The 230686-nt window shown below is 58.4% G+C and carries 231 protein-coding genes and 3 pseudogenes (2 of these 234 cut by a window edge); 142 read left to right on the top strand and 92 right to left on the bottom strand.

All coding sequences use genetic code 11. The annotated features are described in order from the left end of the window. The 51 genes and pseudogenes from Q8N00_04220 to Q8N00_04470 form a co-directional block, all read left to right on the top strand. Positions 1-5752 carry the 3' portion of a glucoamylase family protein gene (locus Q8N00_04220; GenBank protein ID MDP2381988.1) on the top strand. It extends 2984 nt beyond the left edge of the window, so 5752 of the gene's 8736 nt are visible here — the last part of the coding sequence; the start codon falls outside the window, past its left edge; the stop codon is at positions 5750-5752. Between the two features lie 312 nt (positions 5753-6064). After that, complete coding sequence (locus Q8N00_04225) at positions 6065-6316, top strand: CsbD family protein (protein ID MDP2381989.1); 252 nt, start codon at positions 6065-6067, stop codon at positions 6314-6316. 390 nt (positions 6317-6706) lie between these two features. Next, positions 6707-7273 (top strand): ferritin-like domain-containing protein, encoded by a 567-nt coding sequence (locus tag Q8N00_04230; GenBank protein MDP2381990.1) that lies wholly within the window; start codon positions 6707-6709, stop codon positions 7271-7273. A 162-nt stretch (positions 7274-7435) separates the two neighbouring features. Continuing rightward, positions 7436-7843 carry a DUF948 domain-containing protein gene (locus Q8N00_04235; protein ID MDP2381991.1) on the top strand — a complete coding sequence of 136 codons (408 nt, stop codon included), beginning with the start codon at positions 7436-7438 and terminating at the stop codon, positions 7841-7843. After that, positions 7830-8150, top strand: coding sequence for a YtxH domain-containing protein (locus tag Q8N00_04240; protein MDP2381992.1), 321 nt, complete (start codon positions 7830-7832; stop codon positions 8148-8150). Before Q8N00_04235 ends, Q8N00_04240 begins: the two co-directional genes overlap by 14 nt. A 64-nt stretch (positions 8151-8214) precedes the next feature. Beyond that, positions 8215-8382 carry a DUF3309 domain-containing protein gene (locus Q8N00_04245; protein MDP2381993.1) on the top strand — a complete coding sequence of 56 codons (168 nt, stop codon included), beginning with the start codon at positions 8215-8217 and terminating at the stop codon, positions 8380-8382. A gap of 103 nt (positions 8383-8485) precedes the next feature. Beyond that, a complete protein-coding gene (locus tag Q8N00_04250; GenBank protein MDP2381994.1) occupies positions 8486-8710 on the top strand; it encodes a DUF3185 domain-containing protein in 225 nt (74 codons plus the stop codon). Positions 8711-8784: 74 nt separating this feature from the next. Beyond that, on the top strand, positions 8785-9318 hold the full coding sequence (locus Q8N00_04255) for an OmpA family protein (GenBank protein ID MDP2381995.1): 534 nt from the start codon (positions 8785-8787) through the stop codon (positions 9316-9318). Positions 9319-9361: 43 nt separating this feature from the next. Then, a complete protein-coding gene (locus Q8N00_04260) occupies positions 9362-9871 on the top strand; it encodes a hypothetical protein (GenBank protein MDP2381996.1) in 510 nt (169 codons plus the stop codon). 47 nt (positions 9872-9918) lie between these two features. Next, positions 9919-10182, top strand: a complete 264-nt coding sequence (locus Q8N00_04265; protein ID MDP2381997.1) for a hypothetical protein — start codon at positions 9919-9921, stop codon at positions 10180-10182. A 201-nt stretch (positions 10183-10383) separates the two neighbouring features. Next, positions 10384-10968, top strand: coding sequence for a Crp/Fnr family transcriptional regulator (locus tag Q8N00_04270; protein ID MDP2381998.1), 585 nt, complete (start codon positions 10384-10386; stop codon positions 10966-10968). A 706-nt stretch (positions 10969-11674) separates the two neighbouring features. Beyond that, positions 11675-12418 (top strand): annotated as a pseudogene (locus tag Q8N00_04275) (cache domain-containing protein). 189 nt (positions 12419-12607) lie between these two features. Then, positions 12608-13312, top strand: a pseudogene (locus Q8N00_04280) (ATP-binding protein). A 64-nt stretch (positions 13313-13376) separates the two neighbouring features. Beyond that, complete coding sequence (locus Q8N00_04285) at positions 13377-13841, top strand: response regulator (GenBank protein ID MDP2381999.1); 465 nt, start codon at positions 13377-13379, stop codon at positions 13839-13841. 9 nt (positions 13842-13850) lie between these two features. Beyond that, positions 13851-14900, top strand: coding sequence for a response regulator (locus tag Q8N00_04290; protein ID MDP2382000.1), 1050 nt, complete (start codon positions 13851-13853; stop codon positions 14898-14900). A gap of 27 nt (positions 14901-14927) precedes the next feature. Next, positions 14928-15560, top strand: coding sequence for a response regulator transcription factor (locus Q8N00_04295; GenBank protein ID MDP2382001.1), 633 nt, complete (start codon positions 14928-14930; stop codon positions 15558-15560). 178 nt (positions 15561-15738) lie between these two features. Continuing rightward, the gene (locus Q8N00_04300) at positions 15739-16089 is read left to right on the top strand and encodes a hypothetical protein (protein ID MDP2382002.1); all 351 of its coding nucleotides are present in this window, start codon (positions 15739-15741) and stop codon (positions 16087-16089) included. 386 nt (positions 16090-16475) lie between these two features. Continuing rightward, a complete protein-coding gene (locus Q8N00_04305) occupies positions 16476-16814 on the top strand; it encodes a hypothetical protein (protein MDP2382003.1) in 339 nt (112 codons plus the stop codon). Between the two features lie 106 nt (positions 16815-16920). Next, entirely contained in the window at positions 16921-17643 is a 723-nt protein-coding gene (locus Q8N00_04310) for a Crp/Fnr family transcriptional regulator (GenBank protein ID MDP2382004.1), read from the top strand. A 618-nt stretch (positions 17644-18261) separates the two neighbouring features. Then, a complete protein-coding gene (locus tag Q8N00_04315; GenBank protein MDP2382005.1) occupies positions 18262-18408 on the top strand; it encodes a lmo0937 family membrane protein in 147 nt (48 codons plus the stop codon). A 21-nt stretch (positions 18409-18429) separates the two neighbouring features. Then, positions 18430-19479, top strand: a complete 1050-nt coding sequence (locus Q8N00_04320) for a DUF1207 domain-containing protein (protein MDP2382006.1) — start codon at positions 18430-18432, stop codon at positions 19477-19479. A gap of 467 nt (positions 19480-19946) precedes the next feature. Continuing rightward, positions 19947-21752, top strand: coding sequence for an ATP-dependent zinc metalloprotease FtsH (gene ftsH / locus Q8N00_04325; protein MDP2382007.1), 1806 nt, complete (start codon positions 19947-19949; stop codon positions 21750-21752). A gap of 13 nt (positions 21753-21765) precedes the next feature. Beyond that, positions 21766-22893, top strand: coding sequence for an MlaE family lipid ABC transporter permease subunit (locus tag Q8N00_04330; GenBank protein ID MDP2382008.1), 1128 nt, complete (start codon positions 21766-21768; stop codon positions 22891-22893). Between the two features lie 44 nt (positions 22894-22937). Beyond that, positions 22938-23726, top strand: coding sequence for an ATP-binding cassette domain-containing protein (locus Q8N00_04335; protein MDP2382009.1), 789 nt, complete (start codon positions 22938-22940; stop codon positions 23724-23726). A 5-nt stretch (positions 23727-23731) separates the two neighbouring features. Continuing rightward, positions 23732-24694: an MlaD family protein gene (locus tag Q8N00_04340; protein ID MDP2382010.1), complete on the top strand. Its 963-nt coding sequence runs from the start codon at positions 23732-23734 to the stop codon at positions 24692-24694. 3 nt (positions 24695-24697) lie between these two features. Beyond that, positions 24698-25354 (top strand): ABC-type transport auxiliary lipoprotein family protein, encoded by a 657-nt coding sequence (locus Q8N00_04345; protein ID MDP2382011.1) that lies wholly within the window; start codon positions 24698-24700, stop codon positions 25352-25354. Then, complete coding sequence (locus Q8N00_04350) at positions 25351-25827, top strand: hypothetical protein (protein MDP2382012.1); 477 nt, start codon at positions 25351-25353, stop codon at positions 25825-25827. Before Q8N00_04345 ends, Q8N00_04350 begins: the two co-directional genes overlap by 4 nt. Positions 25828-25959: 132 nt before the next feature. Further along, positions 25960-27180 carry an acetate/propionate family kinase gene (locus Q8N00_04355; protein MDP2382013.1) on the top strand — a complete coding sequence of 407 codons (1221 nt, stop codon included), beginning with the start codon at positions 25960-25962 and terminating at the stop codon, positions 27178-27180. A 7-nt stretch (positions 27181-27187) separates the two neighbouring features. Continuing rightward, entirely contained in the window at positions 27188-29563 is a 2376-nt protein-coding gene (locus Q8N00_04360) for a phosphoketolase family protein (protein ID MDP2382014.1), read from the top strand. Next, positions 29564-29968, top strand: a complete 405-nt coding sequence (locus Q8N00_04365) for a hypothetical protein (protein MDP2382015.1) — start codon at positions 29564-29566, stop codon at positions 29966-29968. It abuts the gene before it with no gap. 35 nt (positions 29969-30003) lie between these two features. Beyond that, on the top strand, positions 30004-30183 hold the full coding sequence (locus Q8N00_04370) for a hypothetical protein (protein ID MDP2382016.1): 180 nt from the start codon (positions 30004-30006) through the stop codon (positions 30181-30183). A 32-nt stretch (positions 30184-30215) separates the two neighbouring features. Further along, positions 30216-32735 (top strand): magnesium-translocating P-type ATPase, encoded by a 2520-nt coding sequence (gene mgtA / locus Q8N00_04375; GenBank protein ID MDP2382017.1) that lies wholly within the window; start codon positions 30216-30218, stop codon positions 32733-32735. A gap of 214 nt (positions 32736-32949) precedes the next feature. Continuing rightward, positions 32950-33384, top strand: a complete 435-nt coding sequence (locus Q8N00_04380) for an OsmC family protein (protein MDP2382018.1) — start codon at positions 32950-32952, stop codon at positions 33382-33384. A gap of 263 nt (positions 33385-33647) precedes the next feature. After that, positions 33648-34382, top strand: coding sequence for a DUF433 domain-containing protein (locus tag Q8N00_04385; protein ID MDP2382019.1), 735 nt, complete (start codon positions 33648-33650; stop codon positions 34380-34382). After that, positions 34333-34764, top strand: a complete 432-nt coding sequence (locus Q8N00_04390) for a hypothetical protein (GenBank protein MDP2382020.1) — start codon at positions 34333-34335, stop codon at positions 34762-34764. Before Q8N00_04385 ends, Q8N00_04390 begins: the two co-directional genes overlap by 50 nt. A gap of 509 nt (positions 34765-35273) precedes the next feature. After that, entirely contained in the window at positions 35274-35654 is a 381-nt protein-coding gene (locus tag Q8N00_04395; GenBank protein ID MDP2382021.1) for a cytochrome c, read from the top strand. After that, a complete protein-coding gene (locus Q8N00_04400) occupies positions 35651-36124 on the top strand; it encodes a hypothetical protein (protein MDP2382022.1) in 474 nt (157 codons plus the stop codon). Before Q8N00_04395 ends, Q8N00_04400 begins: the two co-directional genes overlap by 4 nt. A gap of 183 nt (positions 36125-36307) precedes the next feature. Then, entirely contained in the window at positions 36308-36517 is a 210-nt protein-coding gene (locus tag Q8N00_04405) for a DUF2892 domain-containing protein (GenBank protein ID MDP2382023.1), read from the top strand. Positions 36518-36829: 312 nt separating this feature from the next. Then, a complete protein-coding gene (locus tag Q8N00_04410; protein ID MDP2382024.1) occupies positions 36830-37414 on the top strand; it encodes a superoxide dismutase family protein in 585 nt (194 codons plus the stop codon). 13 nt (positions 37415-37427) lie between these two features. After that, positions 37428-38231, top strand: coding sequence for a sulfite exporter TauE/SafE family protein (locus Q8N00_04415; GenBank protein ID MDP2382025.1), 804 nt, complete (start codon positions 37428-37430; stop codon positions 38229-38231). Continuing rightward, a complete protein-coding gene (locus Q8N00_04420) occupies positions 38228-38773 on the top strand; it encodes a ubiquinol-cytochrome c reductase iron-sulfur subunit (protein MDP2382026.1) in 546 nt (181 codons plus the stop codon). Before Q8N00_04415 ends, Q8N00_04420 begins: the two co-directional genes overlap by 4 nt. Before the next feature lie 81 nt (positions 38774-38854). Then, positions 38855-40177 (top strand): cytochrome b N-terminal domain-containing protein, encoded by a 1323-nt coding sequence (locus Q8N00_04425; protein ID MDP2382027.1) that lies wholly within the window; start codon positions 38855-38857, stop codon positions 40175-40177. A gap of 268 nt (positions 40178-40445) precedes the next feature. Next, a complete protein-coding gene (locus Q8N00_04430; GenBank protein MDP2382028.1) occupies positions 40446-41285 on the top strand; it encodes a c-type cytochrome in 840 nt (279 codons plus the stop codon). Between the two features lie 225 nt (positions 41286-41510). Then, the gene (locus Q8N00_04435; protein ID MDP2382029.1) at positions 41511-41948 is read left to right on the top strand and encodes an OsmC family protein; all 438 of its coding nucleotides are present in this window, start codon (positions 41511-41513) and stop codon (positions 41946-41948) included. Beyond that, complete coding sequence (locus Q8N00_04440; protein ID MDP2382030.1) at positions 41945-43126, top strand: sulfite oxidase; 1182 nt, start codon at positions 41945-41947, stop codon at positions 43124-43126. Before Q8N00_04435 ends, Q8N00_04440 begins: the two co-directional genes overlap by 4 nt. Positions 43127-43281: 155 nt before the next feature. Next, positions 43282-43854 carry a c-type cytochrome gene (locus Q8N00_04445; protein MDP2382031.1) on the top strand — a complete coding sequence of 191 codons (573 nt, stop codon included), beginning with the start codon at positions 43282-43284 and terminating at the stop codon, positions 43852-43854. 36 nt (positions 43855-43890) lie between these two features. Further along, on the top strand, positions 43891-45297 hold the full coding sequence (locus Q8N00_04450; protein ID MDP2382032.1) for a c-type cytochrome: 1407 nt from the start codon (positions 43891-43893) through the stop codon (positions 45295-45297). A 68-nt stretch (positions 45298-45365) separates the two neighbouring features. Beyond that, positions 45366-45725, top strand: coding sequence for a DsrE family protein (locus Q8N00_04455; protein ID MDP2382033.1), 360 nt, complete (start codon positions 45366-45368; stop codon positions 45723-45725). Positions 45726-45881: 156 nt separating this feature from the next. Further along, a complete protein-coding gene (gene ppk2, locus Q8N00_04460; GenBank protein ID MDP2382034.1) occupies positions 45882-46814 on the top strand; it encodes a polyphosphate kinase 2 in 933 nt (310 codons plus the stop codon). A gap of 19 nt (positions 46815-46833) precedes the next feature. After that, positions 46834-47277 (top strand): DUF2231 domain-containing protein, encoded by a 444-nt coding sequence (locus Q8N00_04465; protein MDP2382035.1) that lies wholly within the window; start codon positions 46834-46836, stop codon positions 47275-47277. Positions 47278-47343: 66 nt separating this feature from the next. Next, entirely contained in the window at positions 47344-47907 is a 564-nt protein-coding gene (locus Q8N00_04470) for a c-type cytochrome (GenBank protein ID MDP2382036.1), read from the top strand. 441 nt (positions 47908-48348) lie between these two features. On the opposite strand, the gene Q8N00_04475 is transcribed toward Q8N00_04470, so the two are convergent. Together Q8N00_04475 and Q8N00_04480 are read right to left on the bottom strand one after the other, a co-directional pair. After that, the gene (locus tag Q8N00_04475) at positions 48349-49497 is read right to left on the bottom strand and encodes a response regulator (GenBank protein ID MDP2382037.1); all 1149 of its coding nucleotides are present in this window, start codon (positions 49495-49497) and stop codon (positions 48349-48351) included. Positions 49498-49510: 13 nt separating this feature from the next. After that, positions 49511-51961: a PAS domain S-box protein gene (locus tag Q8N00_04480; GenBank protein ID MDP2382038.1), complete on the bottom strand. Its 2451-nt coding sequence runs from the start codon at positions 51959-51961 to the stop codon at positions 49511-49513. Positions 51962-52295: 334 nt separating this feature from the next. Between Q8N00_04480 and Q8N00_04485 the strand changes: the two genes are divergently transcribed. From Q8N00_04485 to glgP, 6 genes are all read left to right on the top strand, one after another. Next, positions 52296-52607 carry a YtxH domain-containing protein gene (locus Q8N00_04485; GenBank protein MDP2382039.1) on the top strand — a complete coding sequence of 104 codons (312 nt, stop codon included), beginning with the start codon at positions 52296-52298 and terminating at the stop codon, positions 52605-52607. Between the two features lie 28 nt (positions 52608-52635). Beyond that, positions 52636-52992 (top strand): TraR/DksA C4-type zinc finger protein, encoded by a 357-nt coding sequence (locus Q8N00_04490; protein ID MDP2382040.1) that lies wholly within the window; start codon positions 52636-52638, stop codon positions 52990-52992. A gap of 199 nt (positions 52993-53191) precedes the next feature. Further along, on the top strand, positions 53192-53668 hold the full coding sequence (locus Q8N00_04495; protein MDP2382041.1) for a hemerythrin domain-containing protein: 477 nt from the start codon (positions 53192-53194) through the stop codon (positions 53666-53668). 26 nt (positions 53669-53694) lie between these two features. Next, complete coding sequence (locus Q8N00_04500) at positions 53695-54177, top strand: c-type cytochrome (GenBank protein ID MDP2382042.1); 483 nt, start codon at positions 53695-53697, stop codon at positions 54175-54177. A 77-nt stretch (positions 54178-54254) separates the two neighbouring features. Further along, positions 54255-54557 carry a hypothetical protein gene (locus tag Q8N00_04505; GenBank protein ID MDP2382043.1) on the top strand — a complete coding sequence of 101 codons (303 nt, stop codon included), beginning with the start codon at positions 54255-54257 and terminating at the stop codon, positions 54555-54557. 117 nt (positions 54558-54674) lie between these two features. After that, positions 54675-57194 carry an alpha-glucan family phosphorylase gene (glgP, locus tag Q8N00_04510; protein ID MDP2382044.1) on the top strand — a complete coding sequence of 840 codons (2520 nt, stop codon included), beginning with the start codon at positions 54675-54677 and terminating at the stop codon, positions 57192-57194. 220 nt (positions 57195-57414) lie between these two features. Here glgP and Q8N00_04515 read toward each other — a convergent pair whose 3' ends face one another. From Q8N00_04515 to Q8N00_04575, 13 genes are all read right to left on the bottom strand, one after another. Further along, complete coding sequence (locus Q8N00_04515; protein MDP2382045.1) at positions 57415-57777, bottom strand: cytochrome c; 363 nt, start codon at positions 57775-57777, stop codon at positions 57415-57417. Positions 57778-57825: 48 nt separating this feature from the next. Next, entirely contained in the window at positions 57826-58686 is an 861-nt protein-coding gene (locus Q8N00_04520; GenBank protein ID MDP2382046.1) for a universal stress protein, read from the bottom strand. 26 nt (positions 58687-58712) lie between these two features. After that, complete coding sequence (locus Q8N00_04525) at positions 58713-59384, bottom strand: phosphoribosyltransferase family protein (GenBank protein ID MDP2382047.1); 672 nt, start codon at positions 59382-59384, stop codon at positions 58713-58715. After that, positions 59381-59602 (bottom strand): hypothetical protein, encoded by a 222-nt coding sequence (locus tag Q8N00_04530; protein ID MDP2382048.1) that lies wholly within the window; start codon positions 59600-59602, stop codon positions 59381-59383. Before Q8N00_04530 ends, Q8N00_04525 begins: the two co-directional genes overlap by 4 nt. A 422-nt stretch (positions 59603-60024) precedes the next feature. Further along, positions 60025-60882, bottom strand: a complete 858-nt coding sequence (locus tag Q8N00_04535; protein MDP2382049.1) for a universal stress protein — start codon at positions 60880-60882, stop codon at positions 60025-60027. 227 nt (positions 60883-61109) lie between these two features. Further along, on the bottom strand, positions 61110-61676 hold the full coding sequence (locus tag Q8N00_04540) for a hypothetical protein (protein MDP2382050.1): 567 nt from the start codon (positions 61674-61676) through the stop codon (positions 61110-61112). Between the two features lie 23 nt (positions 61677-61699). Next, entirely contained in the window at positions 61700-62200 is a 501-nt protein-coding gene (locus Q8N00_04545) for a BCAM0308 family protein (protein MDP2382051.1), read from the bottom strand. A 34-nt stretch (positions 62201-62234) separates the two neighbouring features. Then, entirely contained in the window at positions 62235-62909 is a 675-nt protein-coding gene (locus tag Q8N00_04550) for a phosphoribosyltransferase (protein ID MDP2382052.1), read from the bottom strand. 705 nt (positions 62910-63614) lie between these two features. After that, positions 63615-63869, bottom strand: coding sequence for a DUF2934 domain-containing protein (locus Q8N00_04555; protein ID MDP2382053.1), 255 nt, complete (start codon positions 63867-63869; stop codon positions 63615-63617). A 17-nt stretch (positions 63870-63886) separates the two neighbouring features. Beyond that, entirely contained in the window at positions 63887-64891 is a 1005-nt protein-coding gene (locus Q8N00_04560) for a sugar phosphate nucleotidyltransferase (GenBank protein ID MDP2382054.1), read from the bottom strand. 110 nt (positions 64892-65001) lie between these two features. Then, positions 65002-65331 carry a hypothetical protein gene (locus Q8N00_04565; GenBank protein ID MDP2382055.1) on the bottom strand — a complete coding sequence of 110 codons (330 nt, stop codon included), beginning with the start codon at positions 65329-65331 and terminating at the stop codon, positions 65002-65004. Next, positions 65328-65621, bottom strand: coding sequence for a hypothetical protein (locus Q8N00_04570; protein MDP2382056.1), 294 nt, complete (start codon positions 65619-65621; stop codon positions 65328-65330). The genes Q8N00_04565 and Q8N00_04570 overlap by 4 nt, the downstream gene beginning before the upstream one ends. A gap of 204 nt (positions 65622-65825) precedes the next feature. Next, complete coding sequence (locus Q8N00_04575; GenBank protein MDP2382057.1) at positions 65826-66059, bottom strand: hypothetical protein; 234 nt, start codon at positions 66057-66059, stop codon at positions 65826-65828. Between the two features lie 246 nt (positions 66060-66305). Here Q8N00_04575 and Q8N00_04580 point away from each other — a divergent pair, with 246 nt between their 5' ends. The 5 genes from Q8N00_04580 to Q8N00_04600 all read left to right on the top strand — a co-directional run bounded on the left by Q8N00_04580 (position 66306) and on the right by Q8N00_04600 (position 74640). Continuing rightward, complete coding sequence (locus tag Q8N00_04580; GenBank protein MDP2382058.1) at positions 66306-69338, top strand: CheR family methyltransferase; 3033 nt, start codon at positions 66306-66308, stop codon at positions 69336-69338. 49 nt (positions 69339-69387) lie between these two features. After that, entirely contained in the window at positions 69388-70614 is a 1227-nt protein-coding gene (locus Q8N00_04585; protein MDP2382059.1) for a PAS domain S-box protein, read from the top strand. 40 nt (positions 70615-70654) lie between these two features. After that, positions 70655-73105, top strand: a complete 2451-nt coding sequence (locus Q8N00_04590) for a PAS domain S-box protein (protein MDP2382060.1) — start codon at positions 70655-70657, stop codon at positions 73103-73105. Continuing rightward, positions 73102-73749, top strand: a complete 648-nt coding sequence (locus Q8N00_04595) for a response regulator transcription factor (GenBank protein ID MDP2382061.1) — start codon at positions 73102-73104, stop codon at positions 73747-73749. Before Q8N00_04590 ends, Q8N00_04595 begins: the two co-directional genes overlap by 4 nt. 438 nt (positions 73750-74187) lie before the next feature. Then, positions 74188-74640, top strand: coding sequence for a response regulator transcription factor (locus Q8N00_04600; GenBank protein MDP2382062.1), 453 nt, complete (start codon positions 74188-74190; stop codon positions 74638-74640). Between the two features lie 169 nt (positions 74641-74809). On the opposite strand, the gene Q8N00_04605 is transcribed toward Q8N00_04600, so the two are convergent. Beyond that, positions 74810-75655 carry a CBS domain-containing protein gene (locus tag Q8N00_04605; protein MDP2382063.1) on the bottom strand — a complete coding sequence of 282 codons (846 nt, stop codon included), beginning with the start codon at positions 75653-75655 and terminating at the stop codon, positions 74810-74812. A gap of 458 nt (positions 75656-76113) precedes the next feature. On the opposite strand from Q8N00_04605, the gene Q8N00_04610 reads away from it, so the two are divergent. Further along, complete coding sequence (locus Q8N00_04610) at positions 76114-76356, top strand: hypothetical protein (protein ID MDP2382064.1); 243 nt, start codon at positions 76114-76116, stop codon at positions 76354-76356. A 289-nt stretch (positions 76357-76645) separates the two neighbouring features. Here the strand turns inward: Q8N00_04610 and Q8N00_04615 are convergent, their stop codons facing one another. Together Q8N00_04615 and Q8N00_04620 are read right to left on the bottom strand one after the other, a co-directional pair. Further along, the gene (locus tag Q8N00_04615; GenBank protein ID MDP2382065.1) at positions 76646-77398 is read right to left on the bottom strand and encodes an ABC transporter substrate-binding protein; all 753 of its coding nucleotides are present in this window, start codon (positions 77396-77398) and stop codon (positions 76646-76648) included. Between the two features lie 26 nt (positions 77399-77424). Then, positions 77425-77625: a dodecin family protein gene (locus Q8N00_04620; GenBank protein ID MDP2382066.1), complete on the bottom strand. Its 201-nt coding sequence runs from the start codon at positions 77623-77625 to the stop codon at positions 77425-77427. Positions 77626-78177: 552 nt separating this feature from the next. On the opposite strand from Q8N00_04620, the gene Q8N00_04625 reads away from it, so the two are divergent. After that, positions 78178-78765, top strand: coding sequence for an NAD(P)H-dependent oxidoreductase (locus Q8N00_04625; GenBank protein ID MDP2382067.1), 588 nt, complete (start codon positions 78178-78180; stop codon positions 78763-78765). Between the two features lie 411 nt (positions 78766-79176). Here Q8N00_04625 and Q8N00_04630 read toward each other — a convergent pair whose 3' ends face one another. The 3 genes from Q8N00_04630 to Q8N00_04640 all read right to left on the bottom strand — a co-directional run bounded on the left by Q8N00_04630 (position 79177) and on the right by Q8N00_04640 (position 80967). After that, positions 79177-79422 carry a hypothetical protein gene (locus tag Q8N00_04630; protein ID MDP2382068.1) on the bottom strand — a complete coding sequence of 82 codons (246 nt, stop codon included), beginning with the start codon at positions 79420-79422 and terminating at the stop codon, positions 79177-79179. A gap of 55 nt (positions 79423-79477) precedes the next feature. Continuing rightward, on the bottom strand, positions 79478-79792 hold the full coding sequence (locus tag Q8N00_04635) for a hypothetical protein (GenBank protein ID MDP2382069.1): 315 nt from the start codon (positions 79790-79792) through the stop codon (positions 79478-79480). A gap of 218 nt (positions 79793-80010) precedes the next feature. Next, entirely contained in the window at positions 80011-80967 is a 957-nt protein-coding gene (locus Q8N00_04640) for a tetratricopeptide repeat protein (protein ID MDP2382070.1), read from the bottom strand. A gap of 440 nt (positions 80968-81407) precedes the next feature. Between Q8N00_04640 and Q8N00_04645 the strand changes: the two genes are divergently transcribed. Then, positions 81408-85565 carry an AsmA-like C-terminal region-containing protein gene (locus Q8N00_04645; GenBank protein MDP2382071.1) on the top strand — a complete coding sequence of 1386 codons (4158 nt, stop codon included), beginning with the start codon at positions 81408-81410 and terminating at the stop codon, positions 85563-85565. Positions 85566-85615: 50 nt separating this feature from the next. Here the strand turns inward: Q8N00_04645 and Q8N00_04650 are convergent, their stop codons facing one another. Further along, on the bottom strand, positions 85616-85765 hold the full coding sequence (locus tag Q8N00_04650) for a hypothetical protein (GenBank protein MDP2382072.1): 150 nt from the start codon (positions 85763-85765) through the stop codon (positions 85616-85618). A gap of 70 nt (positions 85766-85835) precedes the next feature. Continuing rightward, complete coding sequence (locus tag Q8N00_04655) at positions 85836-86954, bottom strand: HEAT repeat domain-containing protein (protein MDP2382073.1); 1119 nt, start codon at positions 86952-86954, stop codon at positions 85836-85838. Between the two features lie 1016 nt (positions 86955-87970). On the opposite strand from Q8N00_04655, the gene Q8N00_04660 reads away from it, so the two are divergent. Beyond that, complete coding sequence (locus Q8N00_04660) at positions 87971-89515, top strand: vanadium-dependent haloperoxidase (GenBank protein MDP2382074.1); 1545 nt, start codon at positions 87971-87973, stop codon at positions 89513-89515. Positions 89516-90102: 587 nt separating this feature from the next. Continuing rightward, entirely contained in the window at positions 90103-90588 is a 486-nt protein-coding gene (locus Q8N00_04665; protein ID MDP2382075.1) for a macro domain-containing protein, read from the top strand. Positions 90589-90928: 340 nt separating this feature from the next. Here the strand turns inward: Q8N00_04665 and Q8N00_04670 are convergent, their stop codons facing one another. Beyond that, a complete protein-coding gene (locus tag Q8N00_04670) occupies positions 90929-91834 on the bottom strand; it encodes a universal stress protein (GenBank protein MDP2382076.1) in 906 nt (301 codons plus the stop codon). Between the two features lie 485 nt (positions 91835-92319). On the opposite strand from Q8N00_04670, the gene Q8N00_04675 reads away from it, so the two are divergent. Next, the gene (locus tag Q8N00_04675; GenBank protein MDP2382077.1) at positions 92320-93144 is read left to right on the top strand and encodes a L,D-transpeptidase; all 825 of its coding nucleotides are present in this window, start codon (positions 92320-92322) and stop codon (positions 93142-93144) included. A 410-nt stretch (positions 93145-93554) separates the two neighbouring features. Here the strand turns inward: Q8N00_04675 and Q8N00_04680 are convergent, their stop codons facing one another. From Q8N00_04680 to Q8N00_04700, 5 genes are read right to left on the bottom strand one after another with little or no spacing between them, the layout of a single operon-like run. After that, positions 93555-95183, bottom strand: coding sequence for a hypothetical protein (locus Q8N00_04680; protein MDP2382078.1), 1629 nt, complete (start codon positions 95181-95183; stop codon positions 93555-93557). Beyond that, positions 95180-96478 (bottom strand): hypothetical protein, encoded by a 1299-nt coding sequence (locus tag Q8N00_04685; GenBank protein MDP2382079.1) that lies wholly within the window; start codon positions 96476-96478, stop codon positions 95180-95182. The genes Q8N00_04680 and Q8N00_04685 overlap by 4 nt, the downstream gene beginning before the upstream one ends. A 7-nt stretch (positions 96479-96485) precedes the next feature. Next, positions 96486-97883: an ATP-binding protein gene (locus tag Q8N00_04690; GenBank protein MDP2382080.1), complete on the bottom strand. Its 1398-nt coding sequence runs from the start codon at positions 97881-97883 to the stop codon at positions 96486-96488. A gap of 3 nt (positions 97884-97886) precedes the next feature. Further along, positions 97887-100376 (bottom strand): Hsp70 family protein, encoded by a 2490-nt coding sequence (locus Q8N00_04695; GenBank protein ID MDP2382081.1) that lies wholly within the window; start codon positions 100374-100376, stop codon positions 97887-97889. Continuing rightward, positions 100373-100744, bottom strand: coding sequence for a hypothetical protein (locus Q8N00_04700; protein ID MDP2382082.1), 372 nt, complete (start codon positions 100742-100744; stop codon positions 100373-100375). Before Q8N00_04700 ends, Q8N00_04695 begins: the two co-directional genes overlap by 4 nt. Before the next feature lie 812 nt (positions 100745-101556). Between Q8N00_04700 and Q8N00_04705 the strand changes: the two genes are divergently transcribed. Then, a complete protein-coding gene (locus tag Q8N00_04705; protein ID MDP2382083.1) occupies positions 101557-102777 on the top strand; it encodes an XRE family transcriptional regulator in 1221 nt (406 codons plus the stop codon). Continuing rightward, entirely contained in the window at positions 102774-103250 is a 477-nt protein-coding gene (locus tag Q8N00_04710) for a DUF4411 family protein (protein MDP2382084.1), read from the top strand. The genes Q8N00_04705 and Q8N00_04710 overlap by 4 nt, the downstream gene beginning before the upstream one ends. A gap of 796 nt (positions 103251-104046) precedes the next feature. On the opposite strand, the gene Q8N00_04715 is transcribed toward Q8N00_04710, so the two are convergent. The 3 genes from Q8N00_04715 to Q8N00_04725 are packed head-to-tail and all read right to left on the bottom strand — an operon-like array spanning position 104047 to position 106465. Further along, a complete protein-coding gene (locus Q8N00_04715; protein MDP2382085.1) occupies positions 104047-105456 on the bottom strand; it encodes a pentapeptide repeat-containing protein in 1410 nt (469 codons plus the stop codon). A gap of 48 nt (positions 105457-105504) precedes the next feature. Further along, entirely contained in the window at positions 105505-105891 is a 387-nt protein-coding gene (locus Q8N00_04720; protein ID MDP2382086.1) for a cytochrome c, read from the bottom strand. Positions 105892-105922: 31 nt separating this feature from the next. Then, entirely contained in the window at positions 105923-106465 is a 543-nt protein-coding gene (locus tag Q8N00_04725; protein MDP2382087.1) for an HPF/RaiA family ribosome-associated protein, read from the bottom strand. Between the two features lie 426 nt (positions 106466-106891). On the opposite strand from Q8N00_04725, the gene Q8N00_04730 reads away from it, so the two are divergent. Next, on the top strand, positions 106892-107980 hold the full coding sequence (locus tag Q8N00_04730) for a phosphotransferase (GenBank protein MDP2382088.1): 1089 nt from the start codon (positions 106892-106894) through the stop codon (positions 107978-107980). Between the two features lie 92 nt (positions 107981-108072). Next, positions 108073-108600, top strand: a complete 528-nt coding sequence (locus Q8N00_04735; GenBank protein MDP2382089.1) for an adenylyl-sulfate kinase — start codon at positions 108073-108075, stop codon at positions 108598-108600. 340 nt (positions 108601-108940) lie between these two features. Here Q8N00_04735 and Q8N00_04740 read toward each other — a convergent pair whose 3' ends face one another. Continuing rightward, positions 108941-109804: a universal stress protein gene (locus Q8N00_04740; protein MDP2382090.1), complete on the bottom strand. Its 864-nt coding sequence runs from the start codon at positions 109802-109804 to the stop codon at positions 108941-108943. Further along, on the bottom strand, positions 109801-110481 hold the full coding sequence (locus Q8N00_04745; GenBank protein MDP2382091.1) for an alpha/beta hydrolase: 681 nt from the start codon (positions 110479-110481) through the stop codon (positions 109801-109803). Before Q8N00_04745 ends, Q8N00_04740 begins: the two co-directional genes overlap by 4 nt. Positions 110482-111021: 540 nt before the next feature. Here Q8N00_04745 and Q8N00_04750 point away from each other — a divergent pair. The 11 genes and pseudogenes from Q8N00_04750 to Q8N00_04800 all read left to right on the top strand — a co-directional run bounded on the left by Q8N00_04750 (position 111022) and on the right by Q8N00_04800 (position 120134). After that, entirely contained in the window at positions 111022-111507 is a 486-nt protein-coding gene (locus Q8N00_04750) for a universal stress protein (protein MDP2382092.1), read from the top strand. Positions 111508-111625: 118 nt separating this feature from the next. After that, positions 111626-112051: a cupredoxin domain-containing protein gene (locus Q8N00_04755; GenBank protein ID MDP2382093.1), complete on the top strand. Its 426-nt coding sequence runs from the start codon at positions 111626-111628 to the stop codon at positions 112049-112051. Positions 112052-112221: 170 nt separating this feature from the next. Next, positions 112222-113181 (top strand): universal stress protein, encoded by a 960-nt coding sequence (locus Q8N00_04760; protein MDP2382094.1) that lies wholly within the window; start codon positions 112222-112224, stop codon positions 113179-113181. A 14-nt stretch (positions 113182-113195) separates the two neighbouring features. Next, positions 113196-113420 (top strand): DUF2934 domain-containing protein, encoded by a 225-nt coding sequence (locus tag Q8N00_04765; GenBank protein MDP2382095.1) that lies wholly within the window; start codon positions 113196-113198, stop codon positions 113418-113420. Next, positions 113404-114777 (top strand): hypothetical protein, encoded by a 1374-nt coding sequence (locus tag Q8N00_04770; GenBank protein ID MDP2382096.1) that lies wholly within the window; start codon positions 113404-113406, stop codon positions 114775-114777. Before Q8N00_04765 ends, Q8N00_04770 begins: the two co-directional genes overlap by 17 nt. A 106-nt stretch (positions 114778-114883) precedes the next feature. Next, a pseudogene (locus tag Q8N00_04775) lies at positions 114884-114979 on the top strand (fructose 1,6-bisphosphatase). Between the two features lie 253 nt (positions 114980-115232). Continuing rightward, positions 115233-116480: a diphosphate--fructose-6-phosphate 1-phosphotransferase gene (gene pfp / locus Q8N00_04780; protein ID MDP2382097.1), complete on the top strand. Its 1248-nt coding sequence runs from the start codon at positions 115233-115235 to the stop codon at positions 116478-116480. Positions 116481-116515: 35 nt separating this feature from the next. After that, positions 116516-117379, top strand: a complete 864-nt coding sequence (locus tag Q8N00_04785; GenBank protein ID MDP2382098.1) for a universal stress protein — start codon at positions 116516-116518, stop codon at positions 117377-117379. Positions 117380-117602: 223 nt separating this feature from the next. Then, positions 117603-118817: a sensor histidine kinase gene (locus tag Q8N00_04790; protein ID MDP2382099.1), complete on the top strand. Its 1215-nt coding sequence runs from the start codon at positions 117603-117605 to the stop codon at positions 118815-118817. 8 nt (positions 118818-118825) lie between these two features. Further along, a complete protein-coding gene (locus tag Q8N00_04795; GenBank protein MDP2382100.1) occupies positions 118826-119476 on the top strand; it encodes a response regulator transcription factor in 651 nt (216 codons plus the stop codon). A gap of 286 nt (positions 119477-119762) precedes the next feature. Then, positions 119763-120134, top strand: a complete 372-nt coding sequence (locus tag Q8N00_04800) for a hypothetical protein (GenBank protein MDP2382101.1) — start codon at positions 119763-119765, stop codon at positions 120132-120134. A 108-nt stretch (positions 120135-120242) separates the two neighbouring features. Here Q8N00_04800 and Q8N00_04805 read toward each other — a convergent pair whose 3' ends face one another. Both Q8N00_04805 and Q8N00_04810 read right to left on the bottom strand, forming a co-directional pair. Next, positions 120243-120638, bottom strand: coding sequence for a hypothetical protein (locus Q8N00_04805; protein ID MDP2382102.1), 396 nt, complete (start codon positions 120636-120638; stop codon positions 120243-120245). An 84-nt stretch (positions 120639-120722) separates the two neighbouring features. Further along, on the bottom strand, positions 120723-121619 hold the full coding sequence (locus tag Q8N00_04810; protein ID MDP2382103.1) for a hypothetical protein: 897 nt from the start codon (positions 121617-121619) through the stop codon (positions 120723-120725). 362 nt (positions 121620-121981) lie between these two features. On the opposite strand from Q8N00_04810, the gene Q8N00_04815 reads away from it, so the two are divergent. Together Q8N00_04815 and zwf are read left to right on the top strand one after the other, a co-directional pair. Beyond that, positions 121982-124678, top strand: coding sequence for a calcium-translocating P-type ATPase, PMCA-type (locus Q8N00_04815; protein MDP2382104.1), 2697 nt, complete (start codon positions 121982-121984; stop codon positions 124676-124678). A gap of 120 nt (positions 124679-124798) precedes the next feature. After that, positions 124799-126262 carry a glucose-6-phosphate dehydrogenase gene (zwf, locus tag Q8N00_04820; GenBank protein MDP2382105.1) on the top strand — a complete coding sequence of 488 codons (1464 nt, stop codon included), beginning with the start codon at positions 124799-124801 and terminating at the stop codon, positions 126260-126262. A 303-nt stretch (positions 126263-126565) separates the two neighbouring features. On the opposite strand, the gene Q8N00_04825 is transcribed toward zwf, so the two are convergent. Next, positions 126566-126916, bottom strand: a complete 351-nt coding sequence (locus tag Q8N00_04825; protein ID MDP2382106.1) for a hypothetical protein — start codon at positions 126914-126916, stop codon at positions 126566-126568. Positions 126917-127127: 211 nt separating this feature from the next. Between Q8N00_04825 and Q8N00_04830 the strand changes: the two genes are divergently transcribed. Together Q8N00_04830 and Q8N00_04835 are read left to right on the top strand one after the other, a co-directional pair. Beyond that, positions 127128-127661, top strand: coding sequence for an ATP-binding protein (locus Q8N00_04830; GenBank protein ID MDP2382107.1), 534 nt, complete (start codon positions 127128-127130; stop codon positions 127659-127661). Positions 127662-127950: 289 nt separating this feature from the next. Next, entirely contained in the window at positions 127951-129408 is a 1458-nt protein-coding gene (locus tag Q8N00_04835; GenBank protein ID MDP2382108.1) for an RNB domain-containing ribonuclease, read from the top strand. 113 nt (positions 129409-129521) lie between these two features. Here Q8N00_04835 and Q8N00_04840 read toward each other — a convergent pair whose 3' ends face one another. The 4 genes from Q8N00_04840 to ylqF all read right to left on the bottom strand — a co-directional run bounded on the left by Q8N00_04840 (position 129522) and on the right by ylqF (position 134092). After that, positions 129522-130871: an FAD-binding oxidoreductase gene (locus Q8N00_04840; protein ID MDP2382109.1), complete on the bottom strand. Its 1350-nt coding sequence runs from the start codon at positions 130869-130871 to the stop codon at positions 129522-129524. Further along, the gene (cfa, locus tag Q8N00_04845) at positions 130871-131980 is read right to left on the bottom strand and encodes a cyclopropane fatty acyl phospholipid synthase (protein MDP2382110.1); all 1110 of its coding nucleotides are present in this window, start codon (positions 131978-131980) and stop codon (positions 130871-130873) included. Before cfa ends, Q8N00_04840 begins: the two co-directional genes overlap by 1 nt. A 120-nt stretch (positions 131981-132100) precedes the next feature. Then, positions 132101-132982, bottom strand: a complete 882-nt coding sequence (locus tag Q8N00_04850) for an acyl-CoA desaturase (protein ID MDP2382111.1) — start codon at positions 132980-132982, stop codon at positions 132101-132103. A gap of 246 nt (positions 132983-133228) precedes the next feature. Then, on the bottom strand, positions 133229-134092 hold the full coding sequence (gene ylqF / locus Q8N00_04855; GenBank protein ID MDP2382112.1) for a ribosome biogenesis GTPase YlqF: 864 nt from the start codon (positions 134090-134092) through the stop codon (positions 133229-133231). 370 nt (positions 134093-134462) lie between these two features. Between ylqF and Q8N00_04860 the strand changes: the two genes are divergently transcribed. Together Q8N00_04860 and Q8N00_04865 are read left to right on the top strand one after the other, a co-directional pair. Continuing rightward, positions 134463-135641 (top strand): calcium:proton antiporter, encoded by a 1179-nt coding sequence (locus Q8N00_04860; GenBank protein ID MDP2382113.1) that lies wholly within the window; start codon positions 134463-134465, stop codon positions 135639-135641. 59 nt (positions 135642-135700) lie between these two features. After that, positions 135701-136279, top strand: coding sequence for a hypothetical protein (locus tag Q8N00_04865; protein ID MDP2382114.1), 579 nt, complete (start codon positions 135701-135703; stop codon positions 136277-136279). Between the two features lie 83 nt (positions 136280-136362). Here Q8N00_04865 and Q8N00_04870 read toward each other — a convergent pair whose 3' ends face one another. The 3 genes from Q8N00_04870 to Q8N00_04880 form a co-directional block, all read right to left on the bottom strand. Further along, the gene (locus Q8N00_04870) at positions 136363-137376 is read right to left on the bottom strand and encodes a hypothetical protein (GenBank protein ID MDP2382115.1); all 1014 of its coding nucleotides are present in this window, start codon (positions 137374-137376) and stop codon (positions 136363-136365) included. Positions 137377-137770: 394 nt separating this feature from the next. Beyond that, a complete protein-coding gene (locus tag Q8N00_04875) occupies positions 137771-138256 on the bottom strand; it encodes a YbaK/EbsC family protein (protein ID MDP2382116.1) in 486 nt (161 codons plus the stop codon). 427 nt (positions 138257-138683) lie between these two features. Further along, the gene (locus Q8N00_04880) at positions 138684-139628 is read right to left on the bottom strand and encodes a glutathione S-transferase family protein (protein MDP2382117.1); all 945 of its coding nucleotides are present in this window, start codon (positions 139626-139628) and stop codon (positions 138684-138686) included. Between the two features lie 248 nt (positions 139629-139876). Here Q8N00_04880 and Q8N00_04885 point away from each other — a divergent pair, with 248 nt between their 5' ends. Continuing rightward, the gene (locus Q8N00_04885; GenBank protein MDP2382118.1) at positions 139877-140374 is read left to right on the top strand and encodes a hypothetical protein; all 498 of its coding nucleotides are present in this window, start codon (positions 139877-139879) and stop codon (positions 140372-140374) included. Positions 140375-140520: 146 nt separating this feature from the next. Then, positions 140521-141069 (top strand): hypothetical protein, encoded by a 549-nt coding sequence (locus Q8N00_04890; protein MDP2382119.1) that lies wholly within the window; start codon positions 140521-140523, stop codon positions 141067-141069. Between the two features lie 718 nt (positions 141070-141787). Here Q8N00_04890 and Q8N00_04895 read toward each other — a convergent pair. Further along, on the bottom strand, positions 141788-142549 hold the full coding sequence (locus Q8N00_04895) for a DUF3365 domain-containing protein (protein MDP2382120.1): 762 nt from the start codon (positions 142547-142549) through the stop codon (positions 141788-141790). Between the two features lie 324 nt (positions 142550-142873). On the opposite strand from Q8N00_04895, the gene Q8N00_04900 reads away from it, so the two are divergent. Continuing rightward, complete coding sequence (locus Q8N00_04900) at positions 142874-143932, top strand: DMT family transporter (GenBank protein ID MDP2382121.1); 1059 nt, start codon at positions 142874-142876, stop codon at positions 143930-143932. Between the two features lie 108 nt (positions 143933-144040). On the opposite strand, the gene Q8N00_04905 is transcribed toward Q8N00_04900, so the two are convergent. Further along, positions 144041-144532 carry a hypothetical protein gene (locus tag Q8N00_04905; protein MDP2382122.1) on the bottom strand — a complete coding sequence of 164 codons (492 nt, stop codon included), beginning with the start codon at positions 144530-144532 and terminating at the stop codon, positions 144041-144043. 270 nt (positions 144533-144802) lie between these two features. On the opposite strand from Q8N00_04905, the gene Q8N00_04910 reads away from it, so the two are divergent. From Q8N00_04910 to Q8N00_04935, 6 genes are all read left to right on the top strand, one after another. Continuing rightward, a complete protein-coding gene (locus tag Q8N00_04910; protein MDP2382123.1) occupies positions 144803-145471 on the top strand; it encodes a hypothetical protein in 669 nt (222 codons plus the stop codon). Between the two features lie 127 nt (positions 145472-145598). Continuing rightward, positions 145599-146348, top strand: a complete 750-nt coding sequence (locus Q8N00_04915) for a hypothetical protein (GenBank protein ID MDP2382124.1) — start codon at positions 145599-145601, stop codon at positions 146346-146348. Positions 146349-146362: 14 nt separating this feature from the next. Then, positions 146363-147340 (top strand): hypothetical protein, encoded by a 978-nt coding sequence (locus tag Q8N00_04920; protein MDP2382125.1) that lies wholly within the window; start codon positions 146363-146365, stop codon positions 147338-147340. 296 nt (positions 147341-147636) lie between these two features. After that, positions 147637-148020 carry a hypothetical protein gene (locus Q8N00_04925; protein MDP2382126.1) on the top strand — a complete coding sequence of 128 codons (384 nt, stop codon included), beginning with the start codon at positions 147637-147639 and terminating at the stop codon, positions 148018-148020. A 251-nt stretch (positions 148021-148271) separates the two neighbouring features. After that, the gene (locus Q8N00_04930) at positions 148272-148874 is read left to right on the top strand and encodes a lipocalin family protein (protein ID MDP2382127.1); all 603 of its coding nucleotides are present in this window, start codon (positions 148272-148274) and stop codon (positions 148872-148874) included. A 58-nt stretch (positions 148875-148932) separates the two neighbouring features. Beyond that, positions 148933-149772, top strand: coding sequence for an aldo/keto reductase (locus Q8N00_04935; GenBank protein ID MDP2382128.1), 840 nt, complete (start codon positions 148933-148935; stop codon positions 149770-149772). Positions 149773-149930: 158 nt separating this feature from the next. On the opposite strand, the gene Q8N00_04940 is transcribed toward Q8N00_04935, so the two are convergent. From Q8N00_04940 to Q8N00_04950, 3 genes are all read right to left on the bottom strand, one after another. Then, complete coding sequence (locus Q8N00_04940; GenBank protein ID MDP2382129.1) at positions 149931-151661, bottom strand: ABC transporter ATP-binding protein; 1731 nt, start codon at positions 151659-151661, stop codon at positions 149931-149933. Positions 151662-151750: 89 nt separating this feature from the next. After that, complete coding sequence (locus tag Q8N00_04945; GenBank protein ID MDP2382130.1) at positions 151751-151969, bottom strand: hypothetical protein; 219 nt, start codon at positions 151967-151969, stop codon at positions 151751-151753. Between the two features lie 29 nt (positions 151970-151998). Further along, complete coding sequence (locus Q8N00_04950; protein MDP2382131.1) at positions 151999-152094, bottom strand: AURKAIP1/COX24 domain-containing protein; 96 nt, start codon at positions 152092-152094, stop codon at positions 151999-152001. Positions 152095-152236: 142 nt separating this feature from the next. Between Q8N00_04950 and Q8N00_04955 the strand changes: the two genes are divergently transcribed. Both Q8N00_04955 and nadB read left to right on the top strand, forming a co-directional pair. Next, on the top strand, positions 152237-152746 hold the full coding sequence (locus Q8N00_04955; protein ID MDP2382132.1) for a hypothetical protein: 510 nt from the start codon (positions 152237-152239) through the stop codon (positions 152744-152746). A 3-nt stretch (positions 152747-152749) separates the two neighbouring features. Beyond that, positions 152750-154396 carry an L-aspartate oxidase gene (gene nadB, locus Q8N00_04960; GenBank protein MDP2382133.1) on the top strand — a complete coding sequence of 549 codons (1647 nt, stop codon included), beginning with the start codon at positions 152750-152752 and terminating at the stop codon, positions 154394-154396. Here the strand turns inward: nadB and Q8N00_04965 are convergent. From Q8N00_04965 to Q8N00_04975, 3 genes are all read right to left on the bottom strand, one after another. Beyond that, positions 154329-155033 (bottom strand): lytic transglycosylase domain-containing protein, encoded by a 705-nt coding sequence (locus Q8N00_04965; protein MDP2382134.1) that lies wholly within the window; start codon positions 155031-155033, stop codon positions 154329-154331. The two genes, nadB and Q8N00_04965, sit on opposite strands and share 68 nt — an antisense overlap. Positions 155034-155161: 128 nt before the next feature. Next, positions 155162-156037, bottom strand: a complete 876-nt coding sequence (locus Q8N00_04970; GenBank protein MDP2382135.1) for an aminotransferase class IV — start codon at positions 156035-156037, stop codon at positions 155162-155164. A 2-nt stretch (positions 156038-156039) separates the two neighbouring features. Further along, positions 156040-157524 (bottom strand): anthranilate synthase component I family protein, encoded by a 1485-nt coding sequence (locus tag Q8N00_04975; protein MDP2382136.1) that lies wholly within the window; start codon positions 157522-157524, stop codon positions 156040-156042. A gap of 180 nt (positions 157525-157704) precedes the next feature. Between Q8N00_04975 and Q8N00_04980 the strand changes: the two genes are divergently transcribed. From Q8N00_04980 to atpF, 4 genes are all read left to right on the top strand, one after another. Continuing rightward, on the top strand, positions 157705-157926 hold the full coding sequence (locus tag Q8N00_04980) for an AtpZ/AtpI family protein (GenBank protein ID MDP2382137.1): 222 nt from the start codon (positions 157705-157707) through the stop codon (positions 157924-157926). Between the two features lie 31 nt (positions 157927-157957). Then, positions 157958-158707, top strand: a complete 750-nt coding sequence (locus Q8N00_04985; GenBank protein ID MDP2382138.1) for a F0F1 ATP synthase subunit A — start codon at positions 157958-157960, stop codon at positions 158705-158707. A gap of 36 nt (positions 158708-158743) precedes the next feature. Beyond that, entirely contained in the window at positions 158744-158974 is a 231-nt protein-coding gene (atpE, locus tag Q8N00_04990; protein ID MDP2382139.1) for an ATP synthase F0 subunit C, read from the top strand. An 89-nt stretch (positions 158975-159063) separates the two neighbouring features. Beyond that, positions 159064-159570 (top strand): F0F1 ATP synthase subunit B, encoded by a 507-nt coding sequence (gene atpF, locus Q8N00_04995; protein MDP2382140.1) that lies wholly within the window; start codon positions 159064-159066, stop codon positions 159568-159570. An 18-nt stretch (positions 159571-159588) separates the two neighbouring features. Here the strand turns inward: atpF and larE are convergent, their stop codons facing one another. Genes larE through rlmN form a run of 4 tightly spaced genes read right to left on the bottom strand, consistent with a single transcriptional unit; the run spans position 159589 to position 164321 of the window. Beyond that, on the bottom strand, positions 159589-160398 hold the full coding sequence (gene larE, locus Q8N00_05000) for an ATP-dependent sacrificial sulfur transferase LarE (protein MDP2382141.1): 810 nt from the start codon (positions 160396-160398) through the stop codon (positions 159589-159591). 34 nt (positions 160399-160432) lie between these two features. Then, positions 160433-161794, bottom strand: coding sequence for a pitrilysin family protein (locus tag Q8N00_05005; GenBank protein MDP2382142.1), 1362 nt, complete (start codon positions 161792-161794; stop codon positions 160433-160435). Positions 161795-161803: 9 nt separating this feature from the next. Continuing rightward, the gene (locus Q8N00_05010) at positions 161804-163165 is read right to left on the bottom strand and encodes a pitrilysin family protein (protein MDP2382143.1); all 1362 of its coding nucleotides are present in this window, start codon (positions 163163-163165) and stop codon (positions 161804-161806) included. Positions 163166-163214: 49 nt separating this feature from the next. Continuing rightward, positions 163215-164321, bottom strand: a complete 1107-nt coding sequence (rlmN, locus tag Q8N00_05015; protein MDP2382144.1) for a 23S rRNA (adenine(2503)-C(2))-methyltransferase RlmN — start codon at positions 164319-164321, stop codon at positions 163215-163217. A 116-nt stretch (positions 164322-164437) separates the two neighbouring features. On the opposite strand from rlmN, the gene Q8N00_05020 reads away from it, so the two are divergent. The 9 genes from Q8N00_05020 to Q8N00_05060 all read left to right on the top strand — a co-directional run bounded on the left by Q8N00_05020 (position 164438) and on the right by Q8N00_05060 (position 173775). After that, positions 164438-166711 (top strand): transglycosylase SLT domain-containing protein, encoded by a 2274-nt coding sequence (locus tag Q8N00_05020; GenBank protein ID MDP2382145.1) that lies wholly within the window; start codon positions 164438-164440, stop codon positions 166709-166711. An 84-nt stretch (positions 166712-166795) separates the two neighbouring features. After that, the gene (zapB, locus tag Q8N00_05025) at positions 166796-167059 is read left to right on the top strand and encodes a cell division protein ZapB (protein ID MDP2382146.1); all 264 of its coding nucleotides are present in this window, start codon (positions 166796-166798) and stop codon (positions 167057-167059) included. After that, positions 167043-167339 (top strand): cell division protein ZapA, encoded by a 297-nt coding sequence (locus Q8N00_05030; protein MDP2382147.1) that lies wholly within the window; start codon positions 167043-167045, stop codon positions 167337-167339. Before zapB ends, Q8N00_05030 begins: the two co-directional genes overlap by 17 nt. A 579-nt stretch (positions 167340-167918) precedes the next feature. Then, positions 167919-169496 carry a ribonuclease Y gene (gene rny / locus Q8N00_05035; protein MDP2382148.1) on the top strand — a complete coding sequence of 526 codons (1578 nt, stop codon included), beginning with the start codon at positions 167919-167921 and terminating at the stop codon, positions 169494-169496. Next, complete coding sequence (locus Q8N00_05040; protein ID MDP2382149.1) at positions 169493-170272, top strand: TIGR00282 family metallophosphoesterase; 780 nt, start codon at positions 169493-169495, stop codon at positions 170270-170272. The genes rny and Q8N00_05040 overlap by 4 nt, the downstream gene beginning before the upstream one ends. A 66-nt stretch (positions 170273-170338) precedes the next feature. Next, positions 170339-171667, top strand: a complete 1329-nt coding sequence (gene xseA, locus Q8N00_05045) for an exodeoxyribonuclease VII large subunit (protein ID MDP2382150.1) — start codon at positions 170339-170341, stop codon at positions 171665-171667. Positions 171668-171728: 61 nt separating this feature from the next. Next, entirely contained in the window at positions 171729-171977 is a 249-nt protein-coding gene (gene xseB / locus Q8N00_05050; GenBank protein MDP2382151.1) for an exodeoxyribonuclease VII small subunit, read from the top strand. A 60-nt stretch (positions 171978-172037) separates the two neighbouring features. Beyond that, positions 172038-172814, top strand: a complete 777-nt coding sequence (locus Q8N00_05055; GenBank protein ID MDP2382152.1) for a TlyA family RNA methyltransferase — start codon at positions 172038-172040, stop codon at positions 172812-172814. 37 nt (positions 172815-172851) lie between these two features. Continuing rightward, entirely contained in the window at positions 172852-173775 is a 924-nt protein-coding gene (locus Q8N00_05060) for an NAD-dependent epimerase/dehydratase family protein (protein ID MDP2382153.1), read from the top strand. A gap of 52 nt (positions 173776-173827) precedes the next feature. On the opposite strand, the gene Q8N00_05065 is transcribed toward Q8N00_05060, so the two are convergent. Continuing rightward, entirely contained in the window at positions 173828-174148 is a 321-nt protein-coding gene (locus Q8N00_05065; protein MDP2382154.1) for a rhodanese-like domain-containing protein, read from the bottom strand. 367 nt (positions 174149-174515) lie between these two features. Here Q8N00_05065 and cutA point away from each other — a divergent pair, with 367 nt between their 5' ends. From cutA to Q8N00_05080, 3 genes are all read left to right on the top strand, one after another. Next, the gene (gene cutA, locus Q8N00_05070) at positions 174516-174848 is read left to right on the top strand and encodes a divalent-cation tolerance protein CutA (protein ID MDP2382155.1); all 333 of its coding nucleotides are present in this window, start codon (positions 174516-174518) and stop codon (positions 174846-174848) included. Between the two features lie 40 nt (positions 174849-174888). After that, positions 174889-176010, top strand: coding sequence for a M23 family metallopeptidase (locus Q8N00_05075; GenBank protein ID MDP2382156.1), 1122 nt, complete (start codon positions 174889-174891; stop codon positions 176008-176010). Between the two features lie 167 nt (positions 176011-176177). Continuing rightward, positions 176178-177860: a formate--tetrahydrofolate ligase gene (locus Q8N00_05080; GenBank protein MDP2382157.1), complete on the top strand. Its 1683-nt coding sequence runs from the start codon at positions 176178-176180 to the stop codon at positions 177858-177860. A 3-nt stretch (positions 177861-177863) separates the two neighbouring features. On the opposite strand, the gene hflC is transcribed toward Q8N00_05080, so the two are convergent. Beyond that, positions 177864-178724, bottom strand: coding sequence for a protease modulator HflC (hflC, locus tag Q8N00_05085; protein MDP2382158.1), 861 nt, complete (start codon positions 178722-178724; stop codon positions 177864-177866). Further along, positions 178721-179755, bottom strand: a complete 1035-nt coding sequence (gene hflK / locus Q8N00_05090) for an FtsH protease activity modulator HflK (GenBank protein MDP2382159.1) — start codon at positions 179753-179755, stop codon at positions 178721-178723. The genes hflC and hflK overlap by 4 nt, the downstream gene beginning before the upstream one ends. A 128-nt stretch (positions 179756-179883) precedes the next feature. On the opposite strand from hflK, the gene Q8N00_05095 reads away from it, so the two are divergent. From Q8N00_05095 to Q8N00_05105, 3 genes are all read left to right on the top strand, one after another. After that, the gene (locus tag Q8N00_05095) at positions 179884-180204 is read left to right on the top strand and encodes a metalloregulator ArsR/SmtB family transcription factor (protein MDP2382160.1); all 321 of its coding nucleotides are present in this window, start codon (positions 179884-179886) and stop codon (positions 180202-180204) included. Positions 180205-180265: 61 nt separating this feature from the next. Further along, positions 180266-181348, top strand: coding sequence for an ACR3 family arsenite efflux transporter (gene arsB, locus Q8N00_05100; GenBank protein ID MDP2382161.1), 1083 nt, complete (start codon positions 180266-180268; stop codon positions 181346-181348). Next, positions 181345-181761, top strand: a complete 417-nt coding sequence (locus Q8N00_05105; GenBank protein ID MDP2382162.1) for an arsenate reductase ArsC — start codon at positions 181345-181347, stop codon at positions 181759-181761. Before arsB ends, Q8N00_05105 begins: the two co-directional genes overlap by 4 nt. Positions 181762-181816: 55 nt before the next feature. On the opposite strand, the gene Q8N00_05110 is transcribed toward Q8N00_05105, so the two are convergent. From Q8N00_05110 to Q8N00_05215, 22 genes are all read right to left on the bottom strand, one after another. Further along, on the bottom strand, positions 181817-182950 hold the full coding sequence (locus tag Q8N00_05110; protein MDP2382163.1) for an inorganic phosphate transporter: 1134 nt from the start codon (positions 182948-182950) through the stop codon (positions 181817-181819). Positions 182951-182958: 8 nt separating this feature from the next. Continuing rightward, on the bottom strand, positions 182959-183999 hold the full coding sequence (gene arsS, locus Q8N00_05115; protein ID MDP2382164.1) for an arsenosugar biosynthesis radical SAM protein ArsS: 1041 nt from the start codon (positions 183997-183999) through the stop codon (positions 182959-182961). A gap of 80 nt (positions 184000-184079) precedes the next feature. Next, positions 184080-185267: a methyltransferase domain-containing protein gene (locus Q8N00_05120; protein MDP2382165.1), complete on the bottom strand. Its 1188-nt coding sequence runs from the start codon at positions 185265-185267 to the stop codon at positions 184080-184082. A 205-nt stretch (positions 185268-185472) separates the two neighbouring features. Beyond that, complete coding sequence (locus tag Q8N00_05125) at positions 185473-186072, bottom strand: cytochrome P460 family protein (GenBank protein ID MDP2382166.1); 600 nt, start codon at positions 186070-186072, stop codon at positions 185473-185475. A 306-nt stretch (positions 186073-186378) separates the two neighbouring features. Then, positions 186379-186750, bottom strand: coding sequence for a DUF2784 domain-containing protein (locus Q8N00_05130; GenBank protein ID MDP2382167.1), 372 nt, complete (start codon positions 186748-186750; stop codon positions 186379-186381). A 4-nt stretch (positions 186751-186754) separates the two neighbouring features. Then, positions 186755-187312 (bottom strand): DUF488 domain-containing protein, encoded by a 558-nt coding sequence (locus tag Q8N00_05135; protein MDP2382168.1) that lies wholly within the window; start codon positions 187310-187312, stop codon positions 186755-186757. Between the two features lie 54 nt (positions 187313-187366). Next, positions 187367-187825: a hypothetical protein gene (locus Q8N00_05140; protein MDP2382169.1), complete on the bottom strand. Its 459-nt coding sequence runs from the start codon at positions 187823-187825 to the stop codon at positions 187367-187369. Between the two features lie 144 nt (positions 187826-187969). Then, positions 187970-188281, bottom strand: a complete 312-nt coding sequence (locus Q8N00_05145; GenBank protein ID MDP2382170.1) for a TfoX/Sxy family protein — start codon at positions 188279-188281, stop codon at positions 187970-187972. A gap of 8 nt (positions 188282-188289) precedes the next feature. Further along, complete coding sequence (locus Q8N00_05150) at positions 188290-189150, bottom strand: methyltransferase domain-containing protein (GenBank protein MDP2382171.1); 861 nt, start codon at positions 189148-189150, stop codon at positions 188290-188292. A 37-nt stretch (positions 189151-189187) separates the two neighbouring features. After that, a complete protein-coding gene (locus Q8N00_05155) occupies positions 189188-189448 on the bottom strand; it encodes a MoaD/ThiS family protein (GenBank protein MDP2382172.1) in 261 nt (86 codons plus the stop codon). Further along, positions 189445-190599, bottom strand: a complete 1155-nt coding sequence (locus Q8N00_05160; GenBank protein MDP2382173.1) for a glycosyl hydrolase — start codon at positions 190597-190599, stop codon at positions 189445-189447. The genes Q8N00_05155 and Q8N00_05160 overlap by 4 nt, the downstream gene beginning before the upstream one ends. 20 nt (positions 190600-190619) lie before the next feature. Beyond that, the gene (locus Q8N00_05165) at positions 190620-191054 is read right to left on the bottom strand and encodes a hypothetical protein (GenBank protein ID MDP2382174.1); all 435 of its coding nucleotides are present in this window, start codon (positions 191052-191054) and stop codon (positions 190620-190622) included. Positions 191055-191127: 73 nt separating this feature from the next. Further along, on the bottom strand, positions 191128-191730 hold the full coding sequence (locus Q8N00_05170) for a DUF1579 domain-containing protein (GenBank protein MDP2382175.1): 603 nt from the start codon (positions 191728-191730) through the stop codon (positions 191128-191130). A gap of 71 nt (positions 191731-191801) precedes the next feature. Next, positions 191802-192161, bottom strand: coding sequence for a DUF1428 domain-containing protein (locus Q8N00_05175; GenBank protein MDP2382176.1), 360 nt, complete (start codon positions 192159-192161; stop codon positions 191802-191804). A 90-nt stretch (positions 192162-192251) separates the two neighbouring features. Beyond that, a complete protein-coding gene (locus tag Q8N00_05180) occupies positions 192252-192680 on the bottom strand; it encodes a YciI family protein (GenBank protein MDP2382177.1) in 429 nt (142 codons plus the stop codon). A gap of 149 nt (positions 192681-192829) precedes the next feature. Beyond that, the gene (locus Q8N00_05185; protein MDP2382178.1) at positions 192830-194260 is read right to left on the bottom strand and encodes an efflux transporter outer membrane subunit; all 1431 of its coding nucleotides are present in this window, start codon (positions 194258-194260) and stop codon (positions 192830-192832) included. 150 nt (positions 194261-194410) lie between these two features. Beyond that, positions 194411-194722, bottom strand: a complete 312-nt coding sequence (locus tag Q8N00_05190) for a hypothetical protein (protein MDP2382179.1) — start codon at positions 194720-194722, stop codon at positions 194411-194413. A 158-nt stretch (positions 194723-194880) separates the two neighbouring features. Continuing rightward, positions 194881-195630 carry an MBL fold metallo-hydrolase gene (locus Q8N00_05195; GenBank protein MDP2382180.1) on the bottom strand — a complete coding sequence of 250 codons (750 nt, stop codon included), beginning with the start codon at positions 195628-195630 and terminating at the stop codon, positions 194881-194883. Positions 195631-195711: 81 nt separating this feature from the next. Continuing rightward, complete coding sequence (locus Q8N00_05200; protein MDP2382181.1) at positions 195712-198840, bottom strand: efflux RND transporter permease subunit; 3129 nt, start codon at positions 198838-198840, stop codon at positions 195712-195714. 32 nt (positions 198841-198872) lie between these two features. Then, entirely contained in the window at positions 198873-200000 is a 1128-nt protein-coding gene (locus Q8N00_05205; GenBank protein ID MDP2382182.1) for an efflux RND transporter periplasmic adaptor subunit, read from the bottom strand. Between the two features lie 279 nt (positions 200001-200279). Further along, on the bottom strand, positions 200280-202820 hold the full coding sequence (locus Q8N00_05210; protein ID MDP2382183.1) for a sigma 54-interacting transcriptional regulator: 2541 nt from the start codon (positions 202818-202820) through the stop codon (positions 200280-200282). A gap of 118 nt (positions 202821-202938) precedes the next feature. Beyond that, the gene (locus Q8N00_05215) at positions 202939-203448 is read right to left on the bottom strand and encodes a VOC family protein (GenBank protein ID MDP2382184.1); all 510 of its coding nucleotides are present in this window, start codon (positions 203446-203448) and stop codon (positions 202939-202941) included. Between the two features lie 177 nt (positions 203449-203625). On the opposite strand from Q8N00_05215, the gene Q8N00_05220 reads away from it, so the two are divergent. Further along, complete coding sequence (locus Q8N00_05220) at positions 203626-203790, top strand: hypothetical protein (GenBank protein MDP2382185.1); 165 nt, start codon at positions 203626-203628, stop codon at positions 203788-203790. Between the two features lie 80 nt (positions 203791-203870). Here Q8N00_05220 and Q8N00_05225 read toward each other — a convergent pair whose 3' ends face one another. The 7 genes from Q8N00_05225 to Q8N00_05255 all read right to left on the bottom strand — a co-directional run bounded on the left by Q8N00_05225 (position 203871) and on the right by Q8N00_05255 (position 208335). Continuing rightward, a complete protein-coding gene (locus Q8N00_05225; protein MDP2382186.1) occupies positions 203871-204167 on the bottom strand; it encodes a MoaD/ThiS family protein in 297 nt (98 codons plus the stop codon). After that, positions 204164-205348 (bottom strand): exo-alpha-sialidase, encoded by a 1185-nt coding sequence (locus Q8N00_05230; GenBank protein ID MDP2382187.1) that lies wholly within the window; start codon positions 205346-205348, stop codon positions 204164-204166. Before Q8N00_05230 ends, Q8N00_05225 begins: the two co-directional genes overlap by 4 nt. Before the next feature lie 62 nt (positions 205349-205410). Continuing rightward, on the bottom strand, positions 205411-205785 hold the full coding sequence (locus Q8N00_05235) for a YciI family protein (protein MDP2382188.1): 375 nt from the start codon (positions 205783-205785) through the stop codon (positions 205411-205413). Positions 205786-205821: 36 nt separating this feature from the next. Continuing rightward, positions 205822-206178: a YciI family protein gene (locus Q8N00_05240; GenBank protein ID MDP2382189.1), complete on the bottom strand. Its 357-nt coding sequence runs from the start codon at positions 206176-206178 to the stop codon at positions 205822-205824. A gap of 44 nt (positions 206179-206222) precedes the next feature. Beyond that, positions 206223-206636: a VOC family protein gene (locus tag Q8N00_05245; protein MDP2382190.1), complete on the bottom strand. Its 414-nt coding sequence runs from the start codon at positions 206634-206636 to the stop codon at positions 206223-206225. Positions 206637-206773: 137 nt separating this feature from the next. Then, positions 206774-208042: an RNA polymerase sigma factor gene (locus Q8N00_05250; protein MDP2382191.1), complete on the bottom strand. Its 1269-nt coding sequence runs from the start codon at positions 208040-208042 to the stop codon at positions 206774-206776. Between the two features lie 26 nt (positions 208043-208068). Continuing rightward, positions 208069-208335, bottom strand: coding sequence for a hypothetical protein (locus tag Q8N00_05255; protein MDP2382192.1), 267 nt, complete (start codon positions 208333-208335; stop codon positions 208069-208071). 415 nt (positions 208336-208750) lie between these two features. Between Q8N00_05255 and Q8N00_05260 the strand changes: the two genes are divergently transcribed. Then, positions 208751-209188 carry a hypothetical protein gene (locus Q8N00_05260; GenBank protein MDP2382193.1) on the top strand — a complete coding sequence of 146 codons (438 nt, stop codon included), beginning with the start codon at positions 208751-208753 and terminating at the stop codon, positions 209186-209188. 58 nt (positions 209189-209246) lie between these two features. On the opposite strand, the gene Q8N00_05265 is transcribed toward Q8N00_05260, so the two are convergent. From Q8N00_05265 to Q8N00_05275, 3 genes are all read right to left on the bottom strand, one after another. Continuing rightward, on the bottom strand, positions 209247-209999 hold the full coding sequence (locus Q8N00_05265) for a hypothetical protein (protein ID MDP2382194.1): 753 nt from the start codon (positions 209997-209999) through the stop codon (positions 209247-209249). 206 nt (positions 210000-210205) lie between these two features. Then, complete coding sequence (locus Q8N00_05270) at positions 210206-211711, bottom strand: FAD-binding oxidoreductase (protein MDP2382195.1); 1506 nt, start codon at positions 211709-211711, stop codon at positions 210206-210208. Between the two features lies 1 nt (position 211712). Then, on the bottom strand, positions 211713-212765 hold the full coding sequence (locus Q8N00_05275; GenBank protein ID MDP2382196.1) for a class I SAM-dependent methyltransferase: 1053 nt from the start codon (positions 212763-212765) through the stop codon (positions 211713-211715). Positions 212766-213073: 308 nt separating this feature from the next. Here Q8N00_05275 and Q8N00_05280 point away from each other — a divergent pair, with 308 nt between their 5' ends. The 9 genes from Q8N00_05280 to Q8N00_05320 all read left to right on the top strand — a co-directional run bounded on the left by Q8N00_05280 (position 213074) and on the right by Q8N00_05320 (position 220382). Continuing rightward, complete coding sequence (locus Q8N00_05280; protein MDP2382197.1) at positions 213074-214087, top strand: methyltransferase; 1014 nt, start codon at positions 213074-213076, stop codon at positions 214085-214087. Between the two features lie 65 nt (positions 214088-214152). Beyond that, the gene (locus tag Q8N00_05285) at positions 214153-214743 is read left to right on the top strand and encodes a sigma-70 family RNA polymerase sigma factor (protein ID MDP2382198.1); all 591 of its coding nucleotides are present in this window, start codon (positions 214153-214155) and stop codon (positions 214741-214743) included. A gap of 139 nt (positions 214744-214882) precedes the next feature. Then, entirely contained in the window at positions 214883-215461 is a 579-nt protein-coding gene (locus Q8N00_05290; GenBank protein ID MDP2382199.1) for a DUF4396 domain-containing protein, read from the top strand. After that, positions 215442-216410, top strand: a complete 969-nt coding sequence (locus Q8N00_05295; GenBank protein MDP2382200.1) for a hypothetical protein — start codon at positions 215442-215444, stop codon at positions 216408-216410. Before Q8N00_05290 ends, Q8N00_05295 begins: the two co-directional genes overlap by 20 nt. Continuing rightward, complete coding sequence (locus Q8N00_05300) at positions 216407-217192, top strand: transporter (GenBank protein ID MDP2382201.1); 786 nt, start codon at positions 216407-216409, stop codon at positions 217190-217192. Before Q8N00_05295 ends, Q8N00_05300 begins: the two co-directional genes overlap by 4 nt. A gap of 57 nt (positions 217193-217249) precedes the next feature. Further along, positions 217250-217981, top strand: coding sequence for an FAD-binding oxidoreductase (locus Q8N00_05305; protein MDP2382202.1), 732 nt, complete (start codon positions 217250-217252; stop codon positions 217979-217981). Positions 217982-218056: 75 nt separating this feature from the next. Continuing rightward, positions 218057-218776, top strand: a complete 720-nt coding sequence (locus tag Q8N00_05310; GenBank protein ID MDP2382203.1) for an SDR family oxidoreductase — start codon at positions 218057-218059, stop codon at positions 218774-218776. Further along, positions 218773-220020: a TCR/Tet family MFS transporter gene (locus tag Q8N00_05315; protein MDP2382204.1), complete on the top strand. Its 1248-nt coding sequence runs from the start codon at positions 218773-218775 to the stop codon at positions 220018-220020. The genes Q8N00_05310 and Q8N00_05315 overlap by 4 nt, the downstream gene beginning before the upstream one ends. Positions 220021-220067: 47 nt before the next feature. Next, positions 220068-220382 (top strand): hypothetical protein, encoded by a 315-nt coding sequence (locus tag Q8N00_05320; GenBank protein ID MDP2382205.1) that lies wholly within the window; start codon positions 220068-220070, stop codon positions 220380-220382. A gap of 37 nt (positions 220383-220419) precedes the next feature. On the opposite strand, the gene Q8N00_05325 is transcribed toward Q8N00_05320, so the two are convergent. Continuing rightward, entirely contained in the window at positions 220420-220713 is a 294-nt protein-coding gene (locus Q8N00_05325) for a GIY-YIG nuclease family protein (GenBank protein ID MDP2382206.1), read from the bottom strand. Between the two features lie 243 nt (positions 220714-220956). Here Q8N00_05325 and Q8N00_05330 point away from each other — a divergent pair, with 243 nt between their 5' ends. From Q8N00_05330 to Q8N00_05385, 12 genes are all read left to right on the top strand, one after another. Next, on the top strand, positions 220957-221511 hold the full coding sequence (locus Q8N00_05330; protein ID MDP2382207.1) for a Slp family lipoprotein: 555 nt from the start codon (positions 220957-220959) through the stop codon (positions 221509-221511). A 474-nt stretch (positions 221512-221985) separates the two neighbouring features. Next, a complete protein-coding gene (locus tag Q8N00_05335) occupies positions 221986-222210 on the top strand; it encodes a DUF2892 domain-containing protein (GenBank protein ID MDP2382208.1) in 225 nt (74 codons plus the stop codon). 119 nt (positions 222211-222329) lie between these two features. Continuing rightward, positions 222330-223976 carry a SulP family inorganic anion transporter gene (locus tag Q8N00_05340; GenBank protein ID MDP2382209.1) on the top strand — a complete coding sequence of 549 codons (1647 nt, stop codon included), beginning with the start codon at positions 222330-222332 and terminating at the stop codon, positions 223974-223976. Between the two features lie 114 nt (positions 223977-224090). Next, positions 224091-225431 carry an ArsB/NhaD family transporter gene (locus Q8N00_05345; protein ID MDP2382210.1) on the top strand — a complete coding sequence of 447 codons (1341 nt, stop codon included), beginning with the start codon at positions 224091-224093 and terminating at the stop codon, positions 225429-225431. Positions 225432-225785: 354 nt separating this feature from the next. After that, a complete protein-coding gene (locus tag Q8N00_05350; GenBank protein MDP2382211.1) occupies positions 225786-226166 on the top strand; it encodes a PilZ domain-containing protein in 381 nt (126 codons plus the stop codon). Positions 226167-226493: 327 nt separating this feature from the next. Further along, a complete protein-coding gene (locus Q8N00_05355; protein ID MDP2382212.1) occupies positions 226494-226943 on the top strand; it encodes a hypothetical protein in 450 nt (149 codons plus the stop codon). A 132-nt stretch (positions 226944-227075) separates the two neighbouring features. After that, positions 227076-227849 carry a CBS domain-containing protein gene (locus Q8N00_05360; GenBank protein ID MDP2382213.1) on the top strand — a complete coding sequence of 258 codons (774 nt, stop codon included), beginning with the start codon at positions 227076-227078 and terminating at the stop codon, positions 227847-227849. Positions 227850-227957: 108 nt separating this feature from the next. Beyond that, on the top strand, positions 227958-228317 hold the full coding sequence (locus Q8N00_05365; protein ID MDP2382214.1) for a hypothetical protein: 360 nt from the start codon (positions 227958-227960) through the stop codon (positions 228315-228317). A 540-nt stretch (positions 228318-228857) separates the two neighbouring features. Further along, on the top strand, positions 228858-229433 hold the full coding sequence (locus Q8N00_05370; protein ID MDP2382215.1) for a Spy/CpxP family protein refolding chaperone: 576 nt from the start codon (positions 228858-228860) through the stop codon (positions 229431-229433). 157 nt (positions 229434-229590) lie between these two features. Further along, entirely contained in the window at positions 229591-230196 is a 606-nt protein-coding gene (locus Q8N00_05375) for an RNA polymerase sigma factor (GenBank protein MDP2382216.1), read from the top strand. Then, on the top strand, positions 230180-230512 hold the full coding sequence (locus Q8N00_05380) for a hypothetical protein (GenBank protein MDP2382217.1): 333 nt from the start codon (positions 230180-230182) through the stop codon (positions 230510-230512). Before Q8N00_05375 ends, Q8N00_05380 begins: the two co-directional genes overlap by 17 nt. 26 nt (positions 230513-230538) lie before the next feature. Then, on the top strand, positions 230539-230686 hold the start of the coding sequence (locus Q8N00_05385) for a hypothetical protein (GenBank protein MDP2382218.1). It continues 266 nt past the right edge of the window; only the first 148 of its 414 coding nucleotides appear in the window; it begins with the start codon at positions 230539-230541; the stop codon falls past the right edge of the window.

Genomic DNA, 230686 nt, shown 5'->3' on the forward strand with positions numbered 1-230686 from the left:
TGCGATCGCGTGGTTCATCAGCCAACCGATCGTTCGGCGCGATGCAAATCTGACGGCCGACCAGACGATCTTTCTCCGGACGCTCTCCCGTAAGACCTGGGCCTTCTTCGAGAAGTTCGTCGGAGCAGGCGATCATTGGCTGCCGCCTGACAATTTTCAAGAACATCCCGTGGCCGTCGTCGCGCATCGCACGTCGCCGACCAACATGGGTCTCGCGCTGCTCGCGAATTTGTCCGCATACGACTTCGGCTACCTGTCGGGCGGACAACTCATCGAACGCACATCGAATGCGCTCCACACGATGAAAGCGTTGGAGCGGCATCGGGGACACTTTTACAACTGGTACGACACGCAATCGCTGAAACCGTTGCTGCCGACCTATGTGTCGACGGTGGACAGCGGAAACCTTGCAGGCCATCTGCTGACACTTCGGCCGGGTCTGCTCGCACTCCCCGATCAGAAAATTCTAGGGTCGCGATTCTTTGACGGGCTCACCGACACATTCAGGATTCTCGAGGATGCTGTAGGGGAAGCCTCGTCCGGTCCACTTGCTCAATTCCAGCAGCAGCTGGCGGTTGCCTCCGAGTCCAGGCCAACCACGCTTACGGCGGCACGGTTCTGCCTCGACCGGCTGGCGACGACCGCCGAGGAGATACGCTCGAACGTGAAGGCGACCCCCGAGAGTCAGGTGGCCTGGTGGGCGCACGCACTCGCTCGGCAATGCCAAGCCGCTCTCGCGGATCTCACGTTCCTCGCTCCATGGGCCTTGCTGCCGGCCTCACCGAACAGGATCAGCGAATATGGCGACCTCGACGAAATCCCCACATTGCGAGAATTGGCACGCCTTGACGAGGACTGTCTACCGGCCATCGAACAGCGGATGGGCCTGGAGCCGACGCCTGAGGGGAATGCATGGGTCGAGCGGCTGCAGGCGTTCATGGCGAAGGCGAGCCAGCGCGCGCGAGAACGAATCGCGGCGATCGAATCCCTGGCACGGCAAGCCGGTCTCTTCGCGAATGTGGAGTACGATTTCCTGTTCGACGAGGGTTGTCAGTTGCTCGCGATCGGCTACAACGTCGGCGAGCGCAGGCGGGATTCGAGTTATTACGATCTGCTGGCGTCGGAAGCGAGACTGTGCTGTTTCGTGGCGATTGCACAGGGACAACTGCCGCAAGAAAGCTGGTTTGCGCTCGGGCGTCTCCTCACGACCACCGGCGGAGGGCCGGTATTGATCTCGTGGAGCGGGTCGATGTTCGAGTACCTCATGCCGCTGTTGGTGATGCCGACCTACGAGAACACCCTGCTCGACCAGACCTGCAAGGCGGCGGTGGAGAGACAGATCGAGTATGGCAAGCAGCGCAACGTCCCCTGGGGCATTTCGGAATCCGGTTACAACATGACCGATGTGCATCTCAACTACCAATACCGCGCGTTCGGCGTGCCCGGGCTGGGACTCAAACGTGGGTTGGCCGACGATGTCGTGATTGCACCCTATGCCTCGGCGCTTGCGCTGATGGTGGCGCCCGAAGAGGCCTGCCTGAATTTGCAGCGGCTCGCGATGGAAGGCGTTGAAGGACCATTCGGGATGTATGAAGCGATCGACTATACGCCATCCCGGCTCCCGCGCGGGCAAGCGAGTGCCCTGGTTCGATCGTACATGGCCCATCACGAAGGCATGAGCTTGTTATCCTTGGCCTACCTGCTCCTGGACCGTCCGATGCAGAAGCGATTCGAGTCGGATCCGTTGTTCCAGGCGACCACGCTGTTGCTGCACGAGCGGATCCCAAAGGTCACGGCCTGGTATGCGCCGACGGTCGAGCTGTCCGACGTCCAGACGGCGGCCAGTGGATGGGAGACGCCGGTGCGCCGATTCAGCAGTCCACATACGCCGATTCCGGAAGTCCACTTATTGTCGAATGGTCGTTATCACGTGATGATCACGAATGCGGGTGGCGGCTATAGCCGTTGGAGGGACCTCGCCGTGACACGCTGGCGAGAAGATAGTACCTGCGACAACTGGGGGACGTTCTGTTACATCCGCGACGTGACGAGCGGGGAGTTCTGGTCCACGGCCTATCAGCCGACATTGACGCCACCGAAGTCCTACGAAGTCATCTTTTCCGAGGGACGGGCTGAGTTTCGCCGGCGTGACCACGATGTCGAGACGTATACCGAAATCGTGGTGTCTCCGGAAGACGACATCGAATTACGTCGCACCCGCATCACCAACGGCTCAAGGGTCCGCCGGACGATTGAGATTACGAGTTACGCAGAAGTCGTGCTCGCCTCACCTGCGGCAGACGCCCTGCATCCGGCGTTCAGCAATCTCTTTGTGCAGACCGAGATCGTTCGCGAACAGCAAGCGATTCTCTGTACGCGCAGGCCCCGCTCCGTCGACGAACATTCGCCATGGATGTGTCACCTTATGGCCGTGCATGGCGCAGACGTCGGCACGATGTCCTACGAGACGGACCGCCTCCAGTTCATCGGCCGCGGCCACACCACCGCCGATCCACAAGCCCTGGGCGGACTCGGCGCGCGAGCAGAGGCGGCGGCGCTCTCCGGCAGCGAGGGCTCCGTGCTCGATCCGATTGTCGCCATCCGGTGCCGGGTGACGCTCGATCCTGAAGAGTCGGCCACGATCGATCTCGTGACCGGCATCGGCGACACCCGCGACATCTGTCTGGGCTTGGCCGAGAAATACCACGATCGGCGGCTGGCCGACCGTGTTTTCGATCTGGCCTGGACCCATAATCAGGTGGTCATGCGGCAGCTGAATGCCACCGAGGCCGATGCGCAACTCTATGGTTGCCTGGCCAACTCGATCCTCTACGCCAATTCCTCTCTGCGGGCCGACTCGAATGATCTGATTAAAAACCGCCGCGGGCAATCCGGGCTCTGGGGCTACGCGATTTCAGGCGATTTGCCGATCGTGCTGTTGCAGATCGGCAATCCGACAAATATCGATCTGGTGCGACAGCTTGTACAGGCCCATGCCTATTGGCGCTCGAAGGGGGTAGCCGTGGACCTGGTGATCTGGAATGAAGACCGCACTGGGTACCGGCAAGTCTTGCATGAACAGATTCTTGGGCTGATCGCCTCGGGTCTCGAAGCACAGGTGATGGATCGACCCGGCGGCATCTTCGTCCGTCCGATCGACCAGATCTCGAACGAGGACCGCATTCTGCTGCAATCGGTCGCCCGCGTCATTCTCACCGACAATCGGGGATCGCTCGCGGACCAGATCGCCCGTCGCGTCCATCCGGACGTCACGGTGCCGCGCCTGATACCAACCAGAACCCGCCGAACCGAGCCCGTGCCATCCGCTGCGCTGCCACGCCACGATCTCTTGTTCTTCAACGGGCTGGGAGGGTTCACGCCCGATGGCCGCGAGTATGTCGTCACGACCGCGCACGGACATGTGACCCCGGCGCCATGGGTGAACGTGCTGGCGAATCCGCATTTCGGCACCGTCATCTCGGAAAGCGGCCAGGCCTATACGTGGTATGAGAACGCCCACGAATTCCGCCTCACTCCCTGGCACAACGACCCGGTGAGCGATGCGAGCGGAGAAGCGTTCTACCTCCGTGACGAAGAGCGGGGTCACTTCTGGTCCCCCACGCCGCTGCCCAGCCGCGGGGCGACCCCGTACGTCAGCCGGCATGGTTTCGGGTATAGCGTCTTCGAGCATACGGAGCGCGGAATCCGTTCGGAGTTATGGGTATACGTGGCCCTGGATGCACCGATCAAGTTCACGGTCTTAAAAGTAAGGAACGAGTCAGGCCGGGCGCGCAAACTCTCCGCGACGGGTTATATGGAATGGGTGCTGGGAGATTTGCGGCCAAAATCGGCGATGCACGTCGTGACTGAGTTGGACGCGAAGAGCGGCGCGATCTTCGCGAGGAATCCCTATCACCCTGAGTTCGGCGGGAAGATGGCGTTCTTTGACGTGCAGGAGACGGCTCGAACCATCAGTGGAGACCGGACTGAGTTTATCGGGCGCAACGGTTCGCTGCGCAATCCGGCGGCGATGGCGTCGTCCGGGCTCTCGGGCAACGTGGGGGCCGGCCTCGATCCCTGCGCCGCGATCCACGTTCCCTTCGAACTGGCCGACGGACAAGAGCGTGAGATCATCTTTATGTGTGGCGTCGGGCAAGACGCGGAGGACGCAGGAAATCTGATCCATCGCTTCCGGGGATCTGCGGCTGCGCGGGGCGCCCTCGAAGCGGTGTGGCAATATTGGACGCACGCGCTCGGTGCTGTGCAGGTGGAGACCCCAGACCAATCACTGAACGTGCTGACCAACGGCTGGCTGATGTACCAAACGCTCGCCTGCCGTCTATGGGCACGGAGCGGATACTATCAATCGGGGGGCGCCTTCGGGTTCCGCGATCAATTGCAAGATTCCATGGCGCTCATCCACACCGAGCCGCATCTTGTGCGCGAGCATCTTCTGCTGTGCGCCGCCAGGCAATTTCAGGAAGGCGATGTCCAGCATTGGTGGCATCCCCCTACTGGCCGAGGCGTGCGTACACGCTGTTCGGACGATTACCTCTGGCTACCGCTGGCAGCATGCCGATACGTGCTGAGCACAGGGGATAGCGGGGTCTTGGATGAGCCCATCCACTTCGTCGAAGGCCGTCCGGTCAATCAGGAGGAGGATTCGTATTACGATCTGCCTGGCCGATCTGAACAGACGGCCAGTTTGTACGAGCATTGCGTGCGAGCCATTCTCAACGGCCTCACACGGGGGGCGCATGGCCTCCCGCTCATCGGATCCGGTGACTGGAACGACGGCATGGACATGGTCGGCAAACAGGGCAAAGGCGAGAGTATTTGGTTGGGATTCTTCCTGTACGACGTGCTCATGCAGTTCACCAAGGTGGCACGTCTGCGTGGCGACCTCTCCTTTGCGCAACGTTGCCAGGAGGAGGCGCATGACCTGCGCCAGCATCTCGAACAGCATGGCTGGGACGGAGCATGGTATCGCCGTGCCTACTTTGACGATGGCTCGCCTCTCGGGTCGGCGAGCAACCCTGAATGCCAGATCGATTCGATTGCGCAAAGCTGGTCGGTTCTCTCCGGGGCGGGGGATGCGACGCGCTCGCACATGGCGATGGAGTCGATGGATCGGCGCCTCGTTCGCCGTGACTCTGCGCTGATCCAACTGTTGGATCCGCCGTTCGACAAGTCGACGTTGAATCCCGGCTACATCAAAGGGTACGTCCCGGGGGTGAGAGAAAATGGCGGGCAATATACCCATGCGGCGATCTGGGCGGCGATGGCGTTCGCCGCGCTGGGAGACGGACGACGCGCGTGGGAACTGTTGTCCATGATCAACCCGATCAACCATGCGAGATCTTCGGAGGAGACCGCGATCTACAAAGTCGAGCCCTACGTGGTCGCCGCCGACGTCTATGCGGTCTCGCCACATACCGGCCGCGGAGGATGGACCTGGTACACGGGTTCGGCCGGCTGGATGTACCGGCTCATCGTCGAATCACTTCTCGGGGTGAGGCTGGACGTAGACAAGTTATACGTGACTCCCTGTCTCTCTTCGGGTTGGAAGGAGTTCAGGTTGCACTACCGATACCGGGACACGCATTACCATATCACCGTCTCGCACGTCATAGCCGAGACCGGTATGACGAGCGTGACGGTCGATGGCGTCAAGCAATTCGATCGGGCGATTCTTCTTGTGGACGACCGGCAGGACCATTCGGTTGAGGTCACAATCCAGGCCGCGCAGTGAACGGAGAAGGATAGGCCGCAGTTCATGACAGGCTTCCTCGCCGTCACTCTCAGCGAGAAGGAGGCGGCGCCATGCCGACTTGCGGAAGCGCCCCCATGCCTCATATGCCAACATCGCTGAAAGAATGACGTCTCCAATCCCATTCGAGTCGCACAATCGATCTGCGCGCCACGCTGCCATCGGATTTATGCACCTGATCTGAGCAGTATTGACCAGACCGCTGCCGGTCTTCTCGCCATACTCATTTTGCATGGAGAAGATCATGAAAGGCGGGACCAGATTAAGAGAACCGCTCAAGGGGAGGGAGACCGTATGAACGCGGAGCAACTCAAAGAGAAATGGATGCAGTTCAAAGGCGAACTGACACAGCAGTATGGCAAGTTTGCCGATGACAACGTGGACCAGATCGAAGGCAATGTCGACACGCTCATCGGTACAGTTCAGGAGCGGTGTGGCGAGAACAATGATGCGTTCATAAAAGGGGCGGACCGATGGCAACAACAGCCTGGGCCACAACGCTGGGGGAGCAGCCCCACTGAATGGATGCGATTCACGAGAGATTAACGAACGACCTCACGATGAAAGAGAGGGGCTGAACGATGGGAAGCAATACAGTGATGCCACTGAACCAACCCGCCACCTCATGGCGTCCGGCTGCTCCAGCGCTGTGCCTGGCTCTCGTCCAGGCAGGCCGTCGAAAAAACATTGACCAGCCGCTGCCCGGATCACCGGGCATGCCGGCGAACGGAACAGGGCGGCCACGTTGATGTGGCGGCTATCGCATTGTGAGCCGCCGTGAAAACCACCCGAGCATGACGCGACTACCGCGGCGACGGGTGATCGACACAATAGAAATGGGGCATTCCCCGAAAGGAGAGCATCGTGAAAACTACCACCTCGACAGCAGTACAACCTGACAATGCCGCGACGCGTGCGTCCCGAAAGGAAGAAATCGTGAAAGAAGCCATCGGTCTGACCGATGTGAAGACGCTTCGGGCTCGGGCACGGCAGGGGATCGAGGACGGGGCCATGACCGCGGGCTACAAGGCCAAAGCGGAGACCGTGATCAAGTTGCTGAACGAAGCTCTCGCCACGGAAATTGTCTGCGTCCTTCGCTACAAGCGTCATTATTTCATGGCCAGCGGGATCAATTCTCTCAGCGTGAAGGCCGAGTTTCTCCAGCATGTTATTGAGGAACAGGCCCATGCCGATCTATTGGCCGAACGCATCGTGCAACTCGGGGGTGAGCCGGACTTATCTCCTGAACGGCTGCTGAGCCGGAGCCACTCGGAATATGTCGAAGGGGACTCCTTGATAGAGATGATCACGGAAGACCTGATTGCCGAACGGATTGCGATCGACAGCTATCGGGAATTGGTTACCTATGTCGGCACGGATGATCCCACGACCCGTAAGGTGTTGGAGCAGATCCTCGCTCAAGAAGAAGAACATGCCGAGGACCTGTCCAGTCTCTTGAAGGACCTCGGTTCTGAAGCTCAACCTCATCGCCCGGGTCGCTAATCGGGCGGGAAAGAAGGTGCACCATGGGAAAGGCATTTATTCTCTGGCTGTTGGGAGTGCCGTTCACCTTGCTCGTCGTCCTCTGGGTATTCGGTGTCCTTCGATGATCTGGCATGTGAAGGGTTTCCCTCTCGCAGCGCCGCAGAGCGGAGGAGGCGCGCGATGATTGTCGAGATCGCCGTATGTGTGGGGACGGGGGCGTTCGTCGTGCTGGTCTACGCGCTGGTCCCGCTCTTGAGACAGCTCCGGAGGCCGATGGCGGAATCAGAGCATCTGCTGGTCCATATGAACGCCGAGCTGCCATTGTTGCTCAGGGAGATGCGGGCGACGACAGAGCATCTGAACGCGCTCATCGCGCAGGCGCAGGGAGGGGTCGAGCATGCGGCGGGCTTGCTGCATGCGGTTGGTGCGTTGGGCGATACCGTGCAGCGGGTTCATGCGATGGCGGGGGGTACGAGCCGGGCACTTCTCGTCAACCTGGCCAGCATGGTGGCCGGGTTGAAGGCGACGGCAGGGGCCGTCACGTCACACATTCACGGAGAAGGAGGGACGTACAATGGCACACGATAGAGGCTGCTCATTGGGATTCGTGGGGTTGGCATTTGTGGGCGGAGGGTTGCTGGGCGCTGCGATGGCGCTGTTGCTGGCGCCGCAGTCCGGTCGTGAGTCACGGGATCAGTTGCGAGGCTATGCGCGGCGAGCGGAAGAGAACCTCCATGAGTTTGCCGATACCGCCACCCAGGTTGTGGCGCAGGCGGTGGACAGAGGACGCGAGTTCGTTCAGGAGAACAAGTCGGTCCTGACCGAGGCGGTGGCAGTCGGGCGTGCGGCGATGTCACGGGAGCGTGAGCGGCTGTCTGGCGAAAAGAACGCGTGACGGCAGAATGTCGAGACGCAGCTGCGAGCCGATGGGTTGAACGCAGAGAAAAAGGAGATGCACGATGAATATGATACTGACCGTCCTCTTGATTCTGTTGCTCGTTGGCGCATTGCCCACCTGGCCGCATAGCGCCGGGTGGGGCTATTACCCGAGTGGCGGGGTGGGCATAATTTTGCTGGTCCTGCTCATCGTGGTCCTGACCAGTCGGCGTGGCCGGACGGTGCGCTGAGAGATCTGTAGCAATTGCGCGCACGGCGCCCTGTCTCATGTACGGGGGCTGGCCTCGCAGGGAAGAAGCCGCCCGTCATGTTCGCAGGCGAAAGGATAGGACTATGAAAACAACAACGATTCTCGGCATCGCGCTCATTATGCTCGGCATCGTCGCGTTCACCTACCAAGGCATTACCTACACCACCCGTGAAAAAGTGATTGACCTCGGCCCACTCCAAGCCACGGTCGACAAGAACGAAACCATTCCGCTGACGCCTCTCGTCGGGGGGCTGGCGCTCGTCGGCGGGATCATCTTGCTCATCGGTGGAGCCAAGAGAGGCTCATGACGTGACGACAGGTCTCGCGATGCAGCGCAACGAGGTGTGCCGGTGACAGGCGGAAGCCGCGGGAGCGAGAAACCGTGAAGACCGGGACCGTCCTCGCACATGTGCTGATGAGTCTGGTGCTGGCGGCCGGATGCGCAGACCCGACTGAGCAGCGGCTCAGGCAGGTGCAGCAGGAGTTGGCGCAGGTGCTGCGAACAGCCTTGCGCGAGGGTGACGTCAGGATCCAACGGACCGGCGATCATCTCACCATCGTAATTGCCGAACGGCTGCTCTTCGATGCCGGGAGTCCGGTGATCACGCCGAGCGGCATCGACGTGCTGGCCCGTATGGGAATAGTTTTCAACGCGGCATCGCTCAAAGAAATCCGAGTGGCCGGGCATGCCGACCAGGCTCCGATCTCCGATCCGTCCACCCGGTATTTCGAGAAGTTGGCCTTGTCCAAAGCTCGTGCGACGCACACGGTCCGTGCGATGAAGGCCTCCGGGACGAATTCACAGAGTGTCATCGTCGAATGGTTCGGGGACATCCGGCCGATCGCCAGTAATGAGACTGAAGAAGGGCGGCAAATGAATCGCCGCGTCGAAATTCTGCTGTACGCAGGAATGTGACCGGACATGTTCATGCGCGAGCCGTAAAGGTCACGGACACACTATGATGGAGAATCTGGATGCCATGCCCTTGTCCTTCATGCTGCTGGGCATGTTTGCCGGTGTTGCCGCGATCTATTATACATTCGGGATCGCTCGTGAATGGCTGCGGCGATGGGGCGGCGCCACCACCGGCACGATCCGCAGGGCGGTCGTGCCCGATGTCTCTCTCGATGGGCACATCGCGACCCAATGGACTGAAGGCCGGGTACGGTTGGATTTTCTTCTGGCCATGCTGAAGAAGCTGGGACGCTCGTTGGAGCAGGAGGTGGAGACCCTGAAGGGGCTCGATCATGCCGACCCCCTGTATGAGCGCGAAGCCCGTAAGATGGTCGAACCCAACCTGCGGCGCTTCACCTTCGATCGACATCTGCGGGATGAGTGCCGCGCGCTGATCCCCTTCCTCCGGTTCTGCGCCCATGATCTGGCGGAATCTCAGGGCCTCGACATGACACAGAAATTGAGCGTCCTCGACGAGATCCAAGCGGCCTTCGAGTTGGTTGATCGCGGCTGACTGCACGTGCGCTCAATCGGTTATCCCCTTTGCTCACAGGAGGTCCCGTGATGAACGTCCTACGCGCATGTGTCGTCGTGTTACTGCTGTTGCTCGGCGCTCCAGCGCAGGCACAACCTCTCTGCGAAGACTGTCTCAAGGCCTCGCAAGACCAGCTGACGCAATGCCTCGAGAGTGCGATTAGCGCAGAGGATAAGAAGTCCTGCCTGGAGAGACAGGAAGCCAAAGCGAAGACCTGCGAAACCGGTACATGCAAGATGGAACGGGACAGGAGTACCAAGAAAGAGGCCCCCCTCCCTCAGAAGAAGTAGCGGCTGTACGAGAGAAAACAGCCATCTGGCCTCCCCGATTGACAACAATACGCCATGTTTTATAATAGCCACCCGTAGCAGGCACCGGCATGCTGTCGATGCCCTCCCTTCACGTGAATGGAGTCCTCCTGATGGCCCGGAAGCAACCTCCGCCGTTTTCCCCCAAAGACCTTTCTCGCAAAAATCGGCCCAGGCACAAGCTTGCTCCAATCCGCCAAGCGTCAACTGATCTTTTCGCAAGGGGATGCCGCAGATGCCGTGTTCTATGTTCAGACCGGCCAGATCAAGCTCACCGTGGTCTCGCAGCAGGGCAAAGAAGCCATCATCGCATTGCTGGAGCCGGGCAGTTTTTTCGGGGAAGGCTGTCTCGCCGGGCAGTTGGTCTGTATGGCCACGGCGACTGCCGCGGCACAGTCCACGCTCGTCCGCATTGACAAACAAGCCATGATTCGTGTGCTCCACGAGGACCCCGGCTTCTCCGAGCTGTTCCTTGCCTATCTCCTGACACGCAACATCCGCATCCAAGAAGACTTGGTGGATCAACTCTTTCACACGAGCGAGAAGCGGCTGGCGCGAGTGCTGCTGCTCATGGCCCACTTTGGGAAAGAAGGCAAGTCGGAGGCGATCATTCCCAAGATCAGTCAGGAGGTGCTGGCCGAAATGGTCGGCACCACGAGGTCACGGGTGAGTTTCTTCATGAATAAGTTCCGGAAGCTGGGCTTCTTGAAGTACAACGGTGGCGTCCACGTGCATAGCTCCCTCCTCAGTATCGTGCTCCACGACTAGCAGGCCTTGCTGAACAGCCTGCGGCTACGTTTGACGGTGTCCCCTTCTGTTGCTGCGTTGCCCCATCATTGTTCAAACCTGAGCAATTCTGAACAGCTGCCTCGTCATCGACAGGCGTAGTCTTTGGGATAGCCCCTCACGGGTCATCCGGGCCGGACCGTTGTATCGGAGTCGAGGGAGTCGCAACCTGCTCAGTACAATTCTGATGGTTCTCTTGGCGCTGTTTCTCTTCGGTGCGTGGCCGACCTGGTCACAGCTACCTCGGGAGCATCGGGTTCGGCGCGGTCGAATGGCGCTAGGGTCGCCGGCGGCGGCTGAATCGACACCAGGACGTGCGGCTGACATGGATGAGCCTGTCATAGGGGTGAGGAACAGACGATGCGTCACCTGTCATTGTAACTGGCAAGTGAAATGAACCAGGCGGCGCTTGCCGTAAAGCTGAATCGTTCAGCCTCGACCGCTCCCGCCGCGGCACATCCTTGCAGCGGCAGGTTATTGGGGTGTATCCATAGATCGGTCCCGATGGGGCAATCATGGGAAGCAGAGTTGGATTGCTGAGAGCAAGAGGGGGCGAGCGTTGACGCTTCAGGCACGGTTGGACCTCGACAAACCCTGGTGGTCGGGAATCTTATTGCCCCTGTCGTTCCTCCTATCGTTTGCCGTCGCCGTCGGAGTGGTCTTTTATACGACGGCGTCGTTGAGAGCCGTGCTGGTCGAAGAACGGGGCGCAGACCTCGCTCGAACGGCCGCCAGGGTCGCGGATAGGCTTGATCGTGTCTTGTTCGATCGGTTCGGCGATATCCAGGTGTTTGCGAATGACCGAGTGCTCTTAGAAAGCAATCAGGCTGCGAAGAGACAGCGGTTACTGCAATACAAACAAATGTACTGGCAGTATTCCTGGATTGGGGTGACCGATGAGACTGGTCGGGTGGTCGCGGCGACCGACGGGGAGGTCAGGCCAAAGATAAGCGGGCCGGCAAAGGGCTCGGGAGAGGGTGGAACTCGGCCAGAATGGTTTCAACGGGTGAGACAGACGGGGCAGGTACATCTGGACTCGGCTCGGCCTTCACCAGAGTCAGAGGGGATCATGGTGGTGGGGTTCTCGGCTCCGATCTCCGGGCCACAGGGAGAGTTTCGCGGAGTGGTGACGAGCCAGGTCCCGCTGGAAAGTCTTCGAACCATTCTTGCGCAGGAAGCGAAGCTCCAACATGGAGAAGAAGCCCACGACTGGTTGGTGCTGAACCGTCAAGGAGCGATCATCCTCGAGAAGGGCCAACCGACGGGTATGGACAGTAACCTGTCGATGATGGACCTGCTTTCCGTCAGACGGGCAGCCGGGACGCGTGGCGAGTCCGGCTTTGTGGAGGAACTGCACCAGCGCCGGCAGATTCCTGTGGTGACCGGCTACGCGACTGCAGCAAACTATAGTAAATTTCCCGGATTCGACTGGACCGTGTTAGTTCGGTTGGATCGTGACCGTGCCTATGCTCCGATCAACCAGCGCGTCTGGGCCATCGTCTCCGTCGGGCTCCTGCTTGTCGTGCCGCTGGCCGGCTTCGGCCTCTGGGCGTCCTGGAGGCTGATTCGCGAGCAGCGCATTCTTGTGGTGTCGCAGCAGGCGCTGAAGGATAGCGTCGCCGAACTCAGCCGCTCCAACTCCGATCTGCAACAGTTTGCCTATGTCGCCTCCCATGACTTGCAGGAGCCGCTGCGGATGGTGGCCAGTTACGTGCAGCTCTTGGCGAGGCGCTACAGGGGCAAGCTGGATGCCGATGCCGACGAGTTCATCGCCTATGCCGTGGACGGGGCCAAGCGCATGCAACATTTGATCAATGACCTGTTGGCCTACTCACGTGTAACCTCGCAGGGCCACGTCTTTGAACCGGTGGACTGTAACGGGGTTCTGGCGGAGGTGCTGACCAATGTGCGGGCCGCGGTCGAGGAGAGCCGGGCGGTCGTGACCCATGATCCTCTCCCCACGGTGATGGCCGACGAGAGACAGCTGTGGCAGCTTTTTCAGAACCTGATTGCCAATGCCATCAAGTTCCATGGCGCGGAGCCTCCGAACGTTCACCTGTCGGCTGAGCAGCGGTCCAGCGAGTGGCTCTTCTCGGTTCGTGACCATGGCATCGGGATGGACCCCCAGTATGCCGAGCGGATTTTTGTCATTTTTCAACGCCTGCACGACAGAGAACAATATCCCGGCACCGGCATCGGCCTGGCTATCTGCAAGAAGATTGTGGAACGCCATGGCGGAAAAATCTGGGTGGTATCGCAGACAGGGCAGGGGGCGACCTTTCATTTCACCCTGCCGATAATCGGCCAGAGCCACCAGGGCTCGTGAGGCGTGACATGAGCCGGAGGGCCCCTCGGTCACCTATGACGTTGAGCGAAGGAGATACGACCGCATGAACAGCTATACGAATGTCAGGCCCGTGCAGATTCTTTTAGTGGAAGACAATTCCGGTGATGTCCGTCTCACGATTGAGGCCCTCAAAGAGGCCAAGATCCTCAACAGGCTCATGGTCGTCAAGGATGGCGTCGAAGCCTTGTTGTTCCTGCGTCAGCAAGGGCCGTACGCAGACGTGACGATTCCGGATCTCATCCTGCTCGATCTCAACCTTCCCAAGAAAGACGGGCGGGAGGTCCTGGCGGAGATCAAGGATGACGACAGGCTGAAACATATTCCCGTGGTCATCCTCACGACCTCTCGGGACGAAGAAGACGTGTTGAAGAGCTACAACCTCCATGCCAATTGCTACATCAGCAAGCCGGTGGAGTTGGACCAGTTCATCAGGGTGGTGAAATCGATCGAAGACTTCTGGCTCGGGATCGTGGTGCTGCCGAAGAATGACAACAACAAGGGCATGTGAGTCATCCCGATGGATATTCTCCTGATTGAAGACAACCCTGGCGATATCCGGCTGCTGCAGGAATATCTGAAAGAGGGCGGCACCTGCCGGTTTCAGATCACGCAGGTGGACCGGCTATCGGTCGGGCTTGCGCGCCTGGCGGAAGCCTGTTTTGATGTGGTGCTGCTGGATCTCACGCTTCCCGACAGTCAAGGGATCGACACGCTGCACCGATTGCATGAGGCCGCGAAGGGCGTGCCGATCGTTGTCCTGACCGGCACCGAGGATGACGTGCTGGGGGTCCAGCTCATCCAGGCCGGCGCCCAAGATTATTTGATCAAGGGACAGGTGACCGGCTCGCTGGTCATGCGTTCCATCCGTTACGCTGTTGAACGCAAGCGGGCAAAGGACGCGCTGCAACGCGCATTGGGCGACCTGCGTGCCCTCACGCGGAAGTTGGAGGCGGTGCGGGAAGACGAGCGGACCAGGATCGCTCGGGAATTACACGATGAATTGGGGATGCGCATGACCTGTCTGAAAATGGACCTTGCGCGGTTACGGGTTCTCATGAACAGCGCGTCTCGTTCCGCAGTGGAGGAGAAGTTGCAGTCGATGACCGAGGTCGTGGACACCACCATCGTCGCCGTGCAGGCACTGGTTTCAGAACTGAGGCCCGGGGTGCTGGATGATCTCGGATTGGTGGCAGCCGTCGAATGGCAGTGCCGGGATGTAGAACGGCGGAGCGGCATCCGATGTTTCGTGGACTCCGAGGAAGGGGATATCCCGCTGGCATCTGCCAAGGCCACAGCCGCCTTTCGTATCTGTCAAGAGGCGCTCATCAACGTGGTGCGGCATGCCGGGGCGAAGGAGGTACGCGTGCGCCTGGAGACCCTCGAGGGATTCCTGCGCCTGGAGATTCACGATGATGGACAGGGGATCCTGCCGGCGAGAATCACCGAGGCGACGTCGTTGGGTCTGTTGGGGATGCGCGAGCGGGCAGAGGCAGTCGGGGGGACGTTCCGGATTGTCGGCCTGCCGGGACAGGGGACGACCGTGACGGTGCGGGTGCCTTGCGGGTAAGTCGCAGGGCAGAGGTAGGAGGAGCCGGTGCTGAAAATTTTGATTGCCGAGGACTTCCCGCTGTATCGGCGGGGGGTGAAGGAATTGCTGGCCGACGGCCTCGGGGAGGTCACGGTTGGCGAATGTGGCAACGCCTACGATCTGCTGGAGCTGGTCCGGCTGAAGAAATGGGATCTGGTGATCCTGGATATCACCATGCCGGGAACCACCGGGACGGAGGCGCTGACGCAGCTGAAAGCCAAATACCCGAAGCTGCCGGTCCTGATGCTCAGCATGCATCCGGAGGATCAGTACGCCGTCCGTATGTTCAAGGCCGGTGCGGATGGATATCTGGCCAAGGCGAGCGCACCGGAAGAACTCGTGAAAGCCATCAAGAAAATACTTGGAGGAGGGAAGTATGTCAGCCCCGAGCTGGCAGAAACGTTGGCGATGACGCTCAAGGCGAATGCCGGCGACGACCCTCATGCGCAACTGTCGGACCGTGAATATGAGGTGATGTGCCTCATTGCATCAGGCAAGACGGTCTCTGAAATCGCCGAGACGTTGCATCTCGGCGTGACGACCATCAGCACCTATCGGGCGCGCATCCTGGAGAAGATGAATCTCAAGAACAACGCGGAGCTCACTCGCTACGCGCTTCAACGCGGACTGGTCAGCTGACCGGTCCGGTTTCCCTCTCGTGTCCGTAGACCCCCCCGAACATGCCTCCATTCTGCTGTCGTTCAAACCACGACAGAAAAATCGAACTGCCGCCGATGGTGCCCTCCGCGTGACGACAGTATAAGTAATGTACGAAAGATTCAGGCGCTCTACGCAATGCCGTGCAGAGGAGGGACCCATGAAATACGAATCCACCCAGATCATGTCACGCATTGAATGGTGCCGGCTCCAGCAACAACTCCACTCGGTCACGAAGGATGAACGCGCCGGGTGGCGAGCCGAGGAAGCGGGCCTCGCGGATGCCTTGGACGGGAGAGATCGGATCGCGTTCATGCGAGGGGAACACCAATCCCAGTTCTCTCGCTATCGACGCGGTCTCCTGGATGGGCAAACGCTCCTCAGTCTTGGCACGTTAACTCCCTGTGGGATGACAGGTATGGAGGGATGGAGCCCGCTTTTGGCCCCAGCCTTGGTGAACAGCAGGCCCTCACAGGTTCCTCCGTCAGCGCGCATGGAGTCCGTCCGATGATCTGTCCATAGGATGATGGGCCCTTGCGGCCCATGCGTACCGGCTCGATCCTCCGGAAGGGCTTGTTGGCCTGGTGTATGAAAGAGGTGGTGTATGTCCAGTCACATGTCGGTTGCTCGAACGACTCCTTCCGCGCCGAAGAGTGCAACCCTTCGTGCAGCAAAAATGCTTCCTATCTGTTGTGTGTGTGGACGCATTCGAGACGAGACCAAATCAACCCTTCGCCGCGAGCGCTGGGTATCGCCCAGAACCTATCGACAGACCCATGGCGTGGACTCAACCAAGCTCGCACTTACGCATACCTATTGCCTGAAATGTTTCGCGAAGGTCCAGGAAGAAGTGCGGCAGCTCTTACGGACTATCGGCACGCCATCATGAACCGGCGCATGGGCGGTGCCCCCATCAATTCCGTTCCGTTCACCCTGTCCGATGTGTCTCGCCGGACAACGGCCAGGGCCGCACAGCCGCGCAAGCAGGCGTCGGCTCCGTCCGACACCTCCTGTCTGCGTTGTGGGGGGTTATGCGTTCCCAGTTATACGGTATCCCTGGAAGGGGGCTATATCGGCGCACCGGAGACCCTGTGGCGTTGCGTGAACTGTGGCGATTATGTGGATCCCGAGATCCTGGCCCACCGGGGGGCGCAGGTCCTGCCCGCGCGCCAGCGCGCGAGACCACGAACGCCTGTGCCGATACCGTTGTGCCGCAGCCTGCGACAGGCGTTGTGAGGGGCACAGGCCGCTGACCGATGAAACCCTGACGTAGGCCAGTACCGGCACGATCGATCCTGTTACGCAGATCACGAGTGTATTCGACCCAAAAGGAGTTCCCGTCATGACTACCACTTCTTCGCTTTCCGCAAGACCCCGTCCCGCAACCGTGAGACGTCTTCGAACGGTGCCCCTCCGAAGCGCCATTGCGGCGCCATTCAATCCCCGGACCTTTCTGGCACAGGCCGGCGACAGCCGCACGACGCTGCAATGCCAGGATCACCAGCGGCTCTTTGCGCAAGGGGAGATGGCCACCGCCGTGTTCTACGTCCAGACGGGCCAGGTCAAACTCTCGGTCGTATCTCGGGAAGGGAAAGAGGCCGTAGTCGCGATCCTGGAACCGGGTAACTTTTTCGGGGAGGGGTGTCTCGCGGGGCAACTCCTGTACATGGCCACGGCGACGGCCATGGGCCATTCCCGTATCGTGCGGATCGACAAACAGGCGATGGTCGACGTGCTCCACAACGAGCCGGCGTTCTCCGAACTGTTCATGGCCCATCTCTTGACGCGCAGCCTTCGCATTCAAGAGGACTTGCTCGATCAACTCTTTAATTCTGCCGAAAAGCGGCTGGCGCGGACGCTGCTGCTCCTGGCTGCGTTCGAGAAAGCCGATGAATTGGTATCGGTCATTCCCAAAATCAGTCAGGAAACGTTGGCCGAAATGGTCGGGACCACGCGGTCGCGGGTGAGTTTCTTTATGAATCGGTTCAAGAAGCTCGGCTTCATTGAGTACACCGACGGCTTGCGTGTGCACAAGGCCCGCCTCAATGCCGTCTTGCTCAATTAGCAGGCTGTTGATACAGGCCTCCAGCATCGTTCTCGCCTCTCCGCTTGCTGGACGGCCTTTCTGAACAGCCTGCAACGAATTCTGACCCCATCGGCAACTGTTCTAGCATGGCATTCCCGCAATGGCCTGGCAATGTATCAACAACCTGTTAGCAGGAAGCCGATCCCTCTATACGTCGATCGACAGTGCCGCTTACGGACTCTGCAGAATTCCCTTTTCAAAATCGTCCTCCGCCACGCTGTTCATCATCAGCGTCAGCTGGTTCGCCAGGAACCTGCCTGACGTTGCTCCCGAAGTACCATTATTATTCAGATATGAGCTGTTTTGAGCAGTTCCTCATCGGCCGATGGGGCATATTGCGGCATCCTGGTCGCCCGAGTGGGACATCAGCGAGCGCTGGCAGCAGGACAATCGTGCGATGAGAGGTATCGGGGTCCTGCCCCAGAAGGCTGTGCGCGGGGAGCGCCCCCTATCGAAAGGTTCGGTGTTCACTGGTCGATGCCCAAGCCCCGGAGGTGACGGTTTAAAAAGTCGTCTCAATGAATGGCGCGGCTCTTGCCTGGTTGGGCTGGACTGCAGATTTTCGGATGGCTCATGTGAGGTAAAAGGAGACAGAACATGCTCGAGACTATTGCGGTTATTTTGGTTGTCCTCTGGATTTTGGGCCTTGTCAGCTCGTACACCATGGGCGGATTCATTCATGCCCTCTTGGTGATTGCGATCGTGGTGATTCTGGTTCGTGTCATTCAGGGTCGACGTGTATAGGGCCTCGTAAGGGATAAAATAGTGCCAACAACTGTCGCGGGGTATGCGCAAGCTGCTCGAATGAAGGGGGAGATCACGGTGGGGACTGTGTATACGTTTCGAGCCATCCAGGTGAAGGTCTGTTGGATGCTGATGATGGGAACTGTGCTGTGGGTGACCGGAGGGGCGGTGGCCCTGGCGGGTGAGGCCGGTGGCGAGAAGGTGACTCCTCCTGTCGATTGTCGTTATGAGACTGCTACTCAGGCTTCAGCGGCAGAAGGATCTGGTTCGACGGCGAGTATCCCGTTCCCCGATGGCGATGTGTTCCGTCCGCTCTTTGCGGACCCGAAGCAGCCGCAGACGTTCGCGAGCTTACAGGCCGCGAGGAACCGAGTCTCAAAGACCTCGACCACGGTGGGCTCGGTCGGGTTCGGAGAGAACTTCGGATTCTATTCGAGCCGGGACGGCTGTAACGGGTGGCAGGTGGGGATTTTGGCCGGTGTCTTCTCGCAATTCGATATGAATGCGCCGTCCACAGACCTCATCAATGCCGATTACGTGGTCGGTATTCCCCTATCCTGGCGGAGCGGCCTCTTCTCGACGCGTGTGCGCCTCTCTCATCAGAGCACGCACTTGGGCGATGAGTTTGTGCTGAATAATCCCGGAGTCGGCCGGGTGAATTTCAGTTATGAAGAAGCGGAAGCGATTCTGTCCATGGATGCTCCTGGCGGCTGGGGGCGCCTCTATGCCGGTGGCGGATACTTAGTGCATCGTGAGCCGGCCACCCTGGACCGGTTGAAAGCGCAGGCCGGGGTCGAACTGCGAGGGCCGACGTGGAGCAGCGGTCCGATTGAACGATTCGTGAGTGGGCCGCTCGTCATGACTCCGGTCCTCGGGGCGGATTTCAAATCGTTCGAACAATTGAATTGGACCCTCAACGTGAATGTCGTGGGCGGGCTGGAATTTGCGCGGGCTGGAGCGCTTCGCCGGTTCCGGATCCTCGTCAACTACTATCACGGCAATAATCCCTATGGACAGTTTTATGGGCAGAAGGTTGAGAGCGTGGGGCTCGGTGTGTATCTGGCCTTCTAGGCCAGGCGGAAATCTGAGGCGCTGGTCATTCGGAGCAAGACGGGTGATCGTGAGCCAGTGACTCACAACCTATCCAGTTCGATCTGATGCGCTATTTTTCTCAAGGCGCAGAGCTTGATGTGTTCTGGTGTCGATCGCGCAGAGACAGTGTTCGCCACGGTGTACGGCGGGCGGGTATGTTGCTTCCTACCGTTGCTGTTGCCTGAATGCCAATGAGACCGACTGTAGCCTTCCGCTACAGCGCGAGTTTTTTGTGCTGTCGCAAGACTCCCCACATGGCGGATGATCTCCTCGCTTGAATGGTTCAACTGCTGAATAACTCAGTGAAAATATGTGCGATGTTTTGAGCGGCAAACGGCCTTTGGTTTGCAAAGATCTGCTTGCGACGCGGTCGCCTAGCCTTGTGTTGCGAGGGTGGCACTATGCGGGCGTCTCTACCCTCTGCTCTCTCAGGATAGGTGCTGGCTATGCCCGTGAATAAAAAAATCTCCTTTTCGATCTGGTATGTCTTTCTTGCCATTTGGGCGGTCATCCTCGTGCACGATTTTATTCAGGCGATGCAGAAGATTGAAGAGCTTCCCTATAGCGAGTTCAGGACCCTCGTGGCCGACGGGAAAGTGGCCGAAGTGACGGTCTCGCCTCAGACCTTGACCGGGAAACTGAAATCGGAAGTAGGAGCCAAGGACGGGAAGTTGTTCACGACGATCCGCGTGGAGGATCCGGATCTTGTCAAGGCGCTGAATGAGCATCAGGTGAAGTTCGCCGGCGTGATTCAGAGTACGTTTGTGAAGGACCTCATGTCGTGGCTGCTGCCGACAGTCGTCTTCGTCGGCATCTGGTTTTTCATTTTTCGTCGCTTAGGGCAGGGGCAGGGCGGGTTCATGACGGTGGGGCGGTCGAAGGCGAAGATCTATGCGGAGAAAGACACGAAGGTCACGTTTGCGGATGTGGCCGGCGTGGACGAGGCGAAGGACGAACTGCTCGAGGTGATCGAATTTCTCAAGACGCCTGAAAAGTTCACACGAATCGGAGGAAAGATTCCGAAAGGCATCCTCCTCGTCGGCCCGCCGGGAACCGGCAAGACGCTCCTGGCCCGCGCCGTGGCCGGAGAGGCCGGCGTGACCTTTTTCAGCATCAGCGGGTCCGAGTTCGTGGAAATGTTTGTGGGGGTGGGTGCGGCCCGCGTGCGGGACCTGTTCGAGCAGGCGAAGGTCAAAGCGCCCTGCATCATCTTCATCGATGAACTGGATGCGATCGGAAAAGCGCGCGGGATGGGACCGATGGCGCATGAGGAGCGCGAACAGACCTTGAACCAGCTGCTCGTTGAAATGGACGGGTTCGATCCCCGCATCGGCGTCATTCTGATGGCGGCGACCAACAGGCCGGAGATTCTGGATCCCGCGTTGTTGCGGGCCGGTCGCTTCGACAGACAAGTCTTGGTCGATCGTGCGGACAAGATCGGCCGTCTGGCCATCTTGCGTATCCATGCGAAGCAGGTGGTCATGAGCCCCGATGCGGACCTTGAGGTGATCGCCGCGATGACCCCCGGTTTCTCGGGCGCCGATCTCGCCAATATCATCAACGAGGCGACGTTGTTGACCGTTCGCCATGGCAAGGAACAGGTGGGCTTCACGGAATTACAAGAAGCGGTCGAGCGGGTCGTGGCCGGGCTGGAGAAGCGAAACCGGGTGCTCAACAAGATGGAGAAGGAACGGGTTGCCTACCATGAAGTGGGCCATGCGTTGGTGGCCCTGTCGTTCCCGGGGGCAGACCCGATTCAGAAAATCTCGATCATTCCTCGCGGGATTGCCGCGTTGGGCTACACCCTTCAGCTCCCGACCGAGGATCGTTTTCTCATGACGAAGACGGAGCTGGAGAACAAGGTCGCCGTGTTACTCGGAGGGCGGATTGCGGAAGAGTTGATGTTTGGCGAGGCCTCCACGGGAGCGCAGAACGACCTGGTCAAGGCCACGGACATTGCCAAGAGTATGGTCAAGTCCTACGGGATGAGCGACAAGCTGGGGACGGTCACGCTCGATCGTGAGCGCCAGCCGTTTTTGATGCAGATCCAGGCGCCTCAGGACAAAGGCGACTACTCGGAAGAGACCGCCCGTGAGATCGACTGCGAAGTCCGCCGGATCATCGACGAGCAGTACGAGTCGGTGAAGCGGCTGTTGGCGGAGCAGAAGGCCTCGCTCCTCGAAGGCGCGAAGCAGTTGCTCGAGCGCGAGGTGATCACCGGGGCGGAACTCAAAGCGATTATGGACACATAGGAGTGTGACGGCTATGTCGGCGGCCGCTCGATTGGAACAAGCGGGCATCACGATCGGTCACGACCAGATCGTGCATTGTGTCGGCCCCTGGACACTCGACTACCTACTGGATCTTGAACGAGAGCTGGAGAGCCTGTCGTGGCCACGGTCGAGAGAGCTGGTGTGCGAAGCGGGGCATGTCACAGCGATGGATACGGGCGGAGCCGTGCTGTTGTACCGAACGGTGGCGCATCTCCGCCGCCAAGGGCGGCAGGTGTCGGTCCAGGGGTTGCGTGCTGAGTTCGCCGAGCTGCTTCAACTGGTGTCGGCCAATTGGGATCGCATCGATGCGGCTCCGTCGCCAACAGCTGGCTGGCTGGAGCGGCTGAGTCGATTCATCGAGGATCGCGTCCGGCACGTGGTGACGGCGCTTGGGTTTATCGGTGAGAGCACGGTCGCGGTGTGGCGGGCGCTCAAGAATCCGTCGCTCATTCGTTGGCGGGCGCTGTTCAGAAGTCTCGAACTGGACGGATTCAATGCGCTGCCCATCACGGGCCTTCTCGCCTTCCTGATCGGAGTGGTGATCTCCTATCAGGGGGCGGAGCAGTTACGGAAGTTCGGCACCAATATTTTCGTGGTGGATCTGGTCGGGATTTCGTTGCTGCGCGAGATCTCTCCGTTGATCGTTGCCATTTTGATCGCCGGCCGCTCCGGTTCGGCCTATGCCGCGCAGATCGGCACGATGAAGGTGACTGAGGAACTGGACGCGGTCCAAACGTTAGGCCTCTCGCCGATGCAGTTGCTGGTCCTGCCAAGGGTCTTCGCGCTGATGATCGCGCTGCCGTTACTGACGGTCTACGCGGACGGGTTGGGCGTATTCGGTGGCATGTTGATCGCGTCGAATTTGCTCAATGTCAGTTTCACCGAGTTTGTCTCACGCTTTGAAGAGGCCGTGGCGGTACGTCATTTTCTCATCGGAATCGTGAAGGCGCCTGTCTTCGCGATGATCATTGCATTGGTGGGTTGTTATCAGGGGTTTCAGATCAGGGGGGGCGTGGATGATGTGGGGCGGTACACGACCACCAGCGTGGTGCAGAGTATCTTCCTGGTCATCGTGTTCGATGCCATGTGCAGCATTGTGCTCAACTGGTGGGATTTGTAAGGGATGTTGAACATCCCTTGGAGCAGGCAGAGGAACTGCAGGTAATGGCTATCGTGGCGAACGAGAAGACTGTGCCGGTCATTGAGGTCAGCCATGTCGCCACCAGGTTTGGACAGGCCGTCGTGCACAAGGATGTGAGTTTGACGATTTATCGGGGCGAGATCTTTGCCATCGCCGGAGGGAACGGGTGCGGCAAGTCCACACTCATGCGGGAGATCGTCGGATTGCATGCGCCCTCTTCAGGCTCGACCAGCCTGTTTGGGATCGACAGCCGGTTGTTGGGGGACGGGCATCCGCAAAACGTCTATCGCCGGTTCGGTGTGATGTTTCAGCAGGGCGCCTTGTTCAGTTCTCTGACGCTGGAGGAGAATGTCGCAGCGCCACTCAAGGAGCACACGAAGCTGAAACCTGAACTCATTCAGGACATCGTCGCATTGAAAATTGCCTCGGTGGGATTGCCTGCGGACAGCGTTGCGAAATTTCCGAACGAACTCAGTGGCGGCATGAGGCGGCGCGCGGCCCTGGCACGGGCCATCGTGATGGACCCGGAGGTGTTGTTTCTCGATGAGCCGACTGCCGGCTTGGATCCGATCATCGCGGCCGGGTTCGATGAACTGGTGCTGCAACTCAAAGCCTTACTAGGGCTCACAGTGGTGATGGTGACCCACGATCTCGATTCGCTCTGGCGGATTTCAGACCGTGTCGCGTTGCTGGGCAATGGCGTAGTCCTGGGGGTCGGGAGTATGCAGGAATTGTCGGGCTCGGCCGACCCGATGGTTCGCGAATATTTCCATGGCCCGCGCGGACGCGCGGCGGAAGCGCAACATGGGTAGCGAGTATGGACAATAAGGTCAATTACGTCGTCGTCGGAGCCTTTGTCGCGGTCTTAGGGGCGGCGATTCTGCTGGTCGTCCTCTGGTTGGGGAAGTCCGATTACCGTGGGGTCTATGACCGGTACTACAGCTACATGCAGGAATCTGTGGCCGGGCTGAGCGTCAATTCCACGGTGAAATATCGGGGAGTCGAGGTCGGGCGTGTGAAGAACATCCAGTTGAATCCGGAGAATCCTGAAGAGGTTCGGCTGACCCTCGACATTCTCCGTGCTACACCGATCAAAACGGATACGGTGGCCGTGCTCGAAACGCAAGGGCTGACCGGACTCGCCACCATCAATTTGACGGGGGGGAGTCGAGAGTCTCCGGCGTTGGAGGCGGAACAGGGACAGGACTATCCGGTCATCAAGACCGGACCTTCGCTGTTCTTCCGCCTCGACATGGCGCTCTCGCGCCTGCTCGCCGATCAGGGGCTGACGAAGCTGCTCGCCAATGTGAATGTGCTCAGTCAGAACGCGACGGCGGTGGTAGATGAAGAAAATCGCGCCACCATCAAGCAGATTCTCAAAGACCTGTCGGATATTACGCGCACCGTCGCAGATCAGAGTGAGCGAGTGGGCAGCGGCCTGGTCAGCGCCTCGAACGCAGCGGAGCACGTCGCACAGATGACCGAGACCATGAACAAACAGGTACCGGCGTTGTTGGAGCGGGTCAACAAGAGTGCGGCGGCGCTTCAAACCATGACCGAAGAATTGGCTCATACGGGACGATCTGTGCGGTCGGCCGTGCAAGAGAGCCGCCCCGATATAGCGCAGTTCACCCGACAGACATTGAGTGAGACCGGTGCGCTGGTGACAGAGCTGCGCCAGCTCACGGGAACGTTGCAACGAGTGGCACGGCAACTTGAACAGGAGCCGAATTCGCTCGTCCTTGGGAAGAAGCCTCTTCAGCGGGGGCCGGGAGAGTAGCCGATGAGGACGATACAGGGACAGCTCTTGACATGGATGGGAATCGGGTTCGCCGCGCTGGCGCTGACCGGCTGTCTGTCTCTCTCGCATGATGCGCAACCGATCCATACGTTCATCCTGGGCTCGGACCGTTCGGCAGAGGTGGCCGCTGCCCCGGTAAGGAAACCAGGAACCGGGACTCTCGTCGTCAATGTGCCGGTGGCGCAGCCGGGGTTTGAGACGCCGCGGATGGCCTATACACAACGGCCCTATGAAGTGCGCTATTACGCGACCCATCAATGGGCGGACTCCCCGGCCAGGATGTTGACTCCTCTCCTGATTCAGGCGTTGGAACAGACGGGTTATTGGCGAGCCGTTGTCTCAGTGCCGACATCCGTGCGCGGAGACCATCGTGTGGAGATCGATCAGTTGGAACTCGTACAGACCTTTCTGCAGACACCGAGTCAGGTGCGCCTTGTGTTGCGCGTACAAGTGATCAAGCTGCCGGAATATCTGGTGCTCGGCACCCGCCTGTTCGATGCGGTTGAAGGGACGTCAACCGACGATGCGTACGGTGGGGCGGTCGCCGCAAACCGGGCAGCCGATCTGCTGCTGAGGAAGGTGGCCGGTTGGCTCAGCGGTTGTGTGGCGGGCAGCCAGGAAAGCGGCTGCTCACGATGAAGCAATCGCTCAAGACCGGTTTCAGCTTTGGGTTGACCTCGGGGGTGATCACGACGCTCGGTCTCATGGTCGGGCTGCATGCCGGGACCCATTCGCGGCTCGCGGTCATCGGCGGAATTGTGACGATCGCGGTGGCCGATGCCCTGTCCGATGCGCTGGGTATCCATATTGCCGAGGAATCGAAGAATCACGGGAACGTGGCGGAGATCTGGGAATCGACGATCGCCGCGTTTGTGGCCAAGTTTCTGATCGCGCTGACCTTTGTCGTGCCGGTGCTCCTGTTGCCCTTAGAAGAGGCCATGCTGGTGAGCGTGGGATGGGGCCTCATGTTGCTCGCGTCGCTGAGCTATTTCCTGGCGCGGGCGCAACAGATTCCGGCCTGGACAGTCATCGCGGAGCATGTCGTCATTGGGGTCAGCGTGATTGCGATTACACATTACGTGGGTGTCTGGGTTCATTCGACCTGGAGTTAAGAACATGTTCAGGAAATCTGCAGGCAGTCTACCGGCACGAAGGGCAAGCCCTGCACCTCTGTCCCAGACGTGCAGACTCTCGACGCGCGGCTATGCCGAAACAGTTTCTTCGCCGTTTCTTCGAGGAGTCCTGTGAGCCTGCGCGACTCCCGACGGCAGGCTCATGGATATATCCTGACGATCAATGGCGGATCCTCGAGCCTCAAGTGTTCGCTCTTCCAGGTGGGTCCTCCCCTCACTCGTGTCTTGTCCTGCACGGTCGATCGAATCGGGTTCCCGGAGGGCACGCTGACCCTCACGAACGTGGCCGACGGAACCAGCGAGCGTAAGACGATCCGGGCCGCGCATCACAAGGACTCTATCGATCCTCTCATCGCCTGGCTGGAACAACAAGTAAGGATCGCAGGCCTCGTGGCCATCGGGCATCGCGTGGTGCATGGAGGTCATCGGTATCGCGAGCCGCAGGTGATTACATCTGAAGTCCTGGGCGAGTTGCGCCGGCTCAGTCCCTATGATCCGGAACATCTGCCGGCGGAGATCGAACTGATCGAGACGTTCGGCAGGCGGTATCCAACGCTCCCGCAAGTCGCCTGCTTCGACACGGCTTTTCACCGCGACATGCCGCGCGTCGCACGCCTCTTGCCGATCCCCAGACGGTACGAGGCGGCCGGCGTGCAGCGCTACGGGTTTCACGGACTTTCCTATGCCTACCTGATGGAGGAACTCAGGCGGCTTGCGCCTCATGAGGCGCAGGGCCGGATCATTCTGGCCCATCTGGGAAATGGAGCGAGCATGGCGGCGGTGCGCGGGGGCAGGAGCATCGATACCAGCATGGGGTTCACGCCCACGGCAGGATTGCCGATGAGCACCCGTTCAGGCGATCTCGACCCAGGCTTGGTGGCCTATTTGTCGAGAACGGAAGGCATGACGGTGGAGCAATTTCATACGATGGTCAATCAGCAATCAGGCCTGCTCGGGCTGTCGGAGACAAGTTCCGATATTCGCGACCTTCTTGCCTGTGAGGACAGTGATATACGAGCGGCTGAAGCCGTGGCGTGCTTCTGCTACCAGGCCAAGAAGTGGATCGGTTCATTTGCCGCAGCGTTGGGCGGGTTGGAAATGCTTGTCTTCAGCGGCGGTATCGGGGAGAACTCGGCGATCATCCGGTCGCGGATCTGTGAGGGTTTAGAATTCCTCGGCATGACCATTGACGATACTCGGAACGGGGCCGGTGAAGCCGTCATTTCCACAGAAGGCAGCCGAGTGACTGTTCGCGTCATCCACACAGACGAGGAGCGTGAGATTGCGCAATCCGTCGTTCATATGATCACAGCGGATACTCGGGAGGGGTAAGGAAACTATGCTGAAAATACAAACGCGGTTGAAACCGGACCTGCTTAGGACAATGGATGCCTATTGGCGCGCAGCCAATTACCTGTCCGTCGGACAAATTTACCTCTACGACAATCCATTACTGAAGAAGCCGCTGACCCGCGCGCATATCAAGCCGCGTCTGCTCGGCCATTGGGGGACGACGCCGGGGCTGAACTTCATCTATGTCCATTTGAACCGTGTCATCAAGGAGCAGGATCTCAACATGATCTATATCGCCGGGCCCGGCCATGGCGGGCCCGGGATCGTGGCGAACACCTATCTCGAAGGCACCTACAGCGAGGTCTATCCCAACGTCTCCCAGGATGAACGGGGCATGAAGCGGCTGTTCAAACAGTTTTCCTTCCCGGGCGGCATTCCCAGCCACGTGGCTCCCGAGACCCCCGGCTCGATCCACGAAGGCGGCGAGTTGGGGTATTCCCTCTCGCATGCGTACGGGGCCGTATTCGACAATCCGGATCTGATTGCTGCCTGCGTCGTCGGTGATGGGGAAGCCGAAACCGGCCCGCTGGCGACAAGCTGGCATTCCAATAAATTTCTCAATCCCCTCACGGACGGTGTGGTTCTGCCCATTCTCCATTTGAACGGCTACAAGATCGCGAATCCCACGGTCCTGGCCCGTATCAGTCATGACGAGCTGGATCACCTCTTCCGCGGCTACGGCTATATCCCGTATTTCGTTGAAGGCCATGATCCCCGGAAAATGCATCAACTCATGGCCTCGACGCTCGATGCCGTTGTACTGGACATCCAGCGTATCAAAGCTGTCGCGCGACGGGACGGGGTCAAGAAGCGTCCGCTCTGGCCCATGATTGTGCTCCGGACGCCCAAGGGCTGGACCGGTCCGAAGGAGGTCGATGGTAAGCGGACCGAAGACTACTGGCGTTCACATCAAGTGCCGATGGGCGACATGGATAAACCGGCGCACATCAAGATCCTCGAACAATGGATGAAAAGCTACAAGCCTGAAGAGCTGTTTACGAAGACAGGAGCATTCAAACCTGCATTGGCCGAACTGGCGCCCAAGGGCGCCCGTCGCATGAGTGCGAATACTCATGCCAACGGCGGCCTGTTGCTCAGGGATCTACGTCTGCCGGATTTCCGCGACTATGCCGTCAAGGTCAGGAAGCCGGGCGCCCTTGAAGTCGAATCGACTCGCGTGATGGGGAAGTTTCTGCGGGACACGATGCAGTTGAATATGGAGAGCCGGAACTTCCGCCTCTTCAGTCCTGACGAGAACAACTCAAACCGCTGGCAGGATGCATTGGAGGTGACCAACCGCACATGGATGGCGGATCGTTATCCCTACGACGACCACCTCGCCCCGGACGGCCGGGTCATGGAGATGCTCAGCGAGCACCAGTGCCAGGGCTGGCTGGAAGGGTATCTCTTGACCGGCCGGCACGGATTCTTCTCCTGCTACGAGGCGTTCATTCACATCATCGATTCCATGTTCAACCAGCATGCCAAGTGGCTGAAGGTCTGCGGCCACATCCCGTGGCGGAGACCGATCGCCTCGTTGAATTATCTCCTGTCCTCCCACGTCTGGCGGCAGGATCACAACGGGTTCAGCCACCAGGACCCGGGGTTCATCGACCATGTGGTGAATAAGAAGGCCGAAGTGATCCGGGTCTATCTTCCGCCCGACGCCAATACGCTCTTGTCCGTCACCGACCATTGTCTGCGCAGCCGTAACAAGGTGAACGTCATTGTTGCAGGCAAACAACCGGCGCCTCAGTGGCTCAATATGGAGGAGGCGATTAAACATTGCGCGGCCGGCATCGGCATCTGGGAATGGGCAAGCAACGATAGAAACAGCGAGCCGGATGTCGTGATGGCCTGCTGCGGCGACGTGCCCACGCTGGAAACGCTGGCGGCCGTGTCGTTGCTGCAGGCCTATCTGCCAGACGTCAAGGTGCGTGTGGTCAACATTGTCGATCTCATGAAGCTGCAACCGCCCCGTGAGCATCCGAACGGATTGTCCGACAAGGACTTCGATGCCCTATTCACGACAGACAAGCCGATCATCTTCGCTTTCCACGGCTATCCCTGGTTGATCCACCGGCTGACCTACCGGCGGACCAACCACAAGAATCTGCACGTGCGCGGGTACAAGGAGGAAGGGACGACCTCGACTCCGTTCGATATGGTGGTGATGAACGACCTCGATCGGTTTCACCTGGTCGCTGACGTCATTGATCGGATACCGCTGCACGGCTCCCGTGCGGACTATGCCAAACAGGCGCTCCGGGACAAACGCTTCGAACACAAACAATACATCGCGAAATATGGTGAAGACATGCCGGAGATTCGGAATTGGAAGTGGCAGGGGCGACGGAGATGAGTGCTCATTCACGGAAAGAAAGGAGAAGCCTATGAAAGCCGGGACAGGGACATTCATCGGCATGCTAGTAGGTCTGTGCCTGGTGGTGGACCCTCGCATACGGTAGCCGCGGTGGAGGATCTGGCGATCACCGTGGTCATGTTGACGAATCCGGTGGCGGCGGGGGAACAGGGAGCCTTGGCCATCAAGACGGAGGTCGGAGCCATGTGCCTCGGCAACAGGCACAGTGAGTCGAATTCGAACGATCGCGGGAAGCTGGCCCTCAAGAATATGGACCGTGAAGGGAAGACCAGCTGGTCCTGGCCTGTCGATCCCAAAAGCACCAAAGGCCCGTGGGCACTTTCTCTGCAATGTTCGACGGGGAAGAAGAAGGGGAGACTGCACCAGACATTCGAGGTTCGTTAAGAGACTGGACATACGGGGTGCGGGACTATCACGCGATGCGCTCTGACTACCTCACGGCCAATTTCATTTGTGTCGCGGTTATCGGGCTCATTCTGTCGCGAGAATCCCTGGCCCTGTCCTTTGCGGTGTTGATACAGCACCGCCAATGGTGGGCTCAGCGCGCCATCAGGTTCCCCTTATTTTTCGGGAGCGTATACACGGTGCTGAATGCCTGAGCCATCACTTGCCCGAGAGGAATTCCCTAACGATGTCTCAGCCCTTTACCTTTTGGAATCGTTCACCGGCCGAGGTGCTCCAGCAGCTAGAAACGGTTCCCCAGGGACTATCAGGCGATGAGGCGAGACGGCGTCATCTGCGCGATGCCCATCTGCTCTTGAAGCCGAAGAGTCGGTTGTCCACCTGCGAGCTGCTGTTCCGGCAGTTCACCAGCCCGATCATCCTCATCCTCCTGGTGGCCGCGGGGCTGGCCTTCTTTTTGGCGGACCAGAGCGACACGGCGATCATTCTCATGATCGTGCTTGTCAGCGGGCTGCTCGGATTTTGGCAGGAACGGAGCGCGAATCAAGCGGTGACCAGCCTGCTCGCGATCGTACAGGTCAAAGCGGACGTGTTGCGTGATGGGAAACCGATGGCGGTGCCGGTCGACGAAGTCGTGCCGGGGGATGTCGTCCTGCTCAGAGCGGGCGACACGGTTCCAGGCGATTGTCTGCTGCTTGAATCGAAGGATCTGTTCGTAGACGAGGCGACGCTCACGGGCGAGACCTATCCGGTCGAGAAAATCTGCGGGGTCCTGGCGGACGACCTCCCCCTGGCCCAACGGACGAACAGCCTCTTTCTCGGGACCCACGTCGTCAGCGGAAACAGCACGGCGGTCGTGGTGCACATCGGGTTGGACACGGTATTCGGAAAGGTCTCGGGCCGGTTGCAACTCAGGCCTCCGGAGACGGAGTTCGAGCGAGGCATCAGGCAGTTCGGCTATCTGCTCCTGGAAGTGACCGTCGTGTTGGTCGTCGCCATCTTTGCGGTCAACGTCTACCTGGCCAGGCCCGTGCTCGAAGCCTTTCTCTTCTCCCTGGCCCTTGCGGTGGGCCTTACCCCGCAGCTGTTGCCGGCCATCATCAGCATCAATTTGGCCCATGGAGCCAAGCGTATGGCGCAGAAGAAAGTGATCGTCAAGCGATTGGCCTCGATCGAAAACTTCGGCAGCATGACCGTCTTCTGTTCGGACAAGACCGGCACCCTGACCGAAGGGCTCGTCCGGATGAAGGCCGCCTGCGATATCGCAGGCCATCCGAGCGAACGGGTGTTCTTGCATGGCGCGCTGAATGCGAGTTTCGAAACCGGATTTCATAACCCGATCGACGAAGCCATTCGCACCGCTCGACCGTTTGACCTCTCCCCCTATCGGAAATTGGATGAAGAGCCCTACGACTTCGTCCGCAAACGGTTGTCTGTGTTGGTTGCGACGCCGACCGCGCATCTCATGGTGACCAAGGGGGCGCTAGCGAATGTGCTGGCGGTCTGTTCGACCGCCGAGGCTGCGGACGGCAGCTTGGTCGAGTTGGCTGCCGTGCAGGAAATCATTCAATCGCAGATGGCGCAGTGGGCCGGCCAGGGCTGGCGGGTGCTCGGGCTTGCGTCCCGCGAGGTCGGTGCACGAGAGGGTATCACCAAGGACGATGAGGGGGACATGACGTTCATGGGATTCTTGGTGTTCGAAGATCCCATCAAAGCGGAGGTGGTGGAGACAGTCGGTCGTCTGAGGGGCCTGGGCGTCACCTTGAAGATCGTGACCGGCGACAATCGCCTCGTGGCGGCTCATGTCGGGCAGGCGATCGGCTTGTCGAATGGACAAATCTTAACCGGCGAGGATGTGCGGCAGATGAGCGACGAAGCGTTGGTGTCGCGCGTGAATGACGTCCATGTGTTTGCCGAGGTCGAGCCGAATCAAAAAGAACGGATCATCCTGGCCTTGAAGAAGGCAGGTCACGTCGTCGGTTATGGTGGCGATGGGATCAACGATGCGTCGGCATTACATGCGGCGGACGTCGGCGTATCCGTCGAGAGTGCGGTGGATGTGGCGAAAGAGGCGGCGGATATTGTGTTGCTGGAAAAAGATCTGAGCATCCTCGTTGAGGGGGTACAGGAAGGGCGGAAGACCTTCGCCAATACGTTGAAGTACGTCTTTATGGCGACCAGCGCAAATTTCGGCAACATGTTCAGCATGGCGGGGGCCTCGCTCTTTCTGTCCTTTCTGCCCCTGCTGCCCAAGCAAATATTGTTGACCAATCTCCTGACCGACATTCCGGAAATGACCATCGCCGGTGATCGCGTGGATGAGGAGTTGATCGATCGGCCCAGGCGATGGAATATCGCGTTCATCAGAAAATTCATGCTCACGTTCGGGTTGGTGAGTTCCATCTTCGACTATCTGACGTTCGGAGTGCTGCTCTGGTTCCTCCATGCCGGCGTCGAGGAATTCAGAACCGGGTGGTTTATGGAGTCGGTGATTTCCGCTTCGGTCATCGTGCTAGTCGTGCGGAGCCGTCGGCCCTTTATGCGCAGCATGCCGAGTCGGGGCTTGTTGGCCGCAACGCTCGCGGTGGTGGGACTGACGCTGCTGTTGCCCTATACGCCGCTACGCGGGCCGCTGGGGTTCGTGCCGTTACCGGCATCGTTCCTGGCCGCCTTGCTCTGCATCGTGATCGCCTATGTGGGAGCGGCCGAGTTCGCCAAGAAGATCTTTTACCGGCATGTCCTTTATTGACGAGGGCCTGCGCTGCTATTGCCCTTCGATGGTGCGTACGGCTGAGACAAGCCACGTCTGTCTGGTTCATCTGGTTGATTTGGTTTATCTGGTTAGTTTAGTACAACCAAAAAACCAGATGAACCAGATAGACTGGCGGATGTTTTCAGCATCCTGCTAGTGAGGGATATGCGGTGAAGGGTTATAGGATGAATTGGAGAGGGAGAACGCAATCATGGAGACAAGACCGAAGTCGTATACCTATCACACCGCGGTGAAATGGACAGAGCAGCGGAAGGGAATCATCTCCTGTTCCGGCAAGCTTGATATTCAAGTTGCGACGCCGCCGGAGTTCAAGGGACACGAGGGCATCTGGTCGCCGGAGGATCTCTTCGTCGCGTCTGCCAATATCTGTCTGATGACGACGTTCCTATCGGTGGCGGAGCGGGCAGGTCTGGTCTTTACCTCCTACGAGAGCCAGGCTGAAGGAAAGTTGGAATTGGTCGAGGGGAAGTTTCAATTCACGACCATCACGTTAAAGCCAACCATCATGCTCCCAGCCAACGGCGATGCGACTAAAGCGAAGGAGCTGATCGAGAAAGCCGAGGCGAACTGTCTGATTTCCAATTCGATGAAGGCCAAAGTCAGCTTGGAGCCGACCATCCGATAACAGGGAAGGGAGGGATGGCCCGGTGAGTCCCCTGTGCTCGCGCAACGCGCGGTCGCGGGCTCCCCTCGTTGGACGCGCGCAGTGGGGGACTCATCCGGGCCATCCTAGAGCAACGTACACGAGCGAGCTTGGAGGGAGCATTATAAAGTGTGGTCGCTCGATGCGCGCGGTGAAGGATAACTTGGGCACTCCGGCGAGAAAGGGCTCCCGATTCGTTGCATTCAGCTTCTCGCTACTTGACCGGTCATGAAGAGAGCGATACAGTGCCTACCAATCGTATGAAACAGAAGGCTACAGCGTTCGACAAACATTTTGATGCGCGAGAAGTGGCGTCCTATGGCGTCATGGAAGCCGCACATTATCTGCGCATTCCACGCACGACCATCCGGGACTGGGTTTCAGGCCGGCATTACCACAGCACTACCGGCATGCGCTTCTCCAGGCCGATCATCCAGGTGCCCGATCCAGCCATGAAGTTGCTCTCCTTCATGAACCTCGTGGAGATCCATGTTCTGGATGCCATTCGCCGCCAGCATGACATCCCATTAGAAAAAGTCAGAACTGCGATGAACTACCTCTCGAAGCAATTTCCGTCGAGGCATCCCTTGGCCGATCAGGAATTCGTCACCGATGGATTGAACCTCTTCATCAAGAAATTCAGTCAATTGATCAATATCTCTCAAGAAGGACAATTGGCCATCCAGGAAGTCCTCCAGGCGCACCTCCATCGAATCGAACGAGATCTCAAGGGCATCCCGGTCAGACTGTATCCGTTCACGCGGAAACGCGACCTCCAAGAAGAGCCTAGGGCCGTCGTGATTGATCCACAAGTATCCTTTGGCCGGCCTGTGCTGGCAGGCACCGGCATTCCAACGGCCGTGATTGCCGAGCGCTATAAGGCCGGTGAATCTGTGGACGACTTGGCAGACGATTATGGACGGCGGCGGCTTGAAATCGAAGAAGCCATCAGATGCGAACTCTCCGTCGAAGCGGCCTGAACCCGTCTTCTTCCTCGACCGTTCTCTGGGGAAGAACCGCGTGGCTACAGCGCTCCGCCAGGCTGGCGCCACGCTCCACATCCACGACGATCACTTTCCCCCCGATGCCAAGGATGAAGACTGGCTTGCCGAGGCCGGACAGCGTGGCTGGATTGTCCTGACCAAAGACCATCGCATCCGGTATCGACATGTTGAACGGCTGGCGCTCATGAAGGCAGGCGTAGCGGCATTCATCCTCACATCAGGCGATCTGCAAGGCGAAGAAATGGCTCAGATCTTCGTCAAGGCACTTCCCCGCATCACCAGGTTTTTGAAGAACCACACAAAACCGTTCATCGCCAAGGTCGCAAAGGACGGCTCCGTCTCGCTGCTCTTTCAATGAGTCAGATCGTTCATCTGGTCTTTCAGGTTCATCTGGTTGAATTTCCAGTCCGGCCAACCAGACAAACCAGATAGGCCAGCTTTCGTTGGACGCGCGCAGTGGAAGATCAATCAGCCCCCATCCCTGAGAGGTGACGAGCGAGCTTGGAGGGGGCATGGACTGCTCGAAAGTGGAGCCAGTCCCAGCCCACGATTGTCGAAGGATGAGCCGATTGACGAATCGGTAAGTACCGCGGTGTTCAGACTGAAGACTAAAAGCCTTCAGCCTATCTACCTGAGTCGTTACGACGAATGACGTGTGACGGTTCCCTGGCTGTAGCATCTTGCGACAGTGCTCAGATTTCCAACGGGGTCTTTCTCGACACTTGCGGCGCTCAGCCCTCGCCATCTTTCGTTCTCCTCTCTTAACTCATTGTTTGTTTGCATGTTTACCCAGCACACTTGGCCGTGCTTGCCTGGCATCTCACTCGCAATGCTATTCAACGGATAGGAAGGCAGGGAGGCAACGAAATGAAAGCTGTACTGATCGGAGCCGTGGTCTTGGCTTTTGCCGGGGGCGCAAGCCTGAAAGACTTGAACCAGTCTCAGCCGGAGCGGGATGTGCTCAGCGGCAGAGTGATTTTTTCGACGATTTGTCTCCGTTGTCATGGAATCGATGGAAAGGGAGAGGGCCAGATGAAGTTTACGCCTCCGGTCGCCGACCTCACATCCCCGGCCATTCAAGGGAAGCTGGATGCGAGGTTATTTAAGAGCGTGCATGACGGCAAGAAAAATACAGCAATGGGGGCCTGGAGAGAAGCACTCACGGACGATGAAATTTGGGACGTGCTTGCCTATGTCAGGACGCTCGCTCCTGACGCAGCCGGCGGCATGGGAAGCGGGCTCCGATGAGATCGATATTCTGCCGAATCATGTTGGGTCTGTGGGTCGTGACGATCGTGGCTGGTGGATGGTTCTTTGTGCGGGGATGGACGGTGCCTGGCACGGATGGGCGAACGCAAATCGTCTTAGCACCGGTAGAGCGTGACTTGATCCTGGGCGAGATGCGAATGCTCCTGAAGGCGGTCCATGGTGTGATCACAGGTTTGGCCGGACAGGATCAGGCGGTGGATCGGACGCAGATGGAACAGGCGGCACGTTCGGCGGGAATGGGCATGGCGGCGGATGTGAATCCGGCCCTCATGGAGAAGCTGCCGCTTCCCTTCAAGCAAATGGGCATGTCGATCCATAGAGATATGGATGCCCTCGCGGATGCGGTCGTCCAGAAAGAGTCCCCGCAACAGATTCTCCAGCGCCTCTCCAGCATGACGGCCCGCTGCACGACGTGCCATGACATGTATCGATTCGGAGTGGATAAGTAGCAGGTATCGGTCAGCATTCAGCTGTCAGCATGAGAGTTCATCCGGGGAAATGATAGAGAGCAAATCTGAATAAGGCCGAATCCATTTCCCAGGCGATGCCTCAAACCCATCAAGATAACGATTAGCCGATGGTTTCTGAATCCGTACGCTGACGGCTGATAGCTCAAAGAAGGAGGTGCAGTTATGGCATGCAATGTAGGTGGAGTTGAACGACCGATCCGGATCGTCGTGGGGATTGCGTTGCTCGGGATCGGAGCCTTTGCCGGATTGCCCCCGGTAGGAACCGGAATCGCGTTGCTGTTCGGGACGATCATGTTGGTCACGGGCGCGATCAGTTTCTGCCCGGTCTGGACCCTGCTGGGAATCAATACCTGTCCCACGAAAAAGGGATAAGGACACCTGTCAGCAAGCCGTACGGCGAGAATGTGAGGCTGAAAGTGCTGGGAGTACTGATACTGGCGGGACTGCAGTTCACTGCCTGTGCCGGTATGCCGCAAAGCGAGCGCACGTCCAGGGGCTGACAACGATGCTGTACCAGGAGGAGAAGCCGAGCTTGTCGAACTCTCGGTCCCTGGCGCGAAGTCGAGAGGTCCACGAGATGTGCCGCATGGTTGGGGGCCAAGAACCATTGCAAGGATATCTTCACGCGCTGCGTTCAATAAGGGTGTCGTTAGGTTCAAGGATCGGATCACGAAGGAGGAAACGATGAATCGTATATATATGGGAACTGCTCTCGTGCTGTCAGCGTTTATGCCACTAGTCGGCTGCTCGTCTTACCACACGGGGAAGCTGGACACGAAGCTGCATGCAAGGGCGCTCATCTCGGGTCCCGGTATTACGGGAGAGGCGTATCTCTACGAGGAGTATGAAGGGCGCGTCAGGATCAAGCTGAAGCTCGAGGGCACGCCGGACAGCAAGCTGAAGCCGGGACGTCATGCGATACATATTCACGAGACCGGCAATTGCGAGCCTTTTTCGGCGGCCAAGGGGCACTATGATGGAAATGTCGATCCGGCAATCAATCCGGAGGCGAACGTCACGCCCGGCTTAGGAAACCATCCCTACCATCTTGGCGACCTCCAGAGCCTTTCCGTGAACGATGACCGGAAAGGGTCGCTCTATACGATCACGAGCCGGGTGACCCTGTCTGAGGGGCTCAACAGCTTGTTCGATAAGGACGGGAGCGCCTTCATCATCCATGAGTTAGACGACAAGTATCTGCCGGACCCGCCGACAAAAGATGCGCCGGGCGGACCCCGCATCGCCTGCGGCGTGATTGTGAAAGAGTGAAAGATCGTGCGGCATGACAGGCGGCGAACTGCCGATCCTCGCCGTTGCGGCGGGAGGGCTGGTCGGTTTTTCGCTGGGCACAACCGGAAGCGGGGGGTCGCTGATGGCGATTCCACTTCTGGTCTATGTCCTGGGGACGACAGCGCAGGAAGCCGCGAGTCTCTCGCTCGCGCTTGTCGCCGCTGCAGCTTGCATCGGCGCTATCGAATCTTTTCAGTCGGGCCTCGTCAAGATGAAGGCGGCGCTACTACTGAGCGGCACCGGTATGATCGGCGGGTGGGTGGGAGTCGCAGGGCACAGGTTTGTCCGGGAGGAAATCACGCTCCTGCTCTTCGGCCTGCTGATGATTGTGGCCGCCGGACAGATGTGGTGGCGCACGACCTTGCGGGAGGATCCTCAGGAGCGTAGCATCTGCGCGGATCTGTTTCCGCGAGCCTGCTGGGTGAAAGTGAGCGGGATTGGACTGGTGGTCGGCCTGTTGACCGGATTCTTCGGGGTTGGAGGAGGGTTTGTGATTGTGCCAGCCCTGACGCTGTGGCTCGGATTTCCGATGCGAGTGGCGGTGGGGACTTCCCTGCTGATCGTCACGCTCATTGCGTTGGCGGGAGTCGCTGCGCATGTCCGTCTCGCTCCGCTGGATCTGCGCCTCCTCTCGTTCTTGATCGCCGGTGCCGTCATCGGCATGTTGGCCGGGAGGCAGGTGAGTCGCACCCTCTCCCCCACGCGCTTAACCAGAGCCTTCGCCGTCGTCGCATGGGCGGTCGCGGTGATCCTCATCGGTCACAATCTCTGGAAGATCAACGGGGGCATGTCGTGAGTGAGCAATCGGGGTTTCTTGAAAAAGGGGGGGACCATACGCCTGTCGGTTCGAGGCGGAGGTTTTTTGCCTGGGTGACGAGGGTTGCGGCAGGCCTCATCGGGCTCGGGCTCGCGATCCCCTTGGCAGGCTATGTGATTTCTCCCGCGCTGAAGCGCAGGGCCCAATCGTGGGTTGAGGTTGGCCGTCTCGATACCTTGCCGGAAGGCGAACCCACTCAGCTAGAGTATGTGACGATCGCCAGAGACGGGTACATGGAGGCCAAGACCCAGAAGGCCGTCTGGGCGGTGAAGCAGCCGGACGGAGCCGTCACCATATTCGCGCCTCTGTGCACGCATTTGGGGTGCGGCTACCATTGGGATACGACGGACCGGCAGTTCAAATGCCCCTGTCATGGCAGCGTCTACGATGTGACGGGAGAAGTGTTAGCCGGTCCGGCACCCCGTGCCTTGGACCGCTTGCCGGTACAAATTGAAGAAGGACGGGTGCTCGTCATGTACAAAGAGTTCAAGGCGGGTCTATCGAAGACGGTGGAACTATAGGAGAGGGTCGAGGCGGTAGGCGATGAGAAATGCTCGGCCTCGCGATCTCCCCCCTTTCCTTGACTCTAGTTTGGAGCATTGATGCCACTGTATGCATGGCTTGACCGCCGCTTAAATCTTAAGTCGGTCGAACGGACTCTGCTCGATGAGCCGATTCCCGGTGGCGCGAGCTGGATCTATGTGTTCGGCTCGGCCACGCTCTTTCTCTTCCTGCTCCAAGCCGTCACCGGCATGTTTCTCGCCATCTATTATGCGCCGACGCCGGATCACGCCTACGACAGTATTCAGTTTATAGAAGAACAGGTCACATTCGGCGCATTCGTGCGCGGGCTGCACCATTGGGGCGCCTCGGGGATGGTGGTCGCGATCGGACTGCATATGCTCCAGACCTTTTTGTATGGGGCCTACAAGTCGCCTCGCGAAGTGATGTGGATGGTCGGCGTGATGCTCTTTCTCATCGTGATGGCGTTTGCCTTCACCGGGTATCTGCTGCCGTGGGATCAGACGGCCTATTGGGCGACCCAGATCGGGCTCAATATGGTGGGGACGGTGCCGCTGGTCGGAGAGTTCTTGATGAAGGTCATGCGGGGCGGGGAGGTCTTGGGGGCTCTTACGCTGTCCCGGTTCTTTGCCGCCCATGTGTTGTTCCTGCCGGCGATCGTGGTCGCCATGATCGCCGCGCATCTCTTCATTTTACGCCGCGTGGGCCCAGCCGGGCCCTGGACCGATGAGCGAGCGGCGCTCGGCCGCGAGACGTTTTATCCGCGGCAGGTCTATATGGACGCCGTCGTCATGCTGATCGTATTTGTCGTGCTTGCTGGTCTCTCGCTGCTGCTGCCCTTTCCTCTGACCGACAAGGCGAACCCCCCCGACACCAGTTTCGTGCCGGTGCCGGAATGGTATTTCCTCTTCTATTACGAATTACTGAAATACGTGCATGGGCCGCTGGAGCCGCTGGCGACCTGGGTGCTGCCGATGGTTGTGATCCTTGGCCTCTTCTTCTGGCCCTTCATCGACAGGAATCCGGTGCGCAATCCGGTTAAGCGTCCCGCGGCGCTGGTCTCCGGGCTGCTGTTTCTTCTCGTGGTCTTTTCACTGTTGGGCATCTCGCTCAAGAATTTGTATGCCGTGCCGCGGGTGGATCCGGCTGTCGCGCGCGGGCACGCGCTCTATGCCCAGTTCGGCTGCGTCGGCTGTCATCTCATTCATGGTGAAGGTGGCGCTGTGGGGCCTGACCTGTCCTACGTCGGCGACAAGAGGCCTGAACGAGCATGGCATCTCAAGCATTTCCGGGATCCTCAATCGGTATCGCCCGGGTCGTTCATGCCGAAATTTCCGCTGGATGAGAAGCAACTCGAGGATCTGACGAGTTATATGCTGAGCCTCAAGCTGACCCCGTCCTAACCTGTGCTAGTCACGAGCGCTCCTGCCGCCACCGCCAATGCGTGGGTGTGAGGCCAGAGGTTGGGGTCCAGAAGAAATGTTGGTCTCTTACTTTCGTTTCCCTTGCCACTTGTGTAGCCCTGTGGCATCCGGCAGCAAGTCGGGAGTCGGCCCTGTGGCTTTTCGCTCCAGTAGAAATGGGAGCTGAAGTCGAATCGATGGATTTAATGGTCAAAGCAGCAGCCATGTTGTCGGCGATCATGGCATGGTCTTGGCACAGGAGAGAGACATGATGTGGCTGTTGTCGATGGTTTTCGGGATGACCATGCTCGTGAGCTGTGCCGGCGAGACGGCTCGGGTGAAGACCGAGGAGTTTCAGGGGACAGATCGAACCGACAGTGCCGCGATCGAGTTCGCTCCGCCTTCCCCCGAAACCATTCCAGGCAGTCGGCTCGGCGAACAGATCCGGTTGGGCTATGAGATTGTCGTCAATACTCAGGAATATGGCCGGCCCTATGTCGGCAATCGGCTGAACTGCACGAACTGTCACCTTGACGGCGGCCTCAATCCGAACGCGGCCTCATTCGTCGGTCTTGCGTCAGTCTATCCCCTGTACCGCTCCCGCAACGCGAAGGTGAATACGCTCGCCGATCGCGTCAACGAATGTTTTGAACGGAGCCTCAACGGGCGAGCCCTTCCACCGGACAGTTCCAAGATGCAGGCTATCGTGGCCTATATCACCTGGCTTTCTGAGGGCGTCCCGCAAGGCGCGACCATTCCCTGGAGGGGTCTCGAGCACATTGCCTCACGGAGGCCACTCGATCCGGCCAACGGGAAAAAGATATTTACGAACAAATGCGCCTACTGTCACGGCTCCGACGGTTTGGGAACGATGGCCGCGCCGCCGGTCTGGGGACCGCAGTCCTATAGCATTGCCGCAGGGATGGCGCGGGTGAGCGTGGCCGCAGCCTTCATCAAATCGAACATGCCGCGCATGCAGGGGTGGACCCTGTCGGACGACGATGCGTACGACGTTGCCGCATTTATCAATGCCCAGCCGCGACCGGATTTTCCCGGCAAAACGAATGACTGGCCGAAAGGCGGCAAGCCGAAAGATTCACCATACTAAGCGCAGGATTGAAACGGAACGCGGGCATCGTGACGCGAATCTTTTCCGAGCGCGCTGGCTCTAACCGTACAGGGAAGGCGGCTGATCCATGACGAATGACACCACCTATGCGGATCCAGTGATTCCCTGGCGGGCAGGCGGGGCAAGAATCTTCGCGCTTGGCCTTCCGGTGGGCTCGTTCTGCCTGTGGCTGACAGCGAAACTTCCTGCAAGAGGGGGTGCGTGATGAAACTGACCGTGGCATACCATGGTGGGATGCGTTACGACATCACGAGCGGCGGACATCGTATCGTCACAGATCAACCGGTAGACGACGGCGGGCAGGATGCCGGGATGGGTCCCGTCGAGCTGTTTGTCGGATCGGTGGCCAGTTGCGTCGGGTATTTTGTCGGACAGTTCTGCGCGCGCCACGATATTCCTCGGGACGGACTGAGAGTCGATGCCGAGTGGACGATGGCCGAGGGCCCGCATCGTGTCGGCGCGATTGCTCTGGCGATCCATCTTCCTCATCGCCTGACGCCGGATCTCAAAGAACGTCTTTTGAAAGTTGCGCATGCCTGCACCGTCCATCAGTCGCTGGCAGGTGCGCCGAACGTAGCGATTACGCTGAATCCTCATAGCCATGCTGGGAGTCAGCCATCGGGAGGCACAAATACTCTATGACTATCTCGCGGCGTTCATTGCTCGGACGGCTGCTTCAAGGGCTTGGTGCCGCCGTCATCGTCAGTCGTCATGTTCCTGTTGTCCTGGCAGCCAGGGAAGAGTTGGCCCGGAACGAATCGGGACCGTTGACGGTCCATGTGACCAGGCCCTTCGATGCCGAAACGCCGGTGCGCGAATTCAGACCGTTCCTGACACCCAACCATCGCTTCTTTGTGCGGAGTCACTTCGGCCCGCCGCCGCCTGACGCCATCACCGAGGCCAATTGGACACTTCGCATCGGCGGCCTGGTTGAACGGTCACAGAGTTTCACGCTGAAGGACCTGCGTCAGCTGGACGCTGTGACCATCACCGCCGTGGTGCAATGCAGCGGCAACGGTCGGGCATTTCACCGACCCAAGGTCCCCGGCGTGCAATGGGAGCGTGGTGCCGTCGGGAATGCCGAATGGACCGGGGTGCGGCTGCGGGATCTCTTGGCGAAGGCCGGGGTTCAAGCCTGCGCGCATCACGTGCAGTTCCAGGGAGCGGATCGGCCTGTCGTAGCCGCTGTGCCGCTCTTTACCAGAAGTATTCCTCTGGAGAAAGCGATTCATCCTGATACGATTCTCGCCTATGAAATGAACGGGCGTCCCTTGCCGCTGTTACATGGCGCGCCATTGCGAGTGATTACGCCTGGCTGGATGGCCGACTCCTGCATCAAGTGGCTGACGGAGATCACGGTGCGCCAAGATGAAGCCCAGGGGTACTACATGCAAACGGCCTATCGCTATCCAACGAGACCGGTTGTTCCTGGCGAGGCCATCGCCGCAAGCGATCTCAAGCCGGTGGAGGAGATGGTTGTGAAGTCGCTCATTGCCGCGCCACAAGAAGGTGAGTCGGTGAAGTCCGGTCCCGTCACTATTCAAGGCATGGCCTGGAGTGGTGAGGCGAAGGTCGTGAAGGTCGACCTGTCGTTTGACGAGGGGAAGACGTGGGAGTCGGCGAGGCTGGTAGGCGAAGATCGCCCCTACGCATGGAGACAATGGCAGTTGGTCTGGAAGGCGAAGACGGCAGGCACATTCACGATTCTCTGTCGTGCGACGGATGCCCATGGCGAGCAGCAGCCGGCAACCACTCCCTGGAGTCCCAGCGGGTTTTTGTGGAATGGGTGGGATCGCGTGACCGTGACGGTGTCGGCGTGAGCATGCTGCAAAAGGCTTCCAGCTTCGTTCTCGCTTTGCTCACGCCTTCAACGTACATGAAACGTCCACCTGGGTCTATCGCTCGCTGCGGCCTTGCCGGAAGACCTTTTTCCGCATGCTCTCTCTCCGTTGCCACGCTGTCGGTGGTCATCATCATGGCGGGTCTGGCCGTTGTGACGGCGGCGCAGGAGGACGATTTGGCCACGGTGAGTGTTGCATTGGCACCCCGCGCAGAGGGATTGATCATCGCACGCTGTTCCGTCTGCCACAGTCCTGATCTCATTACCCAGCAGCGATTGCCAAGAGAGCGATGGGAAGCCACGGTCGAGAAAATGAAACATTGGGGTGCGGAGATCTCCAAGGACGAGGCTGATCTGCTCGTGCGGTTTCTCTCAGCGCGGTATCATCCCGGCGCACCGGATCACCTCCCGCCGCTTGAAAGTGAAATGAGGAAGGCGGAGCCGTTCACGCAGGACCCGGCAGCTGAAGGTCCGGTCACAGGAGTCGCGGCCCGGGGCGCCGGTCTCTTCGAACATAATTGCCAGGCCTGTCATGGGGCTGGAGCCACGGGCGGGATGGGGCCGAAGCTGGCGAAGAATCAAATTTTGAAACATGAGGACTTGTTCTGGGACACGGTCCTGCATGGACGAGGGCCGATGCCGGCCTGGGGCTCGGTGCTGAGCCATCAAGAGATTGCGGATATTCATGCCTGGTTATCGACCAAGTAGCGGACAGCGGAATTCATCATAGCGGAAGGAGTGGTCATGAACGTAAGAAAAGGTGTGATGGTCGGAGGGGCGCTGCTCACGCTGGTGGGGCTGATGTCTGCCCCGCGGATGCTGTTCGGAAGCGATCAGGTCCGGGCGAAGGAACTGGTGCAGAACACCTGCGCTGGATGCCATCGGGTAGAAGGGGCTCCTTTGTCCCGCCTGGAGAAGAAAGCACCGGATCTGATTGGAGTCGGCAGCAAGTTCAAACACGAATGGCTGGTCAGCTGGCTGGCGGGCAAAGAGCCTCCTCTATACGCGAAGAGTTATCGTTGGGATCAGTCACAGACTCCTCAACCCCATATGGCCATTTCCCAGACGGATGCGGAAGAGGTGGCCAAGCTTCTTGAAACCGAATTTCTGGATCCCAAAGTGACGGCAGGTGCGATCGACATGGCTACGTTCAGCAAACAGGAAGCCGCGTTCGGTGAAAAAATCTTCAGGGAACATGCCTGTATCGGCTGTCATCAAGTACGCGAAGGCGACAAAACTATGGGCGGCCCGCAAAGCACCTCAATGGCAGAGGCCGGCAAACGGCTCAAAGCCGATTGGATTTATCGGTTCAATTCCAATCCTCCGGACTATGTGCCGCACAGTGGCGAATTTGTAGGTGATGTGAGCGCCTTGGGTTTGCGTTATGTGACGGGTTACATCGCCACCAGAGGATGGGACGATTTTCACTATTACGAGCCCTGGAAGAGCGAACCGTTCGGTCACGCAAGTCCGGATCGCGGCAAGGTGATTTATAAGGAATATTGTGCCCAATGTCATGGCGCAACAGGGAAGGGTGATGGCCCGGCCGCATCGGGATTGGATCCGAAGCCGGCGATTCACGCAAATATTCCGTTTGAGAAGGTGCCGATCGACTATTTGTACAACGTGATCTATTACGGCGGGAAGGCAGTGGGGAAATCACCCACGATGCCCTATTGGGGCCTCACCATCGGACAGCAAGGCGTTGCCGATGTCATGGCCTATTTGAAGGTGACCTTCAAGGGTGCGCCTGAAGCGGCCTCTGCTCCGGGCGTCGGGGCCTCGGGCGCCTGTGTGCAATCGCGCAAGACGTCGAAGGCCCCGGATGAATTCCTGGCCAAGACGAATCCGCTTCCCGCATCTGCCGGGACGATCGAGGCAGGAAAGGCCTTGTTTCTCAAGACGGCACAGCCCGTCGCCTGCGCGATGTGCCACGGCAATCACGGAGACGGAAAGGGATTCATGGGCGCGGCCTTAGTGCCGCCACCGAGAAACTTCACGTGCGGCGCGATGATGAAGGACCTTCCTGACGGTCAACTGTTCTGGATCATCAAAAACGGATCGCCCGGAACCGGCATGATGTCCTTTGCCGGCTTGCCGGATGAGCAGGTCTGGCAGTTGATTCACTACATTCGTTCACTAGCCAAGTAACAGTCACCCGGTCAGCGGTCAGCCTCTGCTGATCGCTGACAGTTGGTGGCGTATGCAAGGAGTCGATCATGGCAACATTTATTATTTCAGGAAGCCGGGGCACGGACGATCCCACGATGGCGACCTTGCCATTCATGGCTGCGAAGGTTGCGAAGGAGCAGGGGCACGATGTCGTGCTCTGGCTCTGGAACGAATCCGTGGCGCTTGGACGCAAGGGGACTGCAGAGCATGTAACGGGAGTCAATCTGACGCCATTGAAAGACTTGCTGGCTGCTGTGCAGGCGGCGAATATTCCCATCTGGGTCTGCGGAGCCTGCGCCGTGGCACGGCAGATCGGCGTGGGAGAGCTCGTTTCTGGCGCCACGATCAAAGGTATGGGAGACTATATCAAGGCCGTAGCCGAACGTGACCGCAACGTGGCGTTCTGATTCCGCAGCGAAGGAAGGAGTCGTGATATGTCAGCCGATGGCGAATCGACCGGGAAATCAAAAAGCCGAAAAGATCGAGGGGATGAGGGGGACATCGACGAGTCTGTCGCCAAGGACGAGCGGCTCGATGTCACGCAGCTGGAGACCATTCCAACGATGGTGCCGCGTGAAGGGGATGGATATCCTTCGCCGGGCAGCGGGTCCGCCGGACAGGGGCTCGGACGTATCGGCGAACCGGGCCATGCCTTGACTGAGGATGATCTGAGGCGGGTCAATACGAGAAAAGGTCTTATTCAGCTCCTCGAAACCAAAGTGGTCGATATCGGAGAGGTGCGCAAGACGCTGTTGTATGAAGAAGAGCTGCGGCAGTTACAGGTTGAATTGGTCAAGCTGCAACTGTGGGTTCAGCGCCAGGGGGAACGGATTGCCGTCCTCGTCGAGGGTCGCGATGCAGCGGGGAAGGGCGGCACCATCCGTCGGTTCACCGAGCATTTGAATCCTCGCGCCATGCGGGTGGTTGCGTTGCCGAAACCCACGGACGAAGAACGGGGCCAATGGTACTTTCAGCGGTATATCCGCCAGTTGCCCAACAAGGGCGAGATCGTGTTCTTCGACCGCAGCTGGTACAACCGCGCGGTGGTTGAACCGGTGATGGGGTTCTGCAGCAAGAAGGAACATCAGCGGTTTTTGCAGCAGGTCACAGAGTTCGAGCACATGCTGTATGAAGACGGCGTGACCATGATTAAGTTCTGGTTCTCCATCTCCAAAGCAGAGCAGGAGAAGCGATTCGAGGCGCGCCGGCAGAATCCGCTCAAGCAATGGAAGCTGAGCCCGGTCGATGAGAAGGCGCAAGAACTGTGGGACTCCTACACGCGCTACAAAGAAGAGATGTTCGGGAAGACGCACACGACCTATAGCCCTTGGATCATCGTCAAGGCTAACGACAAGCAGGCGGCGCGATTGGAGAGCCTCCGGCATGTGTTGAACTTGCTGCCGTATAAAGGTAAAGAGGATGCGCCGATTCGCCTGACGCCGGATCCCAATGTGATTACCCGATTCCACCGCAAGATGGTGGAATTGGACTTGTGACAGGAGAGAAAAAGAATTCATGCATCCGATTCATCCGATCGTGGTCCATTTTCCCATTGCGCTGTTGTGTGCCAGCGTGGCGTTCGATGCCCTTGCCTCTCGCTGGCCGACCGGAGGTCTTCGAGAAACAAGCCTCTATACCTTACTCGCCGGTGTCGTGACTGCGGCGCTGGCGGTGGTGACGGGCGGAATGGAGGAGGAGCTGGCCGAGCGGGCCGGTGCGCCGGAATCGGTCCTTGAACTCCACGAGAGTCTGGGCACGGTCACGCTGGTCGTGTTCGGCGCGCTATTGGGGCTGCGTCTCGCCATGCGGTGGGGATGGTTCAATGAAATCCCTTCTCTCACGCTCGGCCTTGGTGCGATCGGGATCGTCATCCTGACTCTGACAGGCTATTGGGGCGGCGAACTCGTCTATACCTATGGAATCGGTGTGAAAGCCGTGATGTCCCCGGTGACTCCCTAACAGGGTGCTGGACCGCGCTGAACGGTGAACGATGCGTATCAATCAGATGATCGAAGGAGCAACACGATGAAGACGGGTATGGTTATGGCGCTGGTCACTGTAGCGGCTCTTGCCCTCCCTGCCTGGGCCGCCGAACGGCCTATGATGCAGCCGCGGGTGCCGGCTGACAAGTTGGCCGAAGCTCGCGCATTGACGAGCCCCTTGACGAGTTCCCCGGAGATCGTTGCGCAAGGCAAGGCGCTCTACAACGGCAAGGGCACCTGCTTCAACTGTCATGGGAAAGACGGAGACGGTAATGGGCCGGTGGCGGCTCAGTTGGATCCTTCGCCTCGCAATTTCCAACACCATGGATTCTGGCGCCATCGTACGGAAGGCGAAATCTTCTGGGTGATCAAGCATGGCTCCCCCGGCACCAGCATGATTGGATTTGACGGGCAACTGACGGACGAAGAAGTCTGGACCATCATGCAGTACGAGCGTAGTTTCGGCGGCGAGCATGGTCCGGGCATGATGGGTCATGGAGAAGGCAGGGGCTCCATGATGGGACCGGGCGGTGGCATGGGCGGCATGGAACATCGTGGACCGAGAGGCGGCATGGGCGGTTGTGAAGGCGAAGCCTGCGGCCGGTAACAGGATGTCAGTGAAATTCTCGCGGTCTGTGGATGTCTACGTGTGTTGTGGTTTGTCGATGAGGCGGGTAACAGGCCCTCCTATTGTTGCCACTTATTGGGCGTAGAGATCATCTCCCTGCTATCGGTGGTGAGCACCCGATAGCGCTCCAGCGCTTCCTGGCTCAACATCCTTATCGGTGCGGCATCATCTACCACCAAAATCGTGTTCGGCTGATCGATCCTGCCTTCCTAGCAGGTTGTTGACAAACAACCAAGCCACTGCAGAAATGCACTTGTCAGAACAATTGCAAATGCTGGCAGACGTAGTCGCAGGCTGTTCAGAAAGGTCGTCCAGCAAGGCCGCAGCAAGCGGAGAGGCGAAGCGTACTCACGGCAGTACGTTGAGCCTCTGTGCGCCGCGGGAACGCCGCTGGGGGCTTTTGTCAACAGCCTGCTAGACCTATTGGGGGCGCGGGAGTGATGTGGCTGCTGGTGGCGTCTCCGGGATTGGGAAGAGGATGCGAACCTTGGTGCCCTGTCCGGGGTTACTGGTGGCTAAGAGACCGCCCCCATGCGACTGCACGATCCCACGGACGGATGGCAAGCCAAGCCCACGGCCCAGGAACTTGGTGCTAAAGAACAGGTCAAAGGCCCGTTGAAGGGCGGCGTCATCCATGCCGCATCCGTCATCCTCCACCTCCAGATAGGCGAACGTCCCAGGGCACGTGGTGCCTTCCAGATAGCTATGGGAGAGCTGTTCTTCGTCGCACTCCATCGTCCCTGTGCTGAGTTGAATGGTTCCCGGGGTGGCGCCGATGGCCTCGACACTGTTGGTGACCAATTGGTCAAGGAGCTGCCGTATTTGTTGGTCGTTGGCCATGATAGATGGAATCCCATCACCCAGGTGTAGCTGCAGACGACTGGTGGCCTCGCGAGGAAGCGGGAGAGCCGCAGAGTACGTCTGCACAATCTCATTGAGATTGGTCAGCTTGAGTCCGATGTGTGATTTCCCGGTGTAGACGAACAACCTGCTGGTGATATCCGCGGCGGTTTGCGCGGCCCGCATGGCTTCGTCGAGGTTCCTGGCTATGCCTCGATGGTCCTCCTGCAAGGCCATTCGAGACAGGGTCAGATGGCCTGTGATGACTTGAAGCAGATTATTGAACTCGTGGGCGATGCTGCCGGCTATCTGTAGCTGGTTTTCCAACTTTCGATCGTGCATGCGTTGGTGCTGCAGGCGGTGCCGGTAGAGTGCTGCCTGGAGAGTCGCGTGTAATTCGCGCTCTTCGAAGGGTTTGACGAGATATCCGAACGGCTCAGTGTCGATGGCTTCCTTGAGCAACGAGTCATCGGAGAAGGCGGTCAGGAACACGACCGGCACGTCGAGACGCTTGCGTAAGCGGGCGGCTGTTTCGGTCCCGGTCAATTCACCGGCCAGACGGATGTCCATCAGCACGATATCGGGGTGGGTCCGTGGAATCTCCTCCAACGCCTGCTCGCCGCGTGCCGCTCGACCGCAGATGTCGTAGCCTAGTTGTGTCAAGCGATCGCTGATCTCCATGGCGATCAGCGCTTCGTCTTCCACGATGTAGATGCGTGTCGTCTGCATACGGTACAGGCCTTCAGCCTCTCAAAATGGGTGATCGTGACTGTGACGGGTGCTCCGGTGTCATCGCTTCGGAGGGGATGGGCACTTCAAGGACAATCTCGGTGCCTATGCCGAGAGGCCTGGTGAGCCTGGCCCCAAGTTGATCGGCTAGACTTGTGACCAATTGCAGCCCAAAGGACGTGGCCTGCTCCAGATTGAACTCCGCAGGAAGACCGGAGCCCTCGTCCGAGACTGAGAGGAGGAAGGAACGTTCGCGCGCCGCAATGCGTACCAGTACGGGGCCGCTCTTGCCATCCGGGTAGGCGTACTTAAATGCGTTGGTCACGAGTTCCGTGACGATCATGCCGCATGGCAGGGCGATGGTGGCCGGCACCGAGAGGTCTGCTGCCTCGACTCGGAGGTGCGTGCGGCTGGCGGACTCGCGGAAAGAGCGTCGTAGTTGGTCCGTCAAGGTTTTCAGGTATTCACCGAGGGGGACTTTGTGGAGGTCGGTTGAGCGATACAGGAGTTCATGCACCAGGATCATGGCGCGCAGCCGATCCTGTCCCTCGGAGAAGATGGACCGGTCCTGTCCCTGCCGAGTTTTCTTTGCCTGGAAATGGAGCAGGCTGGAGATGATCTGGAGATTGTTCTTCACCCGGTGATGCACCTCGCGCAGCAGGGTTTCCTTCTCGTGCAACGACGCCTCGATCCGCAATTCCGCCTGCTTGAGCGCGGTGATGTCCTGCGCGGTGCCGGTGGAGCGGAGTGGCCGGCCGGTGGCCTCGTCGTAGTGGGTCTCACCGTGTTCCTGTATGAACTTGATTCGTCCGTCCGCCATGCGCAGCCGATGGATGATTTCGTAAGGTTCGTGGGTTTCCAGCGAGGTGAGATAGGCTTCGTTGACCAGGAATCGGTCCTCCGGATGGACCGCGTCGAGAAACGCCTTGAATGAGGCGCCGAACTGTCCCGGATCGATCTCGAAGATGCGGAAGAGTTCATCGGACCAGGTCAGCGTAGAGCTGGAGAGGTTGAGTTCCCAATTCCCGATCTGCGCAATGCGCTGGGCTTCTTTCAGCTGCGCTTCGCTTCGAATCAGGTGTTCCTTTGCCCGTTTACGTTCGGTGATATCGCGCAGGATGACGGTATAGATGGTGTGCCCGTCGGTCTCTGTTTGCGAGAGCGAGGCTTCGATGGGGAACTCCTGTCCGTTGGCCCGTAATCCGCTGGAGATCCCCAACAGGCCTATTTTTTGTGGACGGCTATCGCTCGGATTGAAGGCGAGGCGGTGTTCATACAGCATTTTTTGAAAATGATGGGGGAGGAAGCGGTCGAGCGGTTGCCCCAGCGCGTCCTGTGCGGAACATCCGAACAACCGTTCCGCCGTCGGATTGAACAGCACGATGTGCCGGTCCTCATTGACGGTGATGATGGCATCCGTGGCGGATTCGATGACCGCGGCCAGACGCAGCTCGACTTGCTGCACTTCGTGCCGGACTCTGTCCTGTTCCCGCTTGTGCTGCCAGCGGTGGGTCCAGAGTCCTAACCCCGCGGCGGCAATCAGGGTGCCTGTCGCGGCAATCTGTTGCAGGCGCTGCAGATGCTCCAGGACCTCCTCGGTATCGACCTTGACGACCATGCTCCAGGGAGTACCATGAACCGGGACGATATGGGCCAGTACGGCATGGCCGCGATAGTCGGAGGGACTCTCCAGCGGGCCATACCGCCCATGCGCGGCTTTGACGACCGGAAAGGTATCGAGTGTGGTGGGGACCTTCCGCGTCAAGGCGGTCTGGGTCCTGTAGCGGAGCTCATTGAGCACGATCACCTGGTCGTTGTCATGCTTGATCAGCTCGATTTCGGCAGTACGGCTCTTCCCCGGCCAGGTTTGAATCATCGTGAACAGGTCTTCCCAGGTCCCTCGCAATACCAACACGCCGACGGTGGTTGTCTTGTCTGTTCCCTTGATCGGGGCGAAGGTGTCCAGCATCGGTTGCTCCGGCACAGCGGGGTCGGCGGCATAGAGTTCCGAAAACGGCGGAAGTGATGTGCGCACGACCTGTCGTGCGAGTGAGAGTCCCGTCTCGGACAGGTTCATGGAGCGGCCGGTGCGATAGCGTACGTTTCCAGTGGCGTCGAGAATCGTCGCTCCGGTATAGCCATAATAGGCGACGGCGGACGCGATGGGCTGCTGGAGCAATGCGGGGACCTCGCTCCCTTTGGTTGCCCACCAGCCTTGAGCCAGCCCGACATGCAGCAGGTCCGTGAGGACCAGGCTATCCCCCCGGCGTTCCTTGAGAAAGGCCGACAGTTGGCTTGATTTCAGCTGACCGATGCTGGCCAGCTCGTTGAACGTGGAGGTTTTCTTTTCCGATTTGAGGTGTGCAAAAAACTGATATTCGGCAATTTCGGCGCCGAGCGCGAGCAGGCAGAATAGCGCAACCAGCCCGAGCGGTATCTTGTGTGGGATGGCAGGTCTGTTCATCGCTTCGATCCCGCCTCTAATTGGCTACGGCGCCGCTATCCTCTCGTTTCCTAAGGATAAACGAGTATATCAGTGGTAGAGCGACTCTACAATGTGTGGGTTTGAATAGGGCCACGCCACCCGTTGGCATGTGTTGCAATCTGAGTTGTCGCCTTTTGCGACAGCAGCGTTTTTCTATCAGACCTGGAATGCCCCAGGGAACTCGCTTCATTTTTCTCGATATTTCTTAAGCCCCTGTCAAACCACAGGAATCAGTGATTCCCTCGCGCTGATTCTCTGGCATGCCCTTCGCTTTTCAGTTTGAGAGAACCCCATCTATCCAAGGAGGAATCATATGGACAATCAAGAGACAAAAGGTTCGGCGCAGGCCGTTGCACTGGCATTCATCGGGGGAGCGGTGGCTGGAGTCGTGGCCGGTCTGCTTCTTGCCCCGCAGTCTGGAGAAGAGACGCGACGGGATGTGAAGCGATATGCCAGAAGGGCTGAGGAAGAAGTTCTGGAGAAGGCGAAGGAGGCGCGAGCCGCCCTTGATGAGACCATCGAGCGTGGGAAGCATTTCTTCGCAGAGAAAGCGGCAGAAGTCGAAGCGGCGGTCAAGGCTGGACGAGAGACCGTGAAGGAAAAAATGGATAAATGTTGTAGCTGACGTGGCCATCGTCAGGGAGGGTATTGCGATGCTGCAGGTCGCCGATATTCGGAGGAAGCTGTTCACCCAACGGCGTGAGTTGTTTCGGCAGGTTGCACAAACAGAAGGCGAACTGCTCTGGCTTGAGACCGATGTCGAGAGCGAAGTGGGGGAGCGGGGGCAGGAAGAGAACATGGTGCGCCTGCTCGATCGACTGGATGGACGCGCGAAGGCTGAGATCGAGGCGATCGACCGGGCGCTCGTCAAGCTGGAGGCCGGGCAGTATGGCCGATGCGAACAATGCGGAATGGACATTCCCCAGGCCAGGCTGGAGGCTCTCCTCGAGGCGGCCAAATGTATAGGTTGCGCGCAGGCAGAGGAACAACAGGCGGCGTCGAGGGCATGACAGATGCTAGCTGTCCGCTTTTACGCGGATCGACAAGGGGCCGATTCGAGTGCGCGGCTTCATGGCCCGTCCCGATCTTGTCGTAATTGCTGAGGCCTCATTCATTCAGAATCCTGCCGCCGCTCAACAACATGTTGAAAGCCTGCGTGGCCTGTCATCTGGAGTACAAACTGCGAAGTTCATAGGAAAGGAGCGCTGCATGCCAGAACGCACGATCAGCAGCATGTTCGATGAAGATCATGACCGGCTGGATGAACTGTTCAAGACGTTTCATCTGCTGAAACGGACAGATCCCGCCAAAGCGCAACAGGCATTCGCGGATTTCAAAATCGGCCTCCAGCGGCATATGGTCTGGGAGGAGGGCGTATTGTTCCCGTTGTGGGAGAAAAAAACCGGCATGACCGAAGGAGGCCCCACCTTCGTCATGCGCCAGGAGCACCGCGAGATCGGAGAAAGTTTGGCCGCGATCGATCGCAAGATGCAGGCGCAGAATCCGGAGAGCGATCAGGAAGAACAGACGTTCGTGGATCTGCTTGAGCGGCACAACATGACGGAAGAGGAGGTCCTCTATTCGGCGATCGATAGGGCGACCAGCGCGGACGAGCGAGAGGGGGTGTTCCAGGATATGAACAAAATACCAGAGAGCCGCTACAAGGGCTGGTGTGGAACGCATTGACAGAGATCGAGTGAAAGGGTGATGTGATGACCGATTCGATGCGCAAAACTCTCCGGGGGCTATCTTGTGCCGGCTTCCTTCTCATGGGTTGGTGGGCGATCCAATCGACACACATGTCAGACATGAATGTATGGGCCGGTTCGCAGCAGTCGGAGAAGAGGGCACAGGTTCAAGCCGATGCCGAGCGTGGGAGAGCGGTCTTCAACGGGAAAGGCGTCTGCTACTACTGCCACGGCATTGATGGGAACAGGGACCAAGAACCGCAACTCGCGGCAGATACGGCTGCGCTCATCGCGCAACTCGATCCTTCGCCGCCCGACCTCAGGCAACGAAAGACGCTTCGATTGACTACCGACAAAGCCCGGTTCAACGCCATACGAGAAGGCCATCCCGGCACAGGTATGTTCCCCGATACTACGATGACGACTCAGGAGCTCACGGACACCCTGGCATTTCTGGCCCTGTTGAGGAGCGAAGGAGCGGGCGGCAAGGCCCGTCGGTCGCGGTGAGAGAGAACGGACGCGGCAGGTTGCAGCGAGAGCCGATGGTCCCTGAAGAGATAGCGTCAACGAAACAGGGGGGAGCAATGATGACCATTGAAGAAAAAATCAAGAAGATCGTGGAGTGGATTAATCCGGAAGAACGGGTCACGGTCCATTTCCGTGATGCACAGAACCTGAACGCGGAAGTCACAGGCTGCAGTTCGCAGTTAGTGGACCTGTCCATCGAAACTCAGGTGCCCCATGTCAGGCAACGTATCTCGGTGCCGCTCAGTCGCACGGACCTGTCCGAAGATCTCTCCCACTATACCCGGGATCCTGAGCGACCGCTGAAACATCGACGGCTGATGCTGGTCGTCGATGAGAAACGACCGCCGATCGTCTACTAGCAGAGAAGGGATCTGCAGATGGCCTCGAAGGCATCGTCATCGATGGGAGCGACAGGCCTTGGCAGGCGATAAGCCAATGAAGCTGGTCATCATGTGCGGACCAGGGAGCAGCGAGACATGTTAGCGTATTTTTTTAATCGACCCCTCCCGCCAGGGCTCGAGGGATTGGCTGAACTCGCACTCGATCTTCGTTGGACCTGGAGCCACGCGACCGACCGGCTGTGGGAACGGCTGGATCCCGAGGCCTGGGAACGTACCGGTAACCCCTACTTTATCTTGCAGAGTGTCTCGCAAGCCCGTTTGGAAGAGGCCGCCGGGGATCCGGAGTTCGCAGCGGAACTGCGAACATGGCTCGCGCAGCGGCAGCGCTATTTGCAAGACCCCGGCTGGTTCGGACGTGAGCGAGGCGCACGAGGCCCGAAAGGGATTGCCTATTTCAGTATGGAGTTCGGGCTGGGAGAAGCGCTGCCGATCTATTCGGGAGGCCTGGGTATTCTGGCGGGTGACTTCCTGAAAACCGCAAGCGACTTAGGGGTACCGGTCGTCGGGATCGGCCTCCTGTACCAACAGGGATACTTTCGGCAAATCCTGGATCCTGATGGCCGGCAAGGCGAGGCCTTTCCGTATAACGATCCCATGACACTCCCTATCACGCCGACGCCTGATCGCGAAGGAGGCTGGCTGCGAATCCGCTTGGAATTGCCGGGACGGGCCATTCTCTTGCGGGTCTGGCAGGCACGGGTGGGTAAAGTAACCTTGTACTTATTGGATAGCAACGACCTGCTCAATAGCCCTCCTGACCGCGGCGCCACGGCACATCTCTATCCCAGTGATGAGCGGATGCGCCTGACGCAGGAGATCATTCTCGGGATCGGAGGGTGGCGCGTGCTCGAAGAGCTCGGCCTCGATGTCGAGATCTGCCACCTCAACGAGGGTCATGCCGCCTTTGCGGTGCTGGCGCGTTCCCTCAGCTTCATGCGCCGGACGGGGCATCCGTTCCCGGTGGCGCTCAGGGCTACCAGAGCCGGCAACGTGTTCACCACTCATACGCCGGTCGAAGCTGCGTTCGACCGGTTTTCCCACGAGCTCATTCGCCCGTATGCCGCGCATCTTGCGGATCTGGTCCAGGTGCCGATGGACGATCTGCTCGCGTTGGGACGTAAGGATCCACGCGACCGGAACGAGCCTTTCAACATGGCCTTTTTAGCGATGCGAGGGAGCGGCTCGGTCAATGGAGTCAGTCGGCTCCATGGCGCCGTCAGCCGGGGAATTTTTCAGTCGCTCTTTCCCGGCTGGCCGTCGTCCGAGGTCCCGATCGGACATGTGACAAACGGCGTGCATATGCCCTCCTGGGATTCACGCGAGGCGGATGCATTGTGGACCGGGACCTGCGGCAAAGAACGATGGCTGGGCAGGCTCGATGAAATGTGCGCCTCCATCGGTCAGGTGAGTGACGACGACTTGTGGTCGATTCGCGCATCCGAGCGATATGCCCTGATTCGATACACCCGCCGCCGGTTGGTTCGCCAGATGCGGGAACGGGGTGCGGCGGCAGAGCATGTCCGACTGGCGGAACAGATCCTGGACCCCAATACGATCACCTTGGGTTTTGCCAGACGGTTCGCCTCGTACAAACGTCCGACCCTCATGCTGCAGGATCCGGATCGGCTTGCACGGCTGCTCTGCCATCCGGACCGTCCCGTCCAGTTGATCGTGGCCGGCAAGGCGCACCCTCATGATGAGGAAGGTAAACGTCTGGTGCACGAGCTGACTCGCTTCTCGACACGAGCGGATATCTGGAGTCGGATCGTGTTCCTGGAGGACTACGATATGACGTTGGCGCAGTACCTCGTGGCCGGCATCGATGTCTGGCTCAATACTCCCAGGAGGCCGTGGGAGGCCTGCGGAACCAGCGGGATGAAGGTGCTGGTCAATGGAGGCCTCAACCTATCGGAGCTGGACGGATGGTGGGCCGAGGCCTATGCGCCGGAGGTGGGCTGGGCATTGGGCGACGGTCGGGAGCATCCTGAACCGGAGTACGATGCGGTGGAAGCCACGAAGCTCTACGAGCTGTTGGAGCAGCAAGTCGTCCCGGAGTTTTACGATCGAGATCATGCCGGGATTCCACATGCGTGGCTGACGCGTATCCGGGCGAGCATGTCACGCCTCACCCCGCAGTTCAGCAGCAACCGGATGGTGCGCGAGTATGTGGATACGATCTATTCCGCAGCGAGTGTGTCGGTGGGACGTCGTCTCGAAAACGGGGGTAAGCTGGCGGCTGAATTAGAAGCCTGGCATGCCAGGGTAGGACAAGGTTGGAGAGAGATCCGGTTCGGCGACCTCCAGATCACCAGCCAGGGGAACCACTGGCACTTCGAAGTGCCCGTCTATTTCGGGGACCTTGAGCCCGACCAGGTACGAGTAGAACTCTATGCTGATCCGCTGAACGACGGAGACCGGCCCACGCACATTGCGATGCGACAGGTGAGGACGATCCCCGGCGCGGTACATGGGTATCTCTTCCAGGCAGAGGGCCCCTCCACACGTCCCGCGAACCATTTCACGCCCCGCATTGTGCCCTTTCATCCTGAGGCCATGGTGCCGCTGGAGGAGTCACTCATCCTATGGAAACAGTGAATGGTCCCTCGTCGTCACGAATCGAGCGCGTGAGCCAGCGAGGTGGTGAATGAGATGGCGAGACCTGCGTTTTTTGATGAGCGGCTTGAACAGCCCCGTGGTCCACACAATGGGATCATGCCGGAGTAGAGAAAAAATCCGTCGAGACATGGGTGAACACGTGTTTGCAGGAAGGCCAAGGACCGTGCAACGAAGACAATGCCGGGAACGCAGTACCGCGCTAGCTGACCCTGTCAGCCGGTGCCACAGATCTGATATACGAGAGCACATCGAAGATTTGCTGGTCCGTCAGCTTGCCGCGAAATCCGTGCATGGGCGTATATAACGCACCGTTGGTAATCGTCACGAGCAGTTCCCAATCGGTCTTTGATCGCGAACTTTGCGATTGAAGATTGGCTGGACGTACGATCAAATCCCGGCTGTCAGGACCGTTCCCGTCCAGTTTGTCTCCATGGCAACGGAGGCAGTTCTTTTCATAGACGACATGTCCGTCCTTGGGATTTCCGCGGGGGGTCTGCCCGATGGCCCAGGAGCTTCCCAACACAACCAAACATACCGCACTGATCACGCTCAGGATGTTCATGCGTCATTTCTCCTTGGCTGGCGACGTGAGGCGGATATCCATCTGTTCTCAGCGGAGCACCAGGACAGGGGTATTGGCCCGATGGACGATTCCGTGCGACACACTGCCCATCAGGAAGCGATCGAGTCCCCGACGTCCATGGGAGCCGACCACGATGAGGTCGTGGGTCGTTGCTGCGTCGCAGACCATGGTGACGGGATCGCCCAGGCGCACCTCGGTTGACACCGTGAATTGCGGGCTCGCCAGCGCCTGGGCGATGTCGTTCACGACCTGCTCAGCCTGCCGCTTACTTTGCTCGGCCCAGTCTTTGAGTCCCACGACCACATGCGGATCGACCATGTAGGGAGAGGGAATGACCGAGAGGATGGTGACCGAGACAGGGTTCTTGAAGGGGTGCGCGGTCAGCCAGGTTTGCAGACGAACGGCATCCTCGCGGCCTTCCACCGCCAGCAGGATGCGGGTGACCGGGCGGGCCTTTCCTTTGACGATGAGAGTCGGCACCGTGGCATGGAGCAGGACGTGGTGCGAGACGCTGCCGGTAAATACTTCTGCCAGGCGGCTGCGGTCGTGCGTGCCCATGGCGATGAGGTCGGCCTTCACAGACGTTGCGCTGTCGAGAATGAAGGAGGCCGGGTGCTGGACTTCGCACAGGGTTTGAATGGAAGGCGTCTCAGCCGGCAGCAGGGTGCGGCAACGTTCAACGGCCTGTCGTCCGGCCTCCATCAAGGCATGACGGAATTCGTCGTACCCTTGCAGGTTGACGGCTTCGGCGACGAGGGGGTAGTGAAACATGCCGAGATCGACGCCATGAACGAGGACGACCTCGTCCGGGCGGTAGAGCAAGCCGATCTGCTCCACTGCCGCAAAGGCTTCGTCCGACCAATCGACACCAACCACAATTTTCATCATCTGGATGTCTCCCTGGTTCGTTCGTATTACGTCCGCGAGAACGATGGCGATCTGGCGCGTTCGCGATGCGCCGCTTCCAGCAGGGCTAAGACCTGCTCATCAGTCACCGGCTCGAAATCTGCGTAGAGGGCTCCGACGGACGAAAACGGCTCCGGTGTTGTGAGGATCACGCATTGGTCGACCAGTGGACATATGCGAGAACTTATATCGCTCGGCGCGACAGGCATGGCGACAATCACACGGCGGGGAGAGAGGGCGGCCATGGACGTGATTGTCGCGTAGAGCGTCCCTCCCGTTGCTATGCCGTCGTCGACGAGGATGACCGTCCGGTTGGCCAGAGCGGGGAGCGACCGTCCTTGGCGATAGAGCATCCGCTGCCGCTGAAGTTCCCCTTCTTCCCCCAGGACCAGTTCCTGAATGTCTTCGCCGGAGAGTCGACAGGCATCGGCTGCCTCCTGGTTTACATACAAGGCGCCCGTTTCGCTGACAGCCCCGACCGCACAGTCCGGGTTATTGACGGTGCGGAGCTTGCGCGTCAGAAAGACTTCCAGCGGCAAGTGCAAGGCCACGCTCAGTTCGTAGCCGACGACTACCCCGCCACGTGGAAGGGCGAGAACGACCGCGTTCGGATCGCCCCGGTATATCGCCAGCTCCTTGGCCAACAAGATACCCGCATGAGCCCGATCGCGAAATGTCATAACAGACCCTCCCGTGCAGGTGTTGGCCTTACGATGTAAGAGCCCGGTCGTTGCTGTGTCAAGCAGACTTGCCCGTCACGACTCAACCGATCGACTTCGAGAAAGACCTGATTCCATGTCAGTCCTCGGCAGTTGGAGACGATGTCTTCCAGGTTGCAGCCGGACGAGCGGGTCATGACGTCCAGAATGGCGGTCGTGGTCGCTGATGACATTGCCATGAGAGCCTCTACTGTCGGTGCATGACCTGTCATGCTAAGTGCATCAGCAATGCCAGGTGGCGATTGCCGACGCGACCATGGTAACCCCGCAATGGTACGGGAGTCTTGTTTGTGTTGAGAGATCTTGGATTGATCGCACTGGGGCATTACGGGGCAGAGCCGTGGCGTGACACTGTCGCCTCTTTCCGCATTGGGCGGCAGAGCGGGACTGGCGGGATGGCCGATGCGGACGGAGGTTCGAGGTTTTCTGAAATTCGAATTGCGCCTTTCCCGTGCAGGATACAACCGTGACAGGATGCTCAAACAGTTCGTCCAGCAAGGCCGCAGCCGATGAACGCACCGGAGGCGTAGCCTCTGGCTACGATGAGGATGCGTTCAAGGCGAGAACGACGCTGGCGAACTGTTTCAGCGTCCTGCCGCGCTTAACGGACTGCCAGCACCGGACATGCGGCCCGATGGACCAGGCTGTGCGACACGCTGCCGAGCAGGAAACGTGCGATCCCTCGACGGCTGTGCGACCCCACAATGAGGAGGTCGAATTCGGCCGCACGAGCGGCGATCGTCTGAGCCGGGTCGCCGCTCAATACCTGGACGGACACAGTGGAGGAGGGGCCCACCAGCGCGGCGGCCGTCGTCTTGACCAGATCTTCTGCAGAGTGATTCGCGATATCCGCCCAGCGTTCGAAGCGTGCCATGTTGGAGGGGTCGGCAAGCTGCAGTGACGGGACGACGGTGAGAATCGAGAATTCTATCGGATCGCGGAATGGATGTGCGGTTAACCAGTCGCGAATCATCTGTGCGTCCTCGCGGCCTTCGAGGGCGATGATGGCACGGCGGATTCTCTTCGGAGGGCCTTTCACAATCAGCGTCGTTCTTGTTCCGTGGGCCAAGACCCGATGGGAGACGCTGCCGAGCACCAACTCAGCCAGTTTCCCGCGCCCGCGAGCGCCCATCACCACCAGCTCGGCGTCGGCCTTGTCCGCCTGATCGAGCACGATACGGGCCGGCGATCCGATCTCGCGCACCTGCGTGACGGCGATCCCGTTCGATGGGATTAAGGCGGAGGTCCGTTGGAGTAATTCCTGGCCTGCATCCATCATCGCCTGTCGAAACTCCTCGTACCCCTGCAGTGCGGCGGCGCCGGCGACAGCTGGATATTCATAGACACCCAAGTCCACCCCATGCACCAGAGTGATGGTCGTTGGATGAAATAAGAGGAGAGTCTGTTGAACGGCTGAAAATGACTGGTCCGACCAGTCGATTCCAATGGCGATGCGCATAGCGCGGTCCTTTCCTGTCGACGCTTAGCAGGATGCTGAAAACGTCCGCCAGCGGCGTTCTCGCTTCACGAAGAGGCTCAACGTACCAACCAGTACGCCTCGCCTCTTCGCTCGCTGCGGCCTTGCTGGACGGCCTTTTTGAGCATCCTGTGGTTCTTCTAGCCACGGTGCTGCTCGGAACATTTTGGCTATTGTCCTTCTCATACACCGAGTTTTTCCGCAGCCTGTTAGAACAATGGATGGGGCGCGGTTCCGAACGGCAGCACTTTGGGTGTGTCGCCCACATTGCCCCGAATCCGCCAGCCGCCATGTTCAAAGGTCAGGTAATGCACTTCTTCATACCAGCTGTCGATCGGCACCCGGAGGCCGCTGATCTTCGAGAGGCCCGACAAGCTTCCCGTGCAGGTCACTTCGAGAATGGTGTTGGCGCCCGCGCCCACCTTGACGATCTTCGAAAAGAAATGCACTTCGCCGATATCGCGATATTCATCGAACAGGTTGGACCAGATCTTCCGCACGTCCACCTGTTTCAACCCATGATAGTTGTACTGGGTGGCGTAGAGCGCCATGACGCCGTCCAGATTGCCCACCGCGACGGCGGCTTCGGCCTGATGAAACACATCCAGGATCTGCTTGACGGTGGCCTCATCCACTTCGACGAGCGCGCCCTGTGGAATGGACGTCGCCGCCTGACCCGTCGTGCCGGCCGCCAGGCTGAGTGCCGCGACCACGGCAAGGAGCCATCGACGGGGACCGGCGGACTGTTTCAGTGGCCTGCTGGGGTTGGCGATCATATGGTTCTCCTCAACGGTTGTGTTTAGCGAGTCCATGTGACCCGTACGAATTGTTCTCCCTGGTCGTAATGGACGTTGAACTCCCCCTCATAGGCGTGATGCAGGGTCTCACCGATGCGTCGCGGAAGGTGCGTATCTGTGGTGGAGACCACCAGGGCCCCACCCTGCTGCTCGTATCCCATAACACGGGACAGGGGGTGCTGGGATTTTTCCTTGGCTTCGGTATTGTGGATCACTCCCATAATCTCGTCTTTGTGATCAACGAGAAAGGAACCACTCAGCGTCAGGAGCCCTTTGGGGTACTTGTCCCGAACCCTGAGACAGGCCGGACAGACGATCTCGTCGGCTTCCGCCGGCTTGGGGTTCCAGGTCCAGCGGCCTTTCTGGAACAGGGCGCCGCATTCGGTGCAGACCGTTGGCCCCTTGAGCTTGCCCTTTTGTTTATAGGTGTCGTGTTCGTGCTCTTGATACGTTTGGTCTCTGCGGGCTCCCAATCCTGACGGGATCTTGGCATGTGTAGACATATCGGTCTGTGCCTTCCTTGGTGAACAAGAGATCTTACGGAGTTGGCGACGAGAGCATGTGTGCGAGCATCGACTCCTCGGACAAATGTAAGTATTCAAGCACGTCGCGATCCTCGACTTGCGTGAAGTCTACGAAGAAATTTCCCACGGCGTCGAACGGGTCCGGTGTCATGAGTATCACCAGCTCGTCCACCTGTGAGCGAACCTCGTGGATCGTCGACGGGGGACCGACCGGAATCACGCCCACCAGGCGGCGCGGCTGCAGATGTCGAATCACGCACGCCGAAGCCATGAACGTCGAGCCTGTGGCGATGCCGTCATCGACCAAGAGTACCGTGCGCCCGGTGAGGAGCGGGAGCGACCGTCCCTGCCGGTACAGGTCCTTACGCCTGGCGATCTCCTGCTCCTGGACATGGATCAAACGCTCCAGCTCATGCCGGGGGATACCGAACGAGTTGATCGCCTCTTGATTCAGATAATGCGAACCCGTCTCGGCCACCGCCCCAATGGCATATTCGGGATTGCCCGGCGCACCGATTTTGCGAGTAATGAACACATCCAGCGGAAGGTGGAGGGCCAGGCTGAGCTGATAGCCCACTGCCACACCGCCGCGGGGAAGGGCCAGGATCAGCGCCGTCGGATCGTTGCGGTAGCCACTCAGTTTCTCGGCCAGCATCCGGCCGGCTTCTTCGCGATTATGGAACCTCACGCGTCTGTCTCCTGCCGGTCTCGTCATCTTCCACGGGCGTCGGTGGTGTGATGGATGCCCCTATGGGGGAACAGCATGAACTCTTGCAGGAACAGTCTTGCATCGTCGGTGCCACGGGATGGTGTGCCGGATGGTCGCGGGAGAAGTGCGGTAGTACGGGAGTTTACAGATGTCGAGTCGGAGGAGCGAATTGCATGATCCGGTCAGCTGAGGAGTTTCGGGCCAGTGACACGTCAGGGGACTGTTGCCAAATACCTCAATGGAAGGAGGGCTCTGTGCCCTAGGTATTCCGTTGAAGGTGTGGATCCGGCACGAGGCCCCCACATTCAACGCAGCGTACTTTCCCTGCCCTGTGCTCCTCCTCCGTCACATTGTCAGAGATCAGGCGGCTATGGGTACAGGCGCGAGAGGGGCTCATGGAGATGGGCTGAGGGGTTCGTTCTGATTTGTTGAGGCTCACGGGGTACCTCCTGGACGGCACGTAGGGCTCACGAGCAGATGCGGACTAGCGTATTGCTCCGGTACCCGCAATGCAAGACCCAAAATATGGCTCCCTGAGCGGTCTCTCCGCCGATACTGAGTGGAGGGACGTCGCCTACATGATTCATGAACAGGACGGCTGTCACTGCGGCCTTTCCTCACGCGGGCGTCCATAGTCGCGCGCTGGACATGTGTGGGAACCCAACGGTGTCCTGAGCCACTCTGTCAGGCAGACTGAATCTGACTGAGCACGTCCCGCTCCGCTTCGAGCCAATCCTCAAGCGCCGATCCGTCCCGGTATCCGCGCTCACAGTAGAGCGCATAGGCTCGTGCTGCGATCATGGCCGGGAGGTCATTGCAGGGCGACAGTGGCAGGACGAGAAATTTTTGCGCGGCAGGCTTGTTGGCGGTCTGCTGCTGCTGTTGGGGAGCCGGTGTCTTTTTGGCTTGTGTTGTCGAACGAATGTTGGCGGATTTCATGGCTTGTGCTCCTTGGATTAGACGGATGACGTATTCATGGACAACCCACCATTCGCGGCAACGAATGGGAAGGGCGCGAACGGCCGATCGAGACAGCTCAACGGGAACGAGGGGCGCCGGTCGATTCGCCGAAGTGTTTCGGCAATCCGTTCCGGCTTGCCCCAGTCGCTCCAGAGCACGCCGGTCAGTTCGATGACCGCCAGACGCTCCGGGACGCGCTGCAGCAGGTCGGAGGAGAAATTCTTCGCCGGCATGTCCCGGTAGATCGCTTCGAGGGCGCGCCCTTCTTCCGGCCCTCCGATGGCCTGGCTCAGCCGCTCAAAGAGCGGCATCATGTCCGGCAGGCATTGCCAGCCCAATGTCCAGAGCAAGTCCACGTTGGCGGCGAATACCAGCGTATTCCAGAGGGCGCCCGCCCTTAGGGCTGCATCGGCCTGCGCGGTGTCGGGCTTTTCCAGGAACGAGCCGACCATCTGCACCGGCTCGTCCGGTAGGCTGGTGAGGGCCGGGCCTGGCTGGATCCAGCCATAGTCCAGCTCCAGACGATCGGGGGCGACTCCCAACATCACCACCCGATCAGGCCGCGATTCCGCGATGCTGACCGCATGCCGGACCCGGTCGAGGAAGCGCGCTTCCGGATAAACGAAATGATCCGACGGGTAGAGCACGACCGTGGCCTGTGGGGCCTTGGCCCGGATATAGGTCAGGGGCAAGAAGACCCCGGCTGCCGTGTCGCGGTTGGCCGGCTGAAAGAGAATGGTGCTGCCACGTCTCCCTTCCAATTGTGCCAGCGCGTCGCGGCGGTGGCTGTGCGCGACCACCGTCACGATGCGCTCCGGCGGCGTCAGCTTGGCCGCCCGGTCCAACGTATGCTGGAACATGGAGCGTGTGCCGACGAAGGCACAGTATTGCTTCGGGGTGGGGCGGCCCAACCAGCGATGGATCAGCGAACTGACCCGCGTGCCCTCTCCTCCTGCCGGGATGATCGACCAGCGATGATCCGATGTGTGCGATGGACCCACGATTTCCAACCTCCTTGATTATCACCTACAAGGGTAGCGGTTCAGGAATACAGGTTGAAGGCGCATGAACTTCGGTCTTCACCCTTCAGTCTGTACCCCTGCGGAACCATTCACCGAGTCATGCCGATCCCTGCACTGGGCGGCCGTCCGGTCTGTTGAGGTCCCCTCGGCACTCCTACACGCGGGCCTGCCGGCCCTGGGCCCTTCCATCGATTGGCCAGGATGAAGGCATCCAGGCAGTCGCCGCAGTTCACGCAACGCCGGAGCGTGATCGGTGCGCCGGTGACGTCCCGTTCCAGAGCGGCCGTGAAGCTGGTGACCAGCAAGCCGCCGCACCGCAGACAGCATGCATTCCGTAGAGCCGGTTCCTGTGTTCGCAGATCCCGGTCTGTCGCCCGATGGGAGCCGACGCTGCTCGAAGAGGTAGCGCGCCGGCTCAAGGCCGCGCTCCGATCTCATGGAAGTACCGTCTCACCGCCTCCTGAACTTTCGTGAAACATTCAGGGCAGTAGGTATGGGTCTGGGCGATCTCGGACGGATCGATACCATGGGCCGCGCGATAGGTCCGCTGCGTAAGCCAGCAATCGAGGCCGGGAGGACATCGCCGATCGTCGCGAATGAGTCCGCAGAGACAACAGACGGGGAGCAGCGTCGGGGCGATGGCCCCGTCTCTCATCGGAACGGACGGGGATAGGCGCATGGTCTGATCGAATACCTGTTCAAGAGACATAGGCTACCTCCTTCATCCGCCTGCCAGAGTCCGTCACCTGGCGTTGTGCGGAGTCGAATGTCAGGATAGCTATACGAATTCGTCGCCGTGAGGGGAACTGGGGAACCCACCAGTTCTACTCGAATAGGTTACTAGCGTGACATCCGAAGGGGAGGAGGTTGTGAAGGCGTCTGTCGGAGATTCAGGTCGCACGTGGTTCCTGGATTACCGTGTTTCTCGCGCCTCAACGGGTCGATTCGGTGCGAGTGAGACGAGATAGCCTGAGGAGCCCGGACGCTGGAGGGTGACGATGCCGTCTCTGGTGAGCCGGTCCACCGCGGCAAAGAGCTGGTTCCATGAGAAGGAGGGGAGCCGCTCGCTGAGTTCTTCGAGCGTGCAGATCCCGACCTGAGCGAGCACCTGGCGGATAGCCGATTCAAGTGTATCTGTCCGAAGCATAGGACCCTCCTCCACTAGACGTGACGCTCCCGCATCTCTTGTACGGGATGTGTCTGCCTAGGGAAACTAGGGACCCCCCTAGTCCTGGGAGAAGACATTACTAGCGCTTGTCTGGCCGCATTCGCGCGACTTGTAGGAACGAGAGAAAGGGCCTAGACTCTGCCATCAGATCGGCCCATCCAGTTGCTGCGGATGCTGATTTCGATTCCGATGTTGCGGTCTCTGTCCTCTGGAGGAGTCGATCCTATGGCGGCATCGAAGAAGACCTCTCGAACCAAATCCTCGGCCAAGCGCGGCGTCATGCGCAAGGCCGCCAAGCGGCAACCGGTCAAGGGCAGCCGCCCTGCGGCTGAGACCGCTCCATCGATAGCCCTGCCCACAGAACCGCCCGATTTTCTCATCGTCGGAATCGGCGCCTCAGCCGGAGGTTTGGAAGCCCTGGAATTGTTCTTCCGCCACATGCCTCCCGGCAGCGGGATGGCCTTTGTCGTGGTGTCGCACCAGCATGCGGGCCATGTCAGTCTTCTGCCGAGTCTCCTGAGTAAATGTACGGCGATGCCGGTGGTGGAGGCCAAGGACGGGATGGCGGTGGAGGCCAATGGCGTGTACATGGCGCCGGGTGGCATCAATCTGGCGATCTTGCACGGCATTCTGCACTTCATGGAACCCCCGACAAAAGAACGCGTGCCGCTGCCCATCGATTATTTTTTCCGTTCGCTGGCGGAAGACCAGAAGCAACGAGCCGTCGGCATCGTCCTGTCCGGGACCGGCAGCGACGGCACCGTGGGGTTGCGCACGATCAAGGCCGAGTCCGGCCTGACGATTGCGCAGGAGCCGCAGTCGGCCAAGTATCAGAGCATGCCGCGCAGCGCGATCGATGCCGGGGTGGCCGATGTGGTGCAGCCGGTGGAGAAGATGGCGGAGTCGTTGCGCGCCTATGCGCGGAGCCGCACCGCACCGGCGACGCTCCTGCCTGCAGGCGAGGCCTCGCAGCAGCTGCAGAAGATCTTCATCCTCTTGCGCGACCGGACCGGGAACGATTTTGCGCGGTATAAAGAGAATACGATTCAGCGGCGCATCGAACGCCGGATGAATGTGCATCAGATCGAGAATCTAAAACAGTATCTCCGATTTGTGCAGGCCAACTCGCACGAACTCGATGCCCTCTTTCAAGAACTGCTCATCGGCGTGACCAGCTTCTTTCGCGACCCACAGGCCTTCGAGGTCCTCGAACGGAAAGTACTGCCAGCGCTCGTGGAGGGCAAGCCGGAGGGTACGACCCTGCGGCTGTGGGTGGCCGGCTGTTCCACCGGAGAGGAGGCCTATTCGCTCGCCATCCTCTTCCGGGAATTTCTGACGGAGAACAAGCTCCGCCTCACGATCCAGATCTTTGCCTCCGATCTCGACAGACGGGCCATCGACCAGGCGCGCGCGGGCCTCTATCCGGTCGGCATCGCCGAGGACCTTACCCCGGCGCGCCTGCAGCGGTTCTTTACCAAGGAAGACATTCACTATCGGGTCAAGAAGGAGATTCGGGATCTGGTCGTGTTTGCCCAGCATAACCTCCTGACCGATGCCCCCTTTACGAAGCTGGATCTCCTGTCCTGTCGCAATCTCCTGATCTATCTGGATGCGCAGGCCCAGCACAATATCCTGCCGCTGTTCCACTATGCCTTGAAGCCGAACGGTGTCCTGTTTCTCGGTACGTCAGAAACGGTCGGCGAGTACGATCAGCTCTTTGCCGTCATCGATCGAAAATGGAAGTTGTTCAGGCGAACGGCGGAGCCCGGCACGGTTCCTCAACTGAAACGATTTCCTCATGGATCGATGAAAGGGACCACCGAGACCCGTGCGGAGACGGACGCGGCTCTTCTCCTCACTCGCCCCGCCTCCATCCCCACGCTGATCCAGCAGCTGTTGGTCTCGCGCTATGCGCCGTCGGCCGTCGTGGTGAATGCCCGGGGCGAAGTCGTCTACATCCATGGGCATACCGGGGTCTATCTGGAACTGGCGCCAGGCCAGCCGACCCACCATCTGATCGAGATGGCGCGGGAAGGGTTGCGGCACGATCTGGCGACCGCGCTCCATCAGGCTGCCGGCCAGGAGGAGGAGGTCGTGCGTCGCGGACTCCGCCTGCGCGCCAACGGCGAGGTCATCCTGGTCGATCTGTTCGTGAAAAAAATTGCCGAGCCGGAGGCCCTCCGAGGCCTGCTCCTCGTGACGTTCGATGCGGTGCGTACGGGGAAAGCCGCCGTACACAAGAGCGGATCGGCGCGAACGGCCGTGCCGTTGAAGAAAGGGGATCCTGGGCTGGTGCAGGAATTGGAGTTCACCAAGCAGCGATTGCAACGGACGATCGAGGAACTGCAAACCTCCAATGAAGAGCTGAAGTCCACCAACGAGGAATTGCAATCCACGAACGAAGAGCTGCAAAGCACCAACGAGGAGTTGGAGACGGCGAAGGAGGAGCTGCAGTCCCTCAATGAAGAACTCTTGACGGTCAACGCCGAACTCCAGGGCAAGCTCGATGCGCTCGCAGAGGCGCACGACGATCTGCAGAACCTCTTGAACAGCACCGAGATCGCCACGATCTTTCTGGACAACGAGCTGCGCATCAAGCGGTTCACCTCGGAGGCCAAGCGGGTGAGTTGTCTGATCGCCGTCGATGTCGGACGGCCCCTGTCGGACATCGTGTCGAAGCTGATCGATGACCGGCTGCTGGAGGATGCGCAGGACGTGCTGGAGACGCTCGTCATCAAGGAGCGGGACGTCCAGACCACCGACGGAAGCTGGTTTGCCATGAGGATCCTGCCCTATCGCACCGGCAAGAACAGCATCGACGGGCTGGTGGTGACGTTTCAAAATATCACCAAGAGCAAGGAGGCGGAGCAGACCGTCCTGGCGGCGCGCGACGTGTCCGCTAGCATCGTCGAGACGATGCATGAACCCTTGCTCGTCTTGGACGACCAGCTCCGCGTGGTCTTGGCCAATCAGTCTTTCTACCGGACCTTTCAGGTGCAGCCGCGCGAGGTCGAGCAGCAGCTCCTGTACCATCTCTGTGCCGGGGCCTGGAACAGGCCGGACTTACGTCATCTGCTGGAGGAGGTTCTACCGAAGAATCATTCCTTCCAGAACTTCCTGCTGGAACAGACGTTTCCTCACATCGGCCGTAGGGCCCTGAGGCTCAATGGCCGTCGACTGGAGCAGGGGATGCGTGAACCAGGCAGAATTTTGTTGGCCATGGATGAAGTGAAGGCCGAGGGGAAGGCTGCGGAGTAGGCTGAAGTTCAGAATCCTGAACACTTCAGCCTAGCCAGAGGGCACTGCGATGGCCAAGAAATCAGACAGACCTACGAAAGCCACTAGCCTTCGTCAGCAGGCGGAAGCCAGTCTGCGCGTGACCAAGCGCGAGGTTGCGGCCATGCCGACTAAGAACGTGCAACGGCTCGTGCAGGAGCTGCAAGTGCACCAGATCGAGCTGGAGATGCAGAACGAGGAGCTGCGCCGGACCCAAGCAGAGCTCGAGGCAGCCCGTGACCGCTATGCCGATCTCTTTGACCATGCCCCCATCGGCTACCTGACCTTGGACTCCAAGGGGATGATATTGGAAGCTAATCTACCGGCCTGCCGGCTGCTCGAACTGAACCGGACAGATCTGGTGCGCCAGCCGGTGATACGGTTTGTGGCGGCAAAGGATCAGCCCAAGATCCGTCGCCACCTTAAAGAGCTGTTCGAGACGGGAAGCAGGCGAGTCTGCGAAGTGGATCTCGCACAACGGCAGGGTCTGTCGGTTCAGTTCGAATCGGTGGCGGTTCAGGATGAGGGAGGCACAAAGACCTGCGCATTCACGGCCCTGCAGGATATTACGGGGCGCCTGCAGGCAGAGGAGCAGGCGCGGCAGATCGGACGTGAGCGTCAGCAGTATTTGGAGCACCGGGTGCGTATCGGGCATGATCTCCATGACGGGATCCTCCAGTCTCTGTACGCCATTGGGTTGGGGCTCGAATCAGGCACGCTGGATTTCAGAGAGGAGCCGGACAAGTCCGCTGTCGCTCTGGCCCGGAGCATTGCCGGGCTGAACTCCGTGATCGAAGAAGTGCGGAGCTTCATCAGGGAGGTCGCGGTCGAGAACCTGTCGGACATCGATCTGCCGGCGTCGCTCCGTACCATGGTTGGGACATTGGCCAGGCTTCATGGCCGGCAGGCTCGTGTGTCCATCAGCCACGCCGTCACCGATGACCTGCCGGCCGCGCACAATATCGAGATCCTTCACCTGGTCAAGGAGGCATTGAGCAACAGTTTCCGTCATACCAGGGCGACAATGGTGCGGGTCTCGCTTCGTCCGTTGAAAGGCGGCCTCCGTGTCATTGTGCAGGATAACGGCAAGGGCTTGCCTCAAAAACGCGCGATGCGAGACGGCGTGGGATTCGTCAGCATGGAGGCGCGCGCCCGCAGGCTCGGCGGGACCTTGTCGGTGCAGTCGAAGCCTGCGAACGGGACTTGGGTTGTACTCGATCTTCCACGGAAGTCGAACAGGGACGACGTGAGTTTGTAACCTCATCCTCGACCGCAGCCTGTCGTAAGAAGGGCATGCGATGGCCAAGAAACCAGACAGACCCACGAAGTCCACGGCGCTTCGCCGACAGGCGGAAGAATTCCTCCAGATGACCAAGCACGACGTGGCCGCCATGCCGGTCAAGGACGTGCAGCAGCTCGTGTCTGAACTGCAAGTGCACCAGATCGAGCTGGAGATGCAGAACGAGGAGCTGCGCCAGACCCAGGCGGAGCTCGGGTCAGCCCGTGACCGCTATGTGGATCTCTACGATTTTTCGCCCATCGGTTATCTCACCCTGGACAAGGCGGGGACGATTGTGGAGGCCAATCTGAGGGCCGGGACCCTGCTCGGCATCGACCGGAGAGCGCTGCTCGGACAACCGCTCGCGCGAATGCTCGCAGCCGGTCATGAGGTCACGTTCCGTCGGCATTGGCAGGAGGTCTTGACGAGCGGGAGGCGGCAGAGCTGTGAGGTGCTGCTCCGGAACGAGAAGGGCCCGCCGCGCTGGGTCTATCTGGAGAGCCTGGCAGTTCACGAGGAGTCCGGTCCCCTCACCCATTGGCGGACGGCGCTGCTGGACGTGAGCGATCGCAAGCTGGCCGAGCAGGCGATGGAGGCGCAGCGGGCGCAGCTCGAAGGGGTCATTTCGTCGGCGATGGATGCCATCATCACTGTGGACGAGGAAGAGCATGTGGTGGTCTTCAACCGCACGGCAGAATCCATGTTTCTCTGCCAGGCCGCCGACTCGATCGGGCAGCCACTCGACCGGTTCATTCCGGAACGGTTCAGGCAGGCGCACCCTGGTCATATGCGCGACTTCGCCCTGACACAAGTGACTTCCCGTTCGATGGGCCAGTCCGGCAACTTATTCGGTCTGCGATCCAACGGAGAGGAATTTCCCATCGAGGCCTCCATCTCTCATGTCCTGGTCGGCGACAAGATGCTCTTCACCGTCATTCTGCGCGATGTCACCGCGCGGAAGCAGGCGGAGCAGGAGCAGGTCCGGCTCATCGAGGACCTGACCCGGTCGCAAGAACACTTTCAAACTCTCTTCAACTGGGTTCCCTCCGCTGTCGGGATCAGCACATTGGCGGAAGGGCGGTTTTGCGATGTGAATGATGCGTTTAGCCGACTGACCGGGTACGTTAGAGAGGAAGTGATCGGTCGAACGACCTTGGAATTGGGGTTGTGGGCCGATCCATCGGAACGTGCATCTGTGCTCCGGGAAATCCAGGAACAGGGCCATCTCCACAATCGGGAAGGGCTGCTCCGGACCAAGTCCGGAGAGATTCGCTCTCTCATGATCTCCGTCGCGTCGATCCGGCTCGGGTCCACCCCTTCCCTGATTTATCTGGCCCATGACATTACCGAACGCAAGCGGGGGGAGGACGCGTTGCAGGCCAGTGAGGTCTTTACCCGCGCGGTCCTGAACTCACTCTCCGCGCCTATCTGCGTATTGGACAGGGACGGGGTCATCCTCAAGACCAACGACGCCTGGCAAGCGTTCGCAGGATGGGCGTCGAATTGCCCGCTCATTGGTGCCGATATCGGACAGCATTATGGTGAAGTGTGCAGGCTGGCACTTGCCGATGCAGCCGCGGAGCAAGAACATATTCTCGGCGGCATTCAAGCCGTATTAACGGGCAGTCGACCGGGTTTCAGCACGGAATATGCCTGTCATGTGCTGGAGGACGAGCGCTGGTTCCAGTTGCGGGTGACCCCGTTGAAAGCGTCGAAGGGCGCTGTGGTGTCGCATACGGATATCTCACCGCGAGTCAGCATGGGGGTAGCGTTGGAGCAACAGTTGCTCCTGCTCAATCACAAACAAGCGGAGCTGGAATCCCTGACGGGGAAGCTGATCGGTGCCCAGGAACAGGAGCGCCGACGGATCGCGCGAGAGCTGCACGACGATTTCAATCAACGATTGGCGGCGCTGGCCGTCGAACTCGAGACCTTAGAGCGTACGCCCAATGCCGTCCCTACGCCAGTCGTTCAGCAACTCATCTCGGTGCGGGACCATGTCGGGCAGCTCTCCGATGATCTGCACGATATGGCGTACCGGCTGCATCCGTCGTTGCTCGAACATGTCGGACTGGAAGTCGCCGCGCGAGACCACGTGCTCGAGTTCACGAAGCGGACGGGGCTGCCCGTGACATGGACCGCGCGAGAGGTCCCGGAAGCGCTCGCGCCGGAGGTGGCCACCAATTTGTTTCGCGTGATGCAGGAGAGTCTGCAAAATGTGTTCAAACATGCCAGGGCGACCGAAGTGACGGTGACGCTGAGCGGTTCATCCAAAGGGGTCGGTCTGTCGGTGCGCGATAACGGTCAGGGGTTCGACCTTAAGGGCAAGGATGCTCGCATGAAAGGAATCGGGTTGGTGAGCATGCAAGAGCGTATGCGTCTGATGGGCGGTTTTCTCCGAATCCATTCCCTCCCAGCGGATGGCACGACAGTCTGCGCCTGGATTCCTCGTGCTCAGGAGGGCACATGAAGAGGCCGCGCGTCCTCATGGCCGACGACCATTCGCTGATCCTCGCCGGCTTACGGAAGTTGGTGGAGGTGGACTGCGACGTGGTGGGGACGGTGGAGGACGGGCGGGCGTTAGTGGAGGCGGCGCAGCAGCTGCGGCCGGATCTGATTCTCCTGGACATCTCGATGCCGCTCTTAAACGGGCTCGAAGCGGCGAGGAAACTCCGCACTCTTGCGCCGGACTGCAAGCTCATCTTCCTCACGATGCATGCCAGCCCGACCTATGCGGCCGAAGCGTTCCAGGCCGGGGCCTCCGGCTATCTCCTCAAACGGTCTGCGGCCTCGGAACTCGGTCTGGCGATCGCGTCTGTCCTTCAAGGCCAACATTATCTGACGCCGCTGCTCACGAAAGAGGTGTTGGCCTCGGTTCTCAAGCCCTCCACCGGCGAGCGAGGCAAGCCTGTCACCGGCGCGCTCACCGCGCGCCAGCGCGAAGTGTTGCAGCTCGTCGCCGAAGGCCATGGCACGAAGGAGATCGCCACGATCCTCAGCATCTCGGTCAAAACGGTGGAGTTCCATAAGTCCCGCATCATGCAGCATCTGGATCTTCACACCACGGCCGATCTGACCAAGTATGCGGTTACGCACGGCATCACCGGCCTCTGACCGGCAGGATGCTGAAACGGGGGCGGGGTAGCTGGGACGATCCCTGTGCTCGCGCAACGCGCGGCCTCCGAAGGATGCGAAGGGTGGCCTGGCCGTCCTCCTGCTCGCGGAACGCGCACGATAAGAATGTGCTCGTTCGACGCGCGCAATCGAGGATCGACCAGGCCGCCCTTGAAAATGAAATGGAGGAGTTGGAAGACGCGCGCAGTGGGAATCATCCCAGCCACCCCTTAGTGGTGATAGAAGGGCGCGGCCTTGCTGGACGGCCTGTTTGAGCATCCTGCTTCTCCTCAGTTCTTTCACCTTCCTCTATCCCTCATGACCCGTAGCGCTAGTACGATTTTTTCGCGGTGCCAGGGTTCTTCCTAGTTCCGCCGCTTCCCTAAGCCGGCTATGCTCACAAGAGGTTATCATTGTGAGAGAAGAGGACGTCACGCGATGACGAAACCACGAATCTTGCTCGCCGACGACCACCCGGAATTGTTGAGCGCGCTGCGCGGCTTGCTCGAAGATGGATTGGGTGAGGTGGTGGGTATGGAGACGGACGGGCAGCCGCTTATCGAAGCGGCCATCCGGCTGGAGCCGGACATTATTATTTTAGATATTTCGATGCCGACGATGAATGGGCTGGACGCCACGCGCGCGTTACAGATCTGTGTCCCGCAGAGCAAGGTGATCATCCTCACGGTCCATCGGGAGCCGGTCTACGTGTCCTTAGCCTTTAAGGCGGGAGCCCGCGGCTATCTCCTCAAACGAACGTCCCTCTATACAGAATTGCCGCAAGCCCTGCTGCATGTGCTCGCGGGCGATCGCTATCTCGGGCATGGACTGGGAGAGCGAGAGGCGTGGGAATGTGTCGAGGGCGCAAACCTGTCGGCCAGGATGTCGTAGCAGGAGATGGCCGAATTCGATGCCTGGTATGTCTTCGGGGTTGACCATCGCTTGGAGGTCCACCCGTGAGAAGAATGCAAACGGGTAGGGAGTCTTTTTTCTCCGGCATGGGGCCATGAAGGCTCCCGGCCCCGGATCTCTCTGCTGCCTGTGAAGGCGACGAGTGGCGTTACGGCTCGCGAATGAATCGTGGTTTATCTCTCACGGACACCATCTTGACCAGGTCCCGCACAGACACCATGCCGACCACCTTGTTGCCCTCTGTCACGGCGAGGTGGCGAATCCGTTCCTCGGCCATGAGCCGACTGGCGTCGCGAACGGTCCGGTTGATGTCGATCTGAATCAGGGGGTAGTTCATCACGGTTCCGACCTTGGTGCTGCCTGCAGGGAGATGGGAGGCCATCCCTTTTCTCACCACATCGGTTTCGGTCACGATTCCGACCATCTCTCCCGCTTCCATCACGAGGAGTGAGCCGATCCGCTTCTCCGCCATCGTCTGCGCCGCCTCCAGCACCGTCCGTTCACTTGTAATGGTTTTCAGCGCCTGGTGCATGAGCACGCTGAGGGGCCGGTACACCTTGTCGAGGCCATGGATGGGGCCCCCTTCTGAATCGACGAAATAGCGCGCGAGATCTCGTATCGACATGATCCCGACGATCTCATCTTTGTCCGAGACGCAGAGATAGCGGACATGGTTCGTTTCCATCAGATGGCTCGCATCCAACATGGGGCGATCCGGTGCGATCGTCAGCAGCGGGCTGGTCATGATGTGATCCACCATCGTCAGGGAAGGATCGAGTCCTTTGGCGAGCACGTTCCTGATCAGGTCCGTCTCAGTCACGATCCCCGACTTGCTGGTCATGCGGCCGTCTGCATCGGTTGACTCGACCAACAGGGAGCCAAGGCGTTTCTCGCGCATACGCTCTGCGGCCTCCACGATCGTGGCCCCAGGCCGGATGACCTCCAAATACCGATGCATGAAATGTCCTATCGTGGATCCTGACTGCACAGTCATAGTCGTTCCTTTCATTCCTCAGACCGCTAGCTGCGTTGCGCCGCGCTCACGCCTTGTGAGAGCCAAGATCGATCAGGGTCGTTCGACTCTCTCGCAGTGAACTGCATATGGCGAGCCAGGATAGTGTCCTTGGGGTGTAGAGCAGGGTATGTGTTTTCCTGATGGAATCAAGCGGGTACGTGCAGGTCGAACGGTTGGCGAGTATGGAGAGAGTCGGGAGGGGGCAATGTGCCACATCTTCGAGGGAGAGGTTGCGGTAAATGGCTACAGTGAGAGGGGAGGGAGGTGGATGATCTGCTGCGCTCGCGCAGCCTCGGTTGACTTAGGCCGAATCATATCTATGAAACAACCAACCTGCCAAGCCTGAGGGACGTCTTCCTGGACGTCATTCTCAAGGCGAACACAGATGAATGCTTTGTACGATGGCTGTCTCTCACATAGCCAGGAAGGAGATTTCTATGAAAGGAACTGTGACGACGAGAACGAATCAAGCCAAGAAGCGGTCGCTCGATTGCTGCCATCGATGCGGCGGGTTGATGTTGTCGGAACTCTCGGGTGACACTGGCGCGGTGGAATCGCGTTGTGTGACATGCGGCGAACGGGTCGATCAGGTGATTCTGGCTCACCGTCAGCATCACCGCGCGCGACCAGAAGTGGAAGAGTCGTTCGCCGGGGGATGGCACTCTCGCGTGAACGGGTAGAGTGGACGAGAATTTCGCTGAGACTGTGGTGTCTTGTCCAGGACCTGCGAGGAAGATACAACCGAAGCGGAGGCTGGTTCAGAGAGTTCTTTCTCCAACGTGGAGGCCTTGGAGGAGCTTTAGGCTTCCCGCCATCTCAGCGGGCCTGCTCACCACCCCTGCGCTCGACCTCGATGTCCTTCACTGTTCCTCTCACCGAGGCCTCCGCTCACTTCTAAGATAACCATACTTCTGGAGAGGTCAATGGTCAGGCTGCGAGGCCGTGAGGTCTTCCTGTGAGAGCCGCCTTCTATTTCTTGTCCTTGTCGACGGTGCGTTCGCGTAGCCGGCGGACGAGCTCCCGGTAGGAGTCGGAGCGGATGATCTTGCCGAACTGGCTGCGGTAATTTTTGACCAGGCTGACTCCGTCCACGATGATGTCGTAGGCATGCCACGTCCCGTCTTGGACGTGCAGCCGGTAATCCATCGGGATTTCGACTTTGCTCGACCGCAGTTCGGTCCGGACCTCCGCATAGTTTCCCTCGATCCGTTCGGAGAGATAGTGTACTTGTTCTCCAGAATAGCCTTCGATTTTTTCGGCATAACGGTCGGAAAGAAAGCTCTTGAAGAGTTCGACGAATTCGGTTTGCTCACCAGCCGTGAGGGGCGTCCAGTTGGACGCGAGCGCTCGCTTCGACATTTCCCTGTAGTCGAAGTGGGATGAGATGACTTCTTCGAGCAGCTGCCGACGAGGGATACGCTTGGCCGGACTGGACAGCTTGGGGTCCTCCACGATGCGGAACACTTCCGTGATCGTGGAACGGACCGCTTCAGTGGGAGGCTCCGTGGGCTGGTCGGAAGAGCCGAAGGCGGTGGAGCAGGCCAGCGCGATAAGCATGAGGTGCAGTGCGAAGGACGAACTTCGAACGATCCAAGCCCTGCGGGAAGTCGCAGCGGTACCAGCCTGTCTCAACGGGGAGCAGGCAGAGGAGCCGAGAGCTGGCCGCTGCGGTGATGCCATTCGAGGCGACCCGATAGGCTCTGCGAGAGTAGTTAATGGCATCAGAGCCCCACTCCTTCCATGACGCATCAATCCAGCAGGAACGTCACCTTCAGATGCACGCGATACAGGGCGACCTTACCATTGTCGATCACCACATGTTGCTCCTTCACCCAAGCCGACTTGATGCCGCGCAGGGTTTTGGATGCCCGGGCGATCCCGCTCTGAATGGCATCCTCGAAACTTTTTGGCGATTCCGAACTCAGCTCGGTGATTTTGGCGACGGACATGGGACGCCTCCTTTGTTACGCACGTGAGCGATGGTCAGACCGACGTTGCTACTTTTCAGTCTGTAGCTCAAAGGCTCAGCTCTCAACTCACTACGGAGCAAGCGACATGCCGCCAGGCTGTGGCAAGACCCTATTGAAAGAATGGTGGCAGCGCTTGGGGTTACGGCGCGGGAATGAAGATGAGAGGGGCGGTCCGACCACGATCTCAGGGCAAAGTGCCTCAAACCTCAGAATTCCACTGCTGCAAAGTGCGACAGGGGTAAGGGCAGCCTCCTTCGTCGTGATGGCGAGGTCGAACTGCCAAGATCATATTTCACCCACACATCATCGAGGATCTTCTGGTGCCCCGCTGTCAAGGTGAGGTCTCGGGTTTCGAGCACAGGTGTCGGCATTGGTGCAGAGCAACCTTCTCAGGTTGAGGTGTTTGTCCGCAGTACAAGGGAGAGATTCTGCAGTGAATGGAGGCGTTGCGCATTCTGGAAAAATTCGTGAATCACAATGCCGCTGGCATCGCTGTTGCGTCTGCGAGAGCAGGAGAAGGGAGACCATCTCATGGCGAAACGTATCACGATCATTCAAGGTCATCCCGACGCGCAGGCGCGCCATTTTTGCCATGCGTTGGCGGACGAGTATGCGAGGGGTGCGGAAGACGGCGGTCACGAAGTCCGGTGTATCGAAGTCGCTACGTTGGATGTTCCCCTTCTGCGAACGAAGGCAGACTTTGAGAAGGGAACACCGCCGGAAGCCATCAAGCAAGCCCAGGAGGCGATCAGGTGGGCGAACCATCTCGTCATCATTTATCCCCTCTGGCTCGGGTCGATGCCAGCGCTGCTCAAAGTGTTTTTCGAACAGGTCTTGCGCCCGGGCTTTGCGTTTGAATATCAGAAGTCCGGCGGGATGGCGAAGAAGCTGCTCACTGGCAGGTCCGCAAGAATCGTGGTGACGATGGGCATGCCGGCCTTCGTCTACCGCTGGATTTTCTTTGCGCACAGCCTCAAGAGCCTCCGGCGCAACATCCTCTGGTTCTGCGGTATCGGGCCGATCCGGTCGACGCTCATCGGTTCTATCGAAGGGATAGACGAGACGCAGCGGTTGGAATGGCTGGATGAGATGCGGGGGCTGGGGGAGGCGGGGAAGTAGACGGGTGGTGAAGGGTGGGCAGCTTCGGGAGCGACATCATGCGATGCGTCGTTGTCGCCATTGAACTCTTGCATGTTGTCTCGCGTGCGCCTCTGAAGCTGTGCCACCCTGGTGCCATATTGGTGCACGCATATCCTTCATGCCTACTGGTTCAGATTTTGTGCGATGCCGCACCCTTCCTGCCCATCGCTTCCAGCCGCAGCATATTTGGTGGGGAAGGATAACGAGCGAACGCGGAAGGATCATATAGGCGGATGGTGCTCGTTCGATGCGCGGAGTTCAGAGCAGCCCAGCCTCATCCCTCTTGAGAAGGAAAAAAATTGAAGACGGGGCATGGCGCTCGATGTACACCACCAGCCGTCTTGCTGGAGGCCGATAGGGTCCGGCGACGTCGTTCTCCCGCGATCCTCGTCATTGATGATGGACGGAAGGTGCGGATGCGGATCCCTTCTTATGGTTTGGCAGCCGGATCATGTAGCGACGCTCGGCGCCGAAGGTGACCAGCACTATGCCCCGGCGGCTCAGCCGATCGACCTCGTTAAAGACCTGGCCCCAGGACAGGTCGGGGAGATGCTTGGTCAACGTATCCAGATCGCATCCATGCATGCGTGTGACTTCGCCGAGTATGCGATTGGTCACGGGATTCTGTGAAGTCATGATCAGATCCTCCCTTTCTGGTTTGAACCTCCACTGCAACCTCGGGCACGACTCGTCAGTACTGTGAACAGCCTCCCCATTCCCCGCTTGCGCCCCATCGATCGCTCAGACCGAGCGCGCTGCGGGCTCGGTTCAGTGTCTGCGCGTAGGGTGAGCAGGATGTATGTGTGCCGTACGTCGTCAGCCTGAACGGAAATGCACTCAGCCGTGTGGCCGGCGGAACAAGAGGTTCGGCAGGCGCGACGGAAGCCGGCAGAATAATCGGAGCCTCAGAGGGCTGAATGAGATTCGGTGCTGGCACAGAGAAGATCGAAGGCCCCAGGACCAGTGCCAAGAGGGGAAGGACTCGTCGGCGACCGACAGTTCCCATGAGGATCCTCGCTCTAAAGCGATCCATGTTCAGCGCCGGAAGCGCGACGTCACATTGTCCGGCGTAGGAGTGATGGAGACTGCGGCGAGATCCGGCGCGCAGGATGACCAGGTAGAAGCGTGCGGAAGAGCCAGCAGCCACCGTCACTGGAATGTCATAAATAATGCTACGCCCAGAGAGAGGATCGGTCAAGCGTTCCCACTGAGCCTGCGCGATGATTAACGGGCGCCGTGCACGAGGATCTGACGGCTGCGATAGATCGACAGCGCGCGCTGTGTCGATTCCTCTGCTTCGGCACTCCATCCCATTTTCCGATAGAGATCGGCCAACAGAGACAACGCGGTCGCCTCCGTCGCGGCATCGCGCAAGGTTTGAGAGAGAAAGACTGCGCGTTTCCCCAATGCGATGCCTTCGGTCAGCCGTCCCTCCTCACCATCCACATGCGCAAGCCGGAGCCGCAGCATCGCTTCGATCGTCATATTCTGTTCGACTTCAGCCAGGCGAAGGCCCTCGTCGTAATACCGCCGCGCATCTTTCGTTCGATCCAGCAGCCAGTGCGCGTGCCCCAGTGCCACGACCGCCGCAAGTTGCTGACCGCGATTCTGTCGGGTGCGCGCGTCTTGCCACGCCTGTTGCAGCAACGACAGTCCTGGCTCGGGTATTCCGTCACCGACATCGAGCAGGCCCAGCTGCACCAACGATTCGTTCCATCCCTGTCGATCGTTCGTACGTTCGAACAGGGTGATCGCCAGGCTGAACGATGCACGAGCGTTGTCGAGGCGTCCAAGCCGGGCCGAGACGCGCCCCCTGACCAGTAACGCCCGCGCATGAGCGGTCCGGTCGGATGACCTGGCAAAAAGAGGAAGGGCCTCTTGGAGCGCCGCGTCGGCATCCTGGATCTTGCCTTGCCGTTCATACACCTGTGCGATTTTCACCAAGGCGGTGGCCACGCCGCGGGCCTGCTGGTGCTCCCGAAAGGTCGACAACGCGAGCTGATAGTAGGTCAGCGTTTCAGGAAAGTGATGCTGGTGGTCGTGGACCTCGCCGATGCGGAGTAATTCGTCGCCCGTGAGCGTTTTGGCCGTAGACATTTGCTGAACAGGCACAGCGTGGGAAAGAGACCAGGCAGGACTCTGGCTCGACAGTGGAACGAGCAGCAGAAGCCAGGCAGCCATCACGATGCAGCCCTCCATGTTCCGAACGCCTCGACGGGCTCCTGCGCCATGTCGATGGTTCAGAGAAGACTTCATCCCTCGCAGGATCGACTAAAAGGATGCGCTCGCGGGGTTATGAGGTCAAGGGCGGAAGATCGGGAGCGGTCAGCCGCCCTTCTTGCTCGCAGAGCCCCCACGATAAAACTGTGGTCGCTCGATGCGCGCAGTGAAGGGCAGCCTCGACCGCTCCCTTTAGCAGATGTTTGGAGCAGAGGAGGAGGGTAGCCCGTTAGTCTCCTGTGCTCGCGCAACGCGCGCATGACCTTGTTTCCGTCCTGATTTCGGCCTCCGTCCCTCGTGGAGGGTTTACTGCTTCCTTACCAGCTCTCACCTTGGTAAGCTTTTTTCAGGGCGTATGTATTGATGACATCTGAATGACTGATTCGAATCGACATGACCGCATGTCTCTGCTGAGAAAGCTCCTGCTCTTCTCCCTGGTCCTGTTCGTCTTCTTCGCAAGCCTGCTCTTGTATGTGCAGACGCGGCATGGGTTTCGTCACGCCGTCGTCCCGCTCGCGGCGAAACTGACTGGAGCGAAGCTGGAGGTCCAGGACGGGTGGCTTTCTTTGCTGGGGGCGCTCGAAGTGGACGGGCTTGTCTACGAGGATCCGGCATCGGGAATCTCGTTCGATGCGGAGCGGATCGCCCTTCGCGCGAGGCCTTGGTCGTTCATCGAGGAGGGTGTGCCCCGAATCGACGACCTGGAGTTGAAGGGGGCGAACCTTCGGATTGCCCTTCGGCCAGGACCGGTCGAGGCGCCGGTTCAGGAACCGGAGGGAGAGTCTTCTGAGACGTTCCACTTGATCCCGGTCGCAATCGAGCGCGCGCGATTCGAGGATGTGACTGTGACAGTGGATCAGGGCGACCGCCGGATCACGGGGCAGGTTGCTGCGGCACTGGATCGGCTGGGGCCAGGCCGGAAGGGGAGCATCACGCTTCAGACCGGCATGTTGCTGGAGCGTGGCGCCGGGACGCAGGACCTGTCCGGCAGCATGGACCTGACCCTCGCCGTGGACGTCGGTCCCGGAGGGACGCCGATCAAATGGGACGGAGCAAGCAGGGTCCTTGCTCGAATTGGCCGAGGCTCGCTTGAGTCGACCGATCCTGAAGTCATCAACCTTGAGCAAATCCTCACAGGTGAGTACGAACATGCCGCGCAAAGTTTACGGGCCGCGTCCAACGTCGCAATCAGCAGGGCCGGAACCTCACTGGGCACGGTCGAGCTCACAGCTTCAAGGGAGGGGGCGAAACGTCCGGCTGTGACGGACGTCTCGTTGAACGTGGAGGGTGTTACAGGCGATCTGGTGAATCGCTTTTTACGTGAGACTGCTGCGACCCAGGTGCAGGCAGGAAAGTTCGACGCCAAGATAAAGGTGCAGGTTGAGGGGACGCGGACGTCGGTTCGAGGGGATGTGCTTGGATCAGGCGTCCGGCTCCGATTGGCCGACCGGGAGGCAAGCCCGCCGGTCGATGTCTCGTTACGGCAGGTCGGATCGTTCGATTCTGCCACCACAGACCTGGCCATCGAGACGTTTACGCTTACCATCGGCGACCGTGCGAAGACTCTCTTGTCCGGAGCGCTGGACCGTCCGGTCTTGCTCCATCTGGATCGGACGAAGGGAAAGACTTCGTCGGCAGACACCGGTGCAGCGCCGGCGGTCTGGTCTCTGCGGTTGAGCCCATCGGAAATCCGCGAGCTGCGTCCTTGGCTGGCGCTGTCGGGCGGCGGTCCGTTGACGGAAGTCGCGGCGGGCACATTCGGTGGCGCGCTCGTGGTCTCGATGTACGAGCAAGGGGCAATTGTGGATGTGGCCGGTCGGCTGGAAGCGACTGACGTGATGCTGCAGGGCGAGGGGAGGGGACGGGCCGGCCTCATGGGACCGTTGGGGGTCGTCGCCGAGGTGAAGTCCCGACTGACCGGCATGCAGTTGCTCAAACTGGATCCATTGACGGCCAACGTGAGCCTGAAGGGCAAGCCAGTCGCCGCTCTGCATGCAACCGGCGCATGGCGGTTCGCTGATCCGACGGGGCTTACTGCATTGAAGAGTACCGTGACGCTCACCGGGTTGCCCGGGGAGACGCTCAATCCGTTACTGAGTCTGTGGAGCGAGACTAGAATCGGCAGGGCGAAGATCGACGGTCATGCCGACGTCGCGGTCAACAACGACCATGCCCGATGGGTCGTTGACATCAGCGGCGAGGAGATTCAACTGCGCCTGCCGGAGGCGGCGACTGACATGCCCCCGCTGGACTTGCTGATCAAACAGGCCGGCGAGTTCGACCGGGCGGAGCAGCAACTGCGGCTGGATCGACTGAGCATCCAGCTTGTCGAACGTCGTCGGCCGGTCGTCACGCTGTCGCTCGACAAGCCACTCTCGCTGAGTTTCGCGCAGGCCAAAAAAGGGGACGGTTCGCAAGCAGGCGGATCTGCTGAGCCGATCACGCTGGGGCTCCGAGTTAATCGTCTGGGCCTTCATCAACTCCGTCCATGGGTGGTACTGGCGGGAAGTCAGGCCCTGGCGTCGGTTCGAGGCGGCGCGTTGGACGCAGACTTGCAAGTTCACATCAGCGGGACCGATGACGCCGCGGTCGCCGGTCGTTTGGATCTGGAAGATGTCACGTTCGAACGTGGCGCGAGCGCATCGGTCACGCTGGGCACCGAAGTTCGTGCATCGGTCGTGGGCCGGTCACGTGTCACCGTGGATTCATGGGCGGTGCGGGCATTGGCCGGGAAGACGGTCCTCGGAGAGGCGCGCCTGACCGGATCGGCCGACTTCGGCGGCGCGACAGACCTCCGGCTGGATCTCGCCGCCAGCGATCTGAGTGAATTCGTCGGTCGGCTCGGGCTCTTGACGGAGCGGCGACAGGAGCTGATTTCAGGCGGCACACTCAAAGGCGACGTGCGGCTGGTCACGGCGGGTCCGGCGAAGCCCGTGACCGTCAAGGCCGCGCTCCGATCGACAGACCTGATCATGCGGCTGAACAAAACGCAGCAATTGACTCGATCGCTCGGGCTGCAGGCTGATATCGAAGTGGACGCGGACCGGACCCTGGCGCAACTCCAGCGTCTGGAGGTTAGCGTAGAGTCCGCCGGCGCCAAGGCCGGGATTCTGACGGCGAACGGGCGGTGGCCGCTCGCAGACACAGGATCGACGACGCCAGCCGGCGCGGTGAGCGTGACGGTGAAGGAATGGGATAGCGGACCGTTCGTGGATTTCTTCGGCATCTTGCCCGGTCGCGTGTCCGGGCCGTTGCCCTTGACCGGAGAACTGATCGTCTCGCAGGAGGCAGGCGGTAAGGTGCTTGCCGTGAAGGGGAAAGAGACGATTGGACCGGTCACTGCCGCGGTGAATGGCGGTGCCCCTGAGTCGGCCACGATACAACTGGAACAGGACATGGCCCGAAGCGGCGACGAGATCAGAGTGGCGGTGCTCTCGCTCACCGCGGAGCGGCCGAAAGGACGGGCTGACCGGGCGGCGATGAATGGGAATCTCCGTATGGGTGCGCAACCCCGCCTGCAACTTCGCGGGAGCGTGGACGCATTCAATGCCGATTGGTATGCCGCCTTGACGGCCCCGCCTTCAGACCAGGCATCGATCGGCAAGACTTCCGGCAAGTCAAATGACGCGAAGGACACAGGAGTCGGCCTCGGCGTGCCGTTAGACCTCGACGTCGACCTGGCCATCGGGTCCGTGATCTATCAAACGCTCGAGATCGGCAAGGGGCGCCTCGTCGCCAAGGGGGACGGGCAGAAGATGCAGGCGACGCTGGAGCCGACCGGCCTTGCAGGAGGATCGGTGCAAGGGACTGTCACGATCGCTCTGAAGGGCGGGCAGCCGGACATCGGCTGGGACGCGAAGGGAGAGGCCTTGGATCTCGGCGTCCTCACGAAGGCCGCGTCGGGGGAGCCAGAGCCGCGGATGACCGGTCGTGGCACGTTCACGACCTCGGGAACTGGTCGAGGCCAGGGTGAGGCGTTACGGCAGAGTCTCAGCGGTACCGTGGCGTTCGACGTGGCCGACGGCCAATTCGTCAAGTCGCCTCTTCTGGAGTTCCTCGCGAAGCAGACCCATATCGACGAATTTAGAGCATTGGGGTTCCGGACGGTGCATGGGGAACTGCAGATCAAGGATGGGTGGGTACATCTGAATCAGGCCCGCGTGGTTGGCCAGGCCGCCGCCCTGGAGGCGGGCGGGAAAATCGGGCTGGACGGTCGACTTGACGTGTATGTCGAGCCGAAGATCGGGCCGACCATCTCCGATCACGTCACCATTCCCTGCCTGAACCAGCTGACGAAAACCGCGGACGGCTTCACGGTGTTGCCGGTTGCCGTGACGGTCCAGGGGACGGCAGAGAAACCGGCCTACGGAGTACAGATGACGGGCGGCAACATGGTTGGACGGCAGGTCGGGGCGCTGGTCGGGACCGTGGCAGACCTGCTCACCGGTTGCCAGGGCGGCGCAGCCGCACAGAAGGCGACGGAGGAAGCCCTAGGGGCCATCAATGACACGGCGAAGGATCTCATCAAGGATTTGTTCGGCGGTAAGAAGAAGCGGTGAAGCCTGTGCCCCGGCGGATCGGCCCGGCCGGAGCGAGGGACCTGAGACGATTACCGGCGGAACGCATCCTTGGCTTTGAGCACGTCGGAGAGCAACGTATCCGCAGACTTGGCGGCGATACGCTGCCGGTACCACCGGTGCCCGAGTGTGAAGAGGATCCCGCCAATCACGACGACCACTAGCCATGCCGAGTCACCCATGGCTCCAGTCTAACCAACTCGCCAATGTTGAACAAGGTCAACGTGCCCCTGTGCCTCAGGTAGGCCGAGGTTATTCTTCCGTGTGTGGACCGTAGAGCTGATCGAGAGCCGTTCGTATGGTGGCTTTGAGTTCTTTGAGCTCGGGACTCGTATCGTTGCGTGCCTGCGTGAGTATGGAACGGTTCAACGATCGGAGGGGATCGAGGGCACGCCGGTCGGTCGTTTTGCTCAGCGCGCGGACCAGAATAATCTGTGTCGGCACCGGCTCCTGAAGGAGCGTTCCCAGGAGCGTCGGGACGATGTCACTGTTGGGGTGCAAGGGCGCGAGCCGGCCTAGGCCGACTGCCGCGGCGCGATGCTGTTCCGGCGTGCTGGATTTGTAGAGGGACAACAGCGGGGGGATGCCGTCTTCATGGCCGATGGTTCCTAGCGCGGTTGCGGCAGCATGCACGATGGCCGGATCGGGATCCTTGAGTGCTGCGATCAATCGCGGGATGGTCTCGATCGACATCATGTTTCCCAAGAGGTCGATGAGCGTGACCTTCTGGCCGCTTGTCGTGCTCGCCGCATCCAAGGCGGGAACGAGGCGAGAGGATTGTCCCAATTCTGCTGCCAGCAGGAACGGGAACGTGTCCTTGCGTATTTGTTCACTCAGTGCGGCGACGGCGTACGCGCCTGAGTCAGGCTGCCCGGCTTTTTTGGCGGCCTCCTGTGCATCGCTGAATTCGGCTCTGACTTCGTGCCGCCAGTTGGACGTCCGGCTCCCGAAGCGATAGGAAACTTGACAGGCCGGGCCCTTCCAGAGGCGCATGGCCGCGTCGACCATATCGGCATCGCCGCCTGAGCGCCCGGTTCCCTCCCAGGTTTTCGCCTCTTCGCATTTAACCTTGACGGTGACGTCCTCCGCGGGCTGTCCTGCTTCAGGGATGACCCGGTAGCCGAGTTGTTCGAGGCGCGCAGTTGCGGCCTTCGTCACGGGTGCGGAGTCAATGGCGCCACGGAGCGTGAGGGCGATGACTTCCAGGTAGATCGTTTCCGTCCGACGCATCTGCTCCTTCTCCACGGACGTGAGCAGTTCCTTGCGTGCCTGGCTGACATCCGGCGCGATTCCAATCAACAGCGCTCCGACCGTCATGAAGAGGCTGGCGAATACGAACTGGTGCTTGCGTGGGCGATGATAGCGAGACATGGGAATGAGGCTCCTCTCCTAGCATGTGAAAGAGGTCAAGGATTGGGCGGATTCTCTCACAAGCGGGTGCCGAGAGGGTAGGCCTTCGAGGCAGAGCGATCATTCATCCTGCAGACACAAAGAATCGGGACGGAAAGTCGTCATCGGAACGCGGCTTCCGCGATGTTCGAATCGGCTGACCGGTGCGTATCCTGTCCGTCTCCCTCGGTGCTCGGTCGGTATCCTGTCTTTCCCGCCGTCGACTCCTCAATCATAGTCCGGTAGCGTTTGACCCTGCCGGTGTTATCGAGTCAACAGGAGCGAGCGATGGTGAATCCTCTGCGGTCCATTCTCCTGTTGAACGTCGTTCTCACGCTGATCTGTGGTGTCGTGTAAGCAGGGACCTGCCGCCTCGGCAGTCGAAGGCGAGTCTTGAGCCGGAGTTTCGACAATTGCGGACGAAGCTCAGAGTGATGCCGGAATTCATCGACACCGATCGGCGAGCTATCAATCGGCGCAATTCTGTCTAATCCAGCTTTGCCCTGCCTGTGCTTGAGGCATGATTGCAGCGGATTCATGTAGGAACTACTGTTCGCGCCCTGTGTGCTTCGGTCAGGTCCTCTCTCAATCACATCACAACTGCATGATCATTCGATGGCACCTGTTTGGAGCATCCTCTCTGCAGGCGTCGACCCGCACGTCCCCTCTTTCCCTAATCCACACCGGATGAGATGCGTTCCATGAAGTGGGCCCGTCCATGACATGGAGATGGACCTCGGGGAAGCGAATCAAGTGGCCGGGCAATACAGTCGGCTCAACGAAATCGACAAGCAGCCCATGCTGAATTTTCTGTGTGCCTTGCGAGCCAGGAAAAGTGACCTTCCATGAAATATTTCTCAACTATCTTGAAAGTGAGCGAATTTGACCAGATTGCCGATGAACCCAGTAGGTATAAGTAAAGAAAGAATGCAAGAGAGGGTGGCCGGGTCATGCCATCTCATACGGCTCATATGAAGGTGTTGAACGGAAGGAACATCATGATGTCACACATTAGCAAGGTCTTGGTTTTCATCTCGGTGCTGTTCGCGCTGGCATCCCCGCAAGGGCTTTCTGCGGAGGGATTTCCGGGCGGATTTGACGGCGCGTTCGGCCCGAAGTTCGATTCGGATGCCAGGCCGGCTCCACCAAAGGCGAAGCAGGATTCCCTCCACGGGCTGGATCGAGCCGCCGCCGTCCGTAACTGGAATCAGATTGCCATTGATGCGAGCGGACTCGATCATACCCCGGTCGCGCCGGGGGAGACCCGCGTGTATGGCGAACAGCTTGGGCCGACGCGTGCGAGCCGGGCGATGGCCATCGTCCATCTCGCGATGTATGAAGTCGTGAACGCCGTCGACGGGAGCTATCAGAGCTACACCGGCCTGGCTCGGGCGAGGGTGGGAACGTCGCTCAATGCGGCGATCGCTCAGGCTGCCCACGATACACTTGTCGCGCTCTTTCCTTCGCAAGCGTTGCGATTTGACGCCGTCCTTGCGGTGGATCTGAGCGGGGTTCAGGAGGGCCGCACGAAAACTGACGGAGTCGCGTTAGGGAAGGGTGCGGCAGCGGCTATTCTCGCCATGCGAGCCGATGACGGTTCGTACCACGGGGAAGCGAGAATGGGCACTGAGTTCATCCCGAGTAACGAACCGGGCAGGTGGCGGCAGGACCCCATCAGTCTGATTCCCATCGCGCTGGGTGCCTACTGGGGCAAGGTCAAACCCTTTGCTCTCACGCAAGCAGATCAATTCCGAGCGCCACAGCCACCCAAGCTCGGCAGTGTCGAATATGCCGCTGCCTATAACGAGGCGAAGACACTGGGGGGCGACGGCCTGGTGACTCCCACCACGCGCACGGCAGAGCAAACACAGATCGGTATCTTTTGGGCCTATGACGGCACGCCGAGTTTGTGTGCACCGCCGCGACTCTACAATCAACTGACCATGCGGATTGCACAGAAGATGGGCACGGATACCGATGTGGTGGAACTGGCTCGCCTCCTGGCGCTCGTGAACGTGGCCATGGCAGACGCCGCCATCGCCGGATGGGAGTCAAAATATACGTATCAGTACTGGCGGCCGGTGACCGGCATGCGCGAATCGGGCAAAAATACAGGTCCGATGGGGCTCGGCGATGGTAACCCGTTCACAGTCGGAGACTTGACGTTTTCTCCTCTCGGAGCCCCGGCCAGCAACCTCACGGGGCCGAACTTCACGCCGCCGTTCCCTGCCTATCCCTCCGGCCATGCTGGATTCGGCGGGGCGCTCTTCCAGATGCTGCGGAACTTCTATCGAACCGATCGTATCGCGTTTACCTTTATCTCGGACGAATTCAATGGCGTGACGAAGGGTAATAATGGAGTCGCACGTCCGGTCGTGGAGCGCAGCTTCTCCTCGCTCTCGCAGGCGGAGGAAGAGAATGGCCGAAGCCGCATCTATCTGGGTATCCATTGGGCGTTCGATTCGACCGAGGGAATCAAGCAGGGTAACCGGGTTGCCGACTACGTGTTCAAGAACCTGCTGCGACCGCGGAGTGGACGCTAAGGATCCCCAGTAGTCCGAGCCTTAGCAGCGCAAGTCACCGGAGGCCCGCAGGACAATTATCCTGCGGGCCTACCTGTATCTATGGTCTGGCCTAGGAGGTCTAGGCGCAATCCTGTCTGATCCGTTCTTGCCTCATCCCGCACGCGCTGCACACGACTAATGATCTCGACATCTGGGCCTGTCATCCATGATCGCCCCCGTAGGAATGCAGAGAATCTCCTGCATCTCGTTGATGGAATTATGAGGCTATTTGCAGCTTGCATAGCCGGTGAACACGAAGAACATTCTGAAGGGGCAATGTGCGACATCTCCGAAGCAGTCAGTTGAGGTATATGGCTACAGTGAGAAGGGGATGGGGGCGGAAGATCTTCTGTGCTCGCGCAGTGGAAGATCAATGAGGGCTCCATTATTGAAGAGACGGCGAGACTGTTTTGAGAGATCTCTGCCTGGAAGAAGGCATCACTGTTGCACATGTACATGAGTGAGACTGCGGGCTTGTTCTGGACGGGTGCGCGTAATGTTCCCGTTCCCATGACGGTCTTGATCGGCATCGAACTCATTACTAACTCGACGGAGGAGGACGGTACATGTTGAAGGAAGTAACCGGGGATATTTTATTGACCAAGGCAGAGGCGTTGGCGCATGGCGTCGCACCAAACGACAACTTCGCCCATGGGTTAGCCTTGGCGCTTAGAGAGCGATGGCCGGCGATGTATAAAGACTTCCGGCATTATTCTCAGACCTACAGCCCGAAGGCCGGGGAGCTCTGGACCTGGGGCGGTGTCGGTGGTGTTCGCATTGTGAATTTGCTGACCCAGGAGCCTGCTGTCGGTCATGGGGCCAGCCACCCGGGCCGGGCCACCATCGAGAACGTGAACCACTGTCTGAAAGCGTTATGTAAGGCGATCGAGACCGAGAAGTTCAAGAGTGTTGCGCTTCCACGTCTGGCCACTGGTGTGGGCGGGCTCGACTGGAAAGATGTCAAGCCGCTGGTAGAAAAACACCTCGGTCAGCTGTCTATCCCCGTGTATATTTATTCCACATATCAATCCGGGGTCCAGGCAGAGGAATAGGGCTGGGGTGAACGATAGGACATGAAGGGGCGGCCTGGGTGATCCCGTGCTCGCGGAACCTCCACTTCGGAAAGTGGTCGTTCGACGCGCGCAGTTCTGGATTCACCCAGGCCGCCCTTTCTCTGTCACGTTCGGTTGCAGCGGTGGGGAGAGAAAAGGAGCGAGCTTGGAGGGGGGAGCCGCACGATCAGCGAGTAGTGATGAGACCCCGCCAACACATTGGGTCAGAATTGTGTCAGACGCTGTCGGGCCTCGTTGGTTGAGAAGCCAGCTTGACTTGTATTCAGACGATTCAGGACGTCATCGAGCGAGATACTATTCATGTCCTGATACGCGAAAGTCAGGCACGAGCACTTCGCACGATCAACACAGAACAAGGGGCATGTCTCAGGAGGCTGTCCGAGACGCTGCCCAGATGGAGCCGTTCGTTCTTGGAGAGGTCGCGCGACCCGATCACCAGGAGGTCGGCATGCGTCGCCGTCACCTGTTTGACGATGGTGTCGATGACGTGATCCATCTGCACGTCCGTTTCGACGGCGAAGCCTTCTTTCAGGAACTCATCCCGCAATGCTGAGACCAGTTTCGTGGCTCGTTCGAGGACCGGGCGCTCCAGTTCGGCGACCTGGGTTTTGGATAAATAGCGAACGGCCAATTCGGTCAGCGGTCTCTCGGCCAAGGAGAGGATGGTGGTTGTTGCGGAATCAGGAAGCAACCGGGATCGAAGAAATCGAGCGGCGGCTCGGGAATGCTTGGAGTCATCGACCGCGAGGGTCACCCGCCTTAACTGCGGGCTCGGCTGTTTCACGACGAAGACGGAGCAGCGGGCGATCGACGCGACTTGTCGGGAGATACTTCCCAGTAAGAATCCTCGAATGTCGCTCAACCCGCGGGATCCCATGAGGATGAGATCGGCCTTCACACGCCGCGCCTGCCGCACGATCGTTTGGGCAAGAGGACCATGGGCCAAGGTGCGCTGGAAGGTCGTGCGGGGGCCGGTTGCGGCCTGTCCGAGGGCGACGCGAGCCGCCCGCTCCGCATCGCGGAGCAGAATGCCACCGGCCTTCTCCATCGCGGCTATGGCGCGCTTCTCTGCCGTGGGATTTCTGCCTCTGCCAGTCTGGAGGGCCGATGGATCGACCACGTGAAGCAGTGTCACCTCTTCCGGCTCACGACCGGCGAGTGCCTCAAGTGCTTGTACCCCCCATTGTGAATATTCAGACCCATCCACGGCACAAAGAATATGCATGACAGACTCCCTTCCTCGATCACGATACGCAAACAGCTCCGCATATCGGTTCTGCATTGGATGTGCCTGCGACAGGTGATGGCTCATAGACGAGAGGCCCTAAGATTCTGATGGTTTCTGGAGAGAGAGAGCCTGTTCGGGCCATGGCCTGCGGCGTTTCGCTGCAGTACCGCATGGAGGACTGTGGTGATTGGCGTCAGTTCTGAGGGGGCAGAAACGGATCGCACGGGAATAGGTGATCCGGCATGCGAAAATGAGAAGTCTGTTCGGTTCAGGGGGCTGGCATTTACATTGCGTAGTCTGACCATTAGCAGGATGCTGAAACTGTCCGCCAGCGGCGTTCTCGCATCGTTCAGACCCTCAACGTACCCCAAGGGTACGCCTCGGGCCTTCACTCGCTGCGGCCTTGCTGGACGGTCTGTTTGAGCGTCCTGCTGAGTACCGTTATATGGTTTAATGCCGGAGCGGTCACAAGTCTGTTGATCATGTCTATCTCTGTACGTTGGTCTCTCCTGAAATCACTGATAACCGTGATCGTGATGATGGTCGTGGTCCTTCCTGTTTCTGTGCAAGCCGATTCACCCCACAAACATCGCGGGCCCTGCGAGATCCATTACCCCAGTGACGCCACGGTGGAGTGGGACTGCCATGTCATTCTTCCAGGCGAATCGCTGGAAACGATCTTTGGCGAGTCCTGGAATGAGGGTGCACGATTCAATCGGATTGATCGACGGCATGCGCATGCTGGGCTCTCAATCAAAGTGCCGAGACGGATCGAGGATCTGGTGCAGTTTACGCCGCTCCCGCTGTTCTATCCGCCGGGAGAACTGGACGAGAAATTCATTCTCATCGATTTGACTGAGCAATTTCTCGGGGCCTATGAGTTCGGAGCGCTTCGTTTCGACAGCCCCATTACCTCCGGGAACGGACGGAATGAAACGCCTGCAGGAGAGTTCCGTCTGGCCGCGGCCCACCGGCAGCACCAATCCTGCCTTTATACAATCGAGGGGACGGATCGGCCCTATCCGATGAACTACGCGCTCCGGTTTCATGTGAATCGGGAAGGGGTGTCCTATTGGATTCATGGACGGGACATGCCGGGCTATCCCGCCTCGCACGGCTGCATCGGCCTCTACGATGAGACGATGCAGCAGGAACAGTACGGAGTGCCGAAAGAGCCGGAACTCAGCGATGCAAAACGGTTGTTCGAGTGGGTCTTAGGAGGTGAGATCGGCGATGATCGCGTCATCCCTCTCAGCCACGGCCCCCGCGTTCACATCATCGGTCAGGCGCCAAAGAGCGAGCGATAGCTCACACAGGAAAACGTATGAACGTGGTGCCAAAAGTGTGACTTGCTTTTGAGCCCAATCATTATCATCTTTAGCACTGAAGCGAGTTTCACGGGCTTTGTGCTAGAAAGTCACCGACTTGTGACCTGAGAATGAGTGAGATTGAGAGAGCGGGAATGAGAAGAAAGCAGCTCTGCTATACGACTGCTTCTTGTATTCTCTGGTTCGAGCTCTGATTGGCTCCCCGAGTCTGGCAAAGATAGACACTGAATTGAGATATTCTCGCTGTTCTGAACGGCTGCTTCCGACCCAAAGCAGACGTACACGACCGACCGCTATCTGGGCTGCTCCCGGCTTCATTCATGCACCTAACTCGGTGTATTTGAAACCGGCAGCAGCCCATAGTATAGCCATGCGCCGCAAAGAATCGTTTAGGACAGTAAGGGGTCAGTCAGCCTATTAAACCCGCCAGGGTGTTTGAAGGCTATACGAAGTATCTGCTCAACCACATGGGCATTCGGCACCCCGATATATGAAAGCTTGACGTAAACCTTATCGTCCTTGGCAAGTCCAATACAAAAGTTGCCGTCTCCCGTCCAGATCTTGACGTCATGCCATGCACACCAGACGGAATCATCCCCGAAAACTTTATGGTGTGTCAGCAGCACTTGCTCCTCGGTTAACACGGCATCCCCGATGGTCACCTGCTGACCTGCGCGAAGACGTTGTGCCAGATCGAGCGCCAAGCGTGGACCCACGGCCCGCCATAGTTTATCGATGATCGTACTAAACAACTCCTCGCCACGAAACACCATCACACCTTCGGATGTGGTATTGCCGAAGGCCACGGTAAAGGTCAGCACATCGGATTCTCTAATGCCGCCATAGCGAATCCGGGTTATGTCCGACAGGGGATAAAAATTATTTTTCCATGCGATCCCTTCCGCCGAAAGGCGAAAGGTTTCTTTGAAGAAGGTTCCGAACTCAGCTTCACAAGAAATGTCTCGCTTCCACTGCTCCAATTCTTCAGCCGTTTCTTGCTGGGCATGAAGCAACTTCTGGAGAGCGATGCTATCTTCATCCGCGCGCTCGCGGACTTCCGGCAATTCCGCAAATACCGAAGCGATCAGCTCAGTGAGGCGCTGGGATTCCTCCATGCAGTTATGCTCGTTAGTCAGCTCAACGGCCAGTCCTCGAATGGTATCAGCGAGGCCTTGGCTCAGGGCATGTCCAAGGCCGCGAGAGCGGGCGCTCAATTGAATAGGCTGTGCCACTGAATCCCACTGACGCACCACTTGTGCGAGGATGTCGATGAATCGGTTTACAGAGGAACCTCTTGCCTGGACTTCCGCCCGGATTGCGCCGATGATTTTCTCAATATTCCGCGCTTCGTCTTCGAGAAACCGTTGGCTTTCCACCTCGTAGGTCCCGACCAATTCATCGATGATGGGGGGAGCATGTATGGTGCCTCCATGAGTCGCCTCGTCTACTGCGATGGTCATCGCCTCGATGATCCACGAAGTGGGCAACCGATTCAGACACTCTTTGATTGCCGTCCGATAGTACCGTGTGCGTTCCTGCCATTCCACATCGAGGACCTCGGGTTTGACTGCAGGGAAGCCTGCAATGCTTCGATCTTCGTTGAGATCCCGGACGATCGCTTCGGGAGTACACAAGCTTGTTAGTTCGGAAAATTTATGAATGAGGGTAGCCATTGCCTTGGCGTCGGCCGTCAACCGAATCGACTCGACCGCCGCAGCTAGTAAATTGGCATGGGGTAGCGGCGGCAGACCAGCCTCCTGTGCAATCGACAGCGGGTTCTCCAAGAGCTGTTGGGTCAAATGGATGGCGCGGGTCGGCGACAACCCTGGCAACCAACCCAACTCAGCAGCGAGTCGCGTGCGGGGATTGGTGAGGTCGGCTCGGGCTTTTTGGCAGGCCTGGGCATCATGGGTGAGTGAGCGCTCATCCGCCAATTCGATCAGACGCCGTCGGTCATCGCGGGTCGAGGCCCCAAGCACCCAAAACGGATTCGTGTGCAACGCGGTGGACGCCATCACCTCGACGCTCCTGGTTGGGCGGAGGCCCGTGCGGAGCGAACGGCCTGCTGTTGATCAGGCAACAAGAGTGTCTCTTGGCACAAGGCAGGGTATTTCCCCTCCAAACACACGGTGAACATGGCCTGGCGCTCAGCCTCCTCGACTGCCTGGGCTTGAGCCGCGGTCAACCGCTGATGGTTGCAGCGTAAGGGATATTCGCCTGTCAGGCACTGTTTCAGGTTGGCTCTCCTTTCAGCCAATACCACGTCTTCTAATTGAGCAGGAGTGAGGCGTGCGTGGTTACACAGAGTGGGGTATCGCCCGTCGAGACATTCCTTCAGATTTGCAGCCAGTTCAGCTGTTTCAGTCTCATTCGCCTCCGACGGGTTGAGCTGTTGTTGTTTATCAAGGTTCGCTGCCTTGTCGGTTTGGTGTCGCGGCTCGACAGCACTGATCCTTGATGTTGATGCAAGCGGCGTGGCCTGGTCAGACTCACGCCTGGTCTGGGGACGTTCGTCCGCTGCTGAGCGCCGACCTCCAGGGGACGACACCTCATTATTCTGGACCTCCGCTAGTAGAGGGTCGAGGCGAAAGCGCGGTTCCTCAGTCGCTCCCTGATTGTCCTGAGGGGATGAAGGCGACAGACGGGATTGGGCGTCCGCGATCCGCAAACGCCTTGTACCTTCGTCCTGCAACGACGACCGCTGCCGCTCGACCTCTTGTTTGGCGCGTTCCATCATGGATTTCTGGTAACGAAACTCCCCACATCGGCTATTGTAGTCGTCGATAGAGTTGTTAAATTGCTGTACGGCGCCGGCGTCGTTCGTGTCATGAATCAGTAATTGCCCCGCCTCCAGTCGAATATTTTCAGCCAGGCAATACTGGAGTTGTGCGCGCGTCAGAATATGCTTTTTGCCGATAGGTGGCTTCTCTTCCGTGTATGACCCGGATGGCTCCGGCACAGGGGAGGGAGGCACCCGAGGGGCAGGAATCGGCGGCGGGGACGGTGTTGGTGAGGACGAGACTGAGACCGATTGCTTCGTCGGATCAGTAAAAAGCATAACGCCAAAGACAAAGAGCGTCAGCGCCCCCAAGGCCCATCCGTATGAGAACTGCCAGCGTGGGGTGGAAGCAGTGAGGGGTTTGAGTTCAGGAGGCTCGGCCCGAGGGGAAACGGACGGCTGGATGACAGGAGGAGCGGTCTGTGCTGTCTCACGTCTGGCGGCGGCCAAGAGGGCATCGGCGTCCGAGACCATGTGCGCCATACCGGCGAAGCCAACAGGGCCTTCGACTTCTTCCGTTCGAATCGGTGTCATAGAACCCCTATACGAAGCCGATACGGGCAGGAGAGGCGGTGTCCGTGCAGCGTGCCGGGCTCGAATGCAAGGCGGCGAGGAGATGACTGTGGGCAAGACGACTCTGGCCGGCGCGTGCCGCCAGTCGAGCGCCTTCTCGAACGACAAAAGTCACATCCGAGAGAGGACGCCCTGCCAATGCCTGTGCGAGCGGCGCCACTTTGACAGTGGCCTCGGTCGGTAACGCCGCGAGGAGTTTGGTGAGCAACGCGGCAATTTCATTTTCGCTGGCCGGCGGCACAGCAATGATATGATCGAACCGTCCGCGCCGGAGAATGGCAGGATCGATCATATCCAGTCGATTGGTCATGGCGATGATCAAGACGTGATTGTGAACGGCTTCTGGAATGCGGCGAAGGAACTCAGCCACTTCTTCCACTCGATGATGCCCAAACCCGTCTGCGCGGTCAGCCAGAAAGGCTTCCATCTCGTCGATCACCAGTACGGAAGGCGCATGCGCCATCGCGTCTTCAAAGACTTGAGCGACCTTCTTACTGGTCTCATGAATATAGGGGCTGGCCACACTGGAGGCGTCGATTTCGTAGCTGGGCCAGCCCAAGAAATCGATCAGACGCTGGACCGCAAAGGTTTTCCCGCAGCCGGGGGGGCCGTGGAGAATGACCGCCGAAGGAAAATCGATGCCGAGCGCGCGATATCGCTCCGGATGCTGGACGATGTCGACGATGTGTTCATTGAAAAAGTATTCCAATTCCGGCCGCCCGGCCAATTCGAAACGGCTGGCCGCCGCGTCGTTCGCCACCTGCTCGCCGTTGTCGATGGAAGTCGCTGTGGTCGCCGAAGCCTCGGTGACGGCGATTCCCGCCGCCCCCACGATCTCTATCAACTGAGACGGCGCCAACCAATTCAACGCTTGCGAAAGCCGTCGGAAGGACGTGGCTGGGATGCTGGCGCCACCGGTCAGCCAGTAGCCCAACACCGTGGCGTCCTCTGTCCGGGAGGTGATGCTGTATGTCGGTAAGAGCCGGCTGAGCTTTTCGATGTAGAGCGCGTCTTGCAAGGGTGACGTGGCATCGTGAAGACGGGTGGCTTTGAACGCAACGGCGAAGGCAAGGGCCTCACTCTTGGAGTTGGGAGACCGACCCGCGGACACCGGGCACACGACTTGGCTGCGTGGGCTGGAGACGGTATACAGCTGCTGACTCCCGAAGGAGAGGGGCGTGAGGGCGCCGCGCTCTAAGAGACCGGCAGCAATCCACCGTTCTGCGAGGACGCCGTCGGCCAACAACGTACGCCCCTCGCCGTCAGTTTCAATAATTTGCCAGCCAGGTCCTTCAAAGAGGGCCTGTTTCGTTCGAGACCCGTCCGGTAAAGCTAGGCCTATGGGAAGCCAGTTATCCAAAGTCATGGCTCATCCCCGGACAATATTTGTCGTAGACAACATGTCGTCGTCTCCTGACGTGCCGATTCGTGCAGCATCCAATTGCGCCACAATAGTCCGCAGCCGCGCCATGTCGTCGGCTTTAAGCGCTTCAGTGCCCATGGCGACCAGCTGAGCGTGTGTATGGGCATCAGGAAAGAGATGGGCCACCTCGGCCAGCATCTTGAATCGATCCAAGACAAACCAATCCTGCCGCCAGAGAATCATGAAGGTTTTTGACCGCAGGTCATCCACATGGGATTCAAATTCATTGCTCGGGGCGTTCATAACGCGCTGGGCAGTTTTTACGAGATTCTCGAACGTGGATATTTCGGATGGCTTTGCGTGCTCCCTCACATATTTGTCGAAAAAAGTCAGGGCTTTGTCCAATTCGAGCTGCCGAATCGTTTTCAGATGAACCTGGCGAGTTTCGGCCAGTAAGCGCTTGATCTGCTGGATGTCGTCCATCGTGTGTTTCGAGCTTTCAGGATCCTGAGACCCGACGGCGCCTTCGACCCTGGTCAACTTCTCTCGTGCCTCCGCAAGTCGCGGATCCTCGATTTTGGAGGCCATTTCATCTAATCGCTCCAACACTTGATTGGACTCTTGGGCGATGAGTTTGGCCGCTTGGCTATAGTCGATTTGGCCCTCTTGCCGAGAATAAAAGTTGTGTCCACTGTGAAAGGAGCCGCTAATTGAGGGGACCGACACTTCCAGGACGATTTGGCCGGAATCTAGAACTTCATACTGACATTGGAGTTCGGCGCCAGCTGCGATGACGCCATCAGAAAAGTCCTTGCCCGTGATCTTGAACAGGCCGATAAAACAGTTGTCTGTGATCGGCTTCGTGCAGTCGCCTTCCCACAGTTGAAAGTTGAGCGATCCGGGACTACCCGCTTTGAGGGATTCCTCAGCACGGAAAACTAGGACGCCCTTCTTGGGCAATGGATCCCCTTCTCGGACGAGATAGGCCAGGGCGATCGGCCCGCCGATTTTGTCTTTTGCCGCGACTGATATGGAATGAGAGGCCGGAATGGCATCGATCGTCGCCGCCGTTCGCGAAATGACGAGCTGATTGTGTTCCAGCGTCATGGGAGCGCCGGCGGAGTCAAACACATAAACCTTAAACCGGTTCTCACCTGGACGGCTCAACATCACCTCGACGGCGGCCCCATCACGCAGCGCCGTGCGACCTGACGACCAGCCCGTATCCGAGCTATCGATTTGGAACTCGCTACCGGCCGCGACTGTGCCGCTGACTTTAGCTAGGATCTTAGCTTTGACATCTGGCGTGCGACTGGCATAGGCGAAAGAAATGGCCACGGGCCCGCTGACCGTGATGGTCCCTCGCGCACTTTTGCGCCCACGGTTTTTCGTGCTCCAATCGATGGATTCAGCAAAGATAGCCGCTCCCTCGGCAACCGCCGTCATAGGATTCACTTCCGTCGAGGCAGCAATGCCAAGCTCAAAGGCCACCTTGTCGCGCAAAGGTTTGTATTGGGTTGGCCCACCGACAAAGATGAGGCGTTCGACGTCTTGAGGTTCGTAGCCGGCCTTGCGCAACGTTTCCCGTGCGGCTTGGATGGACTCCGTCACCCGGGGTGCAATGAGGTCATCAAGTTGCTTCCGGGTGAGCAGGACATCCAGATAAATTTCCTGGCCGTTACAATCCCGCGCATTGAGTTCGGTTTCGGAGAGGCTAATCAGGCTCTCCTCACGCTGGGATAATTCAATCTTGGCTTTTTCCGCGGCCCAGAGCGCCATGCGCGCGAGGGATTTGTAGCCCGGTTGCCCCGCAAAGTCTTCGGGCAATGAAAACTGTTTAAGCAGCCACGGTTTCACCACGGCATCGAAGATGTGCCGGTCAAAGTCCGTGCCTCCACACATCACGATGCCACCGCCGGCCAGGAGACTCACCCGTCCTGCAATGCTCTGCGCGATCGCAATATCCAAAGTGCCGCCACCGAGATCATAGATACAAAACAGCCCGTCGTGCTTGCGCTGGCGCATTACGCTCATGACTGCCGCGACGGGCTCCTGCATCAGTGCCACTTGGCCGATTTGCGCCATGATGGCGGCCTCCGTCGTCGCATCCTTCTGCATCTGGTTGAATGCGGCGGGAACCGTAATGACGGTGCCGACCGCCTCATCATTGCGAATATCTTCCGGGAGATAACCGAACAAAACCCGCAAGAGTTCGGCAGAACATTCCTCTGGCCTCATGGTGCGCTGGACTCCGGGCAACTCAATCGGCGTGCTCGTGCCCATGAAACGTTTGAACTTCAGCGCCGCCTGTTCCGGAGTCCTCGCGGCATTCATATAGGCTCGAGAGCCCACATACTTATTGCCGCGTTTATCGATGAAAAGCGCCGAAGGCGTAACATCATGTTGTTCAGGGCTTTTATATAGTCGAACCGTCTCACCGTCATAGGAGCAAATCGCGCTGTTGGTGGTGCCCAAATCGATCCCAACGTAATTCATAGATGTGCCTTTCGAAGGACTACCGTGCCGGATTTTTTGAGTCCGGTCGTACTCATAATGATCGGCTCAAGCATTTGTTCGACCAGAAGGGGAACATCAGGCTCGAAATCATCCAAGTTTACCGGGACGGCGGCCATGCCGGGATCGAAGGGGTGGCCCTCGAGATTCACCAGCTTTAATCCCGCGACCTCCAGGCTTTCTTCCATCTTGCGTTGTGAATATCGTAGTTGGCTCGCGTAGCGGGCCGCTTCCCCGGCGTCGAGTTTGGCTAGCACTTTTTGAAACACGCGCGAAAGGCGCCAATTCTCGATCGCTAAGTCGATGAGCACTTGCTCAAATAATTCGGGGATTGATGCAGGGGTGCTCATTCGAAGGACACCCCGATGGTCGAGAAAAAGATTTGACAATGGAGAGTACCGCAAGTCCGCATATGGGCGACCAGCTCCTTACGAAATTCGGCTTAAGACTAGGGGAACAGCATACCCAAATTCAAGCCACTCTTTGGCCCTATTTAGAGGGGTGCGTATTCCGCTCAAACTGCGCCAGTCATTCAGGTCGAAACAGCCACGTATTACGGTGTCTTTACTCGCAAGAGTTATGAGTCTAGTAAGAGTTGAGCACGAAACAAACAAAATCTCATGAACGGAAGCTTTCCGGCACGGAGATTGCCCCTAGTGACTGTCGCTAAGTGGCCGTTCTGCGACCGTCGGAATCCGACCCAAACCCGAAGTCCACGACCGACGGCTATCAGGTGGTCCAATCGAATGACGGCGCCATCGGGACCCTATGGGGTGTAAAAGAAAGAACGTTTATAGCAGCACTTGCGCCTTGAGGTAGTGCCGAAGGCGGGATTTGATTTGGATGCATTTCAGGAATTTCAGCATTGACACGGGTTTCACAGGTATTACTCTAAAAAGTCAACGAGTTGAATGCTGAGAAAGAGTGAGATTGAGTGAGCCGGAATAAGCGGGAAGTAGCTCTGCTATACGACCGTTTTACGACCGCCTCTTTGTCGTATCCATGACAGGGCGCGGGTAGGCAGTGATGAATTCCCTGTACCGGAATCTCGTATTCAGTATAATCTAAAAATCTCACGGTCTTGCTCTGTACGCTGATGCGATATGGCCTACTGAGTGACAAGGATTTATGGTAACCGCTGGGCATAGTGGTACTTGAGCGGATGACCTCACCAAACAATAAGATAAAAGCCTTAGTCAAAGGTGAGCTACTGATCTGGGCTCGCAAGAGTGCGGGCCTCAGTGAGGGAGAAGCCTCAATTGAAACGGGTGTCTCTGAGCATGACCTGCGTCAGTGGGAAGCCGATCAAGGGAAGCCAACCATATCCCAGTTGAGAGAATTGGCGAGAGTCTACAAGCGCCCATTGGCTGTGTTTTATCTTCCTTCCAGCCCTAAAGATTTCGATGCAATGCGGGATTTCCGCTCAAGAGTGGACCATGAAAAGCGACGGCTAAAGCCCGAAGCGCTCCTTCAAATCCGGATTGCGCAGGAGCGCAGGTTGATCGCGTTGGACCTTCATAAATCACTCGAAGAGACAGAGTTGCAATTCTCGATTGGCAAATTACAGATTCAAGATCCCGAACGTCTCGGCCTTGAGCTACGACGGCTCCTGAAGATTCGTATTGATGCCCAGGTGAAATGGAAAAAGCCGTATGGTCCCTTTACAGCCTGGAAAGAAGCCATAGAAAGCAAGAATGTACTGGTTTTCCAAGCCGTCGATGTGCCTGCGGAAGATTTAGAGGGGTTTTCAATCTATCACTCTGAGTTACCCATCATATCGGTTAATATTAAGTCACCGGTTAATGCGCGAATCTTTACCCTACTCCATGAGTTGACCCATCTGGTGATTCACCAGACGGGGTTATGCAATGACCTTCAGCATGAACGGAACAAGGCCCCCAATGAACGGAAAATAGAGACATTCTGTAATCTCGTTGCGGGCGCAACGCTTGTGCCAAAGGAGTTCTTGTTAAACGAGAAATTAGTGATCGAAAATAAAGGGCGGCACGATTGGGAAGATACTGCGATTCACAAGCTTGCTTTGCATTTTGGCGTGAGCCGAGAAGTTGTTCTCCGCAGATTGCTGATCTGTAACCGAACCACAAAAGCGTTCTATGAGGACAAGCTCGGTCAATACACAGAAGAGTTCAAGGCGTTCAAAGCAAAGGAAAAAGCAAAGAAGAATAAATTCGGACTACTGCCAGGGCCGAAAGTCATTGCAAGTGCAGGCACACCATTTGTCAAAATGGTGTTAGGCAATTACTATCGGGGATCCATCACGCTGAATTCAGTCTCAGATATACTCGGAATCAAACTAAAACATCTTCCTGGCGTTGAAGCTAAGGTTATGGGGAAACCTTTGGCTAAGGATATTGCTTCGTGAACTACTGCATAGACACTAGTTCATTGATACATGCCTGGAAGGAGGCGTATCCGATCAAGAATTTTCCTTCTATTTGGGAATACATGGATGACTTAATTGCACAAGGAAGCTTGATCGCGTCAGAGGAAGTGTTTGAGGATTTGAAAAAGAGGGATGAGTCACTTACTGAATGGGCAGCCAAAAGAAAGCATATCTTTCTACCGCTGGAAGAGGAAATCCAAAAAGTGGCAAGTGCCATTATGTCGGAATATACCCGTTTAATGGATACAAGGACCGGTAAATCTGCCTCAGATCCATGGGTCATCGCGACCGCGAAGGTCAAAGGTTGTAAGATCATCACAAATGAAGGCCCGACAGGGTCATTCCCGAGAGTAAGAATCCCCGATGTATGCAATCGGATGAGCATCAAGCATACCAATTTCTTGGGATTGATCCAAGAACGTGGATGGGTTGTCGGAGGAAAAGGTGGGTGAATTTTGGTGGTGAGAGCTGACCAGATGAAGCCTTTACTCACTAGAGGCTTGATCATCAGGGTGTGGCGGAATGGCAGACGCGGCAGCCTTTCAAGCTGCTGGCCGAAAGGCCGTGTGGGTTCAATTCCCACCACCAAAATTCATTCTCCATCCAGCTGTCCCTTAAATTATCTGATTTCTGGACGGTGGAAGTCGAATTCTTGGTCACATGAGTTCGAGGACTTACAGGAAGATATTTGGGCAGGTTTTGTGGACACCGACACGCGTGTTAGCTAACTGTTCTATGACCCTCCCTCAGCCGACTCGACCCCATCCAGCCAAGCGTAGCGCGAAGCGAGCACAATCTCCCATGAACGGCAGCTTTCCGGCGCGGAGAGTGCCTGAGCGACTGTCGCAAAGTGGCCGGATGCTGCCGGTCGAAAAATGACCATTTACCATCTGATTTAAGGACACCGCTCGGCCTGTTTTGGCAGGCTGTAGTTTCGAGAGCTTGCGGACCGGAGCTCTTACAGGTTTTGTGGACAGCAGACTTCAACGGTTTCCCCGCCTCGACTTTCGCCAGAATGCTAGCTCCAGCCCTTCTTAAAATCTCTAGCAGGCTGTGGGGAAACTCGTTGTATACGATGCCTATGGCTGAAATATTTCGTCCGGTGTTGGAGCCGCAATCACCACAGGATGCTCAAAAAGACCGTCCAGCAAGGCCGCAGCCGACGAACGCACCGGAGGCGTACCCTTGGGGTACGTTGAGGATGCGTTCAAGGTGAGAACGCAGCTGGCGGACTTTTGGGGCATCCTGCTAGCGCTTGGCCTTTGCCGCGACGCATGGCGCGGGGCGATTGAGATCGGACGGCAGTTTCGTCTGTTCGTCTATACAGGCCGTATCGAGTTGGGCTTGCGTCAAGCCGGACACCAACGACAGGTTGGCTCCATGTAAGATCGCCCGGTGGAGATCTGCCGCGTCGACTCGCGCGCCGCTGAGATCCGCTCCGGAGAACGTGGCGCCTTGGAGGTTCGCTTCTTGGAGATTGGCTTCCATGAGCAGGGCATGGCTGAAATTGGCATCTCTCAGGTCCGCTGCGACGAGATTGACCGATTCCATCGTCGCCTCATTGAATTGAGCGTGATGAAATTGGGATGTTGGGGCGTAGACCTCGCTGAGGTCCGCTTTCGTAAAGATGGCGCCGGTTCCTCTGGCGCCGATCAGCACCGCGCGAGAGAGCATCGCCTCCCGGAAATCCGCCTGGTCAAGGATGGCCTTATGGAGAATCGCCATCCGCAGTGTGCCGGACTGCACCTTCGCCTTGATCAATTGGGCACCTTCTAAATTGGCTCCTTCCAGATCGGCCCTCTGCAAGCCGGCCGAATGGAGGTTGGCGTATCGCAAGTCCGTCCCGCGGAGGATGGCGTCACGCAGGTTGGCTCCCACGAGACTGGCATCGTCGAGGTAGGCGCTTTCTAAGTCTGCTTCCACCATCAGGGCTCCATCGAGACTGGCTCCGTCGAGGAGAGCGCCTTGCAGATTGGCCTGCTGAAGGTTGGCATGGGTCATGACGGTGTGCCGGAGGTCGGCTCCCATCAGGTCGGTCCCGGCCAAGATGGCACGGGAAAGATTGGCGCCGTAGAAGTAGGTGTCGATGAAGGAGGCGTTCCTCAGATTGGCTGAGGCAAGATTGGCCTCCTCAAAATGGGCCCGCTCGAAGGTGGATTCGTGCAGTTGCGCCCCGGTCAGGATGGCATTGTAGAGGGCCGCTTCGTCGCCGATCGCACGGAACAGATTGGCGTTCGACAATCGTGCATGCCGGAGATCGGCGCCCGCCAGGTTGCTACCTTCCAAGACGGCTTTCGTCAGATCGGCGCCCGCAAGATTCGCTTGTGACAAATTACTTTGGGTCAGATTCGCCTGGCGGAGCACGGCCCCTTCCAATCGCGCCCGTTCCAGATTCGCCCCGGCCAGTTTCGCATGGCTTAAGTCTGCTTGGCAGAGATCGGCGCGGCGATATTCCGGCTGTTCACGGTGGTCGAGCCATTGTCCATGCGATGCCACGATGGCCTGCAGTTGCTTGGGCGAAACGGGTTTTTTGTTGTACGGGCTCTCACAGCGAGTGAGGTGGCTGTCCGTCTTACTCGGCTGTGCCGCAGAGGTAATGGTCGATTGGGCGAGGACGAGGGATGCCAGGATCAGGGTCAGAACGGTGCGTGGTGTCATACTGATGCTCTCCAAAATGGTGTGTGTAGGCTGTGTGAGTCGATCGCGTCAACGTGCCGCTTGTGCCAACAAGCGAATATACGCTACCACGTCCTGCATTTCCCCGTCCGTCAGCTGGCCTCGCCATGCATGCATGGGGCTGAAGACGACCCCGTGCTCAATAGTCCGCAACAGTTCTTCGTCGGATTTCAGAACAAACATAAAACGGTGGAAATTCGTCGGCGCCACTTTGAGATTGTTCGCGTCCGGTCCATCCCCCCAACCTCCAACACCGTGGCAGGCCTGGCAATTGCGCTGATACAGGGCTTTCCCGCGTGTGAGATCGGCCGGATATTCTTGTGCCTGGAGGAGCGGCGCGAACAGAAGGCCGATGAGTCCTATGCTGAGCGTCAGATGGAATGCCAACGCCATCGTTCGAGAGATGGTCTGCATCATGGCCTCTTCGTCAGTCTGTCGATCGATTCCATCAGCCAGGAAAGGCTGATGGATGCACGGTTGTCGCCTGCGGGCCCTTGTCGCCCTCCTCCATGTTGAAGGCCACGGAGGTTCCATTGTCCAACTCACCGAACGTGAGTCCCTTCAGCGCATGTTGGTGAAAATACACTTCCCCCCCGCCCTCCTTGAGGATGAACCCGTAGCCTTCTATTGGGAAGAGTTTGCAGATCACGCCGCGCAAGGGCGGAACCGGAGATGTGCGCACCTCGGTGCGGCCTCGTTTTTCCCGGTACTTGCAGAGTTCGATGACGATGGCGTCGAAGGCGGTCCTGATCGCTTCTTCGAACGTCTTGTCTTCCTTGCGGGCCGTCATGGTATGGCGACCAGGGAGCGTGACGACGATGAGTGCCTCGGCGACGTTGGCCAATTTCTTGTGATGGAGGTTTTTCGTGAGGGTCACTCGCCCATGGATCAAATCCTCATGCCGCTGATGGAGATCTGTCATGCGCGTTTCGATTTCGCTCTTCCAGCGTGGGGCCATCTCGATGTTTCGGCTTTCAACTTCCAGATCCATGGTGCCTCCATTCTTGTTCATCTGGTCTGTCTGGTTTCTCTGGTCTATCTGGTTTTTGTCGTACGAAATTAACCAGATGAACCAGATCAACCATGCAGCCCGTTACTGGTTGATATCAGCAAGCGATGTGCCGTCCTCGTAAGGAGGCAAGAGGTGAGAGGCGAGCGGCCATGGGCCTGATTATTCTTACCTCAAGCCCCGCGCCCATGCCCCTAGCCCTGGCTTCGACTGGCGCATTTTTCCTCACTAGTCACCTAGGCACTGAAGCTCAATGCGCCAGTTAAATAACAAGAGGCGAGAGGCAAGCGGCCAGAGGCTAGGGGTGAGAGAGATAAGATTTCAAGGACTTTTACGTTCCACTCGCCTCTAGCCTCTGGCCCCTTGCCCGATATCTTGGTGGAACGTGACTTGCGTGATGAATTCATCATGGCGGTTCTTAAGAGACAGGCAATCGAACGATACCTTCGCGACCGGTTCGGTCCCAAGGCGACCCTGTTGACCTATGGGGCCATCGGGAAAGAAAGTTCGCAGGGGACCTATAAACAATATGGGTATGGCACGCCGGTCAAGCTGACATTTCAAGTCGGAAGGAAGATTCAGTCTGCGGTACTAGGGACCATGAAGCCGGGGCCCTTCGGCCATGAGCATATGGCGGATCGCGCGCAGGCCATGCTGTGGGATTATGATTCTTATGGCCGGCTGCCGCGCCATGTGAAGGCGCTCGATATCGGCGCGTTTACCGCCGATCATGAACTTATGTCGGTAGCCCCGGCACAGGAGTTCTTTGTCCTCAACCAATGGATGGATGGGAGCAGCTATCATGTCGACTTGGAGCGGTTAGTCAAAGGCGGAAGGCTGCGGAAGCAGGATCGAGCGCGCACGATCGCCCTGGCGCGCTATCTGGCAGAGATTCATGCCAGAAAACTTCGCGATCCCGACCTCTATCGGCGTCGGCTCAGGGAATTGATCGGCCATGGCGAATGTATTATGGGGCTGACCGACAGTTATCCCGACCGCTACGGGTTCATCACGACGGATCTCTTGCGCGGGGTTGAGGAAGCCTGCAATCGCTGGCGCTGGCGCCTGCGCGGGGAGAGCCATCGTCTGTCGCAAGTCCACGGAGACTTTCATCCCTGGAATGTCTTGTTCCGGAAAGGCACGGATTTTTCAGTGCTCGACCGGTCACGAGGGGAATGGGGAGAGCCGGCGGACGACGTGACCTCGATGACGATCAACTATCTGTTTTTCTCACTCTGTCGTTGGGGCAAACTGCAGGGGCCGTTGGAAGTGCTGTTCCGGCTCTTTTGGGACAGCTATATGGAAGCCAGCCACGACCATGCAGTCACCGAGACGGCCGCCCCGTTTTTTGCATTTCGAGGATTAGTCTTGGCAAGTCCCCTCTGGTATCCCAAGCTGCCGATCGAAGTGCGCCGGACCATCTTCAGATTTATCGAACAGGTGTTGGATGAGCCGCGCTTCGATCCTGCTAGGGTGAATGAATATTGCGCCGCATAGCGGCAGGCGAGCGGCAAGGGGCTCGGGGCGAGAGGCAGTATTATTGTTTCCTCTAGCCTCTGGCCTTGTGCCTCTAGCCAGGGGGGCATGGAATGACACAAGGTCAGACATTCGCCATCTGGATCACCGGTCTCCCGGCTTCGGGCAAGAGCACGATCGTCTCGGCCTTGAAGCCGCAGCTTGAAGGGCTGGGTTTGACGGTCGAAGTGTTGGAGTCCGATGAGGTCAGGCGGGTCATCACGCCGACGCCGACTTACTCAGAAACGGAGCGGGATCTCTTCTATCGCGCGTTGGTATTCACCGGAGAGAAGCTCCTGGCCCATGGTGTGACCGTGGTCTTCGATGCTACGGCGAGCCGCCGGGCCTATCGGGACTTTGCGAGGTCCGTGATCCCTCGGTTCATCGAGGTCTCCGTGGAATGTCCCCTCGCGACCTGTATGGAGCGAGACAAGAAAGGAACTTACCTAAAGGGTCAGCGGGGCGATTCGGTTACCGTCCCAGGACTCCAATCTCCCTACGAAGCGCCGACCAATCCAGACCTCCGAATCGACAGCACCACCACAACAGCCAGCGCCGCAGCCCGCCAGATCCTCGACTTGGTCAACACGAAATTTCTCTAGAGGATGGAGGGCTCGGTTTTATCACCCGCCTAACGACCCGTACACCTGCCAGCGGAAGCGGGCGAAGCCCGCACAATAATTAGATTGATCCGCATAAGATGCGGAGTTCTGATTTTCTGACCGTATAGCACACCTTGGGATTTCTTGCCGAAGGTTTGTTCTCCCCGTTGGATTCAGTGGTGCGTTGGATGTCTGTGGTTTCTCGCAGGATGCTCAAAAATGCCGTCCAGCAAGGCCGCAGCCGACGCACGCACCGGAGGCGTAGCCTCTGGCTACGTTGAGGATGCGTGCGAGGTGAGAACGAAGCTGGCGGAATTTTTCAGCATCCGATAGCCGGTGCTTAGTGGAACGCAAGCACCGGACAAGGCATCTTGTGCAACAGCGCATGAGACACACTGCCGAGCACGAAGCGGGTGATGCCCTGTCGGCCCCTGGTGCCCATCAGAATCAAATCCGATTGTCGGCTAGTGGCTTCTTGGAGGATCATGGCAGACGGTGTCCCCAGTACGGCGATCCCCTGCGCCTGATAACCTAAGGCGCGGAGACGTTCTGTGATGCTATCGATGTAGCCGCGTGCGCTCTGCAAGGCCTGCTTCTCCAGTTTCTCGGCGGCGGCGGCTTCGACGGGCCAGGGCGGTTGTGTTGAAGGCAAGACGGTCAATAGCGTGATTTCAACCGGATCGTGGAACGGTTTCAATTGTAGAAAACGAAATGCGGCTTCCGCGTCTGATAGGCCCTGGAGCGGCAGCAAGATATGTTTCATGGCTTTGACCGGGCCGTTGACGATCAGCGTGGCGCAGGGGGCCAGGGTGAGGATGCTGTGGGACACACTGCCAAGCAGCCGCTCCTTGATGGGGCCAAGGCCCCGTGCGCCCATCACGATGAGATCGGCCCGTTGTTCTTCGGCCGTCGCCACAATGACTTCTGATGGAGATCCGATTCGAAGCTGTTTCGTCACAGGGCCTGCGTGCATGGGGAGGAGGGACTGAACCCGACTCAGCAGCCGCTCGCCGTCCTCCCTCATGCTCTGTTCGAGAGATTTGTAGAGCTCCTCTGCGACGTCCGGCGCCATCATGGGATAGGCCGGTCTCGGGACGTCCATGGCATGAAGCAGGGTCAGTTCCTCTGCCCGGGCCAGGTATTTCATGACGTGAACGGCCTCATAGGCATTATCCGATCCATCGACGGCGAGCAACGTTTTCATCGGTGCGACTCCTTTGTTGTCGTCACGCCGCCCTGATGCGGGGCAGCATGAAAGTAGCGCTGAAACCAGGCGAGTGCCTGCTCTGCGACCTGTTCAAGTGTGTCGGGTTCGTCGAAGAGATGCGAAGCGCCTGGCACGATCACAAGACGCTTCGGGCAGGTGAGGAGGCGAGAAGATGTTCGATTCATTTCGATGACCGGCTCGTCGTCTCCACCGACGATCAGCAGCGTCGGCGCAGTGACGGCTGGAAGGTAGGGTTCAGCCAGATCCGGTCTGCCGCCCCGTGACACGACCGCCCGAATGGAGGAGGGCTCGCGGGCTGCCGCCTGCAGGGCTGCTCCTGCTCCGGTACTGGCGCCGAAGTACCCGATGTCCAGGCGTTTCGTTCGATCGTCCTGTTCGAGCCAATCCTTGGCAAGCAGCACTCGATCCGCCAACAGGTCGATGTCGAAGACCGTGCGGCGGTCTTCGGCTTCATCCTGGGTCAGGAGGTCCAGCAGCAATGTGGCCACCTGTCCTTGCTGGAGATAACGGGCGACGGCATTGTTGCGTGGACTGAATCGCCCGCTGCCGCTTCCGTGGGCAAAGACCACTATTCCGATTGCCTCCGCTGGCAGGCCGAGGATTCCCTCAAGGGAAAGAGGTCCTCGTGTGATTCTGACAGTCTCTTCATTCATTGTCGCTCATCACATTTGCCGAACCGTCATCACAATAGCCTCGCGTCTCTCTCGCTCAACGCTATTCCGCGTTCAATGGCATTTCGTGGGGCAGAACAACAGAATAGAGACGCTGACCCCAAGTCCGAGCAGGACCGTTCCCGGTATCCACCACGGTGTTCGTGTCACGTCTTGCCTCCAACTCTGTACGCCAATGAATGTCAGCAAGTCCGATGCCTCTCCTGGAGAAGGGGTACAGGCCGTGAGGGGGTGAGCTGTATCATGAGGAGCGAGAGGCGGTTGGCGTTGTTTGTCTTCTAGCCTCTCAGGGCTAACAGTCCACGTTTCACGGCTTCTGTTGCCTTCCGCCACAGTGTGAAGCGCCACGCTGTAGCAAGACACCCCCGCGTAACAGAGATAGATATGAAGTCTGAAGGCTAAAGGCGTGAGAGGAGGAAGAAAGCCGTTGTTTCCACGCAGCTATCAGCCTTCAGCCTTCAGCCGATATCAGTGGCACCGGCCTTGCGATATTAGGGAATGAGTCAATTCTCTGGAGGTGATATGGCCGAATCGCTTTATACGAAGATATTGGTGCCGGTCGATTTCTCTCCTTGCTCGGAAGAGGCCTTCCGGGTTGCATTGGCCCTTGCCAGGACGTTTCAAGCCAAGCTGTTGCTGGTGCATGTCATCGATACGAATGCCCTGGCGACGTTCAATCAGCTGGGGCTCTTGGCGGTGCCTTCAGATGCACAGGGCCAGAAGCGGCGGTTGCGCCACCATGCCCGGCTCAACGTGCGGCGTTTGCTTGAATCAGAATCGGCTGAGGGCGTGGCGGTGACGCGAGTGGTTTTAGAGGGCACGCCGTTTACGGAGATCGCGAAGACGGCTCGAGCGGAAAAAGTAGATTTGGTCGTCATGGGGAGCTATGGGGGGCGTTCGGGTAGCGTGGACAAGATTTTTTTCGGCAGCACGGCTGAAAAGGTGGTGCGGACTGCTGGTTGTCCGGTGTTGACGGTTCCGTTGCCGGCGAAATCTCATCGTTCATGAAACGTGAAGCGTGAAACGTCAGAATCCGGACACGAACGACGTGCCACGAGATACGGTTCACGTGCTTCGAGCGCGCCAGTGGCGGGATTTTTGATCATTTTGCTAACGGGAGGGATACATGAACAGTCAGAAGATGCAGTGGGGAGGGGCTCTGGTGCTGGCGATTACCTGTGGGTTTTGGTGGGAGGCGGCAGCGCCGGTCTTTTCGCAGTCCGAACAAGTCGTTGAGGTGACGATTCAAGACTTCAAATTTGTGACCAAGCAGGGATCGCTTCGCCTCGGATTCCCTGTAGTGATCAAGGTGAAGAACGAGGATGCCGAACGGCATGACTTTGGCTCGACCATGTTTGAAGGCATTCCCACTCAGATCGAGAAAGACGGAGTGATCGTCTACGGACGGGGTCTGAACGGCGTGTTTCTTGATCCTAAGAGGGATGCGTCCATTCGGTTCAACATGTCGAGGCCTGGCCGACATGAATTCCGCTGTTCGATCCATCCGAATATGAAGGGTGAGTTGTTGTTGCTGAGTGTGGAGGCGGTCTAAGCAAGAGGCAGGCTGCTGAAACAGTCCGCCAGCTGCGTTCTCGCTTCGAACGCATCCTCAACGTACCCCAAGGGTACGCCTCCGGTGCGTTCATCGGCTGCGGCCTTGCTGGACAGACCGTTTGAGCACCCTCTAGAGATTGTGGGTTGAAGAATGAGGAAAGGACGCCTGTGATTAAGCGAATTTTATTTGCGACGGATTTCTCACCCTGGGCCAGGCGGGCGGAGGATTATGCCTGCGCCCTTGCCTGTTCGTGGAAGGCGAGCTTGACGGTACTCAGCATCGCGGAGTTTCAGCCGGGGCTCAATCCCGACTACCCCATCAATCAGCAATACTTGGCGGATCTACTCAAGCAGGCGTCGGCGCAGCTCGTCGATCTCAAAGGCCGGGCGGAACGGCGAGGCATGACGGTGACGACCAGGGTCGCGACGGGTATTCCCAGTGAAGAAGTCATCACCGCGGCGCAGGCGGAGGAGTCAGACCTGATCGTCGTCGGAACGAAGGGCAAGACGGGCCTTGCGCATGTCTTGTTGGGCAGTACTGCCGAGCGGGTCATTCGCGGAGCCCCCTGCCCTGTGCTGACGGTACGAACGGATCAGCCAGACGCTGAGCGGGGAGAGGGGGCCCTGCCGGGGCCTATCGTCCTGGAGCGCATTCTCGTGCCGGTCGACTTTTCAGAATGTTCTCTCGATGCCGTGGAGTATGCAGCAGTGGTGGCGCAGCAGGCCAAGGCCTCCCTCATGTTGCTGCATGTGTTGGAGCCGGTGTCTTATGGCTTGGATTTTACCCTCGGCCAGAGCAGGACGCGCGAGCAAGTGCGCGAGACCTGGACGAAGCGACTGGAGGAGTTGGCCTCTTCGCTCAAGATGACGGGGCTATCTGTCACGTTTCAACTACGGGGCGGCGTGCAGGCCGATTCAATCTTAGACTCAGCCAAGACTCTGCCCTGCGACCTGATCGTGATGGGTACGCATGGACGCCGCGGCATCTCGCATGCCTATTCCGGCAGCGTGGCGGAGGCGGTCCTGCGAAAAGCGCCCTGCCCTGTCTTGACGGTGCGGAGCCTCAAGCTTGGATCAGGCCATAGCCGGGTGATTCCGGCAGCAAGGTTTCCTGTAACGCACAAGTAACCAAGGAGTCAGTGATGAAGGGGACGAGTAAACAGACTGAAAAAGTGAAACCTTCGAAGCGCTCGGCTGTGGCGGCATCGCCGCAATCTATGGAGCTGCCGGATAACCTGTGGGAGCGGATTTCAAGAAAAGCATGTGAGCTGTGGCAGGAGCGGGGCTATCGAGACGGACAGGATCTCGAAGATTGGTTTGATGCCAGGACCATCGTGATGGAAGAAAGTCATGAAGCTCGCGAGTGAAACGACCGCCGGCTTCCGGGTGCCTCTCGCCCCCTCGCTCGAGGCGCTACTTGTGCGCTTGGAATCCCTTTCGTTGGAGCCGGGGTTCACCGCGCAGGCGCAGATAGCCTTGCGCCTCGCCCTCCAACCCTATTTTGAGGGTGGGGCCGGGACTCTGATGGCCCCGCTACAGCAGGAAACGACGTTAGCCAATCTCGTCCTCTATGCCGATTTCTATCCGCAGGACGGGCAAGTGACGTTGGTCGAACAGTTGCGCGACGTCATCACAGAGCATATTCCGCAAGAAGAACGAGACTGGTTGGACCCGCTGAAACATTCGGCTCTCGATCTGGTCGAATTCATATCGGTCGACGAACGGGATCAGCGCCTGGTCTTTCGCTCGCTAGGAAATGCGCGGGTCTATCGCGTGCCGGACGGAGCCTTCCGCGAGGGGTTACAGCCGGGACAAGTACTGGTGACGCGGCTGATTCGGGAGCCGGGCGATGTGGAATGGGAGCGGGCGGTGATTGCGGGCGCCGCGATCCGGTTATCCAAGGAGGACGGACAGGGCCTGCTGAACGCCGTACGGGATTATCAGCGGCAGGTGGAAGTTTCCGCCGGATCGTTCGAGCTCGGCGATTGGCCTAAATTCGCGAAGCGCTATGGGCATGTGTTGCTCTGGACCTTTGCCCGTATGCGGGTTGCCGCGCTCGTCGATGCCGTGCGACGTATTCACTATGTCACAGAAGGGGGGCAGCCCTATCTGTATGCCTTGGCGCTGTACGAGCATCACGAGCACGGGTATATAGATGAGCTGCTTGCAGGGCTTGAAGGGTTCGAGCGGGAAGCGATGGCCTCTTTCGGCAGTGGCGCATCAGGGGCGAAGGCCCCGCAGCATTTTGTGCAACGAGGGACCTCTGGGACTCTTGAATCCCGGGTGGTCGCACGGGTGATCCTGACGGCGAGCCAATTATGGGTGGAGTGCGATTCGCGAGAGCATCTCGATACCATCAAACATGCGTTGGCGGCGACGTTCGGATTCTCGCTTCATTTCCGTGGCGAAACCTATGCGTCCCCGCCTCGACAGATCAAGGAGTCCGAGCTGGCCGTTGAGGAGCCGCTCACGTTGGTGATTTCGAGAGAGGACGATCGAGCCTTCTTGCGCGGGTTTTTGGAGACTCTCTACTTGGAATGGGCGGAACAGGCCTGCCCTTCGCTGGATAGCCAGACGCCGCGTCACGTGGCCACATCGGCAGAAGGTCGCGAGCAGGTCGCCGCCTTGATTGCTGACATGGAGAGCCACGACCCCGGTCTCAGGCGCGTGGGCCAGGCGGCATTTGACTACAATACATTAAGAGCCCACGTGGGGCTCGATTAGCAGGCTGCTGAAACAGTCCGCCGACTGGTGAGGCGGCCACTCGACGATCCGTCTTACGACGAGGCCGGGTGGGATGTCGGTCGGTGGATTGGATGCGCAGGTATGTCCCTTCGAGCCGCACCGGTTGCCTCGTGACGAGATGGAGTATACAACTATGCCGCAGCTTATGAAGAAGTTGGAAGGCCGCTGGGGAAAATTCTAGCAGGCTGTTGAAAAAGTCCGCCAGAGGCGTTCTCGCGTCGTTCAGGCCCTCAACGTACCGCAAGGGTACGCCTCGGGCCTTCACTCGCTGCGGCCTTGTTTGGGACGAGGCGCGTTTCGGCGCGCCAGGGTTGGGCGGGTGAGAAGTCTGGCCATTTTGAACAGCCTGCGGTGTTAGTTTTTGTCCGTGATTGCATACATGATGTCTTTGCAGAGTGCTCACGAACTTTCGTAACAGCTTTCTAGGAGGACGGATGGCGTTGCAGAGAGCGACTGTTGGAATCCTGGTCGGGGGCGGACCGGCTCCCGGCATCAATAGCGTGATTAGTGCGGTCACGATCCGCAGTATCCTCGGCGGCTGCGAAGTCGTCGGGATCATCGACGGATTCAAGTGGTTGATGGAGGGGAACGTGAGTCAGGTGCGCCCCCTTTCAATCGAAGAAGTCAGTCGCATTCATTTTCGAGGCGGGTCACATCTGGGCACCTCGCGGGCGAATCCGACGAAGAAGGCGGAATCGCTTGCCACGGTCTTGTCTTGCTTGATGAAACTTGGCATCACGCGCCTGGTGACGATCGGCGGAGATGATACGGCCTTTTCTTCGCTCAAACTGGAAGAGCAGGCGGCAGGGCATGTGCAAATTGTGCATGTGCCGAAGACCATCGACAACGACCTTGATTTACCCTCCGGCATTCCGACGTTCGGCTTTCAAACGGCCCGGCACTTCGCCGTCGAGATCGTCAAGAATCTCATGGTGGACGCGCATACGACGGCGCGCTGGTATTTCGCCGTGACCATGGGGCGGAAAGCCGGTCATTTGGCGCTGGGAATCGGCAAGGCGGCCGGTGCCACCCTCACGGTGATACCCGAGGAATTTACGGAACGGCCCGTGAGGCTTCAGCATCTGGTGGATCTCGTGATCGGGACGATGATCAAGCGTCTCAGCGGAGGACGTTCAGACGGGGTGGTCGTGTTGGCGGAAGGGCTGATCGAGATGCTCGACCCGCAAGACCTGGGTGGGTTGGATCATGTCGAGCGGGATGAACATGGCCACCTGCGATTGGCCGAGGTGGATATCGGCGATGTGCTCAGGCGTGAAGTGGCCAAGGGCATGAAGGCTTTGGGATTGGCTACGACGATCGTCGCCAAGAATGTCGGGTATGAGTTGCGCTGTGCGGACCCGATTCCGTTCGATATGGAATATACCCGCGATCTTGGTTATTGCGCGGCGCAGTTCCTGCTCGACGGAGGCACGGCGGCCATGGTCTCGATTCAGGATGGGCGGTTTACGCCGATCCCGTTCACGCAGATGCTGGATCCTGCGACCGGCCGGGCGAAAGTGCGGATGGTGGATATCACGGCGCAGTCGTATCAGATTGCGCGCCAATACATGATCCGGTTGTCCGACGAGGACTTGAAAGATCCGGTCACATTGGGCGGCTACGCGGGCCTCGCGGGGCTGTCGCCGGGCGTCTTTCAACGGCGGTTTCAGCCAGTTGTCTGACATGCAACCAACTGTCAATTGAAAGGATAGGCAATATGAAAGTGCTCGTGGCGACGGATGGATCGAAGTTTGGGGAATGGGGATTGAACTGGCTGGCCAAGCTGCCGTTTGTGGAGCCGCCGAACGTGACGGCGCTGCACGTGGTGGATCTCGCATCGCTTCGCGCGCCGTTTCTTTCGCAGCCGGTGATGGCGGGAACGGAGCGCTACATCAAGGAAGAAGTTCAGCGTATGGAAGCGCGCTCGGCAAAAACGCTCAAGGAGACCAAACAGCAGCTGGCGGCACTGAAGATCAAGGGCAAGGTCCGCAAGGAACAAGGGGCGATCGCCCCGACGATTTTGAAACGTGCGCCGAAACGGGACGGGCTCCTGGTCGTGGGGAGTCAGGGCCTCGACGCCCTCGACCGTTTCATGCTCGGCAGCGTGTCGACGAATCTCATCCATCATGCGACCTGCCCCGTGCTCGTCGTGAAGGAGGACGCGGTGCCGCTGCGGCGGATTACCTTGGCGACCGATGGATCGGCCGCGTCGACCAAGGCCCTGACGTTTGTGGTGAAGAATTTTCAGCCGGATCGTTCGACCGGCAAGGGCGGGCGTGCGCCGATTCACGTGAGCGTCATCCATGTGATGCCCTTCATCAAGTACCCCGAGCTGAGAGAGGCAGGGCGCCATCTGGTCGAACGAAGCATGCGGAAGCTGGTCAAGGCTGGGTTTACGGCTGAGGCTGTCTATCAGCTCGGGAAGCCTGCCGAGGAGATCATGAATGTGGCGTCCAAGCATCATGCTGATCTGATCGTGATGGGGGCCAAGGGGCTGGGCGCCATTGCACGCTTCCTGTTGGGCAGCGTTTCGACCAGGGTGGTCCAACAGGGTACCTGCTCGGTGCTCGTCGTGCGATAGTACCGGATTTATTTCCGTCTATTCGAGAGGGGGTGTCCTGTCCATTTGTTCCGGGCAGACTCCTCCCGTCCTGTTGTTGCTTGCTACACTTCTGCCTGAACATGTTTTGGGGTCCCTTCTCCTTGCGCCGCACCCTGCTGACGATGCCTTGTTGTGTTGAATTGTCTATTGCCGGTAGGATATCCAACGAGAAGGCCGACCTCTTGCATATCTGATTGTCCCTATGAGCCTACGGAAATCCCCTCAAAACCAGCCGACCAACGTCAAATCTGGGAAGCGAGCCACGGCAGCGAGTCCATCGAGGCCGGGTATCCCCATCCAGGTTCCAACAGGAGAAGACGCGCAACAAGAGATCTTGCACCACCTCAGGGAACGGGTGAAGGAGCTGACGGCCCTGCACGGAGTCGTGCGGGTGCTTCAAGGCAGCACGAAGCCGCTGAAGGAGATCTTCCGAGAAATTGTGACCCTCATTCCACCGGCCTGGCAATATCCTGAGGTCGCGGCGGCTCGTATCAGGTTTGAAGGACTGATTGTGACGACACCCTTTTTCCGAGAAACGGCGTGGATGCAGCGGGCTACGCTCGTGACCGCGAAGGGCATGAGCGGTTCCATTGAAGTTGTGTATCTGGAGGAGAGGCCGAACGAGCGTGAGGGGCCATTTCTTCTCGAGGAACGTCTGCTCATCGATTCGCTGACCGACAGCGTCTCGTCCTTTCTCACGCGGCGGGAGGCCGAGGAGTCGTTGCGGGTGGCCCATGCGCAACTACAGACCCTATCCCGCCAGCTCATGCAGGTACAGGAACGGGAGCGCAGGCAACTCGCGCATGATCTCCACGACGAAATCGGGCAGGCCGTGACCGCGATTAAGATGAATCTCCAGACCATGCAGCGGGTTGCTGATACGTCTGCCGTTCAGGAGCGCTTAGACGATAGTCTGGGGATGTTGGACAAGATTCTTCAGCGAGTCAGGGATCTGTCGTTGGATCTGCGTCCCTCGCTGCTGGACGATCTCGGGTTAGCGCCGGCGGTCCGCTGGTACGTCGAGCGTCAAGCGCAGCGGGCAGGTCTGGTCGCTGAGGTTGAGGCCGAGCATGTGCCGCAGGGGCTGGAACCGGACTTGGCCGTGGCCTGTTTTCGCATCGTTCAGGAGTCGATCACCAATATCCTGCGTCATGCGAAGGCGACGACGATTCATGTGGACTTACGACAGACGGATCAGTGGCTGGATCTGTGCGTCAGAGACGACGGAATCGGTTTTAGCAGCCGGGAGTCGTCGGCCCGGGCCGCCAATCGCCCGAGTCTTGGATTGCTCGGAATGCAAGAACGGGCGCAGGCGTTGGGGGGAACAATCTCAATTGAATCCTTGCCGGGTCAGGGGACGGAAGTCCATGTGCGGATTCCGCTCCGGCCCCCTGAGACAGCGAGAGAGAGAGGCTGAGACGCGCCATGCCGATTCGAGTCATATTGGCCGACGATCATATCCTGATTCGAGCAGGTCTCCGCGCCTTGCTGCAGACCTTGTCGAACATCTCGGTCATCGGGGAAGCGAGTGGCGGACATGAGGCGGTCGAGGCCGTGGCCCGTGAGCAGCCGGATGTGGTGCTGATGGATATCGCGATGCCAGGGTTGAATGGCTTGGACGCCGCGGCCCGCATCGTCAAGCAATGGCCCGGAGTTCGGGTCATCATCCTCTCAATGCACGCGAACGAAGAATATGTGGGACAAGCGCTCGATGCGGGAGCCACGGGCTATCTCCTCAAAGGTGCGGAGCCCGCTGAGCTGGAGTTGGCGCTGAAGGCTGTCATGCGCGGCGAAACCTATCTGACGCCAAGCGTGTCGAAGCCTCTCGTGGACGACTACGTAGCTAGGCGAAAAGAGCAAGCCGGTCCCCTGCACGATCTCACCTCTCGACAGCGAGAAATCCTGCAATTGATCGCGGAGGGCCACTCGACCAAAGCGATGGCCCACAAACTCAATCTGAGCATCAAGACTGTCGAAACCCACCGGAGCGAACTGATGCGTCGGCTCGACATCCATGATGTGGCAGGCCTGGTGCGCTATGCGATTAAGAAGGGGCTCGTCACCTTGGGCGGTTAGCCGACCGGTCCTGCTCCCTACCTATGCAGGTTCTTCGCAGAGGGCTCTCCTTTTTCCCGACCACCAGGCTGTCTGTTCCGTCATCTGCTTCTCTCTTCTTTTGTCCCCATTGTCCTGAATATCAGGTCCTTTCCCGGTCGGGTCCTCTAGCCCCGCCCATTCCTCAGGTGTTTTCCTCCTCGGTATCAGGGTTCCCCCGATACCGGCTGAGCGGAATATGTGCGAAATCTATAACCAGACATATCGTAGAGGCTTACCCGGAAAGCCTGAACAAGGAGGACGAACGATGATGGTACAGAAGTCTTCATATAGTTTACTGGCAGCCGTCCCGTTGGCGGCCCTGCTCGGGCTCATCGGGTGCACCGGTGTATTTGCGACGCAGGTGGAGAGTACGCTCGGGCCCAATGCAGGCGCCGACGACCACATGGCGGCGTCGATGCTCTATCAGGCGAAGGCACAGCAATTGGCCGCAGAAGCGGACCGCTATGAAACGGCGGCGTTGAAAATCGGACCCTACGAGGACCTCAAGGGCTTCCGGCGTGCAGGGCTGAGGATTGCGGTTCAGGAAAAACGTGGTGAGGCGAATCAGCTGGAGGAACTCTACGCAGTCCATTACGAAAAAGCTCAAACGATGTACGGAAAGAAGAATCCTGACTGAAGATATTTGGAGCGAGTCTGTCGGTCAGTCAAAGGGGGCACCACGGAGACCGTGGTGCCCCCTTTGTACGAGGCGGCACAATGCGATAGACCCGTTAGAATACTGTTGTTATTGCTTTCGCTCTTTCGCATACATACGCTTGGCCTTCTCTCTGTGTTCCGAAGCGAGGAGGCGCAGATCCGATGATTGTTTCCACTTCGATTGGGCGGCAATATTCAGGGAGGATCGACGGAATCCTTTCGTGTCCGTCAGTGGTGTTATGGCGGCTGCCGCCCGCTCATATTGCAGCGCCTCATCTTCCACGTTCTCCGCCGTGGTGTCATAGAAGTTCGCGATTTCCTCTAATTCGGCTGGCGTCCAGGGCTTGTCTTGCGCGCCCTTGGTATCCGTCTGTGCCCAGGCCGATGATGTCGCCTGCGAACTGGTGTCATGCCCCGGCAATAGGAACCACGTTCCCGCAACGCCCAGGAAGAGACCGATGAACAGTGCCATGCTCGTGCGCATTGTGAACCTCCTTTTCTGATGATAGATCAGGAACCAACATTCTAATTTTCCTTGTTTGATATTCTCTTACATGCATTTTTTGGCTTAGGCAATGGGACAGGAGGCCCATCGCACGTCGCCTCGCTTCACCCACCCTGGTTGACCGTCCCGTGTCATCACGTGCAGGAATGCATTCCTGCCAGGATCGTCCTCTTGCACGATCAATTCCGAGTCCAGTCTCCCAATGACCTCGCTACTTCCCATATGACCCCGTACCGCAATCCCTTTGGTTTTTGGAGTAAAGCACAAGTTCGGCAGGGCATGAGCCACCATGTCGGGACTGTCTGCCCTCGCAGACTCTCCCGTGGGATCGGATCTTTCCCCGTTGTGAGTCTTGGTGTCAGGGGAGTGGTACGCAACTCTGTGGATGGGGATACTCGGTGCGGAAACGGGTCGGAGGTCCTCTAGCCCATCCCTCAGAGCTTCACCGATCCGCGAAATGAATGACGTGGTTTCGCTCTCGTGAGAGAGCGTGGCCTGCGCCGGCTCGCCTGTCGTCACGTCGGTCAGGTAGATCCGAGTGACGGTGTCGCTCGCGACGATGCAACTTGCCACAAGCCGAAGGCCTGCTGTGCCCGGTATCAGTGTATGCATGGATGCCAAGGCGCGGGGACAGATGATCGACGGGATCACGGTCTCTCCCAGCCCTTCAAGCGAGAGGACTTGTTCTTGGAGAATGACGGGGCTCGAGGCATCCGCTGTGAGGGGCGGTACGGTCCTTTCGTCAGGGGTCACAGGTTTCCCCAGTACGTGCCTCGACGACTTTTCGAGAAGGTTCACGATGGTTTGTATGTCATCCTTCGTAGGCATTTCGTAGGACAAGGCAGCCGTGACGGTGGACATTGACCGGGAATGTGAGGTCATGGCACAGCCTGGAAGCACAACGAATCCAAGCAGCATAGCAATAAGTTGTCTGAAGCCTGAGGTTGTGATGCGATTCATATGCTCCTCCTCAAAGAAAAAAACGTCCCCGACCGCGATGGGTCTGAGGACGTCCTTGTCCAGAAGTCAGGGAGTGAGCCCCGACGGGGAGGCCTCATTGCCCCCGGCGATTCATCTCAATAAAAAAGTCCTCACCCGTTTCCCAGGTAAGGACTTCATTGTCCTAGGTATTATGGAGAGACTCCATTGTCTCTCCTGCTGATACAGCAATACATTATTATCATTCGATCCTGGCTGAGTCAACGGGGAATATGTATACATGCGAACGGCTTTTCGCGGAGTGCTCCGCTCAGACGAGAGTCGTGATAGAGTTGCCCCGCAACCGTGACGAGCACCGTCATGGTGTTGCGGCTGGTTTCACTATGGCAATGATCTCAAGTTTCCCTCCCATTCCTTCGAAGCCGTTTCATCCTGACGCGCCGGCGTGGCATGTGCTGCCCCTGTCGGATGTGGCGCAACGGCTGACGGTTGATCCACAGGCGGGCTTAAGCGGAGAGGAAGTCTCGCGGCGGATCGTTCGCTACGGTCTGAATGAAATCCGTGAACGACCCCCACGCCCGCTCTGGCGCATGTTCCTCGATCAATTCACCGACTTCATGATCCTTGTCTTGATCGGGGCGGCGATCGTTTCCGGGATCGTCGGCGAACCGCCCGATGCGATTGCCATCGTCGTGATCGTCCTGCTCAACGGGGTGATCGGCTTTGTCCAGGAGTATCGGGCTGAGCGAGCCGTCGCTGCCCTGAAATTGCTCGCAGCCTCCACGGCGCGGGTCCGGCGTGGTGGCCGTACGACAGAGCTCTCCGCTCTGCAGCTGGTGCCTGGCGATGTCGTGCTGCTGGAGGCCGGTAATACGATACCGGCGGATCTACGTCTGATCGACAGCGTTCAGCTGAAAGTGGATGAGTCACCGCTGACCGGTGAGTCGGTCCCGGTTGAGAAGCGCACGGACCCGTTGCACGAGCCTGAGGCACCGCTCGGCGACCGGGTGAACCTCGCGTACAAGGGAACCAGCGTGACCTATGGTCGCGGCAGCGGTCTGGTGGTTGCAACCGGCATGCAGACTGAATTGGGCAGAATCGCTGCAATGCTGGGGAATGAAGAGGCCGTGAAGACGCCGCTCCAAAAGCGGCTCGCGCTGTTCGGGCGGCGGCTGGCTCTAGCGGCATTGGCGATTTGCGCCATTGTGTTTGCCATCGGTGTATTGCGTGGTGAATCGGTTGTGTTGATGTTTTTGACGGCGGTGAGTCTGGCCGTCGCGGCGATCCCCGAAGCGCTCCCTGCCGTGGTAACCGTGTCTCTGGCCTTAGGGGCTCGCCGGATGGTGAAGAAACGGGCGCTGATCCGCCGATTGCCGGCGGTGGAGACGCTGGGGTCTGTCACCTACATCTGTTCGGACAAGACGGGCACGCTCACACAGAACAAGATGCGAGTGGAGCAACTCATTGTGAACGGCCAACTGGAGAATGGATCCACGAGCGAGGAGGAGTCGTGGCGTCGATTGATGAAGGCCATGGCGCTTAGCAACGACGCGATCAGGCACGAGGATGGCCACATGATCGGCGATCCGACGGAAGTCGCGCTCTTTCAGGGGGCAGAAGAGAGGGGATACGGGAAGGCTGAATGGCTGGAGCAGGCGCCTCGGGTGGCGGAATTACCGTTCGATTCAGATCGCAAATGTATGACGACCCTGCACCGGGAGGGTTCGGAGGTCGTGGCCTTCACCAAGGGGGCGCCTGAGCAGGTTGTGGCCCTGTGCGATGGGCAGTTAACCGGCGATGCCAGAACCTCACTCGATTCGGCGGCGCTGTTAGAGCAAGCCGACCGGATGGCGGCGAGCGGGTTGCGCGTCTTGGCCCTGGCCTATCGGACCTGGCCGGATCTCCCGGCGGAACTGACCCCTGACTGCATCGAGCGCGGGCTGACGTTTCTCGGTCTGGTCGGCTTGATGGATCCGCCGAGGGAAGAAGCGAGGGAGGCGGTGTCCCTCTGTAAATCGGCAGGCATCACGCCGGTGATGATTACCGGCGATCATCCTGCGACGGCCCGCGCCATTGCCCTGCGCCTCGGCATTATCGAGGACGGCGGAGCGGTGATGACCGGGCAGGAACTGGCGAAGTTGCCGCGGGATGAATACGAGGCGAAGGTGGAGGGGATCAGGGTCTATGCGCGTGTATCGCCGGAGCAGAAGATTACGATCGTGAAGGGCCTACAAGATCAAGGCGAATTCGTCGCGATGACCGGCGATGGCGTGAACGATGCCCCGGCGCTTCAGCGCGCCGACATTGGCATCGCAATGGGGCTGGCCGGGACGGATGTGGCGCGCGAAGCGGCGCATATGATCCTGCTGGATGACAATTTTGCCACGATCGTGACGGCGGTGAAGGAAGGGCGGCGGATCTTCGATAATATCCGTAAGTTCATCAAGTACGCGCTGTCGTGTAATACCGCGGAGGTCTGGACGATCTTTTTGGCGCCCTTCCTGGGATTGCCGATTCCCTTGTTGCCGATTCACATTTTGTGGATCAACCTCGTCACCGATGGGTTGCCGGGGCTGGCACTGGCGGTTGAGCCGGAAGAAAAGGGCCTCATGGAACGACCGCCCAGACCGCCGGGCGAGAGCATCTTCGCAGGCGGCATGTGGCAGGGTATTCTCTGGATCGGCCTGCTCATGGGAGGCGTGACGCTCGTCACCCAGGCCTGGGCCTACCGCACGGGACATGCCCATTGGCAAACGATGGTCTTCACCGTTCTGGCGTTGTCGCAGATGGGTAACGTGCTCGCGCTCCGGTCCGAGCGCGAGTCCTTCTTTACTCTGGGGCCGTTGACGAACCTTCCCTTGTTAGGCGCGGTACTTCTCACCTTTGTGTTGCAGATGTGCACGATCTATATCCCGGCGTTGAATCCGATCTTCAAGACCGAGCCGCTTGATCTCGACGAACTGCTGTTGTGTCTGGCGCTCTCGTCGATCGTATTCATCACGGTGGAGATTGAGAAGTGGTGTATCCGGCAAGGTTGGTTGCGCTGGAACGCGAAGAATGCGGAGCCGCCACCTGTGTGATCGGAATCGTGCGGCGCCGTGGTCTGTCACAGGTCCCCCCCTGCAGCAGTCTGACCCCGGTCAAATAGGAGTCTTTCCTCAAATCCTGTAACATGACCCTGTACATGGAGAATGTTGTCGATGCCGAAACATCAGGTTGAGCCCCATGTCTTTATCATCATCGGTGCGACGGGCGATCTGACGCGCCGGAAGCTCCTGCCAGCCCTGTATTACTTGCGGGACCAGGGAGTCCTGGAGACTCGCAACACGCTGATCGTCGGCGCCGCCTTGCCGGAGCTGGGCGAAGAGGGGTTTCGGCTCTGGGCGTTCGAAGGTCTGCAGCATGCCGGTTGGCGCAATGAAACGGAGTTGCGCCTCTGGTGCGAGGAATGTCTGCATTACCAGACCTTGCATGAGGGGGGAACGGAGGATTATGAGGCCTTGGCCCGGTACATCCGCCGGTTGGAACTCACGCATAAGATGCCGGAGAACCGGGTCTTCTATCTGGCGTTGCCACCGGACGCCGTACCCATGGCGATGGAACGGCTGGATCAGGCGGGACTGCTCAAGAGCCACGGGTGGGTCCGCGTCGTGTTCGAAAAGCCGTTTGGCCACGACTTCCAATCAGCGCGGCGTCTGAATACGACCCTGCATCAATATATCGAGGAATCCCAGATCTACCGCATCGATCATTACCTCGGTAAAGAGACGGTGCAGAATCTTCTGGCGTTCCGCTTCGCGAACCCGATATTTGAATCGCTCTGGAAGCGCGACATGATTGAGAACGTGCAGATTACCGTGGCCGAAGATCTCGGCGTCGAACATCGCGGGGCCTACTACCAGCAGGCCGGGGCGCTCCGCGACATGGTGCAGAATCATCTGACCCAACTCCTGACCGTCGTCGCGATGGAAGTGCCGGGCTCCTTCGATGCCCCTGCCATCCAGAGTGAAAAATTGAAAGTCCTCCATTCCATTGCGCCCATCACGCAGCAGGATGTCGTCTTTGGCCAATACACGTCCTGGCAGGTCGCCGATCAGACGATTCCTGGCTATCGCGAAGAACGTGATGTGCCGAAGGATTCGACCACGGAGACCTATGTTGCGCTGAAAGCGGAGATTCACAATTGGCGCTGGAAGGGCGTGCCCTTCTATCTGAGGACGGGCAAACGTTTCCCGCGCAAAATGACCCAGATCGCGGTGACCTTTCGTGAGGCCCCTACCCAAATGTTTCGCTCCCTCGATCCTGTCAGTATTCCATCCAACAAGCTACTGATCACGCTCCAACCCAGTGAAGGGTTCTCGCTCTGTTTTTCCGTGAAGAGTCCCGGGAGGCCGTTCCAATTGAGCGAGCATGCGTTGCAGTTCGACTATGAGCAGGCGTTTGGCGAGCTTCCTGAAGCCTACGAGACGCTGCTCCGCGACGTGATGATCGGCGATCAAACCCTCTTTGTCAGCGCGGACTTCACCGAGACGGCTTGGCGTCTGTATGACCCGCTGTTGACCGGCGAAAAATCCGTCTACTTCTATAGCGCCGGTAGCTGGGGCCCGAAGGAAGCGGATGCGCTGTTGGAGAAGAATGGGCATCGGTGGGCGTTGGGTTGGTAGGGGAAGGGAGTGGCCGGGTGCCCTCCTTGCTCGCAGAACAGCGGAGGGGATGGAGCCTGATGATCTTCTGTGCTCGCGCAACGCGCGGCCTCAGAAGGCCCTCGTTGGACGCGCGCAGTGGAAGATCAGTCAGCCCCCATCCCTAGAGAGAAGCGAGCAAGCTTGGAGGGAACATGGGTATCGTTCGACGCGCGCAGGGAACAACAGTCTGGCTGCTTCCTTTAGGGAATGTTTGGGGGAAATAGGCAGGCCTCGCTCGACGGCCGCAGTTCCTCAGTTAACGATCGCTTCACCCCTCACGTGTTACGGTTCCTGGGCCGCGTTCTCTGAGGTGTTGCTGAGGTGAGCGATGATGAGTCTGGCGTCGGCGATGGGGTCTGCCGTGAAGGGGGCTTGGTGTTGACGGGTTACGGAGGTGCTGAGCCGTTCGGCTGCCTGGCGAATGGGAAGCGGGAAGGATTCGTCCTGCTGAATATGGCGGAGATGTGCCATCGCATCCCCGCGCCATTGTGGACGAGGAAGTCGGGCGAGCCAGGCGTCGGTGGCGAGGGCTACGGCACGTCTGGCGCAGACGCGCGCTTTTCCGTCGTTGCTGTCCCGTTGTGCAGCCTCGGCCGCCGCAAGTTCCCGTTCAATCAGTTTCGTGGTCGTCATCCTGCTAGGTCTTTCCGATGTGCAGGGGAAGCCGCTAGCCATTGTGATCAATTGCAGATATGATCCGCAAGCCGTCGCCGGATACTCAGGAGGGTTCGTGGGCGGTTTGTCAGGCTCATCTGGTTTTATCCGGTCCAATTTAATACACGAGACAAACTCAACAGACCAGAGTCACCACTCGGTGTAATGTACGAAGAGGAGCATGAAAAAAATGGCAGCCAAGATCATACGAAAGAAGAAACCGAAGACCGCAGTGAAGAAGGCAGTGGGAAAGAAGAAGGCCACGCCGGTTCGACGGGCGAAGAAGTCCAAGGCGGCATCTTCTGCGGTTCTGATTTTGTCCGGCTCCACGCCGCTCCGCCGGAGGAAGGCAGCCGAGACTTTGGCCGAAACCCTCAAGGTCGATTTGTTCCGGGTGGATCTGTCGGCGGTGGTGAGCAAGTATATCGGCGAGACTGAGAAGAATCTGAACAATGTTTTTGATAAAGCCGCCGCGAGTGGCTCGATCCTCTTTTTCGATGAGGCGGACGCGCTGTTTGGGGCACGCACCACGGTCAAAGATGCCCATGACCGATATGCGAGCGCGGAGACAGCCCATCTCCTCCTGCGTATCGAGAACCACACCGGAATCGTGATTCTCACCAGCAATGGAAAGAAGCGCATCGAGGAGGCGTTCTCACCTCAGACTCCGGTGGTCGTCATGGTGGCCACGACGAAGGCAGAGGGGACAAAAAAGAAGAAGTAGGGGGAAGGGCAGCCTGGTCGTCCTCCTGCTCGCGGAACGCGCACGATCAGAATGTGCTCGTTGGACGCGCGCAATCGAGGATCGACCAGGCTGCCCTTAAAAATGAAATGAGTGAGTCGGGATCACGCGCGCAGTGGAAGATCAATCAGCCCCCATCCCTGAAGAGATGACGAGCGAGTTTGGAGGGGAGGGGGAGAAGCCAACCATCCGTCTTGCGTCACGGTTTCCAGCCAATTCTTTCCTAGCTAAGGTCCCATCGGGTGTTATCCCAGATTGATGGAATAAACACATGAAAAAACATCGGACAGATCTCAGGAGTATTGCCCGCCGCGCCATGATCGAGCGAGACCTCTTGCCTGATTTTTCTGCTGCGGCGATCAGCGAGCTTGCGGGCATACAGGCTGCCGCCACTGAGCCGCTTGAGAATCTGCGTGACTTAACGGGGCTGCTCTGGGCCTCGATTGACAACGACGACTCCCGGGATCTCGACCAACTGACCGTAGCCGAGCCGTGTCCGGATCAGTCTGTGAAGATCCTGGTTGCGATTGCCGACGTGGATGCGCTGGTCAAGAAGGACTCCGCCCTGGACGGTCATGCCAAACACAATACGACCTCAGTCTATACAGCCGGCGACATGTTCCCCATGCTGCCGGAAAAGTTGTCGACTGATCTCACCTCGCTCGGCGAAGGGCAGGACCGACTTGCCGTCGTCGTGGAGATGGTGGTGACAGAGGGTGGGGCGGTTCTCAGGTCGACAATTTTTCGAGCCCTGGTCCGCAACCAGGCGAAGCTGGCCTATAACAGCGTCGCAGCCTGGCTCGCGGGGGAGGCGCCGGCGCCTGAGCGGGTCACGGCTGTTTCCGGTCTCGATGCGCAACTTCGGCTCCAGGATCAGGTCGCGCAGCGGCTCAAGGCGCGGCGACATGAGCAGGGAGCCCTGAGTCTTGAAACGATTGAGCCCCGCCCTCTGTTCGATGGTGAGGTGCTGACCGATCTCCAGGTCGAGCAGAAGAATCGCGCCAAGGAACTGATCGAAGACTTTATGATTGCCGCGAATCAGGCGACGGTGTCCTACCTCAAGGGAAAGGGCATCCCGTCCTTCAGCCGCATCCTCCGCTCTCCTGAACGCTGGCAGCGGATTCGAGATGTGGCCGCACGCTTGGACGAGCAGTTACCATCAGAGGCGGACGCGCATGCGCTCGAAGAGTTCCTCGTGAAGCGGCAGCATATTGACCCCCTCACCTTTCCCGACCTGTCCCTGACCATCGTGAAGTTGATCGGCAGGGGCGAATATGTGCTGGACCAGTCGAGGGAGGGATCTGCGGAACATTTCGGGCTGGCGGTGCAGGGCTACACTCATTCCACGGCCCCCAATCGGCGATTTCCCGATCTCATCACCCAGCGGCTGGTCAAAGCGTCGCTGGCCGGAATTGCAACGCCCTATAAGCCAGAAGAATTGAAGTATCTGGCCGAACACTGCACCGAGAAAGAAGTCGATGCAGAAAAAGTTGAGCGTCGGCTCCGCAAATCCGCAGCCGCCCTCTTGCTTGAATCGCGCATCGGGCAGCGCTTCGACGCCATTGTGACGGGCGCCTCAGACCGAGGCACGTGGGCCAGGGTGTTCGATCCGCCGGTCGAAGGGCGAGTGGTGAAGGGTACGAGAGGGCTCGACGTCGGTGACAGGCTACGGGTGGAACTCATCAGCACGGACGTCGAACGGGGTTATATCGACTTCGTCAGGGTTTGAATGTGATGGAGCCTGATGGTCGACTGTGTTCGCGCAGTGGAAGATCGATCAGCCCCCATTCATGAAGCGAGAACGGGCGAACCAGGAGGCATCAATTCGAGGGGTTCGACGCGTCACTCTGTGAGGACGCATTTTTCGTAGAGATCCTTCAGGTTGCCGGTTGGATCGTAGCGAGCCTTGAGTTGGCGGTAGGTCGGTTCGTCGTACAACTGCCAGAATGCTTCGCGCGAATAGAATGAATTCGAGTACAGAGACTTTTTGCCTCCCAGCTCCTGAACCTTCGCTTCTATTTTCTTATTGAAATAGCCCTCCTCGTGATCGCTTCTGACTGCGTCCCAGAACCCGAAGTTGACGTATAGGGTTTGAGGATTCATTGGGTACAACGGATAGGAGACTTCCGGATTGTACGTTGCGACTGGACAGACCCACACCGGTTTGATCCCGATCTCCTGATTGAAGAAGCGTGCGAAGGCCGCTGCATGCTCGATCGGGATCTCCACGTCCTGAATCACGGCTTCTTGCCGCCCGCCTAGCATTCTGGCGACCAGCTGTGCGATGCGTGAATGATTGAATCTCTTGCGCAGCCTCCAATAGGTCGTGGAGTTCAGATGCTTCTTTCCCCATAACCAGCGCACGAGCGGATGCTGTGCGAGGAAATGTTTTGAACACCAGAACCAATCGGTGTCCCAGCGCCAGAGATAGTCGTACGTCGTGAGGTAGTCGATTGTGTTGCACGGGATCGATCGATAGTAGATGTGCCGATCGGTGTAATCGCTGAGCCACTCGGCCTGGTCGACGAACGTACCGGTCGTGAGATACAGCTCTTGCTCATCGAACAGCGTGCCGTCGATGAAATCTACCTGCCGGTCCTGGCAAACCTTCCCTAGCGCCTGGAAATAGAGGTCGAGGTCCGAGTAGCGCTCGTGCTGGAGTTTGACGAATCTTCTGACAGGCACGAGTGCCATTTTTACTTTGAGCGCATAGCCCAGCGTGCCATAGGAGTTGGCAAAGCCGAAGAACAAATCCCTGTGCTCATTATCGTTGGTGGCCACCGCGATCGTTCCATCTGGCAGGAGGACGTCAATTCCCAGGATCGTTTCGTGGACAAACCCATACTTGAACGAGGAGGATTCGATGCCGATTCCGGCCATCGCTCCGCCGATGGTAATCGATTTCAGTTGGGGGACGACGGCGGGCATGAGCTGGAACGGCAGCGTTTCACGGACGAGGTCCTCGTAGGTCGTCAGGCCTTCGACTTCTGCGTAGCGTTCTTTCTCGTCAACGTGGATGACGCGATTGAAGTGGCGCAGATCCAGTCTGTGCCGCGGCTCGGCGGTACGCTGCCGGAACAGATTTGATGTGGATTTTTCGAGGGCGAGGGATCCGGTCCTGTTCGACGCAAGAAGGGTCTTGATCAACGACTCCCGTTTGCGGGCATGGTCTTCATGCGAGATCATGGCCATTACCGCACGGTTTCATAGCCGCCTAGCAGTCCGCGCTTCGACATGACAATTTGCCAGAGGTGGATGGTTCTGGCGCGGAAGGCCCCCGCGAGGGAGAGCAGATAGTAGCGCCACATGCGGGAGAAGCGCTCATCGAAGGTGGATTGCCAATGCCTCCAATGCTCGTTGACATTGCTCTGCCATGCCAGGAGGGTGCGGTCATAGTCCGTTCCGAAATTATGCCAGTCCTCCATGATGAAGAGTCCGTCCATCGCCGCGCTCAGCTGCGCGACGGAGGGGAGCATGCCGCCCGGGAAGATGTATTTGTCGAACCAGGGATCGCCGGTGGTGACGGAGGCATTGTTCCCGATGCTGTGGAGCAAAAACAGACCATGTGGTTTGACGCTCCTATGGGCCACTTCCATGAGGGCGCGGTAATTTTTATATCCCACATGTTCGCAGATCCCGATGGCGGCGACCTTGTCGAACTCCCCTGTCGCTTCACGGTAGTCCATGAGTCTGATGTCGACGGGCAATCCGGCACACCAGCGCCGCGCGTAGGCGACTTGCTGCTCGGAAATGTTATAGGCGACGACCGAGCACCCATAGTTGGAGGCCGCGAAATGGGCGAAGCCTCCCCAGCCGCACCCCAGCTCTAACACACGTTCACCTTTCTTGAGCTGCAGCTTCCGGCATATGAGATCTAGCTTGTGCTCCTGTGCCTCCGCCAGGCTCTTCGTCCCTTTCCAGTAGGCACAGGTATATTGCATGTGGGGGCCAAGCATCTGTCCATAGAACTCGTTGCTGAGATCATAGTGCTGTTGCGCCACTCTGGTTGAGCGCCGCTGATTCTGCATGTTGAACAGACGAGCTTTGAGGGCGTTCAGGATGAGGCGCTTATCGCGGACGGCCTTGTCGAGGTCGGCGAGATGGAATTTGAAGAAAAATTCATCGAGCGGATCGGCATCCCACCAGCCATCCATGTAGGACTCGCCGAGTCCCAGAGAGCCTTCGGTCAGGATGCGATCGTAGAACCGATCATGGTGTACTTGGATATCCCCCGGTTGAGATCCATTCACCTGCACCTGGGCCTTCTCGAGCAATTCTTGAACGACGTGCTGTGGATTCATAGAGCGAACCCTCTTTTCCCCGCCAGGCAAGTGGGTTGATTCTGGCAGATCGCGGCTCGAGCGTAGTATGAGCTCCAATGAAGGACGACACCACATGTGTTGTCGCCACGAGGAGTTTTGCTACAAGATAGAGGTATGTTCTGTCGCGAGGATGGCGGCTTTGATGTGGGCCGGCGGCGTTCGCAGGTCCCAGACGATCCCGAACCAGGAGAGGACCGTCAAGACGTAATAGGAGAAGTCCACTTCCCACCACAACCAGCCCTGATTGACCGACGATTGGTAGTAATGGTGGTTATTGTGCCAGCCTTCCCCACAGCAGAGCACCGCCAGGATGAAACTGTTTTTGCTCCCATCGCGAGAGTTGTATCGAACCCGACCGACGATGTGCGTCAGGGAATTGATGAAGAATGTGCAATGATAGAGGACGGTGGTGGACACGAAGAATCCCCAGACCAGTCCAGGGACCCCCCACAGTGCAAACATCGCTATCGCGTACAGCAAGGGTGGAATGACGTGAAAGCGGTTGAGGAATCGCAGCTCAGGATATTTTGCCAGGTCCCTCACGACCGTAAAGTCGGTCTCGACATATTCGTTTGACAGCAGCCATCCGAGATGGGAATACCAGAACCCTCGTTGTAACGGGGAATGACGATCTTCTTCCCGGTCTGAGTGCTTGTGGTGGTGCCGATGGTGTGAGGCCCACCAGAGCACGCCTTTCTGCGCGGACGTCATGGCGAAAAAGGCCAGGAGAAACTGGAAGACCCGGCTGGTCTTGTACGAGCGGTGCGAGAAATAGCGGTGATAACCGGCCGTGATGGCGACCATTCTCAGGTAATAGCTCCCCAGGGCCAGCGCCACCCACTCCACGCTGATTCCGGTCTGAATGACCCATAGGCACATCAGGTGGATGGTTAGGAAGGGGATTGCGCCCTTCCATTGGAGCTGTTTCGCGGTCGCTTCCTGATCGAGGGAACCGACGGAGTTGCACGACAGTCTATTCATGCAGGATGCTCATCGTGTGATCTTTATCCTCGAACTCAATAGGGGTTTGCAAGAAACGGGGCTATTCTACGCGATTGGCATCGGCCTAGGAAGCAAAAAAACGTCTTACAATGAGAAAATAGTTGACGCGTTGTTTTGCGGTATGTAGCGCAGGGGATCTGGCCGAAAGAGGCGATCTGGTTTAACGAAATTGACGAGAGCGATAGAGACCGGAGGCAATGAGCCGGTTTTCAGGCCGCACAGCTGTTATTGGAGTGGCGCGTCCAGCGACGAGTCAGGCGTCTCCAGACTGGTACGTCCCAATGTGCCGTTGCGGTAGTCCAATAGGAGAATCCTCGCTGCCTTGTCACGGTCCAGCCCGCCGCCGCTCCTGGTCAGCAGGCAGCCGCGTTTTTTGGCGATGGCATCGATGACGTCCGAACTCGTCAGTCCCTCTATCGCAAAGCCGTAGCGAGCCGTCAGCCTGGCCGGATAGCGCGCCAGGAGGATGGTCGCGAGAAATTCTGCGACGGCTTCGTCATCGACGACCGTGTGGCCCACGGCGTTGACCGTCGCGAGCAGCAGGCCGACGTTCGGGTCTTTGATCGTTCCCCACAACAAACCCGGTGAGTCGGTGATGGCCATATGGTCGTTCAGTTTGTGACGCTGTTGAACCTTGGTCACCGCCGGTTCGTCGCCCACACGAGCGATACGGCGTTTGAGGAGCATATTCATCAGGGTCGATTTTCCGACGTTGGGGATTCCCATAATCAGCATGCGCAGCGGCTTGACGCTGCTGTTTCGATGGGGGGCGAGTGGCTGACAGAGCTGGGGGATCTTGGCGGCATCGCCCGCATGATGGCATGAGAGGGCCACGGCGCTGACGCCCGGTTGCCGGTTATACAGATTGAGCCAAGCCTGTGTGACGGCGGGATCGGCAAGGTCGGCTTTGTTGAGGACTTTCAGGCTGGGACGCTGGCGGACCAGGCGCAGTTCTTCGATCAGCGGGTTGATGCTGGCGTCAGGTATGCGTGCATCCAGCACCTCGACGATGACATCGATCACCTCCATCGTCTTGGCCGCTTCTTTGCGCGCGGCATTCATGTGACCGGGGAACCATTGGATGGACATGGGGGAAAAGGCTTTCTGGGAAAAAGAGTGATCTGCCAGGCTGTGGGGCCGTGATCGGTGTGGTCATCGCTTCATCTATCCATATCTTAGTAGTAATTCGCTCCCCATTGAAAGGTCGCAAAAGGGCAGGTCATCTGTTCAACATGATTTTCCTGCTATCCCCGTTTTTGCTGATCGACCCGTCCGGCGAAGCACTGGTACGTTCCGTAATCGAGGCGGCGGCTTCGTTGACAGGACTCCGGCAAGTCAGTAGCCTACATCCGGTTCTGATAGGCCCAGGCATGCCAATGGCGCGCAGGGGATGTTGCTTCAGCGCCGTGTTGTGTCCGTGCTCACCATACCGATGCAGACTCTGATTGGAATCCTCTAGATGAAGACCTCGCACCCGCAGCTGGTTGCTGCATTTCCTCCGCACAACGGATCGCGCCTGAGCATTCTGAGTGTGGCTCAGCGGGAATGGCCGCTTCTGAGCAGCATCGCGACGGCGGCGGCGTTTCTCGCCTTCGGTCAAGAGTGGCTGGCCGACCTGTCCAACCCTATTTGGTTTGCAGTCGTCCTGCTGTGGTTATTCGGCATCGTCCTGCTCTCGGCGTTCTCGGTCGTTCGCCATGCGGAGGTTCTGGCCGTCAAGCTCGGTGAGCCCATCGGGACGCTCGTTCTCACGCTGTCCGTGACCGGCATCGAAGTCATGATGATTGCGGCAGTGATGTATACCGCTGAAGGCGGTTCGTTCTTGGCCCGCGATGCCATGTTTGCCGTGGTGATGATCGTATTGAACGGCATGGTCGGCTTGTCGCTCCTGCTGGGCGGCTTGCGGTACCACGAACAGACCTACAATCTTCAAGGCGCCAACGCGTTTCTGGCGGTCATTGTGCCGTTGGCCGTGCTTGGTCTCATCCTGCCGAACTTTACGACGTCGTCTCCCGGTCCCACCCTCTCGCCGTTTCAAGCCGTGTTTCTCATCGTCATGTCAATCGGGTTGTACGGTGTGTTTCTGGCGATCCAGAATTTACGCCATCGTAACTATTTCGTGTCTCCTGAGTCGGAAGATGCCGCCGCGGGACCGCCTCACGGGCAGGGTGAAAATTTTGAACATTGCTCTGTCGGGTATCATGCCCTCTTCTTGCTGCTGTTTCTCGCTCCGCTTGTCGTGTTGAGCAAGCAGATGGCGGTGCCGATCAATTTCGCCATTCATAGGTGGGGCGCGCCGTCGGCATTGGGCGGATTTTTGGTCGCCGTGCTGATTCTGGCTCCGGAGTCGCTCGGCGCGGCGCGCGCAGCGCTGGCGAACCAGCTACAGCGGTCCGTCAATGTGTTGTTGGGATCCGTGCTGGCGACGATCAGTCTCACCATTCCGGCCGTTCTGACCATAGGGGTCTTCACGGGCAAGACGGTCATTCTTGGCCTTGGTCCCGTCGATATGACCCTATTGCTGCTGACCTTGGGGCTCAGCACCTTGACCTTCGGCAGCTCACGAACGAATGTCTTGCTCGGGGCCGTGCACTTGCTGCTGTTTTTAGCCTATCTTATGCTCATCTTCGAGGGGTAACGGCGAGGATCTGCTTTTTCACTCGGCGGGAGTGACACTTTTTTCTGGGAGTTCATGTCATGAGCAGGCACAGGGTACGCCGTCGGAGTCTCACCGTCTTGGCGGTCATCTGGCTGGCGCTCGCGCCGGAGAGCCATGCGGTGGTGCAGATGCTTCCGGACGTGTCACTCACGGTCGATGGCCGGGTTGTCCACGATCATGCATCCGTCGTCTCAGATCCCACCGTGAAAGAGATTCTGGCGGCGTTCGGTCGTGCCGAAGCCGCCGTGCAGAAAGAGGATCTGGCGCCGCTGCTGCAATTCTACGCCAAGGGCTACAACTACCATGGCTTGAAATCGGCGGATGTACGCCGGATCTGGGGCGAAGTCTTCGATCATTACCGTGACCTGTCGTCGACCCATCTCTTTTCGGAGGTGAAACTGTTCCGGTCAGGGCTTCAGGTGCGTGCGGAAATCACCTGCACCGGCGGCCTGTACGGGACGGAGGCCGAGGGCGGCACGCGGATCACGTTGGATAGTTGGTTTCGCGAAGTCCACTATCTGGTTCATGAGGACGGGGCCTGGCGTTTTCTGGGGAACGCGGGCGCTGCGCCAAGCACAGCGCCTTTCGCGTCTAGCCCTCACCATCCGCTTTTTTAGCATCCTGCGGTGATTCTGATCCCAGCACCACGCAGAAGATTCTGGCCAGGTTATCTTTTTCAGGCAAGTCTATCGATAGTCTGCTAGTCGCTCAGGCTCGGGAGAAGTCCGATCGCCATTCCGTCGGTTTTTGGTCGGCCCGATCGGTTCAATTCGATGTGGGCCGGTTTGGTGGCGAGCTCGAAGGGTCCCATCAGGGCTCCGACCTCTTCTGGCGCCGGTTCCAGTTCGAACCGCTCTCTTCGAATCTCGCTGCCGGTCTTATTGCGATAGATCAGCTCGTCCGTTTCCAGATCATATTCCGGAATCTCGACGTTCCCCCAGCGCTGCATGAAGTAATGGGCGTAGAGGGTATAGAGACCGTGCTCCTTGTTGTTATGCCGCAGGACGTATTCCGGCATAGTCTTCACATCCAAGTCGGCATGGTAATGCTGGAGCCAGAGGTAGTCTCCTAGGATGACCAATTTCATCAGCGGAGAATCCGAGTAGAGCTTCAGCTTGACGGTCTTTCCCATGGCCTTCAGCCGTTTGAGTAGCAGGATACTCTGCCGGACTTCTGCCCGGAATTGTTCCAGCGTGAACTCAGGATGGTCGATCGCTTGGATGCGGGTACTCGCGTCCTGGCTGTAGGGATTCACCAGCATGATTCTCGCCCCCAGGCATTTGTCCAGGACCGAGGACAGGCTTCCCACTTGGTCCCCAAAGGTGCTGTGGCCGCTCGACCCGATGACGGAGATGGTTCGGCCTGTGCCCTGCTCTTCCCGGAGCGTTGCGATATGCCGTTGCGCTCCCCGCGTGCGGCGCGGGAAGAACGAGACGAGGCCCGCTCCGGTCGCCATTAGTGCGAGGGCGCGATCCCGCATGCTGCGACGGAGGTAGTTGAGACCGATGATCAACAGCACCGTCAGCGTCATTTCCACGGCGATGAGCGAGAGTTTGTCCTGTTCGACGCGTGCCCAAAATGAAAGAAAATGCCTGGCGCCTGCCGGGAGCAAGAGCGCAATGCCCGCACTCAAGGCGACGATGACGATGTGATAGAGACTCCCAGCGGCGTCGTGGAGGAGTGCTCGAACGGTTGACGAAAATTCATGAAACACGGATGCACCTCTTGATGTTGTGAGGTCCCCACGAGTCTGTCGGGCTAGCCATGAACGCGAGGGATGAGTCGGCCTTCGACGAAATGCTCAGCAGATATGGACGGCTGCGTGCGGACAAAAAAAGATCGCGTCAGACTTCGTGTCTCGTTGGAGGACTGCAGCCTCCGAACACGGAAGGTCTTCTACGATCACCTGTCACCCTAACATGCACCTGGCGGGCATGCAAGGAATGCGACGAAAGATGTGCGAGCGTCTGGAAGCGTAAAGCGCGACTACGAGCCGATAGCCTATAGCATCGGATAGGCATCGTCTGTCGGGAAGAAGAGTCGAGTATTGGTTTCGACAGTTCCAGCTCTGGTTCCCCGCCATCAGCGATATGCTCTTCTCTTCGGCCCTAGGACTGCAACGTCGAAGGCTCTCGATGGAACTGCGCCACCGTCGGGTGAACCAATTCGGCAAAGTCGCGGTAACGAAGCTTCATGGCTCCCGTATGTGTCCCGGCGTCGAAGAAAATGTGTTCATCTTTGGTGAGCAACTGATCGACGTAGACCGCCATGTTGTAGAGATTGCCGAACGGAGGCATCGTCCCTACTTCGCAGTCCGGAAAGAGTTCTGCGAGTTCCTGCTCCGTTGCCAGCCTCACATGTTTGCTGTCCAGCGCCTCTTCGAGTCCCCTAAAATCCACCCGCCAGGTGGAGGGGATGACCACTGTCACAAATCGTTGGTCTGCTTTGACCACCACCACTTTGGCGAACAGATCGCCTGGCACATGGAGAACCTCCGCCGTCCTTCTGGCGCTGAAGGCCTTGTCATGGCTGAGTACCGTATAGGCGATTTTGTGGCTGTCGAGATAGGTTTGGAGTCGTTTGAGGACGGGCATGGCAACCTCCATGGGGTAGGCAGGATGCTGAAAAAGCCTGCCAGCGTCGTTCTCGCATCGTTCAGACCCTCAACGTACCCTCCGGGTACGCCTCGGGTTTTCACTCGCTGCGGCCTTGCTGGCAGCCTTTTTGAGCATCCTGCGTTTGAGCCTATTGATGATTGAATAGAGCAAGGGGAATGCCATCATCCTCACGCAGAATGGCGCAGGTAAATGTGTGATGCATTGCGTGGTTAGCGAAGGATTAAGACAGTGGCATTCGAGGCAGCAGACTGGTTCCGTGGCAGAATAGGGCAATGGTGTATAGCGGACTGTCCTGAAATGCTACGACGAAGTGAGGTGAAGAGGGTTTGTCTGGTTCATCTTGTTTGTTTGGTTCAACCAGATAAACGAGACGAACCAGAGAAACAAAAGGAACAGCCCGCCATTAGCGGAGGCGTTCGCGGCCATGGGGGGTCGTGAGATCCTGGTCCGGACCGAGAGGAACGATACGGGTTGGATTGATGTCGTCGTGGGTGACGTAGTAATGCCGCTTGATGTGGTCGAAGTTCACGGTGTCGGCGATGCCGTCGGTTTGATAGAGGTCTTTGAGATAGCCGAAGAGGTTCGGGTAGTCGATGATTCTCCGAATGTTGCACTTGAAATGGCCGTGGTAGACGGCGTCGAAGCGTATGAGGGTGACGAATAAGCGCCAATCGGTTTCGAGGAACTGTGAGCCGAAGAGATAGCGTTGGCGTACCAGCCTGGCCTCGAGTTGATCGAGGGCGTCGAAGAGGCGCAGCACGGCCCGCTCATAGGCCTGCTGCGAGGTGGCGAATCCCGCGCGATAGACCCCGTCGTTCACGTTTTCGTAGATGAAGGTGTTGAGGTCGTCGATCTCTTTCCTGATGCCGTCTTGATAGAGATCGATCGTGTTTTCGGTGAAGCGGTTGAACTCGCCGTTGAACATACGCATGAGGTCGTCATCGGAATTGGTCACGATGCGTTTCGTGACGGTATCCCACAAGACCGGGACGGTGAATCGTCCCCGATAGTCGGGATCGGTGGCCTTATAGGCCTGGCTGAGGAACTGGAATCCGTTGATGGGATCGAGCGAATGGCCCGTCCCTTCTCGGAAGGCCCAGCCCCGCTCGTCGCGGATCGGGTCCACGACCGTCATGCCGATCGCGTCTTCGAGCTTCTTGAGTTTTCGCACAATGATCGTGCGATGGGCCCAGGGGCAGGCTAGGGAGACATAGAGGTGGTAACGGCCTTTCTCAGCTGGATAGCCGGAGTTCCCGTTCGCGGTCACCCAGTTCTTGAACATGTCCGGCTGCCTGGCGAAGGCGCCTTCGCCGCTTTGCTCGTCTGGAAATTGCGCCTTGATGGTCATGTGAACTCCTACTGCCTCTACCGTACCATAATAATGGGGAATGGGGAGGTGCTCTGGTTAGTCCATCGTGCTCGCGCAACGCGCGGCCTCGGAAAGACGGAAGGGTAGCCTGGTCGTCCTCCTGCTCGCGGAACGCGCACGATCAGAATGTGCTCGTTCGACGCGCGCAGTGAGGGACAGTCCGGCGACCTCCTTAAGAGCAAAGTTGGGAGAGTCAAAATCTCCTCACACCCGTACGTGGTTGGCTGATGAACTGGACGGAGAAAGCGGAGACATTATATATTCCAGGAAGAGAACCTTGCCGCCTCCCACTGTGTGTAAGCGCTACGTTGGAATTCATCGGCGAAATACTATTTGAAGCTATTTGGGCCCTTGTTCAGGTCCTTGGCGAAGTATTACTCCAAACCTTCGGTGAAATGATTGCTGAGATCATCGGCTATGGAATGCGAGAGACGTTTCGTCGACCGAAGCCACTCATGCCCTGGCAAGCGACTATCGGCTACCTTGCTTGGGGTGCAATTTTTGGTGCCATCAGTCTTTGGCTCTTCCATGGTCACTTCATCCAATCACAGTGGCTTCGACTCGTGAACCTGTTTCTGACTCCGGTCATCGCTGGGCTCATCATGGCAAAGATCGGATCCTGGCGTCGCAATCGTGACCAGGAGCCAATTCGTCTCGATTCATTCTCATATGGGTTTTCTTTTGCGTTTGGGATGGCGTTGGTGCGGTACCTTTGGGCGAAGTAATTGTGTGTGAGTTGCAGTGTGAGGCGTTACTTAATCTGAAATATCACCATTTCCTGCTTCTCCCGGTTGACTCTTGCCACGCTAGAACGTAGCCTCTCTCCGTTTTCGCTTCAGCCTTTGATTACTCACTGGTAGAACCCGTTGCTATGGATTGGTTGTTGTGGCTCGGCTTGGTGGCTCTCTTCGTTGTCGGGGCTACGGCTGCGTTTTATTGGTATGGGTTTGTGACCCGCACGCAGGAGGCGTTCCGTGCGGCGCAGCCGGATCTCCGGATCACCAACATGTCGGCGATGAGTTCAGGGAATGTCCTCACGATTTATCCGGAACTCGAGAATGTGGGTGGAGGGTTGGCGTACGATTGTCTACTGCACATGGGTGGGTGGGAAGGCAGCTTCGCGGTGAAGAAAGTCTATCCTCGCGGGCCACGCTATCAGAAACATGTAGCCTCGATCGTCTTGGGCCCTGACGCGCCGGTTCGCGCCAAACCTATCAATAATGGCTATGTCCGGCTCCGATATCTGGATCGCTGGGGGCTCAAGTACGACTGTTGGTATCAAGTGACCCAAGTGAAGAACGAGGGTGACCCGGCGCTCTATAGCGTTCAGGTCGACTTGGAGCATCCTCAATTGAATGACCCGCACCCGTCATTCTGGGAGATGCGGAAGTTTCTTCGCACGATTCCTTTGTATGACTGAGCAGATCGCGTCGCCAGTCTGGTATTGCGGCGTTGGCTTTCTCATCGGCAGTATGATTGTCTCGCGGATGCCACGTCCCTGTGTCAATGTTGACACAACTTCTTCTGCCATCTCTCTCGTGCGCAGATCGTCGTACCACAATATCCTGTGAGTACGTTCAATCTTCTGCCCTGAATATAGAACTTGCGGCGCAAGATTTTGATCGGTACGAGCCTTGCTCTACAGCCGATGTATGGAGGGATTCGTCATGCATGATCCTGCTGTATGGACAGGTTGGTATGTCGCACTGCTGCTTTTCCCCTTCATGATCTTCGTCGTGGGGATCAGAGATTTTCTTTCCCGTCGAACAGGCCGTCGCTGAACGGCCAAGCAGACGAGCGTAAGGGGCAAATTTTGCCGCTCAACCGCATGCGTCATCCCACCGATTGAGCTGTCATCGTTCTCATACGATGGGCTTGGGCTACAATGTTCACCGAACAATGATGAACGCGATCGGTGCAGGCCTGTGGGCTATGAACGGCGGGTCTGTGATGTGGGTGCCGGAAGGCTCTCGACGAACAACGCCTAGTCCTCTGTCCTGCTTCGTCGACTGGCCGTCTTTTGTAAGCTGGGGCAGGATGGAATGAGGCGGGTGGTTTGGGTGCCCAATGCGTCCGCATAAAATCAGGGGTGCCAAGCTCAATGCTCGACACCCCTGAATTTGCCACGATTTCTACAATTACTTGATCGGGAGCTTGACGCTGATCGCGCCTCCGAGGTCCCCTTCGTTGGCGCCTTCTTTCTTATAGCCGGAGATATCCGTTTCGCCCTTCGGTCCACCGTGGCAACCCATGCAGCCTTTTCCATAATAAAGAGGGAGCATGACCCGCACGGCTTTCCCGCCCTCGACGGTTTCGCTCATGGCCTTGTCGCCCTGTCGGGGATAGGCGGCATCGGCGAGTTTCGTGAGGATGCCGGCCTCAAACCCGTCTGCCTTGTTCTTGGGATTCCGCAACAGGCTATCTTGCGTCGTTTGCTTGAGATACACCCCCGTCTTGGTGCTGAACTCTGCCGCGGCCTGCGTGCCGAAATGTGCCGGCGTGAACGCTTTATAGCCGACGCCTGATTTATTGATGCTCGCCTGATTGTCCGCCACCGTCTTTTTGGACGCCGCCACAAGTTCTGGCAACAGGCTCTTCGCGGTTTCCGGCACAGCCGCCGCCTTGAGATTGGCCAAATCGATACCAGATCGTCCCTTAAACTTTTCGATCAGCTGTGTTTCGAATACGGCCGGCGTAAAGCCCTTGTCTCCCTTGGCCGCATCATTGATGAGCGGCTGGTTGGCGCCGACCGTTCCCCGACCGGCATCCAACAGAATGGCCAACAGACGTCCGGTTTCGATGGCATCTGGATTGGCCGACGCGGAAACCGGTGCGAGACCGATTCCTACTGCGAGCAGGCCCAACGCAAAAACGAGAGTCCTCTTTTTCGCCATGTTCATGAATCCTCCTTGCTAGGCACGTGGGTTAAGGGGGCACCAGAAGTACATTGCTCCTGGAAGAGCCCGCGATCACGTGACTATGAACTTTTCCTCTCACTCGCGCCAGTTCTATATTTTCACGTTGTTACTTCATAAGGATTACACAGAATTGATTCTGCGTTGTGTCATCCACGATCGGGGATGGAAGGGGCAGGGCCCGATTCAGATTTGCGGTGCGCGCCATTCTACCGCCCGCCTCTCCCATTGCCTGTGGAGTTTTGTTAGGTCAAGTTGTCGGTCAAGTCCCGTTGCACCTTCCTTGTGTCCTCGGTAAGCTGCACTGCCATGAATTCTTTGAAACGGCAAGGAGCGTTCTTCGGGCTTGCTGCGGCTCTGTTGTTCGGCATCAGCCCTCCCTTCGCCAAGCTGTTGCTGCCGGAGAGCGGCCCGTTGCTAATCGCGGGGTTGCTGTATCTTGGCGCGGGCTTGGGCTTGCTCTTTTTTGAAATAATCGGTCGCCCGTTTCAGCCTGACGGACAAGAGGCTCCGGTCCGTCGGCCCGATGCAGGATTGCTGGCGGGGGTGATTCTCACCGGAGGGATGCTGGGTCCCTTTCTGATGTTGTGGGGACTGGAGCGCCTATCAGGCGTCCTGACCTCATTGCTCTTGAATCTGGAAGCGCCCTTCACTGTGCTGATTGCCGTACTTGTTTTCCGTGAGCATGTGGGTCGGCTCGAACTGGCAGGCATCTTCGCGATCGTGGTTGCGGCAGGGATACTCACGTATCAGTCTGGCACGATCCGCGGCGACGTTGTTGGCGTCCTTGCCGTGCTGGGTGCCTGTCTCTGCTGGGCGGTCGATAACAATCTGAGTCAACGTCTCTCCCTGCGCGATCCGCTGGTGGTCACGCGGATCAAGACCCTCGGCGCCGGTTTCGGGATGCTCGGCCTGGCGGTTCTCACCAGCCAACCATGGCCCTCGGTCAGGATGACGCTGGCAGCGTTGCTGCTGGGACTCGTCAGTTACGGGGTGAGTTTGGTGATCGACATGCGCGCACTCCGGCTGCTCGGCGCGGCGCGTGAGGCGGGGTTCTTTGCCACCGCTCCCTTCATCGGCGCATTGGTTGCCGTGCCGGTCCTGGGAGAGCGATGGACCATCCAAGACGCGATCGCCACCGCGCTCATGCTGCTTGGAATTGCACTGCTCCTCCGGGCGCATCACGGACATACACACAGGCATGAGGCGTTAGAACATGACCATGTGCATCGGCACGAAGATCATCACGACCACCGGCATGACGGAGAGGCTTCTGTTCGGGAGTCGCATGCGCATCCGCACCAACATGTGCCCATCGCGCATGATCATCCGCACCTGTCGGACCTGCATCACCGGCATGACCACTAGGAGTCGGAAGGAATCGGCGCAGTTACTTATTGCCTGGCGCACGGCGCGCTCTCCCCTGGTAGGCGCTTGCGGACATGTTGGGAGAAGGCCTGTGACCATCCGGACTGCTTACGGCAGGTCGTTCGGACTGTTCTCAAACCGGATGGCGATGCCTGAGAGGGCCTGTTCGATGCGCGGCTGATCCGTGGCCCCTTGGGTCAAGATGTACGGGTTGGAGCTGTAGGGGCTGTACCATCCGTATCCATAGAGACCGAATGCCGCTCCGGCCGGGCCCAGTAAGCCCGGCTCATAGTAGGGGCTTCCGACTTGAGAGATCAGGACCATCGGCACATCCGGGACAATCGCATCGGCTCCCAATGAACGGGCGCGATCCAGCATCGTATGCCGGAGTGTCTCCAAGCTATAGTTTGAGCTTCGTACGGTAATCCGTGCCACTTCTATATGGGGTCGTGTGGGCTCCCCTTGGAGCCAATCGACTGGTGCGGTCGTGCTTTTCGGGGGATAGGTCGTGTCTGTGAAGTATTCGATGCTGGTGCCGACACATCCGGCGAGAGACGCCATGACGGCCAGGGTCAGCAGGGTTCGTCCGAGGGGCTTCATACAGGACCTCTCAACATGTGGTTGAGTCCACCGTACTGCGACGTCTGCGAGAGCCCGATTCCTCGTTGGAGGGTGGAGTCAAGAACCAGGGAACGAGCGGCTTGTTGTCTCCGCCGGGTCATATTACGACTTTTCCGTTTACCCTCTCACGCCGTACCGTTACGTTTCATAGGCCCTAGATTGCACCGCATAGGGGAAGCTTGATACACAATAGGGGTTCCATCGTCTCACGCTTCGCGCTGTATCGCTGTACCAGGAGGACTCGCACCCATGTTTCATATCGCTGCACGATTGACTCGACGTATGCCTGTTCGGCAGGTGCTTACGGGCACGTTGTTGGGCCTCTTCCTGATGAGCCTTCTGCCGGCTTCGCTCCATGCGGCTCGAGGAGGAGGGAAGACGGAGGTCTTGCCTGTGCAAACCGCTGCACCGGCCGTGGTCTTTCTCGAGACGACTGGTAGCGAAATGGAGTTGCGGCAGCAAATGCGGGTCAAAAACGGAGTGTCTGAGCTGACGAGTCCTGTGCCGGGTGGCCGTTTCTCCGTCGCGCCAACGGGGAGTTACGGGTTTATTATTCCCAGGCTCCTGGGGTTGGCGTTGGTCACGCAGAGCCCGGATCTTCCGCTGGAGCAGATGTCGGCTGCCGCCAATGCCTTCGAGATCCATAAGCTCGCTGACGGTAGCGGGATGCTGGTGGGATTTGTGGAGGCGGATCTCAAGCCTCAGCTGACGCCGAGTCTGCGGCCGAAGAATATTCGGATCAGGCTGTATTCCAATCCTTCGACGAAGGCGCCGCATATCGTTGCGGTACCCTTGGTGAAATTGGTTGTCGACCAGATGCCGCTCAAGCTCGATTCCAAGAAGCCGGACGGTGCGGTCGTGTTCGATATGGATTTGCAAGGCACCGCGAATCGCAAATCGGTGCCAGGGGCACAGTAGCCCTTTTCCCATGGCCTGTAGGCCATCATTTCTGGCTGAACTTTGTCCGCAATTGACTCAACTGGTGCGACTCGTTAGCGTTCTCTTGATCAGCAGTCCAGACCGCTACTAAAGGAGGAGAGAGACTATGAATATGAAGCTCTTGCGATCGGTCGGTATGGCAGTATCGATGGTGGTGATGCCCTTGACGGTCAATGCGGCGCCCCCACCGGAACCGCGAGTGGACTATTCAGCCGATAGCACGATGGAGGTGGACGGGGGGATGACGTTGAAGTCTCACGTCTCCCATACACCGGGCAAGGAACGCATGGAGATGGGCGGGGCGGAGGGCAGTGTCACCATCATCCGCAAAGATAAGAAGGTGATGTGGCAGCTGATGGGGGATATGTATATGGAGATGCCCCTGGATCAGTCGAATGCGTCCGATCTCAGCGGCATGGATGTGGAACAGACGACCGTCGGTGAAGAAACGATCAACGGGATCAAGACCACTAAATCCAAAGTCATTGCGACGAAGAAGGACGGGTCGAAGTTCGGCGGATTTTTCTGGACGACCAAGGATGGAATCACGGTGAAGATGGATCTCCTGTCCAAGGAGGGTGACAAGAAAATTCGGATGGCGAGCGAATTGACCAACCTGAAGATCGAGAAGCAGGATCCGGCGCTGTTCGAGATTCCCGCCGGCTATACCAAGAACGACATGGGAGCCATGATGGGGCAGGGCGGCATGCCGAACATGCGCGATATGATGAAGAGCGCGGAGCAGGAGCCGGCGAAAGACCAACGACGGAGTCGAGACAAAGCCAAGAGTAAAAGCGCGGACAATGAAGAGACGATCGATATGAACAAGATGCTGAAAGGCCTGTTGGGCCGATAACGGAGGATGGCACGATGATTCTGCTCAGACTGTTCTGCGGTGCATTGCTGCTTCTCGCTCTGACGGCTCCCTCCGTCCGCGCGGACGATATCTGTGTGGGCGATGTCGAAGAGAAGGCTGCCAAGACGCAGGTCGCCGCCCTGAATAAAGTTGAAAAAACTGGCTCGCCTGCTGAATTGTTTGTGGCGTATCGCGCTATTGCGGGGAACGACTGTATCGACCGGTACGATAAGAATGCTCAGGTCAGGGCGAAGGCGAACCTTCCGAAACTCGGTCGTGATTTGGCCAAGGCAGCCGAAGGGAAGGGGATCTTGTATTCAGGTGAGCCGGTACGGGCCGACGGGCGGACATCCGCCTTCCGGTATTTTGAGGACATGGGAGAGTATACCGAAGCCAACCGGGTGATGCTGAAAGCCGCGCAGGCCAAACCGGACGATATGGCGTTATTCAAGGCTGCATGGAATGTCGACAATGGCCGCTCTGGTTCCAGTGATCCCAAGTCGGGCGAGCGACAACCCTATGTCTTGCCTTCAGCGTATCGTCAGGAGCTTGAGAAAATTGCTTCGGTCAACGCCGACCGGCTCATGAAGGCCGAGGAAAAGGATGCCCAGGGCCTGTCCGGTGGGGCAGCGGAGGTTGCGAAGGCGGCCATGGGTTCGCTTGAGAATTTGAGGAAGGCCGCCGACTGGATGAAGTTTTTGCCAAACGGCGACAAGTCGGCCAAGGTCAGGGCCGAGCAACGAGGGGATACCGTCATGGCGCGGCCTGACCCGATGTTCACCCAGATGCATGCCAGGATGTATTACGAATTCGCGGACTCTGTGAAGGCGAAGGAGAAGGCCGCACAGCTCGACAAGAAGATGGAAGCGTCGGGGCGTGCGGGGGAGAAGTCCGGCGAGAAACTAAAAAGCTCGATCACGCAACAGAGCGAAGCGGATCAGAAGAAGTTCAAGGATAAGAAGGCCGATCTCGAGAAAGAACTGGGCTTTTGACGATGCGCACGCGCAGCAGAGTTTCTCGATGAATTAGAACGATAAGCGGTTCTTAGAAAAACCCTGGGCAGGGTTACCCCCATCGTTCAGAGCCCGGATATCACGATCGACCCTTCCGTAAAGAAAGGGTCGATCGTGAATGCCCCGTCCAATCACGGTCGCCTTCGTGGGCCTATTTCCAATCGCTTCCTTCCCCACCCTCTGGTAGCATAGCCAGGCTTGTTCTTCTTCGACAGCGGGAGTAGGATCGCCCTCGTCCGGGATCCATTGTTCTTATTAACAGGAGGGGTGGCACCATGGCAGATCGGGCAGTGAGCGTATTAGGCTTCGTCGCCTTAGTGGGAATGCTGGTTGGCGGTTGCGCGAGTGAGGGAACGATGGGGTCGACAGGTGCCGGGGCGTCCGGGCAGGCCAGCCCGTTGGACGTCTGTTTGGCAGGAATTTCGTCCTCGGCTTCAGCGGGGACCAAGCAGGTTGCAGAAGAAAGCTGCAGGCGGGATTCATCAGTCAGAATGAGCATTATCGGTGCGGCGACGGCGAAGAGCAACGATCGGGCGGCTTCGGGAACCCCGGGCGATTCTCTAGATGCTTGTATGGGGCGTATCCCCAAGGATGCCAGCGTGGGTCAGAAGATGTTGGCGGAGGAAAGCTGCAAACGCGATCAGGCCACTCGACGATAAGTCAGTTCAGTCTTTGTGTCTGGGGGACGGCTGGACGGCCGTCTCCCAGAGCGTGACCTCGCTGGAGGCTCTCACGATTTGATAGGGACGTTGGTCTTTCTCTCCTCTGCTGCTCCTTCCTTTTCCCTCCCTGTTTCAGGCTGAGATACACCATTGATCTCGTATCCCAATCCTCTTACGCTGGGTTATTGCATCGGCGCAACGGCCGTAGCACACATGAAAGATTCGGACGTAAGGCAGTAGAGATGCTGATGGCGAAGAAGGTATTTTCTCAAGGATCTCGCGGCAATCGTTTAGATGCTGTGAAGCCCAGCGTTGCGATGGTGGTGCTGTGTCTCATGCTGGGAGCCTGTGCGGGAGTGGATTCGAGGGGTGCGCTCCAGACGGTCGCGGCGGTGGATCTCTCTCGTTACGCCGGCACGTGGTATGAAATTGCGCGGCTCCCGATGTGGTTTCAGCGTCACTGCGTAGATTCCAAGGCGGTCTATTTCATCCGTCCGGATGGGGCAGTCGGTGTGCATAATGAATGTGTGACGGATACCGGCGGGTTCGAGCAGGCAGAGGGAGTCGCGAGGGTGGTCGATCCCAAGACGAATGCTCGTCTTACGGTCGTATTCGATAACTGGTTCGCGCGGCTGTTTGGTTCATCTCGTGACGGGAACTATTGGATTCTTGATCTCGACGTGGAGTATCGGACGGCGATAGTGGGGACACCTGATCGGCGATACCTCTGGATCCTGTCTCGGACCCCTCAGCTGGATGAGCCGACCTATCGTGGCCTGGTGGAGCGGGCGCGACAGTTGGGGTATCCTGTGTCGGATCTCATGACAGCTCGTCGTCCCGCTTCTTCGTGAAGCTTGACATCATAAATCTGGCAGGCATCAGGAGCCTGGTCATCATGGAGAATCGCGTATGTCTTTGACTGCCTATAATAATGTGTCGGTTCCTTCGTTCATGTATGGCACCGCGTGGAAAAAAGAGGCGACGACGCAGTTGGTGCAGGTTGCCGTGGAGGCTGGTTTCACGGCCATCGACACGGCGAATCAACTGATTCATTATCAGGAGGCTCTAGTGGGAGAGGCGTTGTTGGTCCTCGCGCAGCAAGGGGTTACGCGAGACCGGCTCTTTCTCCAGACCAAGTTTACCTCGACGAATGGTCAGGATCATCGGACTCCCTATGATGCCTCGGCTGATCTCACGACCCAGGTGACGCAGTCCTTCGACAGCTCGTTGGTCCATCTACACACCGACTATCTCGATTCCTATGTCTTGCATGGGCCCTATCAGCGGCAGGGCTTGGGCGCGGCGGACCGTGAGGTCTGGGCTGCCATCGAAGGGCTCTATCGGTCAGGGAAAACCAAAATGATCGGCATCAGCAATGTTACGGCTGAGCAACTCACCCAGCTCTGTGCCGAAGCGGCCGTGAAACCGATGATGGTGCAGAATCGCTGTTATGCCGCACTCGGATGGGATAAAGCGGTACGGGAGATTTGCCGGGCTCACGGCATCATCTATCAAGGGTTTTCGTTGTTGACCGCGAATCAAGGCATCTTTGCCGAACCAGCCATTCGGGCTATCGCCCAACGGCTAGGGGCTGGGCTGGCCCAGGTTGTCTTTCGGTTTGCGATGCAGGTCGGGATGCTCCCACTGACCGGCACCACGAATCCGCAGCACATGAAAGAAGATCTCCAGGCTGAGCAGCTCGCCCTGACAGAAGAAGACATGCAGGTGATCGAAACGATCGGGATATAAGCTTAAAGTTTAGCAGGGTGCGTGAGCACTTGCCGCAGGATGCTCAAAAAGGCCGCCCAGCAAGGCCGCAGCGAGCGAAGGGGTGAGGCGTGCCCTTGTGGTACGTTGAGCCTCTTCGTGAAGCGAGAACGCCGCTGGAGGCATTTTTCAGCTTCCTGTTATGCCGGAAGCTCGGTCAGCCGCAGGGTGTAGAGGTATTGGTACAGTCCTTTACGGTCGATGAGCTCGGCATGGGTGCCGGTTTCAACGAGGCGGCCCTTATTGAGCACGAGGATGCGGTCGGCTCGTTGGATAGTGGTCAAGCGATGGGCGATCACAAAGGTCGTTCGGCCTTTCATGAGTTGCTCCAGCGCTTCCTGGACGAGCCGCTCCGATTCACTGTCGAGGGCGGAGGTCGCCTCATCTAACAACAAGATCCGTGGATTTTTCACAATGGCCCTGGCGATGGCGATGCGTTGCCGCTGCCCGCCTGAGACGTTGATGCCTTTTTCCCCCACGACGGTCTGGTACTGATCCGGGAAGCTCATGATGAAGTCGTGGGCATGGGCCGACCGGCTGGCCGCGATGACCTCCTCCTCCGTCGCTTCTCTGTTGCCATAACGAATATTGTCGAGAATCGTCCCGCCGAATAGGATCGTTTCTTGCGGAACCAGCGCGATCTGTCGATACCAGCTATCCATGGTGACTTGGCGGAGATCCTGTCCGTCGATCGTGATGCGCCCTTCCGTGGGATCGTAGAAGCGGTGGAGCAAGTTCATCACGGTTGTTTTCCCGGCGCCGGTGGGACCGACGATAGCGACGAGTTCGCCCGGCTTGGCTTCGAACGAAATATCCGTCAAGACTGGCTGCCGTGGGTCGTAGGCAAAGCCGATGTGCTCCGCCCGGATATGTCCCGAGACGGTGGACAGCGACGTGGCCGTGGGGGAGTCGCTCACTTCGGAATGGGTGTCCAGAATTTCGAAGACCCGTTGTGTGGCGCCCTGCGCTTCCCTGATTTGTGCGAACACGCGGGCGGCGGAACTGAACGGACCGATCAGGATGCCGGCAAAGAGGACGAAGGCGAAGAGGTCGCCGGGCGACACGGTTCCGTCGATAACCTGAATGCCCCCGTACCACAAGACTGCGGCGGCGGCGGAGAAGGTGAGGAGGCTGATGACGGGGACGAAGACCGCCATGATGTTCGCCCGTTGCATCGTCAATGACAAGGTCTGTTCGACTTGTGTGGAAAATCTGGTTTCTTCTCGTTCTGTTTGTACGAAAGACTTTACGATGCGGATGCCGGAGATCACTTCTTCGATCAAGGTGCTCAAGGCCGCAGTCTGGTCTTGAATCGAGGTCGAGAGGGATTTCAGTCTGCGGCCGAAAAATTTCGCCACGAGGACGAGTAATGGGAGCAGAACCAGGATCAACAGGCACAGCCGCCAATTCATCATCAGTAAGAACGTGATCCCTCCGACGAAGGTCACGAGCTGTTTCGCGCTGTCGATCGGCGTTTCCGTGACAACGGATTGGATGATCGTGACGTCGTTCATGAGCCGTGAGAGGAGTTCTCCTGTGCGCCGACGGGCAAAGAAGCTGACGGAGAGGGTATGCAGATGTTTAAAGAGGTGCTGGCGGAAATTGGCAACGATGCGCTGGGAAATCCAGGCGGTCAGATAACTGTGGCCCATCGAGCAGAGGCCTTGGAGGAGGACGAGTCCGAGAAAGAGGGTGATCAACTCCGTCATTCTGGACTGGTCGTGCTGGACGGTAATGACGTCCCATAACGTGCCGGCTAACCGCAGCAGGGCCAGATTAATCGCGGCGACCGCCATGACCAGAAGGCCTGCGAGGGCCATACGGGACAGATAGGGTTTCAGGAACGGGAGAAATCGTGAGAAGGTGGACATGTTGAGGGACGATGGTAGAGGGGTGGCTGCGAATCACTCACGAAAGAGCGGTAGAGGCGACGTCTGAAGTCCCCTGGCAGAGTCGATCGCTACAGTTGAGCGATCGACTCAATCAGGTTCTTATTGACGGCTACGAACTCCGAGCGATCCTTATCATCGATCACCACGTCGGTGAGGCTGATAAAGAGGCGTTGCTCTTCGTTGATCGCATCGGACACACGATGTCTCATGGGAGGAATGAGGAAGTCGCCAACGTAGACGCAGTTCACAGTCCGGACGCGGATGCGAACCTTCTTGCCTTCGGGCACCGACCCCTCCTCCCCGTTCTCGGGTGAGCCTAGCTCTTACGACGTTCGAATTTTTGACGCCGGCGAAGCTTCTTGTACTTGTGCTTGCGCATTTTCTTACGGCGTTTTTTCAAAACACTGGACATGCGTTCTCTCCTGCGAAGGGGGGAGTGTAGAAGTTTCCGTCTCAAATTGCAAGGCCATGAGCGGATTTAATTGGTCATGATCGCGGCGGATGCACTGTAGGGGACGCTTGACCTGCCTGATACCCATTCCTATACTGCACGCATGATGTCACCACACAAACTCTCACTGTTCCCCGTCTTGCTCTTCATCAGTTCAATCGTCTTGGTTGGCATCGGCTGTAGCGGAAAGACGATCCAATATCCCGAAGACCACGAACGGTATCTCCGTATCGACCGGGCGGTGGAATCGCTTCGTCAAGCCTATGTGAAGAAAGATGCGTCGGAACTGGCTGCAGTCATGATGCCGCTCGAACAGCTTGAGCGGTTGCAGGAAGAGGCGCGAGGCGATTTCGAGACGTATAGTGCCATGACGTTGGAGTTCTCGCTCGAGCGCATCATGATTGAAGGCGACGACATCGATGTCTTCGTGCATTGGCAGGGCCTGTGGAAAAAAGATGCGGACGATCCCGGCCTCCGGCAGCGAGGCCACACACGATTGCAGTGGGTCGGGACGAAGTCGGTTCTGTTACGCGGGGTTCAAGGCGATTCTCCCTTCGGGATGAAAGCTCGACAGGCCACGGCCGATTCCACTCATACTCCCAAGAAGAAATAATCTATGGCATCTCGTCGATCGCGTGCGCCAGTGGAGGCTGATTTCCTGGTTATCGGGAGCGGTGTAGCCGGTCTCCGCGCGGCGTTGGAGCTCAGCCGTTCGGGCCGTGTCATGGTGCTGACAAAGGGCCATCCGCTTCAGAGCAGTTCGATCCATGCGCAGGGCGGGGTGGCGGTGGCGATGAGCGAAGAAGACGATGTGGGCATCCATTTGACGGACACGCTCAAAGCGGGGCATGGGCTCTGCCGAAAAGAAGCGGTGCGGGTCCTCGTCGAAGAAGGGCCTGCGCGGATTCAAGAGTTGATCGGGTGGGGGGCGAAGTTCGATAAAGTGGGCGGGAAGTTTGCCTTCGCTCGAGAAGCAGCCCACAGCCGAAGCCGCATCCTGCGTGCGCGGGGGGATGCGACAGGGAACGAGATGGTGCGCGTGTTGATTGCCGAGGTGAATCGGCAGAAACAGATACAGCGGTTGGACCATCACTTTACCGTGGATCTCGTGGTCGATGCCGGGCGTTGTTGCGGGGCGGTGGTGCTGGATGAAGGGTCGGGCCGTCAGTTTGTGCTGCCGGCACGTGCCATTGTATTGACCACCGGCGGGGCCGGGCAGATCTATGCACGGACGACCAATCCTGCCAATGCCACCGGTGATGGCATGGCTATGGCGTTGCGTGCGGGTGCGGTGCTGCAAGATATGGAGTTCGTACAATTCCATCCTACGGCCCTCTATCTGCCGTCGAGTCCGCCATTTCTGCTGTCGGAAGCGATGCGCGGCGAGGGCGCGCAGCTTCGCAATAATAAGGGTGCTCTATTCATGCAGCGCTACCACCCGATGGGGGCATTGGCGCCGAGAGATATCGTGTCTCGGGCAATCTTGGCGGAGATGGCCTCGACGAAAGCGCGCCATGTCTATCTTGATGTCACCCATTTGGGTGCAGAGTTCGTGAAGCGGCGTTTCCCGACGATCTATGCGACCTGCCTGCGCTACGATATCGATATCACAGAGGAATGGATCCCGGTATCTCCCAGCGCGCATTACATGATGGGCGGGGTGTGGACCGATCTGAACGGTGCGACAACGGTTCCGGGGCTCTTCGCCGCCGGAGAGGTGGCCTGTAGCGGTGTGCATGGAGCGAATCGTCTTGCGAGTAATTCCTTGCTCGAAGGATTGGTGTTTGGTGCGCGCGCGGCTACGGCAGCCGTGGCTTTTGCAGACAGGCATGATATTCCACACCTCTCGTCTCAGGAGGCCGCGATCCGAGCGGGCCAATTCGGCACATTGGATGATGCGGAAAAGTTGCGAAGCTCGCTCAGGCGAACGATGTGGGGACAAGTCGGTGTGATCCGCTCAGGCGAGTCGCTCATCCGAGCCTGCGCACAATTGTCGCGGTGGGCTCAACTTGTGGCTCAGCCGTTTGCCAGCCGAGCCGCGTTAGAAGTGAAGAACATGGTGCAGGTGGCGCAATGCGTCGCGGAAGCGGCGCTGTGGCGCGAGAACAGCGTCGGGGCCCATTACCGGTCAGATTGTCCGGAGGCCAAGCGGGCTGGTTGGCAGCAACACAGTCGCCTCTCCAGCGGGGAGGTGGTCAGCGGGAAGACTCTTCAGAAGAAGTCGCGGGGGCTGCTATTGTCTCTGCGGGGGCGTATCGGCTGACCGGACGTTCCAGGATCACACCGTCACGCACCAGAAATGTGCGGTAGTATCCGAGCACCTTCCTGACGTATCGCCTGGTTTCATCATACGGGGGCAGTGCCTGGTAATGTTCGACGGCATGTTCTCCTGCATTGTAGGCCGCCAGGGCCAGCGGTAGATTTCCATGAAATCGGTCGAGCAACTGGCGTAAGTATTTCGTCCCTCCGCCCACATTATCATCAGGGTCATACATATCCCGCACATCCAGACGCAGGGCGGTCTGCGGCATCAGTTGCATGAGGCCGATGGCCCCGGCACGAGATACGGCCCGTGGATCAAAATTCGACTCGGCTTTGATGACGGCTCGGATCAACGCGGGATGGAGTTGATGTTGTGAGGAGTAGCGGCGGATGACTGGTTCGAGCTCTCGTTCGGACAGGATGTCGTGGAAGCGGTTGGATTTGGATTCGATCTCAATTTTCCTGTAGCGCGCATCGGAGGGGACATTTGTGAGCGAGATCGAGCCGTCGCGGCTCACGTATTGGTAGATTTCCGCCTGGGTTGTCGGCACGGAGAAGGCCAATGATCCGACAGTGGCGATGACCGCTGTGATGAGCCCAATGGCTGCATGCTGTTTTTGGCGTGATGTCATGTGCATAGAAAATGTGTTGTGCATGGTTGCAACGATATCAGTATGCCTCTGGCTGTCAAGAAACTGCAGATCTTGTGCCTGGAGGCCTGCAATAAATAGTGTGGGAAAACAATGGGTCTGTGAGGGGGGAACAGCTAGTGTTCTAAACCACGTGTTCGAGTGGCAATAAATTGTCTGTGGAGTTGTTGGGTAAGGGGTCCTGGGGATCCATTCCCGATCGAATGTCTGTCCACCATGGTGACCGGCATCACTTCCATGGTTGTGTTGGTGAGAAAACATTCGTCTGCCTGGGTGAGCGCTTCGATTCCAAAATGTCCCTCGTCAATGGGGATCTTGGCTTCATGGGCGAGGCCGAGCAAGATGTCGCGCGTAATGCCGTCTAGTAGGCCACAGTCGAGTGCCGGGGTGCAGAGCCGACCTGCTCGGACGAAAAAGAGATTGCTGACGGTGGATTCCGTCAAGTGTGACTCCCAATTGAGCAAAATACTGTCGAAGGCACCGGCCGCGATGGCTTCCCGCTTGGCCAAAATATTGTTTAGAAAGTTTGTGGCTTTGATCTGGGGCGAAAGTGCGCTGGGCAAGTTTCGCCTCGTTTGGGCAACGATCAGGCTCACGCCGGTTCGGTATTGTTCTGCCTGAGGAGGGTGAAGCGGTTTTGTCATGATGACCACGGTAGGGGTTGGGCACAGGGCCGGATCCAAGCCGATATCACCGGGTCCTCGTGAGATGGTGATGCGAAGATAGGCGTCGGTGCGTTCATGTCCGACGTCATTCCTCATCATGGCCTCGTGGAGGAGCGCCGGCCATGTTTGCTCAGGTATCGGAATCGTCAGGCCGATCGCGTCTGCTGAGCGGCGCAGCCGGGCCAGATGTTGGTCCCGCATGAAGATCCGGCTCCCGTAGGAGCGAATCGTTTCATAGACGCCATCGCCGTAGAGGAAGCCATGGTCGAAGACGGAGACGACGGCTTCCTGTTCTGTCACGAACCGATCGTTCAGGTAAATCCACATGGTTAGGTCCGTTGCAATGCCTTGAAAAAGGCTTGAGCCTTCTGAATCGTTTCCTCGTATTCTTTGGCCGGATCGGAATCGGCCACAATCCCGGCGCCGACCTGCAAGTATCCCTTTCCTGCACACCATACCAAAGTTCGAATCACGATGTTCAGATCGAGGTTGCCGTTCCAGCCGATGTACCCGAATGATCCGGTATAGGGGCCGCGGCGTACCGGTTCCAGTTCCTCGATAATCTCCATGCAGCGGATCTTCGGTACGCCCGTGATCGTGCCTCCAGGGAACAGTGCTTGAATGAGATCGAAGGGTGTGGCGTCAGGCCGCAAGGTGCCGCTGACGTTGGATACGATGTGGCTGACGTGCGAGTACTGCTCAATCGCCATGAATTCATCGACCTGTACCGTGCCGAATTGGCAAACGCGGCCCAGGTCGTTTCGTTCAAGGTCGACGAGCATGAGATGTTCCGCCCGTTCCTTCTCATTCGCGAGTAATTCGTCGATGAGGCGTTGATCGTCACGGTCGTCCTGTCCGCGCGGTCTGGTTCCGGCAATCGGACGTGTATCCGCCTGCCGGTTGTGGAGACGGACCAGCCGTTCGGGCGAGGAGCTGATCAAGGTGACGTCATCGAAGTGCATGAGCCCTGAGAACGGCGAGGGGTTGACGGCCTGTAGACGTCGATAGAGCTCCTGCTCGTAGGTCTGTCGATCGGTGCCATCGTTGTAGGTGCCGGGAGGTTGCAGGGTAAATCGATGCGACAGGTTGGCCTGGTAGATATCTCCTGAGGAAATATATGCTTGGCAGCGCCGAACTTGATCGAGGTAGTCGTCCCTGGTTTGGTCAGGATGAAAGGCCATCTGATCGAATGATGGGAGATTCGCAAAAGGAGCGGGCTGTCCACTCAATCGGGCTTCCCATTCGGTCAACCGGTCTATACCCTCGCGATAGAGCTGCTCACGGGATTCTCCTAAGAACCGTTCCATGGGCGGACAGAAGATAATGTGCAGACGGGCAGTCTGGTGATCGACTGCGGTGACGAGGTCGTACAGACCGAATTGTAGGTAGGGGATCTGCAGATCCTCTTTGGCCATAGAGGGAAGCGCTTCAAAGTCGCGCACGAGATCGTAACTGAAATAGCCGACGGCTCCACCCAGAAATGAAGGCAGCCCTGTAGGAGGTGCGATCTGGGGGCCATCGAACAGCTGGCGAAGGCTATTGAATGGGTTGTTCGATACACATTCGTGTCCCTCGCCGGTTCGAAGCGTGGCCTGCCCTTGTCGACCGGTCAGCATCGAGTAGGGGTTGCTTCCTAGAAATGAATAGTGGCCTTCTCTGTCCGTCCCTTTTCCGCTATCGAGCAGAAATGAGGGCTGTGAGGGCGATGCAATTAATCGATACAGGTCGAAGGCTGTCCTTCCATGGTTCTCCAGCGTGAGGATGAGGGGCTGCGGAGGACCGATCAGGAACGATGGTTGGGAGAAACGAGTCATGGGTGACGATATATCGCTTTACAAATGACGCGCTACCCACTATACCCGACTGTTCCCGCTGTGTCACAGCGCAGAGTCGGCTTGACAAATTCGGGATGATTCTGCTTGAATTGCGCGCCCGCCATCGGCAGAGTCCTTGCGTTATGGATCGCATAACGAACTCTCCTCCGTGGGTACGACATGACCCCTTCACAAGATCCATTGTACGCAGGGCTTGGCCAAGCGGTCCGGATCGGAACCGATCTGCTCGCGTCGCTGATTGTCGGGGGAGGGTTGGGTTGGGTGGCTGACACCTACCTCTTCGGTTCTACTCCCTGGGGAATGGTCGTGGGGCTCGTGCTGGGCGTCGTGGCCGGGATCAGGAATGCGTACCGGTCGGCGCAACAGTGGCCGAAGACATAACGACGTTGTAATAGGAAAGTACGAAAGCGCCATGGAAGAAAGTCCGCTTCATCCGTTCGAGCTGCACAACTGGGTACCGATCTCGCTAGGCGGATTGGATATTTCCATCAATAAAGCCGTGGTGATCATGTGGGTGGTCGTTGCTCTCGTGGCGGCGCTCATGGTCATGGCGGGATCAGCGCGCAAGCTGGTACCTGGCAAGTTGCAGAGCATGGCGGAGATGATGGTGGATTTCATCCGCGGCATCATCATGGATACGATGGGCAAAGAGGGCATGCGCTTCTTTCCCCTCATCGCCACACTCTTTCTCTTCATTCTCTTCTGTAATCTCATCGGATTGATTCCCGGCAGCTACACGGTGACGAGTCAGATTGTCGTGACTGCCGTATTTGCCTGCCTGGTCTATGGGCTCAGCCTGGTCATGGGATTTCTGTTGCACGGGGTGAAGTTCCTGGGCATTCTCGTTCCGCCCGGCACGCCGGCCTGGTTGCTGCCGTTGATGATCCCGATCGAGTTGATCAGCCAATTGGCGAGGCCCATTTCGCTGGCTGTTCGATTGTTTGCGAATATGACGGCCGGCCACGTGATTCTTGGAGTTCTGTTCGGCTTGGCCATCAGTGGCGGGTTGTTGATCGGGTGGTTGCCCTTTGCGTTTACGATCGCGATGAACGGGTTGGAAGTCGGTATCGCGTTCATTCAAGCCTATATTTTTACCGTGTTGACCTGCGTCTATTTGGGGGACGCATTCCACTTACACGGCCACGATGAGCACGCGCACTAGCGCGTGTGAGTTCAGACAAGGGAGGAGTAGGACACAATGGATTCAGCAGCAGCAGCATTGTTGGGCATGGGGTTGGCGGCGGCAGGGTTTGCCGGAGCCGGCGTGGGTATCGGCTACATCTTCGGGAAGATGATCGAAGCCGTGGCGCGCCAGCCGGAAGCGGAAGCCCGCGTCGGAAAGTATATGTGGATCGGGTTTGCGCTGGTGGAAGCCATCGCGCTGTACGGCCTGGTCATCGCGTTCATCATCATGGGCCTTCGCAAATAGGAGCAGGCTCAAGGCCTGAGGCAATGGGCCGGGGAAAAGACGTGAGTTCCTTTCGCCATTTGCCACGCGCCTTGTGTCTGGGTTGAACTATGCCGCAGTTTGAATCGCACTTTTTTTCTTCCTTGATTTTCTGGGAAGTCCTGTCGTTCGGGATTCTCTTTTTTGTGCTCTACAAGTTTGCCTTCCCTGGCATCTTGGGCGTGCTGGAAGAGCGGGAAAAGAAAATTAAGGACAGTCTCGATCAAGCCGAGCGTCACCGGTCAGAGGCCGAACGGAAGCTCAAAGAGTACGAGGCCAAGCTAAACACTGCTGCGAAAGAAGCAGAAACTATTCTGGCTGCCGCGAAAGAGCGGGCGCAGCGGCTCATGGAAGAAAATGAGCAGCGGTTGACGACCGAAGCCGAGCGGATCAAGGGCGATGCGACGCGCGAGATCGATCATGAGCGCCGTAAGGCGATTCAGGATATTCGGGCTCAAACGACGGACTTGGCCTTGATGGTGGCCGAGAAGGTGGTGCAGCGCAGTCTCACCGATGCGGACCACCGGAAATTTGCAGACGAAGCGCTTGAGGTCCTGTCGAAATCCTACCAGCGGTAACTTTTTGATCAGGCGGGATCAGCCTAGGCTGGTCCCGCCCGGTCTGTATCCGTCCAAATCCACACAGACGAAGCGGAATCCAACCTGTCGCAGTCTGTCGCTGATTCGTGCTCGCAGGTCCGGTTGATTCAGCCTGGAGAATTCCTCCGGGCCGATTTCGATTCGCGCCACTTCGCCATGTTCTCGTACGCGTACATGGCGAAACCCTTCAGCCTGTAACATCTCTTCCGCCTGTTCTACGCGGCGGAGTTTGTCGATCGTGATCGGGATGCCGCGCGGGATTCGAGAGGAGAGGCAGGCTGCGGCCGGTTTATCCCAGTTCGAGAGTCCCAGAATCTTGGCGAGCGCCCGTACTTCCGCCTTTGAGAACGATGCCTCGACCAGCGGGCTGCGAACTCCCCACTCGCGGGCGGCTGTGATGCCTGGCCGATCATCTCCGAGATCGTCGAGATTCGTTCCATCCACAATCCACTTGCTCTGACGTGGTTCACGCAGCCCATCCATCAATTGATAGAGGTCTGTTTTGCAATGGAAGCAGCGGGCGGCATCGTTCTGTACGAAGGCGGGAATCTCGAGTTGATCGGTATGGACGAGTTCATGCTGCGCCCCGATCTCTGAGGCCATCTGCCTCGCTCCCTTGAGTTCGATCTCGGGAAATGTCGGTGAGACAGCGGTGATGCCCAGTGCGCGTGCACCGAGCTGCTCATGGGCGATTTTCAGGACGACGGTGCTGTCGATCCCGCCGGAGTAAGCGACCAGCACGGACTGCATGTCCGAGATCACCTGGCGGAGTCTGTCGAGTTTGCCCTGGAGGGATTCGGTCGCCATGGATGCCTGCCCCTTGGAGTCGATGCCGGGTCGACTAGTTTTTGACTTTTGCTTTGGCGAGATTCCCCACCACGACTAAGGCGTAGCGTTTGGGGTCCAGATACTGTTTGGCGACGCGCTGCACGTCTTCCTTCGTAACCCGTTCTATCCATTTCGGATAGTCCGAAAAATATTCGAATCCCAGGCCGTAGAACTCCACTTGGGCGAGCACCTGCGCAAGTTTTGCCGTGGAATCGAGCCGGAGCGGGAAGCTGCCGACTAAGAATGATTTGGCTTCAGCCAACTCCTGGTCTGACACCGGCGCGTCACGAATCGATTTGATTTCTGACAAGACCCCGGTAATGGCTTGGTTGGTCGTCTCTGTTTTAGTTTGAAGGTTAACCCAAAACGAACCGGGCATCAGTCGGGCGTCGAAGTGGCTCATGATCCCATAGGCCAGCCCCTGCTTGTCGCGAATCGAATCCATCAGGCGGGAGGAGAATCCCCCGGCTCCCAGGATGTAATTCATGACTGTCACAGAATAGAAGTCCGGGTGAGCGCGCGAAAGTCCCCCATGCCCCAGTACGATGGTGGATTGGGTGAGGTCTTTCTCGATGAGTTGAACCGTTCTGCGTTCGACCGGGGTGGGCTTCTTCGTATTTCGTGCCGCCACGGCCACTTTTTTCCAGGCGCCAAAGTGGGTCTGGACCATTGTCGTGGCTTGTTCAAGGGTGATGTCGCCCACGACGGTTAAGATGACTTGGGAGGGTGAATATTCCCGTCCATAAAAGCTCTGTACGTCGGCGAGGGTGATTTTGCTGAGCGTCTCTTCCGTGCCAGTGACGGGCCAGCGATAGGGATGCCCGTGGAAGACCAGTTGGTTGAAGGCTTTCATGGCGATATGGCCCGGGTCGTCGTTGTCGCTGGCCATTTCTCCCAGGAGCTGTGTGCGAATCCGTTCGAACTCCTGTTTATGGAACGCGGGATGTTGCAGCATGTCGGCGAGCAGGGTAAAGCCGAGGTCGACGTCTTTTTTGAGGACGCGGGCGGAGGCGGTCGTGAAGTCCTCAGAGGCCTTGGCCTCCAGCGCTCCTCCGACAAAGTCGATTTGTTCTGCCTGCTGTTTTGACGTTCGGGTCGTCGTGCCTTCGTCCAGGAGGCTGGCGACGAGGTTTGCGAGTCCTGCTTTGTCGGGAGGGTCCTGCGCAGAACCGGTTTTGATCAATGCATGGATCTCAATGATGGGGAGAAAATGCTGTTCCAGAACCAGCACGGTGATCCCGTTGGCGGTCACAAACTTCGTCGGGGTGATCTCGGCCGCGACGGAGGCGCTGGATACCCAGAATATGGCGCAGCATCCCATCCCAAGAATCAGGGCTGTCTGACGCCACAGCGCAGCCGTCCGTTGTTTCATCATCGACATCATTTAGGGGCGTCCCTGTTGTGCGGCGGTGGCTGGCGCCTCTGGTTGTTTGGGCGGCACCGGAATCAACGTGCCGACGGTTCGATTATCTTCCGTCAGGTATTGGCGGGCGACACGTTGGATGTCTTTCGCCGTCACGGCCCGGATCCGTTCCACAAATTGGTCGATCTTTCGCCAGCCGGCGCCGACGGACTCCGCTTGCCCCAGTAGCATGGCATGCCGGAAGTTAGAGTCCTGCTCGAAGACATGGGTGGCTTCAACCTGGTTCTTAGCCCGTTGAAGCTCCAGCTCTGTCGGGGGATCGGTCTGGAGGCGTTTGATCTCTCGGTGAAGGGCTTCTTCGACGATCTCAGGCTTCTGTCCGGGGCTCACGAGTGCATAAAAATAGAAAAGACCTGGATCAGCCTGGAGCAGGCTGTATTCCGCCCCGACGGCCAACGACGTTTTTTGTTCGTACACGAGGCTCTGGTAGAGGCGTGAGCTTTTTCCATGCGAGAGAATCGAATCGAGAATGTCCAGGGCATAGGAGTCTTCGCTCGTAAAATTCGGTACGCGATAGCCCATCATGACGAAGGGGACTTGGGCCTCTCGTTTGAGCAGAAAACGGCGTTCACCTTTTTGCTCCGATTCCATCGTGGCGATGGGCTTGGGTTCCGGTCCTCGTGGAATCGGCTCGAACAGCTGTTTGATAATGGGGAGGAGGCTGTCGGCCTTGATGTCGCCGACTACGACGAGGGTCGCATTGTTGGGTGAGTAGTAGGTGTCGTAATGTCGCTGCAGGTCGTCCAGCGTCATCGCGTCCAGATCGCCGAACCAGCCGATCACCGGCCAATGGTAGGGATGGCTGAGATAGGCCTGGGCAAAGAGCGCTTCGACGAGTGCACCTTGGGGATCGTCCTCCGAGCGAAGACGCCGTTCTTCCTTCACCACCTCCCGTTCCGTTTTCAACTCGCTCATCTCGAGCACGAGCCCTTGCATGCGATCAGCCTCAAGCTCCAGGGCCAGTTCGACGCGGTCGGCTGCGAGATTTTCGAAGTAGGCGGTGAAGTCCTGGCTTGTGAAGGCGTTATCCATGCCGCCGTTCTTGCGAATGAGCCGGGAGAAGGTGCCTTTCGGGTATTTGACGGTACCCTTGAACATCATATGCTCCAGCATGTGAGAGAGGCCTGCACGGCCCATGACTTCGTTGCGTGAGCCGACTTTGTACCAGACTTGGACGGTCGCAACCGGAGCTTTGGGCACTTCGACTAGGAGGACTTTCATCCCATTGGAGAGAATGAACTCACGGGGTTCTGCGGCGAAAGCGGGTGCTGTGAGGGCGAAGAGGAGACTGCTCGCGGCGATCATCCAGGATAGTTGCATCATGTGTCGGGAATAGGGCCAGGTCATAGTTGGATGGAATGCACAGTGCATGCTAGCAACGGGGTTCAATTTGTGTCAAGGCGCGTCCTGCATACTCGGGTGAAAGATTGCCCAATTGTCCGCAGGCGCCCAACACATCACGGCCGCGGCTCTTGCGGATGAAGGCGTCGAGGCCGCCATGTGTGAGTATGGCCTGAAATGCGAACACGTCCCGGTCGGCTGGTCGACGGAAGGGATTGCCAGGAAACTCATTAAAGGGAATCAGATTCACCTTGCAGCGGAGCCCCTTGAGCAGTTTCACCAGGCGACGGGCGTCCTCGTCACGGTCGTTCACGCCGGCGAGCAACACATATTCAAACGTCAGTCGCCTGGTTGGGGCGAGCGGATAGCGCCGGCAGGCGGCCATGAGGGTCTTGAGCGAGGCGATTTGGCTGGCCGCCGGCATCAATTGCTGGCGTTGCTCTTCCGTCGTGCCGTTCAATGAGATGGCGAGATTCACCCCGAGCGCGGCCACATCCTTCAACCGTGCGGCGAGTCCTGCAGTCGACACGGTAATGCGGCGTGGCGACCAGCCTAGTCCCCATGACTTGTTCGTGAGGCAATGGATGGCGGCTGAGAGCGCGTCGATATTGGCAAGGGGTTCCCCCATGCCCATGAAGACGAGATTGGTCAGGCGTTCGGCGCCGGTCAAATGGTCCTGAGACGTCAGCACCTGATCGACGATCTCATGTGCCTTGAGGTTTCGTTTCAGTCCCATGGTGCCGGTTAGGCAGAAACCACAATCCAGCATGCAGCCTACTTGGGTCGAGACGCAGAGGGTGAGTCGATCCTCGTCAGGAATGAGCACCGTTTCGATGCGGAGGGCATCGTCCAATGTGAGTAGAAGCTTGCGCGTATGGTCGGTCGATTTAAGCACCGTGCAGTCTTGTGTGCGTGAAACCGTGGCGACCTCGGCCAGTTGTTCTCGATCGTTCTGGGAGAGATCGGTCATCTGGGCGATGCTTCGGGCACGCCGCTGATAGAGCCAGCGGAGAATTTGACCGGTTCGGTAGCGGGGCCATCCGAATGGCTGCAGGAGCCGACTGAGACCTTCTTCTGTCAGGGACAAGAGATTGATCGAAGCGGGGCTCGATAGGAGGGCCTGTTTCTCATGCTGCATAGTGGCACCCTACCATAGCCTTAAAAAGTGGAACAAGGTAGAGGGTTCAGATGGCTCTGTTGGCAACGGGGAAAGGACGCTGTTATATATGATAGGAGTCGAGAGGGAGACCACGCGTGCGCACCGGTACATATCAATTGACCATACGACGTCTATTCCTTGCCACGAGCATTGGCCTCTGTGGGGTTGCTCTGCCCTCGGGCCAGGTGTTGGCCGGCTCTGTCCCTCCGCCGGCATTGAGTGACGGTGCAGTCTGTGAGGGTGCAGACGAATGCTTTCACGCAGCCGCACTGCCGAAGGAACGGCTCGGTAAGGTCCTGAACAAAGAGCAAGTGGTGTTGCTGAAGCTTGAGCGGCTTCAACGGCTGATGGAGCGATTTCCTGCCACGGTCTGGGCGAAGCGCGCAGGATTGTTGTCCGGGGTGCTGCTTCTTGAGCGAAATCCTGCCGTAGCCATGCAGTTTCTCCGCGCGGCACAGCGAGACATCCCGCTGTTAGACGACTATATCCGGCTATGGATTGGAGAGGCGCTGCTGAATCTTGGAGACGATAAACCCGCAGCAGCGATGTTCGAAACCATTTTCCTGACGGCACCGGATTCGCCGTTGTTGGTGAAGGCCGCCTATCGGGCCGGAGAAGCGTGGTATCAGGCTTCGAGTTGTCACGAAGCGACGGCCTGGATTGCCAAAGCGGTGGCGATGAGCGTGAAGGAATTGGAGACTCCCCAGGCATTGCTTCGGCAAGGCGCATGTCAGCTGCGAGAGAATAATATCGCCGAGGGTCGTGAAACCCTTACGCAGTTGTGGACCAAGTTTGCGGCCAGTGGAGAAGCGAAAGAAGCGGAGGCGCTGCTGGCATCGAATCTTGGTGGCGAGCCTTGGGTCGTCCAGCCGAACGAGCGGCTCGCTCGGGCGCAGGTGTATCTTGGGCAAGCGTTCCATGCCGAGGCGGTCGAGGAACTTCGAAAGTTTCTTGCGGCTGATCCACAGTCGCCGCGGCGCACCGAAGCCAAGCTGAAGCTTGGGATTGCACAGGTTCGGCTGAAGCAGTACGACCAAGCCCGAGAGACGTTTCGCGCCTTGGTGAAAGATGGCGCGGCTGAATCATCCGATGCCTCCGTGTGGCTCGCACGCGTCTATCTTCGGCAAGGTCAGGGCGACAAATTGCTCGATCTTGCGCGAACCATGCCCGCGTCGTTGTCCGCAGAGCAGAAAGGCCAGATCACGCTCTTCGCCGGTATTTGGCTGGAAGATCAGGGCCGCTTCGACGACGCGATCGCGAGATATCGGCAGGTGGCAAAGGCTGGCGAGCCGGCGTCTCAGCGGGCCGAGGGGCAGTGGCGTGTGGGCTGGGGGTATTACCGGATGGCGCGCTATCGTGAGGCGTCCGACCAGTTGCGTGTGCTCGTGGACCAGCACGACGGCGATTTCGAGCCGCAGGCGCTCTATTGGATGGGGCGGGCGGCTGAACTGAGCCAACAGCCTCAAGCGCGCGAGGTCTACGTGAGGCTCTGCCAACAATACGTCTATACCTATTATTGCCAACTGGCTCGCGAGCGGATCGATATGCCGTCGCCGGATTCTCCTACCGCAGAATCAGTCGTGACCACCGTTCCGGTAGACGGCGGCATAGCTGGAGGTGGTGAGGCCGCACGTTCGGTGTCTGCCAGGGCAGAAATCGAGCAGCAGCCTGCCTATCGACGCGCCATCGAGCTGAAGACGTTGGGGCTGGACTCGGATGCCGCGCGAGAATTGGTGAGATTGACGGAGCGGTATAGTCGAGAGCCTGATATTCTCATGGTGCTTTCGACATTGTTGAACGAGGCGGGTGCCTATCATCATGCCCTCAGGCTCGCGCGGGCCCGGTTCCGGGATAAGTTGGAGCGGACCGGAGGTGCTGTCGATCCATCGCTGTGGCAGGTGGCCTATCCGACAGGCCTTCTGCCTACGATCAAGGGGCAGGGGGCCAAAGGCGTCGATCCCTATCTGGTAGCGGCGATCATACGCGAGGAGAGTCAGTACGATTGGCGAGCGGTATCGCGGGTTGGCGCGATCGGCTTGATGCAGGTGATGCCGGGCACGGCAAATACTGTTGCCCAGCGACTGGGGCTTCCCGCAGTCGGACGGGATGACCTCTTTGATCAAGAGACGAATATTCGCCTTGGAGTTCGCTACGTCGAACAATTACTCGAACAGTTTTCCGGGAATATTGCCTATACGATTGCCTCATACAATGCCGGGCCGATTGCGGTTGGAAACTGGATTGCGCTGCACCGTGGGCGAAGTCAGGATGAATTCGTTGAATTGATCCCCTATCAGGAGACGCGGCAGTATGTGAAGCGTGTTCTGCGTAGTTATCGAGAATATGCCAGGCTGGGCAGGGCTTCCTAGGGGCCGTTTCTTGACAAGATTTAGACAAGTTTCTATAGTGCGCCACAACCTATAGTGGCTACTTTTAAGGAGGGGACTGAGGGAATGGCACTCGATCGATTGGACGCGCTTGAAGACCGTATTAAAGACCTGGTGAAGCTGATTCAAGAATTGAAGAAAAAGAATGCGGCTGCTGAAGAAGAGTTGAAGGTTGTTCGGCAGCGACTTGCGGAGAAGGATGATTCGAATCGGCGCTGGGAGCAAGAGCGTATCGATATCAAGTCCCGTATCGAAAAAGTCCTCGGCGATGTTGAGTTGTTGGAGTGTTTTGAAGAACGCAAGGAGGTGGCCCTTGACGAAGACCATTGACGTGGAAATCTATGGCCAACGGTTTGCGATCCGCGGGGAGGCGGACGAGGGATATGTTCGGCGGCTTGCGAGTTTTGTCGATAGCCAGATGCGTAGTCTCGCGGAGGGAATGAATACGACGACTCCGTCAAAGCTCGCCGTGTTGACGGCGATCAACCTGGCCCATCAGTTGTTCGAAGTTGAACGGAAGCGTGCACAGGGTGATGCGGATGTCGAGCGGCGGATGACGTCGCTCATGGAATCGATCGAGGAGCAGGTGCCGACCTCGCTCTTTCGCTAGATTCATCTTGCAAAGGGTAATCCCCTTTGATATCGTGAACTGTGCTGTTGGGATGTAGTGGAGTTGACGGTCGGGATACAATCAGGTCACGCTCAAACCGGTTTAGTGATCCGGGAAGATGATGCAGTCGCCACGGAATAGATGTGGGTTCTTGATGCTGGTGAAATTGAGACAAGTAGAATCTGTGCAAGGGTTCGTCCTCCTCATGTATAACCTTCTCGAGATGTTGGGCAAATTCATGGAGTTCCTGCTGCCATCTGGCAATGCGGTGCATGGAGGCAGTCTTCGGCTGCTTCCCGTTCGCGCACTCGATCCTCTCAATCAGATGAGGGGGTGGCAACGTAGCGGAACCTCGTGGAATCTGTCCGGCACGGGACGTACTCGTTCGCTCAAACCATCAAGATCTTCATCCCCGTGGAGTCCGTTCTCGGAGTGAGTCTGTAGACCGCGTGTTGGGCTATCCTCTTCCGCTCAGCTAATCTTCCACTGCGCTCCCACATCAGGATAGAACCGTCGACCAACCTTGTATCAAGACGAGGCTGAGAAGCCGGGTGTTTCTCGTCTCGGGACTGTAGGGGGGTGAGTCAAATTACTACTTCAATTTTTGCCTATTTGTTGACAGGACTCGTTGGTGGATTGCTCGGAATCGGGCTGTTCGAACTGATTCGTCGTTCTTCTGGCGCTACGAAGAAGGCGCAAGAAGAGGAGCAGGCCCGCCAGTCTGTGCAGAATGCCCAGCGGGAAGCGGACAATATTGTCAAAGAAGCCAAGCTGGAAGCAAAAGATCTTCTGCTGCAGTCGAAATCGGAACTCGAGAAAGAGCAGAAGGCCAAGATGGGCGAGCTCGCCGTTGTCGAAAAACGTTTGATTCAGCGCGATGAAACCATCGAGAAGCGAGTCAGTGTGATCGACAAGCGAGAAGTCGATACGCAGAAACGAGATCTAGAGCTGGTGAAGCGGGAAGAAAAACTGACGGTAAAAGAATCGGCTTGCGCTCGAGCGGAGAAGGAGCATTGTGAGGCACTGGAACGTGTCGCGGGAATGACGTCCGACGAAGCGAAGAAGCAGCTCATTCATGAAATGGAAAGTCAGGCTCGGCTGGAAGCTGTCGGGCTTGCGAAGCGGATCTTAGAAGAGGCCCGGGAGAATGCGGAACGGGAAGCACGCGAGATCATTACCTGCTCAATTCAACGGGTGGTGCGTGATTACGTGTCCGAGTCCACGATTTCCGTGGTCCAGATTCCGAACGACGCGATGAAGGGGCGGATCATTGGACGGGAAGGGCGTAATATCCGCGCGATCGAAGCTGCGACGGGAATCGACTTAATCATCGATGAGACCCCTGAAGCGGTGATTATCTCCGGCTTCGATCCGTTGCGCCGGGAGATCGCCAAGGTGTCGCTCGAACGGCTCATGCATGACGGGCGCATCCATCCGACGCGGATCGAGGAGATCGTTGAGAAGGTCAAAGTCGATATCGATAAGCTCATGTATGAAGAGGCAGAGAAAATCATTTTTGAGTTAGGCCTCTCTGATTTTCATCCTGAGTTGATCAAAGTGCTTGGTCGGCTCAAGTACCGGACGAGTTATGGACAGAATAATCTCTATCATGCGCGTGAAGCGGCCTATATCTGCGGCATCATGGCGTCGGAGCTTGGCCTTGATGTGAAGCTGGCGAGACGAGGGGCGCTGCTCCACGATATCGGGAAAGCCGTCAGTCACGAAGAAGAGGGCCCCCATGCCATGTTGGGCGCCGAGATCGCCAAGAAGTATGGTGAGAGTGAGAAAATTATCAATGCGATCGCAGGGCACCACGAGCAAGTGGAGCCGATCTGTCCCGAGTCCGTCTTGGTGGCTGCAGCCGAAGCGTTGTCTGCTGCCAGGCCAGGGGCGAGACGTGAGGCTTTGGAGACCTACGTAAAGCGCTTGGAGAAGTTGGAGTCGCTTGCCACGACGATCAAAGGGGTGCAGAAAGCCTATGCCATCCAGGCTGGCCGAGAGATTCGGGTCATCGTTCGACAGGAAGATATTACGGATGCCGAGTCGTTCCAGCTGTCGCGGGACCTGGCGAAGAAGATCGAGCAGGAGTTGACCTATCCAGGCACGATTCGGGTGACCGTCATTCGAGAGAGCCGGTATGTGGAGTATGCGAAGTGAAGGTTCTCTTCATCGGCGATATTTTCGGAGAGCCCGGGCGTCGTGCGGTGGCCCGGGCTGTTCCCAGACTGGTCGCTCAGCGGCAGATTGATATTGTTATTGGGAATGGCGAAAACGCGGCCGCTGGGTTTGGCATCACGCCTGATTTGGCTGAAGAATTATTCGATCTCGGGCTTGCAGTGATTACGACCGGGAATCATGCCTGGGATAAGAAGGAAATTCTCGACTATTTCCCCCGTGAGCCGCGCCTACTTCGGCCCGCCAATTACCCGATCGGTGTGCCGGGGTATGGCAGTGTGGTGGTCGAGTCGGCCGGTGGGGAGCAGCTAGGCGTCATGCAGCTGATGGGTCGGGCCTATATGCCGACGTTGGATTGCCCGTTTCAGGTCGCCAAAAAAGAACTGGCCGGGTTGAAGAAACGAGTGGCAGCTGTGATTGTGGATATGCATGCAGAGGCCACATCTGAAAAAATGGCGATGGGGCATTATCTGGACGGCGAGGTCGTGGCCGTGGTCGGGACCCATACGCATGTACAAACGGCTGACGATCAGATTTTCCCGAAGGGGACGGCCTACATGACGGACATCGGCATGACCGGCCCTCTCCATTCCGTGATCGGGGTAAAGAAAGAACTAGCGATCGAAAAGTTTCTGACTGGGATGCCGCGGCGCTTCGAAGTGGCCTCCGGACCCTCCGTTTTTTGTGCGGTTCTGATCGAGCTTGATGCGCGTCTCGGGAAGGCCCTCTCGATCGAACGCATTCGCATCATCGATTAAAGGAGTCTCACCACGAGCTCTCCAGGTTTTCCTGATCTCTTCTCTCAGTCCACTCCTCCGAAACAGATCTTTACGGTTTCGGAGTTGACAGGACTACTCCGTACCTCCATTGAAGAACAGTTCTCTGACATCTGGCTGGAAGGGGAACTCTCCAACCTTCGTGCTCCCGGATCGGGACATGTCTATTGCACCCTCAAGGACAAGACGAGCCAAATTCGCGCGGTGATGTTTCGGTCCAGCGTGGTGCGACTACGTTTCGCCTTGCAAGAGGGGATGCAGGTGATCGTGCGGGGGCGGCTTACGGTGTATGAGCCGCGTGGCGAATACCAGATTGTCCTCGATACGGTAGAGCCGAAGGGAGTCGGCGCGTTACAGCTGGGCTTTAAACAGTTGAAAGAACGACTGGCTGAAGAGGGGTTGTTCGACCAGGACAGAAAGAAGCCGCTTCCGGCGTTTCCCCGGACAGTGGGTGTCGTCACCTCGCTGACTGGCGCAGCCATACGGGATATTCTAGCCGTGCTTCGGCGCCGCTGGCCGACGATCCATATTCTGATCGCGCCAGTTCAAGTTCAGGGAGAGAATGCCGGACGTCAAATCACCGAGGCGCTTGCTGCGTTGAATGAATGGGGTTCCGTGGACGTCATCATTGTTGGGCGTGGCGGAGGATCGATGGAGGATCTCTGGAGCTTCAACGAGGAGATCGTTGTGCGTGCCATTGCGGCCTCCCATGTGCCAGTGGTGTCGGCGGTCGGGCATGAAATTGATGTGACGTTGTCTGATTTCGTGGCCGACTTTCGTGCGCCGACGCCGTCGGCGGCAGCCGAGGCGGTGGTTCCGGTCTTGGCGGAGATCGTGGAACGAGTACGGGAGCTGACCATCCGCGTGGAACAGATGATGCTCCGGCATTGCATGTTTGAGCGGCAGCGGCTGGATGCCGGTATTCGAGGGGTAACGGATGTCCGTTTTCGTCTCCAGGCAGCGGCGCAACGGACAGACGATATGGTGGATCGGCTACGCGAGATGCTCCAGCGCCTGCTCACGGCAGGGCGGGAACGGGTGCATGAAGCACAGAGGGATCTCTCCGGTCTCAATCCTATTCTCGCGATCAAGCAAGGGTTGGCAACCGTCCCGCAGTTTTCACAGCGCCTGGAGGGACAGATGAGAGCGGTCTTGACGCATCATCGTCATCGTGTCCATGCGTTGCTGGCGCAGCTTCATACACTCAGTCCATTGGCCGTGCTTGGACGCGGGTACAGCATCCTTCAGACTGTTCCGGCTGGGAAGATTCTCCATCGAGCGAACGATGTGGAGGCTGGCCAGGAGTTGGAGGCTCAATTGGCAAGTGGGCGACTGAGTTGCAAGGTCACGCGGGTGTTCGACGATTCCGCAGTTTGAAATTGCAAGGTGGTCGAGTATAATGGCGCTCTACATCGGTGAATGAATAGCGAGGCGTACTGTGGCAGCGGTAAAGTTTGAACAGGCAATGGCGCGGTTGGAAGCCATTGTCGGCGAGTTGGAGAAAAGCGATCTTCCCTTGGACGAATCGCTCAGGATCTTCGAAGAAGGCATTCGCCTCTCCAAGAATTGCCTCAAGGTTCTGGAAGAAGCCGAACATAAAGTAGAAGTGCTCGTGCAGGATAAGAACGGCAGGAAACGAATCCACGCCTTCTCCCCAGACGACGAAACCGATGAGCCGTCCTCCTAAGTTCCCTGGTTGGGCTCCTCTATCCGCCTCCATTCTGTCGTAATACTTCCCTAAGTGACTATGGCGACCACTCCTCGTGTTCACAAAGAACGGTTGGACCGCGTGTTGCTGGTGCAGGGCTTGGTGCCGAGCCGGGAGGCCGCGGCTCGAGCGGTTTTGGCGGGCGGAGTGTCTGTAGATGGGATTATGGTGGATAAGCCTGCGAAGCTGGTGCCGCTGGATGCGCGGATTGAGGTCGTGCAGCCTGCGTTATTCGTCAGTCGATCAGGCGATAAATTAGCCGCGGCTCTTGACGCATTTCACATAGATCCACTCGGAGTAATTGGTCTGGATGTCGGCTGTTCGACTGGCGGGTTCACCGACTGTTTATTGCAGCGCGGCGCGACCCGTATTTATGCCATCGATGTGGGGTATGGGCAGTTCGAGTGGAAGCTTCGTCAAGATTCTCGTGTTGTCTTGCTCGAACGGACTAATATTCGGTATGTTGACCGTGCCACGGTTCCTGAGCCGATCGATCTGGCGGTCATCGATGTATCCTTTATCTCGCTGACTTTAGTCTTGCCCGCCGTTGTGCGCCTCCTCAATAGATCCGCGGCGGTTGTCGCGTTAGTCAAGCCACAGTTTGAAGTTGGCAAGGGGCAGGTGGGACGAGGAGGAATCGTGCGGGATGATGCGCAACGTGAGGCCGTGACTGAAAAAGTCATTGCTTGCGCGACGCAGTTGGGGCTTCACTTGAAGGGTGTGCTCGATTCTCCTGTGATAGGGCGAAAAGGGAATCGGGAGATTCTTGTCGGGTTTAGCATGGGCGATCACAGCATGACTGGGACTGCAGGGTGAAGAGGATGACGACGATTCATTGGCGATGGGGGCATGCATGAAGGTACTCGTGACGGGAGGTGCCGGCTTTATTGGTTCCCATGTGGTCGATCGCCTTGTCCAGGAAGGACATGAAGTGGTGGTGGTGGACAATCTATCCACAGGAAAGCGGAAAAACCTTAATCGTGCCGCTCGTTTCTGCAAGATGGATATTCAGAGCTGGCGACTTGAGCGAGTGTTTCGCAATGAGCGGCCCCATATCGTCATGCACCTTGCGGCACAGATGGACGTCAGGAAATCTGTGGAAGATCCGGTCTTCGATGCCGAGGTAAACATTCTTGGAATGCTGAACGTGTTGCAGCAAGCAGTCAGGCACGGTGTGCGGAAGGTGGTGTTCTCTTCTTCGGGTGGAGCGATCTACGGCGAACAGGAGATCTATCCTGCTTCTGAGTCCCATGTCACGCGTCCGCTATCGCCCTACGGCATCAGCAAGTTGTGCGGGGAGCAGTACCTCTCCTACTACCAGCGGGTGAGCGGGCTTCAAGTAGTGAACTTGCGATACGCGAATGTCTATGGCCCTCGTCAGGATCCTGATGGAGAGGCTGGGGTGGTCGCGATTTTTATTCAGAAGTTGCTGAACAACGAGCAAGCGATTATTTGTGGAAATGGACGGCAAACGAGAGACTTCGTTTATGTTGAAGATGTGATTGAGGCAAATCTTGCGGTGATGAGTCAGGAAATACAAGGAACGTATAATGTTGGTACAGGGCAAGAAACGTCAATCAACGATTTATTGAGGCTTCTCATCACCCACACGAATTCAACCTGCAAGGAAGTCCATGGGCCTGCCAGAAAGGGCGAGCAGGCACGGAGCGTCATTGATTCCACGAAGCTCCGACAGGAATTGTCTTGGGAGCCGAGAACCGATCTCAGCGAAGGGCTCAAGCGTACCGTCGAGTATTTTCGTGAGCGTATGGGCTAGCACCAGCTGGGCCGTTCAGGAGTAACGGGTGCCATGCGCATCATCCACAGAGCTAGTATCGAGGAACGGTTCCGTCTACCTGGGTCGACCAGGCGTCTATTCCACCCACTAGATTCTTTACAGTACTGAACCCTTGTTGGAGTAGAAAGTTCGTTGCATCGGCGCTTCTCATCCCATGGTGGCAGATGGCAATGATCTCCGAGTCACGGGTTAACTGAGCCAGCGATTGAGGAAGTGTTCCAAGAGGAATGAGGGTTGAGCCCTCAATCTTTGCGAGAGAATATTCCCAGTCCTCCCGCACATCGACCAGTACTAACTTGTCGCCCTTATCAAGTCTTGCTTTTAGTTCTTTTGGGGAAATGGCATAGCCCATTGAGTGGCCTCCTTAATTGAGTGCATCATATGTGAGGGGCGAAAAGGCTGTCAATGATCAAGGTATTCGGTTTTCTGGGTACCGCTGGGTCGTTATTGTGGTGGTAATCCGATGATCTTTGACCAAGGATGATCAACAACTGTACATTTTTGTCATTTTATTGTCTTTATATAGTCTATGCGACACATTTTGAGGGGAATGGACATTTGAATTTGTACGATTGATTAACGCAACATGTTGATAAAACTATAAAAGTAAGTATTTGCCTATGTGTCAGGTCCGGAAATTGCGTTATCAGGCCATCAGCAGTGAATGAGATGTATTTGGAGAGATTAGATAACGGCATCACGAGAGGGTCGCTTCCTCTATGAAAAAAGCTCCAACAAAGGTCCTCATTGTTTTGGTGACAACGGTAAGTCAGAAAGAGGCGGTAAGAATCGGGGCGAAAATGGTTAGTGCTAGACTGGCTGCCTGTGCGAATGTCATCCCCGGTATCAAGTCGATCTATCGGTGGAACGGGAAAATTATCAAGTCAGGAGAAACGCTCCTGATGCTGAAGTCTACAAAACTTCAGTACCAGGCACTCGAGAAGGCGGTTAAGGCGATGCATAGTTACGAAACTCCTGAGATCGTGGCATTGGAGATCAAGGCTGGCCTCGATCAATATATGAGGTGGGTGCGGGTTGAGACTCATATATGATTGTTTACATTGAGTATTTACTTATAGTCAATGTGAGGGGTTGACCGAGGCCACCTGGATAGGTACACTCGCCGAGGACTATCTTGGACAGCTGGGGGAGCCCATTCAGCAGGGGGTGAAGGTTATGGGACAAGTAAGCGGTGCGGAAAATAGTGATGCCTATACCGTTGTAATTTTTCGCGGCTCAACGGCCAAGCCTCTTCGGTTTAGTTTTCCACGCAAATTTGTCAGTAAGTTATTGATTGTCGGAGCAATTCTCATATTAGCCGATATCCTGATCATTTCACATTATGTGATCAGAACGGGTGAGGTCTGGGAGCTCTCAGCGTTCCGCGCAGAAGCGATGAGCGCACGAGAGCAGACTGCCGCCTTCTCCGGAGCCGTCGATGATCTGAAGAAGCGCATAACAGGCATGAAAGAGGTCAATCAGCGACTTCGTGTCATGTTGGGAATTGAGGCACCGAAGACAGGGGATGTCGCGAATGGCCGAGGTGGTGAGGATGGCCCTCTTCCAGATGGCAATGCTCTATCCTCTGCTGAGAAGACTCTCAAGAGGGATGAGGGGGCTCAGCGCCCAAGTTTGGTAGAACCGGACCAAAATACTTCAGTCGGACAAACGAGCCACTCTGTCGATCCAAGTGGTCTCACCGAACAGGAGATCATTGCCTCAATCAAGGGTGGCATTGATTGGTTATCGAAAGAAGCGACGACTCAGGAGCAATTCCTTCAAGAGTTATCTTTGGCTGCCGAGCAGAAGTCTTCTCGTTGGGCAGCGACTCCGTCCATTTGGCCGGTGAAGGGCTGGGTGACGTCTGGGTTTGGACCGAGGGTTTCCCCATTCACTGAAAAGCCTGCTTGGCATGATGGCTTGGATATTGGCGCTGCTGCGAATGCTCCAGTTCAGGCTCCGGCTCAAGGCCGCATCACAACAGTCGGATTCGACCCGAAGCTTGGAAACCTCGTAAAGATTGATCATGGGTTCGGCATTGAAACCCTCTACGGACACCTGGCTAAATCTTTAGTCAAAGAGGGGCAGCGCGTGAAACGTGGGGAAGTCGTTGGATTAGTTGGCAGCACCGGACTAGCCACGGGGCCCCACTTGCACTATATGGTTAAAGTATATGGCCAGACGCTTGACCCTGTTCGGTATATCCTCGAATAACTAGCTGGTTTTTCCGTTTCGATCAGGGGCCTCGTTATGATCCACTCGGCTCATGACGGGGCCAGACGAAACACAGCCCTCCTCAAGATCCCCCACCGAGTTGACCGAACTCCTATGTTATACTGCCGCGCTATTGCGGCGGTAGTCGTCAGGGTACCCCTCCAGCTATGACAGATATCGAGATCAATAGATCGGTGAAGGCGCGCCCCATTCAGGATATTGCCGATCAGCTTGGCATCCAGGCCGACGAGCTATTCCCTTATGGAAAACTAAAGGCGAAAGTCTCGCTCGATGTGCTTACTCGCCTCAAATCAGCTCGACTAGGTAAATATGTACTCGTGACCGCCATCAACCCGACCCCGCTCGGTGAAGGCAAAACGACCACATCTATTGGGCTTGCCATGGGCCTGTCGCGCCTCGGTCATCGAACTGCCGTCACGCTTCGGCAGCCGTCCTTGGGGCCGGTGTTCGGGATCAAAGGGGGCGGAACAGGGGGAGGCCGCGCTCAAGTCCTTCCGATGGAAGAGATCAACCTCCATTTGACCGGCGATGCCCACGCGGTTTCTGCTAGCCACAATCTTTTGTCGGCATTTGTTGATAATCATCTGTTTCATGGGAATGCGCTTCATGTGGACCAGAATAGGATCACTTGGCCTCGGACGTTAGGCGTGAGTGATCGTGCGCTCAGGCAGGTTTCACTTGGGGAGGGGGCGGCAGGTCATATCGGTCAGTTTGTGATCACAGAAGCCTCTGAAGTCATGGCGATGCTCGCGTTAGCATCGAGCCAAGCGGACTTACGACAGAGGCTCGGGCAGATCATCGTGGGATTTACGACGGATGGAAAGCCAGTACGGGCAGAAGAGTTCGGCTGCGCCGGGTCTATGGCCGTTTTGCTGAGAGAAGCATTGCTGCCGAATTTGGTACAAACGCTGGAGGGAACGCCTGCGTTTGTGCATACGGGTCCCTTCGGCAATATCGCCCATGGAAACTGTTCGATTATTTCCGATGCCATCGCGCTACGCTGTGCGGATTATGTCGTCACAGAGGCTGGATTCGGTAGCGATCTTGGTGCGGAGAAGTTTTTCAACATCAAGTGCCGTCTCTCAGGATTCAAGCCTGCAGCAGCTGTGATCGTGGCGACGCTTCGTGCGCTCAAGCTCCACGGAGGCGGCGAATCGGTTAAGGTTGGTTCACCGCTTCCGGTCGGGCTGACTGGACCTAATCAAGAGGCTTTGGTCAAAGGCTTTGTTAATTTGGAACAGCACATTGCGAACATAAAAGCTCACGGAGTCCCTGTGGTGGTGGCGGTCAATGCCTTCAGCGACGATCCGGCGGCGGAGCTGGAGTGGGTTCGAGCGCGATCCCGAGAGGTTGGTGCGCTGGATGCAGCTGTTTCAACCCATTGGGCCGATGGCGGGAAAGGGGCTGAGGCATTAGCGCATGTGGTGGTTAGGGCCACGGAGGAAGACTCTACATTCAGGCATCTTTATGAGGTTGCGTGGCCGATCAAAAAGAAAATTCAGGCCATTGCTACGCAGATGTATGGAGCCTCCGACGTATCGTTTGAGACCACAGCCGAACGAGACATTGAGATGGCTGAGCGGATTGGATTGGATCAGTTGCCGATCTGTATGGCAAAGACGCCGTTATCGCTGTCGCACGATCCGGCGTTGAAGGGGCGCCCGTCTGGGTTTACGCTGCCGGTCAAGGAGGTGAGACTGCTTGCAGGGGCTGGGTTTCTTACGGCGGTCTGTTCGGGTATTCAGCTTATGCCGGGGTTGCCGAAAAAGCCGGCAGGGGAACGTATTGGGTTCGATCCCGCCACGGGAGAAATTGTGGGGCTGTCCTGAAGGCTAGCGATGCTTCAGGTATTGAAAGAATTCTGAATCAGGACTGACGACCATTGTGGACTTGTCTTTGAACGTCTTCTTGTAGGCTTCCATCGACCTGGTAAATTCAAAGAATTTTGGATCTTGCCGATAGGCATCCGCGTAAACCTTGAAAGCCTTGGCATCGCCTGCGCCGCGTAGTTCCTCAGATTCTTTGTACGCCTGCGCGAGAATGATCTCGCGGTCTTTTTCCGCTTCGGACCGAATCTTTTGCGCTTCCTCAGCGCCTTCTGCGCGGTATTGCTTCGCCTGACGTTCACGTTCAGCCTGCATTCTGGCGAACACGGCTTTCTCGTTTTGCTCGGGGAGGTCTGCGCGCTTGATTCTCACATCTTGAATCTCGATCCCATAGGCGGAGGCTTTCTCATGTGATCGCTGGGTCACGATTTTCATGAGATCGGCTCGGTGATCCGCGACGATTTCCAGAAGGTCGTGGCGCCCAAGTTCGACCCGGAGTTCAGAATAGATAATGTCGTTGAGTCGCTGCAACGCGCCCCGTTGAGTTTGAAAGCTCTGGTAGACCTTGAGGGGGTCGACAATCCGCCATTTGGCGTAGTTATCAAGAAGAAGGGTCTTCTTATCCTGCGTGATCACATCTTGCGCCTCTGAGTCATAGTCCAGCAGGCGTTTATCGAAGTAGGTGACTTCTTGAATGAATGGCACTTTCACATAGAGGCCTGGATCGGTAATGTTGCGAACAGGCTTACCGAGTTGAACCACGATCGCATTCTGGGTGATATCCACGACGAAGAGCGGTGAGGCGCCTAGGATAAACAGTCCGATGACCACCACTAGCAGCGCAATAATGAATCCTTGCTTGGTCATGGTCTCTGCTCCTCAACGGCGGTGCCGGTTTTGGACTTGAGTCGCTCTAGCGGGAGGTATGGAAGCACGCGATCTCCGGCCTTGCCATCGATGATGATTTTCTCGATATTCGGCAGGATCTCTTCCATGGTTTCGATATAAATCCGCTTACTGATGATGTCTTTGGCTTGATTGTATTCTTTCAGGGTCGCTACAAAACGGTTGGCTTCACCCTGAGCACGATTGAGTCGGGCCTGAGCGTTGCCTTTGGCCTGGTTGACGACCTGAGCCGCTTCGCCTTTGGCTTTGGGGAGAATGTCGTTGCGATAGCTCTGCGACTGGTTGATCAGTTTCTCGCGATCTTCCTTCGCATTTGTTACATCCTTGAACGCAGCCGCCACGGCTTCGGGAGGACTGACGTCCTGGAGTTGGATGGCTGCGACCTGAACGCCGCATTGATACTGGTCGAGAAGGGACTGGAGAAGGACCATGGTATCTTGTTGGATTTGGGCTTTCCCGGTCGTCAAGGCCTCGTCGATCTTGCCCTTGCCGACCACTTCTCGCATAGCCGCCTCAGCAGCTTTGCCGATCGTCTCATGAATTTCTGCGACGTTAAAGAGATAGTTCGCCGATTCTTTGATCTTGTATTGGACGATGAATTCGATGGCCAGGATGTTCATGTCGCCGGTGAGCATCAGGGCTTCCTGCGCCAGCATCTGCTGACGGCCTTGCCGATCCGTACGGAAGCCAACCTCTATGCGGTGGAGTTTTTCGACTTTTGGTTGCAGGACGGTTTCGATCAGAGGGATTTTCCCATGGGGGCCTGGTCCTACGGTTCTGACAGGGACGCCGAATCGCTTGACGACGCCCTCCTCATCCGGGGCGACGATAAACGCGCTTTGCCAGGCCAGGAAGACGACCAATCCGGCGAGGGCGACGTTTCTGAAGCCGCTCGAGGGCATCAGATTCTTGAATTGCGATTGGGCCTGCTTGAGGGCATCCTCAAGCGGGTCACTCTTCTTACTCCAAGGATCTTTGGGGTCCCAAACCATGTGAGGTATGTGTCCGGTGGTGGCAGCGAAGGAACTCTATCCTCGTTACCTTAGCAGACTGCCAGAAGTTTACGCAATCGGGATCGTCCCCGCTTGACCCATCATGAATTCTTGATGTATAAGAATGGATGCCGATCTTATCTGGAAAGAATCGAACCAAAACCGCCGAGCTGTGCCATGCGCTGGCAGATGAGACCAGGCTGGATATTCTCGATCAGCTCAAGGAGGGCGAACGGTGCGTCTGCGAGCTGACTGATGCCCTTCAGACCGGGCAGTCGCGTCTATCTTTTCATTTAAAGGTCTTGAAGGACGCAGGCTTGATTCTCGATCGACCGGAAGGCCGCTGGATTTATTACGCCATCAATTTCGAAGCGGTTGAGGAACTTGAAGAGCTTGTCGGCTCGCTCAAATTAACGAGAAGAACTATTCGCCCGAACTCACATTGTTGACATTTTTGGGGCCATTCAATCAAGAACTCTTGATGGATTGCTTGTGAGACCCACGGAGATCATGCAGATGGAAGCGCCACTCGTCCTTGAGAAGCAGCTGAATCCTTTTGAGCGGTATCTGACCGTCTGGGTCACCCTCTGTATGATCGCGGGTATCGTGATCGGCCAGGCGGCTCCCGGTTTTGTCCAGACCTTGCGGGCGATGGAGTTCGGTCAAGGTAGCCATATCAACTTGCCGATTGCCATCCTCATCTGGCTGATGATCGTGCCGATGATGATGAAGGTCGATTTCGCCTCCATTCGCCACGTCGGGACTCGCCCGACCGGATTGGTCATCACCCTGTTCGTCAATTGGGTGGTTAAACCTTTTTCGATGGCCCTCTTGGCCTGGTTCTTCTTCCGCGTCGTCTTTGCCGCCTGGATCACACCGACCGAAGCCGATCAATACATCGCGGGGACGATTATTCTGGCCGCGGCGCCCTGTACCGCGATGGTATTTGTTTGGAGCTATCTCACGGATGGGGACCCCGCCTATACGTTAGTCCAGGTGTCCGTGAACGATCTCATCATGCTCCTGCTCTTTGCGCCGATTGTCGGGCTCCTGGTAAGCGGCGCGTCATCGCTCGCTGTTCCGTTCGATGTCTTGCTCTATTCAGTCCTGGCGTTCATCGTGATTCCGCTGGCGATTGGGTGGGGGCTTCGTATGTGGCTCGTGCAGCAACAGGGCCAGCGATGGCTTGAAGACGTGCTCTTACCGAAATTTTCCCCGGTCACCATTATGGCCTTGCTCCTCACCTTGGTCTTCATCTTCGCCTTCCAATCCCAGAACATCATGGGCAAGACCGTTCATGTGGCGTTGATTGCCGTGCCGATCCTCTTGCAAGTGTATCTGAATGCCTCATTGGCCTATGGGCTCATGTATCGGTTTCATGTGCCCTATGCGATCGCCGCGCCGGGTGCGTTGATCGGGGCCAGCAACTTTTTCGAATTGGCGGTGGCGACGGCCATTGCGCTGTTCGGTCCCGAGTCCGGCGCTGCTTTGGCAACGGTGGTGGGTGTGTTGGTGGAGGTGCCGGTCATGTTATCGGTCTGTGGGGTCTGTAATCGGACCAGGCATTGGTTCAGGCCTGAGGTGGCAGCATGAAGGAGCGAGTCTTATTCCTCTGTACCGGTAATTCGGCTCGAAGCCAAATGGCGGAGGGTTGGTTGCGGCATCTGGCGGGCGACCGATTTGAGGTCTTCAGCGCGGGGACCCATCCGGTCGGCCTGAATCCCGGGTCGGTCGAATCCATGGCCGAGGTCGGAATCGATATCTCAGGGCACCGGTCCAAATCGGCGGTAGAATTCTCGTCTATGCCCATCGACTATGTGATCACAGTGTGCGATCGCGCCAACGAGACCTGTCCTCGTTGGCCAGGAGCGGTTCGACTCATCCATTGGAGTTTCGACGATCCTGCAGCCCTGTCCGATGCGGCTGAACGGCGACAAGTATTCCGGCGAGTCCGGGACGAGATCGCCATGGCTATTCGGACGTTTCTCGCCTCAGTGGCTGGATGATCCTCTTGCGAGAGTAATACCTACGGCGTGGTTGCCTTCGTTCAGGGGAGCGATCCTAGAGCAGGTAAGTGAGGATGAGGTACACAAGGCTCGCTAGAAACGCTGAGGCCGGCAGCGTCACGACCCACGCCAGGACCATGTCACGTACGGTCGTCCAGCGGACGTTGTTCAGGCCCTTGAGCAGACCTATGCCGATAATGGCCGAACTGCTGACATGGGTCGTCGAGACCGGCAATCCCAGCGATCCCGAAAGGAGCACGAGCGAAGATGTGGTCAGGTTGGCGGATAGCCCCTCCGCATGGTCCATACGTGTGACCTTTTCGGCCAGGACTTTCGTCACCCGCAACCCTCCAAAGTAACTCCCCAGTCCCATCGCCACGGCGACTCCTCCGAACGCGGCCAGCTGAGACGAGGTGTTGGGCCATGCGGCGGTTGCGCTCCCGAGCAGAAGTATGGCCACAATTTTCGGCGCATCGTTCGTGCCGCGAGCGAACGATGCAAGTCCGCTCGAAAGCCAATGGATCGTATCGAGTCCCACAACCAATCCCTGCAATCCGGCACGGTCGCATTGCGACGGTACGGCCATGACCGGCTGACCGAAGCTGGAGGCCTGAAACAACGTTCTGGTGTCCCCGCGCACATCGATAGCCACTAATGCATGGGATGACGGCATCACGCATAGGCAGGAGCCTTCCCATTTCTTTGCGAGTGCGCGAATCGCTGGATGAAGCAGAATCGACAGGGTGAGGGCAAGAAATGGACTGAGCAATAAGGGAAGGGCGATCTTGTTTCCGATCGCGGACCAGATCAATCCTTCTCCGGCGAAGGCGAAGAAGCCGGTGCCGACGATGGCCCCGGTGAGCGCATGAGTCGTGGAGACAGGCAAGCCCGTGTGCGAGGCGAAGAGTACCCAGGCCATTGCTCCGGTCAAGACCGCCAATGTGGCAGCCGGTTCGATAATCGTGCCGGTCTGGACGAGGCCATGGCTGAAGGTCTTGACCATCGCCCCGGCGACAAGAGCAGCCGAAGCTGCGCCGACTACGGTCCAGGCAGTGCCCCAGGCGATAGCCGAGCGATAGTTCGTGACGCCGCTGCCCACTAAGGTCGCAATCGCTTTGGAGACATCGTTCGCGCCATTGGCAAACGCGAGGGCAAAGACGAGGGCAAAGGCGGGTAGGGCGATGTCCATTGGAGCCCTTAGGTGGTGACAGACCCGCCGCACGATGAGCCTGTTCCGGCGGTGCAGCCATAGCAATGGTTGCGGGTCGTGATCTGGCGCTGATTCAGCTGCACCGGATCGAAGTCGCGGATGTGGGCGGGCATGCCGTGGTCGACCGGCAGATCCAGCATCTGGTTGAAGTCGCAGTCGTAGAGTCTGCCATCCCAGCTGACTGAGATTGTATAGCGGCACATGACGCCGGCCGCGGCAGCAGGGTTGAAGGCGTTAGCGAGCCGCTCCATATACTGCTCATAATTTCCGCTCTCCACCAGAAACTCCAAGTATCGGCTCACCGGCATGTTGGTGATCGTGTAGAGATGGTTGAACTCGACGCCATGTTTGGCCCGGAGTTCTTTGCGAAACTGTGCCTCAATCGCTGCTTGTTTGGGCGGAAGAAAGGCTCCGACTGGATTGTAGACAAGGTTCAGGGCGAGGCCGCTGTCGGGCTGGCCATAGCCGAGCCGATTGAGCAGACGCAGTGCCTCGATCGATTTCTGAAAGATTCCGTCGCCCCGTTGGGCATCGGTTTGACTGGCCTGGTAGGAGGGGAGTGAGGCGATAATCTCGACCTGGTGGGCGGCCAGAAATTCGGCTAAGCCTGCCTGTGAAGGAATCAGCAGCACCGACAGATTGCAACGATCCAGTACATGCCGTCCGAGTGCGCGGGCCTGTTCGACCAGCCAGCGAAAGTTTGGGTTTAGTTCCGGTGCCCCCCCGGTGATATCGACCGTAGGAATATCGGTTTTGGCGAGCGCCTGCATGCAGAGCTCTGCCGTTTCTCGGGACATGCTCTCAGTCCGATCCGGTCCCGCATCTACATGGCAATGGCGGCAGGTCTGGTTGCAGAGTTTGCCGACGTTGACTTGAAAGACGGTGATTCCCGTGGCGCGAAGGGGGAGCAGCCCAATCCGATCGAGTTGCCGGTCGAAGGGCGGAGTGCTCGTGATGGTTCCGAGCCGCTTCAATTGTTCTGCGGGGGAGGCCAGGGGGCTCTGTTGTCCCAATAGGGTTAGCGCCATAGGGTTCTGCTTCACCATACCGAAGATCGTTTCTGGCCTGACGTATAGAGACGACGCCTGTGAGGGCTCCTCACGGAGTCTCAGCAGCAGCCTCCGTCAGGGGCGCAGGTAGTGGCGTCACCTGCCGCCGGTTCGCTGGCGCGATTGAGAATGGCGAAGTGCGAGCGATAGCCCTCCGTTTCGAGCACCCTGCGCGTCTTGGCGCAGACTTCGACCGGTTCGCCGCGCCGGAACAGGTGGTGGTCGTCATCGCAGGCTTCCAGGAACGGACCGGCCAGGAGCGCGAAATCGCCTGACCATAGGCACGGATCCTGTGAGGGAACCACGGAGGCCCAGCGAGGATCGGCCCGGTCCAGCCAGAGCGGAGTGGGCGAGAAGACAAACAAGGCGTCAAAAGGAGGCTGACTGAGGAGAAGGGCCAGGTCCGGCGTCAGTGGTTGAGGAATCCCGCGCAGGTAAGCCGTGCCCCGTTCATCTACCACTCGACTGAAGGGGCCGCGCAGCGTCGCATAACGCGGGGCGGCGGTCGGGAGTTGTGTTGGCAATTTGTAGCCGGTTAAGGTTACCGAGAAGAAATGGATACCGTCGATCCGCTGCCAGGGTGACGAGGTGATGAGATGAATGCCGACGAACCCCGCGTCGGTCATGCCTCCCATGTAGTCGGTGAGTGTGAGGGCGCCGGACAAACAATCGCCCCATTTTTTCGCATCGTGGATCAGGTACTGCGGGACGGGCTGGTCGGCCACGATATCGGAAACCGTGAATCGACCGCCTGGCTTGGCGACGCGGAACATCTCGCGGAACACCTTCCGCTTATCGGGCGCGAGGTTGATGACGCAATTGGAGATGATCAAGTCGACCGTATTCTCCGCCACCGGCATGGCGTCGGCCACCCCCTTCTTAAACTCGACATTGGAGGCGGGATAACCAAGGTTGGTGGCGACCACGACGGCGTTCTTGCGGGCGATCTCCAGCATCGTATCGGTCATATCGATGCCGATCACTCGGCCGGTCGGACCGACGAGGCGCGAGGCTTCAAAACAGTCGATGCCGCCCCCCGAGCCGATGTCCAGCACTGTTTCGCCGGGGCGTACCGTTTTCAGGCCGGCCGGTGTGCCGCATCCGTAGGAGATCTTGAGGACCTCTTCCGGGATAAAGGATTTGAGGTTCGCCATGTCGTAACTGGTCGGGCAACACATCTGTTCGCCCGTACTGGCGGCACGGGCATAACGCTCGCTGACTTTTTGTTCAATTTCGTCTAAAGGCATGGTGTCCTCACGGTCGGGTAGAGTGCGGTCCAAGTCTCCATGTATCAATACTCATGCATGTCCGTCAACTCCGGCATATCCGGGCAATTTGCTGAATGGCATGCCTTATGAGAGTCGGGTGGAAGAAATATTTCTTACAGGGAGATCTGAGAAAAGAAGGGGGGAGCAGTAGGGATCTCGCGGCTCCCCCCTTCCGAACGTCCGCCTACATCTTTCCGCGCTTCTCGAAGTACTCATCGTACCGATGCACAAAATCCTTCTGCGCTAACGGCATGTGGCAGGCGCGGCACTTCGTAAAGTCTTCCATCAGGGGTTTGCTGGCTGCGTCATAGGCGGCGTAGGCCCAATCGCCGTTTTTCAGATTGTCGGGGAGCTTGTCGCCCCAGCCCTGCTCCTTGCCCATCACGAACACCTTGGCCAGGTCGCCCTTCACCGGCTTCCCATCCATGCCGGTCGCCAGTTTGTCGCCATCCATCGTGGCCTTGTAGATTTCCATCACCATCACGGTCCCATTCGGGAAGGGTTGGCCTGCCGAGGTTCGGGCACCGGTTCGATTGATGTAGATGTCCCGCACCTGCTTAGCCTCGCCTTTTGGGATATCGCCCAGGAACTTGGGCCAGGACCTGTAGTCGGCGGGAAGGGCGACGGTGCCATCAGGGCCAGCAGGGGCCGCCATCAAGGGGGCCATTGTCGTCTTGGTATCGGCAGCCTTCATCTTGGAGTCGGACGACTCTGTCGTGTTGCAGCCGCCTATGACGAGCAGCAATCCGCTGAAGACAAGGGACGAGGCAAACTGTTTGTACATGGTGGACCTCCTATTGGTAGTGGTAGAGGGGCCCATGGAAAAGTGGGCCCCTATTCTTTCATCTCACTTTCCCTACGAAGCCCATCCCTATTTGGATGTCTGGTGTTGTGCAGGCCTATGTATGGACATAGGCCTGAACGCCAATGCCGCCTCCGCCGGATGAGAAGGCCATAGCCAAGCAGCCTGAACCGCTGTGCGTGATGATGAAAAAGACGATGATAGGGAAAAGACGAGCAGAGGGGCCGATGAAGACCTCGTCTTATGACAGTGGGGTTGCGGAGCAGCCATGCTCCGTTGTCCGTGCCGTCAAGGCCGTTGCTGCTGAGATCGACGCCACAACCATCCATATACCGAGAGATTGATGGTCAGGACGACGAGGCCGAACAGGAGTTGTCTGTCGCGAGTCAGGCCGTCTGGATACAAGGTCGACAACAGGTAGTGGGAGAGAAAGTCTTCGCGATAGCCCTGTTGGCCAGCCTGTCCGCGCAGCCAATTTTCCAGCGGCGTCAGCGGGCAGATCCAGCCGGTGAATTCGACGGTCGCCCCCCACAGCACTGCCGGCAGGTGTACCCAGGCAGCGCAGGGCCACTTCACCGTCAAGAATCCGCCGAATATCACGAAGAGGACAAATCCGGCATGTATGCACAGGGTCAGGTCTGCGAGCCATCCATACCACATGGCGTCAGAAGAGCCGGGGCGGAGCCAAGGGATCGGCCGGCTGAGGATAGACGATCCTGTCTCCGTCGATGACCGCGAATGTCGTCAGCCGATGTTCGTCGGCCTTGGCCGGCGAGAGGATATGTCTGACGGTCCAGCCTCTGATCGCCAGCGCATCGGCAATCAAGGATCGGTGACAGCGCCAAGGGACAGCTTCGGCACACATGATCGCAAGTGATCCTTGCCGGCCATGCGTCATCAGCGCTTCCAGTGCATCCCGGAATTCGTCCTGCTGCATATAGTCGGCATAGCCTCGAAAGCTGGCATTGCTCCATCCGTCGTTGATCGAATCCTTTCGGGCCTTTCGCAGTCCTCCAAGGGTCGGCATATGGAGATAGTTGAGACCTGAAGCTCTCAGGCTCTCAGCGAGGGCCTCCGTATTGAACTGCGGGTTGTGACGCGACCGAGGAACGGTTCGCACGTCGACGAGGAAATTGATGGTATGGGCATGGAGGAGATCGGTGAACTCACCGATCGGTCTGGTCGAATGGCCAATGGTCCAGATGGTCGGCGGGGCAGGCATCGCTCAGTGTGGCACAGCAAACGAGGAATCGCCATCAGCCGAATAAGTCGAGGCTCAATCCGGCGGCAATTTATCGGGGTCGATTTCAAGGAGTCGCAGTCGGCCATTGGTGATGTGTTCGGTCTTGTAGAGGCGGTCGCCCACCTGCATGGCTCCGACAAGCAGCGACCCGTTGACGACAAAGGTAAAGTCTCCCTTCGAGGGCGGCTTGAAGGTGCCGCGGAGCACGGCGGTATCATTGTTGCGGGAGATCGTGGAGCTGATATCCAGTTCCTGACTGGTCCCATCGAACAACTCGACGGTGATTCTGGGGAGGGGCCTGGCCCCGGCATCCTTTAAGACCTGGAGCAGGGGAAGGTCGAGCACAATTTCCCGATCGCGCAGGACCCAGGGCCTCCGCGGTGCCGGCTGATCGGTCGTGAGAGGAGTCAAGACCGTCTGCCATAAACTCTTCGGAGCCGGCCGTCCATCGGCCCAGGCGATCTGACAAAAGATTGCGCTCAGCATCGCCATGAAAAGAAGAGACCTGAATGGGTGGATCACAGGGTTGTTTCCTGGTGAAAGCGGTGCTGTCGATGCATGTCATTATATAGAGGGATCCGTCCCGGCGCGATCACTCAGAGTGGGAGCCGCTGGAGTCAGGAATGCGGTGGTTTGTTATCCCTGTGCGGCGTGAGAGGCCCAGGTGAGGAGATCCTCGGGCGCTTCTACGATATCGACCGGAACTTCGTAGTAATTCTTGAGCGTCTGAGTGGACGTGGGTGTGAAGGGCTTCATGCCCCGGTCGCGATAGTGCGGCATGGTCAACCGATCGGTTTTAAAGTAGAGCCGGCCCTTGTGGATGATCCCGAAGAACCGGTCTCCTTGGTAGAGTCCGTATCCACCGAACATGGCACGGGAGGTCAGTCCTGGCAGCCCGCTGAGTTGATCCAGGACGAAGTCTCGAAACCCGTCGTGTTTTGGTGCCATGGTGTCGGTCAGCGGGGTTTGCGTGCTGCGACGATCCGCACGGCAAGGGGGAATACAATGCGATGACCCTCCTGGTATGGGGTCACGGCTTGGGTGATGAGGCGTCTCACCTCTTGGGTCTGTGCCGGCGAGAGTCGTGCCATGAGATTCTGAATCGGCGCGGCGATGTCCATGAGGCTCGTATAGTACTCATCGGCTGACGCATAGGACCATTCCGCGAGGAACTCCTGGTCTGTCACATCGATCAATCCGGCCTGCTGGAGCATCCCCGCCAGATCGTCTGGCTTTGCGAGCCTGAAGATGCCTGGCGCAGTGGGGTCCGGCGGCGGCAGCTCGATGACCTGCTTGATGGCCATCATCGAGAGGCCGATCGACGGATTCTTCTCCGGCGCCGACCAGACAGCGGCTGCGACCCAGCCTCCCGGCTTGAGCACGCGCGCGATCTCTGTCGCGGCTTTGGGAATTTCCGGCAAAAACATCAGGCAGAAGCGACTCGTCACTGCGTCGAAGGCGTGAGCCTCGAAGGGTAGGCTCGTCACGTCGCCGGTTTGAAAGGTCATATTCGCCAGCCCAAGCGCTGTCGCTTTGCGCCTCGCGGCAGCGAGCATCTGCTCGGCGAGATCCATCCCGATGACCTGGCCTGTTGGTCCAACGGTTTGTGCGCCTAGTATTGCGGGATAGCCGGTGCCGGAACCCAAGTCGAGCATCTGCATGCCCGCTCGCAGCCTGGCATCGGCCACGAGACGATGGTTCAGACAGGCTAGCTGCTCGTCAAAGAACCGGTCCCACTTCTCCCAGCCGCCGGCGACACGGTTCCAATCCTGACGTTGGCCCTCGATGAGTTGCTGCGCGGTCGGTTGTGGAGCCATGGGTTACCTCTCTCCCTGTGACGAATGACGGTCTGGTTTATCCGCCGCTGAGCGCGCAGACGATGGAGATCCGATCCTCAGGCTGCAGCGGCGCGGTCAGGTGTGATCGCTGTTGGTCGTTCACGAAAATTCTGATGTGCGGCCTGATCGTGTCCTGCTCCGTGATGATGCGGAATCTGATGCCAGGATAGCGCTGATCCAATGCCGACACTAGTTCAGCCAGCGTCCGGCCGCCAGCCTCCACCTCACCCTGTTGCTGCGTATAGGACCGCAAGGCGCTGGGGATATGGATCGTCATCGTCCGAGGGCAGCCGCTTCGACCGAATAGATTTCAGGCAGATGCCTGGCAATGCAGGTCCAGGTTGCCCCCTCGTTTCGGCTGGCCCAAATCTCACCGCTGGTGGTGCCCAGATAGAGGCCGACGGGGTCATGGGCATCGCGGCTCATCGCCTGACGCTTCACCGTCCACCAGGCGTTTGACTTCGGGAAGCCTTTGTCTTGGCGCGTCCAACTCTTGCCGGCGTTCTTGGTCGTAAATGCGGCGGGTTTGCCGCCGGGACTCACGCGCGGCCAGACCGTCGAACCGTCCATGGGAAAGACCCAGGCCTGGTCCGCATTGCGCGGGTGCACCACCATGGGGAATCCGATATCGCCGATTTTTTTCGGCATGTTTGTGCCGATCCGCACCCAGGTGTCGGACGGCCGATCGAGCCGGTAGATGCCGCAATGGTTCTGCTGATAGAGCCGGTCCGGATTGCTGGGACAGAGCCGGACGCAATGGGGATCGTGGACGGTGACCGTCGAGGCGTCAAATCCTTCGACGACGTCCAGTCCCTTGATGAGCGGCACAAATCTGTTCCCGCCATCGACTGATTCATGCACCCCGCCTCCGGACATGGCGAAGTAGAGGTGCCTGGGGTCGCGTGGATCGACGATAATCGAGTGTAGCTTCGGGCCGTCCGGCGTCCCGTCCTGCACCGTGCCCATCCACTCGCGGTATTGCGGATCGTCGTTGATCGAGGAAAACGGTTTCCACGTGACCCCTCCGTCATCGGAGCGGAAGAGGCCTTGCGGGGATGTTCCGGCGTACCAGGCATTCAGTTCGTTCGCGTGACAGGGCGTCAGCCAGAAGGTGTGACCGACAGAGCGACCGTTCTGGCCTTCGGGAACCTTGGGAAAGGCCGGCGGGGCCGGCGATTCCTTCCAGGTTTTCCCGGCGTTGGTGGACCGATACAGCGTCGGTCCCAGATGCCCTGTGCTGGCCGCCATCAAGATCGTGCGACGATCCCGCGGGTCGGCGACGATGTGATGGATGATGTGACCGAGGAACATGGGCGCTGAGAGCTTCCACGTCCGCCTTGTCCGGTCGCTGGTGACGGTGAATGCGCCTTTTCTGGTGCCAATCAGCAGGGTGACGGCCCCGCTCTCTGTTGTGACAGTCGATGTCATCACCGGCCTCCGTTGTCGGATTACTTCAGGGTCTGCAAGGTCTCTCGCAGTTCTTTCAGCTCGGTGCTCAGGAGATCCAGATGCTGGTCCCGCTGCGGTTGCTCGTCTTTGAACTTCCAGAGCCGCCCGAATATGGCGCCGAGTTCTTTTTTGTGCGTCTTGGCCAGGTCGTATGCCGGCGTTTTCGACTGTGCCTCGGTCACTCCACAGAACGAGTCCATCAAGGCATGGAGTTGGTTATGGAGGTCATCGAAGGCTGTGTCGACGCCCTTGCCGCCCTTGGCCTTGCCCGCCGTGGCTTCCATCATGTTCGTGAGGTTGATCATCGTTTCCACCCCGCTGGCTCCCTTCGCCTGCGTCGCGTAGTCGCCCGCACGGGGATAAAATAAATAGCTGCAGCCACTGAGCCCGGTCAGCATCAGTGCCAATGCCAACATGCCAATCATTCGTTGCATGAGAAGCCTCCTTAGGTAAACGTGTAAGGTCTCTAGTCAAGCATGTCGGTCTACCCAGGTCAATGCTGCGGCATCACGGTTTCCTGGAATAGACGATTTCGAGGAACTTCATTTCCTTGCCACCATGGCCATGCGTCCCGTACATCTCGAATGTTTGGTTGTTGGCGTCCTGGATCTTCCAGACCGCGCGATGGGACATCTTGCCGCCGCCCGGCTCTGGGTGCGACCCTTTCAGCGTGATGGTCTTGCCGTCGATGCTTGCCGAGCCTTCCATCATGAAAATCCCCGTGCCCATCGTATCGATCCAGGCCGTGACGTACTTCTTCGTCACATTGTCGTAGCCGTCGATCCCGATGCCGGAGAAGGGTTGGCCCATCATGTGGCTGTTGTATTCCTGATACAGAAAGCGCCCGTCGAGCAGCATTTTCATTTCAGCGGTGCCGGTGGATTCCGTCGGCGGCTTGCCCGGCTCCATCCATTCCTTGGTGCTGGTCGTCCAACTGCCGGCTAGGGTTGCGAACAGCTTGTGCGGCTCGCCTGGTGCGGCCATTTGCTTCCACACTTCCATCATCGCCTCTGGGTCCATCGGCTTCTCCGGCTTCTTATCCTTAGCCAGAGCCACCGGACTCATCAGCAGGACGCAGAAAGTTGCGAGAATCAGGTTTTTAAGATGCATGGGTTCCTCCTTGAATTAGGTTGCAGAATTTTTCGAGTGGCACGGCTGTTGCCAACCTGTATACGAATCACTCACGCTTGCACAAAAACATTGAACCCGCCACAGGCCATTCGCTTGGGATCGAAGGGCATCGACTTTTCATTGCACATACCGGCGAGACGAGGGTCCTTGTGAACCTTTGCGTTGACGCGATCGCGATGCGCGCGCGACTTGAATACGATCCATGCGAATATAATCGTCTCATCAGGCTTCGCCTTGGCTAAGCGAGTGAACGGAACTCCGAATGTGACCTTGAGATCCTCCCCGGAACATTCCCGGTACTCCAGCGCACCGTGCTCGCGCCAGATCTTCGCGGCCATCTGCGCCATTCGGCGATAGGCTGCCAGATTCTTTTTCGGAATCGGTAAAACATATCCATCGACGTACTGCATCTGAGCCCTCCTTTGTGGTTGTCGTATCAATGACGCATCGTTGGCGACCAGTAAAGTAGAATATTCACAAGTTGTCCGCCGCGATCACTCCTATTTTTTCTCATCCATCTTGGCGCGTAGGCGCTCCTCTTGTTTCCTGAGCTCTGGCGTGAACTCAGCGCCGAAGTCGTCCGCCTCGAACACTTGGCGGATCTCGATTTCGGATTCCTCGCCAGGCATCGGGTTGGGGCAACGCTTGACCCATTCGATGGCTTCTTCCTTCGACTTGCACTGCCAGAGCCAGAAGCCCGCGATCAACTCCTTCGTTTCGGCGAAGGGACCATCGATCACCGTCCGCTTGTTTCCTGAGAATTTCACGCGTGCGCCGTTCGAACTTGCGTGAAGCCCCTCGCCCGCAAGCATCACGCCGGCTTTCACCAGCTCTTCGTTGTACGTTCCCATCTCGGCCAGGAGTTGTTCTCCCGGCATGACGCCCGCTTCCGAGTTTTTGGTGGCTTTGACGATAATCATGAAACGCATGGGACTCACTCCTTGGTTTGATTGCGATGAGCCGGGTTTCTCGTAGGTGTTCTCCCGCCAGACCAGACTCTACTTATTAGTCGAAAGGAGTACCTCAAAATCGACAAGGACGCAACCGATTGATATGGTTGCGCTTATCGTAATCCGTTTCAGGAGGGTCTTGTGTGAGCCGGTGCTAAGGAGGGTGAGACTGCCTCGTAGGCATGCCAGCCCCCGCCTAGCGCTTTATACAGTTGTACGACTGAGACGAGCTGCAGCCGATGAGTGCTGGCCAGCGCGAGTTCCGCTTCGAAGAGGCTGCGTTGAGCCACGAGGACATCGAGATAGTTGGCGAGCCCACCCTTATATCGGAGGCTGGCAAGTTGCAGGGCAGACCGCAGGGCCTCCACCTGTTCCGCCTGCGCGGCTCGTTGCTCACGTGCCGTCTTGACGGCCACGAGTGCGTCTTCCACTTCCCGAAAGGCCACGAGTATCGTTTGCTCATACTGAGCGAGCAGCTCGCGCGCCTGTGCCTCGGCTGCCTCTTGCTGGAAGCCCAGGATCTGGGCATTCAGCAATGGACCAGCCACACCGAGACCCACGACGCCAAAGGAGGTCTCGTTGGCCACCAGTCTGGACAATTGTGGACTGGCCACTCCGAGAATCCCCGTGATGCTGAGTTTCGGAAAGCGGTCCGCCTTCGCCACGCCGATTCTCGCTGTGGCTGCCGCCAAGCCCTGCTCTGCCTGCACCACGTCCGGTCGGCGCTGCAGCAACTCCGACGGGAGGCCGGGCGGCACGTCCGGTGGCATCACCTGTTCGGTTAGAGACTGTCCCCGCGCAATGCGGCCGGGATTTCGCCCGAGCAACAGGCTGAGCTGATTTTCTTTTTGTACTTTCTGCCGTTCCAATTCAGCCAGACGCGCCACCGCGTTGGCCCGTTCAGCCACGAACTGATCCGCGTCGATTTTCGTTACCACTCCCTGGCGTACCCGCGCCTGCGCGATCTTGACCGAGTCCTCCCACGATCGCAGCGTTCGCGTCGCGATGTCCCGCTGCCGATCGAGCTGCAGCAGGTCAAAGTACGATTCCGCGACTCCGCTCACAAGCTGCAGGATCGTGGCGCGTCGCGCTTCCTCACGGGCCAGGAGGTCGCCGCGTGCCGCCTCGTTGGATCGGCGGATGCGACCCCAGATGTCCAGTTCCCAGGAGAGATTGCCCTGGAGATAATAGTTGAAGGCGTTGGGGAAACCGGGGAAGAGAAACTCCGCTTTCCGTCCGAACGAAGGAGCATTGGCTACGAGATCGGCGTTGGGCGCAAAATCCATCTTCGTGATGAACAGACGCGCCTGAAACTCTTCGACCGAAGCCACGGCCCGCTTGAGGTCTTTGTTCTCTCCCAGTGCCACCTTGATGAGCCGCTGGAGCTCTTTGTCCTGTAGGAGATCCCACCAGGGCAGGTTGGCAAATGACGTGGCCTCCTGCTCGGCGTCAGCCATCCTGAACGAGGCCGGGGTGGACATATCCGGGCGGGAATAGTCCGGGCCCACCGCGCAAGCCGCGAGGGACAAGAGCCCTATCAGTAGTATGAGTATGCGCATGTCAGTCACGTCCTTCCTCTCGCACCCTGTTCTGCTCCTCATGGCCTGATTTCGACCGGACTCGCACAGGGGGCTTCTTTCACGTCAGGGAATTGAATACCAACCGCGCCAGCAATAGGATCGAAGCCCGTCTCCGCGTGACGACATGGCTTAGGGTATCCGGCCTTGATGCCCGTTCGATCGCTTCCCGGGATTCGAGGCCGTGATCTGACGCACCAGGCAATTGTTCAAGCAGCCGGCCGCTTGCAGTTGCGCTCCCTCCTGCCAGAGCCGGCGGAGCAGCGCCTGTCCCGAATGGTCCACGAAGGTGACGCCCGTGAAATTCACCACGGCACCGCGTCTCCTCTCCTTCGCGATCGTGCGCCAACAGTCCCGTAGCTCCTGCACCCAGGGGCCGGCGAGTCGCCCCTCGACGATGAGGGTGACGGATTTCGTCTCTTGATGGGTCGTGATCTTCAACATCTCCCCATCTCCCCAGGTGAGCCGTTCAAGGAGAAGTCTATGCGGATCCCGGACATACCGGTATGTGTGCAAGTCATGCAGTGACCGAAGATCCGTGAGACGAGCATCGCCGACCGAACCATCCCGCGCGTCGGGGTGAAGGTGTGAGCGGGTACCATTCACCGGACCTGTCCTGTGCCGGGTCCGAGCACTTCCCGCATAGTGACGGCCAGGTCGCGGAGCGCCTGCTCACCGTTCCCCACGAAGGTGGAACCATGCATGAGCGCCAATTGTTTTGGCCGAAGATCCGCCAATCCCTGCAGAATCGGATCGGTCAGCGCGGTGTAGGGATAGGCGTTCGCAAACGGCCCTTGCTGACTCTTGATCAATCCCAGCCTTGCGCGGTCGACGATGTCCGATTCCGTGATCGCCTCGACATCCCCTTCATGGGTGAAGAGATCCGAGCAGAGCAACGTGCGCGTGACTTCCTCGAACAGCAGGCTCGCTTCCCAGCCATGCGGCACATGGGGCGTGTGGCGAAAACGAAACCGATATCGGCCGGTTCTCAGGACCTCTTCCTGCTCGAGTATGCGAGCCGGGCGGACGGAGAAATCGTTCACGCTGACGAGGGCGGCAACCCGGCCGCACAGCGGTTCGGCCCGTGGCGCCAGGGCCAGCCATTCGTTCAGCGCGCCGCATTCGTCCGCCTCGAAATGACTGAACGAAATCCAGCGGATGGTCCCTGGGTCTATGATGCGCGCGACCGCATCCATCACCAGCGGGAACATCTGCTTCATCCCGGTGTGGAACAACAGAGGCTCGTCATCCTTGATCAGGTAGTGATTGAACCGGAGATTGAATTCCGGCACATAGGCCGAGATCACATAGTGATCTGGCGCAATTTCCGTTACTCTGGCCCTATCCATCATCGCCCCTCCTTCTTGTGACGCGGCCCCCCCGCACCTCGACACGTGAGACATGGCGCCTGGCCGGTGGCTCTCACAGGATCATCACTGGGATAGAACGGGAACTGCTCTTCCAGTGGCCTCATTCCTCTCACCCCTTGCACCCACGAGCAGCAATTCTTCTTCCTCTACCGCTTCGTGAGTCGGACTAGGTTGATGCTGAGCCGCAATGAGCGAGTAAAACACCGGGACGACGAACAGGGTGAACAGGGTGCCCACGGTCATGCCTGTGACCAGGACCATCCCGATACTGTTTCTGGCTGCCGCGCCTGGTCCTGACGCCAGCACCAGGGGGAGGTGCCCGAAGACCGTGGCGGCCGAGGTCATCAACACCGGTCGCAGCCTCGTGAGCGAGGCCTCTCGCAATGCCGCTGTTTTGGAGAGCCCGCGGGCTTGGAGCGTATTGGCAAACTCCACGATCAGGATTCCGTTCTTCGCGATCAGGCCCACCAGTGTGATCAATCCGACCTGGGAATAGATGTTGATCGTGGTCAGGTCCAGGAAGCTGAACAGCAGGGCGCCGGAAATGGCGAGCGGAACGGATCCCAGCAAGACGATCAGCGGGTCACGGAAGCTCTGGAACTGCGCTGCCAGGACCAGATAGATGAGCACGATCGCGAACCCGAGCGTGACGGTCAGGGCCGACCCCTCGTGGCGGATCTGTCTCGACTCTCCCGCATAGTCGAGGACGACAGGGGGACTGCCCGTTGTCGCGGCGGCCGCCTCAAGGACGCGCAGCCCCTCCTCTTTGGTGATGCCCGGCTTGACGCCTCCGAAGACCCGGACGGCGTTGCGCTGTTGGAAGCGATTCAACGTACGCGGGGCGGTGCTCGACTCGATGTGGGTGAAGGTCGAGACCGGCACGAGTTGTCCTCCGGGTGTCTTGATCTTCAAATCGAGCAGTGGGCTGACGGTGGAGCGATTCTCGTCGCCGATTTGCGGAATGACCTTGTAACTGCGGTCGAAGTAGTTGAAGCGATTGACGTAGGCGCCCCCGAGCATCGTGCCGAGTTCCTGACCGACGCCGGCCAGATCCAGCCCGAGATCGGCGAGACGCTCGCGATCGAGGATGACGCGCGCCTCGGGCAAGTCGATATTCAAATCGGTATCGACGTACAGGAACTTGCCGCTCCGCCATCCCGCATCGAGCACCGCGGCCGTGGTCTCGAGCATCTGGCCGATTGGCACATCGCTCTGCAGGACCAACTCGACGTCGTACTGGCCGGGGGTCGGCAACGGGGGGTCGAGACGCGGAAAAACGCGCAGACCGGGCACCTGGGAGACCGCGCCGAAGACTTCCCCGTACATCTCTTCTGTCGAACGGGTCCGTTCGCGCCAGTCCTTCGCGACCAATCCACCGAAGCCGCCCCAAGCGGTCGTCAGGGACCAGGCGAACCGGGCCTCGGGGAACGCCGTTAAGGTCTTCACCGCTTTCAGCGACTCCCGATTGGTCGCGTCCAGCGTCGAGTCCGGAGACGCTTCGAGAAAGAGGCTGATGTGGCTCTGGTCCTCGACCGGCGCGAGTTCCTGCCGTGAGAACAGATACAGGGGCCAGGCCGATACCATGATGAGCAATGCCGCCACCACGATCCCCCAGCGCATCTGTAAGGCCTCGTCGAGCCCTCGCGCGTAGGCGCGCCGGACGACCTCGAACGCGCGGTTGACCAGCGCCGTCAGCCGACCTTCTTTTCCCTGAGGATGGACAAAATACGCACTCATCATCGGCGAGAGCGTGACCGCGACGATGCCGGACAGGACCACAGCCGCTGCGAGTGTGATGGCAAACTCAAGGAACAACGAGCCGGTCAGTCCCCCCTGAAATCCGATCGGGGCATAGACCGCCGCCAGGGTAATCGTCATGGCGATAATCGGGCCGAGCAGTTCGCGCGCCCCGAGCAACGCCGCTTCGGTTCGTGATTTCCCCAGACGGACGTGCCGCTCGACGTTTTCGACGACGACAATGGCATCGTCCACCACCAGGCCCACCGACAGGACGATCGCCAGGAGTGTCAGGAGATTGAGACTGAACCCGAATGCGACCATGAAGATCGCCGCGCCGATGAGCGACACCGGCATGGCGACGAGAGGGACCAGCGCGGTCCGCACCGATCCCATGAAGAGGAATACCACCACGGCGACGATCGCGATCGTTTCGGCGAGCGTCTTGGCGATTTCTTTCAGCGCATTCTCCATGAACATCGTCCCGTTCCAGACAAGTTGCATGTCGATGTCCTGCGGCAATGTCGGCCGGATGCGCTCCATCTCATCGCGCAGCCGGTGTGCGACCTCGATCTCGTTCGAGCCGATCAGCGGCCAGACCCCAAGATAGACCCCTTCCTTGTCGTTGTACTTCGCGATCATGTCGGCTTCTTCGGCGCCGAGCTCGATCCGTGCCACGTCGCTCAGTCGGATGATGGCCCCGTCGCGATCGGCGATGATCAGGTTCTCAAATTCGGTGACGGAGCGGAGATCGGTGTTGGCGAGCAGGTTGACCTGCACGAGGTTTCCTTTGGTTCGGCCGACCGCCGCCAGGTAGTTATTACGCCTGAGTGCCGCCTGGACATCGCCGGGCGAGAGGTTGACCGTGGCGAGGCGATCAGGATCGATCCAGACGCGCATCGCGATCTGACGTCCGCCCTCGATCGTCACACGCTGGACGCCGGCCAGCGTGGCGAGTTGCGGCTGCAGGGTACGCAGCAACCAATCCGTCACCGCCGGCACGGTGCGCTCGGTGGACGTGAAGCTGAGGTAGAACGACGCATAGGGACGATCCGCACGTTGCACATCGATCACCGGGGGCTCCGCTTCCTGAGGCAGCTCCGCCCGCACCTGTTGCAGCCGAGCCGTGACTTCGGCCAGCGCTGCCGTGCTGCTGTGGTTCAATTTGAGATGGACCGTGACGGTGCTGATGCCGGCCCGGCTGGTCGACTCCACGTAGTCGACCCCGCCGATTGCAGAGACCACCCGCTCGATCGGCGTGGTCAGGAAGCCACGGACGGTCTCGGCTGCGGCGCCGTAGTACAGGGTGGTGATGACGACCGCCGCGCTTTCAATTTTCGGATACTGCTGGACCGGCAGGGTGGTCAGGGCCCGCCACCCCACCAGTACGATGGCCAGATTGACGACGATCGCCAGGACAGGGTGTTTGATAAACATGTCGGTGAATGAGCGCATGCGAATATCCTTGTCTAATCTTCCGGATGTCATCAGCGGCTGCTGAGCAACCGGGTATGGGCGGCATCGCCGCCCTGTTCCCCGGCGATCTCGACCAGCACTCCGTCGCGGAGTTTGAACGATCCTGAGGTCGCGACCAGTTCGCCGCTGGCCAGCCCTGCATGGATGACGGTCTCATCGCCGAGCATCGCGCCGCTCTCGACCTGCCGCACCTGCGCACGGGTTTTGCCATCCTTGCCCGGTGCGATCACGAACACTTGGTCGCCGCTTGGGCCCTTGCGCAGTGCGCTGACGGGGACTGCAATCGCCTTGCGCGGCGGACCGACCGGAACCTGGACCCGCACCGAGGCTCCCGGGGACGGCGGCCGAGCCAGTCCCTTGATGTTGGCCCGCACCATGGCATTGCGAGTCGTCGGATCGATGCGCGCATCGAGCGCGAGGATCGTGGCCACGATCGGGGACGACTGGTTCGCGAGGAACACGTCGACAGGGTCGCCTTCCTGCAGAGTGAGGGCGACTTGTTGCGCGACGGTGAAGTCCACATGGACCGCGTCGTCGATACCCTGCAGGGTCGTGAGTTGGGTCCCTTCAAGGAGGTACTGTCCGGGATGCACGTCTGCGATACCCACCTGCGCTTTGAACGGGGCACGAATGGTCTTGCGGGCGATGATCGCTTTGGTCCGCGCGATCTGGGCCAACGCGACCTCGAGGTCTGCTCCTGCACGATCTACCTCTTCCTGGGTCGTCGCCTGGTCTTGATTCAAATTGTGCCTGCGAGCGAAGACCGACTTCGCAAGCCTCGCCTGCGCCTCTTGGGCCCTGAGATCGGCTTCTTCGACGGATACGTCGAGCGCGATCAGCACCGTCCCTGCCTCGACAATCTGGCCGGGTACGAGCGTGACGTGGTGGACCGTGCCGGGAAGCTCGTTCCGCACGGTGATCGATCGCAGAGCCAGGACCGTTCCGATCGAGGTGGTGGTTGGGCGGTGTTCTACCGCTTTCGCCTCGGCAACCATCACCGACTCTGTCGGTTCAGGCTGGCTGGCAGAGGCTGCATGACCGGCTTGGATGGACTCGTATTTCCATGCGCCCAAGCCCAGGCCGAGGGCGGTGAGGACGATGAGCAACAGCAATGACCCGACCCAGCCACGACGATTCATCTGTGACGCCCCCCTGCTATCTGATTCTGACGAAGCCTCTCTGGAGTTCCTGCTCTGTGTAAACATGCGACGATACTTCAGCAATGACCGTTCCAGGCAGGAGTCGGGCCGGTGAAGGCAGGCTAACTATTGAATGACATGGAAAATTGTTATGAAGTTGAAGATGGTGACGAGGCAGGGGGAAAACTGTGATGCCGAAGTATTCGTGCCAGCAGGTCGGCATGTGCCGGAATGTCGGCACATGATGTAGGGGAAACAACGTATCGTGAACGAACGGAGCTAGGAAGGGCGGGCGATCCCGAGTTTCTGCATTTTGGATTGGAGCGTGGTCCGCTTCACCCCGAGCTTCGCAGCAGCGCCGGTAGGACCGCCGATCGTCCAGTTCGAGTCGCGCAGCGCCTTGAGAATATGTTCGCGCTCGGCTTGCTCGAGGGTCGAGCGATTGGACGGTCCAGCCGGACCGGCCGCCCGTTTCAACTCTGTCACCGGCACGAACAGGTCCTGTCCCTTCGTCAGAATCACGGCTCGCTCGACGAAATTCTCGAGTTCCCGTACATTGCCCGGCCACGGATAATTTTGTAACGCTTTCATGGCCTCTGCCGGAATCGTCTCGATGCGTTTCTTCATTCGCTGGGCGAATTTCTGGGTGAAGTGTCTGACGAGCAACGGGATATCCTCCACGCGTTCGCGCAGGGGAGGGGCCGTCATGGGAAACACCTTGAGCCGGTAGTACAAGTCGCCGCGAAACTTCTGCTCCCCCACCATCTGCTCGAGGTCGCGATTGGTCGCGGCGATCACGCGGACATTGACACGGATCGTTCGGCTGCTTCCCAGGCGTTCGAACTCCTGTTCCTGCAGGACCCGGAGTAACTTGACTTGAAGTTCCAATGGAATGTCGCCCACTTCGTCGAGGAAGATCGTTCCTCGGTCGGCTAATTCGAATCGGCCGATCTTCGTGGCGATGGCTCCGGTGAACGCGCCCTTTTCGTGACCAAAGAGTTCGCTCTCGAGCAAACCGGTTGGAATCGCAGCGCAGTTGAGCTTGACGAAGGTGCGATCCTTCCGGTCACTCAGCGCGTGCAGCGCGCGAGCAACCAGTTCTTTTCCGCTCCCTGTTTCGCCGAGGATTAGCACCGTGGAGTCGGTGGACGCCACGGTCCGGACTTGCTTGAGCACGCGCTTGAGCGCATGGCTCTCGCCGACGATTTCCTCGAAGTTATGTTCGGTCTGGATCTCTTCTTCGAGATACAGCTTTTCCTTGGCGAGCGTATCTTTCAGCCGCTCGACTTCCTGGTGCGCCAAGGCGTTTTCCACGGCGATCGCGATCTGATGCGCGACCTGATGCAGGAGTTCGCCTTCGGCTGGTGTAAAATCCTGTTCGTGCAGGCGTGAGACATCCAGTGTTCCGAGCACCTTGTCGTGCGACACGAGGGGAACGGAGCAGAGCGCTTTGACCCCTTGATCCAGCAGCTGCCGGGTCATGTCGGATTCGACGGCCAAGAGTTCCAGATCCCGCCGCCGATAGATCACGGGCTGCCTGGTTGTAAAGGCCCGTTCTGACGGGCACTTACAGTCGGATGAGACCTGGCCTTCCTCAATGAACTCTGCGGCCGTCGTGAAATCCAGCACGTGCGCTCGATAGCGTTGCGTGTCGGGGTCGCACAGGACCAGGGTCGATCCGTCGTGCTGGATGACCGTTCTGAGGCAACCGCTGACGGCCTTGAACAGATCGCTCAGGCTGAGCCGGGAGACGACCGCATTGTTGACCTCCAAGAGGAGACGCTGGCGATCGCGTTCCTGCTCCAATTGCTGTTGCGCCGACCTGGCGCTCTGGGCATGTAGTGCGTTGTCCACGGCAACCGCCACCTGTTTGGCCACCTGGCGCATGAAATTGATATCCGCTTCTTGATAGGCCCTCTTTTGCAGGCTTCCGAAGCCCATGGCCCCCAGGCGCCGTTGTGCCGTTGTGAGAGGAACCACGCAAAAGGATCCCACACCGTTCTCGCGAAACAGCTTCATCAGTCCGGGGAAGCGCCGCTCTTGCTCCACGTCGTCGACCGACAGCGGCTGTTGGGTTTTCCACACCAACCCACCGGGTGATTCGTCCACAGGGGTTTCCAGGCCGGGGCTGATCGTCGTCGGTTGAGATGTCACCAGCAACCAAAGGCGCATCGCGTTCCGTGCAGGCTCATGGAGGACGGCGTTGATGAAATTGAAGGGCACGATGTGCGGGAGCCGCTGCGCGAGATCCTGAAACAGCTCTTCAAGGACGTGATGTGACGCAATGGACTCGGATACCTCAAGGAGAAGGCGCAACCGGTCTCGGTCGCGAGTCAAGGCTTGATGATGGATGACATTGTCTACGGCGACCGCGACCTGATTGCCGACCTGCCGGAGGAATTCAACATCTGCCTCGTCATAGGCGCTTTTCTGGAGGCTTGAAAACCCCAGCGCGCCCAACCGCCGCAACGACGTCGTCAGTGGCACGAAACAACAGGAATTGATACCGTCCTCCTGCATCCGCTGCAGGACCTTCGGCCAGCGTGGTTCTTCGGCGAGATCAGGAACGATGATCGGCTGTTGCGTATGCCAGACCATTCCGGCAGGAGTTTCCTCAACCGGCTCCTCATGGCCGCCCAGCAGATCGGCCGGCACGTTGGCCTGCACCGTGTGTAACTGCATGACGTTGCGCTCTGGATCGTGCAACGACAGGCCGACGAAATTTACGTGCACCACGCGCGGGAGACGTTGAGCAAGGTCGCGACATAAGTCGCGCAGGTCCTGGTGGGCAGAGATCGATTCCGCAACTCCCAGAAGCATGTGGTACTTCTCTGCCAGACTGTCGCAGGGCGATAGGGATTGCCGGTTCATAGGCGCACAGTATGATCCATACTCTTGTCACGACTCAAGATGACTCACCTGGGAGACGGCCGGTCGTTCATGCTCCGTCCGCATGGCGACCTGAGTGCCCCTCGTAGGCTTGCTTGAGCTTGTTGATGTCGGGTTTGGTCATCTGGAGCACGGCCTTCATGACGCGTTCAGATTTCGCGGCATCCTTGTCTCGCAACATGTCTTCCCACACCGGGGAGACGATTTGCCACGACAGACCATATTGATCCTTCAGCCAGCCACAGGGTCCTTGTTCTCCGCCTTGGGAGAGCTTGTCCCACATCTCGTCGATCGCTTCCTGCGTTTCGCACTTCACCATCATCGAGACGGCCTCAGTAAACTTGAAGATGGGGCCGCCGTTTAAGGCCACGAACTCCTGCCCTTCGATCTCAAACGTCACGGTCATCACCGATCCTGTTGGTCTTCCGGAGACCTCCGCGCCTGCCTCTCCATAGCGAGTCATTGCGGTGACTTTCGAATTTTTAAAAATCGAAACATAAAAGTTCGCCGCCTCTTCGGCCTTGTCGTCGAACCACAAACAGGGAGTGATTCTCTGCATAGTCTGGTCCTCCGATTCGAAATAACTCGCTTCTACTTCTTCGTCGAACGGGAGGGGTCGAAATCGACAGCGCCGCAACTTCCTATGATCTCTTGGCACGTCAGTTCGGACTCCACGTTCGGGTTCGGTGTAATGGACTCGTCGTGTCGAGGTGGGAGATGCCCTGGTTCAAGCCTGTTGGGATCATCTATCGGCCCCTGTCTCTCGCCGGATGGGCCGCTCACGCTGTTCGCCACCGGCTTTTGCATTCAGGTCTTTTTGCGCATCGACAGCCGATCTCACTCCGTATCGGACATGCTCTACGGCGTGTTTTCCTATTGGCTGCTCACGCTGCTCGCGTGAGCTCTGGATTGCCGGACGGACTAGCGGCTGCACAGCGCGTGAATTGCTCTCTGCAATCGGCGGTCGATTCATTGCCTGTGTTATCCGCCGGCCATGGCTCCCACGATCAGTAGCGGTTCTGTTCCCGTTGCAACCGTATCCGGCAAAGGCGAGTCGGGCGGCTGGTGCGACAGATCGCGCTCGCAGGCGAAGAAGCGGATGAACGGCCTTCGCCGTCGCGTCGCGTGGTCGCGGATCGTGCCGCGCAACATCGGATAGCGGGCTTCCAATGTATCGAGCACCGCCTCCACCGTCGCCGGACCAGTGATGTCCAGCGTGACCTCACCATTCACGCGCGCCAACGTCCGTAAATGTGCCGGCAGCACGACTCGAATCATGGCAGCGTTTGGGCCTCGACGGATAAAACAGGGGGTAAGTCTCTTACGATCGGCGTCCAACGGTCCCCGCCATCGGCAGACCCATAGACCTGCCCGCCGGTCGTGCCGAAGTACAGACCGCAGGGATCGAGCTGATCGACGGCCATCGCATCGCGCAGGATGTTGACGTAGCAATCCTGCTGCGGCAGTCCCTTCGTCAGCGCCTCCCATTCGTTCCCACCGGTTCGACTGCGGTACACGCGCAGTTTTCCATCCGGCGGATAATGCTCGGAATCGCTCTTGATCGGCACGACGTAGACGGTGTTCGGCTCATGGGCATGCACGGCGATCGGAAATCCGAAATCACTCGGCAAGTTGCCGCTGATTTTCTGCCACGAGTCTCCGCCGTTGTCGCTGCGCAGCACGTCCCAATGTTTTTGCATGAACAACACGTTCGGGCGGGCGGGGTGCATCGTAATACAGTGCACGCAGTGACCGACTTCGGCATCCGGGTCGGGCAGTTCATACTTCGAGTGCAACCCGTTGTTGGTCGGCTTCCAAGTCTTGCCGGCATCGTTGCTCCGAAAGGCGCCGGCGGCTGAAATGGCGACGAACATCCGATCCTGGTTGGCCTTGTCTAGCACAATGGTGTGTAGGCACATTCCGCCGGCGCCAGGTTGCCAGAGCTGGCCCTTCGCGCTCCGCAGTCCCGCCAGTTCCTGCCACGTCTTGCCTGCGTCCGTCGACTTGAATAGCGCCGCATCTTCCGCGCCGGCATAGACTGTATCCAGGTCGGTCAGCGACGGTTCGAGGTGCCAGACCCGCTTGAACTCCCAGGGGCGCTGCGAGCCGTCGTAATGCTGGTGCGTCGTGAGGGGCTTGCCGGTTTTCTCCGAGGCGTCATAGAGGAACATGTTGCTCTCGCCCTTTGGCATGCCGTCCGCCCCCATGAGATCTTCCGGCTTGGTGCCGGGTGGGTTCCAGGTCTTGCCCCCGTCGTCCGACCGCTGGATGATCTGACCGAACCAACTGCTGGTTTGCGAGGCATAGATGCGATTTGGATCGACCGGCGATCCCTTGAGATGGTACAGCTCCCAGCCGCCGAAGTGCGGACCATCGACGGTCCACTGTTTCCGCTTCCCGTCCGACGCCAAGATGAACGCGCCTTTTTTCGTTCCAACCAATAACCGTATGCTGCTCATTCTTTACTCCTTTCCCGTTTATGCGTCGCTGGTGTTGTGTGGCGTATCTTCATGCTCAGCACTCAGCACATTTCGGTGTCAGGCAGTCCCGTGATCTCGATCAACGGGCGCACTTCGACGGTGCCGATCCGTGCGCCCGGAACGCGGACCGCAATACTGACGGCCTCGTTCAGATTTTGTGCATTCACCAGGAAGTAGCCGGCAATCTGCTCGCGAGTTTCGATAAAGGGCCCATCCGTCACGACCGGTTTGCCTTCGCGCACCCTTACAATGACGGCTGTGTCGGCCGAATGGAGCGGCGAAGCATGGACATATTGCTCTGCGGCATGAAGCTGATGTGTGAGCGCAATGGATTCGGCGAGCAGCTGCTGTCGCTTCTCCTGTTCGATCGTATTGAACGCCTCTTCGTCATGATGCACGATCAACATGAATTTCATGGTGCCATTCCCTGTACGAACACGGATGAACGCCGGTTAAGCACAACCGCCTTCTTTGATCGGCCGTACCTCGATGCTCCCGTACTGGGCTGCGGGAAACTTCGAGGCGATCCGTACGGCGTCGTTCAGGTCTCTGACATCGATCAGGAGATACCCGCCCAGTTGTTCCTTCGTCTCGGCGAAGGGTCCATCGGTCGTTGAGACTTTCCCTCCGCGCACCCGCACCGTCGTCGCGGTCTCCACCGGGTGGAGTGGTGAGGCCGCGATGAATTGGCCATTTTGTTGCAGTTCGTCACAGTAGGCCATGGACTCGTTCGAGAGCACAATCCGCTCACTTTGCGGCATGGCGTGGAGTGTGGTTTCTTCGAGGTAGATTAAGCATAGGTATTTCATGGCAGGCTCCTGATGAGTGATGTGTGAAATCTCTCTTTCAGCCGTCAGGCTGCTTTTTCGTTCGGCTCCCAGAGTGCGAAGACGTTATGTTCCGTGTCCTCACAGATCGCAAAGTAACCCATGTGCGGCACGGCAGTTTTTGATTTGCAGACAGACCCGCCGAGTTTTGTGACCTTGGTTAGGGCCTTGCCAATCGATGGGACCGTCACATAGACCGTGATGGATTGCCCAGGATGCATCCGGGGCAAGAGTCCACCGTCCGGCGAAGCATCTTTTCCGCCGGTGTCGATGTGCCAATAGTCGGCAACGGCTGTCGACAACTCTGCGAATTTCCACCCGAACAACGAGCGATAAAATGTCTTCGCCCGTCCGAGATCATCGGCGGGAACGTCGAACCAGCAGATGCTGGCCACTGGCCGGGATGGTGTCACCTTCCGTTTCTGAATACGTTTCGCCATGGCATCCTCCAACATCGGTACGTCTTGCTGTCATGAGATAGTCGTTGGGAACTCTGAATATCGACATCAGCCGTCCACCTTCGAGGTGGGACGAGTTATTTCTGCTTGATCAATGACTTATGAATGGGGGCGGTGAATCACGAGCCGGTCGAGCCCGGTAGCTCGTTCAGCCGTTTCTCCAAAAACCGCCGTTCCGGTTCCTGCTGCGTCAGGCTCAGGGCTCGCTGGTAAGAGGTGCGGGCCTCGTTCGTCCGTCCTAGCCGCCGGCAGAGATCCGCCCGCGCGGCATGTGCCAAGTGATAGGTGTCCAGATCTCCTGTCTTCAAGATGGTATCGATCAGGTCCAAACCGGCTGACGGACCGTCTCGCATGGCGACGGCGACGGCGCTATTCAGCTCGATCACCGGTGAAGGACAGGCCTGAAGCAGCAAGCCATAGAGCGCGACGATCTGGGCCCAATCCGTAGCCAGGGCGGCGGGCGCTTGCGTATGCACCGCAGCAATCGCTCCCTGGATGGTATAGGGGCCGACCTGACCCTGGGACATGGCCTGTCTGACGAGCGCGACTCCTTCCATGATCTGGTCTCGATTCCACAGAGCGCGATCTTGATCCTCTAATAAAATGAGTTCGCCGGTTGCGGTGGCGCGCGCGGCCTTCCGGGAGTCCTGCAAGAGCATCAATCCTAGCAATCCCGTCGATTCCGACTGCGGGAGCAAGGTATTCAGCAGTCGGCCTAAGCGAATCGCTTCCCCACAGAGATCGTGCCGCGTCACGGCTTCACCGAATGAGGCCGAGTATCCTTCGTTGAAGACGAGGTAGACCACGCGGAGCACGGCGTCCCATCGGTCCGGCAGTTCTTTCTCGGATGGTACCTCATAGGGAATGCGCGCGTCGCGGATCTTGGCCTTGGCCCGCACGATCCGCTGCGCGACGGTGGCCGGTTTTGTCAGGAATGCCCGCGCGATCTCTTCAGTCGTGAGACCGCAGACTTCGCGCAGGGTCATGGCGGCCTGGGCTTCAGGCGCGAGGGCGGGATGACAACATGTGAAGATCAATCGGAGCCGGTCGTCCTCGAGGTGTTCGTCCTCCTGCTGTTCGGTCTCAATTGTGGCTGTGGGTTCCGTTTCCTTTGCCAATTCTGCCACAGACGCATCATGCCGGGCGCGACGGCGCATCCCGTCGATGGCTTTGAAACGTCCAGTCGAAACGAGCCAAGCTCTCGGATTGGCCGGCACACCGTCTCGCGCCCATTGCTCGACCGCCACGGCAAAGGCTTCGTGCAAGGCCTCTTCGGCAGCGTCGAAGTCGCCAAGCAGGCGTATCAGCGTCGCGAGCACCTGTCGCGACTCAGCGCGATAGATCGTCTCCACCACTGTCCTCGTCCGACTGGAGGCCTCGTCGCTCATCGGTTGGGGTATCTCTCCAAGAAAAGTCAGTCGAGGATCGACAACGCGGTCTTCGCGGTCTGTCTCGCCACGTCGGCCGGCGTGCCGGCTTTGATCATGACGATGGTCCCTTGCATCATCGTGACCAGGACCCGGGCCAACGCGCGCGGGTCTTTGTGTTTCGCAAGTTCCCCTTCGTGCTTCGCGCGTGAAAGCAGCCGAAAGAAGCCCTCTTCCACTATCTGCAACCGTCTCGACATTTTCAGGGCGATGTCTTTCTCATGTGGACCCAGTTTTACCAGCGTGTTGGTCATTATTCCACCTTGGCGTAATGGATCGGAGAGGCCGAATTCCAGCATGGCGCCGATGAACTGGCGGATGAGAGGAAGTGCCAGGCCCGCTGGCTCAAGATGGAGAGCCTGCTGCCGATGTCGCTACTGGAGCAATAGAGGTCCATGGCTTTCAAGAACAGTGCGCGGTTGTCGCCGAAGGTGGCGTAGAGGCTACCGCGATTGAGGCCCGCCGCATTGAGCAGACACTAATCGATGCGTGAAGATCGTGCCATGCCGTTGTCAGTACGAGGCCTACGTAGTTCTAGGGAACCCTTTTGTTTTCTATACAATCGCGCTCGCGGTGTAATACAACGTCACAGTTGCCGAATGCCGACAATCCGGATGGGAGAATGCCGGGCAGGGGCGATGTCATTCGTTGTCTAGGTGGAGTTTGCGCATGAAGCAGATCTTGGAATATCTACGGTCGTACGGGAAATCGTTACTGGGGAAGGCAGGCGTGCCTGCAGTCGAGCACGCGATGCATGATGTCTCGTGGCAGGGCAGACCTGCTCTTCGGGTTGAGCGCCGGCGGGAAGTTCGACATGCGAGAATCAGTCCCTGTACCTATGGCTTGATGCGTTCGGTGGATCGCGATGGTGTGATACTCGAAGAGGGGTATGGCACGGCAGTGAGCCTCAGCCCGACCGGACTGCGGCTCCTGCTCGGCGTCGCTCCGTCCACAGGGCAGCTTCTGGAAATCCAAACCGGTAACTCAGCGATCAAGAATGCAGTCTGTCTGGCAGAAGTCTGTTGGACGAAACCCCTGAGGCAAGAGTCGCAGGGTGCGCTCTACCTCGTCGGCTGTCGTGTGAGCTTCGGCAGTACGCATGCGTGAGGCAGCTCATGCCCTGTGTGGCTAGCCATCTTCTTTCCTTCAGCCTGCTCCCGGCCTCCTAAAAATCGTATAGATGATCGAACTGCACCCCTTCCTTCTCCAGGCTTGGTAGGGTCTCATGCAGTTGTCCCAGCGGAACGAGCAACGCGACACGTTTGTGTGCAGGTTGCGTGAGGATCGTCCATTCGCAGACCCACGTTCCCCGGTGAAGCAGATCCCGCCAGTCCTTCGGTGCGATGATGGTCATGAGGATAGACTCATTGCCCGCGACTTCGACCAGCCGGACGTTGTGAGCGAGAAGATCTCGCACGGCCTGTCCGAAGGGTTCGTATCGAGGCAGTGACAGGAGCGTCGAGCGCCCGCCAAGGTTCTGGAGTATACGAATGCTGGGACCGATGCCACCGATATCCTGAGATCCTTGTTGTGCCCAGGCTTGAATCTCCAGCGCTTCGGGATCGTAGCTTGCTTGTGTGCCTTGTTTGATTGCCAAGCTCCAGGCGGATTTGAAGAGCAGTTCCACCGTGAACTCGACGCGCCGTTCCCATCGGCGCAGGACAGGCTCTTCCCCTGCTTCTTTCAAGCGCCACAATTCGGAGAGCTTCGTCCAGAACGGATACTCGTACCAGGGTGTCGCATGGATGAAGCTGGAGTAATCCCGGGCGACCTCTTGGATGAAGCGATCCTCCGCCGTTCGTGCAGCCCAGGTTCCCTCCGTTGCCATCCAGGCCGTCATGGCCCCGACCGTCGACTCATAGAGGCCCTTGACGGCATATTCAGCGGTATAACTGACGCCGACGACGCCGATCATCACGTGATACCCCCAGTTGAAGGTCGGCGCCTGCCAGGTTTCGTGGAGGATCTGGCGATAGAGACACCAGAACTGGCGGATGCTCGTGAAGTAGGGAAATTCGCTGGGTGGGCGGGCTTGAACAAAGGCCGCGAACTCATCGGCGCTATAGACGATGTACCATTCCGGCAGGGTGAGGAAGGTTTGGTCGGCGCGACGGGCGTAATGCGTCAGGGTTTGAAGTTTTTTTTTACATCTCGATCGGACGTCTCAGTGGTTGACGGCGTCGGTAACAGCGTTTGCGATATGCCAGACGGGTGGTAATACCTATCCCATAATTTATTCCGGAACCGGTTGTCCGGATCGAGTTGCTGTTTCAGCAGGAACCATTCCTTCGCGTGCGGGTAGGCCTGCTGAAATTGCTCGTCGGTGCCATGGAGCTGATAGGGCAGATAGTAGGTCCCGCCCACCGATAGCACCGCATCAATCAGTTCGCGCGTCCAAATGCCGACGGTCGTTTTCTCGTGCGGCGCGGTGCCCTGCTTGTAATAGACCACGAAGGCAAACACTTCTTCTCGAGCCCAGGCCATGAGCGAGCCGCGATCCGGCACGGCATGGCGGATCGAGACGTTCATGATGTTGGCATGGTAACGCGTGAAGATCTCCGCCATTTTCGGCATGAATTCGTCGAACCGATGGACCGGGACGAAATATTCTTGCAGGACATAGGTCGAGGTGTCCCGCGATCGTGGTTCGAGCTGATGCACGTCGTAACTGGCTTCATAATTCCGCCAGACGACGGCTTCGCCGCGCAGCCGCAGCGGATCGATCACATATTCCCGAAACTGTTTGCCGAACGGAATCTCCGATAGCCAGTAGTAGGAGAGCTGATCGAACCAGTAATGGCTTTGGATCGGCATCAACCGCTCCTCCACCGTAACTGGCTTGTCCGTAGCCGACCAGGTAATCGAGAGCACCTCGTCGTAGGCCGGTGGGTAGATGTCGCCATTATGAAAGATGGCGGTTTTGGAAGGCTTAATGGTTTTGAAGAAGAAATCTTTGTAGGCCGTGACCGGCATGGCTTGGACGCTGCGCTCCACTTTGAGATTATCCGCCAGCTCCAGGGTCGCCTCCACAATGACTCCCAGCCCTCCGTATCCGCCGATGCAGCCGAAGAACAGCTCGGGCCGTTCGGTCGGGCTCGCCTCCACCAATTGGCCATCTGCAAGGACGACCTTGAGGGCCTTCACAGAACCGATCAGCGGGCCCTGCCCCACGTATCGGCCATGAACGTTCACACTCAAGGAGCCGCCGACGGTAAAGTTCGAGTAGGACTGCATGATCGTGAGCGACAGATTCTTGTGGTCGATGGTTTCTTGAATGGCGCGCCAGGTGATGCCTGCCTCTACCGTAATTGTCTTGGTCTCGGGCGAGAAGGCCACGATCCGGTTGAGGCTTCGCATATCCAGGTGCAGCGTCCGTTCCGAGGCCGTTTGTCCGCCCATGCTGAAGTGCCCTCCGCCGATGGAGATGGGCCCTCGATGGGTCCGCACCAGCTCTCGCACCGCATCCACAGTCTTGGGCACCACGACTTCATCGACCAACACCGGATTAATTTGTGTGACATCGTTGACGATCGCCGGGCCGGCCAGGGCGGGAAGGGCCCAGCCGGTGAGGAGCGCAAAGGCAAGGGCAAGGGCAAGGGGAGCGAACATCAGCAGTCGTACGATTATCATGCTAGAGGGCTCGCGAGGGTGGTTTCACAAACACCATCAATGTATTGTCGGTTGGATCGTGGGCTTGCAGCAGCCGTGTGGCAGACTTCTCGAACCCGGCAGCGCCAAGCGCTGCCTCTAGCTGCGGCACCGACGTAAAGTTTCTTATTTGTGCGACATTGTCGGCCCAGGAAATATTCAGGCCCGCATTGAAGACATCATGTGCCAATGCCACGAACGCTTCCATCTCAGGACTGGCCACGTTGTGATCTCGGACGACCAGACGCCCTCCCGGCTTCAATACCTGCCATGCCGCTTGAATGAATCGCGCGCGCTTGTCCGTTGGTGCATGATGAAATCCGATGAAGTTCGTCACGAGGTCGACGCTTTCCGCAGGGATCGACGGGCCGTCGAACGGCTCGTAGTTTCCCATGGGCACATAGGTGCCGATGGGGGTGAGTTGTCCGCGTTCGGCGATGTCGCTGGGGGAGTAACTCGGTGCGAGATCGTTCACCACATACATCGGGCCGTCGATCGGGATCAGGGCGCGGATGCCGTTGGCGTAACGTCCGGTCGTTCCGATCTCCACGTAGCCGGAGAGCGTTCGCGTGGTGCCGAGCAATTCCACCGTCTGGCGGGCCATCTCCGTTTTCTGTTTATGCAAGGCGGGTAGGCCATAGGTGGCTTCCGACAAGAAGGGCTTGATGGCTGAGAGTCGCTGTTGGAGCGTCGTGTAGATGAGCTGGTCGGAGCCGGACTCGTTGGTCAGGTCGATGATCAATTGGTGGAACCGGTCTTCAGGATAGAGGTGGTACACGTTTTGAAGGAAGAGGAAAAAGCGATCGCGCGCGCGCAGGTCGCCATAGACCGCGCGGAAGTTGGAGCGAGAAGCCGGCGGGGCTGAAGGCGCGGTGTTCATGCCGGCTTCGGCCAGATCCAGCAATTGCCAGAGTGGTGCGAGCGAGGGCGAGCCCTTAGGCGGCCATGTCCAAGAGGGCGAACCGGCAACCGTCGCCAGCGCAGCCAGGGTACATTTGAATGCGGTCCGCCGTGAGATGTGAGGTGAGGTTGCCATAGCCCGCTCCTTTGCGGCGGCACGAAGTACAGTCGCCTGTTGTAGTATAGGCGTTTCGTCGTGCCGCTCAAGAAGAATTCCGTAGTATGCAGACATCTGCGCCCGCAGTGTGACGTCGCAGCCTCTGTTAGAAACCAGCGGTCTGGGATATGATCGCCGCGTCGTTTCCGTGGGCCGCGCTCGTCATGCATGAAGCGAACATGGGAAGATGTCATGCGTGGGAGGCAACAGCTCATCGAACAGATGAAGCAGCCGACGATCTCGACGATATCGCAGGTGGAACGAGTGGATAGGAAAGGAGCGATTCAATGGCCAAAGTTCGACTGACTCCGGCGAACATCATGCAACTCGGGATGGGGTTTTGGGGGTCGAAGACGCTCTTGAGCGCCATCGAGCTGGGTCTTTTCACGGAACTCGGCAAAGGCCCTCTGGACGAGGGGGCGTTGACCAAGCGGCTCCAGCTCCATCCCCGTAGCGCGCGGGATTTCTTCGATGCGCTGGTGGTCCTTGGTATGTTGAAGCGGACCGGGGCGCGCTATGCCAATACGCCGGAAACAGCCAAGTTTCTGGATCGATCGAAACCTTCGTATGCCGGCGGTATGCTGGAAATGTGCAACACACGGCTCTATCCATTCTGGGGTTCGCTGACGGAAGGCCTCCGCACCGGTAAGCCGCAGAACGAGGTGAAGACCGGCGAGGATTTCTTCGGCACCTTGTATGCCGATCCTCAACGGTTGGAGGGGTTCCTCAAGGCCATGACCGGCTTGAGTGTCGGCTCCGCACAGATCATCGCCAAGAAGTTTCCTTGGAAGAAGTACAAGACGTTTATGGATGTCGGTTGCGCTCAAGGCGGCGTCGCGGTTGAGATCGCGCTCGTGCACAAACATCTGACGGGCGGGGGGATGGATTTGCCGGTCGTGCAGCCGGTGTTCGAGGCCTATGCGCGGGAACGGGGTGTTGCGCAGCGGCTGCGCTTTCAGCCCGGTGATTTCTTCAAAGACCCCTTGCCGACATGCGACGTGATCGTGATGGGGCATATCCTCCACGACTGGAATCTGGAGGAGAAGAGGATGCTCCTCCGCAAGGCCTACGAGGCGTTGTCGCCGAAGGGCGCGATCATCGTCCACGAAGCCCTCATCGACGACGCACGGAAACAAAATGCATTTGGACTGCTCATGAGCCTCAATATGCTCATTGAAACCCCTGGTGGATTCGACTTCACCGGCGCAGACTGCCGCAAGTGGATGAAAGACGCAGGGTTCAAGCGGACGCAGGTCGCCAAATTGGCTGGACCGGACGGCATGGTGGTTGGGTACAAATAATCGTCGTCGGGAGAGCGTTCAGACGAGTCGTTCGCGTCGAACCGATGGATGAGACGAGGAGACGTATGGACAGTCGAAGAACGCCGGAGGCGGATCAGGCTTCGAATGCGGTATTGGATAACCTCATGCACGTGTTGCTGGAGCAACATTCTGCGTTCCGGGCGTTCCTGCGCAAGCGGCTGTCTGACGATGCGCTGGTGGAAGACCTGCTGCAGCAGAGCTTGATGAAGGCCGTCGAACGGCATCATGATCTGAAGACACACGACAGTGCCGTTAGCTGGTTCTACCGCATCCTGCGTAACGCCGTGACGGATTACTACCGGTCTCACGCCGCCGACCATCGCAAGGTGGAGGGTCTGCTCCAGGAGCTGAGGGCTTCCGAGGAGGACAAGACTCCGGCATTTGACGAAGTGCGGCCGGCGATCTGTGCATGCCTCACTCCTTTACTGAAAGACATGCGGCCCTCATACGCGGACCTGCTCAGGCGCATCGATCTAGAGGGGGAGGTGCCTGCCTCTGTTGCGAAGGACTTGGAGCTGACCACCAACAATCTGACTGTCCGTCTCCATCGGGCGCGCCAGGCGCTACGGGCCAGACTGGAACAGGTCTGCGGAGTCTGCACCAGGCACGGCTGCCTGAACTGTACCTGTGCGTAGCAACTTTCCGGTCGGCACCCCCAAGAGAATGCGTTCGTCCAGATAGAATCAGCTTTAGAAGGGCACTGTAATAATCCGATCCCTGCTCCGTCTGTAAGGGTGAGCGAGGCAATCATCATCACTTACAGGGAGGTTTCACATGATGCAGGCCGAATCAGTTTTCCCCACTCTCTCCGACGAAGAGGCGCCACCAGCATGCTGCTCCAAGCCGAAGCCACAGGCGCCGCCGCACGAGCATCACGGCCATCATAGTCATCAGGAGGCGGCGCAGGCATCTCCGTCGTTGAATCGCACGGCCTTCATGGCCACGCTGCATTGCTTGACAGGTTGCACCATCGGCGAAGTGCTCGGCATGGTGATCGGCACGGCGCTTGGATGGCCGACCTGGCCGACCGTCGCCCTCGCGGTGACGCTGGCCTTTCTGTTCGGCTACGGCATGACGCTCTGGCCGCTTCGCAGGGCAGGGATCGCCTGGGGTACGGCGCTCGGATTGGCGTTTGCGTCCGACACCCTTTCCATGGGCACCATGGAGTTCGTCGACAATGCGATCATGCTCGTGATCCCCGGTGCCATGGACGCCGGATTGCTCGACCCGCTATTCTGGGGAAGTCTCGCGGCCTCGCTGGTTCTGGCCGGGGCCGCGGCCTTTCCCGTGAATCGCTGGTTGATCGCGCGGGGCAAGGGCCATGCGGTGGTGCATGCGTATCACTGCCACTGACAGGAAGATCAATCGTTCCATCCGTGTCGCGGCGATCGTGGTGACGGCCACGATCGCCCTCGGGTTGGCTGCCTGCAGTCAGTTCGAGCCACGCGACAAGCGGTTTTACTATCGAGCCCTCTGGAACTTTGCGCTGCGCGAAGATCTGGCCGAGCTTGATAGCGAGTTCAACGGCGTGGATTTCGGCCATTCAAATCTATACGAAAACCTCTTATTAACCAGCGGCACAGACGTGCCGGCTATTGAGGACCGGGCTCGCAAGGAAACGCTCGCCTTCATTGCGTCGAAACCCACACTCAATCCGAATGAGGAGGCCATTGCGCCGACGTACATGAAGCTGGCCTGGCGCGCGCAGAACACGTTCGACGAAGCCCATGCCCTGCATCGCGCCACCTACGACATTATGGTCTCGAACGAGCCGGAGAAAGAGCGTGCGATCAGGGACGTGTTGGCCTTTTATCAGGAGAGCGCCTACGCCATCACGGCCAAACGGCTGGACCACCGCCGGCTCGATCAGTTCCCCTATTCCAAGACGTTCCGCACCAGGTTCCCGCTCTTCAACGCGACGATCTGGTCGTACCACTATTTGCAAGTCGCCGTGTACGATCCTTTGCAAGCTGCGCGCGATCTCGCAGCGAAGACCCGGGCCATGCGGCCCATTCTTGCCACCTATCGAGGCTATCTTGCACAGCCGCCTGTGGAATGGACCTTCATGCCGCTTACGGCGGAGTTGAGTCCTGTGTTCGCCGCGCGTTATCCGGAGATCGCCAATATCTTCGACAACCTTCACATGCTGCACGACAACATCAGCGACATTCTCGCGAGCGAGCAGGTGCCGACGTGGGACGCGAAGCGGACAGAGATCTATCGTATTGTGAATGCCTACTATCTGGCGAGCGCCGACGGGAAGAATCCCATGGTTGTGAACGATCAGGAGCACCACCATTGAAACGGCCGACTCTGTACGCAGTCAGATGGATCGTCGTCTTTATACTCGGGCTATGGCCCCTATCGAGCTTCGCTCTGGACCACGACAATCTCGATCCGAACAGGCCGATCGGCATGGAAGACGCCTATGCGATTCCGAAGGGGGAAATCGGGATGGAGGGCGGCGTACGCTTCAACGATCGTCGAGAGAGCCGCACACGCATCACCTTCCAACCGCAGATCATCTATGGTGCCTTCGACAATGCGCAGATCGAAATCCAGGGCGACCTCATGACCGAGCCGAACAGCCTCGTCGGCGCCGCCAAGTCCGGCGACCTGCACCTGGGCCTGCTCTACAATTTCAATACGGAGACGATGAATCTTCCGGCCATGGCCCTGCGCGTTGAGGCCGATCTGCCCACCGGTGTGAATTCCAAAGGCGTGGATACCCAGATGACTGGCATTCTCACGCGCTCGTTCGGGCGGCTCCGTGCCCACCTCAACGCGGGCTACACTGTGCTGGGTTCGCCGCAAGGGCAGGAGCGGCCTGGGGCCTATCGCGCCGTGGTAGCCGTGAGTTATCCCCTGGGCTATCCAGGGAGTTTCCGAGACACGCTGATCGCCAGTGTCTATACGAGACAGTCGGACCAGCGAGGCCAACGCAACAATATGGGCTGTGAAATCGGCCTGCGCCATCAGCTCACCTCGCGCATCGTGCTCGACGCGGGGCTCGGTACCGAATTCTATGGACCAACCGATCGTGCGGCGCTGCTGGGAACCGTGGGGGTCTCCGTCGGCTTCTAATCCTTTCAGGATGACTAGCTGGCGGATCTTTTCCTCATCCTGCTAGAATCTCCCGCCATGTCGGTCGAAACTTTTACCGCGCAAGTTGAATCGGTCACGCATCTCACGCACGACGTGTGCGAGCTCGATCTGCGCTTGATCGAACCACGATCCATCACATTCAAGCCCGGGCAATTCATCTCCTTCGAAATGCCGCATCCGCAGACCGGTCGTCTCCTGACGCGGGCCTATTCTATCGCCTCGCAGCCCAGTCGTCCCGACGTCGTGACCCTGCTGTTCAACCTTGTGCCGGGCGGAGCCGGCTCCGGCTTTCTATTCGACCTCAAGGTGGGGGATACGACATCCTTCAAGGGACCGGCGGGGAGTTTCTATCTGCGAGAGGATCCGGAACGCGATCTCCTCTTCATCGCCAGCGGCACCGGGATCACGCCGATCCGGTCCATGTTGCTGGCGAATGCGGAGCATCCCGACCCGAGACCGGCTACTCTGTTCTGGGGCCTGCGGAGCCAGCGGGACCTGTATTATCAGCATGAGTTGGCCGAATTGGCTAAGCGGATTCCGACTCTGACCGTCGTCACGACGCTCTCCCGTCCCGAACCTGGCTGGTCCGGTGCCTCAGGCCGCGTCCTCAGATTGATCGAAGAGCGAATCGCGTCAGTCAATGATCTGGACGTCTATCTCTGCGGGAATAGCGCCATGATCGGCGAGGCCAAGGCCTTGCTGCGGCAAAAAGGCCCCTGCCCCATCTACCGAGAAAAGTACTACGACGGGGAAGAGGATGGAGACTGATGATCTTTTGTGCTCGCATAGTAAAGGGCAGCCTCGGCCATTCCCGTAACGAGAGGTGTAGGGAAACGTGATCCCATGCAGCGATTAACAAATACAGTCGCGATTGTGACTGGCAGCAGTAGCGGTATCGGCAAGGCGATCGCACTGCGGTTTGGTGCCGAAGGGGCAAGGGTTGTGGTCGCGGCACGACGGATGGCGCTCTGCGAACAGACTGTCGCACAGATTGTGAAAGACGGTGGCGAGGCTTGGGCTATTCAGCCCGACGTGGCCGATGAACGCCAGGTGGAACGGCTGATCCAGGAGACGGTCACGCGGTATGGGCGGCTGGATATTCTCGTCAACAACGCCGGAATCTTCGGCGGCAAGCGCCTCGCGGACACGATGACGAAGGATTTCGACGAGGTGATGAGTGTGAATCTTCGCGGCACGTTTTTCTGTTGCCGGGCGGGATTCACACAGATGAAGCGGCAGGGTGGAGGCACGATCATCAATATGTCGAGCGTCGCTGGACTGCAGGCCTGGGCCGGCACCGGCGCCTATAGCGCCTCGAAGCACGGGGTTCAGGCGTTGACAAAATCGCTGGCCGACGAAGGCCGGCCGCATCACATTAAAGTCAGCGCCATCTGTCCAGGAGGCGTGGCCGACGAACTCGTGGATGCCTCTTCGGAAGAGATTCTCCGGAGCGAGAAGATCGATCCCTTCGATGTCGCGGAGACCGCCGTCTACCTGGCGACCCTGGGAAAATATTCCGTGGTGCATCAGATCGTCATCGATCGACTGGGCGCCGACTGGTGACGATCGCTCCATCTGCTACACCGACTCAGCCCCGGCAAGCTGCGATCTTCTTCATCCTCATCACCGTCATGCTCGACGTGCTCTCGTTCGGGATCATCATTCCCGTCTTGCCGAAGCTCGTCGAGGATTTTATGGGGGGCGACACGGCACAGGCGGCCGTGATGTACGGCCTGATGGGCACGGCCTGGGCACTCATGCAGTTCGTCTGTTCACCGATTCAAGGCGCGCTGTCGGATCGTTTCGGAAGGCGGCCGGTCGTGCTGTTGTCGAATCTCGGACTCGGCCTCGACTACATCTTCATGGCACTCGCGCCGAACGTGACCTGGCTCTTCGTGGGTCGGGCCATTTCCGGCATCGCCTCATCCAGCTTCAGCACCGCCGGCGCCTATATCACCGATGTGACGCCGCCGGAGAGACGAGCCGCCGGTTTCGGGATGATCGGTGCGGCCTTCGGCTTAGGCTTCGTGCTTGGCCCTGCAGTCGGTGGTTTGCTTGGAGTGATCGACCCGCGTCTCCCATTCTGGGGCGCAGCGGCGACCAGCCTGGTAAATGCCTGTTACGGATTTTTTGTCCTGCCGGAATCGCTTCCGCGCGAGAAGCGTAGGGCTTTTGCGTGGAAGCGGGCCAATCCGGTCGGTTCGCTTGTGTTGCTGCGATCGCACCGCGAACTCTTCAGCTTGGCTGCCGTCGTGTTCATCGGCTATCTCGCGCATGCGATCTTGCCCAGTGTTGCCGTGCTCTATGTGAGCTATCGGTATGGTTGGGATGCGACAGCGGTCGGTTTCATGTTGGCCGGGTCCGGTGTCAGCACGATGCTGGTGCAGGGTGTTCTGATCAAGCCTCTGACGATGTGGTTCGGGGAGCGCAGGACCCTGCTGGCGGGATTGGTCTGTGGCGCCATCGGGTTTTCGATATATGGTTTCGCGCCCAACGGGTGGATCTATTGCGCGGGTATTCCAGTCATGGCCTTCTGGGGCATGGCCGGTCCGTCCGCGCAATTCTTCATGACCCGCCGGGTGAGCGCCTCGGAACAGGGCCAGCTCCAAGGGGCCATCGCGAGCCTCTCCGGTATTGCCGGTCTCATCGGACCCAGTCTCTTCACGCAAACCTTCGCGTTCTTCATCCGTTCAGATTCCTCGCTCAGCACGTCCCTGCATTTCCCCGGCGCGCCGTTTTTTCTTGCGTCGGTTCTCTTGCTGCTTGCCATGGCACTGGCCTGGAGGGCTACGAGGTCAGCCGATTGACAGCGATTCGAGCTGCCAGTAATCTAGGAGCAGAAGGAGGATTCATCATGCCCATTCTTCTTGCTCTGTTTCTTGCCCTTGCCGTCGTCACTCCGGTCCTAGCCGCAGAGGAGGCTCAGCCGGCTGCCACCACTGCGGTCAAGGCCGATGTGATGTATTGGGAAGGCGATGAAGTCATTGTGAAGGAAGTCTCCGGCCGGGAATTGCGCGTGCGCGTGACCGCCGAGACGAAGGTCACGGGCGTTGCGGGGGGACGATTGAAAACCGGGGATAAGATCGCGGCACAAGTCGCGTCCGACGGGCATGCCCTCTCCATCGCGGTACAGATTCCGGACAGTGGAATGGTCCCCGGGTCACGCTGACCAACAGTCTGTCGATGTGTCAGTGCTGTCAGCCGGGCTATCGGACCGTTTTCATCAGAGGGTCGGTGCGGCATGGTTCGGTCGGGGGCTGAGCGGCGATCAGTGCCAGTTTGTCTCCTCTGCGGAGTACTTTGATCACGGCCTCACGTGTCAGCGCTGCGCCTTTGCTGTCCTGACGCTCGGTATATCGTACGGTGACCGGACCGCGGTGTTTCGTGTATTTGGCGCCTTTGCCTGTCCCATGTTCTTCCACTCGCCGTGCGAGATCGTTGGTGATGCCGGTGTACAGACTGCCGTCCGAGCATTCCACGATATAGACGATCCACGTCATGCCGGTGATTCCATAGTGTGCCTAGCGCAGTATGGCGAATTCGAGTGTGAGGAGCCATCCAATTTCTCCTTATCTGTTGCGTTTCTCTTCGGTTCTCCACCTTGATTCTGAGTCGGGAATATGGGACCGTCTTCTACCGAATGCCTGAAGGCCTGTAGGCCTGATTGAGCGGCTCAGAACCCTGAGCGTCGCCGCATGTCTGAAATCGCGCGTGAAACCTCACAGACCCTGGGACAGGATTCCATGACACGATCTGCTCTTCATCTAGGCTGGGCCAGGCCTACGATAGTGGCCATCGGTCTGACGATTTTGTGCGTCGGCTGTGCCAAAGTGCCGCGGCAATATGTCGAGATGGCTGAGCCGGGCGTGACGCTGACCTCGTTGAATGCCCAACCGGAGATGTACCGAGGGAAGGTCCTGCTGCTGGGGGGGACGATCGTCGAGGAAGAAGAGAAGGAACAGTATCTGTGGCTGCGCGTGAAGAACCGGCCGCTGGACCGGGATTATGTCCCCCATCGTCCCGTGGACATAGACGGTCTTGAAGCCGGCCATTATTGGGTGGTGGTACCCAAGAATCAAATTCCTGGCGGGTATCGACATTGGGCGAGGATGACGGTGGCGGGCCGAGTCACGGGGACGTTGCGATTGGCAACCGAACCGGTGCTGACGCTTCTCTATGTGAGGGGCTGGGGAACGAGCCCTGCGCATGATGCGGCCAGAGGGGATTTTTTAGACCCCAACTACATTCCCTCGGTTCCGGCAGGTATCGGTGGTGAGTTCAGAGGGAGTCATCCTTAACACACGAGCCTCTCGTCTGTAATGACTTGGGCTGTGGAAGGACAAGGGCGGGGGTATCTATTGCTCTGATGCTCTCGTTCCCTCTGCAACGGACATCGACGAATTCCTCCTCGAGTGACACCTCAGTTTTGGTGAGTCCGCTCCATCGTTCGTTGAAGATTTTGTGGCATAGACAGGCAACGGCGGCATTTACGACAAGGTGAGGCAAGGCCGTCTGTGCAGCGGTCGCAGACAGTTGTTGCTGAAGGGGCGCAGCGCGTCAGCGGCCCGCCGTGGTTCACGGCGTAATATTTCAAATGAGACTGAATCGATAGGACGGCGACCGAGAGCGGATCACGAAGGAAGGCACCACCCACAGGCTCTGACCGCTGCGATATTGACAGGATTCTGCAGCAGGTCTAGCCTGCTCGTCGAGGTGGCATCGTGATTTGTTAGGAGCGGCGCCGGAGTATCTTCCACCGAGGAGGGCGAAGCATGAACCAGAAGAGACGCATTCACGATGCGATCGTGGGAATCGTCGTGACGGCTGGAGTCGCGTTAGGGCATTACGTCAGCGCTCATTGGCTGATTCTGCCGGCGGTGATCGGTGTCACGCTGATTCAGAGCGGCCTCACGGGATTTTGTCCGGTCTACTTCCTGCTCGACCGTCTCCTTCCCTCCGAGGGCGCATCCGACTCGTCCAGTTGTTGCGCGAAGTAATGCCGTTCATCGCTTCCGTCTCTTCCCAGCTCAGCGCAGGGCGTGGACGGACTGATGTAATGGACTCTCACCGTCGAGCTTGATTCGACAACCCATAGCAGTATTGGAGCAAACGCACGGTGCCCTTGATCCATGGGCTCTACTTCAACAATCTTCGTGGCGATTTCTATGGTGGCCTCGTCGCCGCGGTTGTCGCCCTGCCGTTAGCGCTGGCCTTCGGGGTGGCGTCCGGAGCCGGCGCAATCGCCGGGTTGTATGGCGCCATCTTTGTCGGACTTTTTGCGTCATTGTTCGGCGGGACCCCGGCCCAAGTGTCGGGTCCGACCGGCCCGATGACGGTCGTCATGGCTGGACTCATTGCGCAGTTTGGACAGGAACCGTCGCTGGCCTTTTCTGCGGTCATCTTAGGAGGCGGGCTACAGATCCTGCTCGGTTTGAGCGGGGTCGGGCAGTACATCGCGCTGCTCCCCTATCCCGTCATCTCCGGGTTCATGAGCGGGATCGGGGCGATCATCATCATTCTCCAAGCCGGTCCGCTCGTCGGCCATGCACCCCAGTCGGGAGACGTCCTCAACACCCTGGCGATGCTTCCGTCGTTCGTTGCCGACCCTGTGGTGGATGCGCTGGTGTTGGGGATGCTCTCGCTGGCGATTATGTATGGGGCGCCGGAGCGGGTGGGGAGAGTTGTCCCGCCGCCGTTGATCGCGCTGCTCGTGGGCACGGTGCTGGGAGTGGTTCTGTTCCCTGGCGCGGCCGTCATTGGACCCATTCCAACGGGTTTCCCCATGCCTGTACTCCCCAGTCTGCATCTCGATTCCGTGAAAATCGTGATCGAGGAAGCGATCGTGCTGGCGATGCTGGGCAGTCTCGACAGCCTGCTGACCTCGCTGGTCTGCGATAACATGACGCGCACCCAGCATGGCTCCAACCGCGAATTGATCGGGCAGGGGATCGGCAATGCCGTGGCCGGTCTGTTTGGAGGGTTGCCCGGCGCAGGCGCCACGATGCGCTCCGTCGTCAATATTCGCAGTGGGGGACGCACCCCTATTTCCGGAGCCTTTCACGCGCTCGTGCTCGTTGCCGTGCTCCTGTGGCTCGGGCCATTGGCGGAGCGGATTCCGCTCGCAGTATTGGCGGGCATTCTCATGAAAGTGGGCGTGGATATCATCGACTGGCGCTTTCTGAAACATGTCTTTCATGCGCCACGCGCGGATGTGACGATCATGCTGGTGGTCTGTAGCATGACCGTGTTGGCGGACCTCATCATGGCGGTCGCGGTCGGCCTGGTACTCGCCAGCGTGCTGTTCGTCAAACAGATGGCCGATCTCGAATTGATGAATTTCAGGGTCATCACCAACAGGGACGGCGAATCCACGCTCACCGATGAGGAAGCTTCTGTGCTCGGGCGTCAGGAAGGGAAGATCGTTCTCATTCATATCGGTGGCCCCATGAGTTTTGGGTCGGCCAAAAATATGGTCCGCCGTCTTGAGGGCATTGCCCGTTGGAAGAGTTTTTCTGTAGTCGTGCTGGATCTCTCGAAGGTCCCTGCTATCGACGGCTCGGCAGCCCTGTCGGTGGAGGATATGATTCGGATGGCTCAGGCCCATCACCAACATCTCATCCTTGTGGGGACGCAGCCGTCCGTGCAGGAGGCGCTGGAGGGATTCGGGGTCCTGAAGCTGCTACGACCGGGGCATCACTATGCCACCAGACTCGAGGCCCTTCGTCATGCCGCCCGATTGGCCGACTCGACTGCCGGCGCGTAGGGCCACGGCGACTCTGCCACGACGCCGACTTTCGTTGCATAGCAGCAGTGGTCCCGTGATAATGCGAGAAGGATTCCACGTTTCCATCTTTCTTTAGGTCGCAAGAGGTATTGAATGTCTTCTGTGTCTTTGGCCCTGCTCATTTTTGGCGTGTGTTATCTGGTCATCATCACTGAGCGGATGCACAAGACCATTGTGGCGTTGCTCGGGGCGGCATTGATGATCAGCCTCGGGGTGGTGTCGCAAGACGAGGCGTTCTATTCCCATGAGTTTGGGGTCGACTACAACGTCGTGTTTTTGCTGATCGGGATGATGGTGATCGTGAACATTGTCCGGGAGACCGGTCTCTTCGAGGTCCTCGCCATCTGGGCCGCGCAGCGGGCCGATGCGAAGCCGTTTCGGTTGCTGGTGTTGCTGTCGCTCTTGACGGCCGGGCTCTCGGCCATGCTCGATAACGTCACCACCGTGCTGCTTATGGCGCCGGTTACGCTGTCTATTACCAAGCGTCTGGAACTCAATCCCATTTCATTCCTGGTGACGGAGGCGCTCGCGTCGAATATCGGCGGGACCGCGACGCTGGTCGGCGATCCGCCCAATATCATGATCGCCAGTAAGGCCGACTTGGGTTATCTCGATTTTCTGGTGGTCCTGGGTCCCATCGCGCTGTTGATCATGGTCGTGTTCATGGCGGTGCTGTGGGTCATCTTCGGTCGAACCATGACCGTGGCCCCGCATCTTCGAACCGCAGTTCTTGGGCTGAGCTCTCGGGAAGCGGTGACGGATCGACCGTTCTTGTACCGCTGCCTCTGGTTGCTGGGGATCGTGAACGTGGGGTTCTGTCTGCATTCACTCATTCATCTTGAGCCGGCCACGATTGCGCTCCTCGGCGCGAGTATGTTCATGCTGATCGGTCATGCGAGACGGAGGCCGGATGATATCGAGGAGTTATCGTATCTCACCGACGTCGAATGGAAAACCATCTTCTTTTTTATCGGGTTGTTTATCCTGGTCGGCGGATTGGTCAAGGTCGGCGTGATTCGTTACTTGGCGGATCAGCTGGTGGCGGTGACCAGGGGGAACCTTGCAGGATCCACGATCGCCGTGCTCTGGGGGTCGGCCTTCCTCTCTGCCGCGGTGGATAACATTCCCTATGTCGCGGCGATGAACCCGCTGATCGTGGACCTCGCCCGGTCGCTGCACCCCGAGATTTCTGATTACACCACCTTGGTGCATCAGCCGGACATTCTTCCGCTCTGGTGGGCTCTGGCCCTCGGAGCCTGTCTGGGGGGAAACGGCACGATCATCGGCGCGAGCGCGAACGTCGTCATTGTGGATATCGCGCGTAAAGCCGGCTATCCCATCTCATTCTGGCAGTTTTTCAGATTCGGGTTTCCCGTTATGGTGGCGTCGGTACTCATGAGTACGCTGTATCTCTGGTTCCTCTTTCTCCGCTGACCCTGTCGCTTCGGTTGTATGCGCGGATCGGTCATGAGGTTTCATGAGCGGTCGCCAGTCAGGATCTCTTCCACGTCGATCATGCTACCGTGGCAGGCGATCGGCAACCAACTGCATGTTTCTTGGGTTGAGAAGGTTATTCCGCCAGTCATTCGAGCCGATACAGCGTAGGTTTTCACAAGGCGTGCAGCCGGGTATCCGGCCGTATTCCCTTCGTTCCCTCACAAGCGATTACGGGGGACTACTCCAGGTCTTCTTGCGTGGACTCCCCTGCGAATTGTCCTGAAATCCACAAATCATTTCTCGATCAGTGGGACCTTGTGTACAGTGTGCCTCATGAAGGTGAGGCGACATATGGAAAACGACAGCGCGGGGAAAGATAAGTTCATTAACTTTCGCGAGCATGCCAGGCTCCGCATTCCGATCCCCTTTACCTGTTCAATCGCCCGAAAAGGCGTGACACGCTGGTTCAACAAGGACAGCCTTGGAATCGGTGTGGTCTACGACGTATCGATGAAGGGGGCCCGTGTGTCGAGCGAAGCTTCCATCAGGCCGGGAGATCAGGTGATGGTGACGTTGCAGCTACCGAAACAGCTCGCACCTGTCGCCGTTGAGCGCGCCACGGTCCGATGGGCGAAGGAACAGACATTCGGATTAGAATTCATGCATCTGACGTTCACGGGTGCCTTGCAACTCAAGAGATTCATCGCACTTCACGCCATACCTTCCGTCTAGCCATTCTTCCAATCTGGCGGGCTGGCCCGCCCATTGTCCCCATTCCATGATCACGAATCCTGCAGTGTAGGAATCCCTCTGAAGTTGTAGGGAGGTCACTACAGCAGGAAGATCTCTGTGAAATCGATGAGATAGAGTGATTTCGATCCCGAATGGTGCAGTCGCATCCCTTCGTAGGGATTGGCCTCTTCAATCAGGAACAGGGGCGATACATCAAAATGCCTCATAATCAGGCGGTCGGCTCTCCCTGCTGTGCGGTACGGTGTTTGCTCTCTCTTCAAAACTCAGAAGACAATCACCTCGCGTAACAAGACTGGAGGCCTGAAGATGGCGACGCAAACTCTCGACGCAATGCGTTCTCTCAGTTCGGCGATCATCGAGCAGGAGCAGCATATCGAAGAGATCGATTTCCATCGGGCCTCTGCCCTGATGTCGGCGACGATCACATCTCCGGCTCGCCGTGGCGAGGTGCGCGTCGAGTATCGGTCTTTGTGTACCTATGAGGTACTCGAAGCCGATCATGACCAGTCCGTCGTGATTGAACAGGGAGAGGCCGTTACCTTGAACCGCAGCACGGAGGGAATCCTGCTGATCATGGGCAAGGCCCCTCAGAATACACAATCGATCGAAGTCCATACCTCCCGCTTTGGATGGGGCAAGACGGTGAACGTGTTTGAGGTCCGATGGAGCAAACCCGTTCAGGTGGAGTCGCTGGGGCATCTGTATCTGGTTGGATGCCGACGGACATTCGGTCCCTGTCACTACCTCGCCTTTTGACATTCTTCCACGGCTGAGACTCGCGCGTTCCTTACGAAATCTCCCTCCTCTGTTGTTGGCCGCTTGCCCTTGCTGATCCAGCAGGGGTAAGATTGGCCATTCTCGCCAGTTACATCATCATAAGGAGGTGCTATGGACCGGACGCGCACCACTCCCAAGAAGCCACGAGTCTCTCTTGATCGCAGCATCGAGCGATTGCGCAAGCAACTTGCCGATTTCGCGCCCTATCTGGGGAAGGGCATCCCAACGCGCAGCCTGGATGAATTCGATCTGGAAACAGAGCGATTGATTGCGGATCTGCTGGGGGAGACCTCCGAGTCGTTGGAGACCTACGAATATGCAGAGGTAGGCGAGGCTGGTGGATTGGTGAATATGACGGATGAGGCGCCGGAAGGCACGGGCATGGACAGCCTGCGGCAAAGTCTCTTGCAGCGGAGCCGGGTCTTAGAAACCTGTATCTCCGAGCTGGAGGCGCGCCGGTCCGACGAACCGAAGAAACACAAGACGGGTCGGCAGGTCCTCACAGGCCCCCAGGTTGCCGAACACATGGCCTTTGAAATCAGGAACGTGTCGCACGATGCCAGCCTGCGCGACGCGGGGCAGCTGATGCAGCAATGGAAGCTGGGCTCGCTCCTCGTCACGGATCGCCAGTCCTACGTGGGTTTCATCACCGATTCGATCCTGGCCCGCGAGGTGGTCGCCAAGGGGCTGGATCCCAATACGACGCTCGTCAAATCCTGTATGCGGAGTCCGCTGGTGGTGATCGATGGCGAGAAATCGATTCTTGATGCCGTACGGCTGATGAAGGACCAGGCCACGCGGCATTTGGCCGTGACACAGGATGGAGCGATCATCGGTGTGATTTCCGTGAGCAACATTCTTCGATACTATTCGGGCGTGGTGTAACGATAGGTTGTTCGCCGTTCGTACAATGCAGTTCGTCTTGCGAGAAGTCTTTCTTGTTCATGCCATCAGCGATCAGCCATTCGCTCTTATCAGAACGGGAGGTGCGACATGGGGCCAACCAAGGCAATCGTGAAAGAGAACGGGATCTACGAGGTGGTCGGGGGGAAGCTGATCAAGGACGGGTTCGCCAACCGACATGAACTCGAAGACTACGTGAACCATCATTATGTAACGTTGCCGGTAGTCGACAACGCGGGTAACCCGTGGCTGCTTGAGGGGAAGCCGGTCTATTGTCTTCGTGGCACGCAATACGAAACCGTGGACGATCAGAAGGTCCACCTCGCTCGGTGCCTTAATTGTGGAGGCATGGGGATCCGGGCGGACGAGTTGACGGTCGAGTCGGATTGCATCCGTTGCCTGGCCTGCGGGCAAGAATTCGATGCGCGATTGGAGATGATGGAGACGTAGGAGAGGGCGTCCTGGTCGGTTCCCTTTGCTCGCGGAACGCGCGCCCTCAGAAGGGCCTCGTTCGACGCGCGCAGTTGGGAACCAACCAGGACGCCTCCTTGAGGGGAAAGCGAGCGAGCTTGGATGGATCACCTGGTGGTAGTGGACTTCATTGTCGAGCCCGACAGCGATTCCAAAGAAGAATCTCAGACCCACGACGGTTTCCGGCAGTGACTTCTGTATCGAGATACCGCGGTAACAATCGGCATCCCCAATCCCACCCGTAAGCGGACGATACAGTCCGCGTCTCATCGCGCATCCATTCCATCCAAGCATTGAAATGGCCTCACTCCTAAGGCATGTGCGCCGCGGCTCCAATCTCCCTTGAACGGCGAGCTCACATCTCGCAGGCATGAAAGTCACTCGCCATTCGCCGTCTCTGCTTCGTCTAGCCTATGCATGTAACCTTTTCCCTTGCCGAAGCGACTAGGTAGATGAAGCGGTGAAGTTCACCGTGGCACGTTGGTCAAGAAGGTCCGTTCTATTACCAAGGAGGCTCCTATGAATGGTGGAATGAAAATGCTTCTCGGGGTCGCGGGGGGAACGGTGCTGTTGGGAATAACGATGACACCTGCCTGGGCGGACGGGGGGCCGGCCTGCAGGGGTGATGGCCATGTGTTCGGCATGGCTTGGCCTGGCATGTCGAGTGACGCAGGATGGACATCCCACACCCTTCGCCACCTCCTCAGGCATCAGCAGGACCTCGGCCTGACGGACGAGCAAGTTGTCAAACTGAAGGGCCTTGCTCTTGACCAGGACCGCGCCAGGATCCGTGCTTATGCGGATGTGCAGATAGCGGAACGGGAGCTTAGGGCACTGGTGATGGATGAGAAGACAGAGCTATCCGTCATCGAAGCCAAGGTCAACGAGCGGGAATCGTTTGCAGCCAAGCTGAGTTTTAGAAGGATCAAAGCGAAACGTGATTTCTACGCTGTCTTGACTCCCGAACAACGCGAGAAACAGAAAGCCAGTCATGACCGGATGAAACAGGCCCATCGTGCGCGCCAGTTCAGCAGCCAGGGAATGGAAGCGACTGATCATGCCCAGGCAGCCGGGAATACGAACTCGGCATCGTAATGCACGTCGGATGAACCAGAGGGAAGTCTGCAGACCGGCTAAGTCATGGACGAAGGGGGCCCCACGACGACGGTGTGCCGGGGGACTGATGTGGTCATGTTCCACGATGGGGTATGATGGGGCGTACGGGCAGATGGCGGTGGAGTGCCCTGGCTTCATGGGAGTGCAGACTCTGGTGTCTGACGATTGTGAGATTATCCGACTGGTGTTGGGCGGAGAGGTCGATCGTTTTGCGGAACTGATTGCACGGTATCAGCAGCACGTGACCAGGATGACGAATCGGCATGTGCCGTCCGACCGCGTAGCGGAGGTCGCGCACGATGTCTTTGTCCGGGCCTATACGAACCTGTCGAGTTTTTCTGGAAAGACCCCGTTCGAGCATTGGTTGTCCGGCATTACGGTCAGGACCTGTTATGACTTCTGGCGATCGAAGCGGCGGGAGGCACTGCCCGTCAGTGCCTTGACCACGGAACACCAGGCCTGGATGGATCATGTGCTGGCGGCAGAATCCGAAGATCAGTTTCGTGAGCAGGCCAGGCAGCAGGAAGCGGCTGAGCTACTACAATGGGCGTTGGGTCATCTATCGGCGGAAAACCGTCTCGTGTTGACGCTGGTCCATCTTGAGGGCTATTCCGTTCGCGATGCGGCAGGCCTGCTGGGATGGAGCTTGATTAATGTAAAGGTGCGGGCACATCGGGCTCGGCAGATGCTCAAAACACTCTTACTCGAAAGGCTGCGACAGGAACATGACGCGACGCGATGATGAACATATCAGTGATGAACATATCAGTAAGGTAGCGCGTGCGCTGGCGGAGGCCCATCGCGCGCGTCACGAGCCTTCGCTCGGTGTCGACTGGAACCTCCAAGTCATGAGGGCTATCCGCCTGGAAGCCGCAGAGCAGGGGTCGCTGAAGACGGCATTGAGGCTCGATCGGCTCGTATGGAGAACTGCCACGGTGGCTGCCGTCTTGGCCCTGGTGTTCACCGGGTCCGTATTGTTCTATGCCACCGGAGACGCAGTCGAACTGACCGCACTGATGTCGAGTGAGTTCGATGCGACGGTGTCTCTCGTCGAGTAAGCGGGCCTAGGGAGGAGGAACCAGTCATGGTGCCAGGAAAATTATGGGGCGGACTCCTTGTCTTGTTCATCGCGGGAGCGCTGATGGGCATCGCCGGCACCACGCTCTATCATCAATACGAACAGGACCATCGATGGGACCGAGGCCCGGCCGCAAGACAGGAGCGGATCATGA

The organism is Nitrospirota bacterium (assembly GCA_030684575.1).
Taxonomy (GTDB): domain Bacteria; phylum Nitrospirota; class Nitrospiria; order Nitrospirales; family Nitrospiraceae; genus Palsa-1315.

Coding starts and splice junctions, on each gene's coding strand:
- Q8N00_04225 (MDP2381989.1), top strand. CDS start 6,065: ATGAACGCGGAGCAACTCAAAGAGAAATGGATGCAGTTCAAAGGCGAA.
- Q8N00_04235 (MDP2381991.1), top strand. CDS start 7,436: ATGATTGTCGAGATCGCCGTATGTGTGGGGACGGGGGCGTTCGTCGTG.
- Q8N00_04240 (MDP2381992.1), top strand. CDS start 7,830: ATGGCACACGATAGAGGCTGCTCATTGGGATTCGTGGGGTTGGCATTT.
- Q8N00_04245 (MDP2381993.1), top strand. CDS start 8,215: ATGAATATGATACTGACCGTCCTCTTGATTCTGTTGCTCGTTGGCGCA.
- Q8N00_04250 (MDP2381994.1), top strand. CDS start 8,486: ATGAAAACAACAACGATTCTCGGCATCGCGCTCATTATGCTCGGCATC.
- Q8N00_04260 (MDP2381996.1), top strand. CDS start 9,362: ATGATGGAGAATCTGGATGCCATGCCCTTGTCCTTCATGCTGCTGGGC.
- Q8N00_04285 (MDP2381999.1), top strand. CDS start 13,377: ATGAACAGCTATACGAATGTCAGGCCCGTGCAGATTCTTTTAGTGGAA.
- Q8N00_04290 (MDP2382000.1), top strand. CDS start 13,851: ATGGATATTCTCCTGATTGAAGACAACCCTGGCGATATCCGGCTGCTG.
- Q8N00_04300 (MDP2382002.1), top strand. CDS start 15,739: ATGAAATACGAATCCACCCAGATCATGTCACGCATTGAATGGTGCCGG.
- Q8N00_04305 (MDP2382003.1), top strand. CDS start 16,476: ATGGGCGGTGCCCCCATCAATTCCGTTCCGTTCACCCTGTCCGATGTG.
- Q8N00_04310 (MDP2382004.1), top strand. CDS start 16,921: ATGACTACCACTTCTTCGCTTTCCGCAAGACCCCGTCCCGCAACCGTG.
- Q8N00_04315 (MDP2382005.1), top strand. CDS start 18,262: ATGCTCGAGACTATTGCGGTTATTTTGGTTGTCCTCTGGATTTTGGGC.
- ftsH (MDP2382007.1), top strand. CDS start 19,947: ATGCCCGTGAATAAAAAAATCTCCTTTTCGATCTGGTATGTCTTTCTT.
- Q8N00_04330 (MDP2382008.1), top strand. CDS start 21,766: ATGTCGGCGGCCGCTCGATTGGAACAAGCGGGCATCACGATCGGTCAC.
- Q8N00_04335 (MDP2382009.1), top strand. CDS start 22,938: ATGGCTATCGTGGCGAACGAGAAGACTGTGCCGGTCATTGAGGTCAGC.
- Q8N00_04340 (MDP2382010.1), top strand. CDS start 23,732: ATGGACAATAAGGTCAATTACGTCGTCGTCGGAGCCTTTGTCGCGGTC.
- Q8N00_04345 (MDP2382011.1), top strand. CDS start 24,698: ATGAGGACGATACAGGGACAGCTCTTGACATGGATGGGAATCGGGTTC.
- Q8N00_04350 (MDP2382012.1), top strand. CDS start 25,351: ATGAAGCAATCGCTCAAGACCGGTTTCAGCTTTGGGTTGACCTCGGGG.
- Q8N00_04360 (MDP2382014.1), top strand. CDS start 27,188: ATGCTGAAAATACAAACGCGGTTGAAACCGGACCTGCTTAGGACAATG.
- Q8N00_04370 (MDP2382016.1), top strand. CDS start 30,004: ATGCGCTCTGACTACCTCACGGCCAATTTCATTTGTGTCGCGGTTATC.
- mgtA (MDP2382017.1), top strand. CDS start 30,216: ATGTCTCAGCCCTTTACCTTTTGGAATCGTTCACCGGCCGAGGTGCTC.
- Q8N00_04380 (MDP2382018.1), top strand. CDS start 32,950: ATGGAGACAAGACCGAAGTCGTATACCTATCACACCGCGGTGAAATGG.
- Q8N00_04395 (MDP2382021.1), top strand. CDS start 35,274: ATGAAAGCTGTACTGATCGGAGCCGTGGTCTTGGCTTTTGCCGGGGGC.
- Q8N00_04400 (MDP2382022.1), top strand. CDS start 35,651: ATGAGATCGATATTCTGCCGAATCATGTTGGGTCTGTGGGTCGTGACG.
- Q8N00_04405 (MDP2382023.1), top strand. CDS start 36,308: ATGGCATGCAATGTAGGTGGAGTTGAACGACCGATCCGGATCGTCGTG.
- Q8N00_04410 (MDP2382024.1), top strand. CDS start 36,830: ATGAATCGTATATATATGGGAACTGCTCTCGTGCTGTCAGCGTTTATG.
- Q8N00_04415 (MDP2382025.1), top strand. CDS start 37,428: ATGACAGGCGGCGAACTGCCGATCCTCGCCGTTGCGGCGGGAGGGCTG.
- Q8N00_04425 (MDP2382027.1), top strand. CDS start 38,855: ATGCCACTGTATGCATGGCTTGACCGCCGCTTAAATCTTAAGTCGGTC.
- Q8N00_04430 (MDP2382028.1), top strand. CDS start 40,446: ATGATGTGGCTGTTGTCGATGGTTTTCGGGATGACCATGCTCGTGAGC.
- Q8N00_04435 (MDP2382029.1), top strand. CDS start 41,511: ATGAAACTGACCGTGGCATACCATGGTGGGATGCGTTACGACATCACG.
- Q8N00_04440 (MDP2382030.1), top strand. CDS start 41,945: ATGACTATCTCGCGGCGTTCATTGCTCGGACGGCTGCTTCAAGGGCTT.
- Q8N00_04445 (MDP2382031.1), top strand. CDS start 43,282: ATGGCGGGTCTGGCCGTTGTGACGGCGGCGCAGGAGGACGATTTGGCC.
- Q8N00_04450 (MDP2382032.1), top strand. CDS start 43,891: ATGAACGTAAGAAAAGGTGTGATGGTCGGAGGGGCGCTGCTCACGCTG.
- Q8N00_04455 (MDP2382033.1), top strand. CDS start 45,366: ATGGCAACATTTATTATTTCAGGAAGCCGGGGCACGGACGATCCCACG.
- ppk2 (MDP2382034.1), top strand. CDS start 45,882: ATGGTGCCGCGTGAAGGGGATGGATATCCTTCGCCGGGCAGCGGGTCC.
- Q8N00_04465 (MDP2382035.1), top strand. CDS start 46,834: ATGCATCCGATTCATCCGATCGTGGTCCATTTTCCCATTGCGCTGTTG.
- Q8N00_04470 (MDP2382036.1), top strand. CDS start 47,344: ATGAAGACGGGTATGGTTATGGCGCTGGTCACTGTAGCGGCTCTTGCC.
- Q8N00_04475 (MDP2382037.1), bottom strand. CDS start 49,497: ATGCAGACGACACGCATCTACATCGTGGAAGACGAAGCGCTGATCGCC.
- Q8N00_04480 (MDP2382038.1), bottom strand. CDS start 51,961: ATGAACAGACCTGCCATCCCACACAAGATACCGCTCGGGCTGGTTGCG.
- Q8N00_04485 (MDP2382039.1), top strand. CDS start 52,296: ATGGACAATCAAGAGACAAAAGGTTCGGCGCAGGCCGTTGCACTGGCA.
- Q8N00_04490 (MDP2382040.1), top strand. CDS start 52,636: ATGCTGCAGGTCGCCGATATTCGGAGGAAGCTGTTCACCCAACGGCGT.
- Q8N00_04495 (MDP2382041.1), top strand. CDS start 53,192: ATGCCAGAACGCACGATCAGCAGCATGTTCGATGAAGATCATGACCGG.
- Q8N00_04500 (MDP2382042.1), top strand. CDS start 53,695: ATGACCGATTCGATGCGCAAAACTCTCCGGGGGCTATCTTGTGCCGGC.
- Q8N00_04505 (MDP2382043.1), top strand. CDS start 54,255: ATGATGACCATTGAAGAAAAAATCAAGAAGATCGTGGAGTGGATTAAT.
- glgP (MDP2382044.1), top strand. CDS start 54,675: ATGTTAGCGTATTTTTTTAATCGACCCCTCCCGCCAGGGCTCGAGGGA.
- Q8N00_04515 (MDP2382045.1), bottom strand. CDS start 57,777: ATGAACATCCTGAGCGTGATCAGTGCGGTATGTTTGGTTGTGTTGGGA.
- Q8N00_04520 (MDP2382046.1), bottom strand. CDS start 58,686: ATGATGAAAATTGTGGTTGGTGTCGATTGGTCGGACGAAGCCTTTGCG.
- Q8N00_04525 (MDP2382047.1), bottom strand. CDS start 59,384: ATGACATTTCGCGATCGGGCTCATGCGGGTATCTTGTTGGCCAAGGAG.
- Q8N00_04530 (MDP2382048.1), bottom strand. CDS start 59,602: ATGGCAATGTCATCAGCGACCACGACCGCCATTCTGGACGTCATGACC.
- Q8N00_04535 (MDP2382049.1), bottom strand. CDS start 60,882: ATGCGCATCGCCATTGGAATCGACTGGTCGGACCAGTCATTTTCAGCC.
- Q8N00_04540 (MDP2382050.1), bottom strand. CDS start 61,676: ATGATCGCCAACCCCAGCAGGCCACTGAAACAGTCCGCCGGTCCCCGT.
- Q8N00_04545 (MDP2382051.1), bottom strand. CDS start 62,200: ATGTCTACACATGCCAAGATCCCGTCAGGATTGGGAGCCCGCAGAGAC.
- Q8N00_04555 (MDP2382053.1), bottom strand. CDS start 63,869: ATGAAATCCGCCAACATTCGTTCGACAACACAAGCCAAAAAGACACCG.
- Q8N00_04570 (MDP2382056.1), bottom strand. CDS start 65,621: ATGTCTCTTGAACAGGTATTCGATCAGACCATGCGCCTATCCCCGTCC.
- Q8N00_04575 (MDP2382057.1), bottom strand. CDS start 66,059: ATGCTTCGGACAGATACACTTGAATCGGCTATCCGCCAGGTGCTCGCT.
- Q8N00_04580 (MDP2382058.1), top strand. CDS start 66,306: ATGGCGGCATCGAAGAAGACCTCTCGAACCAAATCCTCGGCCAAGCGC.
- Q8N00_04585 (MDP2382059.1), top strand. CDS start 69,388: ATGGCCAAGAAATCAGACAGACCTACGAAAGCCACTAGCCTTCGTCAG.
- Q8N00_04590 (MDP2382060.1), top strand. CDS start 70,655: ATGGCCAAGAAACCAGACAGACCCACGAAGTCCACGGCGCTTCGCCGA.
- Q8N00_04595 (MDP2382061.1), top strand. CDS start 73,102: ATGAAGAGGCCGCGCGTCCTCATGGCCGACGACCATTCGCTGATCCTC.
- Q8N00_04600 (MDP2382062.1), top strand. CDS start 74,188: ATGACGAAACCACGAATCTTGCTCGCCGACGACCACCCGGAATTGTTG.
- Q8N00_04605 (MDP2382063.1), bottom strand. CDS start 75,655: ATGACTGTGCAGTCAGGATCCACGATAGGACATTTCATGCATCGGTAT.
- Q8N00_04610 (MDP2382064.1), top strand. CDS start 76,114: ATGAAAGGAACTGTGACGACGAGAACGAATCAAGCCAAGAAGCGGTCG.
- Q8N00_04615 (MDP2382065.1), bottom strand. CDS start 77,398: ATGCCATTAACTACTCTCGCAGAGCCTATCGGGTCGCCTCGAATGGCA.
- Q8N00_04620 (MDP2382066.1), bottom strand. CDS start 77,625: ATGTCCGTCGCCAAAATCACCGAGCTGAGTTCGGAATCGCCAAAAAGT.
- Q8N00_04625 (MDP2382067.1), top strand. CDS start 78,178: ATGGCGAAACGTATCACGATCATTCAAGGTCATCCCGACGCGCAGGCG.
- Q8N00_04630 (MDP2382068.1), bottom strand. CDS start 79,422: ATGACTTCACAGAATCCCGTGACCAATCGCATACTCGGCGAAGTCACA.
- Q8N00_04635 (MDP2382069.1), bottom strand. CDS start 79,792: ATGGGAACTGTCGGTCGCCGACGAGTCCTTCCCCTCTTGGCACTGGTC.
- Q8N00_04640 (MDP2382070.1), bottom strand. CDS start 80,967: ATGGCTGCCTGGCTTCTGCTGCTCGTTCCACTGTCGAGCCAGAGTCCT.
- Q8N00_04645 (MDP2382071.1), top strand. CDS start 81,408: ATGTCTCTGCTGAGAAAGCTCCTGCTCTTCTCCCTGGTCCTGTTCGTC.
- Q8N00_04650 (MDP2382072.1), bottom strand. CDS start 85,765: ATGGGTGACTCGGCATGGCTAGTGGTCGTCGTGATTGGCGGGATCCTC.
- Q8N00_04655 (MDP2382073.1), bottom strand. CDS start 86,954: ATGTCTCGCTATCATCGCCCACGCAAGCACCAGTTCGTATTCGCCAGC.
- Q8N00_04660 (MDP2382074.1), top strand. CDS start 87,971: ATGATGTCACACATTAGCAAGGTCTTGGTTTTCATCTCGGTGCTGTTC.
- Q8N00_04665 (MDP2382075.1), top strand. CDS start 90,103: ATGTTGAAGGAAGTAACCGGGGATATTTTATTGACCAAGGCAGAGGCG.
- Q8N00_04670 (MDP2382076.1), bottom strand. CDS start 91,834: ATGCATATTCTTTGTGCCGTGGATGGGTCTGAATATTCACAATGGGGG.
- Q8N00_04675 (MDP2382077.1), top strand. CDS start 92,320: ATGTCTATCTCTGTACGTTGGTCTCTCCTGAAATCACTGATAACCGTG.
- Q8N00_04685 (MDP2382079.1), bottom strand. CDS start 96,478: ATGACACCGATTCGAACGGAAGAAGTCGAAGGCCCTGTTGGCTTCGCC.
- Q8N00_04690 (MDP2382080.1), bottom strand. CDS start 97,883: ATGACTTTGGATAACTGGCTTCCCATAGGCCTAGCTTTACCGGACGGG.
- Q8N00_04695 (MDP2382081.1), bottom strand. CDS start 100,376: ATGAATTACGTTGGGATCGATTTGGGCACCACCAACAGCGCGATTTGC.
- Q8N00_04700 (MDP2382082.1), bottom strand. CDS start 100,744: ATGAGCACCCCTGCATCAATCCCCGAATTATTTGAGCAAGTGCTCATC.
- Q8N00_04705 (MDP2382083.1), top strand. CDS start 101,557: ATGACCTCACCAAACAATAAGATAAAAGCCTTAGTCAAAGGTGAGCTA.
- Q8N00_04715 (MDP2382085.1), bottom strand. CDS start 105,456: ATGACACCACGCACCGTTCTGACCCTGATCCTGGCATCCCTCGTCCTC.
- Q8N00_04720 (MDP2382086.1), bottom strand. CDS start 105,891: ATGATGCAGACCATCTCTCGAACGATGGCGTTGGCATTCCATCTGACG.
- Q8N00_04725 (MDP2382087.1), bottom strand. CDS start 106,465: ATGGATCTGGAAGTTGAAAGCCGAAACATCGAGATGGCCCCACGCTGG.
- Q8N00_04730 (MDP2382088.1), top strand. CDS start 106,892: ATGGCGGTTCTTAAGAGACAGGCAATCGAACGATACCTTCGCGACCGG.
- Q8N00_04735 (MDP2382089.1), top strand. CDS start 108,073: ATGACACAAGGTCAGACATTCGCCATCTGGATCACCGGTCTCCCGGCT.
- Q8N00_04740 (MDP2382090.1), bottom strand. CDS start 109,804: ATGAAAACGTTGCTCGCCGTCGATGGATCGGATAATGCCTATGAGGCC.
- Q8N00_04745 (MDP2382091.1), bottom strand. CDS start 110,481: ATGAATGAAGAGACTGTCAGAATCACACGAGGACCTCTTTCCCTTGAG.
- Q8N00_04750 (MDP2382092.1), top strand. CDS start 111,022: ATGGCCGAATCGCTTTATACGAAGATATTGGTGCCGGTCGATTTCTCT.
- Q8N00_04755 (MDP2382093.1), top strand. CDS start 111,626: ATGAACAGTCAGAAGATGCAGTGGGGAGGGGCTCTGGTGCTGGCGATT.
- Q8N00_04765 (MDP2382095.1), top strand. CDS start 113,196: ATGAAGGGGACGAGTAAACAGACTGAAAAAGTGAAACCTTCGAAGCGC.
- Q8N00_04770 (MDP2382096.1), top strand. CDS start 113,404: ATGAAGCTCGCGAGTGAAACGACCGCCGGCTTCCGGGTGCCTCTCGCC.
- pfp (MDP2382097.1), top strand. CDS start 115,233: ATGGCGTTGCAGAGAGCGACTGTTGGAATCCTGGTCGGGGGCGGACCG.
- Q8N00_04785 (MDP2382098.1), top strand. CDS start 116,516: ATGAAAGTGCTCGTGGCGACGGATGGATCGAAGTTTGGGGAATGGGGA.
- Q8N00_04790 (MDP2382099.1), top strand. CDS start 117,603: ATGAGCCTACGGAAATCCCCTCAAAACCAGCCGACCAACGTCAAATCT.
- Q8N00_04795 (MDP2382100.1), top strand. CDS start 118,826: ATGCCGATTCGAGTCATATTGGCCGACGATCATATCCTGATTCGAGCA.
- Q8N00_04800 (MDP2382101.1), top strand. CDS start 119,763: ATGATGGTACAGAAGTCTTCATATAGTTTACTGGCAGCCGTCCCGTTG.
- Q8N00_04805 (MDP2382102.1), bottom strand. CDS start 120,638: ATGCGCACGAGCATGGCACTGTTCATCGGTCTCTTCCTGGGCGTTGCG.
- Q8N00_04810 (MDP2382103.1), bottom strand. CDS start 121,619: ATGAATCGCATCACAACCTCAGGCTTCAGACAACTTATTGCTATGCTG.
- Q8N00_04815 (MDP2382104.1), top strand. CDS start 121,982: ATGGCAATGATCTCAAGTTTCCCTCCCATTCCTTCGAAGCCGTTTCAT.
- zwf (MDP2382105.1), top strand. CDS start 124,799: ATGCCGAAACATCAGGTTGAGCCCCATGTCTTTATCATCATCGGTGCG.
- Q8N00_04825 (MDP2382106.1), bottom strand. CDS start 126,916: ATGACGACCACGAAACTGATTGAACGGGAACTTGCGGCGGCCGAGGCT.
- Q8N00_04830 (MDP2382107.1), top strand. CDS start 127,128: ATGGCAGCCAAGATCATACGAAAGAAGAAACCGAAGACCGCAGTGAAG.
- Q8N00_04835 (MDP2382108.1), top strand. CDS start 127,951: ATGAAAAAACATCGGACAGATCTCAGGAGTATTGCCCGCCGCGCCATG.
- Q8N00_04840 (MDP2382109.1), bottom strand. CDS start 130,871: ATGGCCATGATCTCGCATGAAGACCATGCCCGCAAACGGGAGTCGTTG.
- cfa (MDP2382110.1), bottom strand. CDS start 131,980: ATGAATCCACAGCACGTCGTTCAAGAATTGCTCGAGAAGGCCCAGGTG.
- Q8N00_04850 (MDP2382111.1), bottom strand. CDS start 132,982: ATGAATAGACTGTCGTGCAACTCCGTCGGTTCCCTCGATCAGGAAGCG.
- ylqF (MDP2382112.1), bottom strand. CDS start 134,092: ATGTCCATCCAATGGTTCCCCGGTCACATGAATGCCGCGCGCAAAGAA.
- Q8N00_04860 (MDP2382113.1), top strand. CDS start 134,463: ATGAAGACCTCGCACCCGCAGCTGGTTGCTGCATTTCCTCCGCACAAC.
- Q8N00_04865 (MDP2382114.1), top strand. CDS start 135,701: ATGAGCAGGCACAGGGTACGCCGTCGGAGTCTCACCGTCTTGGCGGTC.
- Q8N00_04875 (MDP2382116.1), bottom strand. CDS start 138,256: ATGCCCGTCCTCAAACGACTCCAAACCTATCTCGACAGCCACAAAATC.
- Q8N00_04880 (MDP2382117.1), bottom strand. CDS start 139,628: ATGACCATCAAGGCGCAATTTCCAGACGAGCAAAGCGGCGAAGGCGCC.
- Q8N00_04885 (MDP2382118.1), top strand. CDS start 139,877: ATGAACTGGACGGAGAAAGCGGAGACATTATATATTCCAGGAAGAGAA.
- Q8N00_04890 (MDP2382119.1), top strand. CDS start 140,521: ATGGATTGGTTGTTGTGGCTCGGCTTGGTGGCTCTCTTCGTTGTCGGG.
- Q8N00_04895 (MDP2382120.1), bottom strand. CDS start 142,549: ATGAACATGGCGAAAAAGAGGACTCTCGTTTTTGCGTTGGGCCTGCTC.
- Q8N00_04900 (MDP2382121.1), top strand. CDS start 142,874: ATGAATTCTTTGAAACGGCAAGGAGCGTTCTTCGGGCTTGCTGCGGCT.
- Q8N00_04905 (MDP2382122.1), bottom strand. CDS start 144,532: ATGAAGCCCCTCGGACGAACCCTGCTGACCCTGGCCGTCATGGCGTCT.
- Q8N00_04910 (MDP2382123.1), top strand. CDS start 144,803: ATGTTTCATATCGCTGCACGATTGACTCGACGTATGCCTGTTCGGCAG.
- Q8N00_04915 (MDP2382124.1), top strand. CDS start 145,599: ATGAATATGAAGCTCTTGCGATCGGTCGGTATGGCAGTATCGATGGTG.
- Q8N00_04920 (MDP2382125.1), top strand. CDS start 146,363: ATGATTCTGCTCAGACTGTTCTGCGGTGCATTGCTGCTTCTCGCTCTG.
- Q8N00_04925 (MDP2382126.1), top strand. CDS start 147,637: ATGGCAGATCGGGCAGTGAGCGTATTAGGCTTCGTCGCCTTAGTGGGA.
- Q8N00_04930 (MDP2382127.1), top strand. CDS start 148,272: ATGGCGAAGAAGGTATTTTCTCAAGGATCTCGCGGCAATCGTTTAGAT.
- Q8N00_04935 (MDP2382128.1), top strand. CDS start 148,933: ATGTCTTTGACTGCCTATAATAATGTGTCGGTTCCTTCGTTCATGTAT.
- Q8N00_04940 (MDP2382129.1), bottom strand. CDS start 151,661: ATGTCCACCTTCTCACGATTTCTCCCGTTCCTGAAACCCTATCTGTCC.
- Q8N00_04950 (MDP2382131.1), bottom strand. CDS start 152,094: ATGTCCAGTGTTTTGAAAAAACGCCGTAAGAAAATGCGCAAGCACAAG.
- Q8N00_04955 (MDP2382132.1), top strand. CDS start 152,237: ATGATGTCACCACACAAACTCTCACTGTTCCCCGTCTTGCTCTTCATC.
- nadB (MDP2382133.1), top strand. CDS start 152,750: ATGGCATCTCGTCGATCGCGTGCGCCAGTGGAGGCTGATTTCCTGGTT.
- Q8N00_04965 (MDP2382134.1), bottom strand. CDS start 155,033: ATGCACATGACATCACGCCAAAAACAGCATGCAGCCATTGGGCTCATC.
- Q8N00_04970 (MDP2382135.1), bottom strand. CDS start 156,037: ATGTGGATTTACCTGAACGATCGGTTCGTGACAGAACAGGAAGCCGTC.
- Q8N00_04975 (MDP2382136.1), bottom strand. CDS start 157,524: ATGACTCGTTTCTCCCAACCATCGTTCCTGATCGGTCCTCCGCAGCCC.
- Q8N00_04980 (MDP2382137.1), top strand. CDS start 157,705: ATGACCCCTTCACAAGATCCATTGTACGCAGGGCTTGGCCAAGCGGTC.
- Q8N00_04985 (MDP2382138.1), top strand. CDS start 157,958: ATGGAAGAAAGTCCGCTTCATCCGTTCGAGCTGCACAACTGGGTACCG.
- atpE (MDP2382139.1), top strand. CDS start 158,744: ATGGATTCAGCAGCAGCAGCATTGTTGGGCATGGGGTTGGCGGCGGCA.
- atpF (MDP2382140.1), top strand. CDS start 159,064: ATGCCGCAGTTTGAATCGCACTTTTTTTCTTCCTTGATTTTCTGGGAA.
- larE (MDP2382141.1), bottom strand. CDS start 160,398: ATGGCGACCGAATCCCTCCAGGGCAAACTCGACAGACTCCGCCAGGTG.
- Q8N00_05005 (MDP2382142.1), bottom strand. CDS start 161,794: ATGATGAAACAACGGACGGCTGCGCTGTGGCGTCAGACAGCCCTGATT.
- Q8N00_05010 (MDP2382143.1), bottom strand. CDS start 163,165: ATGATGCAACTATCCTGGATGATCGCCGCGAGCAGTCTCCTCTTCGCC.
- rlmN (MDP2382144.1), bottom strand. CDS start 164,321: ATGCAGCATGAGAAACAGGCCCTCCTATCGAGCCCCGCTTCGATCAAT.
- zapB (MDP2382146.1), top strand. CDS start 166,796: ATGGCACTCGATCGATTGGACGCGCTTGAAGACCGTATTAAAGACCTG.
- Q8N00_05055 (MDP2382152.1), top strand. CDS start 172,038: ATGGCGACCACTCCTCGTGTTCACAAAGAACGGTTGGACCGCGTGTTG.
- Q8N00_05060 (MDP2382153.1), top strand. CDS start 172,852: ATGAAGGTACTCGTGACGGGAGGTGCCGGCTTTATTGGTTCCCATGTG.
- Q8N00_05065 (MDP2382154.1), bottom strand. CDS start 174,148: ATGGGCTATGCCATTTCCCCAAAAGAACTAAAAGCAAGACTTGATAAG.
- cutA (MDP2382155.1), top strand. CDS start 174,516: ATGAAAAAAGCTCCAACAAAGGTCCTCATTGTTTTGGTGACAACGGTA.
- Q8N00_05080 (MDP2382157.1), top strand. CDS start 176,178: ATGACAGATATCGAGATCAATAGATCGGTGAAGGCGCGCCCCATTCAG.
- hflC (MDP2382158.1), bottom strand. CDS start 178,724: ATGACCAAGCAAGGATTCATTATTGCGCTGCTAGTGGTGGTCATCGGA.
- hflK (MDP2382159.1), bottom strand. CDS start 179,755: ATGGTTTGGGACCCCAAAGATCCTTGGAGTAAGAAGAGTGACCCGCTT.
- Q8N00_05095 (MDP2382160.1), top strand. CDS start 179,884: ATGCCGATCTTATCTGGAAAGAATCGAACCAAAACCGCCGAGCTGTGC.
- arsB (MDP2382161.1), top strand. CDS start 180,266: ATGCAGATGGAAGCGCCACTCGTCCTTGAGAAGCAGCTGAATCCTTTT.
- Q8N00_05105 (MDP2382162.1), top strand. CDS start 181,345: ATGAAGGAGCGAGTCTTATTCCTCTGTACCGGTAATTCGGCTCGAAGC.
- Q8N00_05110 (MDP2382163.1), bottom strand. CDS start 182,950: ATGGACATCGCCCTACCCGCCTTTGCCCTCGTCTTTGCCCTCGCGTTT.
- arsS (MDP2382164.1), bottom strand. CDS start 183,999: ATGGCGCTAACCCTATTGGGACAACAGAGCCCCCTGGCCTCCCCCGCA.
- Q8N00_05120 (MDP2382165.1), bottom strand. CDS start 185,267: ATGCCTTTAGACGAAATTGAACAAAAAGTCAGCGAGCGTTATGCCCGT.
- Q8N00_05125 (MDP2382166.1), bottom strand. CDS start 186,072: ATGTACAAACAGTTTGCCTCGTCCCTTGTCTTCAGCGGATTGCTGCTC.
- Q8N00_05130 (MDP2382167.1), bottom strand. CDS start 186,750: ATGTGGTATGGATGGCTCGCAGACCTGACCCTGTGCATACATGCCGGA.
- Q8N00_05135 (MDP2382168.1), bottom strand. CDS start 187,312: ATGCCTGCCCCGCCGACCATCTGGACCATTGGCCATTCGACCAGACCG.
- Q8N00_05140 (MDP2382169.1), bottom strand. CDS start 187,825: ATGGCGATGCTGAGCGCAATCTTTTGTCAGATCGCCTGGGCCGATGGA.
- Q8N00_05145 (MDP2382170.1), bottom strand. CDS start 188,281: ATGGCACCAAAACACGACGGGTTTCGAGACTTCGTCCTGGATCAACTC.
- Q8N00_05150 (MDP2382171.1), bottom strand. CDS start 189,150: ATGGCTCCACAACCGACCGCGCAGCAACTCATCGAGGGCCAACGTCAG.
- Q8N00_05155 (MDP2382172.1), bottom strand. CDS start 189,448: ATGACGATCCATATCCCCAGCGCCTTGCGGTCCTATACGCAGCAACAG.
- Q8N00_05160 (MDP2382173.1), bottom strand. CDS start 190,599: ATGACATCGACTGTCACAACAGAGAGCGGGGCCGTCACCCTGCTGATT.
- Q8N00_05165 (MDP2382174.1), bottom strand. CDS start 191,054: ATGCAACGAATGATTGGCATGTTGGCATTGGCACTGATGCTGACCGGG.
- Q8N00_05170 (MDP2382175.1), bottom strand. CDS start 191,730: ATGCATCTTAAAAACCTGATTCTCGCAACTTTCTGCGTCCTGCTGATG.
- Q8N00_05175 (MDP2382176.1), bottom strand. CDS start 192,161: ATGCAGTACGTCGATGGATATGTTTTACCGATTCCGAAAAAGAATCTG.
- Q8N00_05180 (MDP2382177.1), bottom strand. CDS start 192,680: ATGCGTTTCATGATTATCGTCAAAGCCACCAAAAACTCGGAAGCGGGC.
- Q8N00_05185 (MDP2382178.1), bottom strand. CDS start 194,260: ATGCGCATACTCATACTACTGATAGGGCTCTTGTCCCTCGCGGCTTGC.
- Q8N00_05190 (MDP2382179.1), bottom strand. CDS start 194,722: ATGTTGAAGATCACGACCCATCAAGAGACGAAATCCGTCACCCTCATC.
- Q8N00_05195 (MDP2382180.1), bottom strand. CDS start 195,630: ATGATGGATAGGGCCAGAGTAACGGAAATTGCGCCAGATCACTATGTG.
- Q8N00_05200 (MDP2382181.1), bottom strand. CDS start 198,840: ATGCGCTCATTCACCGACATGTTTATCAAACACCCTGTCCTGGCGATC.
- Q8N00_05205 (MDP2382182.1), bottom strand. CDS start 200,000: ATGAATCGTCGTGGCTGGGTCGGGTCATTGCTGTTGCTCATCGTCCTC.
- Q8N00_05210 (MDP2382183.1), bottom strand. CDS start 202,820: ATGCTTCTGGGAGTTGCGGAATCGATCTCTGCCCACCAGGACCTGCGC.
- Q8N00_05215 (MDP2382184.1), bottom strand. CDS start 203,448: ATGCAGAGAATCACTCCCTGTTTGTGGTTCGACGACAAGGCCGAAGAG.
- Q8N00_05225 (MDP2382186.1), bottom strand. CDS start 204,167: ATGATTCGAGTCGTGCTGCCGGCACATTTACGGACGTTGGCGCGCGTG.
- Q8N00_05230 (MDP2382187.1), bottom strand. CDS start 205,348: ATGAGCAGCATACGGTTATTGGTTGGAACGAAAAAAGGCGCGTTCATC.
- Q8N00_05235 (MDP2382188.1), bottom strand. CDS start 205,785: ATGAAATTCATGTTGATCGTGCATCATGACGAAGAGGCGTTCAATACG.
- Q8N00_05240 (MDP2382189.1), bottom strand. CDS start 206,178: ATGAAATACCTATGCTTAATCTACCTCGAAGAAACCACACTCCACGCC.
- Q8N00_05245 (MDP2382190.1), bottom strand. CDS start 206,636: ATGGCGAAACGTATTCAGAAACGGAAGGTGACACCATCCCGGCCAGTG.
- Q8N00_05250 (MDP2382191.1), bottom strand. CDS start 208,042: ATGAGCGACGAGGCCTCCAGTCGGACGAGGACAGTGGTGGAGACGATC.
- Q8N00_05255 (MDP2382192.1), bottom strand. CDS start 208,335: ATGACCAACACGCTGGTAAAACTGGGTCCACATGAGAAAGACATCGCC.
- Q8N00_05260 (MDP2382193.1), top strand. CDS start 208,751: ATGAAGCAGATCTTGGAATATCTACGGTCGTACGGGAAATCGTTACTG.
- Q8N00_05270 (MDP2382195.1), bottom strand. CDS start 211,711: ATGATAATCGTACGACTGCTGATGTTCGCTCCCCTTGCCCTTGCCCTT.
- Q8N00_05275 (MDP2382196.1), bottom strand. CDS start 212,765: ATGGCAACCTCACCTCACATCTCACGGCGGACCGCATTCAAATGTACC.
- Q8N00_05280 (MDP2382197.1), top strand. CDS start 213,074: ATGGCCAAAGTTCGACTGACTCCGGCGAACATCATGCAACTCGGGATG.
- Q8N00_05285 (MDP2382198.1), top strand. CDS start 214,153: ATGGACAGTCGAAGAACGCCGGAGGCGGATCAGGCTTCGAATGCGGTA.
- Q8N00_05290 (MDP2382199.1), top strand. CDS start 214,883: ATGATGCAGGCCGAATCAGTTTTCCCCACTCTCTCCGACGAAGAGGCG.
- Q8N00_05295 (MDP2382200.1), top strand. CDS start 215,442: ATGCGTATCACTGCCACTGACAGGAAGATCAATCGTTCCATCCGTGTC.
- Q8N00_05305 (MDP2382202.1), top strand. CDS start 217,250: ATGTCGGTCGAAACTTTTACCGCGCAAGTTGAATCGGTCACGCATCTC.
- Q8N00_05310 (MDP2382203.1), top strand. CDS start 218,057: ATGCAGCGATTAACAAATACAGTCGCGATTGTGACTGGCAGCAGTAGC.
- Q8N00_05320 (MDP2382205.1), top strand. CDS start 220,068: ATGCCCATTCTTCTTGCTCTGTTTCTTGCCCTTGCCGTCGTCACTCCG.
- Q8N00_05325 (MDP2382206.1), bottom strand. CDS start 220,713: ATGACGTGGATCGTCTATATCGTGGAATGCTCGGACGGCAGTCTGTAC.
- Q8N00_05330 (MDP2382207.1), top strand. CDS start 220,957: ATGACACGATCTGCTCTTCATCTAGGCTGGGCCAGGCCTACGATAGTG.
- Q8N00_05335 (MDP2382208.1), top strand. CDS start 221,986: ATGAACCAGAAGAGACGCATTCACGATGCGATCGTGGGAATCGTCGTG.
- Q8N00_05345 (MDP2382210.1), top strand. CDS start 224,091: ATGTCTTCTGTGTCTTTGGCCCTGCTCATTTTTGGCGTGTGTTATCTG.
- Q8N00_05350 (MDP2382211.1), top strand. CDS start 225,786: ATGGAAAACGACAGCGCGGGGAAAGATAAGTTCATTAACTTTCGCGAG.
- Q8N00_05355 (MDP2382212.1), top strand. CDS start 226,494: ATGGCGACGCAAACTCTCGACGCAATGCGTTCTCTCAGTTCGGCGATC.
- Q8N00_05360 (MDP2382213.1), top strand. CDS start 227,076: ATGGACCGGACGCGCACCACTCCCAAGAAGCCACGAGTCTCTCTTGAT.
- Q8N00_05365 (MDP2382214.1), top strand. CDS start 227,958: ATGGGGCCAACCAAGGCAATCGTGAAAGAGAACGGGATCTACGAGGTG.
- Q8N00_05370 (MDP2382215.1), top strand. CDS start 228,858: ATGAATGGTGGAATGAAAATGCTTCTCGGGGTCGCGGGGGGAACGGTG.
- Q8N00_05375 (MDP2382216.1), top strand. CDS start 229,591: ATGGGAGTGCAGACTCTGGTGTCTGACGATTGTGAGATTATCCGACTG.
- Q8N00_05380 (MDP2382217.1), top strand. CDS start 230,180: ATGACGCGACGCGATGATGAACATATCAGTGATGAACATATCAGTAAG.